Here is a 222134-nt window from a genome sequence, read left to right as displayed (position 1 = left end):
CTTCAATTCAATGCGTCTTCTGAGACGCCGAAGCCCACCGGGTTGCGATGGGCTTTTTTTGCCTTCCGCCGGGTCACCGGCGGGGCTTTTTCGGAGGTGCCACCTAGGTGGCAGGGGCAGTAGGAATCGAACCTACAACCTTCGGTTTTGGAGACCGACGCTCTGCCAATTGAGCTATACCCCTCCGGTACTCTTTACGCTCGGCTTAGATGTCGAGGATCTTGGCCACGACGCCCGAACCCACGGTACGGCCGCCTTCACGGATGGCGAAGCGCAGGCCTTCTTCCATCGCGATCGGGTTGATCAGCTTCACGGTGATGCTGACGTTGTCGCCAGGCATGACCATTTCCTTGTCCTTGGGCAGCTCGATCGCGCCGGTCACGTCCGTCGTGCGGAAGTAGAACTGCGGACGGTAGTTGTTGAAGAACGGCGTGTGACGGCCACCTTCGTCCTTGGACAGCACATACACCTCGGCGGTGAAGTGGGTGTGCGGCTTGATCGAGCCGGGCTTGCACAGCACTTGGCCGCGCTCGACTTCTTCGCGCTTGGTGCCGCGCAGCAGCACGCCGACGTTGTCGCCCGCCTGGCCTTGGTCCAGGAGCTTGCGGAACATTTCCACGCCGGTGCAGGTGGTCTTGACGGTCGGGCGGATGCCGACGATCTCGATTTCCTCGCCGACCTTGATCACGCCGCGCTCGACGGCGCCGGTCACGACGGTGCCGCGGCCGGAGATCGAGAACACGTCTTCGACGGGCATCAGGAAGGTGCCGTCCACGGCGCGCTCGGGCGTCGGGATGTAGGTGTCGAGCGCTTCAGCCAGCTTCATGATGGCTTCTTCGCCGAGCTTGCCCTTGTCGCCTTCCAGGGCGAGCTTGGCCGAGCCGTGGATGATGGGGGTGTCATCGCCCGGGAATTCGTACTTGTCCAGCAGCTCGCGCACTTCCATTTCGACCAGCTCGAGCAGTTCGGCGTCGTCAACCATGTCGCACTTGTTCAGGAACACGATGATGTAGCCCACACCGACCTGGCGGGCCAGCAGGATGTGCTCGCGGGTCTGGGGCATCGGGCCGTCAGCGGCCGAGCACACCAGGATGGCGCCGTCCATTTGAGCGGCGCCGGTGATCATGTTCTTCACATAGTCAGCGTGGCCGGGGCAGTCGACGTGAGCGTAGTGGCGGTTGGCCGTTTCGTACTCGACGTGAGCCGTGTTGATGGTGATGCCGCGGGCCTTTTCTTCGGGCGCTGCGTCGATCTGGTCGTAGGCCTTGGCTTCGCCGCCGAACTTGGCCGACAGCACCGTGGCGATGGCCGCCGTCAGCGTGGTCTTGCCGTGGTCGACGTGACCGATCGTGCCCACGTTCACGTGCGGCTTGGTGCGGGTGAATTTACCTTTTGCCATTTTTCGACTCCGAAAAAAACGATTTCAACGTATGCAGATGGGTTGCAAACCGGCTGTTGCAACCCCCAGAAACTGGTGCCCTTTGCGGGAATCGGACCCGCGACCTCTCCCTTACCAAGGGAGTGCTCTACCACTGAGCCAAAAGGGCTTTTGTCTAACCAATCGCTTCCGGCGTCGAACCGGGTCTCTGGAGCGGGAGACGGGAATCGAACCCGCGTCATCAGCTTGGAAGGCTGGGGTTCTACCATTGAACTACTCCCGCATCGGGGGCACTCAAAGGCACCCAAAGCGCTAGATCCAATCGCTCTTAGAAACCAAATTCATCGCTGGTGGAGAGGGCTGGATTCGAACCAGCGTACTCGTAAGAGGGCAGATTTACAGTCTGCTGCCATTAACCACTCGGCCACCTCTCCGGCGAACCTCGAAATATAGCACGGTTTTGTGACTACGCAGAAACCCCAGCACCAAGAAAGAGCGTGAGAACTGCACGAGGCGGAACAGCGGGGATTATCCGCGAATTCAGTCGCCCGTCTGGCGCGCATCACGCCACGCACGAGCCTCGCCGAAATGACCGCAGCCGATGAAGGGCACAGGCGGACGCAACGCAGAAAGCGGCGAGGGATGATTCGACATCAGCACCTTATGGCGCTCAATGTCGATCAACGCGCGCTTACTTTGCGCGTGTGCGCCCCAGAGCATAAAAACAACAGGTTTCTCGCTGCCTGATACGTGACGGATGACCGCGTCGGTCAGCACCTCCCAGCCACGGCCCGAATGGCTGGCTGGCTGCCCCTCCTCGACCGTGAGACAGGTGTTGAGCAGCAGCACGCCGCGGGCCGCCCATTTCACCAGGCTGCCGCCCGGATTCGGGAACGGCGGCGGCGGCGTGCCGAGGTCGCGCTGAAGCTCCTTGAAGATGTTGCGCAACGACGGCGGCAGCGCCACACCGGGGGCCACCGAGAACGCGAGCCCCTCCGCCTGGCCGCGCCCGTGGTACGGGTCTTGGCCCAAGATGACGACGCGCACGTCCTCGGGCGGCGTCAACTCCAGCGCTCGCAGAGGTTGCGGCGGAAAGATCACGGCACCGGCGTCGAGCCGCTCGCGCAGGAAGCTCAACAGCTTCCTGCCCACGATGCTGCCAAAAAACTCATCCACCAGCGGCCGCCAGCCCGGCGCCACGGGCCAGTCGGCGGGATCGCTGCTGGACAGCTGGTCCTGCCTGTTCATTTGAACAATGCCGCGAGCGCCTCGCCGGGTTCTTTGGCGCGCATGAAGGCCTCGCCAACCAGGAAGGCGTGGACCCCGGCGGCGCGCAGCGTGGTCACGTCCTCGCGCGTGGCAATGCCCGATTCCGTTACCGCCAGCCGGTCGGCTGGCAGCTTGGGCAGGAGATCAATGGTGGCCTGGATCGACACCTCGAAATTGCGCAAGTTGCGGTTGTTCACGCCGATGAGCGGCGTCGTGAGTTTGAGTGCGCGCTCGAGTTCGGCCGCGTCGTGCACTTCGACCAGCACCGCCATGCCGAGCCCGCGTGCGATGGCTTCGTAGTCCTTCATCTGCGCGTCGTCGAGGCAAGCGGCGATCAACAGGATCGCATCGGCGCCCATCGCACGCGATTCGTACACCTGATAGGCGTCGACGATGAAGTCCTTGCGCAGCACCGGAAGATCGCAGGAGGCGCGGGCCTGTTTCAGATAGTCGACGCTGCCCTGGAAAAACTGCTTGTCGGTGAGCACCGAAAGACAGGCGGCGCTGATCTCGCCGTCGCCTTCGGCATAGCTCTGGGCGATGTCGGCCGGAATGAAGTCTTCGCGCAGCACGCCCTTGCTCGGGCTGGCTTTCTTTACCTCGGCAATCACCGCGGCGTGGCCGGCAGCGATCTTGGCGCGCAGCGCGCCTTCGAAATCGCGCGTCAGCACGCGGCTCTCGGCGTCGAAGCGCACCGCTTCGAACGGGCTTCTTTTTTGCGCCGCAGCAATTTCCTGCCGCTTGACGGCAATGATCTTGTCAAGGATGTCGGACATGTTCTGTGTTCCCAGCAATCTGTTGCGGCTCAAACGGCCGCGGAGGCCTTGACGAGTTCAACCAGCTTGGCCCGCGCGGCGCCCGATGCAATCGCTTCGCGCGCACGCTCGATGCCCTTGGCGATCGAATCGGCCACGTTGGCGGCATATAGCGCCGCCCCGGCATTGAGCAGCACGATGTCCAGCGCCGGGCCGGCCTGGTTGTCGAGCACCCCCAGCAGCATGGCCTTCGACTGCTCGGGCGTTTCCACGCGCAACGCGCGGTTGCTCGACATGGCAAAGCCGAAGTCTTCGGGGTGCAGTTCGTATTCGCGGATCTCGCCGTCCTTGAGTTCACCCACCATGGTGGCGGCGCCGAGCGAGATTTCGTCCATGCCGTCGCGGCCGTACACCACCATGGCGTGCTCGGTGCCCAGGCGCTGCAGCGCGCGCACCTGGATGCCCACCAGGTCGGGGTGGAACACTCCCATCAGGATGTTCGGCGCGCCCGCCGGATTGGTCAGCGGCCCGAGGATGTTGAAGATCGTCTTGATGCCCAGTTCCTTCCGCACCGGCGCCACGTTCTTCATGGCCGGATGGTGGTTGGGCGCGAACATGAAGCCAATGCCCACCTCTTCGATGGAGCGTGCGATCTGCTCCGGCTGGAGGTTGATGTTGACCCCGAGCGACTCCAGCACGTCGGCGCTGCCCGACTTGCTCGACACGCTGCGACCGCCATGCTTGCTCACCTTGGCTCCCGCCGCGGCCGCGACGAACATCGAACAGGTCGAGATGTTGAAGGTGTGCGAACCATCGCCACCGGTACCGACGATGTCGACCAGGTGCGTGGTGTCCTTCACCGGCACCTTGGTCGACACCTCGCGCATCACCTGCGCGGCGGCGGTGATTTCGCCGATGGTTTCCTTCTTGACGCGCAGGCCGGTGATCAGCGCGGCCATCATCACGGGCGAGCACTCGCCGCTCATGATGAGCCGCACGATGTGCAGCATCTCGTCGTGGAAGACCTCGCGGTGCTCGATGGTGCGCTGCAGCGCTTCCTGGGGAGTGATCATGGGAAGTCTCCTGGGAGTTTGTCAGTGTCCGACGCGAACCGCCGGTGCGTCCGTGAACGCAAGCTTGAGGCCGAAGCCGATGAAGAGCACGCCCGCCGCGCGGTCGAGCCAGTGCATGCCTTTTTGCACGGCGCTCCTGCGCGCCATCCAGCCCGCGAATGCGGCCCATCCCACAATGACCGGAATGGAATTCAGGTTGAACAACACGCCCAGCAGCACGAAATACAACCCCTTGTTGTCGGCGCCCGGCGCAATGAACTGCGGCACGAAGGCCAGGAAGAACAAGGCGACCTTGGGGTTCAGCACGTTGGTCCAGAAGCCGCCGAGAAAGATTTTCTTGAGCCCGCGCTGGCCCGAGGCTGCAGCCGCCTCTTGAAGATCGGCCGGCGGACTGGCGCGTGACAGCGCCATGCGCACGCCCAGGTACAGCAGGTAGGCCGCGCCCACATACTTGAGCACCGTGAAGGCCGCCGCCGAAGTGGCCATGAGCGTGCCGACGCCAATGGCGGCCGCAAAGATATGAACGAAGCAGCCGGTGAGAACGCCGAATCCGCCCACGACGCCGGCGCGAACGCCCGAGCGCAGCGAGTTGGTCACGATATAGAGCACGTCGGGCCCCGGCGTCAGGTTCAGCAGCCAGCCCGCGGCAATGAACGCGAGCAGATGTGGAAGATCGGGCATCGCGGGCTCCCTTGCGTCAGGCGTTGAAGAAGCCGCGGATGGCAGCAACGGCGCGGTCCACGCCGGAGGCATTGACATCGAGGTGCGTCACGAAGCGCAGCCGATAGAGCCCGGTCGCAAGAATGCCCTGCTGGTTCAGGTGCGCCAGCAGCTCCGCCGAACGCGCCTGCGCCGCACCGGTTAGATCGACGAACACGATGTTCGTGTGCGGCGCCTCGACCTTCAGGCCCTCGATGCCTTCGAGCCCCTCTGCCAGACGCCGGGCCAGTGCATGGTCTTCAGCCAGCCGATCGACGTGGTGGTCGAGCGCATGCGAAGCCGCCGCTGCAAGCAGCCCAGCTTGCCGCATGCCGCCGCCCGCCATCTTGCGGATGCGGTGTGCACGCGCGATGAACTCGCGCGAACCGACCAGCGCCGAGCCGATGGGCGCACCCAGGCCCTTGCTGAAGCAGACCGAGACGCTGTCGAAGCATTGCGCGATGCGGCGCGCTTCGGCGCGGATGTCGCTGCCGTTGCAGAGCGCCGCCTGCGCGGTGGCAGCGTTGAAAAGCCGCGCGCCGTCCAGATGCCGCTGCAGCCCCTTCCGCTTGGCCAGCTCTGTCGCAGCCTGCACGTATTCAAAAGGCAGCAGCTTGCCGCCGAGTGTGTTCTCCAGCGCCAGCAGCCGCGTGCGCGCAAAGTGCGCGTCATCGGGCTTGATGGCCGCTTCGATCTGCGCGAGCGGCAGCGTGCCGTCGGGCGCATGGTCGAGCGGCTGCGGCTGCACGCTGCCGAACACCGCCGCGCCGCCGCCTTCCCAGCGGTAGCAATGGGCCTGCTGGCCGACGATGTATTCGTCGCCGCGGCCGCAGTGCGACAGGATGGCGCACAGGTTGCTCTGCGTGCCGGTGGGCACGAAGAGCGCCGCCTCGAAGCCCAGCATCGCGGCGATCTTTTCCTGCAGCGCGTTGACGCTCGGGTCGGTGCCGAAAACGTCGTCGCCGAGCGGCGCCGCCACCATGGCCTCGCGCATCACCGGGGTAGGCTGCGTGACAGTGTCGCTGCGCAGGTCGACGATGGAAGAGCGGTCTGCCATGGTCTCAGTCCAGGAAGTTCTTGAGCATCGCGTGGCCGTGCTCGGTGAGGATCGATTCCGGGTGGAACTGCACGCCCTCGATGCGCACGTCATGCGCAAAATCGGTGTGCCGCACGCCCATGATCTCGCCGTCGTCGGTCCAGGCGGTGATCGCCAATTCCTTCGGGCAGCTTTCGCGCTCGATGGACAGCGAGTGATAGCGGTTGACGGTGAACTTCTCGGGCAGCCCCGCGAACACGCCTTCCTGCGTGGTCGTGATCTCGCTGGTCTTGCCGTGCATCAGTTGCCGCGCGCGAATGATCTTGCCGCCGAAGGCCGCGCCAATGGCCTGATGGCCGAGGCACACACCAAGAATAGGCAGCTTGCCCGCGAACTCCTTGATGGCAGCCACTGAAACGCCCGCCTCCGCCGGCGAACAAGGGCCCGGCGACACCACGAGCCGCGTGACGCCCGAAGCGATCAGCTCGCCGATCTGCGCCACCGTGATCTCGTCGTTGCGGTGCACCTGGACATCCGCACCCAGCTCGCCCAGGTACTGGACGATGTTGTAGGTGAACGAATCGTAGTTGTCGATCATCAGCAGTTTCATGGCTTGCTCACAATCCGGTGCACGCCCTTGACGACGGGGAACACGTTGAAGTTGATCAAAAGGCCCAGCTTGAGCCCTGAGAGACGCAGCGCGGCAAGCACCTGCGCGCGGTGCAGGTCGGTCAGCACGTCGACCGCCTTGAGCTCGACGATGACCGATTGCTCGACCACGAAGCCGGCGCGGTACACCTCGCCGAGCGAACGGCCCTTGTAGCTGGCCGACAGCGCCACGCCCTGCGCAAAACCGATCTCGCGCTCCGCAAGCTCGATGGCCAGTGCCGCGGCGTAGGCGTCTTCACTCAGGCCCGTGCCGAGCACGCGCTGAACCTCGACGGCGGCGCCGATGATTTCGTGCGAGAAATCGTTCTGAATGTCCGGTACGTTGCTCATTCCAGCCCCTCCTCGACCAATTCGGCCGCGCGCAGCAGTGCGCGCGCCTTGGCTTCCGTTTCTTTCCACTCCAGCTCGGGCACCGAATCGGCGACGACGCCGGCCGCGGCCTGCACGTGCAGCATCTGGTCCTTCACGATCCCGGTGCGGATGGCAATGGCCACGTCCATGTCGCCCGCATAGCTGATGTAACCGCAGGCGCCGCCGTAGAGGCCGCGCTTGGTGGGCTCCAGCTGGTCGATGAGTTCCATCGCATGCACCTTGGGCGCACCGGTCAGCGTCCCGGCCGGAAACGTGGCCTTGAGCACGTCGATGGCGGTCATGCCGTCTTTCAGCGTGCCTTCGACGTTGCTCACGATGTGCATCACGTGGCTGTAGCGCTCCACTGCAAAGGCCTCGGTCACCTTCACGGTGCCGGTCTTGGCGATGCGGCCGATGTCGTTGCGCGCGAGGTCGATCAGCATCACGTGCTCGGCGCGCTCCTTCGGGTCGTTGATGAGTTCTTCCTCGGCCGCCTTGTCCAGCTCCAGCGAGGCGCCGCGCGGGCGCGTGCCGGCCAGCGGGCGGATGGTGATCTTCTGCTCGCCGTCGCCCGTGTTCTCCTGCCGCACCAGGATTTCTGGCGAGGCCCCCACCACGTGGAAGTCGCCCAGGTGGTAGTAGTACATGTAGGGCGACGGATTCAGCGAACGCAGCGCGCGGTACAGCGACAGCGGCGACTCGGTGTAGCGCTTGCTGATGCGCTGGCCCACCTGCACCTGCATGAAGTCGCCGGCGGCGATCATCTCCTTGGCGCGCTCCACGGCCGCAAGGTAGTCGGCCTTGGCAAAGCTGCGCTCGGGCGGATGGGGCTGCGTGGGCTTCACGACAGGTGCGCTCACCGAATACTTGAGCTTTTCCTTCAGCTCGCGCAGGCGGCGCTTGCCCGCCGCATAGGCCTCGGGCTGCTTCGGGTCGGCATAGACGATCAGGTAGAGCTTGCCCGAGAGGTTGTCGATGACGGCAAGCTCTTCGCACTGCAGCAGCAGGATGTCGGGGCAGCCCAGCGCGTCGGGTGGGCAGCTTTTTTCGAGCTTGCGCTCGATGTGGCGCACCGTGTCGTACCCGAAGTAGCCGGCAAGGCCGCCGCAAAACCGCGGCAGACCCGGCCGCAGCGCCACCTTGAAGCGCTTCTGGTATTCGGCAACGAAATCCAGCGGATTGCCCGCGGCGGTCTCGACCACGTGGCCGTCGGTCACCACCTCGGTCACGGCCTCGGCGCCGAAGCCCGACGCGCGCAGCAAGGTCCGCGCCGGCAGGCCGATGAAGCTGTAGCGCCCGAAGCGCTCGCCGCCCACCACCGATTCGAGCAGGAAGCTGTGCTTGCCGCCGCCCTGCGAGTGGGCCAGCTTGAGATAGAGGGAAAGAGGCGTTTCGAGGTCGGCAAAGGCCTCGGCCATCAGCGGAATGCGGTTGTAGCCCTGGGCGCTGAGGCTCTTGAATTCAAGTTCGGTGATCACGGATTCGTTCTCCAATTGCCTCCGGCGCTCGAGTTTGGCCGATGGCAAGGTCATTCACTGGTGGTCCGGAGTCGATGTGCGATCCGGTACCGCGGGCGCACGGCGTGCGCCGTGCAATCAAACAGTCAGCGATGTATGGCGACGCCAGGGCCAGGCTCCCCGGCTGCCTTCACCTGTTTGAATGATGTGATGAACGAACATGGAGCGTGGAGTTTAGCCCACGAAAACGCCGCTGCGTGCAACCGTCAGCTTCAGGGTTCGCCCGAGGGGGACGGGGTAGAACGAAAAGATACATTCGCACGACCGTTCGCAAATTCAAGGAGGCCCCCTTGCCAGTTCTATCGCTCCCCACCCTGTCGTTGTCTCGCTTGGCCGCACTGGCCTTTGTTTCGGCCGTGCTCGGCTCCTCGGCAGCGCAGGTCGACGTGGCGGGCGTCAAGCTGAACGACACCCTCGACCTGCGCGGCAGCACCCTGCAGCTCAACGGCGCGGGCGTGCGCTACAAGGCCGTCTTCAAGGTCTACACGGCCGGGTTCTACGTCGGAAAGAAAGTCTCCACGCCCGAAGAGGCGCTGGCCGCGCCAGGCCCCAAGCGCGTGGCCATCACCATGCTGCGCGACATCGACGCCAACGAACTTGGCAAGCTCTTTACCAAGGGCGTAGAGGAAAACTCGCCCAAGAGCGAAATGGTCAATCTCATTCCGGGCCTGCTGCGCATGGGACAGATGTTCGCCGACCAGAAGCAGCTCAAGGCCGGCGATACCTTCACCGTCGACTGGCTGCCCGGCACGGGCACCGTGATCTCCGTGCGCGGCGTGGCGCAGCCCGATCCGATCAAGGAACAGGCCTTCTTCAACGCGCTGCTGCGCATTTGGCTCGGCCCCGTGCCGGCGGATTGGAAGCTGAAGGACGCGCTGCTCGGCAAGCAGCCGTAGCGGCCGCTCGGCCTCCTTGCTCAGGCCGCAGCAGCGCGATCGAGCTCGGCGAGCGAATCCACGAAGCCGTCGGCATCCACACCGCGCACCGGCTCGCCATGGTTGTAGCCGTAGGTCACCAGCAGCACCGGACAGCCGGCCGCACGGGCGGCCTTGGCGTCGTTGCTCGAGTCGCCAATCATCAGCGTGCGCGCGGGCGCGGTGCCCAGCGCTTCGCAGGTTTTCAGCAACGGCAGCGGGTCGGGCTTCTTGCGTGCAAAGGCATCGCCGCCGAAGGCGAATTCGAAGAATCCATCGAGCCCCTTGGCGGCCAAAAGCGGCTTGGCGAACGACGTCGGCTTGTTGGTGAGGCACGCCAGGCGCAGGCCGCGTGAGCGCAGCGCCTTGAGGCCCTCCACCACGCCCGGATACACAGCCGAGTGCTGTCCGTTGATGGCCAGGTAGTGGTGCTGATAGCGGTCCCAGGCCCGGTCGAACAACGCCTGGGCCCGTGTGTGCTGCGCCTCCGCGCCTGCACCCGTGGCGGAGCCTCCGCCGGAAGACATCACATGCGCAAGCGCCGAAAGAATCAGGTGCTCCGAGCCTTTGCCCACCATTCTTTCGATGGCCGCCGGAGCAACCGGCGGAAGCGAAAGATCGGCGAGCATGTGGTTCAGCGACACCGCGAAATCGCCGAGCGTGTCGACCATGGTGCCGTCGAGATCGACGATGACGGCGTCGAAGCGGGTGAGGTCAATAGGAGTCAAGGACGAACTGCCGGAGTTTCAAGACGCGTCCATTTTGCCCCCGGCCGCCCCACCCGCCGCAGCGGCCTTGCTTACTTGGTACGCATCTGATCGCGCAGCTGCTTGATCTGATCGTGGTTGCGCTTGGCGCCTTCGGACTGCTGCTGGATCACGGCGCGCACGTCCGCAGGCAGGTCGGCCTTCAGCGCCTTGCGATAGCGCGCGACCGCGGCGTCTTCACCGCGTTCGCACTCCTCCAGCATCGAGAGCGCACTGTCTGCGCCCACCGATCCCTTCACGTGCACCCAGCCGCGGTGCATGGCACCAGTCACCGTGCCGCCATCGTCGGGCGACCCGCCGAAGCGGCGGATGAGCTGGACCAGTTCTCCGGCCGCCTTGGCGCAATCGGCGGAACGGTTTTGGAAGACCTCCTTGAGCTGCGGCGTGTCGACCTCCTCTGCACAGGCGCGGAAGCCGTATTCCCCGTCGCGCGATGTTTCGAGCAGGTCGTTCAGCACCTCGACCACGTCCTTGCTGTTCGCGGTATCGGCAGTGCTTGTGTAATTGGCCATGGAATGACTCCTTCATATGCCTCGTCTGAATCGAGGCGGGTTGAAAAACACCAGCAAAGGGCGGCATCACAAGGCAGCCGCGATGCGCTGGTTCCATATCGGATGGTGTTCGGGCGAGCAGGGGCTGGTGTCGGCTTCGCCCGACGTCCGCTGTAAGCGTTCTTCGGCCGCGGCCAGGGGCCCGGCTTATTCCTCGGGAAACGGTTTTTCGGGACGCCCGGGATGGCTGTACGGCGAGCTGCGTTGGTTGCCGGAAAGCGGCGCATCTTCGGCGCCAGCAATACGCTTGCAGGCATGCCACCGGCGCGGGAATGCTGTGACTGCCTACAAGGACGCGCCGGCAGTGCGCGAGAGAAAGGAGGTCCGGCAGCATTCTTATTTCGAGGAATCCTCCATGGCCCCGCATTCATCGCGCTTTGTCTTCCGTCATTTGAAATACGGCCTCGCGACAGGCGCCCTGCTCGCTCTGGCGGCCGTGGGACAGCCCACCGGCACCCCGAAGGGAACCCGAGCACCACCCCAAAGCGATTCGGAAAAGCCCCCGGCGACGCGGCCGGCCGAGCAGCCTAGCGGCGCGATGGATCAGCGCAAGCTGGGTCCTGAAAAAGGCCCCGCCAGTGCGCGAACCCAGACCTCCCGTCCGCCTTCGGCTGGCAGCCCTGGCGGCCTCGCGCCGACGCGGGACGGCGACCCTTCCAAGGAACAGCGCAAGGACGGCAGCAACCGCCATGCGCGCCCCGCACCGCAATAGAAGAAAAGGTATGCCTATGACTTCCACCACGCAGATCGACGGCCGCATCGTCGGCGATGTCGCGTTTCGTGCGGGCGATGGCCCGCAGCTGAAGATTCCACAGGGCAATGTCCAGATCCTCATGGCGGACGACAGCGTCGTCCTCACCTGGACGGAGAACGGCCAATCGCTCACCGCTGCCATCCCCAAGATTGAATTCGACCGCTACATCCAGGAGGGCGCCGTCGTGCTGGGCCGGGGCTGACTACTCGCTCGGAACCCGCGCCCGATCGACACCGGCTGGTTCACCATTCTTCGCGAATACTGCTGGCCCGCGCGTCGAGTGCCTGCGCATAGGAGGCGGCTTCCTCGCGCGACATGGAGGCTTCGAGTTCGGCCAGTTCCAGGCGCTCGAAGTCGTAGGAAATCCATTCGAACAAGTGGGACTTCGGCATCTCGCCCATGCTTTCGCTGTCGCTCCACGCCTGCAGGCGCGTGGGTGCGCTTTCCAGCAGCATGCGCAGATAGAGCGCTCGAGCAATCTTGATCCTGGCGATCTGGCGTGGATCGTCGAACAAGAGCCGCAACTCAGCCAGCACCCGCTCCCAATGAAGCACGCGGCGATGCGCATCGTCCATCACCGCGTCGGACGATAAAAGCAATTCCGCCCTCTCCTGTCTGGCGCGGAGGAACTCGCGTGCGATACGGGCATAGGCCAGCTGCTGGAGACTCTGCAGCGCGCATTCAAGGGGAGGGCCGTGCATGCGTTTCACGCCGGGCTTCGCCTCAATCGGGCTCGTCGCCAGCGTCCTCGGTTTCGTCTTCTTCGATCTCGGCATCGGCAAGCTGGTCCGGCCTGCCCGCGTACGGGTCGTCGGGGGACGCGGGCACGATGCCGATGCGGTCCGGCAGGATGTCCGCGTCGGGCTCGGGCGGCGGAGCGTCCGCCGAGGCACGCTCGCCGGTGCCCTCCGCATCGGTGCTGCTGTCATGCGCAATCGGGATGGCACCTTCCGCCGCGTCTTCGGGAATGGCGGTGCGTTCGCGCGAAGTGCGCACGTCGCTTCCGCTGTCGCTCGTGTCGCTGGGCCCCAGGCTGTCGACGTCCGTTCCCTTGGGTTCCATGGGCGGGTAGTCGCCGCCCAGGATGCTGCTCGTGGCCATGGCTTCCTTCAGTGATGAAAAGATGGGATGGATGGGTTTCCTCGAATGCCACACTGATCATTCGCAGTGCGGTGCGGCGTAGGAAATGGGCGCATCCGGGCAGCAGCCATTCGCGGAGATTCAACTCGCGCGCCGCGTTCGTGAAAAAGCGCTGTGTTGATGCGGGGCGACGGTAGCTTGGGCTCTCTTCCTACGCGGCGGGCGAGCATGGCCGATAGCCTGAATGGGTGAGCCGCAGCGCTCCACCGTCCTCAACCCGCACAAGCAAAAGACCAATGAAGAATTTCCGCTACCTTCTGATCGCCGGCGCGGTCGCGCTCGGCGCCTGCGCCAACACATCGACCCCGACCACCTCCACCGCGACGGCGGACAACCGACCCGATCCCACGATCCTGCTGGTGCCCATTCGCGTGGAAGATCCGGCGCTGGCTTCCGGCTGCTGGGCCCAGTTCTATACCGGGCGCGACTTCAAGGGCGACATGCTCACGCTGGTGGGCCCGGCCGAAGTCCAGAGCATGGACAAGGGCACCGCGAGACAGCTCAAGCGCGACATCGACAGCGTCAGCGTCGGTCCGCGCGCCACGCTACAGGTGTACGAGCACGCGATGTTCAGGGACCGCACGGTCAACTTCCCGGCCAACAGCCGCGAAGGCGGCCTGACGCGCAAGCTGGGCTTCGGTGGCCGCATCGAGGCCATGAAGCTCAACTGCTCCTGAAGCGACGATCAATAAGGAAGAGCACTCAGCCGCCGCGCACCTGCGCGCGGCTTAGGCTTGCTGCGCTTCGGTCAGCGCCTGCGCGGCCACCACCGCTTCGGTGCGATTGCGCACGTTGAGCGCGCGGAAAATTGCCGCCAGGTGAATCTTCACGGTGCCTTCGCTGATGCCCAGGCTGCGGCCGATGAGCTTGTTGGGCTTGCCCTGCGACAGCAGCTGCAGCACCTCGACCTGGCGCTCGGTGAGCACGCTGCGCAGGTGCTCCAGCGTTGCCGACGATGCGCCCGCGGAGCGCGCGTCGCCGTTCTGCATTGACGGCACGCCGGCCACGATGCCCGGCGGCAGCGCCGTCAGCATCATGGGCGGCACGTAGACGCCGCCGGCCAGCACCAGCCGCACGGCCGACAGCATGACCTCGGGCGAATACGCCTTGGGAATGAAACCCAGCACGCCGCGTTCAAGCGCGCTGCGCATGATGGCCGGGTCTTCGTAGCCGGAAAGCACGATGACCGGTACGGCCGGATGGCGGCGGCGGATTTCGTCGATGTGAGCCTGGCCGTCGGCGCCGGGCATGTTGAGATCGATCAAGGCCAGGTCGAGCTCGTCGGTGGCGTGGGCGAGCAGTTCGTCGACGCTCATCGCCAGGACGAACTCGATGCCGGGCTCGAGCTCCGACAACTTGGCCTTGACCGCCTCGATGACGAGCCGGTGGTCGTCGGCGATCAGAATTTTCATGGCATGTCCAGTCCCAGCGTGCGTTGATCTCAGCGGAAGCCGAAGATACCGGCGATTGCCCCGCGCAGCAAGGCCGGTGTGCCCGACGAACGGCATAGACCCCAAGCGGTATGGCGCGTGCTGCGCCGCGTTTGGAAAAATGAATGCCTATTCGAAGGAACCGGGGACATGGGCATGTGCCATCGCTGCAGACGCCGGTGCAAGGCATCCTTCGCCATGCAAGCGCAGTGAACGGGCGCGGTTCATGGCCCGGCTGCTCGACTGTTTTTCGGTACTCGCTTCATTCGGCCTTGCCCTCGACGCATCGATTGCGGCGGGCCGCACCACGCTCTCGCATGACGCCGCGCAGCAACAGGCACGCCGATTGCTGGACGCGGCGCGCGCCTGTGCCACTACCTCCCGCACGCCCCCGGCGCAGGTCGAATCCGCGGCCTTTGCCATGGTGGCCTGGATCGACGAGGTCCTGGCGCGGCATCCGGGCGCGGCAGGCAGTGCCGCGCCATTGCAGGTGCAACTCTTCAATTCGAACAACGCGCACAGCGAGTTCTTTCATCACCTGTCGGCACTGACCGCAGCGGACGACGAGGTGCGCGAGGTCTACTGGCATGCGCTGGCTTACGGCTTCAAAGGCCAGTACTACTTCGAGAACGGCGACCAGGGCGAGCTCGGCAAGCTGAAAGAGCTGCACGCCCAGCATCTGGGGATCCGGCCGCTGTCGCTCGGCAGCCTGGTGCAGGAGCACATCACGCCGCAACCGTATCGCACACCGGACCCGCCCGGTCCGCACGGCACGCAGAGCCGCGAGCGCGCATTGCTGCGCGCCAGCGGTGCGTTCGCACTGCTGGTGCCGCTGCTGTACCTGCTGTGGTGGCTGTGGCCTTCCGGGCCGACGGCGGCGGAACCCAGCCTGGGCCAGCGCATCGAGCAGCAGCTGCAGACCTATGCCTGCGCCGACCTTGCGGCCACGCCCGGCAAGGACGGCAAGCTGCGCGTGAGCGGCTTCGTCTCGCTGCCCGCGGACCTGAAGAGAGTCGAGCACGACGTGGCCGCGATGCCCGGAGTCAAGTCACCCGAGTTCGACCTCGAACTGCGCCTCTGGCCGCACTGCGAGGTGTTCGCCATCCTGAAGCCCTACCAGCTGCGCAACCGAGACAAGGACTTCGGGCTCGACGTGGAAGCCCCCGCGGCCAAGGACGGCCAGCTGCGCGAAGGCGACACCGTGAGCGTGCAGGTGGCGGCGCCGAACCACGACAGCTACCTGTGGGTCGACTACTACACGGTCGACGGTTCGGTCATGCACCTGAACGCCGGCCAGGTGGCCACGCGGCTGCGCGCCGGCGAAAAGCTCGACCTGGGCCGCGACGTGCCCTCCAGTTGGCTCGTGGGGCCGCCCTTCGGCCGGGTGCTCATCACCGTGCTCTCGTCCCCCACGCCGTTCAACGAGACCGCCGACCGGCCGCCGTTCGAACTGGCCTCGGCCTATCTACTGCGCCTGCGCGAAGCGCTCGCGGCCAACAAGGGTGGCGACCGGCTGATCGCGGACTTCGTGTCGCTCGACACCGCGGCGCGCTGAGAAAAACCGCCACGCCATTGCCATGACCGCCGCGTTGTCGCCCGCCCACCTCTTCTGGCTGCTGCTGTTGCTGTATGTCGCCGGCTTCACGCTGCTGTGCGGCACGGTGCGCGATGCAGGTCGCGGTGCGCGCCGACGTGCGCTGCGGCGGCGCATCGATGCCCTGGGCCCACCGGCAGCCGAGACCGACGAGGCCGCCACCGAAGCCCTGCGCGACGCCATGTCCGAGGCACGCCAGGCGTTGCGCCAACCGCAACGGCAACGCGGCGCCCAAGTGCCATGGTTTCTCTTCCTGGGCGACGCGGCGGCCAACCTGCCGGGCCTGCTGGCAGCAGCGCATGCCGAGCGGCTTGCGCCTTCAGGCAGCGAGAAGGCTTTGGGCGAACCGTACTGGCGCTGGTGGCTCACCGGTTCTATGGCGGCCATCGAACTTCACCCCACCGCCGTCAGCGAATCGGCCGCGGCGCCGCACATGCGCGGCCTCTGGCTGCAGGCATTGCTGGCACTGGCCGAGCGGCGCGAACGACTGCCGCTCAACGGGCTGGTGGTGTGCATCGCTGCGAGCGAGTTGCTGCGCACAGGCACCGAGACGATGAAACCGCTCGCGGACAGGATGCATCGATTGCTCGACGAGGCCGGCGACACCCTGCGCCTGCAGTTGCCGGTCTACCTCGTCGTGACCGGCCTCGAACAGCTGGCGGGCTATGCCGCGCTGCGCGGTGCATTGCCGCCCGAAGTGCTGGCGCAGGCCATCGGCCATCGCCTGACCTGGTCGCCGCCCGCCCACGACACGGCGGCCGCGCGGCTCGACGCGTCGTTCGACCCGATGGCGCGGCAGCTGCATGCGCTGCGCATGGCGCTGCTCCGCGAACAGCCGAGCGCTTCGGGCCGGCTTGCGATTCATGAATTCGTCGAGGCGATACGCGCGCTGCAGCCCGCGCTGCGCCAAGTGGCGGATGCCTTGTTCGAAAGCCGTGGCCGGGGTTCGCGCGGGCTACGGTGGCGCGGCCTCTACTTCACGGCAGCCGCGTCTGGTGCCGCCGGCGGCGCATTCGTGAACGATTTGTTCGCGCACTTCCTACCGGCCGACCAGCCACTCGTGCGGCCCGGCCGACCTTTGAATGGAAGCGCGGCGCCATCATGAAGCGCCAAACGGACCTATTTGCCTTCGACGCGAATCTGGCGGGCGCCGAAGGTCACCGTCATGGCCTCGGCCTTGCCGGTTTGCACGGGGCGCACTTCGCGCCAGCGCGCACGGTCCAGATCACGGAACGCCGCCATCACGCCGATGGCCTTGGCATCGGGCGGCAGTGTGAGATCGAGCTTGCGGGTCTCGCCGGGTCGCAACAGCATTTCTTCGCGCTGCACGAGCTCTGCACCCAGCGTGGCCTGGTCTTTTTCGAACAGCGAGAAGAAGTCCGCGCCTTCGAATGGGCCGGGCGACTTCAATGCATACACGCGCACCGTGAGCGGCGAAGCGCGGCCGCGCGCATCGGGGTTGGCATCGGCACCTGCAATCAGCGTGATCGACACCGTCGTGACCACAGGCTTGGGTGCGCAGCCCGCGAGCAGGACGCCAGCCAGCGCCAGGCCGCAACCCAGTGCCAGGCGCCGCGAAACCGCGGCAGGAGTGCGTCCATAGGACGAATGGTGTGTACCCAGCGTGCGCATGCTATTCCCTTCGTTGCATTGACCGGTTCCGACGCATCTTTGATTATCACCAGCCAACTCGAACAGGCAACATGCTGACCAACGAACTAGTCGAAGCCCTGCTCACGCCCATCGGCGAGGCATCGCCGTGCGGCGACGACCTGGAGTACGACGCCGCCTTTACCGCGCTCGCAGCGTCCTCACAGGGCAAGCCCGAGCAGCAGTTCGGCGACACCGTCATACCCGCAGTGGAGCCGGAGTGGCGCGACGTGGCAGAGCAGTCCGACGCCATCCTGCGCCGGAGCAAGGACGTGCGCGCCGCCGTGCTGCTCTTGCGAGCCTCGACGCGGCTGCAGGGCGTGGTTGGTTTCATCGCAGGCCTTCAATTGCTGACCGGCCTGTTCGACCGGTTCTGGGACGGCATACATCCAACGCTCGATGCCGACGACGACAACGATCCCACGATGCGCCTCAATGCACTGGCACCGCTATGGGACGAGAACATGGTGCTGCGCGACCTGTACGACGCGCAAGTGGGCGTGGCGCCCGGCGTGGGACAGATCCGGGTGCGCGACATCGCCATTGCGCACGGCGCGCTGAATGCCGTCGGCGGCGAAGCGACCTATTCGATGTCGCAGATTCAGGGCGGCCTCGAGGCGATCCAGGCTCACCAACCCGAACGCCTGCAGGCCGCGATGGAAGTGCCTGCGCTCGTCGAGAAACTGCAAGCGCTGCTGGTCGATCGCACCGGCCGCTCCGACGCCATCAACTTTGGCGCATTGCGCACCATCGGCCGCGTGCTCGCCAAGGCCTGCGGCGCTGCCTCCGGCGTGGCCGAGGGGGGCGAAGCGTCTGCGGCGGACGAAGGCACGGCGTCGCAGGGCGCAGGCGACGGTGCGGCCCGGCCCGCGGCCATGCGCGGCGAGATCCAGAACCGCCAGGATGCGCTTCAGATGCTCGACCGCGTGATCCGCTACCTGGAACAGGCCGAGCCCGGCAACCCGGCGCCGCTCCTGATCGAACGCGCGAAGAAGCTCATTGGCGTGAGCTTCCTCGAGATCATGGCCAACCTCGCGCCCAACGCGATGGACACCATCGAGAACGTGACCGGCAAGCGCCCGTCCGAATAGGCCGACCCTCTCTTTTCAGTTCACCGACCCATCCCAATTCATTCCCGCAAGGAGCATCGCCATGGCCAAGAGCAGTCAGAAATTCATCGCCCGCAACCGGGCGCCACGCGTGCAGATCGAATACGACGTGGAACTCTACGGTGCCGAGAAGAAGATCCAGCTGCCGTTCGTCATGGGCGTGCTGGCCGATCTGTCCGGCAAGCCGGCAGATCCGCTCGCCTCCGTGGCGGATCGCAAGTTCCTGGAATTCGACGTCGACAACTTCGATTCGCGCATGAAGGCAATGAAGCCGCGCGCCGCCTTTGCGGTGGAGAACTCGCTGACCGGCGAAGGCGACCTGAAAGTCGAGCTCACCTTCGAGAACATGGAGGATTTCTCCCCCGCCGCCGTCGCCCGGAAAGTCGGCGCACTCAACAAGTTGCTCGAAGCGCGCACGCAGCTGTCGAACCTCGTGACGTACATGGACGGCAAGGGCGGCGCGGAAGACCTGCTCGCCAAGGTGCTCGAGGACCCGGCGCTGCTGCAGACGCTGGCCGCCAGCAAGAAGCCCGACGACAGCGCGCCTGCCGCCTGACCCATTTCGCCAGACACACCGGACCACGAGGAGAAACAACATGGCCGACGCACTCGAACAACAGAGCGCACTGAAAGACGTTGCCTATGCGGGGAGCGACTTTTCGTCGCTGCTGCAAAAGGAATTCAAGCCCCGCAGCGACGAAGCCAAGAGCGCCGTCGAAGCCGCGGTGCTCACGCTCGCCCAGCAGGCGCTGAGCAACAGCACCGTGATCGGCAAGGACGTGACCAAATCGATCCAGGCCATGATCGCCGCGATCGACGCCAAGCTCACCGACCAGGTCAACAAGGTCATTCACCACCCCGAGTACCAGAAGCTCGAGAGTGCATGGCGCGGGCTGCACTACATGGTGAACAACACCGAGACCGACGAGAACCTCAAGATCCGCGTGATGGACATCTCCAAGCAGGAGCTGGCCAAGAACCTGAAGAAGTTCAAGGGCGCGGCGTGGGATCAGAGCCCGATGTTCAAGAAGATCTACGAACAGGAATACGGCCAGTTCGGCGGCGAGCCCTTTGGCGCCATCGTCGGCGACTACCACTTCGACCAGAGCCCACCGGACGTGGAACTGCTCGGCGAGATGGCCAAGATCGCCGCCTCCGCGCATGCGCCCTTCATCACCGGCGCGAGCCCCAACCTGATGCAGATGGAATCTTGGCAGGAGCTCGCCAATCCGCGCGACCTGACCAAAATCTTTCTCACGCCCGAATACGCCGGCTGGCGCAGCCTGCGCGAGTCGGACGACTCCAAGTACCTGGGCCTGTGCATGCCGCGCTTCCTCGCGCGCACGCCTTATGGCGCCAACACCAATCCGGTGGAGGAGTTCGACTTCGAGGAAGACACCGCCGGTGCCGACCACAGCAAGTACGCCTGGGCCAACGCGGCCTATGCAATGGCGACCAACATCAACCGCTCGTACAAGCTCTACGGCTGGGGCTCGCGCATCCGTGGCATCGAGTCGGGCGGCGCGGTGGAAAACCTGCCGCTGCACACCTTCCCGAGCGACGACGGCGGCGTGGACCAGAAGTGCCCGACCGAGATCGCGATCAGCGACCGGCGCGAGGCCGAGCTCTCCAAGGCCGGGCTGCTGTCGATGATCCACCGCAAGAACTCCGACTTCGCGGCTTTCATCGGCGCGCAGTCGCTGAACAAGCCCGCGGAATACGACGATCCGGACGCCACGGCCAATGCCAACCTGGCCGCTCGCCTGCCCTATCTCTTTGCCTGCAACCGCTTTGCGCACTACCTCAAGTGCATCGTGCGCGACAAGGTTGGCAGCTTCAAGGAGCGCGAGGACATGCAGCGCTGGCTCAACAAATGGATCATGAACTACGTCGACGGCGATCCGGCCAATTCGTCGGAGATCACCAAGTCGCAAAAGCCGCTGGCAGCCGCCGAAGTAGTGGTGGAAGAGGTCGAAGGCAACCCGGGCTACTACACGTCCAAGTTCTTCCTGCGTCCGCACTACCAACTCGAAGGCCTCACGGTCTCGCTGCGGCTGGTCTCCAAGCTGCCTACGGCCAAGGGCGCCGGCTGAAAAGTCCTCCGAATTTTCTTGAAATTCCCGATTCCGTTTCGTTCTCTCAGTAGCTGCCGCGCATCGGTCCTGTTTACAAGTTGCCGACAGCCTTTGTCTTCATCTCGATCATCAACCGCCCGAACGCAATCGGGCCTCAAGGAGTAGGAACATGTCATCTGACTTTCATATCAAGCTCGACGGCGTCAAGGGCGAGGCTTCCCACAAGGACCACAAGGACGAGATCGAGATTTCGTCTTGGTCGTGGAACGTGAGCAACGCATCCGGCGCAGGCTCCGGCGGCGGCTCCGGCAAGGGCAAGGCCACGCCGGGCGAGTTTCACTTCACGCACAACTACGACAAGGCCTCCCCGGTGCTGGCCAAGAACTGCGTAAGCGGCAAGCACTTCAAGGACATGGTCATGACCTGCCGCAAGTCGGGTGAAGGCCAGCAGGAATATCTTAAGGTCACGCTGAAGGAGGTATTCATCTCCGGCGTGAGCCCCGGCGGCGCGCAAGGCGGCGATGTGCAGGAACAGGTGCTTTGCTCGTTCAAGGACATCGAGTTCGCCTACAAGGCGCAAGACGACAAGGGCGCGGGCGGCGGTGAAGTGAAGTTCGGCTGGAACGTGCCGACCACCGAAACCCGCTGACGGCAACGGATTCGGCAAGTCCGGACTCGGGCCCACAGCGTGCCCAGGTCCGGTCCCACGTTTCCACACCGGAGCAATGCAATGGCATTCAGCACCCCTCTCATCGGCCGCAGCGGCGCGCTGCTGACCGCCTACAACATCGACTGGTCGGCCGGCCGGATCGGTTCCAACACACGTGAAGACGTGATGCTGGTGCAGGCGCTGTTCAAGATCTTCTACTACGAGCTGCTCGGTTTCAACCACGATCTGGACCCACCTCCCGGCCAGACCGAGGTGATCGCCGTGGACGGCTACTACGGGCCGGTCACGCAGAAGCACATCACGCACTTCCAGACGCAGTCGATCGCGCTCGGATACAAGGTCCTGCCGGACGGCATCTTCGATCCGTTCCGCGAGCCCGGCTCGTCCAGCACGATCAGCAAGAGCCGCTATGCGCTCGACCTGCTCAACAACGGCTGCGCCAACTTCTGCAAGGAGCAGGGCATCGACAACTACACCAACCTGCCCAACCGCGAGGACATGCCGACGCTGCTGCGCAGCGCGTTGAAGCGGGTGAAGAAGACGGCGAGCAAGTACGGCTACTAGGCCGCGCTCCAGACAGTGCCGGCCACAGGCGGAGCCTGAACAGCCGGCTGCAGCCGAAGCGAAAGGGGCCCAAAGCGATCGTCCGAATGGACGAAAGCTTGGGCCCTTTTCCTTTTCTTGCTGGGTACGGAAGGAAAGGATCAGGAATCGGAAGCCGCGACGCTCTCCGGCAGCAGCCGCGTCACGTCGTCGTCCTCATCCTCGATCACCCACAGCGTGAGCGCCGTGTAGTTGTCGTGGCCCGGCTTGGCGTGCTCCTTGATCTTCGCGTCGAGCAGTTCGGTCCACTGGCTGGGCGTGCGCGAGGCATGCAGCGTGTCGATCAGGCACTCGTCGCCCAGCGGCTCCCACACGCCGTCACTGCACAAGAGAAGCACGTCGCCGGGCAACAGCCGCATTCGGTCGGACACCGTGATGTCGGGCGCCTCCTCGATCGAGCCCAGCGCGGACAGCAGCATGTTGCGCTGCGGATGCAGGCGTGCGCCTTCTTCGTCGAGCATGCCGCCGGCCACCATCTGCTGCACGAGGCTATGGTCGGTGGTTCGCGCCACGATGGCGCCGCCGCGAAACAGGTAGGCCCGGCTGTCGCCGCTGTGCACCCAGGCCAGCGCCTCGCTCTCCAGGTCGATGGCCGCGAAGACAACGGTCGAGCGCATGCCCGCGAGCTTGCCGCCCTCCGCCTGGCGCGCCACCACGTCGCGGTTGACCTGCTCGACCAGCGCACGCAGGCTCGCTTCGTCCAGGCTTGGCGCGGCCGAGAAGCCGCCCAGCGCGCTGCTGCGCACGGTGGCCGCCGCCACGTCGCCGCCGCCGTGCCCGCCGGCGCCGTCGGCCACCAGGCAGGCGACATAGCGCTCGTCGTGCCAGTGACCGTAGACGTCCTCGTTGTAGCTGCGGCCGCCCTGTCTGGACAGCGTGACGATTTCGATTTCCAAGCGGATGCCTCGCGTTTGCTGATGCTGTCTTAGTTGTGCTTGAGGACGACGTTCAGGCGTCGGACTTCAGGCGCGCCATCTGTTCTTCGTAGGCCGCCAGGAAGGCCTTGCCGAAGAGGTTGTGGAAATCGTCCTCGGCCTCGCTCGCGATGCCGCCATAGAGCGCCACGAACTGGTCCCAGAGCTTGGCCTTGCGATTGGCGCTGAACAATGCGTCGAGCGCCGACCTGGACGTGATCTTCTTATCGAGCTCTTCGGGCTCGAAGCGCGCGATGACGTGCGCGAGCGCCGCGCGCATGCCCACCATCACACCGAACTGGTGGGCCCGCAGGTCGTTGTATGCATCGCGCATCGCCGCCTCGGGCTGCATGAAACCACGCACGCCCGGCCCCAGCAGGTGCGCGAGCGCCACTTCCACCGTGGGCGAGAACTTGAGCGGGTTGTTGGCTTGCGAGGCGATCATCGTGACCTCGGCGCGCACTTCGCGCTTGAACTCCTGGCGCGTGAGCAGCAGTTGCAGCGTGCCCTCGGTGGCGCTGCGAAGAATCGTGCCGATGCGCTCCATGAGGCCGGGCGTGAGCATCTCGGGCGTCTGGTGCGTGCTGCCGAGGCCGCGCAGGAAAGCGGCCAGCAGCTCGTCGTCTGAGGCGGTGCGCTGCACTGCGGGTGCCGCCTTTGCGACCGGCGTCGGCGCGGTCTGTGGCTGTGGTCGCGCCAATGGCGGCGGAGGCGCCGGAAATGGTGGTAGCGGTTTCAGCGGCCCCGGCGGTTCGATCGATCCGCCGGGAGAGACCTCCGGCCCGCTGATGCGGATCGGCTGGCCCGTGATGTCGTCGAACTGCGGCAGCTGCGGCCGTGGCGCGTCGATCGCCCTCGGCGGGGTGAAGCCGAACTGATCGATGGGCAAATGGTCGGCGCGCGGTACCGGCGTGGCCGGCGCGGCGCGCTGCAGCGCCGCCAGCGGATCGGTATCGGACGCCGTGTTGGGCTGCAGCAGCGGGTCCGCCAACGGAGAAAGCGCGAGCGGGTCGCCGCCGATGCCACCCCCACCGCCCATGCCGCCGAACAGCTCGTCGATGCCCGCGGCCTTGCCGCTCGCGGGCGGCGCGCCCAGGTCGGAAAAGTCGTCGAGCGCACCAAGGCCGGTTGCGGGCGCTGACGAAGGCGCAGCGCCCAGCAGGTCGGCGAAGGGATCGATCTGCGCCGCTTGCGCATTGCGCGATCCGCTTTGCATCGGATCAGGGAACATCAGGGAGTCGGCGGGGGGCGCGGAGGCCGATGGCAACGGCTTGGCCGCGGGCCCGGTGAGCGGCGCTTGCGGCGGCGGTGCAAGGCCCGCCAGCAGATCCGCAAAGGGATCGTCTTCCGCACTTGCGGGGATCGGCGCGCCCGAGGCTGGAGCGAAGGACGGCGCAGGCGATGCATCGACGGCCGCCTGCACCTCGACTTTCAGTTCGAAGCCACCGATGACCAGCCGGTCGCCGTCGGACAGAAGAGCTTCGTTGCCGGAGCCCAGCGCTTGTCCGTTGCGCACGATCGGGTTGCTGCCGCGGTCGATCACGAAATACTGGCCGCCACGGCAGAGCACCTGCGCATGCACGCGCGACACGGTGCGGTCGGGGTCCGACAACACCAGCGTATTGGTGTCGGAGCGGCCGATGGTTCCGCCGGCGGGGCCGAACTGAACGATCTGGGACTTCTCCCCCGGCGCGCCCTGCCTAGTGATCACAGCGATTTGAATCATGAACCGGCTCCCAACACGCTTCGCCACACAACGGGCGCGAGCGACAGTACTCCTGGGGAGTATTCATTTAGGAGGGCCGGTTGGCAATCTCGCCTTAAGAGGTATGCCGCATGAGGGTCGGCGCGCTTGGAACCGGAGGCCGAATCAGGCGTGTAATGCGCTTCATGTTCTGGCGAACGGCCCAAACAATGCTTGTTCTTGCTTCGCTCACCAATCTGATCACGGCCTGCACCGAAGGCACGCGAGAGATGCCGGGCAGCCAGGCCAATGCCGTGCTGGCGCAGTTGCTCCAAGGCGAGATCGATGCCGAGGTCGGCCGGATGAACCCGACGTGGTCGCCCGGCTTGATTCCGCAGGCTCCGGACAACGCACGCGCATGGCTTGGCGAGATTGACGACGTGGTCGCGAGGTGCCGCTACGGGCCGCGCAACCGCTCCAAGCACAACCTCATGGAGTACGACGTCACGCTTCGCGGCGGCGAGCGCATCAACGGCGTCTTCAGCGGGCAGCGCTGCCTCTACGGCGTTGCGCAGCCTCTGGTGATGCGCGTGCGCTTCGCGCAAGGCCGGGTCGGCGAGGTGCTTACCGACGGGCGCGAGCGGCGGGCCCCGGTGGAAGCAGCCGTGCCTGAACTTCAAAAACTTGCCGAAAGCGTGGTGCGCGTCGACTGGATGCGGCGTCCTGCGCTCTACTTTCCGCCCGAGAAATCCGCCGCGGACATCGCGCGCGAATGGGAGCAGGGGCGACGTTGATCCGCTCACGGTGCAAGCAGCAGCATGAGCGTCTGGCTTGGCACGGTGCGCACTCCGGGGCAGTTGGTGCTGTTCTGGATTGAGACGCTCGTGAGCCGCGTGGCGGGCATGCCCTGAAGCAGCACGGTGAACGCGGCGGTGATATGCCGGCTCGGACCCATCACCGTACCCGAGGCGACGCCCAGCAGGACGCCCGCATTGTCGCCATTGGTCATCGGAATCGTCGTGCCCATGTTGTGCGCCGGCATGCCCATGATCAGTATGGTCGGACAGTTGGGAATCGCCATCGGGCCCATCGCAATGTTGGGATAAGGCACCGGGATCGGCGAAGGCGCCGCGGGCGTGATGCATACATCCGGGAAGCCCATATCGGTTCCCATCAATTGGCAGTTGGCAAACATGGTGCGTTCCTAGCCGAAGTGGATTTGCCCGCCGCGCGCCTTGATGAGCTTTTCGCCGTTCACGAGCGCATGCTCGCCGGACAGCCGCAACAACTGCTTCGCCTCGCATTCCACATGCGTGGCTGCCACACGGTCCATTCCGTCGGTGGTTCTCGTATGGCTCTTGCTGTAGTGATGAACGCGTTCCATCACGGTGGACAGCACCGAGCCCACGACCTTGAGCACACTGCCGACCACACGCAGACGCGTGCCCACCAGCTCGGCGGATTCGACAGCCATCCGGGCGTCGCGCGCCCGGAGTTCGAGCTCGTCGCCATGCAGCGCCAGACGCGGCGACGACAGGGACAGCGCCCCGCCCTCCACCTGAATCCGCGTGTCGCCCGACAAGCTCAACAAATGCTCGCCCCCCTCTTCGCGCTGCAGCACCGCCAGGATCCACAGCTCCCTGGGCGCCACCTGCATGCAGGCCACGCTGTCGCCTTCGCGCGGCTCCAGGAGACAGCTGACCGCGCGGCGTCCGGTGGCGCGCAATCCGCCACTCAAGACCGCGAACCCGTCGCACTCGCAAGCGCTGACGGTGCCTACGCACCACGTCGCCTGGATGGCCGCCTGCGGCGGGGCCACCCGGGCGCGAGAGCGGGAGCGCACATGCGGCGCGGGCTGGGGAAGGGATGAGGTCATGAGGATTGCTCCATAGGTTGCCAACGTTCGGCCGCAGCCAGGTCCGGGTCTTCGTCGATGGCCCGCGCGCGATCGGTCATCTGTGCGTTCTGCGTGCCGGCGCCATGCAGAACAGCGCGGAACAGGATGGCCTGGCGCAGGTCCGCACCGGTGAGATCCGCATGCCGGAAGTCGGCGTACGTGAGGTCGGACGACATGAAGCGCGCCTGGGGCAGCTGCGCGCCGGCAAAGTGCACCTGGTACAAGTCGCAGCGGGTGAAATCGGCACCCGGCAGCTGGGCGCCAGTGAAAAGCGCCTGTCGCAGCCCGGCACCGGCGAAATCGGTCTTGGCGCCCTGCACATTGCAAAAAAGTGCGAGCGGCCCTTGTGCTTTGGTGAAGCATGCGCCGTCCAGCGTAGCCCTCTGGAAGTTGCATTGGCGCATGCGGGCCGCTGAAAAATCGGCCGTGCTGAGATCGGAACCCGTGAACTGGCAGCCTTCGATGCTCAGGTTTGCGAACGACTTGCCCTGCAGGTCGGTGTTGACGAAGGCAACCCGCAGCAAGGTTGCGCCCGCCCACGTCAGCAACTGGAGCTTGCACTCGGATACGACGGTCTGGCGCCAAGAAGCGCCATCGGCGCAGGCGTCGAAAAGTCCAAGCTCGCTCAAGACTGCCGAATCAAGATTTGCGCCGCGCAGAACGGCGTGGTCCAGATTCGACTTCGACAGCGTCGCCATGCTGAGCTGCGTGTCGGCCAGCTGCACATGCGGCGCCCGGCATTCGGTCCAGACCGAACCATGGAGATTGGCTCCGCGCAGATCGGCGTGGTCAAGCGTGCAGTGATCGAACACCGCCCGGCGCAAGTTGGCGCCTGACAGCAGTGCGCCGGTCAGGTCGCAATGCTCGAACACCGTTTCGCGCAGGTCCGCACCGCGCAGGTCGGCTTCGCTCAAGCGGGTGCGCGAGAACACGCCGCCTCCCAGCGACGCGCGTCCGAACGCCCCCTTCGCCAGATCCATGCCGATGACGGGTTCTCCGACCGCCACGGCCATCGAAAGCAACTCGGGACTCATCATGGCGCCGCCTGCTGCTCTGGCGTGAGGCGGGGCCAGGTGCGGGCCCGCTTGAGCAGCGCGTGTTCGAAATTCACGTCGCCATCGAGTCGAACGCGCGAGAGATCGGCGCCGAACAGGCTGCTTCGGCGCAGGTCGGCACCGCGCAGGTCGGCGTGTTGCATGACCGCGCCCGACAGATCCGCGCCGGCCATGGCGGCGTGGCGCAATACGGCCTTGCGCAGAATGGCGCTCTTGGCGCTGGCCAGCCTCAGGTCGGCCCCTGCCAGGCTTGCGAAGCCGAGATTGGCGCCATCGAGCCGTGCACGCATCAGCTTGGCACCGTCGAGGTTCGTTTCGCCAAGATTGCTGCGCTCGAGCCGCGCGTCGCGAAGATCGGCCCCCGCCAGGCTGCAGCCCTGGGCGAATACCGCTCCCTCGGCCTGGACGCCGGCAAGCCGGGCATTGTCGAGCTTGCAGTTCACGAAGCTCGCTCCCTGCAAGTTGGCAACACGCAGATCACAGCCTCCAAGGTCGCATTCGACGAAGCTGCAGCCTCTCAGGTCGGCTTCGGCAAGGATCAACCCCTTGAGGTCCAGCTTGTAGAACAGCTGGCGCACCGCGTGCACGCCGCTCCAGTCTGCAATGCCCCATCGGGTGTCGAGCAGCTGCGCGCCCGAGAGTTGCGCGCGGCGCATCTGGGTTTCGGCCAGTTGGCAACCACTGAGTACCGCGCCGCGGAGATCCGCATCATCGAAAACGGTGCCGGACAAACCGGCCTTGCCCAGGTTCGCCTCGGCGAAACGCCCGCCGACCGCAATCGCCTGCTTCAGGTCGGCATGCGCGAGCACGGCGCGCGAAAAGTCGGCGCCAGAGAGGTTCGACCTCGCGAGATTCGCGCTTTCCAGCCATGCGCCGGAAAAGTTCGCCCCACGCAAATCCAGGTCCGACAGATCGGCCCCGGTGAAGTCCATTTCCGCAAAGTACCTGAGTCCTTTCGCAATGCCGCGCTCGACTTCGGCACGCAGCGCAGAGGCCTCGTCCTGCGCCATCGGCAGGGCCGGCGCCTGTTCATGCGCCGACTGCCGATAGGCCGTGCGCTCGACGGCCTCGAGCTGAATGAGCTTGCCGTAGAGCCCCGCCGTGATCTGGCCGAATTGCTGCTGCGGTGCGGCGGCAAAGCTCGCGCGCAGGACATCGAGGCGAGCCTCCGCGCCGGCGCGCGGTGGTCCGCGATGCTGCAGCGACGCGAGAGGAAGCTTTTGCGCGGCGGCAAAATCCAGCGCCTTTTCCGCCTGCGTCACTACGTCCTCAAGCATTGCCCATTGCTGGCGCTCCGCCTCCTTGATCTTCTGCTCGACATACGGCGCCAAGGCGGCGCCGGTGGGAACCTTCTCACGCGCCGGCATGCGAATGCCCATGGCATCGGGATCCTTGCCTTGCGCACGCACCTCCTCGCGCGCCAGCGTGACCTCCGTCTGCGCACGCAGGAACTGTGCGTCGCCTTGCAGGCCATCCATGGCGAAATTCGCGCGGGCGGCATCGAGTGCAGGGTCGCTGGTGTCCACGCCGTCCGGCAGAAGGTCTGCGTCGTTCAGCATATGGACACTGCCCATTCGGGGATCGGCGCGCCGCGCGATCGCATCCACATAGTGCGCATCCGGGCGCGACTCTCCCAGGCGCTCCACCGCGCCCATCAGGGACACGACGTCCGAGCCGTCGTCCGTATCCACCTCGGCCATTCCCTGGAACAGCACCACGGCACGCTCCGCATGAGGGAAGAACCAGACGGTCGTCAGGCGCAGAGGTACTTCGCGCAGCCGGGGCTCGCCTTCATCGGGCATGCGATAGCCCGCGAACACCCTCGCACGGAAGCCCGGCAGCCGACCTTGCAGGTGCGCATGCACCGGGTGCATGTGGTCGAAGGAAAATGCCTCGTCGCCTTGCAAGGAACTGTCGAACCACTGATCCGGAGGCGCCAGGTTGAAATGGCGCCAGTCCAGATCGGGCGGAAAACCGGGTGCATGCTCTTGGAGGTAGGTGGCGTCGAAGGTTCCGCGGTACTGCGCGCGGTGTGGATGAGTCGCCTCCAGAGCACCGAACCCCGCGGGTGAAACCGCGTGGTCGGGCCGCAGCAGGCGCTCATGGGGCGACTCGATGTTGGGCAGGGCGCGCGCACCCTCGACGGCAGTGCGTCCCTTGCCTGCCGGATTGGCGGCAAAGTCCGCCCCGCCGTAGGCATGCGCCCAGTCGATGGGCATCCGGTCGAATGGCTGCGGCCGGCTGGGTTGCACGGCGCCCCCTGCCCAGTTGCGTTCACCGAAAACCAGCAGCGTCTTCTCGCGCGCACCGAAGCGCGCGCGCACGGCACAGGCCGAAGGTGTATCGGGCGGCGGGTAGGCACTGCCATGCACCAGGAACTCAGCCGTCAGCTTGGCCACGCCTTCGTCGATCAGCGGTACGGCCATCTCCTGCGCGAGGAAATCCCACATGGACTGTTCGCCCCACAAGGTGCCGCGCTCTCCCTGCGCAAAGGGAACATGCAGCGCCGCCGTGACACACAGGCCAAAGCGCTTGCGGTATTCAATGGGCCTTGTGGACAGTCCGAGTGCTTGGGGCTTGATGACTTGCATGGCCGGGCTCAGCCGCCGGGCGGCACATAGCGGGGCGGAGCCGCTGGAATGGGCGGCACCGCCGGTATCACCGGAGCGGCGGGAAGCGCCGGGGCGGCTCCGGCGGCGGCGTGCGGCGCTTTGCCCAGGGCGTCGCCGCTCGCTTCAGCCGCGGTGCCTCCCAGCAGTTCGGCGCCAGCCACAGCAACGCCGCCTACCAGCGGGATCGCCGCCAGGGCGCCCTCCGTGCGGCGGCGGCTGGCGATGTCGGCAAGCCGGCCGAGCCTGCTGCCGAGCGCCGTCAACCCCTGCGCATTCGCCTCGGCGGCGGCTGCCTTGAGGTCCGCCTCCGCCTTCTCGTACTGCTCGAAAGTTGCGGCGACGTCGAACAGCCCGGCGACTACCGACGCGGCCCCGATTGCGAATCCTGCAACCATTCCCGCCGTGCTGCTGGCTGCCGCGGCACCCGCGCCTGCTCCGCCGCCGATCACCTCCAGCGTGGTCAGGTTGACGTCGATCGTTTTCTGGCTGATGCAAGCGGCGGCCACGTTGGTCAGGCGAACGGCCGCCGTGTTCTCGATCTGGGCACCCAGGAAATTCGAGATGTCCACCGCCAGGGCATTGCTCATGTTCAGTCCGATGAAGGTCGAACGATTCATGCCCAGATTGGCTTCGCTGTTGGAGCCGATATAGCCGCTGGAATTGGTTCCCAGCACGGTGGTGTTCGAGCCCACGGAGGTGGCATTGATGTTGGCGACCGCGATCAGCTCGATATTGGTGTTGCTCACCAATTTGATCTCGTTGGCCATGATGGCGTGCTTGCCGCCGGTCACGTCATTGCGCACGCCCCCGCTCTGGATCTTTGTGTTGCCGGTCACCAGCAACGCACTGTCGGCACCGACGGAGGTCGTCTGGAAGCCGACCACTCCCACGTCCATGTTGGCACCAACTACCGTCTTCTGAAAGCCGCCGATGGCGTTGTCCTGGTTGGCGGTCACGGTCAGGTTCTGCATGCCGACGACAGAGGTCTTCTGGCCGGCATAGAAGATGTTTTCCTGGAACCCCGCGACTTGCGTCTTCTGGCCGCCCGAACCGATGGTGTTGCTCTGGGAAATGCCCACCACGTTGGTCTGCACCTCGGCCACCGTGTTCTTCTCGTTGCGCTTCACCAGTGCCGTGCGGTCGCGGTCCACGGTGCTGCTTTGGTCGCGCCCGATGGAAATCGAATCGTCCACCTCGACCGAGCGCGACATGTTGCGCTCGGCATGAATGTTGATGTTCTCGGCGCCCTTCTTGTCCTCGAACATGATCTCGTTGTAGTTTCCTGCGCCTCCCTTGGGCGTCGATCGGGTCTTGAAGCCGCTTTGCGTGGGCGACTCGTAGGGGATCGGCTGGTCGTCGTTGTAGACCCGGCCCACGATCACCGGGCGGTTCGGATTGCCCTCCAGGAAATCGACCAGCACCTCTTGCCCGATGCGCGGCATGAAATAGCCGCCCCAGCTCTTGCCTGCCCAGGGCTGGGACACGCGCACCCAGCAAGTGGACTTCTCGTCGCGCTCGTCGTAGCGGTCCCAATGGAAGTGGACCTTGACCCGGCCGAACTCATCGACATAGGGCTCGTTCTCCTGGCCTTTGGGCCCTACGACGATGGCCGACTGCAAGCCGGGCATCTTGACGAACGGCGTCAGGCGAGGCGGCCGGTAGGGCATGGCCTGCGGCATGACCGTCGTCACGAAGACGCTGGCATCGCGCCCGTCGCCGCGCAGTTGCGGCGCGCTTTCGAACAAGTCCTGGATGATGCCCAGGTTCTCCAGGTTGGGCGGATCGTCAGCCAGCACCGCGCGCAGCATGTCTGCCACCGGCTGCGGCTGCGGCGCTTGGTCCAGGCCCTCATAGCCAGGATGGCTCACGAAGAACGTGCAGGCTGCGATGGTGTATTCGCCGTCACGCGTGCCGTCGGGGTCGCCCTCGAACTTGAAGCTGCGGCCCGCGGCCACGTCGGGCCAGGCAGTCAGGGCCCAGTGCCGCTCGCGGCGGCCGACCAATTCATCCCGGCGAACCGCGCCGACGACATCGGACGTTTCCTTGTGGAAATAACCCCCGGGAAATTCGAAGCTTTCGAAATCAGCCAACTCGCAATCGCCGGAGCCGTCGGCCGTCACGCTGAGAAGCGTGTTGATCGTCTTGAAGTTGCTGTCGGTCGAAGCGTACTTGCCCGTATCCAGACGAGTGGCCGAAACCCAGCGGCTGATCTCGTTGAAGCGTGCTTCGCTGCGTTGCTCGGTCACATGCGCGAGCGTGTCGGCGACGGGAAGTGCCGCGTGTGCAATGTCGCTGGCATCGGCCAGGTACATCGTGCCGGGGGCGTCGTGCGCATCGAACCAGTAGTGAATGCCCTCCTGCTCCATCAGCCGGGACAGAAAGTTGTAGTCGGTCTCTTCGAACTGCACGCAGTAGCGCAGTGCGTCGTGCTTGCCGATGACCTGGTCGACATTGGTCTTCTTGACACGCTTGATGGGACTGTCATCCAGCGTCGCATCGAACACTTCCAAGGTGGGCTTCACCTGAAAGATGCGCGAGTTCTTCCGCTTGGTCAGCAGCCAGAACCAGGAGCGCAGGGTGATTCGATACTCGAAATGGCGTCCGAGTTCATGGACGCGCACAAAGCGCACCGCGTGGCCATGGCAGTGCCGCTGGTGCGTGCCGCCGTCCGCATCGGCAAAATCGATCACGACGTCGAAAGCGCGGCCCAGGATGTCGGTCGCGCTGATTGCCCGGTTCTTGGAGACCACCGTGAGCTCGTAGAACGAAGCACGCGACAGCGACTCGTGCCCCGCAAGGCTCCAGAACATCAGATCGTCGACGGCGGGCGATTCGCTCTTGATGTGGAACTTTTCTTCAGCCATGTCGGAATGCTTGTGTTGTTTCAATCAAAGGCGTAGGTGAAGTCGGCGTCCTTCACGTCGAGCGCCACACGGCGGATCTCGCCGCCGGACGCCAGCCGCTGCAGGTACTCGACCGAGATGGTCGGCAGTACCGTGTTGGTCAGGATCGCGTCGATCACGCGGCCGCCGGACTCCGGGTCCTGGCAGCGCGCAACCACCTGCTCGACCACCGCCTCGCTGTACTCGAAGGGCACGCCGTGGTTGGTCTCGACGCGCTTCTTGATGCGACCCAGCTGCAGCCGCACGATCTTCTTCATCATCTCGGGCGACAGCGGGTAATAGGGAATGGTGACGATGCGGCCCAGCAATGCGGGCGGGAACACCTTCATCAGCGGCGCCTTCAGCGCATCGGCCAGTGCGTTGGAATCGGGCAGCAGCTCGGGGTCGCGGCACATGCTCATCACCAGCTCGCTGCCGGCATTGGTGGTGAGCAGGATGATCGTGTTCTTGAAGTCGATCATGCGGCCCTCGCCGTCTTCCATCCAGCCCTTGTCGAACACCTGGAAGAAGATCTCGTGCACGTCGGGGTGGGCCTTTTCCACCTCGTCGAGCAGCACCACGCTGTAGGGCCGGCGGCGCACGGCCTCGGTCAGGATGCCGCCCTCGCCGTAGCCCACGTAGCCGGGCGGCGCGCCCTTGAGTGTGGAGACGGTGTGCGCCTCCTGGAACTCGCTCATGTTGATGGTGATGATGTTCTGCTCGCCGCCGTAGAGCGCCTCGGCCAGCGCCAGCGCGGTCTCGGTCTTGCCGACGCCCGAGGTGCCGCAGAGCATGAACACGCCGATGGGCTTTTGCGGGTTGTCGAGCCGCGCGCGAGACGTTTGAATTCGGCGCGCGATCATCTCCAGGCCGTGCTTCTGGCCGATGACGCGCTGGTTGAGCGTGTCGGCGAGCTTGAGCACCGCCTCCACTTCGTTCTTCACCATGCGGCCGACGGGAATGCCGGTCCAGTCCGCCACCACCGAGGCCACTGCCTGCTCATCGACCGAAGGCAAGATGAGCGGCGACTCGCCCTGCACCGCATGGATCTTGGCCTGCAGCGCATGCAGTTCTTCAAGCAGCGCGGCGCGGTCTTCGCTCCCTCCCCCGCTGGGGGAGGGCTGGGGTGGGGGCACGTCGGCCTTCGCATTGCCCTCGGCAGAAGCGGTGTCCACCGGCTTGCTGCCCGCACGCAATTTACTGCGCAACTCGAGCAGCCTGTCGACCAGCCCCTTCTCCTCCTGCCAGCGCGCATTGAGCGCATCGAGCTGCACCTTCGATTCGGCCAGCAGCGCCGACACCTGCGCGGCGCGTTTGGTCACGTCGATGCCAATGGCTTCTTCGCGACCGATGATCTCCTGCTCGACCGTGAGGCCTTCGATACGCCGCATGCAGTCTTCCACCTCGGGCGGCGTTGCGTGCTGCGACACGGCCACGCGAGCGCATGCGGTGTCGAGCAGGCTCACGGCCTTGTCGGGCAGCTGGCGCGCGGGAATGTAGCGGTGCGAAAGCTTCACGGCCGCCTCGATGGCCTCGTCGAGCAGCTGCACGCGGTGGTGCTTCTCGAGCACGCTGGCCACGCCGCGCAGCATGAGAATGGCCTTCACCTCGTCGGGCTCGGGCACCTGCACCACCTGGAAGCGCCGCGTGAGCGCCGGGTCCTTCTCGATGTATTTCTTGTATTCGGCCCAGGTGGTGGCGCCGATGGTGCGCAAGTTGCCGCGCGCCAGCGCCGGCTTCAAGAGGTTGGCCGCGTCGCCGGTGCCCGCCGCTCCGCCCGCGCCCACCAGCGTGTGGATCTCGTCGATGAAAAGAATGATGGGCGTCGGCGAGCTCTGCACCTCGTCGATCACCTGGCGCAGCCGCTGCTCGAACTCGCCCTTCATGCTCGCGCCCGCCTGCAACAGGCCGATGTCGAGCGTGAGCAGCTTCACGTCTTTCAGCTGCGGCGGCACGTCACCGCGCGCCAGGCGCTGCGCGAAGCCTTCCACCACCGCGGTCTTGCCAACGCCGGCTTCACCCGTCAAGAGCGGGTTGTTCTGGCGGCGCCGCATCAGGATGTCGACGATCTGGCGGATTTCCTCGTCCCGCCCGGTCACCGGATCCATCTCTCCCTTTTTCGCCTTCTCGGTCAGGTCGACAGCAAATTTCTTGAGGGCATCGCCCTTGCCCATGGCGGCAGGCGCCATGGCGCCGGAGTCTTCGCCCGGTGCACCGCTGCCCATGCCGGTGCCGTCCTGCGCGCGCATCTGCGATTCGGGCGAAGGGTCGCAGATCTTCACGAAGTTGTCGGCCAGGTCCTCGACCTTCACCTTCTCGAACTGCTTGGACAGACCGAAGAGCGGGTTGCGCAGGCTCTGCGTCTTCAGCATGCCGACCAAGATGTAGCCGGTGCGCACCTGCGCCTCGCCGAACTGGAGCGTGGCGTAGGTCCATGCGCGCTCGATGGCGTTCTCGATGTGCGGAGAAAAATCGCTGATGGCGGTGGCGCCGCGCGGCAGGCGGTCGAGCGCGGCCGTGATGTCCTTGGCGATGACCGACACGTCCAGGCCGTAGTGCTGGATCACGCGATGCAGGTCGGAGTCCTGCGCCTGCAGCAGCTGCGCGAACCAGTGCTCCAGCTCCACGTACGGATTACCGCGCATCTTGCAGAACACGGTAGCGCCTTCAATGGCCTTGTAGGCCAGCGAGTTGAGCTTGCCAAAAAGGGCGGTGCGGCTGATTTCACTCATGGAGGACTCCGTATCTCTTCAAGACGAATGGAAACTGGGTTTATTGAAATGCGGCCGGCCGCCGATCCTTCGGCACAACGGGCTGGCTGCCGATGCGGACATCCGCCGCGTCGCGCGAGCGCGGGCGCTGTCCGAGCCACGCGATCCATCCGAGGCGCGGCGCGTTGCCCTTGGCTTGCCCAAGGCGCGTGGGCGGCACCTGCGCGCCTTGCAGCGCTAGCTGCGCGTCCCACTCGAGTTCGTCGCCGAGCAGTTGCTGCATCCAGCGCTGCAGCACGGGCTGCGCGTCGCCGATCGGAAGGAACATGCGGTACTGGTCGAGCGTGAGCGGGCCCACGTGCAGGCGCACGCGATGCTGCCGGTCCCAGGCGCGCGTGCCGAGCATCGCGCCCATGCCCATCGAGCGCGAGGTCTCGCCTTGGCCGAGTCGGGTGAGCTCGCCGGCGGGCAGGCTCATCCAGTGGCCGACCCAGCGCTCCAGCTTCACCGGCACGCCGAAGTAGCTGCACAGCACTGACTCCACACCTTCGACGTTGTGCACCCGCCGCGCAAGCCAGCCCGAGAAGTGCAGTCGCGCGTCGTCGTGCACCTCATCTCGCCCGGTGCGCCCCGGCGTGCCGATGCCGACCAGCGCGCCGATCTGGAGCCGGAACCGGTCTTCGCCGGGACGGTCGAGCGCCACCGCGGGGCGCGCCTGTGCCCAGGCCCGGTAGAAGTGCAGAGAGAAGCGGTGCGAAAAACTATCGAGAAAGGCGAGCCACGTCGGGTCGCCCTGGTTGATGCTGCGCTCGCGAATGAAATCGCTCAGGTGCACCGGCAGCGGACCGTTGGGTCCGATGTAGGAGAAGAAGTGCTGCCGCAGGCGCGGCGGCGAATAGGCGGTGGCCGCCTCGAAGCGGCTGAAGCTGGCGGGCGCGAAAGAAAGCGAAGGCTCCTGTCCCACGCGCAACGGCTCCGCGTTCGGCAACAGCGCGCGGCCCCAGCGCGGCGTGGTTCCGGCAATCGATTCCAGCCGGCGCAGCACCGCAAAGTAGTCGAAAGCCCATGGCTCGGCCGACCACTCGCGCAGCGCGTTGTCCACGCGCGTGTTGACTGGCCCGCCCCGATCGGCACTCACAGAATCTGGCGTGTCCCGCACAGCGGCCTCCAGCGCATGATTTCGCCCTTGCCCGCAATCCGCAGCACGGCCTCAACGAAGTGATTGACCTCCACGTGGCGCGCCAGGTAGTGCGCCATCACGGCACCAAAAAGAAAAACGCTGTGGCCATGGAACGCATCCTTGTCGACTTCGAGCGTCACTTCGAGTCCGCGGCCGAACGCGATCGGCCCGGGCAGCGGCAACCTGCGCGCCACGGGCTTGCTCTTGACCGACAGCAGGCCGCGTACCTGGCCCTGGCGCATTTCATCCGCGTGCGCGGCGTAGAGCATCAAGGTCTCGCGCAATGCGGCAGCGCCCTGCTCGGGCGTGCTGTCCGAGAGCGACAGGTAGTTGAGTGCCAGGTGGTCCACCACGCGCCAGCCGAGCCCCTGGCTGACCACCGGCGACACCGGCCGCGAAGGCCCGCGCACCATGCGCACGCGCTGCGCCGGAAAAGAGTCGATGCAGTCGAAGTCGTTGTCGCGGCCGAGCGGCATCAGGAGCGGCAAGTCGCGGTTGGTGCACAGCGCCGTCACCGCCAACTGGCGCAGCGCAGTCGAATACGGCGCCTGCTGCGGATCGACGATCTGCATGTACACCTCGGACCCGATATGGCTGCTGCGGTGCCCTTCGGTGCGCTGGCGTACCGAAAGCATGCGCGGCTCGCGCGTGGTCGTGTAGTAGGCCGGGTGCGCGTGGCGACTGCCATGAAAAGCCGAATAGAACGGACGAAAGGACTGCTCGGCCGCCACTTCCGCCGTGCCCGGTGTGCCGTGGCCAGTGACCTCGGTCACCGTGTGCACTTCGAAGTCCTGTGGGCGCGTGCGGTCGGGCACCAGGTGGAACTGGCTCACGCCCTCCGACACCGGTACGCGGTCGAGCCGCTTGCTGAAGAGGTTGGCCACCGGCACGCAGTGCAGTTGCACGTTGTCGGCACTCACCAGCTTTTCGAGCGCCGCATCGCCGCGCGAGAACAGCAGCACGATCTCGACCTCCGTCACGGCCATGTCCGCCAGCACCGGCCGCAGGCCGACGATGCGTGCGAACTGGAATCGCTGCGGAAACGCGAAGTACTCCTGCAGCAGCCTGAAGCCCGAAAAACCTGTGGCTGTCACTGGCAGCAGCGCCTCGTCTTCCTCGAAGCCCACCGGCTGGATGGCGCTGCCGGGCAGCGTCTTCATCGCGCCTTGCATCGCCCCGCCGGGCGCCATTGGCCGCACCAGCACGCCCACGGGCTGGCCGAGCGCGCATTCGTGCAGCTGCCACGCCACGTCTTCGGCACCGCCAAAATGCAGCACGAGCTCGTCCATGGCGATCTGGCTGAAGTTCAGCCCCGCCGTCGCACGCAGCGCAATGCGCAGCCCGCCGCGAATCGAACGCGACTGCGGGTGAGCATTCAGTGGCAGGTCCGGCGCGTAGGTGAAGTACTGGGCGCGCAGAATCTCGATGGGCCAGACGCGCAGCGCACTGGCCGTACGGAATTCGCAGTGCGTGTTCTGCCCCACCGCCTGCCGTGCGCGCAGCCCGCTGCCACGTGGCAGCGTTGGGCCCGTTGCAAGCTTGGCGTCGTCGGCATCCGGCATCACCGACACGATGGCCATGGCCGGCGTGGGCGCCAGGAAATGCGGATAGACAATGTCGAGCAGATGCCCCGTGAAGCGCGGGTACTCGGCATCGAGTTTCAGCGCCACGCGTGCCGAAAGGAACGCGGTGGCCTCGATCAATCGCTCGACGTACGGGTCGGCGACCTCCTGGCCTTCGATGCCCAGGCGGTGCGCAATCTTCGGAAAGGCGCGCGCGAACTCCGAAGAGCTTTCACGGAAATAGCGCAGTTCCTGTTCATACAGGCTCAGCAACCGAGGGTCCATGACGGCGGACTTATCTTTGGGCTTGCGCCATGTCCACGATCTCTATGCGGCCTTCTTCCAGGTCGACGCGGCTGCGCATCAGGAACTCGAGCGGCACGGGCTGAGCCCACAGCATGCCGCGGATCTGCAAGCCAATGCTGTTGTGGGAGTCCAATGCCGAGCCTTCCATGACGAGTTCAACTTCGAGAGTGCGGGACAGGATGCGTGGCTCGAACTGCAGGATTGCGTTCTTCAAAGCCTGCTCCATGCTGACACGCTGCACCGACGAGGTGTACTGGCCAGACAGCATAGGCAATCCGTAATTGATGACTGAGCGCGCCGCATTGGGAAAGCGCTTGTCGTCCATGGCAAGGCCGTAGCTGGTGGCATTGAAAAGCCAGCCGAGGTCGCGCAGCACGGCTTGGCGCAACGCCTGCTTGGTCAGCGTGCGCTTGTCGTCGCTCTCGCGCTTCTCGTCCGGCGCATGGTCGACGAGGCGGTCGAGCAGCGAAGGCTGCAGCCGCTCCTGCGCGGTGAGTTCAGGCATCGGTGCCGTCCTCCGACGGCGTGCCGGCTTCTGCAGCGGAGGTGGCGCTCTCGGCCGGCGTGAACAGGATCTCGCGCACATCCATGAGCGCGTACTCGCCGGCGTCGCTGCCCAGCACGCGCTGGCCACTGCCGATCCACACCTCGGGCCTCAGTTCGCGCCACTCGGTCTTGCGTGCGAGCTGCAGTTCGCCGTCCGCGCTGTTTTCGCTGCCCTCGTAGCGCGTGGGAATCAGCGCGAGTGTTTCGCCGCCGTTCTCGAACTGCAGGTGGGCGGGCATCCAGACGCAATCGCGCAAGTCTTCGGGCGGCTCGATCTTGATGTGTGCGAGCCGCGCATAGGGAATCCAGTAGTACTTGCCGTTGACGAAAGCTTCGAGCACCGGCCCCAGGCGCATGTCGGCATCGGCCAGCCATTCGAAGGGTGCGCCGTCGATGGTGCCGCCGATGGCCGGTGCGGCCTCGAAGGCGCGCTGGCGCAGGTCTTCGGCCATGCCGTCTTCACCGCGGCCCTGGCGCAGCAGTGATTCGATCAGCAGCGCCAGCCATTCATCCGGCTGCCCGAACACCATGGGTGTGCGCTTGCCCGCGAACACTTCGGCGCGCAGGCCCTCGCAGCGCACGGCTTCGCCATACACCTGCTTCATCGGCACGGCCAGTGCGTCGAGCTCGGCCGCCACGGTGAGCTGGTTGAGCGCGCGCTCCCACTGGCCGAGCACGCACAGCAGTTGCGCCATGAAGACGCGGTGCTTGCTGTCGGCCGGCTTTGCGCGCACTTCGTCGCTCAGTGCCTTGAGTGCGGCCACCGGATCGGCGGCCTTCAGCAGTTCGGATGCGGTCATGGTGGGGTGCCCAGGTTGGTTTCGATCATTCGGCGGACTCGAAGACGCACTCGCGCACCGCGCCGCGCGCGCCCGCTTCCTTTTGCGGTGCCGAGCGAATGCCGAAGCGCCTGAAGGCGAAGCTGATGATTTCCGTCGGTGCGCTCAGCACGCTGTTGGTGAGCAGCATGTGGCTGGTCACCCGCACCTTCTCCATGGTGAACTCCAGCATGGCCTGGGCCTCGGTCGACTTGACGTCGCCGCCCGACTTGTAGACGCTCACAACCACCTTGCCGGCTTCTGCATTGACTCGCAGCAGGCTCGCGATGGAGGCCGTGGCGGCATCGGTCCGGCGCACGACGATGAAATTCGACAAAGCGCGCGCAGCCGCGGCGCGGCCGGATTGCGAGTTCTGATGCCCACCCCAGAAATAGCCGGCAATTTCCATGCGCGGCTTGCCGTCCTCGAACCGGCGGTCCAGTTCGCCCTCGATGGGGGTGCCCGAGTGTTCGATCATCATCACGAGGTCGCAGCCGCTCGCCGCTCCCAGCGCAAGATCGAGCATGCGCAGCGCGTCGTCGGGATCGGGGACTCCGTTGGAAGTCATGGACATGTGCTTCTCCTTCTCGGTGATGTGTGATTCGGTGGATGCGTGCGAATGGATGAGGTCAGGGCGCGGCCGGGTTCGTCCAGCGCAGCATGGCGCCGTACACCTGGCGCTCGCGCTCGGGCGTGAGCTGGCCGCGCACCCGCAGCTCCGCGGTGTTGGTGGTGGCTTCGGCGGTGCCGGCGCCGAACAGGCGCGGTGCGCTGCGGGCTTGAGCCGGCGTGGCCAGCACCAGCAGCCTGGCCGGCCGTCCGGGCTTGAGCCACGGCAGCGCAAAGCGCTTGGAGGCCGGCGACTCGCGCGTGCCGCGTTCGAAGCGATTGGCTTCGCCCAGGTCTTGGGGATAGACGGACCGCAGGATGCCTTGCTCATCGGCACCGACCACCACGAGATCGATCGACTGGCCGCTGCCATTGCGAACCATGAGCTCGGCGCGTTCCCCTGGCCGCAGCTGCAAGGTGCCGCCGGCCGCGTCGCGGACGTTCGCGCTGCGCAGCACGCGGCTTTCGTCGCGCACTTCGAGCACGGCGTCGAAACCGTCGAGCCTCCCGTCCTTCGCCAGCTCGGCGAGGCGCGACATCCACTTGAGTTGCGCCAGTCCCTGAAGCCGAACACGGGCTTCGGCCATGTCCCGCACCACGATGCCGGATTGCGCAGAGCCCCCTTCCGCAGTCGCAGCGAGTGCGGGGGACAACAGCTCCAGCCGGCCGCCTGCCGCACCAAGGTCGACCCAGCGCACATCGGCTTGCGCCTCGCCCGCCGTGCGGATGGACGCCGGGTAGTCGAGGCTGAGCCCACCGGGCAGCGCGGAATCGCTTCGGACCCGAAGCGCCGCCAAGGCCGGCTCGGCCACCGGCGTCGCGCTCCATGACGTGGCCTGCGCGAGTTCGGCCAGCGCCGGGGGAACCGCCAGCCGCGCGCTACCGAGGTCGGCTTGAACCAGCCTGCCCTGTGCCGTGCGCTGGATGCCGTCGGCCAGTGTGGCGACGATGCGGAGGTCCTGCCCGGGCTCGAGGCCGTCGAGCAGGCCGGCCTTGAGCGTGAGGCTGCCTCCGGCGCGTTCGGCGCGCCACACGGGGCGCGTCGAAAGAGGAGCCGAGGCATTGGCGAAGATCGGCAGGTCGAGATTGCCCTCCGCCACCGGGGACGGCAACTCGCGCGCGGGAAAACGCGATTCGAGCTCTTCGATTACGGACGGGTACAGGTCCAGCACGCCGTTGAAAAGGTCGCGCCAGGTTGCGGGCTTGTTTTGCAGGGCCTCGGCCACGGCCCAGGTCAGCAAGCCCTGGGGACGCGCATTGCGCCCCTTGCGCGGTAGGCGCAGCTCGGGGGTGACCTGGTGGCTCTCCGAGGCGAAGAAGGCCACATAGCGCGCGCGGGGCACGCCTGCTGCGATCTCGGGCAGCGCCTGTGCGTGTGACGGTGCGGCAGCGGACCCGCCCGTCGCAAGCTGGCCGGCACGCACGCCGCGAAAGCGTACTTCGTCGTCTGCCGGGCCGGGGTCTTCCGGCGGCTGTGCCGCGCTGCGCGTCATCGAGGCCGCGGAGCAGGTGTCGAACACCGACCACACGAACACGTTCCTCGCAAGAAAGGCACTGATCCAGCGGTCGAAGTCGACATCGCGCAGGCCGCCCGGCAAGCTACCTCCGGACGCATCCGTGCCGCGGGCGTCGCGCGCCAGAAAGTTTTCCGCCAGGCCATCCGGCTCCTGGTAACGCTTGGTGCTGTCGCGCACCCGCGTGCCGTGGCCGGAAAAATAGAGCACCACGAAGTCGCCCGAACGGGACTGCTCGAGCAGCCGCGCCAGCGCCTCGTTGATGCGCTCGGCCTCGGGCAGCGAGGCGCCCGCAACCCCGTCGGCCAGCACCGTGACATCGGCCGGCGCGAAGCCTTGCTTCATCAGGGTCTGCCGCATCAGCATCACGTCGTTGCGGGGCGCCTGGAGCCACAGCGCCTGAGGCTGGTTCACCAGTTCCGAAACCCCCACCAGCAGCGCGCGCTGCGCAGCCGCCGAACCGCCCGCCGGGGCGAGCAGCATCAGCAGGCACAGCAGGCGCGCCGCAATCGTCATGGCCGCTCCGGTGCCGGGCCGGCCGATGCAACCAGCGGCGACGCTGCCAACGCGGCCAGCCCCTGCGCGGGGTCGGCCACGCGCAGGCGCCAGCTGCCGTCGGCGCCTGGGCCGCCCACCACTTCGGCCGACATCGATTGCAGCAGCCGGGCCGTGTCCCCGGCGCGCGCTTCGGGCTTCCACCGCACGACGAGTTCGGCTTGCGCGCCGGCGGCGGGCGGTGCGGAGCGAAACCGCACTTCGTCGTCTTCCGTGCGCTGGCCGAAGAGGCCCACGTTTTGCACCACGACCACGAGGGCGAGGGCCGCGAAGGCAGGGCGTAGCCAGCCTTCGGCACCGAACCAGCGGCGGATGCTGCCCCACCAGGCGCCCCCGGGCTTTGACTGTGGCCCGGCGCGCGAAATGCCCGGCGCTGCCGCCGATGCGCTGCTGCCGTGCGAAGCCGGCTGCAAGGCAGTGCTGAGCTGCGATGAGGCCTCGCGATAGATCGCCTGGTAGTCGGCGCGCGGATCTTCTTCGCCAAGCGGCGTGCCGCAGAGCACCGAGAACACGCCGCCCACGGTGCGCAATGCGATGCGCCCGGGTTCGGGCGCAATGGCCAGTGGCACCTGCGCGGCCCATTCGTCGTGCACCGCGCGGATCGCAGCCAGCCGCGTGGCCGAGACCTCGCCGAGCACGCGTGCGCAGAGTTGCGGGCTGGGTTCGAGCGTGAGCACGTTCCAGGCTTGGATCAATCCGAAGGCGGGTTCGAAGGGCTCATCGTCGGGTTCGAGCAGCACGTCGTACGCACCGGCCCAGTCGGCCTCGCCCGCGGCCATCCAGCCCTGCCAGAGCTGGCCGTGGATGCAGCGGTCGAGCAGCACGCCGAGCAGGCGGCCTTCGACCACCACGCTGATGAGGCGGCCCGGCGCCCAGCGCGCGTTGAAGGCGCGCTGGGCGACAGCCTCGCGGCGCCGGGCCAATTCGGATAAGGGGAGCACAAGATCGAGCACCGAGCGCGGCGGCTCGGCGGCGGTGCCCGGCATGGCCACGACGGCTTCGCGGCCGGAGGCGCCGGGTGCCGTGGGTACGGTGCCTTCGAACGCGCTTCGGATCACGCTGAGAGGGGGCCAGAGGTCGGTGTGCATGGCGGTCTGTTCCTGAATGGCTATGTCTTCAGGCATAAGACGCTTCAGCACCGAGGATTTTGAAAACCTGCAGGATCGCCGCCATGTTCCCGGGCTCGATGGCAATGCCCAGCGTCTGCTGGATCCAGCCGCCGAGCCGGGTTTTGGCATAGTCCGCCGTGAGCCCCTCGCGCTTGTGCACCAGGCCCAACCGCCCCGCGCGGTAGTGGTACGAAGCAATGGCATGGCGCGAGGCGATGCCCGAGAGGCCGCCATCGGCCTCCTTGCCGAAACCCTCGCACAGCAGGAGGCGCTCGGGCTCTGGCAGCTCGGCGATGAAGGCGCGCGCGGCCAGCTGCACCGCGCCCGCGCTCAGGCCGTGTTCCGCCAGGCAGCCGTCGAGGTCTTCGTCCGCGCCTAACGCGTCTTCGAGCTGCGCCTCGGTGACCTGGTCGCCGATCGAGAGCTTGCGGCGGAACGAGCTCGCGCGCGTGCAGTCGATCAGGTAGCGACGGAAGTAGGCGCACAAGGCGAACGCGCTCGAAGGCGCGCTGTGGCTCGCGCGTTCGTCGGCCTCGTCGGGATCGGCATCGAGCCGCAGCACCTTCACATAGATGAATTGCGCCACCAGCTCCTGCCGGCCCTCGCCCAGCACCTGGAGCTCGGGCGGATTGCAGGCCACGAGCGCATCGCCGACGATGCGGTACATGGTGCCCATGTCGTCCGGGGACAGCGTCTGCCGACGCCGCCAGAGTCGGACGAGCGCAGTGCTTTCCGCGGACGAAAGGGTTTCTTGCATGGCGAAGCGAAAAGGCGATCGGGAGCGATCGGACTAGTCGTCCACGCACACGCCCTCGGTGGGTACCAGGCATTGCGGCAGGCCGGCGCCCACCGGGCCGCCGCGCGTGCGGATGGCCGAGGACACCGCCGCCGACGCCACGGCCAATCCGCGCGGCAACAAAATCCAGAGCTGCCCGCGCTCCTTCATGCGGCGTGCATTGGTGGCGGCCTGCTGGCCGTTGCCGAAGAAATAGTCGGCCCGCACCGCGCCGCGAATTGCGCCGCCGGTGTCCTGCGCAATGGTCAGCCGCTGCATGGGCGCGCCGGTGCCGGGCGCACGCGTGGAGACGAATACCGGGTAGCCGAGCGGCGTACTGCGCGGGTCCACCGCGATCGAACGGCCCGCCGACAGCGGCACGCCGAAGGCGCCCACCGGCCCGCCCGAAGGAGACGGCGACTCCTTGAAGAACACATAGCTCGGGTCCTGGATGCCCGAGCCGATGACCGGTCCGGCCGCGCGCCGCCCCGGCACCACGACCGCGCCGCTGGCGACGGGCCGCGCGAGCGTGAAGCCGCGCGTGCGGATGGTGCTGGTCGAGGTGCCGCCCACGTCGTCGTCCTCGTCGCCGTCGTCGAGCTGCAGTTCGATGGACGAGCCACGCACCTTCACCGGTGTCCGCGGCTTGCCATTCGCGGCCTGCGCCAGCGTTGGGCGAAACGGCTGGCCGTTCTGCTCGGCATAGGCCACGCGAATGATGTCGCCGTTGGCCAGCTTGATGCGGCCCGAGCCCTGGATCTGCATTTCGTAGAGCGCGGTGGCGCTGCTCACGAAGGCCAGCACCTTGGCATTGGGCGCGCCCTTGGTCTCGATCTCTTCGCGCGTGTAGTAGGGCAGCAGCTGCTTGCCCTCGATGCGCAGGCGGACCTTGCGGTCGAGCGTGTCGCGCGTGAGGGCCGAAAGGTCGAGCGCATAGAGGCCCGGCGCGCCCATGTCGCGCGTGCTGAGCCCGGTCTGCACCACCACGTTGCGGCCTTCCACGCGCGCCGCCACGGTGCCACTGCCGGCCGGCAGCTTGCGCACGTCGGCAAACAGCATGTCTTCGGGCTGGCCGTAGACGGGGTAAATGAATGGCGCCGCGTACTGCCGGCTGCCCGCGATCTCGGGCTCGAAGTAGCCGGTGACCACGCCATCCGGCTTGCGGTCGTCGTCGCGAATCTGGTAGGCCGAGAACTCCTGCTCGAAGAAGGCGCGAATGGCGGTGCTGTTCTTGCTGTCGACCCTGAGGGCGCGCGCACATACGTCTTTCCACTCGGCGCCGCGGCCGGTGAGCACCTTGCAGCTGCCGAGGAAAGCGGGCCAGCTTTCGGAGAAATCGTCGCGCGCCCAGCCGGGCACGGCATCGAAGCTGACCGAGGTGTAGGTGGCCAGCTGGGTCGAGAAGGTGCGCGCCTGGCCGGCCACGCTGCCGCCGGTAGAGCCCGGCCGCGGCGTGCCGGCCGATGCTGCCGTGGTGTCGGGGACTGCGGTGCCTGCGTTGGCATTGGCGCTGGCGTTGGCCGCCGGTGGCGTGTTCGCGCAGCCCGCCGCAAGCGCAGCCGCGGCGGTGGCAACCCAGCGAAGGGCGGAAATGAAAATCGGCGACTGCGTGTACATGAAAGCCTCCTTGTCCGAAAAGACGGCCCAGCGGGCCAACGCTCTACAGACGATTACTTCTCGACGATTTTGAAATTCGCGACGCCGTAGACGTCGTTGCATGGGGTGTTGGGCGCGCAAGCGGGTTTGCCCAGCAACGGCGACGGCCCCGTGCCGCGGCTGGCTTCGAGCGCCGCCAGCACGGGCAGCGGAAACTGCGGAAACACGCCGTCGTTCTGCATGCCCGAGGCGCTGAAGTCGCGCTCGTGCTGGCTGACGAGCACCGCGAACTGGTTGGTGCCGGCCGGTCCGCCGGCATCCATCGGCCATGAGGCGCGCGGCAGCGACAGCGGGCTGTTCGCGGTGATCTTGTTGTACTTGTCGAGCAGGTTCGGGAACAGCAGGAACATCTCGCCGCCGCTCGACAGCAGGAACACGTAGACGAAACCTTCGCGCTTGCTGCGAACCTCGAACGCGAGCTTGTCCTTGCCGATTACCACCTCGGACTTCTTCGGCGTGGCCGTGACGTCGAAGCCCGGAGCAGCGCCGGCCGCGAGCGACTGCAGCGATTCGAGCGGCGTGCGGGGCATGGGCGGAGGCGGTGGAGGCGGTGGTGGCGCCTGGGTCACACGGGGCTCGGGCGGCGGCGGCGGTGTTGCAACCGCCACCTGCTTGCCGCCATCGCCCTCCGCGCCGGCGGTGCGGCCCTGGTACCACCACCAGCCGCCACCGGCCACCGCGGCAAGCACGGCCACCGAGGCGATCGCGGCCATAGCCTTGCTGTTGTTCTTTCCGTTCGTGCCTGCACTCGCGCCTGGAGCGGGTGCAGGCGCAGGCGTCTTGCCGCGGCCGACGATCGTCGGCAGATCGGCGTTGCTGTTGGTGCGAGCGCCCGATCCCGGCGGCGTGGTGCGCGGCGTCGGTGCGATGCTGTGGCCCACCTCCAGGTCGAGCGCCGCGCGGAACTCGGCCATCGACTGCGGCCGCGACTCGGGCCGCACGCCCAAGCCCGCATCGATCGCCTGCAGAAGCCGCAGGCTGTAGCGCTGACGCAGGATCTCGTTGCCCGCGAGCGGCACATAGCTATCGGACAACAGCCGCGCCACCGAAGGCGGCGGCGCACGCCCGCACACGGCCACGTGCATCACCGCCGCGAGTGCGTACACGTCGGTCCACGCGCCCTGCGACATGTCGGGCATTTCAGCGTACTGCTCGATGGGCGCGTAGCCGGGCTTCAGGATGACGGTGATCGCCTGCGTCTTGTCGGTGATCACGCGGCGCGCGGCACCGAAGTCGAGCACCACCGGCCGGCCGGAACCTTCGAGCAGGATGATGTTGTCGGGCGCGATATCGCGGTGGTAGCAATTGGCGCTGTGCATCACCGCCAGCGCCTGCGTCACGCCGTCCATGATCCGGATCAGCCACGCCTCGTCCACGCCCGCGGGGATGGACACCAGCGCCTGGCGCAGCGTGTCGCCGCGGTAGAACGGCATCACCATGTACGTGGTGCCGCGCTCCTGCCAGAAACGGTAGACCTTGAGCAGCGAGGCATGATCGAACTGCGCGAGCAGGCGGGCTTCGTTGATGAAGCTGCGCATGCCGAGGTCGAAGGTTTCGCGGTGGCGCTCCGAGAGGGGTACCACTGTTCCGTCCTGCTGTCTCGTCGACAGCGAAGTCGGCAGGTATTCCTTGATGGCGACGACGCGCTCGAGGGTGTGGTCCCAGGCTTCGTAGACGACGCCGAAGCCGCCTTGGCCTACGACTCTGGTTATTTCGAATTCTGCTAGGCGGCTGCCTACGGGGAGGAGGCCGGCTTCGTTGGCTTCTGATGCTGGGCTAGTTACTGGTGCGTTGGAGAGGCTTGTCGGGTTTGCCGTGATGACGGTGGCTGAGGTGTCTTCGTCGCGGGCAGGTTGTTGGGCAGGTCTTGACATGACCTGGGTGCGGTCGTCTTCTTGAGGCGTGTTTGCTTCGGTCATTGAGGGGCTCCCGTTTCAACGTCTGACGGGTGCTTGCTGCCCGAGGCCGGGTCTCGCCCCGGCGGGCGACCTACTTTTCTTTGCTTCGCCAAAGAAACGTAGGCAAAAGAAAGGCGACCCCACTGTCTGCGTCCCTCCGCTTCGCTGCGGGCAACCTGCGGTGCTCGGGTTTCGCGGGGTCTCGCAGAACTCGCTTCGCTCAAACAGCTGCGAGCCCTGATCCGCGAAATCCTGCGCTCCTCGGCGCATACAGAGGGGGTTGGAAACCGAACGGGCCTTTGCTTCGCTCGGCCACCAGGCCCCCGCAGGCGCGCAGCGCCTGCTGCGGTTGGTATTGGCTGCTTGTGTTGGTCTCGGGGCCGAGCGAGAGCGAAGGCTGCCCGCTCCCACCCCTTCTGTATGCGCCGAGGAGCGCAGATGCAGGCGGGATCAGGGCCGCAGCTGTTTGAGCGAAGCGAGTTCTGCGGACCCCCGCCGGAGTCGAGCACCGCAGGTTGCCCGTAGCGCAGCGAAGGGACGCAGACAGTAGGGTCGCCTTTTCTTTGCTTACTTTCTTTTGGCGAAGCAAAAGAAAGTGAGTCCGCCGCCGGGCGGATATCCCGGCCTCGGAAAACAAACACTCAAAAGCAAGCCAAAAATATTGCATTGCACACAATTGAATTGTGCACTACAATTCAGCCCATGCGTTCCCCACATGCCTCAGACGAAATGCTCAAGCTGGACAACCAGCTCTGTTTCGCCGTCTACTCCGCCTCGTTGGCCATGACCCGCCTCTACAAGCCGGTCCTGGAAAAGCTGCAGCTCACCTACCCCCAATACCTCGTGATGCTCGCCCTCTGGGAGCAAGACGGCACCACCGTCTCCGCACTCGGCGAACGCCTCTCGCTCGACTCCGGCACGCTCACGCCGCTGCTCAAGCGTCTCGAAGCCAACGGCTACGTGGCCAGGGTGCGCGACGCGGCCGACGAGCGCCGCGTGCACATCACGCTCACTGCCGCAGGCCGCAAGCTCAAGACCCGCGCCGCCAACGTGCCTGAATGCCTGATGGCCGCCGCGCAGTGCTCGGTGCCCGAGCTGATCTCGCTGACCCAGCAGATCCAGTCGCTGCGCGACCGCATCAAGAAGGCGGCCTGACGACAGGACTCCCCGGTTTTCTCCCCGCTTCAATCGAAAAAAGAGAGAAGCAGCTTTCTCACCCACCCTCCATCATCATCAAAGGAATCACCATGACCACCAAGCTCGACAAGGTTCTCTACACCGCTGAAGCCCACACCGTCGGCGGCCGTGACGGCGCAGGCAAGTCCAGCGACGGCGCCATCGACGTCAAGCTGAGCTCGCCTGGTTCGGGCAAGCCCGGCACCAACCCCGAGCAGCTGTTTGCGGTCGGCTACGCCGCCTGCTTCATCGGTGCAATGAAGGCCGTCGGCCCGAAGATCGGCGTCAAGGTGCCTGAAGACGTGGCTATCGACTCGAAGGTTTCCCTCGGCCCGACGAACGGCGGCGCTGCCTACGGCATTTCCGTTCAGCTGGCGATCACGCTGCCCGGCCTGGACGCAGACCAGAAGCAGAAGCTGGTCGACACCGCCCACCAGGTGTGCCCGTATTCGAACGCCACGCGCGGCAACATCGACGTCGAACTGACGATCGCCTGATCCAACGTCTCGCGCTTAGCGCGAGAACAGAAAAAAGCGCCCCGGCCACAAGCCGGGGCGCTTTTTTCATTCGCGCCGTCGTGTCTCACGGGTGACGCCGAATCGCCTCGCGCGATGGCGCCTTTCATCAAGCTTGGCTAATGTGGCTGCACGCCGCATCATCGCAACCCGCCCCACCCACCGTGGAGATCGAGACAACACCATGAGCACCACCAGCCTCCTGATCCGCAAGGACCAGCTCCCCACCACGCGCCTGCACACCGCCGCCGACGAGCCGCTAGCCGACGGCCAGGTACGCGTTCGCATCGACAGCTTTGCGCTCACCTCCAACAACATCACCTACGCGGCCTTTGGCGATGCCATGAGCTATTGGCAGTTCTTCCCCACCGGTGAAGAAGGCTGGGGCAACATCCCGGCGTGGGGCTTCGGCAGCGTGGTGCAGTCGCTGCACCCGGGGGTGGCGGTGGGCGAGCGGCTCTATGGCTACTGGCCGATGTCGTCGACCGCGGTGCTGAGCCCGGACCGTCTCTCGTCCGCGCGCCTCACCGATGCTGCCGCGCACCGCGCGGCGCTGCCCGCGGTCTACAACCAGTATTTCCGCTGCAACGCCGATCCGCTGTACACACCGGACACCGAAGACCTGCAGGCGCTGTTGCGGCCGCTGTTCATCACCTCGTGGCTGATCGACGACTTCATGGCCGACAACGACTTCTTCGGCGCCAGCACCATGCTGCTGTCGAGCGCGTCGAGCAAGACGGCCTACGGTACGGCCTTCCAGCTGCATCAGCGCAAAGGCATCGAGGTGATCGGCCTGACCTCGCCCGCCAACGTGGCCTTCTGCGAAAGCCTGGGCTGCTACGGCCGGGTGGTGACCTACGACGCGCTCGACACCATCGCGGCCGACACGCCCGCCGTGTACGTGGATTTCGCCGGCAACGGCGAGCTCCGCAATGCCATTCACACGCGCTTCGCGAACCTGAAGTACAGCTGCTCGATCGGCGGCACGCACGTCGAGCAGCTCGCGTCCAAGGGCGCGGGCAAGGAGCTGAATGGCCCGCGCGCAACGCTGTTCTTTGCGCCGGCGCAGATCAAGAAGCGCACCGCCGAATGGGGCGCCGACGAATTCGGCCGCCGCATGGTGGCCGCCTGGCACGACTTCCTTGCCGCGGTGACCCACGCGAAGAACCCCTGGCTGCGCCCCGAACACCACCATGGCGGCGAGGCGGTGCAGACAGCGTATGCGCAGGTGCTGGCCGGCAAAGGCGACCCGCGCACCGGACATATTCTTTCGCTTTACAAACAACCCGGCGGGCTGTGACGCCGGGAGGGCCCATGTAGCGACAATGGCTGCATGACCCCTTCCCCCGCGGCGCCTGCCAACACACATCCTTACGAGAGCCTCACGCCCGACGTGGTGCTCGACGCGCTCGCGACGCTCGGCCTGCACGGCGATGGCCGGCTCACGGGCCTCAACTCCTATGAGAACCGGGTCTACCAGGTGTTCCTGGAGGACCCGGATCCGCATCCGGCCGTGGTGATCAAGTTCTACCGGCCCGAGCGCTGGAGCGAGGCCGAGATCCTCGAAGAGCACGGCTTCTCGCTCGAACTCGCAGCAGCCGAAGTGCCTGCCGTGGCGCCACTGGCCTTCGACGGCACCACCCTGCACCACCACGGCGGCTTCGCCTTCAGCGTGAGCCCGTATCGCGGCGGCCGCGCGCCGGAGCTCGACGATTTCGAAGTGCTCGAATGGGTCGGCCGCTTTCTCGCGCGCATCCACACGGTGGGCGGCGCCAAGCCTTTCGAGGCCCGGCCCGCGTTGGACCTGCAGACCTTCGGCATCGCCTCGCGCGATTGGCTGCTGGGCCACGACAAGGTGCCGCTCGACGTGCAGCGCGATTGGGAAAAGGCCTGCAACGAGGCGCTGGACATGATTGCCGCCACCGCGCTGGCGGTGGACTCCCCTGCGTCCTCCGGCTTCCAGCCGCGCAAGCTGCGGCTGCACGGCGACGTGCACCCCGGCAACATCCTGTGGACGCCCACCGACCGTCCGGGCGGCGGCCCTCACTTCGTCGACCTCGACGACGCTCGCACCGGCTTTGCGGTGCAAGACCTGTGGATGTTGCTCTCGGGCGAACGCGCGCAGCGCACCGCGCAACTCTCGGGGCTGCTCGACGGCTACGAGCAGTTCCGCGAATTCGACCGCCGCGAACTCGCGCTGATCGAGCCGCTGCGCACACTGCGCCTCATTCACTACAGCGCCTGGCTGGCCCGGCGCTGGGAAGACCCGATCTTTCCGATCAACTTTCCATGGTTCGGCTCCAGCGACTACTGGAAGGGCCAGATCCTCGTGCTGCAGGAGCAGTGCGAGCAGATGGCCGAGGAGCCGCTCTACGCCTGAGCGAGAGGCGCGGTGGTGGAAGGCGCGGCCATCAAGGCGCGACAGGATTGGCCGGCGTGCCGAGGCTGCCGGGCGGAATCGTCGCGACGGGGGCCATACCGGTAATGCCTGACGTTCCGGATACCGGGACCGTAACCCCGATCGCCGCCGTGGTGACTGGCGCGGCGCCGCCCGGGGGCGCGTACCCGGCTTTCCCTGCATTGGGGTCGTGCAGCACCACGCTCTTGCCCACGCCGACGCCGGTGCCGATGGGTCCAACACCGACGCCCACACCCACGCCGACCGAGCCCGCCACCACGCCGCCGTTATTGACCGCCACGCCCGCGCCGAGCGGGCCCCAGCCCGTGTTGAGCCCGACGGAAAAATTGCCGTCCTTGGTCGCGCCCAGTCCGAGCGAGAGCCCGGGCACCAGCGGAATGCCAATGTGATAGTGCGAACAGCCGCCCACCAGGAACAACAGCGGCACCGCCACGGCGGCGGCCGTCGCCCGACTGGTGCGCGGCCGGGGATTCACACCAGCAGCGCGTTCACGCGCCTCACGTAGGCCGCGGGGTCGGCCGGCAGGCCGCCTTCGGCCAACAGCGCCTGATCGAACAGGATGTTGGCAAGGTCGTCGAAATGCGCCGAGCCTTCGAGCTTCTTCACCAGCGCGTGCTCGGCGTTCACTTCGAGCACCGGCTTGAGGTCGGGCGCGGGCTGGCCGGCCTGCTTGAGCATGCGCGCGAGCTGCGTGCTCATGCCGCCGTCCTGCACCACCAGGCAGGCGGGCGAATCGACCAGGCGCGTGGTCACGCGCACGTCCTCGGCCTTGTCCTTGAGGGCTTCCTTGAGTTTTTCGAGCAGCGGCTTGAACGATTCGGCGGCCTCTTCGGCGGCCTTCTTCTCGGCCTCGTCCTGAAGCTTGCCGAGATCGACCGCACCCTTGGCCACGCTTTGCAGCGGGGTGCCGTCGAACTCGGTGAGGTAGTTGAGCGCCCACTCGTCGACCCGGTCGGTCATGAGCAGCACCTCGATGCCCTTCTTCTTGAAGACCTCGAGCTGCGGACTGTTCTTGGCCGCGGCGAGCGTGTCGGCCGTGATGTAGTAGATCGCGTCCTGGCCTTCCTTCATGCGCGCCTTGTAGTCGGCAAAGCTCACGCTCACCGTATCGCTCGTGGTGGAGGCAAAGCGCAGCAGCTTGGCGATGCGGTCGCGATTGGTGAAGTCTTCGCCCAAGCCTTCCTTCAGCACGGCGCCAAACTCGGCGTAGAACTTGGCGTACTTGCCCGATTCGTCGGCGTACTCGGCCGCCGCTTCGGCAGCCGGCATGGCTTTCTTGTCGACCACGTCGGTGACGTCGGCCGCAATCTCGGTCGGATCGGGCGCGGGCACCGATTCCCCGGAGCCGACGTCGATCTTGCCTTCGGCGCTTTCGGGCGCGGTCTTCTGCTTCTTCGCCAGATCTTCGAGCATGGAGAGCACGCGCTTGGTGCTGCCCTCGCGGATGGCCTTGACGTCGCGGCTTTCTTGCAGCAGCTCGCGGCTCACGTTGAGCGGCAGGTCGGAGGAGTCGATCACGCCCTTCACGAAGCGCAGGTAGCTCGGCAGCAGGGCTTCGGCGTCGTCCATGATGAAGACGCGCTTGACGTAGAGCTTGACGCCCGCGCTCTTCTCACGGTTCCACAGGTCGAACGGGGCCTTCGAGGGGATGTAGAGCAGCTGCGTGTACTCGGTGCTGCCTTCCACGCGGTTGTGGCTCCAGGCGAGCGGCGCCTCGTAGTCGTGGCTGATGGTCTTGTAGAACTCTTCGTACTGCTCGGGCGTGATGTCTTTCTTGTTGCGGCTCCACAGGGCGTTGGCCTTGTTGACCGTTTCCCATTCGCCGGTCTTGACCATGTCGCCGGGCTGGTCGTTCTCGCCTTCCTTCCACTCCTCTTTTTCCATGAGGATGGGCAGCGAAATGTGGTCGGAATACTTGCCGACGATCTGCTTGAGCTTCCAGGCGTTGAGGTATTCGTCGGCGTCGTCGCGCAGGTGCAGCGTGATGCTGGTGCCGCGCTCGGCGCGCGTGATGTCGGCCACTTCGAAGTCGCCGGCACCGCCGCTCACCCATCGCACGCCCTGCTCCGGCGATAGGCCCGCGCGGCGCGATTCGACCGTGATCTTGTCGGCCACGATGAAGCCGGAGTAGAAGCCCACGCCAAACTGGCCGATGAGCTGCGCGTCGGCTTTCTGGTCGCCGCTGAGCTTGCTCATGAAGTCCTTGGTACCACTTTTTGCGATGGTGCCGAGGTGGTCGATGGCTTCCTGGCGCGACAGGCCGATGCCCTTGTCGGTGATGGTGATGGTGCGCGCAGCCTTGTCGAAGGAAAGGCGCACGTCCAGGTTGGGTTGGTCTTCGTACAGCGCGGGGTGGTCGATGGCCTCGAAGCGCAGCTTGTCGCAGGCGTCCGAAGCGTTCGAGATCAGCTCGCGCAGGAAGATTTCCTTGTTGGAATACAGCGCATGCGTGACGAGGTGCAGCAGTTGCGCGACTTCAGCCTGGAAAGGGAGTTTCGTGTTGGAGGAATCAGCCATGGGAAAGAAGAAATATCGAACGGAAAAATTCTAAGCCGGGCGGCCGCCTGAGGCTCGTCTGGCTTATCAACTCTGCGAGTTGGGGCTTGCGGCGCAAAAAACAATAGCCGCCGAAAGTGCGCTATCTCGGTTGCGATTCGACTTCGCGGGTCCAGCGGTCGATCAGCCGCTTGCGCTCGGCGGCCTTGCCGTATTTCTCGAAGTCGTACTTGATGAGCTTCACGTCGTTCATCGACGGAATGCGCGGGTCGGGCTTGAAGGTCTTGTTGGCCGGCGACTGCAGGCTGCCCGCCTGCCCGCCGATGGCCTGGCCGGCCGGGCTCATGAGCCAGTCGTAGTAGCGTTTGGCATTCTCCTTGTTGCGCGCACCCTTGACCAGCGCGATGCCGCCCACCTCGTAACCGGTGCCTTCGCACGGCGCGGCCGTCTTCACCGGAAATTTGTCGTACCGCCAGCGCTCGAAGCCGAAGATGAAGCTCACGCCGATCGCCACCTCGCCCTTGGCCACGTTGGGCGCCTGCGCCTGGCCGCTGCGGGTGTAGCTGGTCACGTTGCGGTGCAGCTTCTTCAAATAGTCGAAGGCCGCCTCCTCGCCCATCTGCTGCACCAGCCCGGCAATGATGGTGTAGGCGGTGCCGCTGGTGGCGGGGTGCGAGATCTCGATCTCGCCCCGGTACTCGGGCTTGACCAGGTCGGCCCAGCACTTGGGCTCGGGCAGCTTCTTTTTCTTGAGCACGTCGGTGTTGAAGCCGAAGCCGATGGCACTGGTGTAGAAGCCGCCCACCATGTTCTGCGACATGGCGTACTGGCGCACCGCCCAGTCGTGCAGGTCGTTGATGTAGGCCGGGCGGTAGGGCTCCAGCAGGCCCTGCTCGGCGGCCTGAAGGAACGGGTCTCCGGTGCCGCCCCACCAGATGTCGGTCTTGGGATTGGCGGCCTCGGCGCGCAGTTGGGCACCGATCTCCCCTGTGCCCTTGTGCGCCTGCTGCACCTTGATGCCTGTTTCCCGCGTGAAGGCCGCCGCGGCCGCCTCGCACCAGCCGGCGTCGGTGCTGCAGAGCGCATTCACGGTGCCCTGTGCCGCCGCGCCCGCGGAAAAGAAAAACGCCATGGCGCCCGCGCATGCGGCAAAAAAGGCCGCGGCATTCCTGGTGGCAATGAAGGGGCGCATGCGTTCTTCTCCTGCAGATGGTTTTATTGGAAAGGCCGAGCCCGCAGGATAGCGGGCAAAACTCTGTTCAGCGCGCCGCCAGCAGCGGCGGCAGGTGCTCGGCCAGCCAGTCGACCACCACCCGCGTCTTGTGGGGCAGGTAGCGGCTCCGGGAGCGGATGACGTTGAGTTCGAAGCCGAAGGGGCGCGGCTCGTCGAACACGCGCACCAGCGTGCCGGTGGCCATCGCATCGGCCGCGAGCCAGGCGGGCAGGCGCGCCAGGCCCATGCCGCCGACAGCGGCTTCGAGCAGCACCTCGGCACTGTCGCAGCGCAGACGCGAAGGCGGCACCACCTCGACAAGTCGTCCCTCGGCGTCGTGGAAGCGCCAGGATGAGACCTGCCCGTCGCGGGCATAGAGCACCGCCTCGTGCGCCGAAGCGGCGAGCTCGGCGACGTCGGCGGGGCGCCCGTGCTTCGCCAGGTACGCAGGGGCGGCGCACAGCACCATCCATTGCGTGCCGACCGGCCGCGCCACCAAGTCGGCGGTGTCGGGCAGCTCGCCGCTTCGAATGGCGAGGTCGAGGCCCTCTTCGGCCAGGTCCACGCGCCGGTCGTTGAAAGAAAGCTCCAGCGAAAGCCCGGGGTGCCGGCGCGCCAGCGCGAGCAGCAGCGGCCCTACCTTCAGCCGCCCGAGCATCGCCGGCATGCTGAGGCGCACCAGCCCGGCGGCGGTGCTGCGTGCGGCGTCGGTCATGGCTTCGGCCGCATCGAGCTCGGCCAGCGCGCGCCGGCAGCGCTCGTAGTAGCCGTGGCCTTCCTCCGTGAGGCTCTGGCTGCGGGTAGTGCGCAAGAAAAGCCGCGTGCCCAGCCGCGCCTCGAGCCGCGCAATGCTCTTGGCCACCGCCGATCGCGTGACGTGCAGCCGCTGCGCGGCAAGCGCAAAGCTGCCGGCTTCGGCGGCCGCGACGAACTCTTCGATGCCTTGTAGACGTTGGCTCATTGGATATTTTCAGGCGCCATCAAGTTGAAAATTATCCACCACTGGATAGAACTCGTCACCAATAGCATGAAGGCTCCCTTGTTTTCCTCGAAGGAGTCTTTTTCATGCAGGAACCTCGAACGCTTCGCCGCTGGCAACTTTTTTCCTTCGGCCGCGAGCACCTCGAACAGGTCGAACAGCCGCTCCCCGCGCCCGGTCCGGGACAGATCCTCGTGCGGGTGGGCGCGGTGTCGCTCAACTACCGCGACTTGCTGATGGTCCGCGACGGCATGGGCATGGCGTTCGACTTGCCCTTCACGCCGGGCTCCGACATGGCCGGCACCGTGGCGGCGGTGGGTCCCGGCGTGCAGCGCTTCGCCACTGGCGACCGTGTAGTCAACACTTTCTGGGGCGGCTGGATCGACGGACAGTGGCCAACCGGGGCCGTGCTGGCGGGCGGGCCCGGCCCGGGCATGCTGGCCTCGCACGTGCTGCTCGATGCGGCCTGGGCCGTGGCGGCACCGGCTACGCTGGACTTCGCCGAAGCGAGCACGCTTCCGTGCGCCGGCCTCACCGCGTGGTTTGCGCTGGCCGAAACCGGCGCGCTGCGGCCTGGACAGACCGTGCTGATCCACGGCACCGGCGGCGTGGCGCTGTTCGGCCTGCAACTGGCGCGGTTGCATGGCGCGCGCGCCATCGTCATTTCTGGCAGCGAAGACAAGCGCGCGCAAACCCTTGCGCTTGGCGCCAGCCACGTGCTGATGCGAAATGGCGACTGGCCGGCTGAAGTGCGCCGGCTCACCGGAGGCCGCGGCGCCGACCACGTGCTCGAACTCGCGAGCGGGCCGAATCTGGATCGTTCGCTACAGGCCACGGCGCAAGGCGGCCGCGTGTCGATCATCGGCATGCTCGGCGGCGAGACGCTGAGTGCGTCCTTCTATGCGATGGTGCTCGGCCGCGTCACGGTGCAGGGCATCGGCGTGGGCCATCGGCGTGCGCTCGAAGACCTGGTGCGCGCCATCGACGCCAATGCGCTCAAGCCCGTGATCGCGGCGCGCTACGCATTCGAAGCGCTGCCTGAAGCGCTCGACCACCTTGCGCGCGGTGCGTTCGGCAAGATCGTCGTCACCCTCTGACGAGGCCTCTTGGCTCCTCGCATTGCCGGCTTGGAAAGCAAAAGCCCGCCGATATGTGAACAGGTTCCGTTCGCCGCCACAACCTGCGTGGCGCATGCGTGTTCCGTTCCTAGAATCCGCCCGCGCTATGGCCGGGGAGGCCTTGGCGCTTTTCTCAATTCAAGGGTGGAACAGCATGGAACACAGCATTTACAAGAAGTGGGCGGCCGAGTTCATAGGCACTTTCTGGCTCACGCTGGGCGGCTGCGGAAGCGCCGTGCTCGCGGCGGTCTTTCCAGGGAGCCTGGGAATCGGCTTCCTGGGGGTATCCCTGGCATTCGGCCTCACGGTGGTGACGGGAGCCTATGCGCTCGGGCCCATCTCGGGCGGCCACTTCAATCCGGCCGTATCGATCGGCCTTGCGGCCGCGGGGCGCTTCAAGGCCTCGCAGCTCGCGGGTTACATCGTTGCGCAGGTGCTGGGCGCCATTGCCGCGGCCGGCGTGCTCTTCCTGATCGCCACCGGCAAGCCCGGCGCCGACATCGGCGGCTTTGCCACCAACGGCTATGGCGAACACTCGCCCGGCAAGTACGGCATGACCGCCGCGCTGGTGTGCGAGGCGGTGATGACCGCGGTGTTCCTGATCGTGATCCTCGGCTCGACCGCCCGGCGCGCGGCCGGCGGCTTCGCGGGCCTCGCGATCGGCCTGTGCCTCACGTTGATCCACCTGGTCTCGATTCCGGTGACCAACACTTCGGTCAACCCGGCGCGCAGCACCGGGCCGGCGCTGTTCGGCCCGTCTTATGCCATGTCGGAACTTTGGCTCTTCTGGGCCGCGCCCATCGCCGGCGCGATCATCGGCGCGGTGATCTACCGCTTGCTGCTCAGCAACAGCAACGACGACTGAACTCGCCGAACTCCGATCAGCTGCCGCTGGCCGACTGCACGAGAGGCAGCGAGGTCGATTGCCCGATCGATTCGGTCCCCGTGGCGTGCGATGCCGCATAGGCGCCGGCCTGCACATCGGACACCGGAATGGTCGAGTTCATGGCCGGCGCGCTGGTCGACTGGCCGATGGACTCGGTGCCGCTGGGCCGTGCGGCGGCCATCGCGCCCGCTTGCACCTCGGGGTTTTCGGGCGAATTCATCTGCAACGGGTGGTAGTCCGAACCGTCCATCGTTTCGGCCGACGCATGGACGGCGCCGAGCGCCGCGAATGCGGCAAAGGAACCAAGGGCAAGAAGCTTGAAGGAAGTGCGCATGGTGTGTGCTCCTGAATGTCGGTGGTCGTTCGGCCTCGTGCCGTCGCGCGAACTGCGCGTGGCAGGGCCTGAACGCACTCTAGGCAGCCGGACTGAGCGCTCCATGAGCAATAAATTAGAGCGGCATGAGCGGCGCGCCGGGCGAAGGCAGGTGCACCCGCGCCATCAGCCCCGGCCCGCCTCCATCCTCTTCACTCCGGTTGCGCAGCTCGATGCGCAAGCCATGCCGTTCGGCAGCCGTGCGCGCAATGGCAAGCCCCAGCCCGCTGCCGCCCACCGGAGCGCCGGGCACGCGAAAAAAGCGGTCGAACACGCGGCTTATCGATGAGGCCGGAATTCCGGGTCCGTTGTCGAGCACGTCGACCATCGCATGGCCCTCGACCTCGTGCAGCCGCACGTCGACCACGCCGCCTTCGGGCGCATAGCGCAGCGCGTTGTCGATGAGGTTGTCGAACACGCTGCGCAGCTCGGCTGGCGGCGCCAGCACCACCGGCGCAATGCGGCCTTCGAAGCCGATGTCGACGTGGCGCGCGTCGGCCAGCACCATCAGCTGGCTCACGCTCTCGCGCAACAGCGTTTCGATGTCGACCGGCTCGCGCGGCGTGGCGCGGCTCGGTGCATCCTGGCGCGAGAGGCTCAGCAGTTGCTCGATCAGGTGCTGCGCCCGCGTGACGCCGGCCTCGAGCTGGTTGAAGCGCTCGGTGGCTTCGCCCGCGGGCACGTGCGCGCGCAGGTTCTCGATCTGCAGGCCGATGGCAGCCATGGGCGTGCGCAGCTCGTGCGCCGCGTCCTGCACGAAGCGGCGCTGGGTGGCGAAAGCATTGCGCACGCGCGAGAGCAGGTGGTTGAACGCGTGGACCAGCGGCGCGATCTCGTCGGGCACCCGCGCCAATGAAAGATCGGTGGGGCTGCGCTCGTCCTGCGAGGCCACGTCGCGCGCGACGACCCGGAGCGAGCGCGATGCCGCCGACACGATGAGCCACAGAATCAACAACGCCAGAGGCAGCAGCAGCGCGATGGGCAGGCCTTCGAGCAGTGCGCGGCGCAATGTGCGGCGCCGGCGGTAGTCCTCGTTCTGCAAGACCTGCACGCGCGGCTGGTCGGCGCGCGGGCCAGGTTCCGCAGTGAACACGCGCCAGCGCGAATGCGGGTGCACGCCGGTGCTCGCATCGCTGAAACCCGGCTCCGGATGCAGCGGCACGGCGGCCAGCGGCGGCCAGGAACTCGCGCGCAGCGTGCGGCCGTCGGCGCTCCATAGCTGGACCACGAAGGCGCCGCGCAGCAAGGCGGCATCGGCGTCGAGCGGGCGCGGCGTGCGGGGCGGATCGCCGCCGGCATAGGAATCGGCCACTAGACGCATCTGCTCGTCGAGGGCGTTGTGGACCAGATCGCCATAGGCCACGAAAGTGAACCATGCCGTGATCGCCGCTGCGACCAGGTGCAGCGTGACCAGCCAGAACAGCAGCTGCGTGCGCAGCGAGCGCGGGCGCCACCAGCGGCCGCCGCCCGAAGCCGTCATGCTGCCACGCGCCATCCCAGTCCGCGCACGTTTCGAATCGATTCCGCGCCGAGCTTGCGGCGCATGCCGTGGATCAGCACGTCGATGGCGTTGCTGGTCACTTCCTCGCCCCAGCCATAGATGCGGTTCTCGAGTTGCTCGCGCGAGAGGATGGCGCCGGGCCGCTCGAGCAGGGCGTGCAGCAATGCAAACTCGCGCGCCGTGAGCGCCTCGCGCGCGCCGCCGGTCACTACCTCGCGCGTGGTCAGGTCCAGCTGCAGCGTGCTGCCGCCAATCAGCGAATGCGCGGCACCGTCGCGCCGGCGCACCACGGCCCGCATTCGCGCAAGCAGCTCGCGAAATTCGAAGGGCTTGCGCAGGTAGTCGTCGGCGCCCAAGTCGAGGCTGTGGATGCGATCGTCGAGTCCGTCGCGCGCGGTGAGCACCAGCACCGGCGTGGCATCGCCGCGTTCGCGCGCGCGGCGCAGCACCTCGGTGCCGTCTTGCCGCGGCAAGCCCAGGTCGAGCAGCATGCAGGTGTAGTCGCCATCGGCGAGCGCGCTTTGCGCCAGCTCGCCGTCGCGCACCCAGTCGGCCGACCAGCCCGCGCCTTCGAGCGCCTGCTTGAGGCTGCGCCCGATCATCTCGTCATCTTCCACCAGCAGCACACGCATCGCGTCGACTCCTTGGGCCGCAAGGTAGCACGCAATCGGGATGATCGGTAGTGGCCCTGCGCCGTGGCGCAGCGTAGACACGAAGTCTTAGGCGGGGCTTAGGCGCCGTGCAGGCAAAAGGGTCAGGATATGCGGACGTCGTGCCGTTCGCCCTCGCCATCCGCGGCGAAGGCCAGCAGGCGCATGGCCTCTTGCTGCACGCCGAGCCGGTCGGCTTGGGACCACCGCGCGAAGGGCTCCAGCACCACCGTGGCCGCGTTCTTCGCCCGCTCGATCTTCCAGGTGCCGGCGACGAAACCGTCGAGCAGCACCGTGCCGCGCACGATGCCGTTGACGGTGAACACACGGCCACGATGCGCCTCGCTCATCACGCGGCTGCGGTCGGCATGCGAGAGCAGCAGGTTGTCCCATTCGGCGACGAGACGCGGCGGCGCGGGCGCGTCGGGACCGGGGCGCGGCGCGCGCGGCAGGTCGAACAGCTCCTGGCCCTGCTCGCCGGCAAACACGCGCAGCCGCGGCCGGAGGCGCTCGGCAACGCCCTTCCAGCCCGTGAGGCCCGACCACGCACCGACATCGGCGAGCGTCGCGGGGCCGAAGGCCCCCAGGTAGCGCAGCAGCAGGTCGTCCTGCGTGGCCGCCGCAACTTCGGCAGCGGATTCGCCGAGCCACTGTCCGATGGGCTGCAGCCGTGCGCTCTGGTGCGAGTTCCAGCTGCCCGCAGGCGGCAGGTGCACCAGCGGCACGTTATTGCGGATGAGTGCGGCGAGCGAGGCGGGCTGGCGGTCTTTCCAGAGCGCCGCGAGTGCCTGCCCGAGCTCGGAACCGGTGAGCGGGCTTTCGCGCAGCAACGCCCGCCCCGCCTTCACCACAGCCGCACGGTCGATGCCTTCGAGAGCCCGCGCGTGCTCACCCGCGAGGCCGCGCTGATGCACGGGTTCGAGCAGCGGCCGCCAGGCCAGGGCATCCGATGCAGCCATCAGGTGCAGGGTCGCACGCATCGTCGACATGCGCACGATGCGGCGCTTCTTCAGGGCCTCGGTCAATTGCTCGCGGCGAAAGCCTTCGAGCCGGCTCCAGAGGGCGAAATATGGCGGGTTCGGCGCCTGTGCCTGCAGCCCCGCCAGCTTCTCGATGGCCTGCGTGACCGTCGCCTTGCGCCGCTCCAGCAGCATCTGCCGCGCCAGCGTGGCCCGGTTCAGCGCGCGCTGGCTCAGCACCACGTGCATCGGCAAGAACTCAGAACTTCTCGTGCGGACCGAGGTAGCGCCACTGCCCGAGCGGCAGGTTGCCGAGCATCACCTTGCCGATGCGCACGCGCTTCAGGCCCACCACTTTCAGCCCGACCAGCTCGCACATGCGGCGGATCTGGCGCTTCTTGCCCTCGGTGAGCACGAAGCGCAGCTGCTCGGGGTTCTGCCATTCGACCCGCGCCGGCTTGAGCGGCTGGCCATCCAGGCTGAGGCCGTGTCGCAGCCTGGCGAGCATCGCGGGCGGGAAGACCGCTTGCACATTGGTGGTGACGGGATCGTCGTCGTCCATCCGCACCAGCTGCCCTGTAGGCGCTGGCTGGCCCAGGCCGTGATACGCAACGCGCACCAGATACTCTTTCTCCATCACCGAGTCTTCACCGATCAGCTGGCGCGCGATGCGGCCGTCCTGCGTCATCACGAGAAGGCCGATGGAATCGATGTCGAGCCGGCCGCATGGCGCGAGGCCGCGCAGTTGCTGGGGGTTGAAGAAGAAGCGTGTGTTGTCGTCCGCCCAGCGGTTCTGCGGCGTGAACAGCGAGACTGCCGGCTCATGGCCGTCTTCGGCTTGCGCGCTCACGTAGCCCATGGGCTTGTTGATCAGGATGGTGACCTGGTTCGCCTGCTGGCCCTTGGCGGCCTTGTCGACCTCGATACGGTCGGACGGCGTGACCTTCACGCCCATTTCGGCCGGCTTGCCGTTCACCTTCACCCAGCCGTTGGCAATCCAGTCGTCGGCCTCGCGGCGCGAGCAGATGCCGAGCTCGGCCATGCGTTTGTTGAGGCGGATCGGTGCGGTGGCGTCGTCGGTCATGCGGGTGCGCGGTCGGTTGGGGGCAGGTCACGCCCGGTGGAGCGGTGCGCAGCGGCATTTTCGTCCATTGCAGCTGTCTCCGGAATGTGTCGCATTGCATGGGGATAATGCGCGCCAATGGCCCGCCGACGGCCCGGACCCGAATGACCAAAATCCTGATCCTCAGTGTGAGCGCCGGCAACGGCCACGTGCGCGCAGCGCAAGCCCTCGAAGCCGCCGTGCAATCGGCCCCGCCGCACACGGCCGTCCACATGGACGCCATGGCGCACGTGGCCGGCGGTTTCCGCAAGGTCTACACCGACTGGTACATCCAGCTCGTGAACCGCGCGCCGGAGCTGTGGTCGTACCTGCACCAGCGCGCCGACGCCACGCCGCACCATGCGCCTTCGCAGCGCCTGCGCCGCGGCATCGAGCGGCTGAGCACCGGCGCCCTGTTGCGCGAAATTCGCCGCGAGAAGCCCGACGCGGTGGTCTGCACGCACTTTCTGCCGGCCGAGCTGCTGATGCGCGAGCGCAATGGCGGCCGCATCGACTATCCGGTGTGGCTGCAGATCACCGATTACGACCTGCACAACATGTGGGTCGTGCCAGGCATGGCAGGCTACCTGGCCGCGACGGACGAAGTGGCCTTCCGTCTGCGCGCGCGCGGCGTTCCCCCGGAACGCATCCACGTGACGGGCATCCCGGTGATGCCGGCTTTCTCGGACCCCGATGTGCCTGCGCTATCCCACGATGCCTGCGCCACGGAGCTCGGCCTCGATCCTTCGCGCCCCGTGCTGCTGATGGCATCTGGAGGCGCGGGCGTCGGCGACCTCGCGAGCATGGTCGAGCGCGTGCTCCTGCTCGGCGGCGACAGCGGCCTGCAGGTGATTGCCGTGGCCGGCCGCAATGCGGAGACGCACCAGAAGCTCCAGGCCCTCGCCGCGCGCCACCCGGGCCGCGTGGTGGCCATCGGCTTCACCAACGAGATGCACAAGCTGATGGCCGCGGCCGACCTGGTGGTCACCAAGCCCGGCGGACTCACGGTGTCGGAATGCGTGGCGCTCGGCAAGCCGATGCTGCTGATCTCGCCGATTCCGGGCCAGGAAGAGCACAACGCCGGCTTCCTGATGGAAGAAGGCGCGGCCTGGCTCGCCTACGACACCATCGGCCTCGACTACAAGGTGGCGCGCCTGATGGCCGACCCCGCCAAGCTGGCCGACATGGCCCGGCGCAGCCGCGCACTGGGCAAGCCGCGCGCCGCGGCCGCGGTGCTGCGCCACGTGCTGGGCGACAAGGAATGAACGGCACCGCCGAGAAGACCAGCGTGGCCCGCACGCTCGGCTACCTGGCCTGGGTGGTGGTGATGGCCTTCTTCTTTGCCAACGCCGAGATCCAGATCGAAGGCGGCGCCGGCTGGGCCACGTCACTGCCCACCTGGCGCATCGAAAACAGCATCTGGCTCGACCTCTTCTGGGGCGGGCGCGCCATGACCGGCTACCACGCCTGGGTGTTCACCTTCATGGTGCTGGTGTTCCTTGCGCCGCTGGCCTTCAACGGCCGATGGACGCTGCGCGACCTGGGTTTGGCGGTGGCAGGCCTGATCGTGTTCTGGGTCTGCGAAGACTTTTTGTGGTTCATCATCAACCCGGCCTTCGGCTGGCCACGGTTCAATGCGGTGGATGCCTTCTGGCACAAACACTGGATCTGGGGCGCACCGGTCGACTACTGGGGCGGCCTTGCCGTCGCCCTGCTCATACTGTTGCGGCGGCACTGGCCCCGCTCGACCTCATGACAACCACTCCACGCCCCTCGCACTGGGCAGACCCGCTGGACGAACTGCAGGTCGAGAATCTGCACCGCATCACGCCCACGCTGTACCGCAGCGCGCAGCCGCGCATCGCGAACGTGCCGGCGCTCAAGTCGCTCGGCATCCGCACCATCGTGAGCCTGCGTTCCTTCAACGACGACAAGAAGGTGTTCGCGGGCCACGACATTCGCCTGGTGCGCGTGCCGATCAACACCTGGTCGATCGATGACGCCAAGGTGCTGCGCGCGCTGATGGCGATACGCGAAGCCGAGAAGCAGGGCCCGGTGCTGATCCACTGCATGCACGGCGCCGACCGCACCGGCGTGATCGCGGCGGTCTACCGCATGGCGGTGCAGGGGTGGGACAAGGACAGCGCACGGCAGGAGATGTTCCGCGGCGGCTACGGCTATCACACGCTGTGGCGCAATATTCCGCGCTACATCGACCGGCTCGATCCGGAGAAGATGCGCCGTGCGCTGGCCCATGCGCCGGTGATTCCCATGGTGTCCTGAAGGCGCCTGCAGCTTTCGCACGCCGCTCCTATACTGGCCGCCCCGTGGCCCTGGGCCACCTTCGAACGGACCTTTTTCAAGGTCGCAAGGGGCTCATCCATGGCACTCCAACTCCGCTCCCTCATCCGCGCGAACGGCGAACTCGAACTCTCGCTGCACGACGAACCGGTGCCCGAACCGCAGGCGCATGAAGTGGTGATCCGCGTCGAGGCATCGCCGATGAATCCGTCGGACCTGGGGCTGCTGTTCGGCGCGGCTGACATGAGCACCGCCAAGGTTTCCGGCACATCCGATCGGCCGGTTGTGACGGCCACGGTGCCCGAGCGCGGCATGCCCGCGATGGCCGGACGGCTGGATCAGTCGCTGCCGGTTGGCAATGAAGGTGCGGGAGTGGTGGTGAAGGCGGGCTCGTCGCCAGCCGCGCAGGCGCTGCTCGGAAAAACGGTGGCCGCGATCGGCGGCGCGATGTACTCGCAGTACCGCGCGGTGGCAGCGGCCCAGTGCCTGGAGCTGCCCGCGGGCACGGCGCCGGCCGAAGGCGCATCCTGCTTCGTCAACCCGCTCACGTCGCTGGGCATGGTCGAGACCATGCGGCGTGAAGGCCACAAGGCGCTGGTGCACACGGCCGCCGCCTCCAACCTGGGCCAGATGCTCAACAAGATCTGCCAGAAGGACGGCATCGACCTGGTCAACATCGTGCGCAAGCCGGAGCAGGAGGCGCTGCTGCGCGGCATCGGCGCGAAGCATGTGTGCAGCACCAGCTCTCCCACGTTTCTCGAAGACCTGACGCAGGCCCTGGTCGAGACGGGCGCCACGCTGGCCTTCGACGCCACGGGCGGCGGCAAGCTCGCGGGCCAGATTCTCGGCTGCATGGAAGCCGCGCTGAACCGCACCGCCAAGGAATACAGCCGCTACGGCTCGACCACGCACAAGCAGGTGTACATCTACGGCGGTCTCGACCGCTCGCCGACGGAGTTCGTGCGCAACTTCGGCATGGCGTGGGGCATGGGCGGGTGGCTGCTGTTTCCGTTCCTGCAGAAGCTCGGGGACGAAGGTGCACAGCGTTTGCGGGCGCGGGTCGTGGCTGAATTGAAGACCACGTTTGCGAGCCACTACACGCGAGAGGTTTCGTTGTTCGAGGCGCTGCAGCTGGATGCGATTGGGGTGTATGGGAAGCAGGCGACGGGGGAGAAGTTCTTGTTGAATCCGAACAAAGGTGTGGGGGGCTGATTGCTTTCGGGTGGGTGGCGGCGTAGATGCCGCTGCCCTCACCCTAACCCTCTCCCAGAGTGAGAGGGAACAAGACGGAGCGGTGAGGCATCGGGTATTGCTCCCTCTCACTCTGGGAGAGGGCTGGGGTGAGGGCTCTGTGCCCACGATGAGGCGCGCCCTCAAAAACCTAAACCACCAACCGATACCCCACCGCAGTCTCCGTCAGCAAATACCGCGGCTGCGCCGGATCCGCTTCCAGCTTCTGCCTCAAATGCCCCATGTAGATGCGCAAATAGTGGCTCTGGTCCGTGTGCGACGGACCCCACACCTCGCGCAGCAGCTGTCGCTGCGTGAGCACGCGGCCGGCGTTGGCAACCAACACTGACAGCAGCCGGTACTCGGTCGGCGTCAGGTGCACCTCGGCGCCGGCGCGGCGAACGATGCGCGCGGCGCGGTCGAGTTCGACTTCGCCGAAACGGAACAGCGGATCCGCAGGTTCGTCGCCGCCGCCGGCCGCGCGCGGGCGGCGCAGGTTGGCGCGCACGCGCGCCAGCAGCTCGCCGGTGCCAAAGGGCTTGGTCAGGTAGTCGTCGGCGCCCGCATCGAGCGCGGCGATCTTGTCGGCTTCGTCGCTGCGCGCCGAAAGCACGATGATGGGCACGGCCGACCACCCCCGCACATCGCGGATCAGCGACACACCGTCGCCGTCGGGCAGGCCGAGGTCGAGCACCAGCAGGTCGGGCTGCCGCGTGCCGGCCGCAGCCAACCCATCGCGCAGCGTACCGGCCTCATGCACCAGCCAGCCCTCGGCTTCGAGTGCGCCACGCACAAAACGGCGAATCTGCGGCTCGTCCTCGATCACGATGGCGGTGGGGGATGGCATGGTTTCAGAGTTGTGCTTCGGCCGGTTCCGGCGGCTCGCGGCGCGGCAATGTGACAGTGAATTCTGCACCGCCGCCCTCTGCATTGGCTGCCGCAATCTCGCCGCCATGTGCGCTCACCACGGCGCGGCAGATGGCAAGGCCGAGCCCCACGCCCGGTGTGGCCGATTCGGTCTCGCCGCGGGTGAACTTGTCGAACAGCTTCTGCTCGCGGCCGAGCAGCGCAGCGGGCAGGCCGGGGCCATGGTCGCGCACCGTGAGCACCAGCGTGCCGCGCTCGGCCCGTGCGCCGACGACGATCGGCGGCGCGCCGTACTTGGCGGCGTTCTCCAGCAGGTTGACCAGCACGCGCTCGATCAGCACCGCATCGAATTCGACCAGCGGAAGATCCGCGTCGAGCGCGGTTTGCACGATGGTGTTGCCCAGCGAGGTGCGCGCCGCGCGTATGGCCGAGCCCACCACTTCCTCGACCGATTGCCAGTCGCGCCGCAGATTCACCGCGCCGCCCGCAATGCCGCTTTCGAGCCGGGCCATGTCGAGCAGGTTGTTGACCAGTGCGTGCAGTTCATGCGCTTGCGCGACGATGGCGCGCGCCGCTTCGGCATGCGCCTCGGACGGCAGGGTCTGCAGCGATTCGGCCAGGGCGATCAACGCGGTGAGCGGCGTGCGCACGTCGTGCGAGATGGCGCCGAGCAGCGCGTTGCGCAATCGCTCCGATTCCATCTCGACCACGGCCCGTTGTGCCACCTCGACATAGTGCACGCGCTCGAGCGCAATCGCGATCTGCCGGGCCAGCGTGTCGAGTTGCTGCGCCTGCTCGGGAATCAGCAGCCAGCGCGGCTGCGACGGTGAGAGCGCGAGCACGCCGCGCACGCGCATGGGCGCCTGCAGCGGCACGTAATGCCAGGGCTGGGCTGCGAGCGTGGCGGTGGCAAGGCCGGCGGGCTGGCCATGGCGGAAGGCCCAGTCAGCCACCTGCGCATCGAAACCCTCTGGCGGGCTCCCGGGCAGCACGAGCTGGTCGGCCGCGTCGGTGACCAGCACCAGCGCATGGCCGCCAAAGTGGCCCTGCACCGCGGCTGCGCCCAGCGCGACGACCTGCGTGCTCTCCAGCGCCGCCGAGAGTTCGCGCGTAAGTTCGAACAGCGAGCGTGCCCGCCGCTCGCGGCTGGTAGACACGCCGGCCGCAAAGCGCAGGCCCGCCATGAGCTGGCCCACCAGCAGGCCCACGCCCAGCATGATCGCAAAGGTCAGCACGTACTGCACGTCGCTCACCGCGAACGACAGGCGCGGCGGCACGAAGAAATAGTCGAACGCCGCCACGTTGAGCAAAGCGGCGAGCGCCGAAGGTCCGCGGCCGAAGCGCATGGCCACGCCGACCACGCCCAACATGAAAAGCATCACGATGTTGGACAGCTCCAGCACATGGGCCAGGGGCGCGCACACCAGCGTGAGCGCAACGCTGATGGCCGTCGCCCACGCGTAGCCCGGCCAATGAACGGGCGCCTTCTCGTGATCGCCCTCGTCGGCACGCATGCCATTAATGGCTGCGCGCGCGAGGCGCCGCGAACTGTCGGCATGGCCCACTTCCAGGATGTCGAGCGCGGGCGCGCGTTGCGCCAGCGCCCGCGACAGCGGCGTCGGCGTGGCGGGCCACCAGCGGCGCCATTCCTCCCAGGGCACCGAGCGTCCCAGCACCAGCGTCGCGCAGTTGAGCCGCCGCGCCTCTTCGGCCAACTGCTCGGCCACGTCGGAACCCGTGAGCACCGCGGTGGCGGCGCCCAGTTCCTCCGCGAGCTTGAGCACCGCGAGGATGCGGTCGCGCTCCTGCGCGGCAAGCCGTTGCAGCCGCGGTGTCTCGACATAGGCTGCATGCCAGCGAACGTTGAGCTGGCCCGCCAGCCGCGCCGCGGTGCGCACCGTTTGGGCGGCGCCCTCGTGCGGGCCGACGCACGCGAGGATCGCGCCCGAGGTGTTCCAGGCCTGCAGCGCGCCGCCCTCGCCGTTGCCGGCCGCGCCCGATTGCTCGACACGCCAACCGCGCACGTCGTCTTCCACATGCTCGGCGGTGCGGCGCAATGCAATTTCGCGCAGCGCGATCAGGTTGCCCTTGCGGAAGAAGTTCTGCGCGGCACGCTCGGCCTGCTGGGGCAGATACACCTTGCCAGCCGCAAGCCGGGCCGTGAGCTCGTCGGGCGTGACGTCGACCAGCACCACCTCGTCGGCTTCGTCGAGCACGGTGTCGGGCACGGTCTCGTGCACCCGCACGCCGGTGATGGCCCCTACCGTGCCGTTGAGGCTTTCGAGGTGCTGCACATTGAGCGCGGACCAGACCTCGATGCCCGCGGACAGCAGCTCCTGCACATCCTGCCAGCGCTTGGCATGGCGCGATCCGGGCGCGTTGGTGTGGGCCAACTCGTCGACCAGCAGCACGGCGGGCTTGCGGGCCAGGGCGGCGTCGAGATCGAACTCGGCCAGCCTCCGGCCACGGTAGTCCACCTCGCGCATCGGCAACGCGTTGAGCCCCGCAAGCAGCGCTGCGGTTTCGCTGCGGCCGTGCGTTTCGGCCACGCCGACCAGCACGTCGCGCCCAGCCGCGTGCTCGCGCTGCGCAGCGCTGAGCATGGCCCAGGTCTTTCCCACGCCCGCGCTGGCACCGAAATAAATGCGCAGCTTGCCGCGCAATGAGCGTGCCGCATCGCTGCGCAGTTGCGCAAGAAGGGCGTCGGGATCGGGGCGGGCGTCGAGCATGGCGGTGGCTGCGCAGGTTAGCGCATCGGCCCGCTCCCATCGAGCGCGAGATTCAGCGCCAGCACATTGACGCGCGGCTCGCCCAGCAAGCCCCAGAGCGGCGCCTGCGAGTGGCTGGCGACCAGCGCATTCACCTGTCCGACCGGCACGCCGCGCACGCGCGCCACACGCGCCGCCTGGTAGCGCGCGGCGGCGGGGCTGATGTCGGGATCGAGTCCGCTGGCTGAGGCCGTGACCAGATCGACCGGCACCGGCGCAGTGTTGCCCGGGTCGGCGGCGCGCAGTGCTTCGACCCGCGCCTTGACAGCATCCACGAGCGCCGGATTGAGCGGGCCGAGGTTCGAGCCGCCCGAAGCGCTCGCGTTGTAGGGCTGCGGCGCGGTGGCCGATGGCCGGCCCCAGAAGTGCTTCGGATCGCTGAAGTTCTGGCCGATGAGCTTCGAGCCGACGGTGTTGCCGCCTTGCACGATCAAGCTGCCGGCCGCCTGCGACGGAAACAACGCCTTGGCGGCGCCGGTGACGGCCATCGGATAGATCAAACCGGTGAGCGCGCTCAGCAGCGCAAAGAGCACGAGCGCGGGACGAAAGTTGTTGTTCATGATGAAGCGCTTTTCAAGCAAGGTGTACGGCAACGAGCAGCCAGTCGATCAGCTTGATGCCGATGAAGGGAACGAGGAGGCCGCCCAGACCGTAGATGGCGAGGTTGCGGCGCAGCAGCGCAGCAGCGCCCACCGGCCTGTAGCGCACGCCCTTGAGCGCGAGCGGAATCAGAAAGACGATAACCAGCGCATTGAAGATCACGGCCGACAGGATCGCCGACGACGGACTTGCAAGCCGCATCACGTTGAGCGCACCGAGCTGCGGATAGGTCGAGACGAAGATCGCCGGGATGATGGCGAAATACTTCGCCACGTCGTTCGCGATCGAGAAGGTGGTGAGCGAGCCGCGCGTCATGAGCAAGGCCTTGCCGGTCTCCACCACTTCGAGCAGCTTGGTCGGATTCGAGTCCAGGTCGACCATGTTGCCGGCCTCCTTGGCGGCCTGCGTACCGCTGCCCATGGCTACGGCCACGTCGGCCTGCGCGAGGGCAGGCGCGTCGTTGGTGCCGTCGCCGGTCATCGCGACCAGGCGGCCTTCGGACTGGTACTTGCGGATCAGCGCCAGCTTGTCCTCGGGCGTGGCTTCGGCCAGGAAGTCGTCGACGCCCGCCTCGGCCGCGATGGCCGCGGCGGTGAGCTTGTTGTCGCCGGTGATCATCACTGTCTTGATGCCCATGCGGCGCAGCTCGGCAAAGCGATCCTTGATGCCGGTCTTGACGATGTCCTTGAGCTCCACCACGCCGAGCACGCGGGCACCCTCGGCCACGGCCAGCGGCGTGCTGCCGCGGCGCGCCGTTTCTTCGGCCGCGCGCAGCATCTCGGCTGGCATCGCGCCACCGAGCGACTCCACATGGCGGCGTACCGCGTCGACCGCGCCCTTGCGCAGCAGGATGGCGGCGGTATCGAGGCTTTGGGATGCGGCCGGTAGGTCGACGCCGCTCATGCGCGTCTGAGCGGTAAAGGGCACGAACCGGGCACCCTCGACAGATGCAGCTTCCAGTCCATCGCGGCGCGCAAGTTCAACGATGCTGCGCCCTTCAGGCGTTTCGTCGGCCAGCGATGCCAGCATCGCGGCGCGGGCGAGGCGGCCCTTGGTCACGCCGGGCGCGGGCAGGAAGGCACTGGCCTGGCGGTTGCCGTGCGTGATGGTGCCGGTCTTGTCCAGCAGCAGCACATCGACGTCGCCGGCGGCTTCCACGGCGCGACCCGAAGTGGCGATCACGTTGGCCTGCATCATGCGGCTCATGCCGGCCACGCCCACGGCCGAGAGCAGGCCGCCGATGGTGGTCGGGATCAAGCAAACCAAGAGCGCCACCAGCGCGGTGAGCGACACCACGGTGCCGGTGCCCGCAGCCTCCACGCTGAAAAGCGAGAACGGCAGCAGCGTGACCGTGACCATCAGGAACACCAGCGTCAGCGCCACCAAGAGGATGGTGAGCGCGATCTCATTGGGCGTCTTGTGGCGCTTGGCGGCTTCGACCATGCCGATCATGCGGTCGAGGAAAGACTCGCCGGGGTTCACCGAAATGCGCACCACCAGCCAGTCGGACAGCACGCGGGTGCCTCCTGTCACGGCCGAGAAGTCGCCGCCCGATTCGCGCACCACCGGAGCCGATTCGCCGGTGATGGCGCTCTCGTCGACCGAGGCCACGCCTTCGATCACCTCGCCATCGAGCGGTATCACATCGCCGGTCTCGACCAGCACGACGTCGCCCTTTCGCAGATTCGGCGCCTGCTCCGGAAGCCACTGGCCACCATGATGCGGCTCCTTCATCTTCTTGGCCCAGGTGTCCTTGCGCAGCCCCCGCAGCGACGCGGCCTGCGCCTTGCTGCGCCCTTCAGCCAGGGCTTCCGCAAAGTTCGCGAACAGCACGGTGAACCACAGCCAGACAGACACGGCCAGCACGAAGGCGGGCTTCATGCCCGTGTCGCCGGGGAAGTTCAGCGAATGCACCCAGAGCAGCGTCGTGAGGATGCTGCCGATGTAGACGATGAACATCACCGGGTTGCGCCACTGGGTGCGCGGACTGAGCTTGGCGAAGGCACTCCACAGCGCGGGCTTGACCAGCGCGGCGTCCAGTAGCGAGAGAGAGTTTTTTGTATTGGCGGTCATGGTGCGCGCCCTCACTTCCAGAGCACGAGGTGCTCGACGACCGGGCCCAGGGCTAGCGCCGGCACGTAGTTGAGCAGGCCGACCAGCAGCACGGTGCCGATCAGCAAGGAGACGAACAGCGGGCCGTGCGTTGGCAGCGTGCCGCCGGTGACCGGTAGTCGTTGCTTGGCCGCGAGCGAGCCGGCAATGGCCAGCACCGGCACGATCACCGCGAAGCGCCCGAACCACATGGCAAGCCCGAGCAGGCCGTTGTAGAACGGCGTGTTGGCCGACAGCCCCGCGAAGGCGCTGCCGTTGTTGTTGGCGGCCGAGCTCAGCGCATACAGGATCTCCGAGAAGCCGTGCGCGCCGGGGTTTGCGATGCCGGCCTTGCCGGCGCCGGCCATCACCGCCACCGCGGTGCCGGCCAGCACCAGGATCGGCGTGACCAGGATGGCGATGGAGATCAGCTTCATCTCGCGCACCTCGATCTTCTTGCCCAGGTACTCGGGCGTGCGGCCGATCATCAGCCCCGCAATGAACACCGCGAGCATCGCGAAGATCAGCATGCCGTAAAGGCCGCTGCCCACGCCGCCGAAGACCACCTCGCCAAGCTGCATCAGCACCATCGGCACCATGCCACCGATGGGCGTGAAGGAGTCGTGCATGGCATTCACCGCGCCGCAGGATGCCGCGGTGGTAATGGCGGCAAAGAGTGCCGAGGCGTCGATGCCGAAACGCACTTCCTTGCCTTCCATGTTGCCGCCGCTTTGCAGCGCGCTCGAGACCTGGTCGACGCCCAGTGCGCCGAAGAGCGGATTGCCGGCCTGCTCGGCTGGAATGATGACCGCCACTGCGACGACGAACATCGCCGCCATGGCCGCGAGCACCGCCCAGCCCTGGCGCCGATCGCCGACCACGCGTCCAAAGGCGAAGCACAAGGCCGCCGGAATCAAAAAGATCGCGAGCATCTGCAGCAGGTTGCTGAGCGCGGTCGGGTTCTCGTACGGGTGCGCCGAGTTGGCGTTGAAGAAACCGCCGCCGTTGGTGCCGATCATCTTGATGGCTTCCTGCGAGGCGACCGGGCCCATGGCGATCGTCTGCGCGCTCGCGGTGGCCTCGACCGTGTGCACGGTCTTGTAGGCGTCGAAGTTCTGGATCACACCCTGGCCCACGAAGAACAGCGCGAGCACGAACGACAGCGGCACCAGGAGCCACAGCGTGATGCGCGTGAGGTCGGCCCAGAAGTTGCCGACCAGGCCCTTGCTCTTGCCGTCGCCGCGCCGCGCGAAACCGCGGATCAACACGAAGGCCACTGCAATGCCCGTGGCGGCCGAGAAGAAATTCTGTACCGTGAACCCGAGCATCTGCGTGAGATAGCTCATGATCGATTCGCCTCCGTAGCCCTGCCAGTCGGTGTTGGAGACGAAGCTCACCGCGCTGTTGAAGGCCGAGTCGGGCGACACGGCGCCCATTGCGGCGGGGTTCAGAGGCAACGAGCCCTGCAGACGCTGCAGCGCATAAAGAAAGATCGCACCCACGGCATTGAAAGCAAGCAGCGCGAGTGCATAGGCCAGCCAATGCATCGACTCCGCTGGCTGGATTCCGGCGAGCTTGTAGAGCGGCGCCTCGATGCGCTGCATCCAGCGCGGCAGGCGCTCGTTGCACAGTGCAGCCAGGAACTTGCCGACGGGCCAGGCCAGCAGCACGAGCGCAACGAGGAACAAGGCCAACAAGGACCAGGCGGAAGAGGTCATGTCAAAACTCCTCGGCGCAGATCAAGGCGAACACCAGGTACGCGAACAGCACCACGGCAATCAATGCGCCGAATCCATAGAGAGCTTCGAGACTGATCACGGCCGTTCTCCCCCGACGTTTTTCGGCGCGTTAAGCCGGTCGAGCCCGGCGGCCATGGCCGCCACCACCGCCCACAGCGCCAGCAGGGCGCCCATCCAGACCAAATCCATTCATCACTCCTGCAGCAAGACAAGGCCTCGAGTCTCGGCAGGCACACGTAAAAACGGGAAACAGAGTCGGCCGGGGCGCATAAAGAAACCGTAAATGCGTCCCCACTTTTCGAAGTGCTCGACAACGGCTTGCGAGTCCCTTGATAATCAAAGAAATAGCTTTGACAAATAAAAAGGAATGACCGCGCCCCCGCTCGATGCCAAGCCCGCCTGGATGCCGAACCACCAGCGGGCGGACCGCATCCTGTCCACGCTCAAGACGCGTGGCGCGCTGGGCATCCCCGACATGGCCAAGGTGCTCGACGTCACCGTAGAGGCCGTGCGCCAGCAGATGGCCAAGCTTCAGGCCGAAGGCCTGGTCGATGCCGAAAGCCGTCCGGCCGGCCGGGGGCGGCCGACCCAGATCTGGCGGCTGACCAACGCCGGGCACGCGCGCTTTCCCGACACGCACGCCGAGATGACGGTGCAGATGATCAGCGCCGTGATTCGCGTGTTCGGCGACAAGGGCATGGACCAGCTCATCGACGCGCGTGAGGAAACCATGCGCACCAACTACCTTGAGGCACTGCGCGGCGCGCGCAGCCTCAAGGCCAGGCTCGAGCGGCTGGCCGAAATTCGCAGCCGCGAGGGCTACATGGCCGAGTTCCGTACCGAGGGTGACGGTTTTCTCTTCATCGAGAACCATTGCCCCATCTGCACCGCGGCGCGGGCCTGCACCGGCTTTTGCCGCAGCGAACTGCAGCTCTTGGGCGATCTGCTGGGCCCCGGCGTGAGCGTGAGCCGCATCGAGCATGTGCTGGCGGGCGCGCGGCGCTGCGCCTACCAGGTGAGCCCCAAGAGCGCGCCTTGATCCGTTTTCTCAACCCCGAAAGGAAAAACCCCACCATGGAACACACACTCCCACCCCTGCCGTACGCCCTGGACGCGCTGGCACCCGAGTACTCGAAGGAAACCCTCGAGTACCACTACGGCAAGCACCACAATGCCTACGTGGTGAACCTCAATAACCTGCAAAAGGGCACCGAGTTCGAGTCGATGCCCCTGGAGGACATCGTCAAGAAGTCCAGCGGCGGCATCTACAACAACGCCGCCCAGATCTGGAACCACACCTTCTTCTGGAACTGCATGAAGCCTCAAGGCGGCGGCGCTCCCAGCGGCGCGCTGGCCAAGGCCATCGATGCCAAGTGGGGCAGCTACGACGCCTTCAAGGAAGCCTTCGTGAAGTCGGCCGTGGGCAACTTCGGCTCGGGCTGGACCTGGCTGGTGAAGAAGGCCGACGGCTCGGTGGACATCGTGAACATGGGCGCCGCGGGCACGCCGCTCACCACCGGCGACACGCCGGTGCTGACGGTGGACGTCTGGGAGCACGCCTACTACATCGACTACCGCAACCTGCGCCCCAAGTTCGTGGAGACCTTCCTGGCCAAGCTGGTCAACTGGGACTTCGCGGCCAAGAACTTCGGCTGATCGCCGCGCGGGCGGCAGCGCCTCAATCGTCGGTCAGATTGAGAATGTTGCCGTCCGGGTCCTTGAACCAGGCGACCTTCATCTTGTCCATGACGTGGACGTCGCCTTCGAGCTTGGTGCCGGGCATGTCGTAGTGCTCGAAGCGCACGCCCTTCTCCTTGAGCGCCGACACAATGCGTTCGATGTCGCCCCCCAGCGCCCAGGTCACGGCCGTGGCCTGGTTGGTGCCGGCATACGAAGACTGGTAGACATTGATACGCGTGTTACCGCTGCGGTAGGCGATCAGGTCCTCGCAATCCGTGTCCGCGGGCGACAGGCCCAGCGTGTCCTCGTAGAAGCGGCGGGCGATGCCAAGGTTTTTCACCGCGATGTTGGCCACGGCATTGAAGTTTCCGAGCATGGCTGTCTCCTGTGTGAATAGACACTCATCTTCTGCGCCGCAGTGGGCAAGTCAAGCCGCCGCTACCCGATACGCCCCCCATCTCGAACGAAGAAAACCCCAGGGCTGCGGCTGCGGCACACTGCACCCCTGGTGCAGTGCCTGGCAAGACCCAAGGCCCGCCCCCGCTCCCCCCGATAGAGAGACAAATTCCATGATCCGCAAATTCACCCGCTCGCTGGCCCTTGGGCTGGCGCTCCCCCTCGCGCTTTCCGTCACGTTCAACACGGCGGCCCACGCACAGGCCTATCCCGCCAAGCCCGTGCGCATGATCGTGCCCTTCCCGCCCGGCGGCGGCACCGACATCCTGGCGCGGCTGGTGGCGCAGAAGCTCACCGAGGCCAACCACTGGACCGTGGTGCCGGACAACCGCGGCGGCGCCGGCGGCACCATCGGCATTGCCGAAGCCGCGCGCGCCGCGCCTACGGGCTACGACATCGTGATGGGCCAGAAGGACAACATGGTCGTCGCGCCCTGGCTGTACAAGAACCTGAGCTACAACCCGGTGAAGGACCTTACGGCCGTGGCCCACGTTGCCTACACGCCGGTGGTGATCGTCACGCAGGCCAATTCGAAGTTCAAGACGCTGAACGACGTGGTGACCGCCGCGCGCGCCGCACCCGACACCGTGACTTACGGCTCGCCCGGCAACGGCACCACCATCCACCTGGCCGGCGAGATCTTCAATGGCGCCGCCCAGATCAAGATGCGCCACGTGCCCTACAAGGGCTCCAACGCCGCCATGATGGACGTGCTCGCGGGCAACGTCGATCTGATGGTCTCGTCGGTGCCCTCGGCGCTGGCACAGATCAAGGCCGGCAAGCTGCGCCCGCTGGCCGTGACCTCCGCCAAGCGCAGCACCTCGCTGCCCGACACGCCCACCGTGGCCGAGCTCGGCTACAAGGGCTTCGACGTGTCGACCTGGTATGGCCTCTTCGTGCCCGCCAAGACGCCGAAGGACGTGATCGCCACGCTGAATACGGAAGTGAACAAGCTGCTGGCCACGCCCGAAATGAAGGCCGCCATCATTGCCCAGGGCGCCGAGCCGCAGAGCATGACGCCCGAGCAATTCGAGGCCCTCTTGAAGACCGACTACGAGAAGTGGAAGGGCATCGTGCAAGCCTCGGGCGCGACCATCGAATAAGCGCACGCCGTCGCAGAATGGCGTCTCCACAACAGGCCGCATCGACGGCATGGAGACAGCGATGGCACCGCGCAAGAATCATCCGAAGAAGAGCAAGAACGCCCTGTTGCTGAAGACAACCACCCTGGCGGTGGTTGCCGCACTGGTGCAGGGCTGCGTGCAGGCGCCCAGACAGCAGGAAGCGCCATCGGAAGCCACCGTGGCCGCGCACGTTGCGACCGCCACGCGCGCCGCCGGCACCGACCTCACGCCGCTGCTGACGCTCTGCAAACCCGCTGCCGCCACGCGGCCGGCGCAGGCCGAAGTGGACAAGGGTGTGGCCGCGTTGATCGCCAAGCCCGCCCCGCCACCGGGCCAGGCCTTCGACAACCTGTACTTCGTCGGCGCCGACTGGGTCAGCGCCTGGGCCATCAAGACCTCGGACGGCATCATCCTGATCGATGCGCTCAACACCCAGGCCGAAGCTGCCGCGCTCATCGAGGGCGGCATGCGCAAGCTGGGCCTCGACCCGGCCCAGATCAAGTACGTGGTCGTGACGCACGGCCACGGCGACCATTACGGCGGCGCGCCCTACCTCGCAGCGAAGTACCGTGCCCGCGTGGTCATGAGCGACATCGACTGGACCATGACCGAGACGCGGCTCGAATTCGCAACGCCCATCTGGGGCGCGCCACCCAAGCGCGATGTTTCGGTGAAAGACGGCTACCGCCTCACGCTCGGCGATACCACCCTCACGCTGTACGTCACGCCGGGCCACACCATGGGCACCATCTCGCCGGTGTTCGACGTGGTGGCAGGCGGCCAGAAACACCGAGCCATGCTGTGGGGCGGCACCAGCTTCAACTTCGGCAAGGACCTGCCGCGGCTCGACAGCTACATCGGTTCGACGCAGCGCATGGGCAAGGTGGCGCAGGCTGAGCGCATCGACGTCCTTTTGTCGAACCATTCGGGCGTCGACAGTTCGCAGGCCCGGCTGGCCGCACTGCGCCAGCAGCCGCCCGGTGCGGCCGCCAATCCGTTCGTGATCGGCACGCCAGCCGTCGAGCGTGCGATGAACGTGATGGGTGAATGCGCGCAGGCCCAGCGCGACCGGTTTGCGATGCAGTGAGGTTGCCTTGCTCCTTCCCCCGCTGGGGGAAGGCTGGGATGGGGGCGGCTTCCGCGTTCAGCGCTGTGCGAGGTTGAGGCCGTCGTGCCCCCACCCCTGCCCTCCCCCAGAGGGGGAGGGAGAAATACAGGGTCAGTCGGGCGTGAACTTCTTGTTGAAGATGTCGACGTCCGATGCCAGCTCGAAGGTCGCCACCTGCCCCATCTTCCCGTCGCTGAGGCGGCAGGCGGCGAACAGGCTGTAGCGGCCCTTGAAGTAGAACTCTTCCATCACGATCAGGGCGTAGGGGTACGGCACGAAGACCTGGTGTTCGAAGATGACGCGGTGCACGTTCCTCGGTGAAGGAAAGAGCTTGTAGTCGCTGGTGTCGATCGACTTTGCGGTGGCCATGTTTTTCTTTGTGCTCTTTTTTTCGTGGGCGTTCAGGCGGGGTCACGCACATCGGCCACGGGGTTGCTGCCGAAGTCCGCGCGCGCCAGGTACTTGAGCACCTTGGCCGCGGCGGTTTCGGGGCTGTCCAGAAGACCGTCGTTCTTCAGGCGCTCGAAGCGCGCGCGGTCCGGAAACTTGTCGGCCGATACGCCGCGCAGCTGCACCTGCATGTCGGTGTCGATCACGCCGGGCGCGAGCGAGACGATGCGCGCACCGTTGGGTGCGGCGGCTTCCTCCAGCGCCACGGCACGAGAGAAGTGGTCCATGCCGGCCTTGGCTGCGCAGTAGGGTGCCTGGCTCGCCATGGCGTTGCGGCCGAGGCCCGACGAAATGTTCAGCACCTTGCGCGCGCCGCGCCATTCGCGCGTGGAGCCCAGGAACGCGGCGGTCAGCAGCATCGGCGCCTCCAGGCCGATGCGCAGCGCCAGCGACAGGTCGGCCGCAATCGAACTTGCGAGCGGCGCGGGGTTGCCAACGGTGCCAGCATTGTTGATCAAGGTCACGCTGTCGAAGCGCTGGCCGTCGAGCGTCTTGAGCCACGCCGAGACGCGGTCCGATGCGGCGGTGGGATCGGACAGGTCCTGCTCCCACTGGATGAGTTCGGCGCCGGCCTTGTGCGCCAGCTCGGCAAGCTGCGGGTTTTGCTGGCGGGAGATGCCGAGCACCATGTGGCCCGCCTGCAGCAGCTGTTCGGCCATGGCATGCCCCAGGCCGCGCGAGGCGCCGGTGATCAGGGTGAGGTGGGAAGCGGTCATCGGGGAAAGTCTTTCTGGAACGAAGGCTGGGAGAGTAAGGGGAGTCGACTCACTGCGACGGTCAAGCGGGGCGGAACTGCCTGCGCAGGAAGGCGCGATGCCGCGCGATGTGTTGCAGCTGCGCCGGCGCAATGGTGCCGCCCAGGTCGACCTCGTCCGTGCCGTTGAGCACCGCGTTGGCATGGGTCATCGCACGCGCCACCACCTCTTCTTCGCTCACGCCGAGCTGCGCCGCAAGGTCGAGCGCCACGCGGCGCATGGCCCGCTGCGAGAGCATCCACATCGCACCGAAGCGGTCCCACGCGAGCGCGGCCTCGTCGGCCTTCTCACGCTCGGCAAGGATCTCGGCGAGCGGCTTGGCCAGCACGGCGTCGAGTGCGTCGATTTTTTCTGTGAGCGCTTCGTTGCGCGCCATGACCTCGTCGAGCGTCGGGCCGGTCTCAGGGGCCTTGGCCTTCGGCGCCTCGGGCGGTGGAACGAAAGCCGCTTCCGCATCTGCGGAAACGATCTGGAGCTGGTCTTTGAGGGTCATGAGTTTCCGTTTCCGATCAGGCGTTCTTCTTGTTCGATATGGCGGTCGCGCGCAGGCCCGGCAGGTCGAGCACGCGCAGTCCACCGTACTCCACGCGGATCAACCCTTGCGCCGACAGGCCGTTGAGCGCCTCGTTCACGCGCTGGCGCGAGAGGCCGACGAGGTAAGCGAGCTCCTGCTGCGTGATGCGCAGCACCTCGCCCACGCCGGGGTACAGCACGGGGTTGAACAGCGACACCAGGTTGCGCGCCACGCGCGCATCGGGGTTGTTGAGCCGGTCGATCTCCAGCGCCGCAATGAACTGGCCGAGCCGCTCGTTGAGCTGGTTCATCACGAAGCGGTTGAAGCCGATGGAATGGTCCAGCAGCCAATGAAAGCTATCTATCGGCAGGCCCGCCACCACGCTGCGCCGTAGCGCCTGGATGTTGTAGCGGTAGGGCTCGCGCTTCATGACCGTGCCTTCGCCGAACCAGCCGCCAGGCGGTATGCCGGCATAGGTGACGGAGCCGCCGTCGGCGTTGTCGTTGCTCATCTTGAGCAAGCCCTCGACCACGCCGAACCAGTAGGTCGGCGAGCGGCCGACGCGGCAAACCAGGTCGCCGACCTCGGCCTCGCCCACCACCAGCGCGGCCTCGGCGCGGCGGCGCTCGGCCGGCGTGAGGGCGGGCAGCCACGGGATGCCGTCGAGCTCGGCGGCATTGGGAGAACGCGCACGGTCCTTGATCGAACCGCCGTGCACGCTGTGGTGCGAATCACCGTGAAGCATCGGGAAACTCCGGGGAGTAGTGTCCCTAGGATTGTCGTTGGAACGACAACCTAACGTCAAAGTGAGGCCTACGATCCGGCCACTGTGCAAACCACCGCCCCCACCTTCCCCCGTCTGCTGCTCGCCCATGCCCAGGCCCAGCCTGAGGCGCCCGCCATCCGCGAAAAAGACCTCGGCATCTGGCAAACCTGGAACTGGAGCGCCGTGGCGCAGGAGGTGCGCGAAATCGCGTGCGGCCTTGCGAGCATGGGCTTCAAGGCTTTCGACAACCTGGCCATCGTGGGCGCCAATCGCCCGCACCTGTACATGGCGGTGATCGCCGCGCAGAGCCTGCGCGGTGTGCCCGTACCGCTCTACCAGGACGCCGTGGCCGGCGAGATGGTCTTCATGCTGCAGGACGCGAGCATCGAGTTCGTGATCGTCGAGGACCAGGAGCAGGTCGACAAGCTGCTCGAGTGCCGCGAGCTCCAGGCGGGCAAGACGCCGAGCATCCGCCACATCATCTACGACGACCCCAAGGGCCTGCGCCACTACGACCAGCCCGGGCTCATGAGCTACGAGCAGCTGCGCGAGCTGGGCCGCGAATTCGACAAGACCCACGTGGGCTACTACGACCGCGCAGTGGCAAGCGGCGAAACCACCGACGTCGGCGTCATCCTCTACACCTCGGGCACCACAGGCCGCCCCAAGGGCGTCTGCCAGACGCATGCGAGCTTCATCGCGGCGGGCCGCGGCGGCGTGGAGACCGACAAGCTCGGCCCCGGCGACAACATCATGAGCTACCTGCCGATGGCGTGGGTGGGCGACCATCTGTTCTCGGTGGCGCAATGGCTGGTGGGCGGCTTCACGCTCAACTGCCCCGAATCGTCTGAGACGGTGATGAACGACATGCGCGAGATCGGCCCGAGCTATTACTTCGGCCCGCCGCGCACCTTCGAAGGACTGCTCACTGCGGTGTCGATCCGCATGGAAGACGCGGCAGCGCCCAAGCGCTGGCTGTATGCCAAGTTCATGGCGCTGGCACAGCGCGTGGGCGCCGACATTCTCAACGGCGCCCCGGTGAGCACGGGCGACCGGCTGATGTATGGCCTGGGCAACCTGCTGATCTACGGGCCGCTGCGCAACGTGCTGGGCATGAGCCGCATCCGCGTGGCCTACACGGCCGGCGCGGCCATTGGGCCCGACCTGTTCCGCTTCTACCGCTCCATCGGCGTGAACCTGAAGCAGTTCTATGGCCAGACCGAGACCTGCGCCTACGTCTGCCTCCAGCAGGACGGCAAGGTCAAGCTGCAGACGGTGGGCACCGCGGCGCCGGGCATCGAACTCAAGATCGCTGACGACGGCGAGGTGCTGGTGCGCGGCGTGTCGGTGCTCAAGGAGTACTACAAGCGCCCCGACGCCACCGCCGAGGTGCTCGATGCCGATGGCTACTTTCACACCGGCGATGCGGGCGTTCTCGACAGCGAAGGCCACCTGCGCATCATCGACCGCGCCAAGGACGTGGGCCGGCTCGCGAGCGGCGCGATCTTTGCGCCCAACTACATCGAGAACAAGCTCAAGTTCTTTCCGCAGATCAAGGAAGCCGTGTGCTTCGGCAACGAGCGCGATGAGGTCTGCGCGGCCATCAACATCGACTTCGAAGCGGTGGGCAACTGGGCCGAGCGCCGCGGCCTGGCCTATGGCGGCTACGTCGACCTGGCCGGCAAGCCCGAGGTGCTGGCGCTGGTGGGCGAATGCATTGCCAAGGTGAACGCGGACCTCGCCACCGAAGACGGCATGGGCGAGACGCAGATCGCGCGCTTCCTGGTGCTGCACAAGGAACTCGACCCCGACGACGACGAACTCACCCGCACCCGCAAGGTCCGGCGCGGCTTCATCGCCGAGAAATACGCGGTGCTGGTCAGCGCGCTCTACGGCGGCAAGACGGAGCAGTACATCGAGACCCAGGTCAAGTTCGAGGACGGGCGCACCGGCATGGTGAGTGCCACGCTGAAGATCGTCGAGGCCAGGACCTTCCCCATCGTGAAGGCCGCGGCATGAGCCGCCGGGCCGCCCCCCAGGCGAATACCGCGCGCAGCGCGGAGGTCACTGAATGAGCAGCAGAAAAATCGGCGACGTCATTCTCGACGTACAGAACATCTCCCTGAGCTTCGGCGGCGTGAAGGCGCTCACGGACATCAGCTTCAACGTGCGCGAGCACGAGGTGCGGGCCATCATCGGGCCCAACGGCGCGGGCAAGAGCTCGATGCTCAACTGCATCAACGGCGTGTACTTGCCGCAGCAGGGCTCCATCAGCTTCCGCGGCAAGACCTTCAAGCACATGAACTCGCGCCAGGTGGCCGAGATGGGCGTGGCGCGAACCTTCCAGAACCTGGCCTTGTTCAAGGGCATGAGCGTGCTCGACAACATCATGACCGGGCGCAACCTCAAGATGAAGAGCGGCCTGTTCGCACAGGCGCTGCGCTGGGGCCCGGCCGAACGCGAAGAGCTGCAGCACCGCGAATTCGTCGAGCACATCATCGACTTTCTCGAGATCCAGGCGCACCGCAAGACCCCGGTGGGCCGACTGCCCTACGGCCTGCAAAAGCGTGTCGACCTGGGCCGCGCGCTCGCAATGGAGCCGCAGGTGCTGCTGCTTGACGAACCCATGGCCGGCATGAACGTGGAAGAAAAGCAGGACATGAGCCGCTTCATCCTGGACGTGAACGACGAGTTCGGCGCCACCATCGTCCTCATCGAGCACGACATGGGCGTGGTGATGGACATCTCCGACCGCGTGGTGGTGCTCGACTACGGCAAGAAGATCGGCGACGGCACGCCCGACGAAGTGCGCAGCAACGAGAACGTGATCCGTGCCTACCTTGGGGTCGAACACTGATGGCCTTCTTTCTCGAAACCCTCTTTGGCGGCCTCATGGTGGGCATGCTGTATTCGCTGGTGGCGCTCGGCTTCGTGCTGATCTTCAAGGCCTCGGGCGTGTTCAATTTTGCGCAGGGCGCCATGGTGCTGTTCGCAGCGCTCGCCATGGCGCGCTTTGCCGAATGGATCCCGATGTGGACCGGCATCGAAAGCCGCTGGTTTGCCAACGGCGCGGCTTTTGTCGTGGCGGGGCTTGTCATGTTCGCGGTGGCGTGGCTCATCGAGCGACTGGTACTGCGGCACCTGGTCAACCAGGAAGGTGCGACGCTGCTGATGGCGACGCTCGGCATCGCGTACTTTCTGGACGGCGCGGGTCAGACCCTGTTCGGCAGCAACATCTACAAGATCGACATCGGCATGCCGAAGGACCCGATCTTCCTTCTGGGCTCGCTGTTCGAAGGCGGCATCCTGATCAACAAGGAAGACCTGTATGCCGCCGCAATCGCGGCCGCGCTGGTGGCACTGCTCTCGCTGTTCTTCCAGAAGACCGGCACTGGCCGCGCGCTGCGTGCGGTGGCCGACGACCACCAGGCCGCGCAGTCGATCGGCATTCCGCTCACGCGCATCTGGGTCATTGTGTGGTGCGTGGCCGGCGTGGTGGCTCTCGTGGCCGGAATGATCTGGGGCAGCAAGCTGGGCGTGCAGTTCTCGCTCACCACGGTGGCACTGCGCGCGCTGCCGGTGGTGATCCTCGGGGGCCTAACCTCGGTGCCGGGCGCCATCATCGGCGGGCTGATCATCGGCGTCGGCGAGAAGTTGTCGGAGGTGTACCTGGGCCCGTACGTGGGCGGCGGCATCGAGATCTGGTTTGCCTACGTGCTGGCGCTGGTGTTCCTGCTGTTCCGGCCGCAGGGGCTCTTCGGTGAAAAAATAATTGATCGGGTCTGAACATGTTCTATAGAGAAACGGGTCAGTTCAAGACCAGCTACCGAGCCGACCAGCAGGTCTTCCCCATCTTGCAGGACCGCGTGGCCATCGGCCTGGTGCTGATCTTCGCGTTCGCGGTCGTGCCCTTTCTGGCCAGCGACTACCTGATGCGGGCCATCCTGATTCCGTTCGTGATCATCTCGCTGGCGGCGCTCGGCGTGAACGTGCTGGTGGGGTACTGCGGGCAGATCTCGCTGGGTTCTGGCGCCTTCATGGCGGTAGGTGCCTACGGGGCCTACAACTTCTTCGTGCGCTTCCCGGGGCTGCCGCTTGTGCCCGCACTGATCCTGGGCGGACTGTGCGCGACGCTGTTCGGCATCTTGTTCGGCTTGCCCAGCCTGCGAGTCAAGGGCCTCTACCTCGCGGTCGCCACGCTGGCGGCGCAGTTCTTCAGCGACTGGATGTTCCTGCGCATCAAGTGGTTCACCCTCGACACACCCTCGGGCTCGGTGTCGGTATCGAACCTGCAGGTCTTTGGCTGGCCGATCGAAAGCGCTGCGAGCAAGTACCTGTTTTGCCTGGCCGTGCTGGTGGTGATTGCCGTGCTGACCAAGAACCTGGTGCGCGGCGCCATTGGCCGCGAATGGATGGCCATCCGCGACATGGACGTAGCGGCCGCGGTGATCGGCATCCGTCCGATGTACGCCAAGCTGAGCGCCTTCGCGGTCAGCTCGTTCATCATCGGCGTGGCCGGCGCGCTGTGGGCCTTCGTCTATCTCGGCGCCTGGGAGCCGGCGGCGTTCTCCGTCGACCAGTCGTTCCGGCTGCTCTTCATGGTGATCATCGGCGGGCTCGGCTCGATCACGGGGGCCTTCTTCGGCGCGGCGTTCATCACCGTGCTGCCGATCGTCCTGAACCAGGCGCTGCCGGTCATCGCCGGCTGGTTCGGCGCGCAGATCTCCACAGTCGGCATTGCGCATGCGGAGCTGATGATCTTCGGCGGCCTGATCGTGTGGTTCCTCATCGTCGAGCCGCACGGCCTGGCCAAGCTTTGGTCGACCGGCAAGCAGAAGCTGCGGCTCTGGCCCTTCCCCCATTGACCGCCACCGCGCACCGACATGTTTTTCGAAGCGCCATTTTTCCAGCGTGACTTCCCATTCAACCAGGAGACAACCATGAAACTGAAATCACTCGCACTTGCCGTGGCTATCGTGTCCGCGCTCGCGGGCGCAGCCCCTGCGTTCGCGCAAGCCAAGGAGCAGTTCATCCCCGTGCTGTCGTACCGCACCGGCGCCTACGCGCCCAACGGAACGCCCTGGGCCAATGGCTATGTCGACTACCTCAAGCTGGTCAATGCGCGCGGCGGCATCAACGGCGTGAAGCTCTCCTTCGAGGAATGCGAAACGGGCTACGACACGGCGCGCAGTGTGGAGTGCTACGAGCGCCTGAAGGGCAAGAACGGCGGCGCCTCGCTGGTGCAGCCGCTCTCGACCGGCGCGACCTTTGCCATCACCGAGAAGGCGCCCGTCGACAAGATTCCCGTGGTGACCGTCGGCTATGGCCGCAGCGAAAGCGCCGATGGCACGGTGTTCAAGTGGAACTTCCCGATCGCCGGCACCTACTGGGTGGCCGCGGACGCGATCATCCAGGCCATCGCCCAAAAGGAAGGCGGGCTCGACAAGCTCAAGGGCAAGAAGATCGCTCTGATCTATCACGACAGCCCGTACGGCAAGGAGCCGATCCCGCTGCTGCAGGAGCGCGCAAAGATGCACGGCTTCGATCTGCAGCTGTTGCCGGTGACGGCGCCCGGGGTTGAGCAAAAGGCCACCTGGCTGCAGGTGCGCCAGGCCCGGCCCGACTACGTGCTGCTGTGGGGCTGGGGCGTGATGAATTCGACCGCACTCAAGGAAGCACAGGCCACCGGCTTCGCCCGCGAAAAGATGTACGGCGTGTGGTGGGCCGGCGCAGAACCCGACGTGAAGGACGTGGGCGACGGCGCCAAGGGCTACAACGCCGTGACCATGCAGCATGGTGCCGAGCCGCAATCGAAGCTCGCGAAGGACGTGGTCTCGATGCTGCACGACAAGAACCAGGGCACGGGCCCCAAGGAAGAAGTGGGACAGGTGCTCTACATGCGCGGCGCCATGAGCGCGATGCTTGGCGTGGAAGGCATCCGCTCTGCACAGGAACGCTTCGGCAAGGGCAAGGTCATGACGGGCGAGCAGGTGCGCTGGGGCCTTGAGAACCTCAACCTTACGCAGGCCAAGCTCGACGCCCTGGGATTTGCCGGCGTGATGCGGCCCATCAGCACCTCGTGCACCGACCACATGGGTGCGGCCTGGGCGCGCATCCACACGTGGGACGGCAAGGCATGGAAGTTCACGTCCGACTGGCTGCAGGCTGACGAGCAAATCATCAAGCCGCTCGTGAAGTCGACCGCCGCCAAGTACGCGGTCGAGAAGAAGCTGACGCCTCGCACCCCCGCCGAATGCCAAAGTTAGGCCCACCCCCAGTCTTCGCGCACTTCGTGTCGCTCCGCCAACCCCCTTCGTGGGGGCAACACCAGCGGCCCGGCAAAGCCGGTTCCGCGGTGTTTCCCGAAAAGAGAGTGAAAGCCGCACCTCTATGATTCCGACCAAAACAGTCCTCAACGTCAACGGCATCGAGGTCATCTACAACCACGTGATCCTCGTGCTCAAGGGCGTCTCGCTCGTGGTGCCCGAGGGCGGCATCGTGGCGCTGCTGGGTGGCAACGGTGCCGGCAAGACCACCACGCTGCGCGCGGTGAGCAACCTGCTCGCGGGCGAGCGCGGTGCCGTGACCAAGGGCACCATCGAGCTGCGAGGCGACCGCATCGAAGCGCTGTCGCCGGCCGAACTGGTGAGGCGTGGCCTGATCCAGGTGATGGAGGGCCGGCATTGCTTCGCGCACCTGACCATCGAGGAGAACCTGATGACCGGCGCCTACACCCGCACCGACGGCAAGGCCGCGGTGCAGGAGACGCTGGAGAAGGTGTACGCGTACTTTCCGCGGCTCAAGACGCGGCGCACTTCGCAGGCCGCCTACACCTCGGGCGGCGAGCAGCAGATGTGCGCCATCGGCCGTGCGCTGATGGCCAACCCGACGATGGTGCTGCTCGACGAACCCTCGATGGGCCTGGCGCCGCAGATCGTCGAGGAGGTGTTCGAGATCGTGAAGGACCTCAACACCAAGGAACGCGTGACCTTCCTTTTGGCCGAGCAGAACACCAACATGGCGCTGCGCTATGCCGACTATGGCTACATCCTGGAGAACGGCCGCATCGTGATGGACGGCGAGGCCAAGAGCCTGCGCGAGAACGAGGACGTGAAGGAGTTCTACCTTGGGGTGGGCGGCGCGGACCGCAAGAGTTTCCGTGACGTGAAGAGCTACAAGCGGCGCAAGAGGTGGTTGGCTTAATGGTCCACCCCCGTTCCTCGCTCACTTCGTGTAGCTCGATTCCCCCCTTGAGGGGGCGCACCCGGCGGCCCGGCAAAGCCGGTTCCGCGGGTGCTCGCGAACGGGCTTCGCTGCGCTCGCCATCCGATGAAGAAGGGCATTAAATCATGACCGACCATTACGACGCCCTTGAAATCCGTGACCCCGCGGAGCGCGAGCGCGACCTGCTGGCTGCGCTGCCGAAGCAGATCGCGCAGGCCCAGACCGCCGCACCCGCGTTCGCCAAGATCCTCGATGGCGTGAAGCCGGCGGACATCAACACGCGCGAAGCACTCGCCAAGCTGCCCGTCACACGCAAGACCGAACTGCTCGAACTGCAGAAGCAGCGGCGCGCCGACGATCCCTTCGGCGGCTTTTCAGCCATCGGCCGCGGCAGCCGCATGCCGCGCGTGTTCGCAAGCCCCGGCACCATCTACGAACCCGAAGGCGAAGCGCGCGACTACTGGCGCACGGCACGTGCGCTGCATGCGGCCGGCTTTCGCACCGGCGAGCTGATTCACAACAGCTTCAGCTATCACATGACACCGGCCGGCTCCATCATGGAAAGCGGCGCGCGCGCCATCGGCTGCACCGTGTTCGCGGGCGGCACCGGCCAGACCGAGCAGCAGCTCGAGGCCATGGCCGACCTCCAGCCCGAAGGCTACGCGGGCACGCCGAGTTTCCTGAAAATCCTGCTTGAGAAGGCTGAAGAAAAAGGCCTGAAGCTGCCTTCGCTCACCAAGGCCCTCGTGTCCGGCGAGGCCTTTCCGCCCAGCCTGCACGACTGGATTGCCGCGCACGGCGTGAAGGGCACGCAGTGCTATGCCACCGCCGACCTCGGCCTCATCGCCTACGAAACCAGCGCGCGCGAAGGGCTGGTGATCGATGAAGGCGTGCTGGTCGAGATCGTTCGCCCCGGCACCGGCGACCCGGTGCCCGACGGCGAAGTGGGCGAGATCGTGGTGACCACCTTCAACCCCGACTATCCGCTGGTGCGCTTCGGCACCGGCGACCTATCTGCGGTGCTCGCGGGCACCTGCCCAACCGGCCGCACCAACAAGCGCATCAAGGGATGGCTCGGCCGCGCCGATCAGACCACCAAGGTGCGCGGCATGTTCGTGCATCCCTCGCAGGTGGCGGAGATCGCGCGGCGCTTTCCGGAGATCCAGCGTGCGCGTCTCGTGGTCTCGGGCGAGATGGGCGACGACCAGATGACCTTCAGGCTCGAATGCGCCGGCGCACCGGCCGGGCTCGACGCGCGCATTGCCGATGCGGTGCGCGAAGTGACCAAGCTGCGCGGCACCATCGAACTGGTGACGCCGGGCACCTTGCCGAACGACGGCAAGGTGATCGAGGACGCGCGCAGCTACAAGTAGCGGCGGTAAAAGCGGCGCGTGATGGCGCACACCAGCACCACCAGCAGCACGACGTAGACCGCCGCCATGGCGATGGCGAGCATCACGAGGCTGCCGCTGCTGCTGCGGCCCGAAACGCTCACGCTCGCAATCCACAACAGCCCGCCGACCGCGAAGGCGATGCAGACTGCCTGCAGCAGGGCAAAAGCCGAGACCGCCGCCGCCACGGCCCTGAAGGGATGCGTTTGCACGGGCGCGGGCGCGGCGCCGAGCCACGCGCCCCAGAACGCCAGTGCACAGACCAGCAGTGGCACCGCGAACCAGCCCAGAAGCAGCAGCACCATGTCCAAGTCCCTCAAGTCGACCCAGCCGCTTGCGATGTTGCTGATGCACATCTGCAGTGAAACGAAGATTGCGGCGACGACGAGTGCCGCCGCGCCGCGGTTCGATACCGCAACCGGGTCGGGCATCGCGGACGATGCATCCACCGGCGCAATGCCGCGCTCGCGCAGTGCGAAACGTGCGGCAAGCCACACGCTCCCAACGATAACGAGCATCTGGATGACCGACTGGACCAGCACCGAGGCGGCCATGATCGAGCGCAAACCGTACATGCCGACGTGTTCATGCAGCGGACCGCCCGGCATGAAGAGCACCTGCGCCCGGTAGAACAGCGGCGTCAACGCAAGCGCGTTGACGACCATCGCAGTGAGATAGACGGCGGCAAAGCGGCTGCCCGCGCCGCGGAGCTGCGCGATGCGGACTGCGCCGCGCTCGTCGAGCGCCTTGCGCGCATGGCACCACGCCAGTGTGGCAGCCAGCAGCCACACCGTGAGCACGCGGGGCAGCAGCGGAACCCACACGGCCGGTTGCGCGTAGAGGCTGCGCATCTGCTCGCTGTGCGGTAAGGAGGGCAGCAGCAGCACCGTCATGTTCACGATGAACAGGGCCGCGCCAATCGCCACCGTGATCCACGCGAAAGTTTTGGGCAGGCGCTGCGCGCGCTCGAATGATGGGGATGCCGCCATGGGAAGGAATACGCGTGGTGCGAAGAAATGCGAAAGCGGTGAGCGTACCGGATCGCGGCGGCGGCCCGAAGACTGGCCCTGACGCTTGCTCAGTGCGCCAGCGCCGCTTCAGCCTCCTCGGGCGCAGGCCCGACGTACACCGATTGCGGACGAATCAGCCGCCCCTTCTTCACCTGCTCGCGCGCATGCGCCACCCAGCCGCTCACGCGGCCGGCTGCGAACACGCAAGTGAAACTCTCGCGGCAAAAGCCAAGTGCCTCGAGCAGCAGCGCGGTGTAGAACTCCACGTTGGTCTCGAGCGGGCGACCCGGCTTTTTCTCGCGCAGGATCGCGAGGGCAGCCTGCTCGGCGGATTCGGCCAATTCGATGCGCGACGCATTGACGCCGCCCTCCGCACCCAGCCGCCGCAGCGCGCCCTTGAGCGCATCGGCGCGCGGATCGCGCACCCGATAGATGCGGTGCCCGAAGCCCATGAGCCGCTCGCCGCTGGCGACCGACGCCTCCAGCCACGTGCGCGCATTGGCCGCCGTTCCGATAGCATCGAGCGCATCGAGCACCGGCCCCGGTGCGCCGCCATGCAACGGACCCTTGAGCGCACTGATGCCGGCCAGTACGGCCGATGCCAGCCCGGCGCCGGTGGAAGCGACCACGCGCGCGGCAAAGGTGGATGCGTTCAGGCCATGGTCGCACACGGTGACGAGGTAGGTGTCCAGCGCGGCAACCTGTGCTGCGGTCGGTGAGCGGCCATGCAGCATGCACAGCATGTCGGCGGCCTGGGGCAATGTTTCGTCGGGCGCAAGGGCCTGCGCACCCAGGCGCCAGCGCACGACGGCGGCGGTATAGACCGCCGGTGCGGCCACCAGCCGCAGCGCGGCGGCCAGGTCGTCGCCATCAGGCAGGCGTGCAAGCAGGGCGCGCACCGCTTCAATGGGCGGCAGCTTGCGCAGCATTGCGTCGTCGTTCGGCTCCAGCAGTTCGAAGGCTTCGCACCGTGCGCGGCCCAGCGCGACGCGCAGACCCGCCGCATCGGGCAGCGAGTCGAAGAAGCCCTGGAACAGCAGCGCCACCGCGCTTTCATAGCGCCAGTGCCGCGCCATGTCGTCAAGCGAATGGCCACGGATCACCAGCCGGCCGGCGGCCCCGTCCACCTCCGACAGCACCGTGCGCGCGGCCACCACGCCTTCGAGGCCGTCGTCATCGTCGTTCATTGCCTGGTACTCCTGTGTTTGCATGACGATTCCATTCTGGCGGAGCTAATATTGACGTCAATCTTGATTTATTCCATCAACATGGCAACGAAGACACCGCTCTGGCTGCCCGCTGCGGAAGCCCTCGAACTGATGCAGGTCCGTCCGCAGACGCTCTATGCAAGCGTGAGCCGCGGACGCGTTCGCGCCAAGCCGGATGCGTCGGATCCTCGGCGCAGCCTCTATCACCGCGACGACGTGCAACGCATCGCGGCGCGCAAGAGCGGACGGCGCAGCATCGAGGCGGTGGCGAGCGAGGCGATTCGATGGGGCGAGCCGGTGCTCCCGTCGGCCGTGTCCACGGTGTTCGAAGGACGACTCTGCTACCGCGGGCAGGACGCTTGCCTGCTTGCGGAACATGCCACGCTCGAAGACGTGGCGGGGCTGCTGTGGGAAAGCGCACCGCCGCGCTTCGCCGCGGCCCGCGCTCCCGAACCGTTGCATGGCGAAGGGGCGACGCCGCTGCAGGCCGGACTGCTCGCACTCGCAGCGCGCGCCGGCACCGATCCACCCTCGCGCGGCCGGGCCGCTGCGGTGCTGAAGTCCGAGGCGGCGGAAGTGATCGGCACGCTGGCCGACGCATTGCTCGGTCCGCCTGCTTCGCCCGCCGCCCCGCTGCACATGCGCATTGCCGGGGCATGGCGTCGCCCGCGTGCGGCCGACGTGTTGCGCCGCGTGCTGGTGCTGCTGGCCGACCATGAACTGAACGCTTCGACCTTTGCTGCACGAGTGACGGCATCGACGGGCGCTTCGCTCGCGGCATGCTTGCTCACCGGCTTGTCCACGCTCACAGGTCCGCTGCATGGAGGTGCCGCCGCAGCGGTGCAAGCGCTGGTGCGCAGTGCCGCCACCATGGGCAGCGAGGCCGCCGTGCGCGAGTGGCTCGCCCACGATCGGCCGCTTGCCGCTTTCGGCCACCCGCTCTATCCGCAAGGCGATGCACGCTGCGCCGCCCTGCTCTCATGCATCGAACTGCCGCCCGAGCTCGCGTCACTGCGCGCCACCGGCGAAACGCTGGTGGGCGAAGCGCCCAATGTCGACTTCGCGCTGGCTGCGCTGGCGGCCGTGCACAAGCTGCCGCCCAATGCGCCGTTGATACTGTTCGCGCTGGCGCGCGCGGTCGGCTGGACGGCCCACGTGCTCGAGCAACAGGCCTCGGGACAGCTGATACGGCCGCGTGCGCGCTACACCGGGCCCGGCATCGCTGCTTGAATGCCGAAGCCGATCGGCAGCATCGGCATTCAGTGAAGCGCGGCTTCGTGCGCGAGTTCGAAGAGCTTCGTCATCTCGCGGTTGAATGCGGGCAGGTCGTCGGGCCTGCGGCTCGTCACCAGGCCACTGTCGACCACCACTTCCTTGTCGATCCATGTCGCACCGGCATTCATCAGGTCGGCGCGCAGCGAAGGCCATGAAGTCATCTTTCGGCCCCTGACGCCATCGGCATTGATGAGCGTCCATGGACCGTGGCAAATGGCGGCAATGGGCTTGCCCGATTCGACAAAAGCGCGCACGAAGGCCACGGCCTTCTGATTGATGCGCAGCGCGTCGGGGCTGATGACGCCGCCGGGAAGTAGCAGCGCATCGAAGTCATCGGCGTTCGCGGTTTGCAGCGGCACGTCGACCTCGACGGGATCGGCCGGCTCCAGGTGCTTCCAACCGCGCACGCTGCCGTCGAGCGGCGAAACGATCTGCGTCTCTGCACCCGCACTTTCGAGCGCCTTGCGCGGCTCGGTCATCTCGGCCTGCTCGAAGCCGTCCGACACGAGGATGGCAACCTTCATTCCGTCCAGCGAGGATGAGGTGATGATGGGCATGGGTGAAATTCTCCTTGTTGGATGCCTGGTGACGGCAACAAAGACTCCACCCTAGAGATCACCCCCGCGGCGTGCATCGGCACCCGCCGGGTCTGGCTGTCGGACAGTTCGACGCGCGGCAAACTTCCCTTACGACTGTATATGTGTCGTTCGGTGCACCGCTATTTGCGGCAGGCGATCGGCAGCGCCTTGTCGGCCAGGTCGTCACCCGCCACGCAGTTCCAGGCGATGCCGTTCTCGGTGGCCGTAGGCTCCATGCGCAACGTGCCAGCCGACTTCGGAAGCGCGACGTCGACCACCATGGTGTCCGGATCGAGCGTCAACTCCGAGCCGCCGGGCAGGATCTCGGGTGCGCCGGCAATGGAGAGCGAGTCTGGAATCTCTTCCTTCTGCTTGTAGTAGTTGCCGAGTGCCTCGCGCACAGGCGCGGCCTCCGACCAGGCCTGTGAAACCAACGCGCGCGACTGGTAGTCCTTGTAGGCCGGAATGGCCACCGCGGCCAGCACGCCGATGATGGCGACCACCATCACCAGCGCCAGCGCACCACCGCCGGCGCGGCCGGTGTACGGCACGAAGAGCGCGAGCACGTAGGCCACCGGATTGCGGCTCGGCAGCTTCGCCTCCGCGTCGATGGTGCGCGCCACGCGCTTGGTGAGCCATGGATAACCGGCGATCACCTCGTGGAACGAGCCCCAGAAACCGCTGTTGCCCACCGACTGCTCGGCGTAGCGCTGCAGGTCGACGTTGCGCCACTGCTGAGCGCCGGCGGCCAGCGCCACGAGCGCGCGCGGCGCGGAATCGGCCTGCTCGCAGCAGGCGGCGCCATGCATGTCGCAGGTGTATTCCTTCGCGCGGGAGTAGGCGGCGCCGAGCAGCGGCAGCCAGAGCACCGGAGCACGCCAGATGTGGCCCGTGAGGTGGCCGCGGCGGATGTGGCCGAGCTCGTGGCCGATATAGAAGTTGATGCCGTCGGGCTGGGCTTCCATCGCATCGACCACGTCGGACAGCAGAACGACGAAGTTGCGGCCGAAAAAGCGCGTGGCAAAGGCATTGAACATGCCGTCGCCATGCAGCAGGTAGGCCTCGGGCGGGTTCTGGATGCCGAGATACCCGCAGCAGGCCTCGAAGCGCGCATGCAATTCAGGCAACTGGGTGGGCGAAAGCTTCACGGCCGTGCCCTTGATCCAGGCAATGACGGCCGATTGCGCGAATACGTAGGCGATGAAGCCGAACAGCACGTAGACCAGCGCAATGCCTAGCGTGCCGAGCACCAGCAGCACCCAGACCAGAAGGCCGAGCACGAGCGTGATGTTGCCGAGCGAGCGCTCGCGCGGGTAGACCCATGGATCCATTGGAAATTCCTCCTCGAGGCGGCCCTCGGGCCTGCCGTGTTTATGGTTTTTGTTCGCGCCTCCCCAGGCGCGATTTGCGAGCGCGCATCATGCCCCATGAAAGGGCGGCTTTTGCCACATTCCTAGGGCTATTCGCTATGGGTCAGGTGGTGGTCAGCCTTTATGATCGCGGCCGTTTTCATTTCAATCGTCGGGAGACATCATGAAGAAATTGCTTGCTTTTACGGCGATTGCCGCTGCCGCCGCGGGCGCCTATGCCCAGGATTTCCCCGCAGGCAAGACCGTCACGCTGGTAGTGCCTTTCGCAGCCGGCGGCCCGACCGACCGCGTGGCGCGCGACCTGGCCGAAGCCATGCAGAAGACCCTCGGCACGACCATCGTCGTGGACAACACCGCTGGCGCCGGCAGTTCGATCGGCACCGCCAAGGTGGCCCGCGCCGCACCCGACGGCTACACCATCCTGGTGAACCACATCGGCATGTCCACGATGCCGGCGCTTTACCGCAAGCTGCCGTTCAACGTGGAGAACGACTTCGAATACCTCGGCATGGTCAACGAAGTGCCGATGACGCTCATCGGCAAGCCCACACTGCCGGCCAACAACTACAAGGAACTGACCGCCTGGATCGCCGCCAACAAGGGCAAGATCAATCTCGGCAATGCCGGCCTGGGCGCCGCGTCGCACCTGTGCGGCCTCTTGTTCCAGAGCGCGCTCAAGGTCGAGATGACGCCGGTTCCCTACAAGGGCACCGCGCCGGCCATCGCCGACCTGCTGGGTGGCCAGATCGACCTGCTGTGCGACCAGACCACCAACACCACCTCGCAGATCGAGGCCAAGAAGGTCAAGGCCTATGCCGTGACCACGAGCAAGCGCCTGACCACGCCGGCCCTGAAAGACCTGCCGACGCTGGCCGAATCGGGCCTGAAGGACTTCGAAGTCTCGATCTGGCACGGCGTGTATGCGCCCAAGGGCACGCCGGCACCGGTGCTGAAGAAGCTCAACGAAGCCGTCAAGGCCGCGCTGAAGGACCCGGGCTTCATCAAGCGCGAAGAAGCGCTGGGCGCCGTGATCGTCAACGACAAGCGCACCGAACCGGCCGAGCACAAGAAGTTCGTCTCGGCTGAAATCGCCAAGTGGGGCCCGATCATCAAGGCTGCCGGCGTGTACGCCGACTGATCTTCTCGGTCACAAGAAAAAGCCGCCGGGCTCAGGTCCGGCGGCTTTTTTCATGGCGGTGACAGCAGGAAACTCACGGAAGCGTGACGGTCCAGACTTCGAAGTTCTTGCGCACGTCGACTTGACGCGCGGTGCGTGCCGTGAAGCTGAAGGTGCTGAGCGACGCGCCCTGGGCGTATTGCCAGCTGTTGTTGTTGGCCGGCACGCAGTGCGCGTCGCTGCCGCTCACGGGCTGGCAATAGACCATCGCCTTGCGGGCCGTGCTGCGCACGGTCACGGTTTCGCTGAAACGGGCGCCGCTGGGGCCGGGTGCGCGGCCGAAGACGCCGAACGAGGTAGGCGCGAGCGCGCCATTCGGAACCACCCAGCCGTCGAGGTCGCCATCGGCGCTGAAGTCGACGTTGTTGGGCTCCGACGGGGTCGGCGCCCCGAAGACGATGCCGCGCGCGGTGTTCTGGCTCTCCGCGAGCAGTTCGGCGCGCAAGGCAGGTGCGAGTTCCACCAGGGGGGTCTGCACGGCTTCCGCAATGGTGGGCACACGGGAGAAGGTGCGCACGTATTGCACGACATTCGGCGTTGTGCCGTCCGCGCGGAAGAACTCCAGTTTCCACACGGTCTGGTCGGCAATTTTGCCGAGCTGCTCGTCGGTGTATGGCGGCGTGGCAAAGAGGTTGGCATTCTCGAAATCGCTCGGGCTGCCGGTCTGGGCTGGATCCAGGTAACGCGCGGACATGCGCCACAGGGCCGAGTTCAACGCCGAGCCCGCAGTACCGTCCGGCGTGAGCACCAGCGTGTTCAGGCCAGTCTTGGGCACCAGGACCAATTCCTTGCCCGGCAGCGATGCCGTGGTCGCCACCACCTTGGAAAGGATCGGGTCGCCATTGCCGTCGCGCACGTTGTCGATCGAAATGGCGTAGCCGACCGAATGGAAGACCAGGTTCTGGTGCTTCAGGTAGTCCTTCTTCTCGAGCTGCGGACGTACGGCTGCGCGGTAGGTGTTGCTGTTTCCGGTGAGCTTCAGCGCGCCGTCCACGATCTTCGCGTTGATGAAGTCGTTGTCGGTGTTGCCGATGATGTCGGTCCAACGAAACGTCAGCGCGATGTCCCCGTTGGCATGGAAGTATTCGAAGTTGCCGCGGTCATGCTTCAGGTTGGTGGGGCCGAAACGGAACAGGCTTTCGAACGAGCGGCGCGCACCGCTGCTCACGCGGCCGACGGGCGCGCCGGCCGACACGAAGTTGGCCGGGTCGTCGCCCACGAACAGCGTGCGGCACGCCGGCGCCACCACGTTGGCGGCGCTGCCGTAGGCATTGCCGTCCGACTCGATGGGGCTGTCGACGCGCTGTGCAAGCGGCAGCGCATAGCAGGCGTTGATGCGGTCGAGCAGGGCCTGCACCATGGCCGGCGTGGGTGGCGACACGAGAGATGCCGTATCGACAGGGGGCAGCGTTGCAATGACGGCATCGCCGCTGCGAAAGACGATCGAAACCGGCGGGCTGTCGTCTCCGGCGGGCAGCGCCTTCACGGTGATTTCGATGTTGGCGGCCGTGCCGTCGGGGCGGACCGACACGTTGATGGCGTCCAGCACCCGGTCCTGCCCCGTGCCGTTGGCCGTGAACTCGCCGCTCATCGGGTCGATGCTCAGGTTGAGCGCGGTGAGGAGCGGCTGCAGCGCGGCAACCAGCTTCGCCACCTGGTCGCCGATCGATCCGGCGGTGACGGCGCCGGCATCGGCCTGGATCGCAGCGGCCAGCTGCGAGGGATCGCCGTTGGGCGAAAGCTGCGCCACGATGATGGTGGTGAGCGGCGTCACGTTGGTGGTGCCGGTGGCAGTGCTCGCGGTGGTGCTGTACAGGGTCAGGTCGTCCCGCACGGCCTGGATGACCAGCGGCGCCTTGGTGCCGGCCGGCAGCGAGCAGCTGTAGGTGCCTTCGGCCGTGGTGGTCACTTCGCAGACCTTGTCACCGGTCTGGTCGAACACGGTGAGCGCCGCGCCCGCAAAGGCTGCGCCGGTGGCGACCGTGCCGCTCAGCGTGGTGGAGGCCGGCTGGTCGCCGCCACCGCTCGATGTAGAAGTCGACGCCGTCGGCATGAAGCCAAAACCTCCGCCGCCGCCGCCCCCACCACCACCGCCGCACGCGCCAAGAAGCGCCAGGGTGACAACGGACAACGCATGGGGAATTTTTTGGGTGATAGAGGGCATCGGTAGGCTCTTCGCAAAGGTTGTGGTTCCCGGACCTCCCGGGGCGCCGCAAACAATAGCTTTCACTTTTCCAAAAAAAATGATGCAAATGCACCATTCTTCAAAGGGTCCGACGAGCGGCAGAAGGATCACGGAAATATGGGATGCGCGCGTCGCGGTCTCGATGGAAGACTTCCGCGATGACCCGACCGGCTGCACTGCACGACTTCAGCGAACTATTGCTACGTCTTTACCGGCTCTCGCACGAGCTGCCGATCAGTGCCTTCCAGGACGCCGCGCTCGATCTCATCAAGCCGGTGCTGGCTTTCGACTCGTCGATGTGGGGCAGCGCCACGCGCACCGACAAGGGCATCGACATCCACACCATCCACCTGCATAACCAGCCGGCGGAAATGATTGCGGCCTACGAGGAGGTGAAGCACCTGGACACCGCCGCGGCAGAGGTGGGCAAGCGGCCGAAGTCGACGCTCGTGTTCAATGCCGACGCATGGTTCCACCGCAATGACCAGGCACAGCTGCGCCAGCACGGCCGACGGTTCGGGCAGGCCAATTTCTTCATCAGCTCGGACGCGAATCCGCTGACTCATTTCGTTCATTGGCTCACGCTGTTCCGCTCCGACCCCGACGCGCATGGATCGGAAGACGAACGGCAGCTGCTTGCGCAACTGACGCCGCACCTGATGCAGGCGCTGGCACTGAACCGCATCGTGCACCTCGACCGGCTGGAGGCCGGCGTCCAGGCGCCGCACGGTGGCTCCGCAATCGGCGACCTTCGCGGCATGCTGTATCACGCCGACGGGCTCTTCGAGACGGCGCTGAAGACGGAATGGCCGTCCTGGCACGGGCGGACGTTGCCCGAACCACTGCCGAAGCACTTTCTCAGCGGCAACAAGCGATACAGCGGGCGCGCGGTGGTGGTCACCCACCATGTGGAGCAGCGCCTGCTGTTCCTCAAGAGCCGCAGGCGCTGCCTGGCGGACAGTCTCACGGCGCGCGAACACACCATTGCCGAGCTGCTTTCCAGGGGCGACACCCACAAGGACATCGCCACCATCTTGAGCCGCTCGCCAGCCACGGTGCGCAACCACATCCAGTCGATTTACGACAAGCTGCAGGTGAGCAACGTGGCGGGCCTCATCCACGAACTGCGGCTCGCGGGCTGACCCGCCCGCTCAGCGCCGCCTTCCTTACTTCGGCCGGATCGCGTCCGCCGTGCCCTGGATGAAGGCCTTGATGCTCTCGATTTCTTCGGCCGAGAGCTTGCCCGTGAAGTCGGGCATGCCGCGCGCCATGGCCGGGCCGTTGAGCACGAACTTGTCCAGGTTCTCGATGTAGGCCGCGTCCATGTAGCCGAGGTTCGGAATGTTGCCGCCGCGGTCCACGCCCGGCACGCCGTGGCAGAACACGCAGTTGCTCACATAAAGCATGGTGCCGGCCTGCACCTTGGCGGGGTCGTACTTCACGCCCTCGACCAGCTTGCTCATGCGGTACTGCACGAACTCAGGCATCTTGGCCGTGCCGCCGACCGCGAAGGTGTAGACGGTGCCCGGGCCTTGCCGTTCGGTGGCGCGCTGCGCGAGGCCGTACACGCCGCCCCAGCCCACCGCGACGGACACGTATTGCTTGCCGTCGACCACGTAGGTGGACGGGGCTGCGACCACACCGGTGCCGGTGGGGGTTTCCCAGAGCTTCTCGCCGGTCTTGGCGTTGTAGGCCAGCAGGCGACCGTCGGCCGTGCCCTGGAACACGAGGTTGCCTGCCGTGGTGAGCGTTCCGCCGTTCCACGGCGAGGCGTAGTCCACGCCCCAGGCTTCCTTTTGCGCCACCGGGTCCCAGGCGATCAGACGGCCGAAGGGCTTGCTCTTGGGCGGCTCGGCATTGGCGAACATGGCGGTGTTCCAGCCCATTCCTCCGTGCGGGCGGCCGGGCACGTTCTGGTCGAACTTCCAGTCCTTGTCGTCCATCAGGTTGATCGGCACGTTCTGCGCGGGCAGGTAGGCGAGGCCCGTCTGCGGGTTGAACGACATCGGGTGCCAGTTGTGCGCGCCGAAGGGGCCCGGGATGCTGTCGCCGGGCTTTTCATTCTGGCGCGCGGCGGCGATCTCGATCGGCCGGCCGTTGGTGTCGTAGCCCGTGGCCCAGTTCACTTCGACGAAATTCTTGGCCGAGATGAACTTGCCGTTGGTGCGGTCGATGACGAAGAAGAATCCGTTCTTCGGTGCGTGCAGCAGCACCTTGCGCGACTTGCCGCCGAGCTTGACGTTGGCAAGGATCATCGACTGGGTGGAGGTGTAGTCCCAGTTGTCCCCGGGGGTCTCCTGGTAGTGCCACACGTACTTTCCGGTGTCGGGGTTCAGGGCCACCACCGAGCCCAGGTAGAGGTTGTCGCCGCCGCTCGGGCTTCGCTTGCTGCGTGCCCAGGGCGAGCCGTTGCCGGTGCCCACGTACATCAGGTTGAGCTCGGGGTCGAAGGCGAAACTGTCCCAGGCGGTACCGCCGCCGCCTGCCTCCCAGTACTTGCCGCTCGGGTCCCAGGTCTTGGCGGCGCGCGCCATGGACTCGTCCTCGAAAGGCTTGCTCGGATCGCCCGGCACCACGAACCAGCGCCATTTCTGGTCGCCGGTCTTCGCGTCGTAGGCCGTGACGTAGCCACGCACGCCATATTCGGCGCCGCCGTTGCCGATGATGACCTTGCCCTTGAAGACGCGCGGCGCGCCGGTGATGGTGTAGGAGCCCTTCTGCCCCTCGATGGTGTTCTTTTCCCAGACCTTCTGGCCCGTGGCCGCGTCGAGCGCAATGAGGCGGCCGTCGTAGGCCGCCACGTAGACCCGGCCTTCGTACAACGCCACGCCACGGTTCACCACGTCGCAGCAGCCCCGGAAGCCCTTGGCCTTGTCGACCTGCGGATCGAAGGTCCAGAGCTTCTGCCCGGTGCGCGTGTCGATCGCGTGCACCACGCTCCATGATGCGGTGACGTACATCACACCATCGACCACCAGCGGCGTGGCTTCCACACCGCGCGTTGACTCGAGGTTGTAGGACCAGACCAGGCCCAGCTGCTTCACGTTGCCGGCATTCACCTGGTCGAGCTTGCTGAAACGCGACTCGGCGTAGTCGAGGCCGTAGCTCGGCCAGTCGGGCGTCTTCTTCTGTGCCGCGTTGTCTCGAATGAAGTTGCTGTTCACCCGCTGGACGGCCGCGGCGGCGCGGTCCTGCGGAGTTCCGGCCGCCTGGGCCGAAGCCGTCGATGCGCCCAGGCACAGCCATGCAACGGCGAGCGGAAGCAGCCCGGCGTGGATCTTTGTCATCGTGAGTCTCCTTTGTGCCGCAAGGATCGTTTGTGTGGCCCTTGCCAGCACCCCCGGGATTTCCCCAGGCCGGCGCTGTTCCATTGCAGAACACATTCGCAGGGTCACCGATTTCTCCATTTCCTGGACCCCCCGACTTCGAGGAGCAGCGAACAGCATGGCTTTCGAAAGGCTGGGCACGGCCACCGCGCCGCGCCAACTCTTTTCCACCACGCCCGCGCAGCGCGTGGCGCTCGCGCGGCAGCAGTTCTTCGAGGAAGGCGTGCGCCCATCGGGGCTCGTCGGCGAAGCCGTGATCCAGTCGTGGCTGCGCTGCACCCGCAATCACAGCGACCGCCAACGCATCGTGCCTTTCGATGCGGTCACTCCAAGCCGGCTGCACGCCACACTGGCGCGCAACCGCGAACTGCTCGAGGTTGCGCAGCAGGAGCTCGCGAGCATGGAAAACGCGCTCTCGGGCACCGACTCCCGTGTGATCCTGACCGACGGCGAAGGCGTGGTGGTGCACGTCACGCAGCATCCGACCGGGGCGCACCAGCCGGTGTTGCGCAAGACCGCGCGCGTGGGCGTGAACATTTCCGAGCGCATGGTCGGCACCACGGCGCCGGGCATTGTGGCGACCACGGGGCAGGCCTGCACTGTCGACGGTGCGGAGCACTATTTCGACGTGCTGTCCCAGATGCAATGCGCCGCGGCGCCCATCCGCGACGTGACGGGGCGTTTGGCCGGCGTGCTCGACATCACGATGGAGGCGCGGCGCTTCGGTTTCGACGCGGCCTCGATGGTGGCGCTCTACGCCACAACCATCGAGAATCGGCTGCTGCAGGCCCAATCGCGCGACCACTTGATCCTGCGCTTCCAGGCCAGTCCTAGCTTGCTGGGCACGCCGATGGAAGCACTGGCCGGCGTGGCGCCCGACGGCACCATCGACTGGCTCAACGGCGCCGGCGCACGGCTGATAGGCCGCTTGCCGGAGGAGGCCTGCGAGCGCGACGTCGAGTCCATGCTGGGCCACGATCTTGCGAGCCTGCTGCGCCTCGAACGGCGCGAAGCCGCCCAGCCGCTGCGCCTGGCCAGCGGCCTTGGCGTGTGGGTGCAGGCGCGGCTCAAGGCAGCGGACGGCGCGGATTTCAGGCATGCGGTGGCGATGCCGGGTGAGACCAGTTCAGTGGTGACGACGGCGCCAGCACCGATCGAGACTGCGCCCTCAGACGCCGGCGCTTCGCACGCACGGGAGCCAGAGACGCTTCAGGGCGAGACTCTGCGCGAGCACAGCCGCAAGCTGATCGAGGATGCGCTGGCCGCGCAAGGCGGCAACGTTTCGCAGGCGGCGCGGCAGCTGGGCGTGTCGCGCGGCACGCTGTACCGGCGGCTGCGCGAATGGCGCGAGGAAGACAAAAGCGCAGCGCCGGGCGGATTCTTTCCGGAGAGGGCAAACCTCGGAAGCTAGGGCAAGGCTGCGTGCGCCGGCGTATGCGCATGTCGCCGTGCATCGGCGGTGCTGCCGCGGCCTTGCCTGCAGTCTCTCAGGCCGAAGGTATTCCGTACTCGCGCGCAGCGCGTGCGCGGCGCGCGCGCGCATCGGGCTGAAGCGGCCGCAGGTACTCGTGCAGGGCCAGCGCGGCCGCACCCACCGCAGGCGCCAGCTCGCCATGGTGGGCCAGCCGCAGCTCGGGCGCGGGCATGCCGGCCGCATCGGCATGGCGCTTCACCATGTCGAAGGCCGCTTCAGCCAAGCCGCGATGGTGAGTGCACGACTTGCCGCCAAGCACGATCGCACGCGGATCGAAGGTGACCCACAGGTTCTGCAGCAGCACGCCGAAGAAGGCGGCCGCGCGCGCCGTGTCGGGCGCCTCGCGCTCCAGCGCGCGCGAGCCGAAGAAGGCTTCGGCGCAGCCCCTTCGGCCGCATGAGCACAGCGGCCCGTCGATCTCCAGGATGGTGTGGCCGATCTCGCCCGCCATGCCTTGTGCGCCGGTGAAGAGGCGATCATTCAGCACCACGCCGGCACCGACGCCCACGTCGCAGCTGACGAAAATCAGCGGATCGCCGCCTTCGCCGCCGAAGAATTCGTACTCGCCGAGCGCGGCGGCATCGGCATCGTTCTGCAGCTGCACCGTGACGCCCGGCAGGCCCGCCGCGGCAAAGGCTTGCTCGAGCGCGGGCAGCAGGCTCACGTTGCGCCAGCCGAGGTTGGGCGCAAAGCGAACCACGCCGGTGCAATCGTCCACCGCGCCGGGCACGCAGACGCCGATGCTCGACAGGCGCAGCCCCCTTTCGTTCAGCTGCCGGTGCGCCTCCGCGGCCATGCGCGCTACCTGCGCGCAGACGCCTGCCGGTGCGCTGTCGGTCAGCGCATGCGTGTCGGCATGGAGCACCTCGCCCTGCAGCGAGACACAGGCCAGACGCACGGTTTCGACGGCGATCTCGACGCCCATCAACGCGCGCACGCCGACGTTGATCTGCAGTGGCGTGGAGGGCCGCCCCAAGCCATCGGCAACAGTCGTACCCGCCTCGCTGAGCCAGCCCTCGTCGAGCAGCTCGCGCACCAGCAGGCTCACGGTCGATTTGGTGAGGCCGCTTTCGTCGGCGAGCCGCGCACGCGATAGTCCCGGACGGGCGCGCAGCAAACGCAGCAAGACGCTGCGGTTCATCCGCTTGAGCAGCTGCTGATCGCCGATGGTCATGATCCGACCCCCAACCTGCGAACCACGGGCGCGCCTGCGTTCACCTGTGCGCCTGCTCTTTTCCTTCAGGACGCTTGCCGGCGATGATCATCCCGAGCACTTCGTCTTCGGTGACGTCCGCGGTGCGGTAGGTGCCGACGAGCTTGCCGTTCTTCATGACCGCGACGCGGTCGCTCAGCGAGAACACGTCGGGCATGTCGTGCGTGATCAGGAAGATGCCGACGCCATCGGCTTTGAGCTGCTTCACGAGCCCCCCGACCATCGCGGTTTCTTCGGGGCCGAGCGCGGCGCAGGGCTCGTCCATGATGAGAATGCGCGCATTGAAGTACAGCGCGCGCGAGATCGCCACCACCTGCCGCTGCCCGCCAGAGAGGCGGCGCACCGGAATGCGGATGTTGGTGAAGTTCTTGTTCAGGCGATGAAACACCTTGCGCGCCTGCACTTCCATGAAATGATCGTCGAGCGTGTTCCAGCGCGTCATCTTCTCGCGGCCGAGAAAGAGGTTGGACACCGAGTCGAGGTTGTCGGCCAATGCGAGCGTCTGGTAGATGGTCTCGATGCCCAGCGCCTGCGCCTCGGCGGGCGTGCGGATGTGAACCTTCTCGCCCGCGATAAGCGTGTCGCCCGAGTCGATCGGGTAGGCGCCCGCAAGCATTTTCATGAGCGTGGACTTGCCGGCCCCGTTGTGGCCGAGCACCGCGACCACTTCGCCGGGATGGAGGTTGACGCTCACGCCGTCCACCGCCTTCACGCCGCCGAAGGCCTTGCGAATCTCGCGCAGTTCGACGAGGGGTCTGGATGTGTCGATGGTGCTCATCTCAGTTCTCCCCGAAGCGCTTGCGATAGAGAACGTCGAACACCACCGCCACGATCAGCACCTGCCCGATGATCACCATGCGCTTGCCGATGGGCACGTCGAGCAGCAGCATGCCGCTGTCGAGCGATTGCATGATGAGCGCGCCCAGCACCGAGCCGAAGATCGAACCGCTGCCGCCCGCGAGCGCCGTGCCGCCGATGACGGCGGCCGCGATCACGTACAGCTCCATGCCTGTGCCGAGCGAGTTGGTGCCGGCATTGAGCCGGGCAATCGACACGATGGCCGCCACCGTGACCAGCACCGCGAGCAGCGCGAACAGCATCAGCGTGACGCGCTTGACCGGAATGCCCACCAGCGCGGCCGCATCGGGGTTGCCGCCCATCGCGAACACGTAGCGCCCGAAGCGCGTGCGGTGCACGATGAACGACAGCACGATGGCCACCACGGCCCAGATCAGTACCGGAATGGGCAGGCCCTGCGGCGCGTCCTTCGACGCGATCTGGTAGTTGTTCATGACTGCCGCGAAGACGAACACCACCGCCACCGGCACGGCCGTCAGCAGCAGCTCGAGCCACAGCGGCTCGTTAGGCATTTCATGATGGGCGCGCGCGCGGCGCTTCTGCAGCATGCGCGCGAACAGCACCACCGCCACAAACGCTGCGAGAACCCAGGTCGCGGTGGTGCCGATGCCGCCGTCGTAGCCGCCGCCCAGGCGTTGGAAGAACTCGTCGTTCACCGGCTGCGTCTTGCCGTCGGCCACCAGGAACGCGGCGCCGCGAAACGACATCAGGCCGCCGAGCGTGACCACGAACGAAGGCACGCCCAGCATCGCCGTGAGCCAGCCCTGGTAGATCGACACCAGCAGCGCCACCGCCAAGCCGGCCAGGCAGGCCGTAGGCCACGACCAGCCCGATGTGTATTGCAGGTAGGCGATCAGCACGCCGACAAAGCCCATGACCGAGCCCACGGACAAGTCGATGTGCCGCGCCACGATGACCAGCACCATCACGGTCGCGACGATGCCCACCACGGCCGTCTGCTGCGCCACGTTGTAGAGGTTTTCGGGCGACAGGAACACGCCGCCGGACATCACGTTGAAGACGATGCCCATGACGACCAGCAGCACGCTCATCAGCAGGAGCCGCAGATCGACGCCCGCGCGCCGCCACCAGCCTGGCGTTTGATTGCTCATTTTTCAGATCCTCTCGAAGAAGAAACAGGTGCGCGGCCACGCGCCGGCCCGGCCTTCGGGCCGGCCGGAACCGCGAGACGGCACAGATCGGGGAGCGCCTGCGGGCGCGCTCGCTACTTGCAGGCGGCTGGCGCGCTGGCGGCCGGGACGCCCTTGCAGAGCTCGTCCTTCTTGATCCAGCCGGCCTTCACGACCACGTCGAGGTTGTCGCGCGTGATCGGCACCGGCGTGAGCAGGCGCGACGAGAGCGAGATCTTCTTCGGCCCCGAATTCCACGGCGCGGCCTTCTCGGCCGGCTTGCCTTGTGTGAGCGCGATGGCTGCGCTGGCGGCTTCTCGGCCGAGCTCGCGCGAGTCCTTGAAGACGGTGGCGGTCTGCGTCCCCAGCGCAATGCGGTTGAGCGCGGCAAAGTCCGCGTCCTGTCCCGACACCGGAACGCCGCGCAGGCCCTTGGCCGTGAGCGCGGCCACCGCGCCGCCGGCCGTGCCGTCGTTGGCCGCCACGACCGCATCGACCTTGTTGCCGACCTTGGTGAGGATCTGCTCCATGTTCTTTTGCGCGACCTCGGGCTTCCAGCCTTCGGTGTACTCGTCGCCGACGATCTTGATGTCGCCCTTCTTCACGGCGGCGTCCAGCACCTCTTGCTGGCCTGCGCGCAAGAAGTCGGCGTTCGGGTCGCTCGGCGAGCCCTTGATGATCACGTAGTTGCCCTTGGGCTTGACCTTGAAGACCTCGCGCGCCTCCATGCGGCCGACCTCGACGTTGTCGAAGGTGATGTAGAAGACACCGGGTGCTTCGATCAACCGGTCGTACGCGACCACGGGCACTTTCTGGCGCGTGGCCTTGGTGATGGCGGGCAGGATCGCGTCCTTGTCCATCGCCAGCACGATAAGGGCCTTGGCGCCCTTGGACATCAACCCCTCGATGTCGCCCAGCTGCTTCTCCGGCGAGCCGCCCGCGTCGGCGCTGATGTACTTGGCGCCGAGCTTCTCAAGCTGGGCCTTGATCGCGGCCTCGTCGGTCTTCCAACGCTCTTCCTGGAAGTTGGACCAGCTCACGCCGACCACGGTTTGCGCCACTGCGCCCACTGCGGTGAGGCCGAAGGCCATGGCGGCCAGGGTGTGCTTGAGTTGCATCGATGTCTCTCCTTGGAGGTTTTGCCCGGCGAAAAAGCCGTGTAAGAAATTAGTTAGTTTGAAGGGCGAACTAACTATCCCATCGCTGCTGCACGATGGGCATCCGGGAATTCCCGGGGAACGGAGGCGCGTGTCGGCTTCGGTAAAGCATTTCGGTTTTCGATGCTCAGATCAAAAACACATCGACGTGATCGGTCATTGAACGAAGCAACGATTCTTGAGATGCTCGGTTCGTGATCAACGAGCTCAGAACCTTTATCGCCGTTTGCCGCCATGGCACCTTCGCCGCCGCGGGAGACCGGATCGGCCTGACCCAGTCGGCGGTCAGCAGCCAGATCAAGCGGCTCGAAGAGGCCCTGGGGTTCGAGCTCTTCGACAGGACGGGGCGTTCGGCCACCTTGAATGCGGCCGGCGAGACGACGCTCGGACGCGCCGAGGAGATCTGCGCGCTCTATGCAAAGCTCGGAGAACTGCCCAATGACGCGGCGAACGGCGGACTGCTGCGGATCGGCGCCATTGCCTCGGCCCAATCGACGCTTGTGGCGAGGGCACTTGCAAAGCTGCGCACCACGCTGCCGCTGCTGCGCGTCCATGTGTCGCCGGGCGTGTCGATGCGGCTGATGGACGAGCTCGACGCCGGCAAGATCGACGCGGCGGTGATGATCCGGCCGCCCTTCGGGATTCTTCCGGAGCTGATGTGGCAATCGCTGGTGCACGAGCCTTACGTTCTTATCACGCCGACGAAGGTGCCCGGAAAAGACTGGCGCATGCTCCTGCAGGAACAGCCCTTCCTGCGCTACGACCGGGCATCGTTCGGTGGCCGCATGGTCGAAAGATTTCTTCGGCACGAAGGCATTGCGGTGAAAGACGCCATCGAGCTGGACGAGATTCCAGGGCTCATCCACATGGTCGCCAAGGGACTGGGCGTTGCGCTGGTTCCGCTGGTCGAGGCGCATCTTCCCCTTCCTTCGGGCGTTCGCGTGCTTTCGCTCGGCGAGCTCACGTTCTGTCGCGAGGTGGGTCTTCTTCAACGCAAGCCGAGGGCGAGCCCGCCCGTGGTCGCGCAGTTTGCGCAATGCTTGCGGGAGGCGGCCGAAGCCACGGGTGAAAAAGCCCGGACTTCAAAGGCAGGGAGCGACGGCGGAAAGCGCCGCTAGTCTGGCGACCGCCGCATCAAGCGCCGGCGAGCGGAAATTCTTCGGCGCTGAACACCGTGTGAAAGACCGTGCCGTCGAACATCTCGAACAGGCGCTTGGAGAGCTCGCGGCTTTCGTAGCGCACGGGTGAATCGAGCGCCAGCGCGATGTCTTCGCGGCTGGCATAGCGGGTCGACAGCACCATGGCCAGTTCGGGATCGCTCACGTCGCTTTCGATCTGGCGCAGCACGCGCACCTCGAGCACCCCGGGGAAGCGGGTCCAGAGCGGCACCAGCTTCTCGTGCACGTGCCGGTCGAAAGCCTCTTCCATGCCGGCCTTGACCTTGCCTCGGAAAAACGCGCAACGGATGAACATGGGTGTCTTCTTTTACTGGTTGAAGTATGTTGTGGAGCGGCGCGCTGGATGCGGCCCCCTGTGCGTTTTCAATCGCGCGCGTAGCCGTTGAACTGGCGCATCATGGCGGCCGTGTCCTCGGCTCCGAGCCCGGCCGCCACGAAGGCGCGGTGCAGCTCGGATACCGCGCCCGCCAGCGGCAGCGGCAGGCGTTCGGCCTGTGCAAAAGCCTGCACCGCCTCCAGGTCCTTGAGCATGTTGTCGATGCGTCCGGTGGGCGTGAAATCGCGTGCAGCCATCTTGGGACCGAACTCGCGCAGGATCTGGCTGTCGGCCCGCCCACCGGCCAGCGCGGTGTGCAGCTTCGTGGCATCGACGCCGCCGGCTTCGGCCAGCCGGACCGCCTCGGCCACGGCCTGGAAACCAATGGCGCAGAGCAGCTGGTTGACCAGTTTGGTGGTCTGGCCGGCGCCGCTTTCGCCCATGCGGGTGTAGTTGGCGCACAGGCTGTCCATCACGGCGCGCGCGCGTGCCACGTCGTCCTCGCTGCCGCCCGCCATGACCGTCAACTGACCGACAAGGGCCTTGGGCGCACCGCCCGAGAGCGGCGCATCGACGAAGCCCATGCCGGTGCGCTCGCGCAGCATCTGCGCGAGCCGGCGCGTGGAAGACGGGTCGATGGACGACATGTCGATCAACAGCCGGCGCGAATCAACCGGGGAAGCGGCGGCCACGCCGGTGTCGCCGAACAGCGCACGCTCCACCACCGCGGCCGAATTGAGGCTGGTGATGACGAAGTCAGCAGAGCCCGCGGCCTCAGCCGCGCTGGCGGCGGCCTGCGCGCCCTGTTGCACCAGCGCCGCGACCTTGGCGGTGTCGAGATCGAACACGCATACCGCGTGGCCGCATTCGAGCAGGCGGCGCGCAATGGCCGAGCCCATGATGCCGACGCCGATCACGGCCACGCGTTGAGCTGGAAAAGTCATGCGGCAGCTTTCAGTGGGAAGGCGCAATTCTGTGCGCACGCGATCAGGCGCGCCCCCACGGAAGCCACGATCAGCGGCACCGGCTCGTCGATGGCCGCGTGCAGCACCTCCGGCTCGTCCGCACCGGGTTTCTCGAAGGCCTGCAGTTGGCTGTCGAGCAGGGCCGGTGGCATGTAGTGCCCGCTGCGCGCCTCCAGGCGGTGGCGGACCAGTGCGCGCGGCCCGTCGAGGCACACGAAGTGCAGGCCGGGCGCTGCCGCGCGCAGGCGGTCGCGGTAAGCGCGCTTCAGCGCCGAGCAAGCCACCACCACGCCCGCCGGCGCCGCGGCCTCGTCGCTCAACCGTGCACCGATGCGTTCCAGCCAGGGCCAGCGGTCCTCGTCGCAGAGCGGCACGCCGCCGCGCATGCGCGCCACGGCCTCGGGCAAGTGCAGGTCGTCGCCGTCGACCCAGGGCACGCCCAGCACGCAGGCCAGGGCGGCGGCCACGCTGCTCTTGCCGGTGCCCGAGACGCCCATCACCACCACGGCCAGCCGCGCCCGGAATGGTTGCTGCAGCGGAGCCATGGGAATCAAAGGCTGGCAGTTATGCCGCCGTCCACGTACAGGATGTGGCCGTTGACGAAGCTGGATGCATCCGACGCGAGAAAGATCGCGGCGCCGCCGAGTTCTTCCACGTCGCCCCAGCGCCCGGCGGGCGTGCGGCCGGAAAGCCACGCGGTGAATGCCTCGTCGGCGACCAGCGTCTGCGTGAGTTCGGTTTTGAAGTAGCCCGGACCCAAGCCGTTGACCTGGATGCCGTGCTTGCCGAGGTCGATGGCCATGCCCTTGGTGAGCATCTTCACCGCGCCCTTGGTGGCGGCATAGGGCGCGATGCCGGGGCGGCCCAGCTCGCTTTGCACCGAGCAGACGTTGATGATCTTGCCGCGCTTGCGCTCGATCATGCGCTGCGCCACGAAGCGGCCGACGAAGAACACGCTGTCGATGTTGGTGGTAGTGATCTTGTGCCAGGCGTCGATCGGAAACTCCGCGAACGCGCCACGATGTTGCATCCCGGCGTTGTTGACCAGAATGTCGATGGCGCCGACCTCGGCTTCGATGCGGGCCACGCCTGCTTCCACCGCGGCGGCGTCGGTCACGTCGAATGCCATGGCCTCGGCCGCGACACCGCGGGCGCGCAAGTTGTCCCGCGCCGCTTCCAGCGCGCCGGCATCGCGCGCGTTGAGCACGATGCGTGCGCCGGCCGAGCCCAGCGCCGCAGCCAGCGCAAAGCCGATGCCCTTGCTGGAGCCGGTGATGAGGGCGGTGCGCCCGGAGAGGTCGAACAGTTTCAAGCGGAGCTCCAGAGGATGAGCGAAATGCGCACGAGGCGGCAGTTCAAATACGTTACCGGTATCCAATTGAGCCGTCAATGGTGAAAACCTCGTAAGGGCATCCTACCAAGGCACCTAGGTAGCAGTTAAAGTTACCGGTATCTTTATTGCGCCAGCCGGCGCTATCCCTTGGGAGATTCCGCTTGACCGCTGCCACCACACCCCCGCACGTGCTGATGCCGGGCCCCTATCCCGAATGGGACATGGCGCCTATGGCGGCGAGCTACACGCTGCTTCGCTGGTGGGAAGCGGCCGACCGGCAGGCCTTCATTGCCGAGCACGCGCAGTCGATCCGCGCGATAGCCACGCGGGGCGAGTTGGGCGCCAGTACCGAGCTGATTGCGTCGCTGCCCAACCTGGAGCTGGTCGCCTGCTACGGCGTGGGCACCGACGGCATCGACCTTGCCGCCTGCCGCGCGCGCGGCATCCGCGTCACCAACACGCCCGACGTGCTCAACGGCGATGTGGCCGACCTTGCCGTCGGGCTCACGCTGGCGCTGCAGCGGCGCATTTCGGACGGCGACCGCTTCGTGCGCAGCGGCGAATGGGCCAAGACCCCGATGCCGCTGACAACGCGCGTGTTCGGTCAGCGCGTGGGCATTGCCGGATTCGGGCGCATCGGCAGCACCATTGCAAGGCGTCTCTCGGGCTTCGAAATGGAGCTGGGCTACTTCAGCCGCACGGCGCGCGAGGACAGCCCGCTGCGCCACTTCAACAGTCTCACGGCCATGGCCGACTGGTGCGACGTGCTCATCGTCATCCTGCCTGGCGGCGAGGCAACGCGCGGCATCGTCGATGCCGAGGTGCTGCAGGCACTCGGCCCCAAGGGCTGGCTGGTGAACGTGTCGCGCGGCACCACGGTGGACGAGGGCGCGCTGCTGCAAGCGCTCGAGCAGCGCACGATCGCGGGCGCCGCGCTCGACGTGTTCCTGAACGAGCCGCGCATCGACCCGCGTTTTGCGGCGCTCGACAATGTGGTGCTGCATCCGCACCATGGCAGCGGCACCGAACAGACGCGCCGAGCCATGGGTGATCTGGTTCGCCGTAATCTGCAGGCCCATTTCGGTGGCCAGCCCCTCGTTACCCCGGTCGCCTGACGGCCTGAAGGAGAACCCCATGCGTATGCGTTGTATGTGCCTCGTGATCCATGCCCCCGATGACCTGCGCCTGGAGGAACAGGACGCCGGAGACATCGGCCCGGGCCAAGTGTTGGTGAAGGTGGGCATGGGCGGCATCTGCGGCTCCGATCTGCATTACTTTCACAACGGCGGCTTCGGCACCGTTCGAATCAAGGAGCCGATGGTGCTGGGCCACGAAGTGGCGGGCACCGTGGTGGCCACGGCGCCCGGCGTTGACAGTGTGCGCATCGGCGACAAGGTGGCCATCAACCCGAGCCGCCCGTGCGGCGCCTGCAAGTTCTGCCTCGAAGGCCTGCCCAACCAGTGCCTGGACATGCGCTTCTACGGCAGCGCCATGCGCACGCCGCACGTGCAGGGTGCGTTCCGCAACATGCTGCTATGCGAAGCCTCGCAGTGCGTGAAGGTGGCGGAGCATGTGCCGCTGCGCCTGGCGGCGCTGGCCGAGCCGTTCTCGGTGGGGCTGCATGGCGTTTCGCGCGCAGGTCCGCTCTTGGGCAAGCGGGTGCTGGTGTCGGGCTGCGGGCCTATCGGCGTGCTGGCCATTGCGGCCGCCCGTGCGCACGGCGCTGCCGAGATCACCGCCACCGACGTGGTCGACGAGCCACTGGCCATTGCGCGCGCCATTGGCGCCGATCAGACCATCAACGTCGCGCAGGACAAGGCCTGGGTGTCGCGCTATTCGGCCGACAAGGGCACCTTCGACGTGATGCTCGAATGCTCGGGCAACGAGCGCGCGCTGCGCGACGGGCTCGAAGTGATGCGCCCGCGCGGCGTGGTGGTGCAACTGGGCCTGGGCGGCGACGTGAGCATTCCGCAGAACATGGTGGTGGCGAAGGAGCTCAGCATCTGCGGCTCGTTCCGCTTCCACGCGGAGTTCGCGCTGGCGGTGCGGCTCATCAACGAAGGCCGGGTCGACCTGTCGCCCGTGGTGTCGCACACCTTCCCGATGCAGCAGGCACGTGAGGCCTTCGAACTGGCGAGCGACCGCCAACGCGCGATGAAGGTGCTGATCGACTTTGCCGACGCCGGCGCGGAAACCGCCGCGGCCTGATCGGCCTCAGGAGCTTTCGCGCTGCTCGACGCGGAACGGGATCAGCACCGTTTCGGGGGGGGGCCGATGGCCTTCGCGGGCGCCGTCGATCACGCGCAGCAGCAATTCGCCCGCCGCCCTTCCGATGCCCACGCAGTCCACCGCCACGGTGGTGATGCGCGGGTGCGAGGTGCGGGCCACCTCGAAATCGCCGAAGCCCGCAATCGCGATGCGGCCCGGCACGTCCCAGCCACGGCGCTGGCATTCCATCAGCGCGCCAAAGGCCGAGAGGTCAGACACGCACATCACCGCATCCACGTCCGGCCATTGCCGGATCAGCTGCACCACGGCCTCGCCACCCTGTGCCATTGAGATCGGGGGCTGGCCGAAGCTGATGACGCGCGCCTCGGGCAGACCCAGTTCGCGGATCGCCTCGGCATAGCCGCGTTGCCGGTCGGCGCCGCGCGTATCTCGGTTCGAGGTGCCGCCAATGAAAGCGATGCGCCGATAGCCCTGGCCGTGCAGGTGCCGCACCATCGCGGCAGCGGCTTGCGCGTTCGAGAAGCCGACCGTGTGCTCGATCGGCGTGGCTGGCAGGTCCCAGGTCTCGACCACCGGAATGCCGGCCGCCTGCAACATGGCGCGCGCGGCGGGCGTGTGGGCGCCGCCGGTGAGGATCACGCCCTCGGGGCGGCGCGCGAGCATGGCGCGGACCAAGCGCTCCTCGTTCTCCACGCGGTAGTCGGTGTAGCCCAGCAGCAGTTGGAGCCCGCGCGCCTCCAGCGCGCCGGCAATGCCTTGCGCGGTTTCGGAAAAGTTGGAGTTGTTCAGCGACGGAATCAGCACCGAGACGAAGCCCGAGCGCTTGCTGGAGAAAGTGCGCGCGGTCTGGTCGATGACGTAGCCCATCTCCTCGCAGGCCTGCAGGATGCGCTGGCGCAGCGCCTCCGAGGTGGCTCGTTCGCTGCCCGTGCTGCGGTTGAGTGCACGCGACACCGTCATCTTCGAGACGCCGACGCGCGCGGCAACGTCGGCCATGGTCGCCGGGCGGGGCAAGGGGGCGGAGGCTTTGGTCGGGGGCAAGGTGCTTTCTCTGGATGCGGGTCCGAGCATAGGCGAGGACTGGCTGGAACAGAGTGCTTGAGGTTACCGATATCGCAAAGCGAGGGCTTGGTAACAGAGTCCTGAGACTCGATGGCCGTTCCACGCGGTTTTTTTGAGGGCACCCTTGGCGCTTAACGATGGCAATTAACTAAGAGATGCCGCCTCACCTCAAGCTCGACGCTCGAGAGGGTCGATGGTATGCCGCTGCTGCTGCCTCCAACTCGCTCGCTACGGCAGCTCCTGTCCGCTGGCGGGGTCAGAGGTGGGACGCATGGCACCATGCAAGGGAGAAGGCGTGAGCTGACGATTGTCGGCGGCGGGTTGCACCAGCGGGATGGGTTGCGTGCCGTCCATTCGGGTGCTGCCACTGCTGTTGGCCGGGCGCGGCAGCGGTGCTTCCGGCAGCACAGGCGCGGAGTCGACGCCGCGCAGCATGATGTTGTCGGTGTTCGGCTGCGCGCGCTGCTGCATGCCGCGGATCTCGTCGTAGCGGTCGTATGAGAACGCTTCGGCCGAGGCGCCGTCGCGCATGACCGCTGGGCGCAGGAACATCATCAGGTTGCTCTTGGTGCGCGAGCGCACTTCGTTCTTGAACAGGTTGCCGAACACCGGAATGTCGCCGGCCAGGGGCACCTTCTCGATCGTGTTGTTGTAGTCGTCCGAGAGCAGGCCGCCGAGCATCACCAGGCCGCCGTCTTCCACCAGCACGCTGGACTCGATCGAGCGCTTGTTGGTGGTCGGCCCGTTGGGGTTGTTGACCGTGTTCTGGTCGACCGTCGAGGTCTCCTGGAAGATGGTCATCTTCACGGTGCCGTTCTCGTTGATGGTCGGGCGCACGCGCAGCGTGAGACCCACGTCCTTGCGCTCCACCGTGGTGAACGGGTTGATGCCCACCGAGCCGGAGGTGCTGGCGTACTGGCCGGTGACGAAGGGCACGTTCTGGCCGATGACGATCTTGGCTTCTTCGTTGTCCAGCGTCAGCAGGTTGGGCGTGGAGAGCACGTTGGCATCGCCGTCGCTGTTGAAGAAATTGGCAATGGCGCCCAGGATGTACTGCCCGCCGATCTTGCCGGCGATGCCCAGGTTCAGGCCCGTCGATGGCCGCACGTTGGCCACGTCGCGCGTGGCCAGGGCCTGCGTCAGCGCGAGGATGTTGGCGCTGGCCAGGCTCGAGTTGGTGCCGATGACCGCGTTGTTGCCCAGCGCGCTCTGCCACTGGACGCCGAAGTTGGCGGCCTTCTTGGCGCTGACCTCGACGATCAGCGCCTCGATCATGACCTGGGCGCGCCGGCCGTCGAGCTTGTCGATCACCGCGCGCATCTGCCGGTACTGCGGCTCGGGCGCCGTGATGATCAGCGAATTGGTCGACGGATCGGCCTGGATCTGGCCACCGGTCGAAGGCTGGTTCGCATTGTTCAGCGGCGCATTGGCGGCGGCCGAGCCGCTCTGTCCGCCGAGGCTGGCCTGCTGCATGGTCTGCGGGATGTTGGCCTGTTGCTGCTGCGCCTGGCCGACGCCGCCCGCGGCGCCCGGCGTGCCCGGGATGCCGGGCAATTGGTTCGCGGCCATGGCGGCGCGCAGCGTGGCCGCCAGGCGGACCGCGTCGGCGTTCTTCAGATAGACCACGTAGATGTTGCCCGCCGCGCCGTTGCTGCTCTCGACCGGGGCGCGGTCGAGCTTCTCGACCAGCGTGCGCACCAGCGAGGCCCGCGCCGGATTGGCCGCGCGCAGGATGAGCGCGTTGCTGCGCGGATCGGCCAGGAGGGTGGTGCGGAACGACGCATCGGCCGCGCCCGGCGCCGCTGCGCCCGGTGTCGTGCCCGAGCCGCTGCCATCCACGAGGCGGGAGATCAGCGGCAGCATGTCGGTGGCGACCGAGTGCTTGAGCGGGATCACCTCGATGTCCGACGCATTGGGCACGTCGAGCGCTGCGATGATGCGTGCCAGCCGGCGCATGTTGTCCGCGTAGTCGGTGATCACGAGCGAGTTGTTGCCCGGATTCACGTTGATGGTGTTGTTGGGCGGAATGAGCGGGCGCAGCACCGGCAGCAGGCTGTTGGGCGACTCGTAGTTGAGCCTGAAGATCTGGGTGACGATCTGGTTGCCGGCCGACGAAGGCACAGCGCCGATGGAGGTGTTCACGGCAACGCTCTGCAGCTTGGCGTTGGCTTCGAGCACCACCTTGTAGAGGCCGTCGGCCTCCACCACCGCAAAACCCTGCAAACGCAGCGCCGCGGCGAACTGGTTGAAGGCAGCGGCCGGCTGCACGGGACGGTCGGTCACGAGGTCCATCGTGCCCTTCACGCGCGGATCGACCACCACGTCGCGGCCGGTGACCACGGCCATGGTGCGGGCCACGGCCTCAATGTCGGCGTTGGCGAAGTTGAGCGTGATGGGCTCGGCGCGGCCGCGCGATACTGCGGCGCCGGCCGAAGGAGAAGCCTCTGTCGACCGCGTATCCGCGATGACCTGAAGCGTGATCCGCAGTGACTTGCCTTGCAGTTCCGCCTTGTATGACGTCGATTGCCTGAGATTCAATACAACCCGGCTGCGCTCACCTGCCTGGACCACATTGATCGAGCGCAGGTTGGGTTGGCTCACTTCAATGGCTGCGCGTCCGACATCGTTTGCGGCACCGGGAAAGTCCAGTGCGATACGCGCCGGGTTTTGAACTGAAAACCCGCTGGGCAAAACGACGAGCGGTTGTGCCATATCGATCTGGATGACCTCGACACCCTGCTGCATGAAACCTGTGACCGCCTTGATTGCATTTTGCGCACGGGCCGCAGTGAACGCGCTGGCCGCAAGCAGACTCAAGCCCACGGCACGCACGTAACCAGCAAATGCGAAACCACTCGGCGTGATAGTGGCCTGCCTTATTTGTTCTGGTTCTCGCGTCAGCATGGGCACGCTCGCATGCATCAATCTCTTCATGGGCCAGTGCGGAAGTGAGTCATGTGTTTATCCCGCGATGAAGATGTGAGGCGGCGTGCTCAAGGAAACGATGACTGAGTTGGCTCTGGCCACATAGTGAGCACGATGTGCCAGTCCTCGTGGCCGAGGCATCAGTCGCCGCCGATGTCACCGCCGTTGCGATGCCTGCGGCTGCGTCATTATGTCATTTGTTTCTATACGTAACCGACCGTGGTAGGTATTTGGATCAGCTCTTGACCGTGAAGCCAGTGGCCGGCACGGCTGCGGTTGTGGCTGGGTGCGCGTCAATCGCGGATCGGGTTCACTACGGTCTGGAAACGAACAGCCCCAGTTCGGAAAGATCCGTAAAAGCTCCGTCGCCATTGTTGGCTGTGATGTTGAGCCGGTAGTAGCGATAGGAGGCCGCATTCGCGATCGCGTAGGTCTTCAGCTCCAAGCGTTCGGCAAACACTTGGTCGCTTTGCGTGTCGAGCGTGGTCCAGGTGGCGCCGTCGTTGGAGGCCTGGAACTGCCAGTCCTTCGGATCGCGCGGGACCAGGTCGTAGCTGCTGGTGACCGCATAACGCAGGACGCGCTCCGTGTGCCCGAGGTCGTACTGCAGCCAGCCGGTCGTGCCAGAGTAGAACCATTGCGTCGCCGAGTTCTGGTCGAAGGCGCGTTTGGCGTTGCTCGCGTTGCCTGCGCTGTCGTTTGCGGTGCCACCGGTGGCAACGTTCACCATCGTACGAACCGGCGTGGCGCTGTCCATGGGAGAACGACCGCTCGTTCCGGCGGAGTTGCTCGCCGTGACGGTGTAGTAGTAGGTCGTGCCATTGGTCACGGAGGTGTCCGTGTAGCTGCTGCCGGTGACGCCCGACGCGATGGTCTCGTAGGGCCCGCCGCTGAACTCGGAGCGGCCGATCGTGTAGCCGGTGGCCCCGAAGGACGCCTGCCAGCGCAGCGGGACGGCGCCATCGCCCGGCGAGGCCAGCAGCATGGCGGGTGCCGCCGGGATGACGCGCGGCGCCCCACCGTCGCCGCCGGTGATCTGCACGTTGCTGAAGGTGGAGCTGTTCAGGGTGCCCCAGTTGGCCGAGGCGACCACCAGACCGACATAGATCGTGTCGGGAACGGGGGCGTCGATGCGGCCGACATCGGTGGCAGCCCAATTGGTGCCGTCGGGAGAAACGTAGCCGGTGATGATGTTCCCGATGCGCTCGAGCTTCACCCAATACGAGGCCGTGGAGCTGGCGATGTCCAGGGCTTTGGTCCCATAGTTCGTGCCGCCATACACCGCGAGCTTCGGCATGCTCTGTTCGACCTGGCCCCTCCCGGAGAGGGCCATCCAGGCGCGGGGAGCGCCTGTTTCCAGGCTTGTGCGCATCATCACGCCCGCCTTCGCGGCTGGGTTGGTGTTCTGCACCGACTCGACTTTCGCGATGATGGCGCTGTTGCCGGTGAGGGCCTTGTAGGTGAAGTGGCAAGCGTCTTGGGCGCCCCAGAAGATGTCGTTGCCCGCTCCTTGAACTGTCCATTTGCCATTGGCGTATGTGGCCATGCCGGCTGGGGTGGCGCCCCCGAAGTCAACATTGCTGAACCCAGAAGTGATCGAGGTGGTCGAAGGAATGGGCAGCGCCGGTGGCGGCGTCGCCTTCGAGGTGTCGGACTCCTTGAGGAACATGAAGCTGGTGCCGTCCACGGGCGCCCAAAGGCGTCGCTGCGTGATGAAGGGTGCCTGGAGACCCTTGCGCAGGACGTAGGCGCCATAAAGCTGAGTGAGCGCGACGCTTCCGCCATTGGCGCCCCGCCAGCCGCGATTGGTGACGTCGGAGGTGTAGTAGCGATCGGTGGTGCCGAAAGGAAGGGCTGTCGTTGGGACGAGTTCGTTCACCCTCGCGAAATACTCGCCCGCCGCCAGCAGACGGTTGTCAAGGTCGGAATAAATGTCGATGCCTTGGGTCCAGAGCGCCTCGGCCAGCATGGTCAGCGACTTGAGCTGCCCATAGGCGTGCCCCTGGTCGCGGAGGTAGTCGCCGAGCATGCCGATGTCATTGGAATTTCGCAGCCCGATATGGGCCAGCGTGCGCGTCTGGTAGACGACCCTGTCCAATGTCTCGATGTCGTCGTTGTAGATCGCCATGAGTCCAAGAGCGACGAGGGCCAGTGCGCCCTTGTTGGCGGCCCCGAACTGACTTTCGCCATAGGGGTTCGCCGCCGGCATCAGGACGTCCTTGAAGTACTTCTTGACGGTCGCCGTGTCGGCCTCCTTCCAGCCCGGCCAGGTGGCGCGCAGGGTTTCCGCGCCGCCGACGAACTCGAAAGCGTAATCGCCCAGATCAAGCATTGACTCGCGACCTGAGAACTCAACGTGGGTGGTGGCCCACCCAAGCAGCAACTTGCGCGCATTCTCCGCATATCGCTCGTCCCGGGTGAAATACCACATCCGCGAGAGATTCGAAATTGCAACCATGTCGTTGCGCCAAGCCCAGAGGTTCTCGTCGGGGGCGCGGCTCACCTTCGCGAACGGGCCATACCCTCCGTAGCTGAGCCTGGACTTGGGACTGGCCGCCATTTGGTCGTAGCCGGACTTCCACGGCTCCTTGCCCTGGTCGACGTATGCCTTGAGCGTCGTGAGATCCGAGAGGGTGACCCCAACGCCTGGATGCTTGATGACGCGGGCCACCGGGGTGTCTCCCGGGGCGGCGGGGATTTCGGGGGTGCCTCCCGTGGCGGCGGGAATCTCCGGTGTGCCTCCCCCGACAGCGGGGACCACCTGAGCGCCGCCCGTGACAACGGGGATCTCCGGGGTGCCTACCGCCTGGGCACTACCCGCATTTCCGCCACCGCAACCCGGGAGCACGACCATGCTCAACACGAGCAACGCAGCAGCAAAATTGGTTTTATCAAACATCGGAACCTTCTTAGTCAATACGCGGAAAAGTCGCGGGGCTCGGCATGGGCTACCAGCTTTCCTCGATGCGTTGGCTTGGGGGAGCGGCCACGGCAGCCAGTCCGGAACCTGCCACGGCGCGCACGAAGCCGCGGCGTGCCGGCGCATCGGGCAAGGTGCTCATCGCAGTTGTCTCGCGCATGAGCGATGCGGGGATGAAGCGACGGGGCTCAGTAGCTGTACAACACGCCGCGGCCGGTGCCGCTGACGTAGATCCGGCCATAGACGTTCTGGTCGGCCGCCATCACGCCGATGCCGCCGAACTGGTGAGCGTCGTCGTTGAAGCGCGACCAGGTGGCGCCGCCGTCGTCGGAGAGGTAGACGCCCCACACGCCGTTGGGCGACGATCGGTCAATGGACACCTCACTCATCCTTCTTGGTATCTGTGACATTTTTGGCTTATTTGTGTTCAATTGTGAGAATACAGCAAGAACCGAACCACTCGGATCGTCGCCGCCCGAACTGAAAAGGCGACAAGATGCGTCAAGGCATTGCGCCTGAACGGCATGGCCAGTGCCTGGTGCGATTTACACGAGCAAGAGCGGCCAAGGGTCTAGAGGCCTCGCGCTGGCTGGTCGAGCATCTGCTACGGGCCAAGTCGACGGACCGGGCCCAGGCAAGACCCATCTGGCCACGGCCCTGGGGTGTCGGGCATCGTGCGCCAAGGCAAGCGCGTGCGGTTTTACTCGACGGTCGATCTGGTTAATGCGCTGGAGCAGGAGAAGGCCCAGGGCAAGACCGGGCGGATCGCCAGTGCTCTGCTGCGCATGGACCTGGTGATCTTGGACCTTAAAGCCGAGTCGGCGGGTAAGCCCCGTGCCGGATTTCCGTCTCGTTTGATACGATTTTTGCCAGAACCGCCGGTTTCAAAGGCGTTGGAGACAAGATGGGTTCGAGCATTTCACCAAGCGGCGCCGGCCAGGCGCTGTACCGCACCATGGTGCGCATCCGCGCCTTCGAGAATGCCGCGGAAGCGGCGAGCCAGGGCGGCGTGAGCGCCTATGGCCAGCAGGCCGCCGGCTCCGCGAAGGTGCGCGGGCCGCTGCACCTTTCCACCGGGCAGGAGGCCGTGCCTGCCGGCGTGTGCGCCCATCTGCGAACGAGCGACTACCTCACCTCCACGCACCGCGGCCACGGCCATACGCTGGCCAAGGGCGCGGACCTGACACGCATGATGTGTGAGCTGTTCGGCAAGGCCACCGGTTTCAACGGCGGCAAGGGCGGCTCGATGCACATCGCCGACTTTTCCGTCGGCATGCTGGGCGCAAACGGCGTGGTGGCTGCCGGCCTGCCGATTGCCGTGGGCGCGGCGCACGCGCAGAAGCTGCTCAAGAAAAATGGCGACATCACCGTTTGCTTCTTCGGCGACGGCGCGATCAACCGCGGCCCCTTTCTCGAGGCGCTGAACTGGGCGCGCGTGTACGACCTGCCCGTGCTCTTCGTCTGCGAGGACAACCGCTGGAGCGCCACCACCGCGAGCGGCCCGATGACGGCGGGCGAAGGCGCCTCGGCACGCGCCGCCTCGATGGGCATCGCGGCCACGCAGGTCGACGGCAACGACGTGTTCGCGGTGCACGAAACCGCGGCCAGGCTGGTCGCCGAGGTGCGCGGCGGCGGCGGGCCGCGCCTGTTGCACGCGCTGACCTACCGCGTGAAGGGGCATGTGTCGGTCGACGTCGCGGCTTACCGCGATCCGGCCGAACTGGCTGCCGCGCTCGAAACCGATCCGATCGCGCAGGCGCGCGGGCATCTGCTTTCGCAGGGCGCGAGCGCGGCCACGCTCGATGCGATCGAGAACGCGGCGCGCGATGAAGTCGATACCGCGCTGGCCGTGGCCGACGCGGCGCCCTGGCCCGAGCCCGGCGACGCCTTCACCGACGTGCAGACCACCGGCGCGGGCCAATGGCACTGATGATGACGAAAGAACTCAGCTATTCCGAAGCCGCCGTGCTCGCCATCAAGCGCGAGATGGAGGCCGATCCGCGCGTGGTGGTGATCGGTGAGGACGTGGGCCGTGGCGGCATCTTCGGCCAGTACAAGGGGCTGCAGCAGACCTTTGGCGCCGAGCGCGTGATCGACACGCCGATCAGCGAGGCCGCGATCATGGGCGCGGGGGTGGGCATGGCGCTCGCGGGCCTGCGGCCCGTGGTGGAAATGCGCGTGGTCGACTTCGCGCTCTGCGGCATGGACGAGCTGGTGAACCAGGCCGCCAAGAACCGCTTCATGTTCGGCGGGCAGGGCCGCGTGCCGCTGGTGGCGCGCATGCCGGGCGGCATCTGGGATGCCTCGGCCGCGCAGCATTCGCAGTCGCTCGAAGCCTGGTTTGCGCACCTGCCGGGCGTGGTGGTGGTGAGCCCTTCGACGCCGCAGGACAACTACAGCCTCTTGCGCGCGGCGCTGCAATGCGGCGATCCGGTGGTCTACATCGAGCACAAGACGCTCTGGGGCCTCCGCGGCGAAGTGAACGAGGACATGGCCGTTCCGCTCGGCAAGGCGCGGCGCGTGCGCGAGGGCGACGCACTCACGCTCGTGAGCTGGAGCAAGCAGATGCAGGCGTGCGCCGCGGCCTGCGACACGCTCGCGGCCGAAGGCATTGCGGTCGACCTGATCGATCTGCGCACGCTCTGGCCCTGGGACCGCGAAACGGTGCTCGCATCGTGTGCGCGCACGCGGCGGCTTCTGGTGGTGCACGAGGCGGTGCAGGTGGCGGGCTTCGGCGCCGAGATTGCGGCTAGCGCCGCGGAGGCCACGGGGTGCCGCGTGGCGCGGCTTGGCGCACCGCGCATTCCGGTCGGCTATGCGCCGGTGCTCGAGGCAGAGTCGCGCATCGGTGCCGAAGCCATCGCGGCCGCTGCGAGAAAAATGCTGGGCTGAGCCGCCGTGCGCCATGGACCCGCTGTTCTTCAAGCTGGTGCGGGTGGTCAATCTCACGGCCCGGCCCTTCCATGAAAAGGTCGGCCGCGAACACCATCTCACGCTGAACGAATGGCGCGTGATGGTGGTGCTGGGTGGCAAGCCCGGACTCAATGCGACGCAGATCGCCGACTTCACCGGCCTCGACAAGATGGCGGTGAGCCGCGCGCTGGCCGGCCTCGGGCGCCACGGGCGCGTGCAGCGTCATGACGATCCCGCCGACCGGCGCCGCGGCCGGCTCTACCTCACGGCGGCCGGCAAGGCGCTGCATGAGATCGTCGGCGCGCTGGGCCGGCAGCGCGAGGCCGTGCTGTTCGAGGGCGTGAACGCCGACGAGCTGGCCCGCCTCGACGCCACCCTGGACAAGCTCATTGCCGCCGTCCAGCGCGCCGACTGAGGCGCCTGGTCAGGCTGCGAAGCCGCCGTCGATGTTGAGGCCGGCGCCGGTGACGAAGGCCGCTTCGGGGCTGGCCAGGTAGGCCACCATGCCGGCGATTTCTTCGGGGCGTGCATGGCGGGCCAGCGCCATCAGGCCGTGCATGGCGGCGGCGTTCGGGCCGTCGACCGGGTTCATGTCGGTGTTGACCGGGCCGGGCTGCACGTTGTTGACCGTGATGCCGCGCGGGCCGAGGTCGCGCGCGAGGCCCTGCACCAGTCCCTTCAGCGCCGACTTGCTCATGGCATAGGCGCTGCCGCCGGGCCAGGGCATGCGCTCGGCGTTGGTGCTGCCGATGTTGATGATGCGGCCGCCTTCGCCCATGTGCCGCGCGGCTGCCTTGGCGGCCACGAACACGGCGCGCACGTTGATGTCCAGCGTGCGGTCGAAATCCTCGAGCGAGAAATCTTCCAGGGTGCCGGGCAGGAACACGCCAGCGTTGTTGACGAGCACGTCGATGCGGCCGAGCTTGCGTGCGGCTTCGTCGATGCCGGCGGTGAGCGCGGCGGCGTCGGCGCTGTCGATCTTCAGCGCCAGGGTGCGGCCGCCTTCGGCCTCGATGCTGCGCGCCAGTTCGTCGGCCGGCGCGCTCGAACTCGCGTAGCTGAAGGCGACGGCGGCGCCGTCTTCGGCCAGACGCCGAACGATGGCGGCGCCGATGCCGCGCGAACCGCCGGTGACGAAAGCGACTTTGCCAGTAAGGACAGGGGACGCTGTTTTGCTGATAGCCATGATTTTTTCCTTGAGATGTGAGGGGAAGGCCTTCAGTGTCGTGAGTCCATTACCTATTCGGTAGCCACCAATTGGCGCAATCAAATTCAACCAATGGTTGAAAATAGAGCTCCATGGAACCGCTCAATCACCTCGAGTCCTTCGTCCAGAGCGCGGAAAGCGGCAGCTTCTCGGCCGCGGCCCGGCGGCTCGGGCTCACGCCTGCCGCGGTCAGCAAGAACGTCGCGCGGCTGGAAGCCCGGCTGGGCGTGCGGCTGTTCCAGCGCAGCACGCGCCGCCTCACGCTCACCGAAAGCGGCGAGCGCTTCCTGGGCCAGATCGGCGGCGCGCTGGCTACCTTGCAAGATGCGGTGGCCGATGTTTCGAAGAACGACGGGCAGCCTGCCGGCACGCTCAAGGTGAGCATGGGCCAGGCGTTCGGGCGCGAGCACGTGCTGCCGATGATGGGCGACTTCCTGGCGCGCTACCCGTCGATCCTGCCCGACTGGCACTTCGACAACCAGCAGGTCGATCTGGTGGGCGAAGGCTTCGACGCGGCCATTGGCGGCGGCATCGAGCTGTCGCCAGGCGTGGTGGCGCGAGAGCTGTCGCGCATCCATGTAGTGGCGGTGGCCGCACCGGCTTATCTGTCGGGCCGAACGCTGCCGGCGCATCCCGCGGAGCTGGTGCGGTTCGACGCGCTGCTGCGCCGCTCCTCGCCCACGGGGCGGCTGCGCAGTTGGACCTTGCAGCATGCGAGCGGCGACCAGACCACGGTGGAACTGCCCCGCCCGCGCGCGATTTTCAACGACCCCGAAGCCATTGCGCATGCCGCGCTGATGGGGCTGGGCGTGGCCATGCTGCCGATGCCTTTCGTCGAGCGCGGCCTTCGCGGCGGCGAACTGGTGCGCCTGCTGCCCGAGTGGCATTTCGACGCGGGTGCGGTCTGGCTCTACTACCCCAGCAAGAAGCTGCTGCCCGCCAAGACGCGAGTCTTCATCGACTTTGTGCTGGAGCGCTTTCGCAGCGAACGCTTCGCCGAGCGGATGCAGGTGGCATAGGCCGGCGCATCACCGGGGTTTTACCGGCGGCGCCGGCCGTCGTTCGCCTGTACAAACAGCCGCATGACTTCTTCAATTTTCAAAATGAATCGCCGGGCTGCGCTTGCGGCTTCCGCGGCCATCGCACTGGCAGCATTGCCCTCCTGGGCCCAGAGCACCTGGCCGAACAAGCCGGTGCGCATCGTCGTGCCGTTTGCGGCGGGCGGCACCACCGACATCCTGGCGCGCGCGATTGCGCCCGAGCTGTCGAAGGCCTTCGGCCAGCAGTTCATCGTCGACAACCGCGCGGGCGCGGGCGGCAACGTGGGCGCCGAGATCGTGGCGCGCGCGCCCAATGATGGCTACACGCTGCTGATGGGCACGGTCGGCACGCACGGCATCAACCGGGCGCTCTATCCCAAGCTGCCGTTCGACCCGATCAAGGACTTCGTGCCGATCACGCTGGTGGCGGCCGTGCCGAACGTGATGGAAATGAACGCCGACAAGGCCAAGGCATTGAACATCCGCAACGTGCAGGATTTCATCAAGTACGCCAAGGCCAACCCGGGCAAGCTCAACATGGCGTCGAGCGGCAGCGGCACCTCGATTCATCTGGCGGGCGAGCTCTTCAAGAGCATGACCGGCACCTTCATGGCGCACATTCCGTACAAGGGTTCCGGGCCGGCGCTGCTCGACATGGTGGGCGGCAATGCCGACGTGATGTTCGACAACCTGCCCTCGTCGATGGCGCAGATCAAGGGCGGCAAACTCACGCCCCTGGCCGTGACCAGCGCCCAGCGCTCGCCGGCGCTGCCGGATCTGCCCACCGTGGAAGAAGCCGGCGGCCCGGCGCTCAAGGGCTACGAGGCCAGTTCGTGGTTCGGCCTGCTGGCGCCCGCCGGCACCTCACCCGACATCGTGAACCGGATCCAGCAGGAAGTGGCCAAGTCGCTGGCCACCCCTGCCATCAAGGAAAAGATGCTGGCCCAGGGTGCGATTCCGAGCGGCAATACACCGGCCGAATTCACCAAGCTGATTGCCAGCGAGCACGTGAAGTGGGCGAAGGTGGTGAAGGACTCCGGCGCAAAGGTCGATTGACCTGAGGAAGTAATGCGTTGCCGGAGTCCCGTCAGGTCTTCCAGGTGACGTCTTTTTTCTCGGCCAGCGAATCCCTCAGCATGTGAAGCAGAGGGGCTGCGCGCTGGTGCAGTCCCACGTGCTGCTTCTCGGCATCGGCGGCGTGGCCTTCGACGGCGTAGTCGTCGTTATTGTGGGGATTGCTGGCTTCGCGTGCCAGCGCGGATTCGAGCGCCGCAATGGCGCCCGGAATCTGCTCGACGGTGACGATGCCTTTGGGCGCAATGTCCTTGCCGATGATGTCGAACAGCTGGCGCGCGTGCACCTCGAGCATCACGAAATCAGGGGAAGCGCGGGACTGGAATCGGTACAGCATGATTGTTTTCACTCACTTGTAGATGTAGTCACGGGCAAAAGGGTACACCGATTGCGAACCGCGCAAAACACCATGCTCGACCCTGCCGTCGGGCCGGGTGGAAAGCATCTGGTGCAGTGAGATCCAGCCTTGCTCGAAGCTCATTGCGGAGCCCGCCAGATAAAGGCGGTAGGCGCGCAGGATGCGCTCCGCGTTTTCGCCTTGTCGGCCGCCCGCGCTCTCCAGCACCTCGCGTGCCTTGCCCAGCTGCGCCTCGAGCGAATCAGACCACGCCCACAGCGTGCGCGCGTAGTGCGGACGCAGGCTTTCGGTGTCGACCATTTCCAGGCCCGCGGCGGCGGTTTCGCGCAGCACGTGCGTCACGTGCAGCAGTTCGCCGCCCGGGAAGATGTATTTCTCGATGAAATCGCCCATGCCCGCGCCCAGCTGCCGGTAGTCGAGCTGGCCCGAGGTGATGCCGTGGTTCAGCACCAGGCCGCCGGGTTTCAGGAGCGAATGGATCTTGCGGAAGTAGGTGGGCATGTAGGCCGAGCCCACATGCTCGAACATGCCTACGGATGAGATCTTGTCGAAAGGCGCGTCGGCGGAGAGCTCGCGGTAGTCGCGCAGCTCCACACGCACGCGGCCCTGCAGGCCTTTTTCCTCGATCAGGCGCTGCACGTGCGCGTGCTGGTTCTTCGACAGGGTAATGCCGGTGGCGTCGACGCCGTAGTGCTCCGCCGCCCATAGCAGCAGGCCACCCCAACCGGAGCCGATGTCCAGGAACCGCTCGCCGGGCTGCAGCATCAGCTTGCGGCAGATGTGATCGAGCTTGGCTTCCTGAGCCTCTGCCAGGCTCAGTTCGGGCGTACGAAAGTACGCGCACGAATAGACCCGGCGCGGATCGAGCCAGAGCGCATAGAAATCGTCGGAAACGTCGTAGTGGAACTGGATCTGCTCCGCATCCTTGTTCAGTGAATGGGAGCCGCGGGACTTGGCCAGCCGCATCAGGCGGGTCCACCAGGCGGTGTCGGTCTCGGCAGGGTTGCCGGGCAGCATGCCGACCGTGGCATCGATCAGGTCCCGCATGGCGCCCTCGATCTGCACCTTGCCTTCCACGTAAGCCTCGCCAATGGCCCCCACCTGCCGCGCCGCCAGCTTGGCCAGTGCGGACCAATCGCTGAACGCCAGGGTCACGCGCGACCCCGGCTTGGCCACTCTTCGGCCATCAGGCAATTCCAGCGCGATGGGCACGGGCAGCGACGCAAGCTGCGACTCGATCTTGGGTATCAAGCTTTGCATGGTGAGCCCATGGTATTGATTTTTTCGGTTTTTTGCATGACATCACACGACTTGTGGGGTGCCCCTGTGGTAGGACCCCGTTGACAGCCGATTGTTTATGCTTAAACTATTCAATCATGAACAGCCTCACCGACGGCCTTTCCGCCGCACCCGCCATGGACCTTCAACGCATCCTGTGCATCGGCGGCGGCCCCGCGGGCCTCTACTTCGCCCTGCTCATGAAGGCGCGCAACCCGGCGCTGGAAATCACCGTGGTGGAGCGCAACCGCCCCTTCGACACCTTCGGCTGGGGCGTGGTGCTGAGCGACCAGACGCTGGGGAACCTGGCCGCGGCCGACGCCGAGACCGCGGCACTCATCGGCCATGAGTTCCACCACTGGGACGACATCCAGGTGTTCTTCAAGGGCCGGCAGGTGCGCTCGGGCGGCCACGGCTTCTGCGGCATCGGCCGCAAGCGGCTCCTGAACATCCTGCAGGAGCGTTGCCTGGCGCTGGGTGTGAAACTGGTCTTCGAGACCGACGCCACCGACGACCAGGCCATGGCCGCCCAGTACAACGCCGACCTGGTGATTGCCAGCGACGGCCTCAACAGCCGCATCCGCCAGCGCTACGCCGATGTGTTCAAGCCCGACATCGACCTGCGCAACTGCCGCTTCGTGTGGCTTGGCACGCACCAGACCTTCGACGCCTTCACCTTCGCCTTCGAACAGACCGAGCACGGCTGGTTTCAAGCCCACGCCTATCAGTTCGACGACAAGACTTCGACCTTCATCGTCGAGACGCCCGAGGCAGTGTGGAAGGCCCATGGCCTCGATCAGATGGAGCAGCCCGAGGCCATCGCCTTCTGCGAGAAGCTGTTTGCCAAGTACCTGGGCGGCCACCCGCTCATCAGCAACGCCACGCACCTTCGCGGCTCGGCCAACTGGATCCGCTTTCCGCGCGTGGTGTGCGAGCGCTGGACGCACCGCATCGACGTGGAGGGCCGCTCGGTGCCCGTGGTGCTGATGGGCGACGCAGCGCACACGGCGCACTTCTCGATCGGCTCGGGCACCAAGCTCGCGCTCGAAGACGCGATCGACCTGGCGAACGAGTTCGAGCGCGGCGGCACGGTCGACCACGTGCTGGAGGGTTACGAGGCCCGCCGCAGCGTCGAAGTGCTCAAGATCCAGAACGCGGCGCGCAACTCGACCGAGTGGTTTGAGAACGTGCCGCGCTACACCGGCATGCAGATCGAGCAGTTCGCCTACTCGCTGCTGACGCGCTCGCAGCGCATCAGCCACGAGAACCTGCGCGTGCGCGACACCGAATGGCTCGGCGGCTATGAACGGTGGCTCGCCGGAGGCAAGCCCGTCGCACCCATGCTGATGCCGCTTACGGTGCGCGGCCTCACGCTGAAAAACCGCATCCTGGTGTCGCCGATGGCCACCTACAGCGCGGTCGACGGCGTGCCGCAGGATTTTCTGCTGGTGCACCTCGGCGCGCGCGCGCTCGGCGGCGCCGCAATGGTGTGCGTCGAAATGACCAGCCCGACGCCAGAGGGCCGCATCACTCCCGGCTGCACGGGGCTCTACAACGACGCACAGCAGGCGGCGTTCAAGCGCATCGTCGATTTCGTGCACACACAGTCGAGCGCGAAGATCGCAATGCAGCTCGGCCACAGCGGGGCCAAGGGTTCGACGCGCGTGGGCTGGGAAGGCACCGACGAGCCTCTGGAGAGCGGCAACTGGCCGTTGCTGTCCGCCAGCGCAGTCGCCTATGGCGAGCAGAACCAGCTGCCGGCTGCAATGACGCGAGAGCAGATGGACGACATGCGCGAACGCTTCGTCGACTCCACGCGCCGCGCCGCCGAATGCGGCTTCGACTGGCTCGAGCTGCACTGCGCACACGGCTACCTGCTGTCGTCCTTCATCAGCCCGCTCACCAACCTGCGCACCGACGAGTACGGCGGCAGCATCGAGGCGCGCTGCCGCTATCCGCTCGAAGTCTTCCGCGCAATGCGCGCCGCGTGGCCTGAGGACAAGCCGATGAGCGTGCGGATTTCGGCGCACGACTGGGCGCCGGGCGGCAACACCGACGCCGATGCGGTCATCGTCGCTCGACTCTTCAAGGAGGCGGGCGCGGATTTCATCGACGTCTCCTCCGGCCAGACCACGCGCGACGCCAAGCCGGTGTACGGCCGCATGTACCAGACGCCGTTCTCGGACCGCATCCGCAACGAGGTCGGCATCTCGACCATCGCCCTGGGCGCCATCACCGATGCCGACCAGGCCAACAGCATCATTGCGGCGGGGCGCGCCGACCTGTGCGCCATTGCGCGGCCGCACCTCGCGGACCCCGCGTGGACGCTGCACGAAGCTGCCAAGCTGCAAAGCCGCGACGTCGACTGGCCCAAACAGTACCTGAGCGGCCGCGATCAGCTCTACCGCGAGATTGCCAAGCAACAGCAGATGGCTGCGGCCGCGAATGCGGCGCTGGCGGCATCCAACAACGAGGAAACACACTGACATGGACCTCGAAGCACGCGCCCACAGCGAGCACCCCGAGGCCCTGCGCCTCTGGCTGCGCCTCCTCACTTGCACCCAGCTGATCGAGAAGCAGGTGCGCAACGAACTGCGCTCGCAGTTCGCGACCACGCTGCCGCGCTTCGACCTGATGTCGCAGCTCGAGCGCTCGCCCGACGGGCTCAAGATGAACGAACTCTCGCGCCGCATGATGGTGACGGGCGGCAACGTCACCGGCATCACCGACCAGCTGGTGACCGAAGGGCTGGTCGAGCGCATCAACGTCGAGGGCGACCGCCGTGCCTGGCGCGTGCGGCTCACCGCCCGCGGCCGCAAGCTCTTCAACGACATGGCGCAGCAGCACGAAGACTGGATCGTCGATGCCTTCGCGGGCCTCAGCGCCAAGGAGATCGCGCAGCTTCACAAGCTGCTCGGCAAGGTCAAGCAACACTCACACAGCCAGATGGCGGAGGCCGAATGAAGCATTACATCGGCGCGGGCAATCCCATGCGCGCGCAATTCGAGGCCAAGGCGTCTTACGTCGCCAAGCACTTCGCATGGAGCTACGAGGCCGGCGTCGGCACCGTTACGCTGAATCGGCCCGAGCGCAAGAACCCGCTCACCTTCGACTCGTACGCCGAACTGCGCGACCTCTTCCGCGCACTGACGTATGCGACCGACGTGAAAGCCATCGTGATCACCGGCGCGGGTGGAAACTTTTGCTCCGGCGGCGACGTGCACGAGATCATCGGCCCACTCACCACGATGCGGATGCCCGAGCTGCTCGAGTTCACACGCATGACGGGCGACCTGGTGAAGGCGATTCGCGCGTGCCCACAGCCGATCGTCGGTGCGATAGACGGCGTGTGCGCCGGCGCCGGCGCAATGATCGCGCTGGCCTGTGACCTGCGCTACGGCTCTCCCGCCACGCGCACGGCTTTCCTGTTCACCCGCGTGGGCCTTGCCGGCGCCGACATGGGCGCCTGCGCGTTGCTGCCGCGCGTGATCGGCCAGGGCCGCGCCTCGGAGCTGCTGTTCACGGGACGTGCGATGACGGCGCAGGAAGGCCAGGCCTGGGGCTTCTTCAATGCGCTGCACGAAAGCGACGCGTTGCTCGAAGCCGCGACCAAGGTGGCGCGCGAACTGGCCGAAGGCCCGAGCTTCGCGCACGGCATGACCAAGACCATGCTGTCGCAGGAATGGTCGATGACCATCGACCAGGCCATCGAGGCCGAGGCGCAGGCACAGGCGATCTGCATGCAGACCGAGGACTTCAAGCGTGCGTACGAAGCCTTTGCCGCCAAGCGCAAGCCCGTGTTCGGTGGGGACTGACGCCATGATGACCAAGATCCCCGCACCGCCTTCGACAGCGCACCTCGCGCTGCCCTTTTTCGACGAAGCCCATCGCTCGCTTGCGCGCGAGCTGCTGCCCTGGTGTGCGACACAGGAAATCGATGAGCGCGACGACCGCGCCGCCTGCCGCGAATGGGTGCGCCGCCTTGGCGACGGCGGCTGGCTGCGCTATGCCGTGCCCGGCAGCGCAGGCGGCGCACTCGAGCGCCTCGATTCGCGCGCGCTCGTTTTGCTGCGCGAGACGCTCGGCTACCACTCGCCGCTGGCCGACTTCGCGTTTGCGATGCAGGGCCTGGGCAGCGGCGCAATCACGCTCGCAGGCACGCCCGAGCAGCAATCGCACTACCTCACGGCCGTGGGCAAGGGCGGCAAGATCGCGGCCTTCGCGCTCAGCGAGCCCGAGGCCGGTTCCGACGTGGCCGCCATGGCCATGCGCGCCGAGGCCACGCCCGACGGTTGGCGTCTTCATGGTGAAAAGACCTGGATCAGCAACGGCGGCATCGCCGACTTCTACTGCGTGTTCGCGAAGACGGAGCCGACGGCCGGTACGCGCGGCATCACGGCGTTCATCGTCGATGCGAATGCGGCCGGACTCGATACCTCCGAGCACATCGACGTGATGGCGCCCCACCCGCTCGCCACCCTGCGCTTCGAGAACTGCATCGTGCCGCGCACCGCGCAGCTCGGCGAACTCAACAGCGGCTTCAAGCTGGCGATGCGCACGCTCGACATCTTTCGTGCGTCGGTCGCGGCGGCTGCGCTCGGCATGGGCCGCCGTGCACTCGCCGAAGCTGTTGCACACGCGAAGGGCCGGCGCATGTTCGGGCAGACGCTCGCCGACTTCCAGCTCACGCAGGCCAAGCTCGGCGAGATGGCCGCATTGATCGACAGTGCCGCCTTGCTCACCTATCGCGCCGCGTGGATGCGCGATGACGCCGAACAGCGCGGCGCCCCAGCGGTTGGCGATGTTTCCGCTGCCGCGGCCATGGCCAAGATGTGCGCCACCGAAAACGCAAGCCGCGTGATCGATATGGCACTGCAGATGCACGGCGGCCTTGGCGTGAAGGTCGGCACGAAGATCGAGAGCCTCTACCGCGACATCCGCTCGCTGCGCATCTATGAAGGCGCGACGGAAGTTCAACAACTGATCATTGGCAAATCCGTTTTGCGGGGATAAACACCTTGTCTGCACAAGTCGACCGCTACGTTCACGACCGCCTGCCCCCCGCCGAGCAGTTGCCGGTCTTCCGCTACGACCTGCCGGAGTTGCAGCTGCCCGACCAGTTGAACCTGGTCGAGGAGCTGCTGGACAAGGCGCCCGCCAAGGGGTTCGGCGACAAGCCGATGCTGCGTTCACCCGCCGGCACGCTGACGTACTCGCAGGCAGCCCTCGAGGTCAACCGCATCGCACAGGTGCTGACGGAAGACCTCGGCCTCGTGCCCGGCAACCGTGTGCTGCTGCGCGGCGGCAATTCCGTGGCCATGGCGTTGTCATGGCTGGCCGTGGTGAAGGCCGGCTTGATTGCGGTGGCCACCATGCCGCTGCTGCGCGCCAAGGAGCTGGGCGACATCATCGAAAAGGCGCGCCCCGTGGCGGCGCTGTGCGATGGCCGCCTGCTCGACGAGCTCGTGCTGGCGCAACGTGAGCACCCAGTGCTTGCCACGGTAATCGCGTTCAACAAGCCCGATGCGCCCGATTCGCTGTCGGCGCGCGCAGCCGGCAAGAGCGGCGTGTTCACCGCATGCCCCACGGCGTCCGACGACATCGCCCTGCTTGCTTTCACCTCGGGCACCACGGGCAAGCCCAAGGCACCGGTCACCACGCACCGCGACGTGCTGGCGATGTGCGAGACCTGGCCGCGCCACGTGCTGAAGGCGCGAAGCGACGACATCGTGATCGGCTCGCCGCCGCTGGCCTTCACCTTCGGGCTCGGCGGACTGCTGGTGTTTCCGATGTGGGCTGGCGCCTCGGTGTACTTTGCCGATGCACCGTTCACGCCCGAGGGGCTCGTCAAGCTCATCAACCAGGTCGGTGCGACCATCTGCTACACCGCGCCCACCTTCTATCGCCAGATGGCGCCGTTCGTGCGGCAGCACGGCGCGCCGAGCCTGCGCATCTGCGTGAGCGCCGGCGAGGCGCTGCCCGACGCGACGCGGCAGCTGTGGAAGGAAGTCACCGGCATCGAGATGCTCGACGGCATCGGCGGCACCGAGGTGTTCCACATCTATATCTCCGCCGCGGGCGGCGAGGTGCGCCGCGGCGCGGTCGGCAAGGTGGTGCCGGGCTTCACGGCAAAGGTCGTGAACGACCAGGGCAACGAAGTGCCGCGTGGCACCGTCGGCAAGCTGGCGCTGCAGGGGCCGGTGGGCTGCCGCTACCTCGACGATCCGCGCCAGACCGACTACGTGAAGAACGGCTGGAACTACCCCGGCGACTCCTTCGTGCAGGACGACGACGGATACTTCTTCTACCAGGCACGCGCCGACGACATGATCATCACCGCCGGCTACAACGTCGGCGGGCCCGAGGTGGAAGATGCACTGCTCAAGCACCCGGCCGTGGCCGAATGCGGCGTGATCGGCAAGCCGGATCCGGACCGCGGCATGATCGTGAAGGCGTTCTGCGTGCTGAAGCCCGGAATCGAAGGCGATGCCGCACTCGTCAAGGCGCTGCAGGACCACGTAAAGGCGACCATTGCGCCCTTCAAATACCCGCGGGAGATCGAGTTCGTGGCGGTGCTGCCACGCACCGAGACCGGCAAGCTCCAGCGATTCAAACTGAGACAACTCGACAACGACACCACATCATGATGAACAAACTTTTGCAGCCGCCAGGCTGGTTGCCCCCCAAGGGCTATGCGAATGGCGTGGCCGCACGCGGCACCATGGTGTTCGTCGGCGGACAGATCGGCTGGAATGCGCAGCAGCAATTCGAGTCGGACGACTTCATCGACCAGTGCGGGCTGGCGCTGCGCAACATCGCCGAGGTGCTGCGCGAAGCCGGCGCCGGCCCCGAGCACATGGTGCGCATGACCTGGTACGTGACGGACCGCGACGAATACAGCCGCCGGCTGGCCGAGCTCGGCCCTGTGTACCGTGACGCCATGGGGCGCAACTTTCCGGCCATGACCTGCGTGCAGGTGGCGGCGCTGGTCGAACCGCGCGCCAAGATCGAGATCGAGGTCACGGCCGTCATTCCGGATTGACGCAAACACTCGCCCATAAAAAAGCCCTCTTCGCGAGGGCATCTTTTTATTCGTATTCTTCGATCCAAGAAAAAAGGCCCTTTGAAATTCAAAGGGCCTTTTAAATTGGTTGCGCGAGCAAGATTTGAACTTGCGACCTTTGGGTTATGAGCCCAACGAGCTACCAGGCTGCTCCATCGCGCGGCAAGATGGAATTATACCTTATTCAGCAGCGCCTTGCTCGGCATCTGCTTCTTTAATTTCAGGACGGTCGACCAGTTCGACCAGAGCCATCGGCGCGTTGTCGCCCACGCGGAAACCCATTTTCAGGATGCGCGTGTAGCCGCCCGGACGTGCCGCGAAACGCGGGCCCAGATCGGCGAAAAGCTTGACGACGCTGTCGCGGTCGCGCAGGCGGTCGAAGGCCAGGCGCTTGTTGGCGAGCGTCGGCTTCTTGGCGAGCGTGATCATCGGTTCGATGACGCGGCGCAGTTCCTTGGCCTTGGGGACCGTGGTCTTGATGACTTCGTGCTCGATGAGCGAATTCATCATGTTTTGCAGCATCGCAAGGCGGTGCGAGCTGGTGCGGTTGAGTTTGCGGAGTCCGTGTCCGTGACGCATGGTGCTTTCCTTTACTTTATTAAACAGGCAGCCGTATCAGGTACTGCCCGGGCACGAGCCCTCATGGGCTCAATTCTTCAAAAAATCAACGCTTGTCGAGACCGGCCGGCGGCCAGCTTTCGAGCTTCATACCCAAGGTCAGGCCGCGCGAAGCGAGGACTTCCTTGATTTCGTTGAGCGACTTGCGACCCAGGTTCGGAGTCTTGAGCAGCTCGTTCTCGGTGCGCTGGATCAGGTCACCGATGTAGTAGATGTTTTCGGCCTTCAGGCAGTTGGCCGAACGCACGGTGAGTTCGAGCTCGTCGACAGGGCGCAGCAGGATCGGGTCGAATTGCTGTGCGCTGCGCGGTGCCGGCGTGTCGAATGCAGCCAGTTCGCCGCCTTCGAGCTGTGCAAACACGGCCAGTTGCTCAACCAGGATTTTAGCCGAGGCGCGAACTGCGTCTTCGGCGGTGATTGCGCCGTTGGTTTCGATTTCGACCAGCAGCTTGTCCAGGTCGGTGCGCTGTTCGACACGGGCGCTTTCGACCGTGTAGCTCACGCGCTTCACGGGCGAGAACGAAGCGTCCAGGACGATGCGGCCAATCGACTTGGTCGGCTCGTCGGCGTAGCGGCGCATCGTGCCCGGCACATAGCCGCGGCCCTTTTCGACCTTGATCTGCATGTCGAGCTTGCCGCCTTGCGACAGGTGCGCGATCACGTGGTCGGGGTTGATGATCTCGACGTCGTGCGGGGTCTGGATGTCCGATGCCAGGACCGGGCCTTCGCCGTCCTTGCGCAGGCTCAGCGTGACTTCGTCGCGGTTGTGGAGCTTGAACACCACGCCCTTGAGGTTCAGCAGGATGTTGACGACATCTTCCTGCACGCCGTCGATCGACGAGTACTCATGCAGAACGCCGGCGATCGTGACTTCAGTGGCCGAATAACCGACCATCGACGACAGCAGAACGCGGCGCAGCGCGTTGCCGAGCGTGTGGCCGTAGCCGCGCTCGAAAGGCTCGAGCGTGACCTTGGCCTTGTTGGCGGCAAGTTGCTCGACCTGAATGGTCTTGGGTTTCAGCAGGGTGGTTTGCATGCAGACTTCCTCTCAATACCCCCGGCTCGTTACACCGGTAAGGCTGGTGAAGCACCCGTCGGGAGTGCCTCCCGATGGGAACAAAAAAATCAAATTCGGGCCGCGAAGGGCGGCCCGTTATCGTCTGTTTAGCGCGAGTACAGTTCGACGATCAGCGATTCGTTGATGTCGGCTGCGAATTCGTCGCGATCGGGCACCTTCTTGAAGGTACCTTCGGCCTTGTCGGCGTTCACTTCGACCCAGGCCGGAATACCGACTTGTTGGGCCAGTTGGAGCGCTTCGGCAATGCGGGTCTGCTTCTTCGACTTGTCGCGAACGGCGATCACGTCGCCGGTCTTCACCAGGTACGACGGGATGTTGACCGACTGGCCATTCACCGTGATTGCCTTGTGCGACACGAGCTGGCGTGCTTCGGCGCGCGTCGAGCCGAAGCCCATGCGGTAGACGACGTTGTCCAGGCGCGATTCGAGGATGAACAGCAGGTTGGCGCCGGTGTTGCCACGGCGACGATCGGCTTCTTCGAAGTAGCGGCGGAACTGCTTCTCGAGCACGCCGTACATGCGCTTGACCTTCTGCTTTTCGCGCAGCTGCAGGCCGTAGTCGGAGGTGCGCTGACCCGAAGTGCGGCCGTGCTGGCCGGGCTTGGAATCGAACTTGGCCTTGTCCTGGATGGAGCGACGGGCGCTCTTCAGGAACAGGTCGGTGCCTTCACGGCGGGAGAGTTTGGCCTTGGGGCCGAGGTAGCGTGCCACGAGTTTTCCTTTGTGTCATCTGCCGCAGTTGCCTGCGGGAGCCATCGGCGAGGACGCGGATGGCGGTGGGCTTAGTAAAAAAACAAATGCGCAGCCGCTCAAAAGCCGGCTGCGCCTTGCGGACTGACGATCAGATGCGGCGACGCTTCTGGGGACGGCAGCCGTTGTGCGGAACGGGCGTCACGTCGGCAATGGAATTGATCCGGATGCCGAGCGCAGCCAGTGCGCGCACCGACGATTCGCGACCGGGGCCCGGGCCCTTGATCTCGACGTCGAGGTTCTTGATACCTTGTTCGACAGCAGCACGGCCGGCCACTTCGGAAGCCACCTGCGCAGCGAACGGCGTCGACTTGCGCGAGCCCTTGAAGCCCTGGCCACCCGACGAAGCCCACGACAGGGCGTTGCCCTGGCGATCGGTGATCGTGATGATGGTGTTGTTGAACGAGGCATGCACGTGGGCGATGCCGTCCGCAACGTTCTTGCGAACCTTCTTGCGAACGCGCTGTGCGGCGTTGTTTGCAGGTGCTTTAGCCATGCTGGTCTATCCTTATTTCTTCAGGGACTGCGCAGCCTTGCGCGGACCCTTGCGGGTGCGGGCATTGGTGCGCGTGCGCTGGCCGCGCATCGGCAGGCCGCGACGGTGACGGAAGCCGCGATAGCAACCGATGTCCATCAAACGCTTGATGTTCATCGTCGTCTCGCGACGCAGATCGCCTTCGATGGTGAAGAGAGCGATCTGATCGCGGATCTTTTCGAGATCGGCGTCGGTCAGATCCTTGATCTTCTTCGAATATTCGATGCCGCTCGCTTCGCAGATTTGACGGGCGCGCGTGCGACCGATGCCGAAGATGGCGGTCAGGCCGATTTCAGCGTGCTTGTGCGGCGGAATGTTGATGCCAGCAATACGTGCCATGTGCGTCCTCTAATACTCTTCAATCAACCCTGGCGCTGCTTGTGGCGCGGGTCGGTGCAAATCACACGCACCACACCTTTACGGCGGATGACCTTGCAATTACGGCAGATGGTTTTGACCGAAGCCGAAACTCTCATTTCATTCTCCTAAAACTGTTTAACGTGGCGGTACACCGCCCCTACCCAAATTCTCAAACTGAAACTCACAGCCCTACGATGTCTTGAAGTTGGCCTTCTTCAGCAGCGATTCGTACTGCTGGGACATCATGTAGTTTTGCACCTGGGCCATGAAGTCCATCGTGACGACCACGATGATCAGCAGGGAGGTACCACCGAAGTAGAACGGTACGTTGTACTTCAGGATCAGGAACTCGGGCAGCAGGCAGACGAAGGTGATGTACACCGCGCCGGCCAACGTCAGGCGAACCAGAATCTTGTCGATATAGCGAGCGGTCTGGTCACCCGGACGAATGCCCGGAATGAATGCACCACTCTTCTTCAGGTTGTCGGCCGTTTCCTTGCTGTTGAACACGAGTGCCGTGTAGAAGAAGCAGAAGAAAACGATCGCGGCAGCGTACAGCAGCACGTAGATCGGCTCGCCCGGACGCAGTGCGCCGGCAACGTCCTTGATCCAGCGGAAACCACCTTCGCCGGTGCTGAACCAGCCGACCACCGTTGCGGGCAGCAGGATGATCGACGAGGCGAAGATCGGCGGAATCACACCGGCCATGTTCAGCTTCAAGGGCAGGTGCGACGACTGGCCGCCATAGACCTTGTTGCCGACCTGGCGCCGCGCATAGTTCACGAGGATCTTGCGCTGGCCGCGTTCGACGAACACCACGAAGTAGGTGACCAGCACCACGATCGCGATGATGAAGAGCGCGATGATCGGATTCATTGCACCAGTGGTCACCAGCGAAGCCAGGCCGCCAATGGCGTTCGGCAAGCCGGCCGCGATACCTGCAAAGATCAGGATCGAGATGCCGTTGCCCAGGCCGCGTTCGGTGATCTGCTCGCCGAGCCACATCAGGAACATCGAACCTGCTGTGAGGCTCACCATCGCGGTCAGGCGGAAGCCGAAACCGGGAGCGATGACGAGGCCAGCCGACGATTCGAGGGCCACTGCGATGCTGAACGACTGGAACAAAGCCAGGCCGAGCGCGCCGTAGCGCGTGTATTGCGTGATCTTGCGGCGTCCGGCCTCGCCTTCCTTCTTCAATTGCTCGAAGGTCGGAAGCACGTAGGTCATCAGCTGCATGATGATCGACGCCGAGATGTACGGCATGATCCCCAACGCGAACACGGTGAAGCGCGAGAGCGCCCCGCCCGAGAACATGTTGAACAGGCTCAGAATGCCGCCCTGCTGGCCCTGGAACAACGCGGCCAACTGGTCCGGGTTGATGCCCGGCACAGGAATGTGCGCGCCGATCCGGTAGACCACGAGCGCGAGCAGCAAAAAGACGAGCCGGCGACGGAGGTCACCGAACTTGCCTGTTTTTGCGATCGTTGCCGCGTTAGTTGCCACGAAGAACTTCTTTCAGTCCAGTGTGATCAGGCGATGCTGCCGCCGGCTGCTTCGATTGCAGCCTTGGCACCAGCGGTTGCGCCCACGCCCGTCAGCTTGACGGCCTTGGTGAGTTCACCGGTCTTGATGATCTTGACGACCTTGGCGAGCTGGCCCACGAGGCCGGCTTGCTTGAGCGCCAGGACATCGACTTCGGCCAGGCCGAGCTGCTCGAGGGCAGTCAGCGTGACTTCGGCGTTGAACTTCAGCAGGTGCGACTTGAAGCCACGCTTCGGCAGGCGACGCTGCAGCGGCATTTGACCGCCTTCGAAGCCAACCTTGTGGAAACCGCCTGCGCGCGACTTCTGACCCTTGTGACCGCGACCTGCGGTCTTGCCGATACCGGAGCCGATACCGCGGCCGACACGGCGCTTGGCGTGCTTGGCGCCATCCGCCGGCTTGATGCCATTGAGTTCCATATCAGTCTCTCTTACAGAACTTTGACCAGATAACTGATCTTGTTGATCATGCCGCGCACCGCGGGGGTGTCTTGCAGCTCGCTCACGCTGTTGAGCTTGCGCAGGCCGAGGCCACGCACGGTCGCGCGATGCGATTCCTTGGTGCCAATCGGGCTCTTGACCAATTGCACCTTGAGGGTTTGTTGTTGCGTCGTCATTTGAATGCTTCCTTCAGCCTTGCGAGAGCTTGCGCTCAGGCGAAGATTTCTTCGACGGTCAGGCCGCGCTTGGCAGCCACTTCGGACGCGGTCGTCGAGTTCTTCAACCCGTCGAGCGTGGCGCGAACCATGTTGTAGGGGTTCGACGAACCATGGCTCTTGGCCACGATGTCGGTGATGCCCATGACTTCGAACACGGCGCGCATCGGGCCGCCGGCGATGATGCCGGTACCCTTCGGGGCGGGGATCATGACGACCGAAGCGGCGCCATGGTGACCCGTCACGCGGTGATGCAGCGTGCCGTTCTTGATCGAGATCTTGGCCAGGTTGCGGCGGGCTTCTTCCATCGCCTTTTGCACGGCAGCAGGCACTTCCTTCGACTTGCCCTTGCCCATGCCGACGCGGCCTTCGCCGTCGCCCACGACGGTCAGTGCTGCGAAACCGAGGATACGACCACCCTTCACCACCTTGGTGACGCGGTTGATCGCGATCATCTTCTCGCGCAAACCGTCTTCAGGGCCTTCGTTCTGCGTTCTTGCTTGAATCTTTGCCATTTTGAATCTCGTGTCCGTTTAGAACTGCAGACCGGCTTCGCGAGCCGCATCGGCCAGCGCCTTGACGCGGCCGTGGTACGCAAAACCTGCGCGGTCGAAGGCGACCTTCTCGACGCCGGCAGCCTTCGCCTTTTCAGCGATGCGCTTGCCGATGGCCGTTGCAGCGGCGGCATTGCCGCCCTTGCCCGAGCCGCCGAGTGCCGTGCGCACTTCGGCTTCGGCCGTCGATGCGGTGGCAATCACCTTGGTGCCGTCGTCGGAGATGACGGTGGCGTAGATGTGCAGGTTGGTGCGGTTCACCGTCAGACGGGCCACGCCCTGCGTCGCGATGCGAATGCGGGTCTGGCGCGAGCGGCGAAGACGCTGTGCTTTTTTGGTCAACATCATTTTGCTGCCCCTTACTTCTTCTTGGTCTCTTTGATCACGATCTTTTCGTCCGAATAACGGATGCCCTTGCCCTTGTAAGGCTCAGGCGGACGAACAGCGCGGATCTCAGCGGCGATTTGACCAACGCGCTGACGGTCAGCACCCTTGATCACGATTTCGGTCGGGGTCGCGGTGGCCACCGTGATGCCTTGCGGCATTTCGATGTTGACCGGGTGCGAATAACCGACTTGCAGGTTCAACTTGTTGTTGGACGCTGCGGCCTTGTAGCCGACGCCGACCAGGTTGAGCTTCTTCTCGAAGCCCTTGGTCACGCCAACCACCATGTTGTTCACCAGCTGACGGATCGTGCCGCTCATCGCATTCGCTTCACGCGACTCGTTGGCGGGCTCGAAATTCAGCTTGCCGTCATTGCTGACGACCTTGACCAGTGCATTGCGTGCAAGGTTGAGCGTGCCGCCCGTGCCCTTGACGCTGATCTGGTCTTCCTTGATCGACACATCCACGCCTGCGGGGATGGTGATCGGCATTTTTCCTACTCGGGACATTTCAGTTACTCCTCGATGTCTCGGTTAGGCGACGTAGCACAGCACTTCGCCACCGACACCGGTAGCGCGTGCCTTGCGGTCCGTCATCACGCCCTTGGGGGTCGTGACGATCGCAACGCCGAGGCCGTTCTGGACTTGCGGAATGGAAGCACTGGCCTTGTAGACGCGCAGGCCGGGACGGCTCACGCGCTCGATGCGCTCGATGACCGGGCGGCCAGCGTAGTACTTCAGCGTGATGACGAGTTCGGACTTGCCGGCTTCGGTCTTCACTTCAAAGCCGTCGATGTAGCCTTCGTCCTTCAGGACCTGTGCAATCGCAGCCTTCACCTTGGAAGACGGGATCGACACAGTGGGCTTCGCCACCATCTGCGCGTTACGGATACGCGTCAGCAGGTCGGCAATGGGATCACTCATGCTCATGTTGTTTGCTCCTGCCTGGCTTACCAGCTGGCCTTGGTGACACCGGGGATGTCGCCATTGAAAGCCAGTTCGCGGATCTTGGCGCGGGCCAGACCGAATTGACGGAAGGTGCCACGCGGGCGACCGGTGATTTCGCAACGGTTGCGCTGACGCGTGGGGTTCGCGTTGCGCGGGAGCTTTTGCAGGCCCAGGCGGGCAGCAGCGCGCTCTTCGTCGCTCTTCTTCAGGTCGTTGGAAATTGCCTTCAGTTCCGCGTGCTTCGCAGCGTACTTGGCGACCAGCTTGTCGCGCTTGAGTTCGCGTTGGATCAGGGATTGTTTAGCCACGGTTCGCCTCAGTTCTTGAACGGGAAACGGAAACCAGCGAGAAGCGCCTTGGCTTCTTCATCGGTCTTGGCCGTCGTCGTGATGCTGATGTTGAGACCGCGCAGGGCATCGACCTTGTCGTATTCGATCTCGGGGAAAATGATCTGTTCCTTGACGCCGATGTTGTAGTTGCCACGGCCGTCGAACGCACGGCCGGAGATGCCGCGGAAGTCGCGAACACGCGGCAGCGCGATGGTCACGAAACGATCCAGGAACTCATACATCTGCACGCCACGCAGCGTGACCATGCAGCCGATGGGCTGGTTCTCGCGGATCTTGAAACCGGCGATGGCCTTCTTCGACTTGGTGACCACGGGCTTCTGGCCGGCGATCTTGGTCAGGTCGGCAACTGCGTTGTCCAGGACCTTCTTGTCGGCGACAGCTTCACCCACGCCCATGTTGAGCGTGATCTTGGTGAGGCGGGGGACCTGCATCGGCGACTTGTAGCCGAACTTTTCCGTCAGGTCTTTCGCGATCTTTTCGCGATAGTGTTGTTGGAGACGTGCCATGTGAGTACCTCTTAGGCGAACTTGATTTCGTCGCCGCTCGACTTGAAGACGCGAACAGCCACGCGCTTGCCGTCAGCACCCTGGGTGATCTTGATGCCCACGCGATCGGCCTTGCCGGTCGCGGCATTGAAGATCGCCACGTTGGATTGGTGAATGGGCATGGTCTTTTCGACGATGCCGCCGGTCGTACCCTTGAGGGGGTTCGGCTTGGCGTGCTTCTTGACGATGTTCACGCCCTCGACGACGAGGTGCGAATCGTCCTTGCGAAGCGAGACGGTGCCGCGCTTGCCCTTGTCGCGCCCGGCCAACACGATGACCTGGTCGCCTTTGCGAATCTTGTTCATGGCGTTGTTGTCCTTACAGAACTTCGGGGGCCAGCGACACGATCTTCATGAACTTTTCGGTGCGCAGCTCGCGCGTCACCGGTCCGAAGATGCGGGTGCCGATAGGCTCCAGCTTGGCGTTGAGCAACACGGCTGCGTTGCCATCGAATTTGACGAGGGAACCATCGGCGCGACGGATGCCCTTGGCGGTGCGAACCACCACTGCGCTGTAGATCTCGCCCTTCTTGACGCGACCACGCGGAGCGGCTTCCTTGATGCTCACCTTGATGACGTCGCCCACGCTGGCGTAACGCCGCTTGGAGCCACCGAGCACCTTGATACACAGGACGGACTTCGCGCCTGTGTTGTCGGCCACTTCGAGCCGGGATTCAGTTTGGATCATTGCTAGTAGTTCCCAACTTGTACCGATGCGCCTCCGGGAGGGAAACGCTGCGGTCAGTCTTGGGCCCGTCGTCTGCACCTCGAACCACTCGAGGCACTTCCGCTTTGGGCTGAAAGCTTCGCCTTTTTTGAAGCGAAGCCTGCGATTGTTGCATGGTGACCAGGGCATGTCAACTGCCTTCTGACGCGAAATGCACTGGAACTAGACTTGGCGGCGTGCGCACCGTCAATTCAGGCCTCGTAGCTCCCGCATCTCCCCTGCGCCGCAGCATGCTGGCCTGTGCGGCCGCCGCTGCGGGGCTGGGACTGTCAGGCTGCGGCAGCCCGGTGATCCCCTCTGTCACGCCGGTACGGCTGCGCCACTTGGCCGAGGCCTACTGGCCGCATAGGCTGACTATACAAGGCACAACAGCTGGAGGCCTCTCCGGCATCGACTACGACGCAGAAAGAAGTGAGTACATCCTTCTCAGTGATGACCGATCGGACCTGAACCCCGCCCGCTTCTACACCGCGCAGTGGGCACCGCCTTGGCTCCGGCCACCCGTCCCAAAGAGCGTCGTGCAATTGCAACGCCCAGGGGGCGGCCCATGGCTCGCGCGCCGCAGCGCCGACGCCCAGACGCCCGTGCCGGACCCAGAAGCGCTGCGCCTGCGCCCAAATACCGGAACCCTGCTTTGGACCAGCGAAGGCGACGTAACCCGAGGATTCGGGCCGGCTCTCTACGAATCGGCGCGCGACGGCGGCCCGCTGCGCGAGTTCGCCCTGCCGGCCATGTTCAATGCCGATGCCTCGCAGCGCCGCGGCCCGCGCGACAACCTGGGACTAGAGGGCCTGGCGCTGACGCCCGACGGCCGCCACGCCTGGCTCGCCATGGAAAACGCGCTGATCCAGGACGGCCCGATTCCCACCACCAAAGCGCCGGGCGGCCCCTGCCGGCTGACCCGCATGGACCTGGAAACGGGTCAGGCCACACGCCAGATTGCCTATGTTCCCGATGCGATTCCGCTGCGGCCGCTGATTCCCGGCAGCCTTGCCGACAATGGCATCAGCGAGGTGCTGATGCTCGATGCAGACCGCATGCTGGTGCTGGAGCGCGCCTATGCCACGGGCGCCGGAAACTCGTTGCGCCTGTATGAGATCGATACCCGAGACGCCACCGACGTGCTGGAGATCGATGCGCTCGCCGCAGGCAACCACCGCCCTGTGGCAAGAAAGCTGATCGCCAACTTCGCCCAGCTCGGCCTTTCGCGCTTGGACAACACCGAAGGCATGTGCTGGGGGCCGGCGCTGCCGGACGGCAAACGCATGCTGGTGGTGGTGAGCGACGACAATTTCAACCCGCTGCAGACAACCCAGTTCGCAGCATTCGAATACACCGACCGACCATGACCATTGCCGTCACATTCCTGCCCCGCACCGGCCCGGCGCCGCTTCCCCCCATTGCCTTCATAGGCGGCGGCAACATGGCCAGCGCCATCATCGGCGGCCTCATCAAGCAGGGCACGCCCGCCGACGCTTTCGAGGTGGTCGAGCCTTTCGAGGAGGCTCGCCGGAAACTGGCGCAGTCCTTCGGCATCACTGCGCAGGCCGAGGCCGGCGAAGCCCTTTCCCGCTGCGCCGTGGTGGTGTGGGCGGTCAAGCCGCAGACCTTTGCGGACGCCGCACGGCCGGTGCGCGCCTTCGCCGAAAACGCGCTGCACCTGAGCGTGGCTGCAGGCATTCCATCGGGCAGCATTGCGCGCTGGCTCAGCAGCGAACGCGTGGTGCGCGCCATGCCCAACACGCCCGCGCTGGTGGGACAGGGCATGACCGGTCTCTATGCACGCGCTGGCGTGGACGCCGCCGACCGAGCCTTGGTCGGGCAGTTGCTGGCACCGACCGGCGAGCTGCTCTGGGTCGACGACGAAGCCGCGCTCGACGCGGTCACGGCGATGTCCGGCTCGGGCCCCGCCTACGTCTTCTATTTCATCGAGGCCATGACCGAGGCCGGCATGGAAATGGGCCTGTCGCCCGACCAGGCCCAGCGGCTGGCCATTGGCACCTTCACCGGCGCCTCGGCGCTGGCGCACAGCGCGACAGAGCCGCCGTCGGTGTTGCGCGAACGGGTGACCTCGAAGGGCGGAACGACCTACGCCGCGCTGACCTCGCTGGAGGGTGCCGACGTCAAGGCGAAGTTCAAGACCGCGATTCGCGCGGCGCAGAAGCGCGCGGCTGAACTGGGCGAGGAATTCGGCAAGGCCTGAGCGGACGGGCCTTCGCCCGCTCTACTTCAGCGCATAGCCGGCCGCAATGCCGGCAAACACCGTGAAGCCGAGCCAGTGGTTCAGGCGAAAGGCCTTGAAGCAGCCGTCGCGGGTGCGGCCGCGGATCAGCTGCCAGTGCCAGACGGCCTGCGCCGCCGCAATGCCGATGGCCGCGAAAAACACGGCGCCCAGGCCCTGGCTGGCCCCAGCCCACGCCCAGACGGCCAGGAAGATCGCGTAGCTCGCCATCACCGCGGCCACGTCGAAGCGGCCGAAGGTGATTGCCGACGTCTTCATGCCGATCTTCAAGTCGTCGTCGCGATCGACCATTGCATATTCGGTGTCGTAGGCCAGCACCCAGAACAGATTGCCGGCCAGCAGCCAGGCCGCGAACACCGGCACCCTAGATTGCACCGCCGCAAAAGCCATCGGAATGCCGAAGCTGAAGGCGATGCCCAGCACCGCCTGCGGAACCGAGACGAAACGCTTGGCAAACGGATAGGCCAGCGTGATCGCCAGCGCCGCGAACGACCAGACAATGGTGAGCCGGTTGGTCGTGAGCACCAGAGCGAAGGCCGCTAGCGCCAGCGCCGCGCCCAACACCAGCGCTTCCTTGACCGAAACCGCGCCGCTGGTCACCGGCCGCTGCGCGGTCCGCTTCACGTGGCGGTCGAAGTCTCGGTCGGCCACGTCGTTGACGCAGCAGCCCGCACTGCGCATGAGAATGGTGCCCAGCACGAACACCACCAGCAGATGCCAGCCCGGCCACCCCCCTGAAGCGAACCAGAGCGCGCCCAGCGTGGGCCAAAGCAGCAACAGCCAGCCCGCGGGGCGGTTCCAGCGAATCAGGTCGAGATAGAGCGCAAAACGGCGGGCGAGCATGCGGCAGGCAAAAAAAGAGCGGCCATTGTGCCGCCCTCGGTGCCACGGCTCAGCGAGCCCTGCGCTTTTTAGTCCTCGAGCAGCGAGCGCAGCATCCAGGCAGTCTGGTCGTGCACCGTGCAGCGCGCAGTCAGCATGTCGGCCGTGGGGTCGTCGCCGGCCTCTTCAGCCACCGGAATGAACTCGCGCGCGATGCGCGACACGGTTTCGTGGCCCTTGACCAGGATGCGCACCATTTCCATCGCCTTGGGCGGTGACTGGGGCACGTCGGGCACGGTGGCGATCTTGCTGAACTCGGCGTAAGAGCCCGGGGCGTAGTGGCCCAGCGCGCGAATGCGCTCGGCAATCACGTCGGTCGCGCCCCACAGTTCCGTGTACTGGCCCATGAACATCGCATGCAGCGAGTTGAAGTGCGGCCCCGTCACGTTCCAATGAAAGTTGTGCGTCGTGAGGTAGAGCGTGTAGGTGTCGGCCAGTACGCGGCTCAAGCCTTCCGCAATGGCGGCACGGTCCTGGCGCTCGATGCCGATGTTGATGATGGGCGCGTTGCGGCTGCCGGATTCCTGCGCCACCTGGGTGTCGCCCTTCTTGGGCACCTTGCCCTGCGAAGAGGATGAGGACGACGCTTTCTTCGATGCCTTGGATTCTTTTGCCATGCGTGAAAACTCTTTCTTCAAACTTGGGAGACAGACGCCTTGATTCTGAAAGCCGACCCGCAGCTTCGCAACAGCGTCACTCTATCCCGTCGATGAATGAATTCGAACGGCCGCCGCGTAGGCCAAGTTCGCGTATTTCTCTTATGACAGCCGCTTGACGCCCGGCAGCTCGCACGCATAGATCGCGTTGCGCAAGGCCGCGATCGCCTCGTAGCGCGTGAAGGTGCGGCGCCAGGCCAGCACCACGCGCCGCGTCGGCGGATCGCGGTCCTGTGCGTCGCGCACAGGCAGGTAGCGCACCATCTGCTCGGGCTCCTTGCGGCCCTTGAGCTTGGGCTTGAGCGCGTCGGCAGGCACCGACAGGCGTGGCACCAGCGTCACGCCCATGCCCGAGGCCACCATGTGCTTGATGGTTTCGAGCGACGAGCCCTCGAAGCTCTTGCGGATGCCCTCGGCATTGCTAGAGAAGCGCGCGAATTCGGGACACACCTCCAGCACATGGTCGCGAAAGCAATGGCCGGTGCCGAGCAGCAGCATGGTTTCGTTCTGCAGTTCGTCGGACGTGATGGATTCGCGGTCCGCGAACTTGTGCTTGGTGGGCAGCGCCGCCATGAAGGGCTCGTCGTACAGTGGCGCCATCGCCAGGCCTGTGTCCGGAAAAGGCTCAGCCATGATCGCGCAGTCGATCTCGCCGGCACGCAGCATCTCGAGCAGCTTGGCGGTGAAGTTTTCCTGCAGCACCAGCGGCATCTGGGGCGTGCGCGAAATCACCTGACGAACGAGGTCCGGTAGCAGGTACGGCCCAATGGTGTAGATCACGCCAAGGTTCAGCGGGCCGGCCAGCGGGTCTTTGCCGCGCTTGGCAATTTCCTTGATGCTGGCGGCCTGGTCGAGCACGCTCTGCGCCTGCTGCACGATCTGCTCGCCAAGCGGCGTGACGGTGACTTCGCCGGCGCTGCGCTCGAAGAGCTTGACCTCGAGTTCGTCTTCAAGCTTCTTGATGGCGACGGAAAGCGTGGGTTGAGAGACGTAGCAGGCCTCGGCCGCCTTGCCGAAGTGCCGTTCGCGGGCTACTGCGACGATGTATTTGAGTTCGGTGAGAGTCATAGCTTGCGTCAATTATGCGCAAGCCTCTGTGACCGGGCATTGTCTGGGGTCGGCCGGCCGAAACGACGCCCGGTGCCGAGGGGTCTGGCTCGGCTTACGCCTTCAGGTACTCGGCCTTCGTACCAAGCCAGCGGTCGATGTGGCGCTGGGCAAGCTCGGGGTGCTTCTCGAGCATGACGGGCGCCAGTTCGCGCGCCCAGTCGAGCAGCATCACGTCGGTGCTCAGGTCGGCAAATCGCAGCAGCGGCGCACCCGACTGGCGCGCGCCAAGGAATTCGCCCGGGCCACGGATGTCGAGGTCGCGCCGCGCAATCTCGAAACCATCGCTAGTCTCGGCCATGGCCTTGAGCCGCGCGCGTGCGGCCTCGCCCACGCGGCCGCTGTCGCCAGGCGCATAGAGCAGCACGCAGGCCGAGGCCGCAGCGCCACGTCCCACGCGGCCGCGCAGCTGGTGCAGCTGCGAGAGGCCGAAGCGCTCGGCATGCTCGATCACCATCAGCGAGGCGTTGGGCACGTCCACGCCCACTTCGATCACGGTGGTGCTCACCAGAACCTGGATTTCGTTGGCGGTGAAAGCCGCCATCACCGCTTGCTTTTCGGCCGTGGGCATGCGCGAATGCAGCAGCCCGACGTTGACGGCCGGACCGAGCGAGTCCGCGAGCTCGTCGCGCGTTTCGGTGGCGTTGCGCAGGTCGACGGCCTCGCTCTCTTCAATCAGCGGGCAGACCCAGTAGACCTGCCGCCCTTGCCCGAGCTGCGCCTGGATGCGCGCGATCACCTCGTCCCGCCGGTGGTCGGCCACCAGCTTGGTGACGATGGGCGTTCGGCCCGGCGGCAGCTCGTCGAGCGTGGACACGTCGAGGTCGGCGTAGTAGCTCATCGCCAGCGTGCGCGGGATGGGCGTGGCGCTCATCATCAAGAGGTGCGGTTCGAGATGGCCGACGGCCTTGCCGCGCAGCGCCAGCCGCTGCGCCACACCGAAGCGATGCTGCTCGTCGATGATCGCAAGCGCGAGGTTCTTGAAGCGCACCTTTTCCGAAATGACGGCATGCGTGCCGATGACCAGCGCCGCCTCGCCGCTTTCGACCGCGGCCGACATGGTGTCTCGTTCCTTCTTCTTCTGGCTGCCCGTGAGCCAGGCCACGCGCAGGCCGCGCTCGGCCAGCAGCGGATCGAGCCATCCGACCAGCTTGCCGAAATGCTGAGCCGCAAGAATTTCAGTCGGCGCCATCAGCGCGCACTGAAAGCCCGCGTCGATGCAGCGCGCCGCCGCGAGCGCCGCCACCACGGTCTTGCCCGACCCCACATCGCCCTGCAGCAAGCGGTGCATCGGAATCTCGCGGGCCAGGTCGTGCGAGATCTCTTCGCCCACGCGTTGCTGCGCGCCTGTCAGGCCGAAGGGCAGCACGGCAAGCAATTGGGCGTGCAGCGAACTGGGCTGCAGCTTGGGCGAAAAAGGCAGCTTCGGTGCACGCTGCGCCGCGCGCTCCAGCCGCGCCTGCAGCTGCGACAGCTGCTGCGCCAGCAGCTCCTCCGCCTTGATGCGCTGCCACGCCGGGTGGCTGTGGTCTTCGAGCGTTGCCATCGCCACGTCGGGCGTCGGGTAGTGCAGAAAGGTCAGCGAACTGCGCAGGTCCCAGGCGCCGCGAAGGCCGATCTGCACCGGAATCGTCTCGTCGAGCACCGCACGCGCCAGGCCCGAGCGCACCTCGCGCCGGAGCACCGGCTGCGGCAAGCCGGCCACTGTCGAGTACACGGGCGTGAGCGCCTCGGGCAGCGCCGTGCCGGCCGCCTTGACCGTCGGATGCATCATCTGCCGCCCGACGAAACCGCCGCGCACCTCTCCGCGCACGCGCACGCGTGCACCGACCGCGAGCTGCTTCTGCTGCGAGGGATAGAAATTGAAGAAGCGCAGTTGGCAGGTGTCGCTGCCGTCGTCGATGGTGGCAATCAGTTGCCGCCGCGGGCGGAACACCACTTCGCACTCAGTCACCACGCCTTCGACCTGCGCCATGTCACCGTCGCGCGTGTCGGCCAGCCGCACGATGCGCGTCTCGTCCTCGTAGCGCATCGGGAGGTAGAGCGCGAAGTCGATGTCGCGCACGAGCCCGAGCTTGCGCAGCGCGCGCTGCACGAGGCTCAGGCCGGCGCCGGGCGCGACTGGGGCGACGGTGGGTGGGTTTGCGGTCTTTTTGGGGCGCACTGACTTCGCGGAAGCGGGCATGGGACAATTCTGCCCGGCTCCGGCCTTGTTCTTCTTCCTTTCCATGCCTCCTTGGCACGGGCCCGTCCGGCCCTCAAGCACCATGCGCGCCTTCACGCTTTCCGACTTCGATTTCGACCTGCCGCCTGAACTGGTGGCGCAACACCCCGCCCCCGAACGCACCTCCTCACGCCTCCTCGACGGCACAGGCGACGTCCCGGTCGACCGCATCTTCAAGAACCTGCCTTCGCTGCTGCGCCAAGGCGACCTGCTGGTCTTCAACGACACGCGTGTGGTCAAGGCGCGCCTCTTCGGCGAGAAGCCGACCGGCGGCAAGCTCGAACTGCTGGTCGAGCGCGTGCTGCAGGGCCACGAGGTGGTCGCGCACATGAAGGTGAGCAAGAAGCCGCCCGTGGGCACCACGCTGGAGATGGTGGGTGGCTTCCGAGCGACGCTCCTGGGCCGCTGGCCCGACGAGCAGGGTGCGCTGTTTCGCTTCGGCTTCGAAAGCGACGAGGGCGAAGATCCCTATGCGCTGATGGCCCGCTGCGGCCACGTGCCGCTGCCGCCTTACATCACGCACACCGATTCGGCCGATGACGAGAGCCGCTACCAGACCGTGTTCGCGCGCGTGCCGGGCGCCGTGGCCGCGCCAACGGCCGCATTGCATTTCGACGAAGCGCTGCTGGACGAGCTCGAAGCGCGCGGCGTGCGGCGCGCGAACGTCACGCTGCACGTGGGCGCCGGCACCTTCCAACCGGTCAAGACCGAGAACATCGCCGAGCACACCATGCACGCCGAGCGCTACGAAGTGCCCGAGTCCACGCAGCGCGCAATTGCCGAGTGCAAGGCCCGCGGCGGCCGTGTCGTCGCGGTCGGCACGACCACCGTGCGCACGCTCGAATCGTGGGCCAAGAGCGGCGAGGCCACGGGCGACACGCGCATCTTCATCACGCCGGGCTTTTCCTTCGAGCACGTCGACCTGCTGGTGACCAACTTCCATTTGCCGAAGAGCACGCTGATGATGCTGGTCTCGGCCTTCGCGGGCTACGAGCGCGTGATGGCGCTGTACGCCCATGCCATTGCCCATCGCTACCGCTTCTTCAGCTATGGCGACGCCATGCTGCTGGCACGACAACGACAAGATTGAAGACGACGACCATGCTGAACTTCGAACTCCTCAAAGCCGACCCCGACAGTCACGCGCGCCGCGGCACGCTCACGCTCAACCACGGCGTGGTGCAGACGCCGATCTTCATGCCCGTGGGCACCTACGGCACCGTGAAGGGCGTGATGCCGCGCAGCCTGGAAGAAATGGGCGCACAGATCATCCTGGGCAACACCTTTCACCTGTGGATGCGACCCGGCCTCGACGTCATGGCGAGCTTCGGCGGGCTGCACCAGTTCGAGAAGTGGAACAAGCCCATCCTCACCGACTCGGGCGGCTTCCAGGTCTGGTCGCTGGGCGCGATGCGCAAGATCAGCGAAGAGGGCGTGAAGTTCGCATCGCCCGTCAACGGCGACAAGCTGTTTCTCACGCCCGAAGTGTCGATGCAGATTCAGACCATCCTGAACAGCGACATCGTGATGCAGTTCGACGAGTGCACGCCCTACGACACCAAGGGTCACATCACCACCGAGGCCGAGGCGCGCATCTCGATGGAGCTGAGCCTGCGCTGGGCCAAGCGCTGCCAGCACGAATTCGCGCGGCTCGAAAACCCGAATGCGCTGTTCGGCATCGTGCAGGGTGGCATGTTCGAAAACTTGCGCGAAGAATCGCTCGCGGCGCTGGTCGAGATGGATTTTCCGGGCTACGCCATCGGCGGCGTGAGCGTGGGCGAGCCCAAGGAAGAGATGCTGCACATCATGGGCCACACGCCGCACCGGCTGCCGGCCCACAAGCCGCGCTACCTGATGGGCGTGGGCACGCCCGAAGACCTGGTGCAGGGCGTTGCCGACGGCGTCGACATGTTCGACTGCGTGATGCCCACGCGCAATGCGCGCAACGGCACGTTGTTCACGCGCTTCGGCGATCTGAAGATGCGCAACGCGCGCCACAAGAATGATCCGCAGCCCATCGACCCAAGCTGCACCTGTCATGCGTGCGCGGGCACCTCGGGCGTGGCGTGGAACGACGGCGGGCGCGAGGGTTTCAGCCGCGCCTACCTGCATCACCTCGACCGCTGCGCCGAGATGCTGGGGCCGATGCTCACGACCATCCACAACCTGCACTACTACCTGAACCTGATGCGCGAAATCCGCGAGGCGCTGGAGGCCGACAGCTTCACGGCGTTCAGGGCGCGCTTCAAAGCGGACCGTGCGCGCGGCGTCTAGCTGCCACGCATGAACGCGCCGCCTACTTGGCGGCCGCCGGAGCCTTGACCGGCAGCGGCGTCGTATAGGGCTCGATGCGCAGCAGCTCGTTCTTGAACACCGCCACCTGCCGCAGCGGCGCTTGAACCAGGGCGCCGGCGGCGTCCTTCTGCGATGCGTATTGCCAGAGCGTGAGCTGCCCCTTAGCGGTTAACAATTCGGCCAGGCGTTGCACGGCAGGCCCCGCGCCCGTGCCGAGTTGCGCGGCCTCCACGCCGACGACGATCTCATCGCGTGGTGACACGATCTTGAAGAGCTGGATGGGCGCCGCGGCTTGGGCCCGCGCCGGCCGAACGGCGAGCGCCAGGGGAACAAGCGCCAGGGCGGCGAGGCCGGTCATTGCACGGCGACGATAGAGGATGTTCATGGGCGGCAAGCGTAGCCACGCAAGCGCCCCTTGCCCACATGCCGGAAGCCATACGCCACACGTACGCCGGAGGTATGCAGGAGTAAACCGGGTGCACTCCAACGCGTTCATCCGCTACGCTAAAAGGCATGACAACCGCTTCTTCTTCACCAACCGCGTACACCGCCCGCTATCCCTCGCTGGCCGGTCGCGCCGTGTTCATCTCAGGCGGCGCCACCGGCATCGGCGAAGCGCTGGTGCGGGCGTTCCATGGCCAGGGCGCGAAGGTCGGCTTCTGCGATCTCGACGCTGCCGCGGGCCGCGCGCTCGCATCCCAATTGCAGGGCAGCCACCCGGCGCTGTTTTGCGAATGCGACGTGACCGACACCGCCGCGCTCACCACTGCCATTGCCGCGGTTCGGGCGCAGTTCGGTTCCATTGGCGTGCTGCTGAACAACGCCGCCAACGACCGGCGCCATGACATGGCCGACGTGACGAGCGAAGATTTCGATCGCCTGGTGGCGGTCAACTTCAAGCACCAGTTCTTCGCGGCGCAGGCCGTGGCCGATGACATGCGCGCGCTGGGCGGCGGATCGATCATCAACTTCGGCTCGATCAGCTGGATGATCAAGGGCCGGGGCTATCCCGTCTACCAGGCCTGCAAGGCCGCCGCGCGCGGCCTCACGCGCTCGCTGGCGCGCGACCTGGGAAAGGAGAACATTCGCGTCAATTCGATCGTGCCGGGCTGGGTCATGACCGAGCGGCAGATCAAGCTGTGGGTGAAGCCGGAGTCTGGCGCCGAGATCGATGCGGCCCAGTGCCTGCCGGGCCGCGTGATGGCCGAGGACATCGCCGCCATGGCGCTCTTTCTTGCCGCCGACGATTCGAGAATGTGCACCGCGCAAGATTTCGTGGTGGATGCCGGCTGGACCTGAGCCCCTGGCGCCCACTTCTCAAAAAGCAAGAAGCCCGGCATGCCGGGCTTCTTGCTTCGAGGGGCGGACGATCAGTCGCGCAGCTCGGCCGGAACCTTGCCGCCGTTGGCCGCCAGTTTGGTCATGACCTGGCGATGCAGCCAGACGTTCATCTTGGCGCTGTCGCTCGTATCAGCGCCGTAGCTGAGTTCAGCGGCCAGCTGCTTGCGCGCGTCGATGCTGCTGTCAAGGCCGAGCAGCTTCATCAAGTCGACGATGGAAGTGCGCCAGTTCAGGCTGCTCGCACCGGGCATGCCGTCGAGCAGGGCCTCGACGTCGACCACCGTGATGGCCGGCGGCGGTGCCGCGGCCGCCGGAGCGCCGGCGGGGGCCGGTGCAGCCGCAGGTGCGTCGGCGGCGTGTGCGGACGGGAAGATCTTGGAAAGAATGCTGCCGAAAATGCTCATGCTGGGTGCTCCCTCTGAGTTGATGATGGAAATCCGCGGCCACCTCCGTGTCGCAGCCGGACGTTGTAGCACGGCCCTGCGGCGCTGCCGCTACACGGCAGGCTGAGCCGGTCCGCCGGGTGTGAAGGAATCCGCAGAGCTCGCTGCCGATGCGAGCGGCACGCGCGGCAAGGCGGAGGTGCCGCAGGCGTGGCAGAACTTGGAGAACGCGCTCTTGCGGGTTTCGCACTGGCCGCAATGATCGAACAGGCCGATCCCGCAATGCGGGCAAAAGTCGATCTCGTTGTTCTTCAAGTCCACCGGCCGCTCGCAGCCGGGGCACACGCCCTTGCCGAGCCGGGTGAGCGCAGTGTCGTAGCTGAGCTCCTCGCGCCTCACCTGGTCGGGCTGCTGTTCGGCCAGTTTCTGGCGCGCGAGGTAGCGGTTCAGCGCGACGATGGCATAGCGCCCCACGAGCACCGTGGCCAGAATACCCACCACGTAGCGCACATAGCCGCCGTAGCTCGGCAGGTAAGGCACCAGCTCGACGAAGAATGCGAACAGCGCAAAGAAGATGAAGCCCCAGACAAAAGGCCAGTAGGTGCCCTTGCGTTTCTTCACGAACAGCCAGCCCGCCACCACCAGCAAAGGCAGCGTGAGCGCCAGCCGGTAGCCGAACACCCGCAGTTCGACGCGCCGGTACTCGGCTTCGAGCTTCTCCTGCGCGGCACGCTCCAGCACCGCCAGCGACTCGCGGGCGCGCTGCTCGGCCTGTCGTGCATCGAGCACGATCTGGCGTTGCGCAGCCACCTTGCGCTGGGCTTCGTCCTCTTTCTGCTTGAGCGCATCGAGCGACTTGGTGCGCGCAATCAGTTCCGGGTCTTGGTCGGGCTGCGCAGTGGCGCGCCGCGTGGCAATCCAGTTGCCGAAGGTCTCGCGGGCGTTGGCGCTGGCCTGCTGCGCGGCAGTGAGCTGCAGGCGAACCTGATCGAGCTCCCGTGACGCGGCCAGTTCTTTCTCTTCGGACGACTTGATGGTGCTTCGCAGCGGCCCGGCCGCGGCGAGGTCGATGAAGTCGTCGAGCTGGAGCACCCGTTCGACCTTTGGCAGGTCGTTCACGATGGTGCCGCCGAGCCCGATCAAGAAGCTCGCGAACACCAGTGCCACCAGCCAGAGGCCGCGGCGAAACCACTTCTCGGACAGACGCAATGACTTGCTCATTTCTTTTTCCTCTTTTTTCTTCTCGAAGCGCGAACGCCCCGCTTGCAACTAGAGCTTGAACGCCACCGGCGCCGCACCCAAGCCCGCGCGCGGCAGCCATGCGAACACCGAATCCACCGTGACCGTTTCGATGCGGTCCGAAAATCGCTTGTCGTTCGGATGGTCGTCGAATGCCACGTTGGCCGAGCCTACGCGGCCGCCCAGGCGCGTGAGCGGTCCGAGCCGCAGCGTCGTCGGCTCGTATCCCTTGAATTGCATCCAGGCCTGCGCCTGCGCGCGGTTGCCGATCGTGGCGGGCTCCATGGCGGCAGCCAGCGTCTCGACGGCCCACTGGTTCGACTGCTGGTACTTCTGGCCCCACACGTAGCTCACGATGCTGTAGGGCGCAACGTTCAGCCGGGTGATGCGCGACGGCGATTCGCGCAGCGCGGCCAGAAGCTGCGTTTGCACCTGCGGCGTGGGCACCGCCCAGGCGGCTTCGTAGCGCCAGAGGTCGTCGAGGAAGAACTCGCCGAGTCCCTGACGGTACACGGCGGCCTCCGCCGTGCCGCACTGGTTGAGCTTGTGCACCACGCGCCACGGGCCTTCATCGGTCTTGTAGGCAATGCCAAGGTGCGAATAGCGCAGGCCGTACTTGCTCAGATCCTGCCCGGCGCGCGCGAGGAGCACGACGCGGGCGCCGCTCGCATCCAGCTGCTGCGACGTGCGCTCGGCCAGCTGCATGCCCTTGACGATCAGCTCCGCCGTGGGCTTCGCCTGCTCGCAGGAGCGGCCGGCCTGTGCCTGCAATGGCACGGCGATCGCGAGCGCAAGCAGCAGCGAGGGAACAAGCGCGCACTTCATGACAGCCTCTCGTTGTGCAAGAGCGCGCGGCCGATCGCGTTCGGCACGAAGGCCAGCACCTCACCCGCGGCCGACAGCACGATGCCGGTGCCGATCACGCTGACCAGCACGCCCGTGCCGACCGCCGCGGACACGCCGTTGGCGGCGCGGCCCATCACCTTGACGCTGGCGCGGGCGCCATCCGAGGCGCGTTCCAGCAGGTAGACGGTGCCGTCGGCCGAAGCCTCGACCGCAATCACTGTGAGCATCGAGCCGCCCACCGAAAGCGCGGCAGGCACCGCGACCACCGCCGTGGCTGACGCGCCTACGGCTGAAGCCGCACCCACGACCGAGGCCACGGGCAGCATCGAGAGTGCGGCCGAAGCCTCGGAACCGCGGGTCTGGGCCTGGGCATGAAGGGGCAGCGTCGCGCTGGCGAAGACGGTGCAAGCAGCGACCAGAAGAGAAGCAATGGACTTTTTCATGGCGGTCTTTCAATGGTTGATGTGTGGATGAGAAAAGTGGCGCTCAGTCGGCCGAGGCGGTAGAAGCAGCCGCCTCTTGGCGGGCGACGCGGCGGCCTTGCAGGCGCGCTTCGATCAGGTCGGCCTCGTGGCGGTCGCGCAGCGTCTTGGCCAGCGTGAAGGCCGAGCTGATCAGGAAGAGCCAGCTCACGCCCAGGAAGGCCTTGTAGGCGTCGTTGATCTCCATGCGGACGAGGCCCCAGCCGGTCAGGCCCATGGCGGTGAAGAAGCTGCCCCAGACCACCAGGCGCCACATCGGCACGTCGCGGCCTGCGGCACCGTTCGTGTCAGCGTGCTGGTTGTCGCGCACGAACTTGGCCAGCATGAAAGCGGTGCTGAGGCAGAACACATAGCCCATCACCATGAACGCACGGTCCAGCGCCTCGCCCGGCAGCCAGCTCAAGCCGGTGGCGCACAGGAACACGGCGACGGCGAACGAAGCCCAGGCCTGGATCTGCCAGGCCCGCGTGTCGCGCTGGATCGAAACGGTGGTGGATGAGAAGGGTTGCATGAAAGCCTCGCGGCGTAGTGAAGGTGAGCGAATGATGGTTCGCTCCCGCACCGCAAGGATCAAATGCTTCAACCAGTTCTGGTTTGAGCCGCTTCGGGTATCTTGGAAAGATACTTTTTCGGCGCCGGGCACGCCGGTAAGGCCGGGCCTAAGTGGCCAGCAAGCCGCTCACGCGCTGCTGCAGCGCCTCGGGCCTTACCTCCACTGGCGGCACCGCGTGGCCGACGTTGAGCCCCACGCGGCTGTAGAAGCCGCGGCGGAAGGGCTTGGCCATGGCCACGTTCTGGCCGCCGCGCAGTTCGATGCGGCTGAAGTACGAGCCCCAAAGATTGGTCAGCGCCATCGGGATCACCGGTGGCTCGATGCCTTCGGCGCGCGCGCTCTCGATGATCTTCATCACGCCGCCCTTGAAGGGCTGCAGCGTGCCGTCGCGCGTGATGGCGCCTTCGGGAAAGATCGCCAGCAGGTCGCCTTCGCGCAGCACTTGCAGTGCCTTGGCAAAGGCGGCTTCGTAGGCGGCCGGGTCTTCTTTCTGTGGCGCGATGGGGATGGCCTTGGCCAGCTTGAACAGCCAGCCCAGCACCGGCACCTTGAAGATCCGGTGGTCCATGATGAAGCGGATCGGGCGCGGGCTCGCGGCCATCAGCAGGATCGCGTCGATGAAGCTCACGTGGTTGCACACCAGCACCGCCGCGCCTTCGGTCGGAATGTGCTCGTCGCCCTTGATCTCGAAGCGGTAGACGAAGTGCGACAGCATCCACGCGATGAAGCGCAGCAGGTACTCGGGCACCAGCATGAAGATGTAGAACGCCACCACCGCATTGGCGATGCCGGTGAAAAGGAATATCTGCGGAATCGAGAAGCCGGCGCCGAGCAGCGCGCCCGCAATGACCGAACTGCCGATCATGAACAGCGCATTGAGAATGTTGTTGGCTGCGATGATGCGCGCGCGATGCGTCGGCTGGCTGCGCAGCTGGATCAGCGCGTACATCGGCACGCTGTACAGGCCCGCGAACAGCGACAGCAGCGCCAGGTCGGCCATCACGCGCCAGTGTGCGGCCTGGCTCACGAAGGTACCGAGCCCCATGACCGCGACCGGCGGCAGCGCGCGCGACGCAAAGTACAGGTCGATGGCAAACACGCTCATCCCGATGGCGCCCAGCGGCACCAGGCCGATTTCCACCTGCCGGCGGCTCAGCGTTTCGCACAGCAGCGAGCCGATGCCGATGCCCACCGAGAACACCACCAGCAGCAGCGAAGCCACCTGCTCATCGCCATGCAGCACTTCCTTGGCGAAGCTGGGGAACTGGCTCAGGAACACGGCGCCGAAGAACCACATCCACGAGATGCCCAGCAGCGAGCGGAACACCACGATGTTGCCGTGCGCGAGCTTGAGGTTGCGCCAGGTTTCGCTGAACGGGTTCCAGTTGATCACCAGCCCCGGGTCGGTGGCGGGCGCTGGCGGAATGGCCTGTGCCACGCCACGCCCGACCAGCGCCAGCAGCACGCAGGCCACGGCCACGGTGGTGTGGCCGATGTGCGGCAGGGCCACCAGCAGCCCGCCGGCCACCTGCCCGAGCAGGATGGCGACGAAGGTGCCCATCTCGACCATGCCGTTGCCGCCCGTGAGCTCGCGTGCATCGAGCACCTGCGGCAGGTAGGCAAACTTGACCGGGCCGAAAAGCGTCGAATGCAGGCCCATGAGGAACACGCAACCCAGCAGCACCACCGCATCGGCCCTGACAAAGCCCCAGGCCGCGAGCAGCATGATCGCGATCTCGAGGTTCTTCACGAAACGGATGATTTTCGTCTTGTCGAACTTGTCGGTGAGCTGCCCCGCCGTGGCGGAGAACAGCAGGAACGGCAGGATGAACAGCGCACCAATCGCCAGGCCCGCCATGGCCGGCGGCATCCAGCTCAGTTGGAGCTGATAGGTCACCATGACGGTGAAGGCGAACTTGAAGAGGTTGTCGTTCGCTGCGCCCGCGAACTGCGTCCAGAAGAAAGGCGCGAAGCGCCGCTGCCCGAGAAGCGCGAACTGGTTGGCGTGCGCGTTCGCTTCGTGAGCGGGCGTGGCGGCAGTGGCAGCGGCGGGGTTTGTCATTCGAAGCAACTCCTCTTGTCTTGTTATCTGCACGCTGCCCCGCAGAGCGAGCCTATGTCGTCAGGGCGGCGTCGGGATTGTGCCGCAGCAACGTGGCCCGCCATCCGATATCGAGCTTCCTGAGCGCCGCAAGCACCGGCAGGCCGGCCAGCGATGCGGCCAGGTGCTTGAGGCTGTGGCCGGAGATCAGCTGCCCCGTCATCTCGTAGATCGGTTCGTCCGCCAGCTCGAAGCCTTTGGCCAGCACATAGAAGAAGATCACCCAGCCGAGCTTGAGTCCGACCGCGCCGCGCATCGGCGTGGCCAGGGCCAGCGTCAGCACCACGGCCATGCCGCCGAACTGCACGATCGCCCAGGGCAGGACATTGCCGCTTTCATGGAACACCTCGGCCGACAGCAGGCCGGCCGCCAGCACGAACCAGGCGGCCGGCCAGCCGGCGCGCTGGCTCACGCGCTCGCAGACCGCGATGCCGATCAGGCCCGCAAAGGCTACCGCCATGCCGGCCCGGTCGGCCGCGAGCCGGGACGCGTCGGGCATCAGGTGAAAGAAGGCCGAGCCGGCGGCGGTGGCAATCAGCCCCGCGAAGAAAAGCCAGGCGCAGTCGAGCGTGTTGTCCGGCGGATCGTTGGCCGGCGGTGCCAACGGGAATTCGGCCAGCGCCTGCTGGTGGGCGCGGTCGATCCGGTTCAGCCGGTACAGGCCCCAGCAGCCGACGAGCGCGAAGGGCAGGTTGCTGAGCACGTCCATGGCATTGGGCAGTCCGTTCCAGGCGCGGCCATCGGCAAACACCGACGCAATCGCCACGTCGGCCGCCGGCAGCGCGGGGCCGAACAAGGCCACCAGCGCGAGCAGCACAAAGGTGAAGAGCAATCCGCGTTCGCGGCGGCTGAGGGTGGGCGGGAGCATGGCGGTCCTCGTGGGTGGGTGGTACGAGCCGCGGAATTTAGTTGCCAGCCTCTCTACAGGCATCGAGAATCGATACGAGGCATTAATTCACACCTTTCGGTATCTTCTTTTAGTACCCCCTTGCCAGCAAGCCACCTTCATGAGCACCACCGTCGACCTCGTTCAAGCCCTCAAAAACGAACTCAAGAGCGCCCGGATGACCTATGCCGACCTGGCGCGGTCGCTCGACATGGCCGAATCCAGCGTCAAGCGCATGCTAGCCAAGAGCGACATGCCGCTGTCGCGCGTCGATGCGATCTGCCGCGCGCTCAAGATCGACTTTGCCGAACTGGCGCGCCGCGTGGCCGACGCCCAGCCGCTCTTGAAGGAGCTCACGCAGGAGCAGGAAAAAGCAGTGGTCAAGGACAAGAAGCTGCTGCTGGTGGCCATCAGCGTGCTGAGCCAGTGGACACTCGAGCAGATCGTGTCCTCGTACCGGATCAGCGAGGCGGAATGCATCGGCTTTCTGGCGCAGTTGGACCGCATCGGCATCATCGAGCTGCGCCCGCTCAACCGCTACCGGCTGAAGTTGGCCAAGACCTTCCGCTGGCGTCCGCACGGCCCGGTAATGGAGTTCTTTCGCGAGAACGTGGTGCTCGACTACTACCGGGGCGGCTTCGACGGCCCGGCCGAAGGGCTGCTGCTGGTGCACGGCTCCATCAGCCGCTCGCTGGCGCCGGCGTTCCTGGAGCGGCTGCAGCGCGTGGCGCAGGACTTCGCGCAGCAACACCAGACGGACCAGAAGCTCACCGCGAAAGACCGCGAGGGCTACACGCTGCTGCTGGGCATGCGGAACTGGGAATTCGAAGCCTTCACGCGGCTTCGCAGAGCTTGATTGGCTCTCCCCCAGGCTTCGCGCACTTCGTGTCGCTTCTCCACCCCCCTCACCGGGGGCAACACCAGCGGCCCGGCAAAGCCGGTTCCGCGGTGTTCCTCGAAAAAGCCCATCAGGCCTTGGCGTCTTCTAGCGCGTCGCGCGTGGTGCGTGCAGCGTTCTTCGCCGCAACGGCGAAATCGTCGCCCGAGGAGGCGTAGATGATGGCGCGCGACGAGTTCACGATGATCGGTGCATCGGCGCGCCAGCCGGCACGCACCGTGGCCACTGCGTCGCCGCCCTGGGCGCCGACGCCTGGAATCAGCAGCGGCACCGTGGGCGCGAGCTCGCGTACCCGTTCGATCTCCGCCGGGTAGGTGGCGCCCACCACCAGGCCGAGCTGGCCGTTGAGGTTCCACGGGCCCTGCGCAAGCTTGGCGACGTGCTCGTAGAGGAAAGGCTGGCCTTCGATGTCTGCGAGGCGCTGGCCCTGCAGGTCGGAGCCGCCGGGGTTGCTGGTGCGGCAGAGCAAAAAGGCGCCCTTGCCTTCGTGCTTGAGGTAGGGCGCCACCGAATCGAAACCCATGAAGGGCGACAGCGTCACCGCGTCGGCCCCGTAGCGCTCGAAGGCCTCGATGGCGTACTGCTCGGCCGTGGAGCCGATGTCGCCGCGCTTGGCATCCAGGATCACGGGCACATGGGGCGCATTGCGGCGCATGTGCTCCATCAGTTGTTCGAGCTGGGCTTCGGCGCGATGGGCCGCGAAATAGGCGATTTGCGGCTTGAAGGCGATGACCAGGTCGGCCGTGGCGTCGACGATGCGCGCGCAGAAGTCATAGATGCGGCTTGCGTCGCCCTTGAGCTGCCCCGGGAACTTGGCTGGCTCCGGATCGAGCCCCACGCAGAGCAACGAACCGTTTTTTTGCTGTGCGGTGGCCAGCTTGTCGAGGAAAGTCATGGGGCCTGATTTTAAGGACCCGCCCGCGGCCGCTTAATTCGACGGCGATTGCTGTTCAGCAGCCAGGCACAAGTCGGCCCACGCGCGCGCCTTGTCGGCGGGGTTTCGCAGCAGATATGCCGGGTGGTAGGTCGCCACAACCGATACGCCCTGGATCGACGCAAGCGGCACAACGCGTCCGCGCAGCTTGCCGAGCGGTTCGGCGCTTTGCATCAGGCTTTGCGCGGCCAGCGGTCCCATGGCAAGCACCAGCGTCGGCGCCAGCGCGGCGGCGTGTTCCTCGAAGGCCTCGGCCATGGGACGGGGGCTGCCGGGCTGACCGGCGGCCACGCCGCGGTGCGTGCGCATCAGGTGCACCGGCGTCTTGCCGTCGTGCAGCTTGAGGGCGCGCAGCATGTTGTCGAGCAGCTTGCCGGCGTCGCCCGCAAAGGGTTCGCCGTGACGGCCGTCGGCCTCGGGCGGCATGTCGGCCACGACGAGCCAGCCGCCCTGGGCCAGCCCCGCTCCGGCCTCGGCGTAAAGGCGGCGGGGTTCCTCGATGAGCACCGCGGCGCCATGGGCGATCGGCGCGGCCGCGGGGCGGGCCGCCGGGGCCGGTGCCGCCGCGGGGCGGGCCGCCGGGGCCGGTGCCGCCGCGGGCCTTGCGGCCGGGGCGGGCGCGCCGGCAACAGGTCGCTCGCGTGCTTCTTCAACCGGCGACGGCTCCACGGCAACCGCTTTCGCTTCAGCGGCAATGGCAGCGGCTTCCGCCGCTTCGGGCATCGGCCACCAGACCTTCACGCCCATTTCGTCGAGCATTGCGCGCTGGCGCGCATCGAGCTTCAATGTCTGTACCGCGCTCATCGCAAGGCTCCCCAGGCGGAGCCTGTTTCATTCAATCTGAGGCTCATGACCACCGCATCTTCGCGCTTGCCTTCGTGGGCCGGGTAATAGCCTTTGCGAACGCCGACGCTGCGGAATCCCTGGCGCAGGTAAACGTCGAGCGCACGCTGGTTGCTCTGGCGCACTTCGAGCCAGAGCCATAGCGCGCCTTCGCCACGCGACCATCCGGTCAGCGCGGCGAGCATCAGCGGCGCCCATCCCTGGCGCTGGAATGCCGGCGTCACCGTGAAGTTGAGCAGATGCACTTCGTCCACGCCCTTCATGGCGACGAAATAGCCGATCAGCGTTTCGCCGAGCATCGTCACCGGCGTGTCCAGTTCGGGCACCGAGACGGGCGCCAAGAGGCACTGGCAGTGGTAGCCCACCGCCATCGAGTCGATGAAGTTGGCCCGCGTCCATGGGTGGCTATAGGCCGTCTGTTCGACCGCGCAGACGGCGTCGAGCCGCTCGACGGTGAGCGGTTCGAGGCGGGCTTCGACAGGCTGAAGAACGGCGCTCATTGGATTACCTCCGTGCTTCGCACTGCGAAGCGAGCTTGCTTGGGGCGGCCCGGCGCGGCGCTCATGACTTGCTGGCAACAGGTGAAACCGCGACGGCGGCCGCCTTGATGGCAGCGCGCTCATCGGTCGTTTGCGCCACTTTATCGCGAACATAGAGCGGCCAGGCATGTGCCGCGTCCACCGTGCGGCCGGCGGCCAGCAGCGCGGGCGCGAGGCGGAGCATGGCGGTGGCGGTTGGCAGCACCTCGTGGCGCGCCGCGGCGGGCGCCAGGCGCGGGCCATAGGCGGCAAAGGCGTTGCCGGCAAGGCACCAGCCGGCGGGCACATCGAGCGCTTCGGGCGCGAGCAGCAGCGGCTCGCCGCCATCGCCTTGCAGGGCGCCCAGCGCACCGCCACCGTCGAAGTCGTATCGCGCGGCATAGAGCTGATCCATGCGGGCATCGAGCGCGGCAACCACCTGGCGGGCGCCGAAAGTGTGGCGGGCCTCCTCGGCCACGGCCAGCAGTGTGTCCACCGGCAGCAGCGGCACGCCGGACCCGAAGGCCAGGCCTTGCGCCACCGAGCAGGCGGTGCGCAGACCCGTGAAGGAACCCGGCCCGCGGCCGAAGGCAATGGCGTCGAGCGCGGCCAGTTCGAGCCCGGCCTCGGCCAGCAATTGCAGGATGAGCGGGATCAGCGTGCTCGACGCCTGCGCGCCGCCGGCCCCGCTGTGCGTGAACAGGCGCTCGCCGTGGCGAACCGCCACGGACAGGTGTTCGGTGCTGGTGTCGAAAGCCAGGAGCTTAGGCATCGCGTCGTCCCATGGCGGTAGCCGGAACCTTGGGCATCGGGGCATTGCGCGCCCCGGCCGATTTCTGCACGCCGAACAGGATGCCGGCGGTCACCAGCAGCAGGCCGGCCATCAGGTTCCAGTGCAGCGGCTCGTCGAGCCAGATCACCGCGCCGAAGGCCGAGAGTCCGGGCACGAGCGCCGTGATCATGGTGCTGCGCACCGGTCCGAAGTACTGGATCATCTTCGTGAACGTGATGCCCGAGATGACGACCGAACCCACGCCCTGGAACAGCATCTGGAACGCCACCTCGCCCCACGGCGCGGAACCGATGCGGCTCGCCACAGCACCGCCCGCCACCAGCAGGCTGTACACGGGAACATAGGTCAAGAGCGCGAAGACGGTGATGGCGATGGTCGCACGCACCGCGTCCAGGCCATGGCGGCGCGCCACTACGCTGTAGCAGGCCCAGCAGAAGGCGGCCGACATGAAAAGCAGGTCGCCCTTCCAGACCTCGCCGCCCTCTAAGGCGTGCAGCAGGCTGCGCCCGCCGACCACCAGATCGCCGGCCACGATCAGCGCCAGCCCGAAAGCGCGGCCCGGCGTGATGCGGTCGCGCAGCACCAGCGCCGCCAGCAGCGTGGTCCACAGCGGCAGGCTGCCGGGCATCAGCACCGAGGCATGGCCGGCAGGCGCGAAGAAGAAGCCGCTGTAGGCCAGCGCGGCATAGGCCACGCCGCCGAAGATGCCGGCGCTGGCGGTCACGCGCAGCGACAGGGGCGAGAGGCCGAAGAGCGAGGAGGCGGTGGTACCGTCCTGCCGGAGGTCTTTCATGACCATCCAGGCGCCCCAGGGCACCAGCACTAGGCTGGCGCCGCAAATGCGCGCCAGCGCCAGGTCGAACGGGGTGAGCGAGCGTGCGGCCGAGGCCCGGGCGATCACGATGAAGGCCGTCCAGACCAGCACGGTGACCACGGCCGCGCCGATGCCGAGCGTGCGGGGCGAGAGTCGGGGCGGGGCGGGCATTCTCCGATTATCGAGGGCTCGCCCCGGGCCGCGCCGGCCAGGGGAGAATTGCCCGCAACGATCAGCCGCCGTCGCTGCGCAGGATTGCGAGCCCGGACTCGCGCAGCGGCGCCAGCGCGGCCGCCGGCGCTTCCGGCGCCACCAGGAGGCTGGTGGCCGCTGATACCGGATTGATCATCCAGGCCGAAGCGGCGCCGATCTTTTCGGACGACGCCAGCACCACCGTCTCGGCCGCGGCCGCCATGAGGGCGCGCTTGATCGCAGCCTCCTCGGCATCGCCGGTGGTCAGCCCGGCCTCGGCATGCACGCCGGTCACGCCCAGGAAGCAGGTGTCGGCGTGGATGCGCGAGATGGCGTCCATGGCCGCGGCGCCCACCGCCACCATCGAATGTTTGAAAAGGCGCCCGCCGATCAGCACCACCTCGATGTCGGCATGGCCCACCAGTTCGACCGCGACCGACGGACTGTGCGTGACGACGGTGGCGCGCAGGCTCTTCGGCAGGTGCCGCGCCAGCTGGACGGCCGTGGTGCCGCCGTCGATGAACACCACCTGCCCGGGCCTTACGAGCCGCGCCGCCCCGCGGCCGATGGCCACCTTCTCGGCAGTGGCGAGTTGCAGGCGGCCCGCAAAGTCGGCCTCCGCCCTTGCAAGCGGCAGCGCGCCGCCGTGCACGCGCTGCAGCAGGCCCTCGGCCGCCAGCTCGCGCAAGTCGCGCCGGATGGTGTCTTCCGACAGCGAAAGCGCCTCACTGAGCGACTTTGCGACGACGTTGCCCTCGCGCTGCAGGACCGAGAGGATGTGTTGCTTGCGCTGGCGGGTGAGCATCGGCCGATGGTAGCGGGCACGCCCGCAGATTGCACGAATTTTCTTGTTTCTGCACGAATTTACGCATAAGCTGCAAATCATGACCCTTCAAGACCGCGTCCGGGTGCACGAAGTCACCCTGCTTTCCGACAACTGGTACACGCTGAAGACCACCGCCTTCGATTGGCGGCGCAGCGACGGCCAGTGGCAGCGCATGCACCGCGAAACCTACGACCGCGGCAACGGCGCCACGCTGCTTCCCTACAACCTGGCGCAGCGCACGGTGCTGCTGACGAAGCAGTTCCGCTACCCGGCCTTCGTCAACGGGCATGACGACCTGCTGATCGAGGCGGCCGCCGGCCTGCTCGACGACGCCGCCCCTGAGGAGCGCATTCGCGCCGAGGTGGAGGAAGAACTGGGCTATCGGCTCGGCGCGGTGCAGAAGATTTTCGAAGCCTTCATGAGCCCGGGCTCGGTCACCGAAAGGCTGCACTTCTTCATTGCCGAATACGAGCCTTCGATGCGCATTGGCGACGGCGGCGGGCTGGCCGACGAGGGCGAGGACATCGAGGTGCTGGAGCTCGGCATCGTCGATGCGCTGGCCATGGTGGCGGACGGTCGCATTGCCGACGCCAAGACGGTGATGCTGCTGTATCACGCGCAATTGCATGTATTCGCGCCGAGATAATCGGCCAATGCTTCTTCTTCGCCTCTCCTTCCTTCGTACCGCATGCGCACTGTGCTTGATCGCATGCGCCGCCTCGAGTGCCTTTGCCCAGCAGGCATTCCCGACCGAAGTGGAGATTGCCCTCGCGCGCGCCAAGGTGCCGCGCGATTCGGTGACGATGCTGGTGGCCGATGCCGACGGCGTGCGCCCGCCGCGGCTGGCATGGCGCTCGCAGGTGCAGGTCAACCCGGCATCGATCATGAAGCTGGTGACCACCTACGCCGCGCTCGACCTGCTGGGCCCAGCCTACAGCTGGAGCACACCGGTCTACGTCGACGGCACGGTGAGCAACGGCGTGCTCAACGGCAGCCTCTACATCAAGGGCCAGGGCGATCCCAAGCTGGTGCTGGAACGCGCCTGGCTGCTGCTACGGCGCGTGCAGGGCCTGGGCATCACCACCGTGAACGGCGACATCGTGCTCGATCGCAGCGCCTTCGAGAACACGATCGAGAACGACCCCGGAGCCTTCGACGGCGAGCCGCTGCGGCCCTACAACGCCTCGCCCGACGCGCTGCTGGTCAACTTCAAGTCGGTCAACATGATCTTCACGCCCGAGCGCGGCGGCCAGCAGGCGCGCGTGAGCTACGAGCCGCCGCTGGCCAGCGTGTCGACGCAGCCCATGGTGGCACTTGCGCCGGGTGAATGCGGCGACTGGCGCGCGGCAATCAAGCCCGACTTCAGCGACCCGAACCGCATCCGATTCACGGGTGCGCTTCCTGCCGCCTGCGGCGAAAAAAGCTGGGCCGTGGCGTACGCCGACCCGCGCACTTACGGCCTGCGCGCCATCGGTGGCCTGTGGGCCGAGATGGGCGGCCGCGTCGGCGGCCAGATGCGCGAAGGCCGGGTGCCAGCGGGCCTCCGGCCGGCCTTCGAATTCGCATCGCCGCCGCTCGCGGAAGTGGTGCGCGACATCAACAAGTACAGCAACAACGTGATGGCGCAGCAGCTGTTCCTCACGATCGGGCTCACGCAGAAGAACCGCGGCACCTTCGAGGCCTCGCGCAGCGCACTGGGCCAGTGGTGGCGCGACCGCATCGGCACTGGCGAGGCGCCGCCGGTGTTCGACAACGGCTCCGGCCTGTCACGCGACGAGCGCATCAGCGCGGCCGCGCTCGGCAAGATGCTGCAGGTGGCCTGGCGCTCGCCGGTGATGCCGGAGCTGGTGTCGTCGCTGCCCGCCACGGGCGTGGACGGCACGCTCAAGAAGCGCGCGCTGCGCTCGGGCGGCGCGGCACACCTGAAGACCGGCTCTCTGCGCGACTCGGCCGGCGTGGCCGGCTACGTGCACGGCGCGAGCGGCCGGCGCTACGTGCTGGTGGCCATTGCCAACGGCGACAACGCGGGGGCTGCGCGCGCTGCGTTCGACGCGCTGGTCGACTGGGCCTCGCAGGACAACTAAGCCGCCGGCTAGCGGCCGTGTACTGAAAAATTCTCCTAGGTATACGTGCCGCTTGCGTGCGTCGATGGTGCTGCACAGAATCGGACGCCCGTTCGGTTCGACTGACAAAACACCAAGAGGCACGCCTTGAACCAGCCCCAACGACCACCTTCGTCTCCGCTGCATCGGCTTTCGGCGCTCGTCGGCGTCACCTTGCTGCTGGCCGCCTGCGGTGGCGGTGGAGGCGGCGGCATCGGCATCAACGCGGGGCTTCCGCCGCCAGCCGGCGACACCGGCCGCGGATCGGTCGTCACCGACCCGCCCGAGCAAACCGCCAAGCTGACGGCCGACCAGTTCAGGACCAATCTGCAGGCCAGCGACCAGGGCAAGGCCTTGCTGCAGGTGGCCGGCACGCCCAGGTGCGGGGTCGAAGTTCGCTACCTCGAATACCGCACGGTCGGCGGCAAGGGCGAAGCCACCAATGCGACGGCCGCGATCATGCTGCCGTCAGGGGCCGACATCGGCTGCAACGGCGCGCGTCCCGTGGTGCTGTATGCGCACGGCACCACTGCCGCGCGCAACTACAACCTCGCCAAATGGACCGATTCGACCCAGCCGGCCGCCGGCGAAGGCCTGACCATCGCCGCCATGTTCGCGGCGCAGGGCTACATCGTGGTGGCGCCCAACTACGCGGGCTACGACAAGTCGACGCTGCCCTATCACCCGTATCTCAACGGCGACCAGCAGGGCAAGGACATGGTCGATGCGCTCACAGCGGCGCGCAAGACTTTTTCGGGCATCGACGCGGCGGATGCCGGCTCACTGCTCATCACCGGTTATTCGCAGGGCGGCTACGCCGCGATGGCGGCGCACCGCGATATGCAGGCCACGGGCAGGGCTGTGACGGCATCGGCGGCGCTCTCGGCGCCCTCGGCCATCGGCCTGCTGGCTGACTACACCTTCCTGGGGTGGCCGGCGCTCGGCAGCACGCTCTTCGTGCCGCTGCTCTCCGCCAGCTGGCAGCAGCAGTTCGGTGATGTGTACGACAGCACCGCCGACATCTACGAAGCGCAGTACGCCGCCGGCATCGACACCCTGCTGCCGAGCCTGACGCCCCTCGCCACGCTGTATGCCAACGGCAAGCTGCCGCAGCTCGCGCTGTTTCCCGCTGGCGCAACGCCGGGGCCGGTGAGCCCGGAGCTGTCGATCTTTTATGGCGCCAACAACCTGATCCGCCAGACCTACCTGACGCAGGCGGCCGGCGACATCCTGGCAAATCCCTGCCCCGGCAATGCGCTGCCCGCCACGGTCGGCTCACTGAGCACCACCTCGCCGCTGGACTGCAGGCCGGCCGTGGGCTTCCGCAAAGCGGCGCGCGCCAACGACCTGCGCAACTGGCTGCCGGCCCGGCCGGTGCTGATGTGCGGCGGCGCCAACGACCCGACCGTGAATTTTCTGAGCACCCGCGCCACGGCCGGCTACTTCCGCGCCCGCGGCATGCCCGCCGCGGCGCTGACGGTGATCGACCTGGAAGACACGGCCACCACTGACGCCTACTCCACCGCGCGCGCCGGCTTCGCGCAGGCCAAGAGCATCCTCGCGCAGAACACCCCCGGCAGCGACGCCGACAAGCGGCAGGCCGTCACCCTGGCCTACCACGGCACGCTCGCGCCGCCGTTCTGCCTGGCCTCGGCCCGAGGCTTTTTCCAGGGCGTGCTGGCCGCGGGCGGTTAAAGGGACTCCCTTCCAGAAATGCCGTGAAACCGGCTCTGCCGGGCCACTGGCATTGCCCCCTGCAAGGGGGTTGGCGAAGCGACACGAAGTGCGCGAAGACTGGGGGTTAGCTCAGAGACGCGCGCTGGAGGCGGTCGCGTACGCCTTCCCATTCGGGCGTATCGGGCGGCGTCTCGACCCAGATCAGCTTGACGCCCTCCGCGTCGAACTGGCGCAATACCGCGAACAGCTGGTGCGCACTGGCCACTGCATCGTCAGGCATGCGCCGCTGCAGCACGCGCTGCGAGGGAATGCGCAGTGCGGCGCGCGACCACACCGCGATGTTGGCGGCGCCAGCGCCGAGCACGTCGAGCGCGGTCTGGATCGCCTTGGCGTCCATCAACCGCAGCTTGGCGTTGGGCGCGTAGTGCGCTTCCAGCGTGCCGGGGGCGCGCGGTTCAGGCGTCTCGAGCACCTCTCGGTTGCTCAGGCGCTCGCCCAGGGCGGCCTCGATTTGCGCACGCGTGATCAGGCCCGGGCGCAGCAGCACCGGCGCGCCGCGGCTGCAGTCGACGATGGTCGATTCGATGCCCACCTGACAGGCGCCGCCGTCGATCACCGGCAATGAGTCGCCAAATTCGTCGACCACGTGCTGCGCGGTGGTCGGGCTGACGCGGCCGAAGCGGTTGGCGCTCGGACCGGCAAGGCCCGGCACGCCCTGCTCGGCGCAGGCTTCGAGCAGCGCCTGCGCGACCGGATGCGAAGGGCAGCGCAGGCCAATGGTGTCCTGCCCGCCGGCCGCCGCGGCAGCCACGCCGGGCTGGCGCGTGACGATCAGCGTCAGGGGGCCGGGCCAGAAGGCCTGCACCAGCTTCTGCGCGAAGGGCGGCAGCGGCTGCGCAAAGCGCGACAACGCTTCCGTGCCCTTGATGCCGGCCGCCACGTGGACGATCAGCGGATGGTCGGCCGGCCGGCCCTTGGCCTTGAAGATTCCACCCACGGCCATGTCGCTGGTGGCATCGGCGCCCAGCCCATAGACGGTTTCGGTCGGAAACGCGACCAGCCCGCCCGCGCGCAGCACGCGCACGGCTTCGGCAATGGCGTGGGGATCCTGCCCGTCGAGGATCATGCGAAATCGGCCGCCGTAAGGGGCGGCAGGCCGAGCAGAGTGGCGGCCTGGGAAGCCGCGGCGCGCACGCTTTCGAGCGTGGCGCCGGTGAGCGTCAGGTGGCCCATCTTGCGGCCTCGGCGCGGTTCGATCTTGCCGTACAGGTGCAGGTGCACGCCGGGCAGCGCGAGCACCTCGCTCCAGCGCGGCGAGGCCGGCTTGGTGCCGCCCGCGGTGAACCACAGGTCGCCGAGCAGGTTCAGCATGATCGCCGGGCTGTGCTGGCGCGGCGGGGCCAGAGGCAGGCCCGCGAGCGTGCGCACCTGCAGCTCGAACTGCGACACGTCGCAGGCTTCCATGGTGTAGTGGCCGCTGTTGTGCGGCCGCGGCGCCATTTCGTTCACCACCAGCGAGCCGTCGGTCAGAACGAAGAACTCGACGCACAGCACGCCGACGTAGTTGAGCCCGGTGGCAATGCTCTTGGCGGAATTGACGGCCGCCTGCGCCACGGTCTTGGGCATGTTCTGCGCATGCACCTCGGTCACGGCCAGAATGCCATCGCGGTGCAGGTTGCGCTGGGGCGGAAAGTGCACGATCTGCCCGTCGCGGCCGCGCGCCACGATCACCGAGCATTCGAACTCGAGCGGCAGCATTTTCTCGAGCACGCAGGGCACGCAATGCGCGGCCTGCCAGGCGTCGACCAGCTCGGCCCGCGTGGTCACGCGCTGCTGCCCCTTGCCGTCGTAGCCCAAGCGTGCGGTCTTCAGAATGCCGGGCAGCAGCCCGTCTTCACCGGCCGCGAGCTGGGCAGCGGTCTCGATGACAGCGTAGGGGGCGCAGGCCACGCCGCAGCGCGTGAAATGGGCCTTTTCGGCGATGCGGTCCTGCGCGATGGCAATGGCGGCGGCATCGGGCGACACGGGCCGGGCGGCCGAGAGCTTGTCCAGCGAAGGGGCCGGCACATTCTCGAACTCGGTCGTTACCGCATCGGCGAGGCCTGCGAGCCGCGCCAGGCCGTCAACGTCGGCGTAGTCGGTGTGGATGTGGTGATGGCTCACCCGGCCGGCCGGGCTGTCGGCATCGGGGTCGAGCACGGCCGTGAAATAGCCCATGCGCTGGGCGGCATGGGCGAACATGCGGCCCAGCTGGCCGCCGCCGAGCACGCCGAGCGTGGCGCCGGGAAGAATGGGCAGGCCGTTGTTGGTCATAGCGCTCCTCCGCCCTGCGGCGAAAAGGGGGATACGGCGGCGCCGTCCACCGGCGGCGGCAGCGCCATGGCTTCGGCCGCGGCCGTTTGCGCGGCGCGGAAGGCATCGAGCCGGGCGCGCAGCGCCGGGTCGTTCACCGCCAGCATCGCCACCGCGAACAGCGCCGCGTTGGCGGCCCCCGCATTGCCGATGGCAAATGTGGCCACCGGCACGCCCTTGGGCATCTGCACGATGCTGTAGAGTGAATCGACACCCTGCAGGTGGCGACTGGCCACGGGCACGCCGAGCACCGGCACCGTGGTTTTCGAGGCCAGCATGCCCGGCAGGTGGGCCGCGCCGCCCGCGCCCGCGATGATGGCAGTAAGCCCGCGCCCGGCGGCGCTTTCGGCGTACGCGAAGAGCGCATCGGGCATCCGGTGGGCCGAGACCACCTTCGCTTCGTGCTGGATCCCGAATTGCTGGAGAATCTCGACCGCGTTGCGCATCGTCTCCCAATCGGAGCTCGAGCCCATCACTACACCGACCTGAATGGTTTCGTTCATGGTTTCAATTTTACGTTTCACCCCCAGCTGGTTCCGATGATCGACATCACTCTCGAAAATTTTCAGGCCGAACTGATCGAAGGCTCGGTCGCCACGCCAGTGCTGCTCGACATCTGGGCCGAGTGGTGCGGGCCGTGCAAACAGCTTGGCCCGGTGCTCGAAAAGCTCGAAACCGAGTACGCCGGCCGCTTCACGCTGGCCAAGCTCGACGCCGACAAGGTGCCGCAGATCTCGTCGCAGCTGTCCGAAATGTTCGGCGTGCGCAGCATTCCGTTCTGCGTGATGTTCAAGGACGGCCAGCCGGTCGACGGTTTCGTGGGCGCCATTCCGGCCGAGAAAATCCGCGAATTCCTCGACAAGCACGTGCCCGGCGCCGACGAAGCCGAGGCGGTTTCCGAGGGCGCGGCGGCCCAGGATGCCCTGGCCGAGGGCGATACCGAAGGCGCGCTGGAGCGGCTGCAGCATGCCGTGGCCACCGATCCGGCCAACGACGATGCCCGCTTCGACTACGTCAAGCTGCTGCTGCAGATGGGCCGCATCGACGAGGCCAAGGTGGCCTTTGCGCCGGTGATTGCCAAGACCACGCTGGTGCGCCGCTTCGATTCGTTGCAGCGCTGGATGGACGCCATTGATTTTGCGGCGCCGCCGTCGGGCCCCGCGCCCGAACTGGCCGACTTCGACGCCAAAATTGCCGCCACCAAGCGCGACTTCGACGCTCGCTTCGGCCGTACGCGCCTCTTGATGGATGCGCAGCGCTGGACCGACGCCATGGACGAGCTGCTCGAGATCCTCATGCGCGACAAGAGCTGGAACGAAGAACTCGCGCGCAAGACCTACATCGCGATCCTCGATCTGATCGAGCCGCCGAAGATCAAGGTAGCCGACGGGCAGATCCCGCCGGACGATCCGGTGGTGGCCACCTACCGGCGGCGCCTCAGCAGCGTGGTGCTGAGCTGATCGACAAATTTGCGCATCTCCGGATGCATGCGCAGTTCCTGAAAAGCGACTCCCGAGTCGCTTTTTTTTGTTGATTTCAATTCGCCTTCGACATCAGTCAGCGTGCGCAAGGGTGTCCGACACCATAGTGGCGGGCGGCTCCGCCTTGGCGAGCCCAGGCGGCGTCGAATACGATGGCGCCGATTCAACTTGTTGCAATTGAGAAGGAAAAATCGGCCATGCGCTCCCTCGCCCGTCTCGCGCTCCCCGCCCTCGCGACCGCACTGCTGGCCGCCGCCCTGTCCGCCTGCGGCAGCGGCATCAGCCTCGACGAGCCGATCGAAGGTCCGGTCTGGCGTCTCGCGCAGCTGGGCGGTGAACCGGTGGCAACCGGCGGCGATGCGCAGATCCAGTTCGACCGCGACAGCGGCCGCGTCAGTGGATCTGGCGGCTGCAACCGCGTCTCGGGTTCGTTCACGCGCAGCGGCATCACGCTGCGCATCGGCCAGCTGGCATCGACCCGCATGGCCTGCGCGGACCCGGTTCGCGGCGCTAACGAAGCGCAGTTCATGTCGGCCTTGCAGACCACCGCGAGCTACCGGCTCGCCGGGCCCGGGCAGCTCGCGCTGCTCGACGCGAGCGGCCGGACCGTGGCCACGCTGAACGCGGCGACGCGCTGAACGTTGCTGCTGGGAGCGCTCTTCGCGCTCCTTTTCTTGCTCAGCCGGTGAGGCGTTCCAGCGCTTCGCGGTACTTGGCCGCGGTCTTCTCGATCACTTCGGCCGGCAGGCGTGGCGCCGGCGGCGTCTTGTCCCAGGGTTTGCCATTGATCTTGGTGGCCTCGAGCCAGTCGCGCACGAACTGCTTGTCGTAGCTCGGCGGATTGGCGCCCGCGGCCAGCGCGGCCTGGTAGCCCTCGACCGGCCAGTAGCGCGAGCTGTCGGGCGTGAGCACTTCGTCCATCAGCACCAGCGTGCCGGCTTCGTCCAGGCCGAACTCGAACTTCGTGTCGGCAATGATCATTCCCTTGGCCAGCGCGATCTGCGCGGCGGTTTCGTAGATCTCCAGGCTGGTCTCGCGGATCTGCTGCGCCAGCTTGGGTCCGACGATCTCGACCACGCGGTCATAGCTGATGTTCTCGTCGTGCTCGCCGGCCGCGGCCTTGGCGGCGGGCGTGAAGATCGGGCGCGGCAGCTTGCTGGCGTTGGTGAGTCCTTCGGGCAGCGGCACGCCGCAGACCGAGCGGCTTTCCTGGTATTCCTTCCAGCCGCTGCCGACCAGGTAGCCGCGCACCACCGCCTCGACCGGGATCGGCGTCAGCCGCTTGACCAGCATCGAGCGGCCCGTGACCTGCGGCACCTCTTCGGGCGTGACCACGCTTTCGGGCGCTTCGCCTGTCAGGTGGTTGGGGCACAGCTGGCCCAGGCGGTCGAACCACCACAGCGCCATCTTGGTGAGGATCTCGCCCTTGCCAGGGATCGGCTCGCCCATGATCACGTCGAAGGCGCTGAGCCGGTCGCTCGCGACCATCAGGATGCGGTCCTCGCCGACTGCGTAGTTGTCGCGCACCTTGCCGCGCGCAAGCAGGGGCAGGCTCTGGATGGAGGAGGTGTGGACGGTGGTCATGGGGCGTGCTGTGCGAAAACGGGTGGCGTGACGGGAAAAACGGATTGTGCGCGCAGAAAAAAGCCACCGCGAACGGTGGCCTGCGAATCGCTGGAAAAAGTTTTAGCGAACTTCTTGCGCGAGCTCGCCCTTGGCGTATTTGGCGGCGACGACCTGCAGCGTGTCGCCCTTGATCTTGGCGCCCTGGCCTTCGCAGCCGAACTCGATGTAGCGCTGCTTGCAGATCAGCTTGGCGGCTTCGCGCGCGGGCTTGAGCCATTCGCGGGCGTCGAACTTCTCGGGGTTCTCGGCCAGGAACTTGCGCACCGCGCCGGTCATGGCCAGGCGGATGTCGGTGTCGATGTTGATCTTGCGCACGCCGTGCTTGATGGCTTCCTGGATTTCCTTCACGGGCACGCCGTAGGTTTCCTTCATGTTGCCGCCGTACTGGCGAATGATGGCCAGCAGCTCTTGCGGCACGCTCGACGAGCCGTGCATCACCAGGTGGGTGTTGGGAATGCGGCGGTGGATTTCCTTGATGCGGTCGATCGCCAGGATGTCGCCGGTGGGCTCGCGCGTGAACTTGTAGGCGCCGTGGCTGGTGCCGATGGCAATGGCCAGCGCGTCGATCTGGGTGCGCTTGACGAAGTCGGCGGCCTGCTCGGGATCGGTCAGCAGCTGCTCGCGCGTCATGGTGTCGTCGGTGCCGTGGCCGTCTTCCTTGTCGCCCTTCATGGTTTCCAGCGAGCCGAGGCAGCCGAGCTCGCCTTCGACCGTCACGCCGAGGCGGTGGGCCATGTCCGACACCTTCTTGGTGACGTCCACGTTGTAGTCGTAGCTGGCAATGGTCTTGCCGTCGGCCTCGAGCGAGCCGTCCATCATCACCGAGCTGAAGCCCAGGTCGATGGCGCCCTTGCAGACGTCGGGGTTCTGGCCGTGGTCCTGGTGCATGACCAGCGGGATGTTCGGGTACTGCTCGATGGCGGCCTGGATCAGGTGCTTGATGAAGGCTTCACCAGCGTATTTGCGGGCACCGGCGCTGGCCTGCAGGATGACGGGCGCGCCGGTTTCCTTGGCGGCCTCCATCACGGCCTGGACCTGCTCCAGATTGTTGACGTTGAAGGCCGGAATGCCGTAGCCGTTGGCGGCTGCATGGTCCAGCAGTTCGCGCATCGAGACGAGTGCCATGGGAAATACCTCGCGGAAATAGGGGAAAAAGAAGGCGGAAAGACGAGAGAAAACTGCCGCAATTCTATCGAGACCCCTTGTGGGACGGCACTGACAGGTACCCGAAGGCAATCGGGCCAGCCGCGGCGGGCGCCTCTAGATTGGCAGTTGCGTGGTCGACATCACCTGCTTGAGCACCACGAAAGTCCGGATCTGCCGCACGCCGGGCAAGTACAGCAGCTGCTCGGCGTGCAGGCGGTTGAAGCTGTCGTTGTCGCGCGTTCGCACGAGCATGAAATAGTCGAACTCGCCCGTGACCACATGGCATTCGAGGCAGCCGGACACCTTTTGCGCGGCCTTCTCGAAGTCGGCGAACGAGTCGGGCGTCGAGCGGTCGAGCACCACGCCGATCATCACCATCATGCCGAGCTCCAGGGCCTTGGCATCGAGCAATGCCACGATGCCCTGGATGAGCCCCGCGGCTTTGAGCCGCTCGACCCGGCGCAGGCAGGCCGGCGCGCTGAGATTGACTTTGGCCGCCAATGCCACGTTCGACACCGAGGCGTCGCGCTGCAGGGCGCGAAGGATGACGCGATCCGTGCGGTCGAGCTCCACCGCCGCTTCGGCCGCCTGCGCCGGCGTGGTACGCAACTTTGTTGTGCTCATCTCTTCCTTTGCAAACCAAAAACATTCGATCTGGCGATCTTGTCTTTTTTTTGCTCGTATTTCCATCAAAGTTTGCAACCACGTTTCTTCGCCTTCTTTCTACGATCGATGTCATTCCTCCTCCCTTCCATATCCTCTGGAGCGCATCGATGAACCTCAAGAAATTTCCCCGCCATACCCTGACCTTCGGTCCCACGCCGATCCATCCGCTCAAGCGCCTGAGCGCGCACCTGGGCGGCGAAGTCGAGCTCTACGCCAAGCGGGAGGACTGCAACAGCGGCCTTGCCTTTGGCGGCAACAAGACCCGCAAGCTCGAATATCTGATTCCCGAGGCGATCGAGGGCGGCTACGACACGCTGGTGTCGATCGGCGGCATCCAGTCGAACCAGACGCGTCAAGTGGCCGCCGTGGCCGCGCACCTGGGCATGAAGTGCGTGCTGGTGCAGGAGAACTGGGTCAACTATTCGGACGCGGTGTACGACCGCGTCGGCAACATCGAGATGTCACGCATCATGGGCGCCGACGTGCGGCTGGACAACGCGGGCTTCGACATCGGCATCCGCAAGAGCTGGGAAGTGGCCATGGACGACGTGCGCAAGTCCGGCGGCAAGCCCTTTCCGATTCCGGCCGGCTGCTCGGAGCACCGCTACGGCGGGCTCGGCTTCGTCGGGTTTGCCGAGGAAGTGCGTCAGCAGGAAGCCGAGCTCGGCTTCAAGTTCGACTACATCGTGACCTGCTCGGTCACTGGCAGCACGCAGGCCGGCATGGTGGTGGGCTTTGCGGCCGACGGCAGGGCCGACCGCGTGATCGGCATCGACGCATCGGCCAAGCCGCAGCAGACCTTCGAGCAGATCGTGCGCATTGCCCGGAGCACGGCCGAACTGGTCGAACTGGGCCGCGACATCACCGACAAGGACGTGGTGCTCGACCGCCGCTTCGGCGGCCCTGAATACGGACTGCCCAACGAAGGCACGCTGGAATCGATCCGCCTTTGCGCGCGCCTGGAAGGCATGCTGACCGACCCCGTGTACGAGGGCAAGTCGATGCACGGAATGATCGAGAAGGTGCGCCTGGGCGAATTCCCGGCGGGCTCGAAGGTGCTCTATGCCCACCTGGGCGGCGTACCCGCCCTGAACGCCTACAGCTTCCTGTTCAGGAACGGCTGAGCGAACTCGGCTCGCGCGGCAGACCTCCGTCATGCAGGCATCCGCCGAGCCCGTCTATCCTTTCGACGATTTGTGCCGCTCCGTCAGCGCGGTTTGACGCGCACATACTCTCCAGAGGGCTTGGCAGACTTGTCCGCCCTGACGCACAAGTGTCCGTCGCACAGCGTGACATCGGCCTCGTTGTAAGCCTTGAGCAATGTGGCAGAGATTTGGTTCTTTGCGATCTCTTCGTAGTAGTGACTCGATAACCAAACACTGCCCCCCAGCATCAACACCAAGCTGCCCAACGTGATGCCTGCAACCTTCCAGATCAGATGGCGGTGCAACGCCTCGGCACGTCGGAGCTGCGCGCTCAATGCAAGAGAAGCCTGATGGATTTGCTCGCCTGCTTCACGCAGGCGCCGTTCATAGTCGGAAACCGGCCGCTCGATGCCGCCGCGAACATCTGCAAGCACCGCCTCTGGCAGCCGGCCCAGCTGTTCGTTGGCGGCCTGGCGCACCACGGCCGGCACCTGTTGGGAAAGCTTTTGCAATTCCGAGCCGGATTGCTCGCATCGGCGCTCGAACTTTTCGACCAGCGCGCTCATCTTGCTGGCCAACGCCAGCATGGTTTGATCGTTCACTTTTATTTGCCTCGCCTCTTCCGCGCATGGACGGGTTCAATGGCGCATGACCATCACTGGCGCATTCATTGCAGGCTGCTGAGCTTGTGCCTGTTGCTGCGCAACCCATTGCTCCTGGCGATTCACTTCCTCAATTCCCTCTGCGATCACCTCTCGGCCCGGCGGCAGGTCCGCCAACGTCTGCTGCATTCTTCTGAAGGTGGCGTCATCGGCGCTCAACATGCGGTCCAGAAATGCGGACAGGTCTTCGGTGGGTGAGGGCTCTTTGGATGGCGTCTGCGGCATGCGTTGCGCTTCGCCCGTTGCTTGTGCAGGCGCGGCACCAGGCAACATGCTGCTCGCCGCCGCCTCACAGAATTGGCCGTAGGTTTGCCTGGTGTTCGATGTGATGTTGCCCCGGTTGTTCTGAGCCAGCGCAAAGGCGGCCGCCTCCATGACCTGAGTGGCCGTCATGTGGCCGGGTTCTTCCCGTGCGGCATCGGCAATGCGTCTGGCGATCAGGTGGTCCTGGCCTTCGCCACGGCTGCTGTACACCCCTTCACCGCGCCAGCGGGATTCCAGTTGAACTTCCTGTTCCGTCAGGGGCCGTTGCTCGAGCTCGGCGGCCAAGCGATTGGTTTCCAGGATCTCATCGCGCACTTTGACTTCGTTGTAGTGGGCGTAGCCTTCTGTCAGGTGGCAGGCGCTTTCGTAAGCGGCCTTGTCTTTTCCTGTCAGGGCGTTGGCGCGCACGGTCGCGATGGCGGCATTGGGTTCTTCGACGCGGAAGTGCCCGAGTTCGTGGGCCAGGATGCTGACTGTGCCTTCGGGGGTGTTGAAGCGGTTGGAGGCAATGTGGAGGTAGCCTGGGATGTCCTTGCTCATCGGCGTGCTGTACTCGCCCGCATCGGTCTTGGGATTGACCCTTGCAGCGACGGTGTAGTCACTGGCTGCGTAAGCGCGCATGTCGGCCTTGAGGGCTTCCGACCTGTTGATCATCGCGAGTGCATCGGGCGAAATGTTGTAAGCCTTGAATTTGTTCGTTTTATCGGCCAACCACTCTGCTGTGATGGCTGTGGTAAACGTGCTCATTTCTTGCTTTCCCCTCTAATTCTTCAGTGATTCAAGGTCGCGCTGAACGGTGATGCCTCCCACGCATTCGTAGTAACTGAAATCGAATTCAATTCGCCCGTTCCTAGGCCCCTTGAAGAAGCGGGGAGTGACATAAAAGATGCCCTGGAGCTTTCCTGTTTGAAAGGGCGGCGTTGGCACCACCCCTGGCAACGCCACAGCAGGCGCTACGGTGCGGTGTGGCGAGACGGTGAAGCCATCGCCGAAGGTGGCGATCACATCCGCCAGTGTCACGCATGATTTCCTGATGTCGACGGCAAAGCTGAAATACCTTTTCCCCCCAAATCTTGGTCTGTCGTCATCTGCACGCGTGTAGTAAAAGTTGCTGACCCCCGCTGGCAAATGTCGAAGCTCTTCTGCCTCCGCCTCTGCCCCCGCTGGGATTCGCCTAGGGACGTTTCTGGACTCGCTGTCGTCCCGGTCGTTCTTGATCTTCAGCGTTTCATGAAACAAGCGGTTTGGATCGGAAAGGTCATCCGTCCGCGCGATGCACCATGCCAGTTCGACGATGGGGTGTTTCGGAGGCCGAGCTTTGGCGCTCTGGACCGCGCATGACGCTGTCGTCGAGGAGTTGAAATTCGACCCCCCCGGCAGAACGCCGCACCCTGCAACGGACACCGCCGCCGCCAAGGCCAGCAGCAGCGCTTTGAATGCACGCAATTGCTTCATTGATGTTCCTGCCCTTCCGGATGTCGCGATCACATCCGCAGTGTCACGCAGGATTTCCTGGGGTCGATTCAAAACCCACACGCCTTTTCCCGCCGATCGTGAACTTATCGACGTCTATGCGTTGGAAGGGTTGAAATCCGACACACCCGGCGGAACGCCACACCCTGCAACGGACAGCGCGTCAGCAAGGCCGGCCGGCAGCATCGCCTTGGATGTAGCAAATTGCCCATTTGATGTCCCCCGCCCTTCCGGCGCTCGAGACATCGTCGATGCCCGCTCGATCAATCAGCTGGCGCGGCAGATCTTGAGCATGTTGGTGCCGCCCGGGGCACCCATCGGCTCACCGCAGGTGATTGCGTAGACATCGCCGGCCTGCACGATGCCGCGCTTCTTCAGGTGGGCTTCGGCCTGCTCGAGCGCGGTGTCGCGGTCGCTTTCCGAATCCATCAACAGCGGGCGCACGTTGCGGTAGAGCGCCATCCTGCGCTGCGTGGCAAGGCGCGAGGTCAGCGCGTACATCGGAATGTGCGCGCGGTGGCGGCTCATCCACAGCGGCGTGGAGCCCGACTCGGTGAGCGCCACGATGGCCTTGGCGCCGAGATGATGGGCGGTGAACAGCGCGCCCATGGCAATCGACTGGTCGATGCGGCTGTAGGTCTTGCCGCTGAAGTCGGCGTCGAGCATCTTGTCCTCGGCCGATTCGGCGGCTTCGCAGATGCGGCTCATCTCCTGCACGGTTTCGAGCGGGTAGCGGCCCGAGGCGGTTTCGGCCGAGAGCATCACGGCATCGGTGCCGTCGAGCACGGCATTGGCCACGTCGCTCACCTCTGCGCGCGTGGGCACGGGGTTGGTGATCATCGACTCCATCATCTGGGTCGCGGTGATCACCACCTTGTCCATGTCGCGCGCCATGCGGATCATCTTTTTCTGCAGCGCGGGCACGGCGGCATTGCCCACCTCCACCGCGAGATCGCCGCGCGCCACCATGATGCCGTCGCTCGCGCGCAGGATTTCTTCCAGCTTGGGAATGGCCTCGGCACGCTCGATCTTGGCGATCAGGCCCGGCTTGTGGCCGAATTCGGCCGCCGCCACGTTGCACAGCTGGCGCGCCATTTCCATGTCGGTGGCGTTCTTGGGAAAGCTCACCGCCACATAGTCGGCCTGGAAGCTCATCGCGGTCTTGATATCTTCCATGTCCTTGGCCGTGAGCGCCGGCGCCGTGAGGCCGCCGCCCTGCTTGTTGATGCCCTTGTTGTTGGAGAGCTCGCCGCCCAGCTTGACGGTGGTGTGCACCGCCTCGCCGCGCACCGCGTCGACCGTGAGCACGATGAGGCCGTCGTTCAGCAGCAGCTTGTCTCCGGGGCGCACGTCGCGCGGCAGGTCCTTGTAGTCGAGGCCGACCGCGTCGGTGTCGCCGGGTTCGGTGCGCGAGGCGTCGAGCACGAACTTGGCGCCCGGCTCGAGCCAGACCTTGCCCTGGGCGAACTTGCCGACGCGGATTTTGGGGCCCTGCAGGTCAGCCATGATCGCCACTTCGCGGCCGGTCTTGCGGGCGGCTTCTCGCACCATGGCCGCGCGGTCGATGTGGTCCTGCGCCGTGCCGTGGCTGAAATTGAGCCGCACCACGCTGACCTTGTTCAGGATCATCTGTTCCAGCAGCTCGGGCGTATTGGAGGCCGGGCCGAGCGTGGCGACGATCTTGGTGGCGTGGCGGGGAAGGCGATCCGTGATCATTGAACTAGTCTCCGTTTTGTATTCTCTACTGTATACACTTTGTGTGGCTACAGGAAGTAGACGCGGCGCGCGCCGCGTGAAAAATCAACCCGCGGCACGCTTGGAAAGAATCTCGAAGGCCGGGAGCGTCTTGCCCTCGAGCACTTCGAGGAAGGCGCCGCCGCCGGTCGAGATGTAGCCGACCTGCTTTTCGATGCCGTACTTGGCAATGGCCGCGAGCGTGTCGCCACCGCCGGCGATCGAGAAGGCGCTGCTGTCGGCGATGGCTTGCGCGATGGCCTTGGTGCCGCCCGCGAAGGCATCGAACTCGAACACGCCCACCGGGCCGTTCCAAACGATGGTGCCGGCTTCGCGCAGTTGCGCGGCCAGTTGCGCGGCGGTCTTGGGGCCGATGTCCAGAATCAGGTCATCGTCGGCCACGTCGTTCGCGTCCTTCACCGTGGCGGGCGCATCGGCCGCAAAGGTCTTGGCCGTGACCACGTCCACCGGAATCGGCACGTCGGCGCCGCGGGCGCGCATGGATTCGATCACCGCCTTGGCTTGGTCGATGAGGTCGGGCTCCGCCAGCGACTTGCCGATCTTGAGGCCGGCCGCGAGCATGAAGGTGTTGGCAATGCCGCCGCCGACGATCAGCTGGTCGACGTTGGCCGACAGGCTCTTGAGAATGGTGAGCTTGGTGCTCACCTTGGAGCCCGCCACGATGGCCACTAGCGGCCGCTTGGGCAAGGCCAGCGCCTTGGAGATGGCGTCGATTTCGGCCGCGAGCAGCGGACCGGCTGCGGCAATCTTGGCGAACTGCGCGATGCCGTAGGTGGTGGCTTCGGCGCGGTGGGCGGTGCCGAAGGCGTCGTTCACGTAGATGTCGGTGAGCGCGGCGAGCTTGCGGGCCAGCGCTTCGTCGTTCTTCTTCTCGCCCTTGTTGACGCGGCAGTTCTCGAGCAGTACGACCTGGCCGGGCTTCACGTCGACGCCGTCGACCCAGTTGGCCACCAGCGGAACCTCGCGGCCCAGCAGTTCACCCAGGCGCTTGGCCACGGGAGCCAGCGAGTCCTCGGGCTTGAATTCGCCTTCGGTCGGGCGGCCCAGGTGCGAGGTGACCATCACGGCGGCGCCGGAATCGAGCGCCAGCTGGATGCAGGGCACCGAGGCGCGGATGCGCGTGTCTTCGGTGATGTTGCCCGCGTCGTCCTGCGGCACGTTGAGGTCGGCACGGATGAAGACGCGCTGGCCGGCGGCCTTGCCCTGCGCGCAGAGGTCGGTGAATCGAATGACGTTCATGGATCTGGAAGTGGTGAAAGACAAGTCGCCTGCATTGTAGGTTTCGCCCCGCGGCGGCCCTACCCGCGTGATGCCGCACGCCGATGCTTTTCAGGCGCCTTTTTGCTGCTCCCGGGCAAAGCGCTCGAGGACCTCGACAAAGCTCGCGCCGGCGGGTGAGAGGGTGCGCCGCGCGGCGCTGTAAATGCAGACCTCGCGGTGGAAGTCGGGCGACTCGAGCCGCACCATTTGCAGGCCGTGGGCGCGCACGAGCGGCGCCGAATAGGTCGGGCACACGGTGAGCCCCAGGCCCGAGGCCACCATGCCGAGCGCCGTGGTCATGTACGACACCTCCTGCGTAGCCGGGCGCAGCATGTAGTCGCGCTCCGCAGGCGCCAGTTCGGGCAGCACGCGCTGGCGAAAGTCGCGCGTGGGCGCGATGAAGGTGTAGGGCTCGAGCTCGTGCCAGCGCACCTTTCGGCGCGTGGCAAAGGCATGGCCGGGCGGGCAGATCAGCCAGTGCCGGTCGCGCAAGAGGGTGCGGCGCTCGATGGCGGCATCCACCGCCACGTCCTGCCCCACCGCAAGCTCCACGTCGCCGGCCATCACGCCGGCCAGCAGGTGCTCCGGCAGCGTGTCGGCCAGGCGCACGTCGACATCGGGATAGGCCTGGCGGTAGACCGCAATCACGCGCGGCATCAGCGTGCAGGCCATAAGTTGCGGCGCTGCAAGACGCAACACACCTTTCTTCTTGTCACGCAAATCCGTCACGCCGGCCACCGCGGTCGTGAGGTCGCCGAGCAGGCGGTGCACCGAAGGCAGGAACTCGCGGCCGGCCTCCGAGAGCTGCACGCGGCGCGTGTGCCGGTCGAGCAGCTGGACGCCCATTTCACGCTCGAGTTCGCGCACCAGCACGCTGAGCGCCGACTGCGTGAGGTGCAGCTGCTGCGCCGCGGCGGTGAAGCTGCCGGTTTCGGCCACGGCCGCGAAGGCGCGCAATTGGCGCAGGGTTAGATTCATATGGTTATTTCATCAATGGATGAATTAATTTCGATTGCATCATAAGACGCGGCATCGCCCAATCACGGCTTACCGGAGACAAGCCATGCCGACGACTGCCAACGCGGCCCCGCCAGTTCGCGGGCTGCACCATTTCGCCTGGCGCTGCCGCGACAGCGAGGAAACCCGCCGCTTCTACGAGGACCTGCTGGGCCTGCCGCTCGCCCACGTCATCAAGAGCGACCACGTGCCGAGCACGGGCGAGTACTGCCCCTACGTGCACATCTTTTTTCAGATGCGCGACGGCTCGTACATCGCCTTCTTCGACCTGGGCGACGACGTTGCCGCACTGCCTTCGCCCAATACGCCCGCTTGGGTGAACCACATCGCCCTGCGCGTGGATTCCGTCGAAGACCTGCTGGCTGCCAAGGCGCGGCTCGAAGGCGCGGGCGTCGAAGTGCTGGGCGTGACCGACCACCACATCATCGAGTCGATCTATTTCTTCGACCCCAACGGAATCCGCGTGGAACTCACCACGCCGACCGTGCCGCAGGCCGAGATGGATGCGCATGCGCGGCGCGCCCGCGCGGACCTCGATGCGTGGACCGCACGCAAGGCGGAGCTTCGTGCAGCGAAAGGCGGTGCGAATGTCTGAATTGCAACTCGCCGTCATCGAAGTGAAGCCTGGTGCGGCCATGGAAAGCCAATCGGGCCTGCAGATGCTGCGCCCGCGTATCTACGGCGCCTTTCGTGCGCCGCTGGGGCCGAAAAAGATCGCGGCCATCGTGATGCACCCGACCAGCAATTTCATGGGCCACTACCTGATCGGCCCGCTGGCCGAACGCGGCATCTGCTGCATGGGACTGAACTCGCGTTACGCGGGCAACGACACGGTGCTCTTGATGGAGCGCGCCATCCAGGACCTGGGCGCCGGCGTGCAGGACCTGCGCGCGGCCGGCTACGAAAAGGTGTTTCTCATCGGCAACTCGGGCGGCGCGGCGCTCGCGAGCTTCTACCAGGCGCAGGCCGAGAAGCTCACGGCCACGCATTTTCCCGATGGCGACCCGACCCACCTGCACCCGATCGATCTGCCGCCGGTGGATGGCATTGCGCTGTGCGCCGCGCACCTGGGCCGCACGCGGCTGATGCGCGACTGGATCGATCCCTCGGTCACCGACGAGCACGACCCGCTGTCGGTCAACCCCGAGCTCGACATGTACGACCCGCGCCACCGCGTGCCCTACGACGCCGACTTTCTGGCGCGCTTCAGCGCGGCGCAGAAGGCACGGCTCGACCGCATCGAGCAGTGGTGCGTCGATCGCCTCGCATTGCTTCGGAACACGCCGGGCGCTCCGCGCGACCAGGCCTTCATCGTCTACCGCACTCACGCCGATCCGCGCTGCGTCGATCTTTCGCTCGACACCAACGACCGCCTGCCGGGCAGCGTGTGGGGAGACGCGCGGCAGGTGAACTATTCGGCCAACGCGATGGGGCGCACCACCTCGCTCACGGCGTTTCTTTCGCAATGGTCGTCACGCTCGCAGGCCGACGGCCCCACCAACCTTGCTCGCACCACGGTGCCCAAGCTGCTGCTCACCTACACGGGCGACCAGTCGACCTTTCCGAGCACGCGCGATGCGTGGCTGGCCGCCGGCGGCGCGCGCATCCGCAACGTGGACATCGTGGGCGGCAACCACTATCTCTCGGGGCAGCCTGAACTGGTGCTTCAGGCGGCGGATGCCATCGCCGAATTCGCCCACGCGCTGTAGAAGAAACATGGAAAGCTTTGCATTTGCGGCGGCCTACGAGCTTCCGAGCTGGCCCTTCACGCCGCCTCCCGAACTGGGCAGCCCCCGAATCGTTCGCCACCCGATCGTGATCGTCGGTGCCGGGCCTTCGGGCCTCACGCTGGCCTGCGACCTGGCGCAACGCGGCGTGCGTGCCGTGCTGCTGGACGAGGACGACACCGTCGGCGTGCGCGGCGCCTCGTCGCGCGGCATCTGCTATGCGCAGAAGAGCCTCGAGATCTTCGAGCGCCTGGGCATCTACGAGCGCATTGCGGCCAAAGGCGTCACGTGGTCGTTCGGGCGCACCTTCTCGGGCGAACAGGAGGTGTACAACTTCAACCTGCAGGCGAACAGCGTCTCCAGGCAGCCGCCGTTCATCAACCTGCAGCAGTTCTACCTCGAGTGGTTTCTGGTCGAGCGCATTCTCGAACTCGGGCTCACCGACCTGCGGTGGAAGAGCCGGGTGACGCGCGTGGAGCCGCTCGGCGACGGCGTGCGCATCGACGTCGAGACGCCCGCGGGCCGCTATACCATCGAGGCCGACCGGCTGATCGACGCCACTGGCGCCAACAGCCCGATCCGCACGCAGCTCGGCATCGATGCGCACTCCTCGCGCAGCACCGACCGCTGGTGCATCAGCGACGTGCGCTTCAAGAAGCCCTTGCCGGTCGAACGATGGACCTGGGTCGACGCCCCCTTCAACGAAGGCCGCGGCGTGTGGCAGCACCTGATGGCCGACGGCGTGTGGCGCATCGACTACCAGATGCCCGAAGACTGCGACACGGCCACCATCAGCCAGCCCGAAGTGGCGGGCGCGCGGCTGCGCCAGCAGCTCGGGCCGGACGTGGAGTTCGAGTTCGTGTGGATCGGCCCATATGGCTACCGCGACCATCTGCTCGACAGCTTCCGCCACGGCCATGTGTTCTTCATCGGCGATGCCGCGCACGTGGTGAGCCCCTTCGGCGCCCGCGGCGGCAACAGCGGCATTCAGGACGCCGCAAACCTCGGCTGGAAGCTCGCGCTGGCCCTGCAAGGGCAAGCCGGCGATGCGCTGCTCGACAGCTACGACGCCGAACGCCAGCCCGCGGCAAGGCAGAACCTCGAGGTGACGAGCCGCTCGGCGCGCTTCCTCGCGCCGCGTTCGCCGGCCGAGCACACGCTGCGCCGCGCCGTGGTGGCGCTGGCTGCGCGCCACCCGTTCGCGCGGGCGCTGGTGAACACCGGCCGCATGTCGGTCGCCAACGACTATCCGTCCGCGCCCCAATTGCCCGAGGGTGGGCGCACCGTGCAGAACCTGCCGCTGCGCTGGGCCGATGGGCGCGAGACGACGCTGATGCAATTGCTGGCCGAGGGCACGCGGTGCATTGGGCTATGGCTAGCACCGACACGCGCCGAAGCTGAAGCGGCATTGGCAGCGACCGCCTCGCTTCCCTTTCAGTTGCTGACCATCGGGGGCGACAGCGGCCTGCCGGCGCTGCAGGCCGACGACCGGCTCACCAGCCACCTGGGTCTTCGCGAGGCGGGTAGCTTCGCTCTCGTGCGCCCCGATGCCTACCGCGCCGCATTGCTCGCGCACGCCTCGCCCGATGCGATCGCGGCTGCGTTGCGCACGGCCCTTGCCCAGGACACCACCCCATGATCACCGAGCCCCGCATCCCCGACCCCGACGGTTTCTACGCGGCCCTGCTCGCCGCGCATGAAGGCCTGGACGGCGCGCAGAGCGCCGATCTCAACGCCCGCATTGTGCTGCTGCTGGCCAACCAGTGCGGCGACCAGGACGTGCTGCTGGCCTGCATCCGTGCGGCGGCCGAAGACTCCCCCACAAGCAAAGCCCCATGAACGCCAACGTCTCCTTCGCCTCTGCCTCCGACACGCGCGAGCAGAAGCCTCGACTCCGGGAACTCGCGCCCGGCGTGTACGGCTACATCAGCGATTTCGATCCGAACTGCGGCTTCGTCGTCGGCGACGAGCAGGTGGTGCTGATCGACACGCGTCCCACGCCGCGCATGGCACGTGACTTTCTCGCGGCCATCCGCACGGTGACCGACAAGCCCATCAAGACCATCGTGCTCACGCACTACCACGCGGTGCGCGTGATGGGCGCCAGTGCCTTCGACGAGGTCCAGGCCATCGTCGCGAGCAACGGCACGCTCGACTGGATCCGCACGCGCGGGCAGGCCGATTTCGATTCGGAGGTCGGCCGCTTTCCGCGCCTGTTCGCGGGCGTGGAAGAGATTCCGGGCCTCACGTTCCCGACGATGAGCTTCGAGCGCGAGATGAGCCTGTGGCTCGGCCCTCGCCCGGGCCTCGGCCGCGAGTTGCGGCTGATGGCGCTGGGCCGCGGCCATTCGAGCGGCGACACGGTCGCGTGGCTGCCCGACTGCGGGGTGCTGTTCTCGGGCGACGTGGTGGAGAACCACTGCGGCGTGTATGCGGGCGACGCCTACATCGGCGACTGGGCCGGCACGCTCGACGCCGTGCTGGCGCTGAAGCCGCGCGTGCTGGTGCCGGGACGCGGCGCAGTGTTGCAGGACGAAGCCGCTTGCGCCGAGGCCATCGGGCTCACCAAGGCGTTCCTCGGGACGTTGCTGGGCAGCGTGAAGGCCGGCATTGCCGCAGGCGAAACGCTCAAGGGCTGTTTTGCGCGAGCAGAGGCGGCGATGGCGCCGCGCTTCGGCACCTGGCCCGTGTTCCAGCACGTGCTGCCCTTCGACGTATCGCGCGCCTATGACGAGCTGCGCGGCATCGAGCATCCCGTGGTGTGGACGGCGGAGCGCGACCGCGAGCTCTGGCAGACGCTCCGCGGCGATTGACCCGCCAACGATTTCAAGACAAGCAACGGAGACAAAAGACGATGAAGCGCTTCCTTCCCCTCCTGGCCGCAGCCCTCGCGCTGACCGCCAGCCCCTTTGCATCCGCACAGCAGCCGGCGGCCTACCCGAGCCAGCCTGTGAAATGGATCGTGCCTTACGTGGCCGGCGGCGGCACCGACAATCTTGCGCGCGCACTGGCGGAGGCAATGCAGCCATCGCTCGGGCAGCCGCTGATCATCGACAACCGGCCGGGCGCATCCACCAACATCGGCGTGTCGGTGCTGATGCAGGCCAAGCCCGACGGCTACACGATCATGCAGGCCGAGAACGCGGCGCTGCTCTTCAACGAGCACATGTTCGCCAAGCTGCCCTACAAGCCCGCGAGCGATTTCACGTACATCGGCACCATCGGCCGCTTTCCGGTGGCGCTGGTCGTGCACCCCGACTTTCCCGCGAAGAACGTGGCGGAGTTTGTGCGCTACGTGAAGGCCAACCCGGAGAAGGTGAGCTACGCCTCGCCGGGCAACGGCTCGCCGCACCACATGGCGATGGAGCTTTTCAAGCAGAAGGCCGGGCTCAGCATCACGCACGTGCCGTACAAGGGGGCCGCGCCCGCCATGACCGACGTGATGGGCGGCCAGGTGCCGACGATGATGCTCGACCTGGCCTCGGGCCTGCCGATCATCAAGGCTGGCAAGGTGCGCGTGCTTGCGATCGCGCTGCCGCAGCGCGCCAGCGCACTGCCCGATGTGCCGACCTTCATGGAAGCCGGCTTCAACGATGTCAACGCCTATGCCTTCCACGGCCTGATTGGCCCGGCCGGCATGCCGCCCGACGCGGTGGCGCGCATCAACGGCGAACTGCACAAGGCGATGAAGGCACCGAAGGTGGCGAAACTGTTCGCGGAATTCGGCTTCGAGCCACTTCCGGGCACGCCGCAGGAGTTCTACAAGCTCTCGCGCGCCGAAAGCGAGCGCTGGGGCAAGATCATCCAGGCCGCCGGCGTAAAGCTGGACTGAAAAGAAGGGCCCGTCGGGCTACCAGCCCAGGCCGAGGTGCAAAGGCAGGTACACCGCCATGCCCGCCAGCATCGTGCCGAACACGCCGCGCCGCCAGTAGAAGTAAGCGGCGCCGACCACGGCGGCGTACAAGCGGGCGTCGTGCAGGGTGGTGATGAGGTGCCCCTGGGTCATCACGATCTCGGGCGCGATCACGCCCGCGAGCGCGGCGGCCGGTGCGTAGTGAAGGGCGCGGTGCGCCCACTCGGGCAGGCCCCAGGGCCGGTCGAGAATGAAGAAGAAGCAGCGGGTGAGCACGGTGACCGCGGCCAGGCCGACGATCACGCCCAGGGTCCACCAGTCGGTGGTCGCGCTCACTTGTCGTCCTCCGCGTCGGGGTCGAGCCCGAACTGCTTCTCTAGCCAGAAACACAGCAGCACCGCCACGCCGATGGCCACCACGATGTTGAGCTTGAGCGGCAAGGCGTAGGCCGCCACGGCGGTGACACTGGCAATCAGCGCGGCCAGCACGCGCAGCCGCGTGGTGGCCATCGAACAGACGATGGCCACCAGGCTCAGCACGCCGGCAAAGCCGAGTCCCCAGTTCTGCGGAATGAAATTGGCCAGTGCGATGCCCAAGAGGCTCATGCCCATCCAGGAGCACCACGTCACAAAGTAGTTGCCGGTGAGGTAGGCCTCCTGGGCCTTCTGCTCATCACCGACGAGCGGCGGATGGGGGTATTTTCTTGTGAAGAGGGCGTAGCTGAGGTCGGCCGTGAGATAGCCGTGCGTCATGCGGCGCCAGCGCGGCATGTGCATCAGGTAGGGCCGCAGGTGCAGGCTGAACACCACGAAGCGCAGGTTGACGCAAAAGCCCGTGGCCAGGATCACCCAGGCCGGCGCGCCCGCAAACAGCAGCGGAATGGCCGCAAGCTGGGAGCTGCCGGCATAGACCAGCAGCGTCATGGCCACCGACTCGAGCACGCTCATGTTCGACTTGACCATGGCCACGCCGGTCATCAGGCCCCAAGCGCCGATGCCCAGTGCGGCCGACGACATGTCGCGCATGCCCGCGCGAAACTCCGGCCGGCGGCGGATGGCGGCGGACAGGAACATCAGCCGAAGCGCTGCCCGGGCTTCAGGTCGAAGCCGCGCAGGAAATCGGCCACGGCCAGGCGCTTGCCGCCGGGGCGCTGGAGTTCGGTCGCCATCACGATGGAGTCGCTCGCCGCCACCGCAACGCCGGCGTCGGTCACGGCCAGGAGGGTGCCCGGCGCGGCCGACACTTCGGCCGGTACCGCGTGCGCGGACCAGAGCTTGATGGTCTCGCCGTCGAGCGGGCTGTTGGCGCCCGGAAAGGGATCGAACGCGCGAATGCGCCGCACGATGGCCTCGGCGGGCTGGTTCCAGTCGATCTGTGCTTCGTGCTTCTCGACCTTGTTGGCATAAGTGACGCCTTCGGCCGGCTGTGGCGTGCGCTGCAGGCTGCCGATGGTGGCCAGCGCCTGGACGATCATGCGGCCGCCCAGCTCGGCCAGGCGGTCGTGCAGACGGGCGGTGTTGTCGCCGCCGATGTCGACCGTTTCGCGCAGCAGCATGTCGCCCGTGTCCAGGCCGGCGTCCATCTGCATGATGGTGATGCCGGTCTGGGCATCTCCGGCTTCAATGGCGCGGTGGATCGGCGCTGCGCCGCGCCAGCGCGGCAACAGGCTGGCGTGGATGTTGAGGCAGCCGAACTTCGGCAGGTCGAGCACCCACTGCGGCAGGATGAGCCCGTAGGCGGCGACCACCATCACATCGGGTTGCGCCGCCAAAAGGGCCTCGCGCGCGGCTGCGGCATCTTCCGGGTACTTGCCGTCCAGCCGCAGGCTGCGCGGCTGCGCCACCGGCCAGTTGTGGGCCACGGCGCATTGCTTGACGGGCGAAGCCTGCAGCTTCATGCCGCGTCCCGCGGGCCGGTCGGGCTGGCTCAGCACTCCGACGATTTCATGGCCGGCGTCGGCAATGGCTTCGAGCGCGACGCGCGCGAACTCGGGCGTGCCCGCGAAAACGACTTTCAGCGGGGTCAATCGCGGATCCGATCGAGTTCGAGATCGTCCCCCGTGTGATAGCGGCGAACCACGCCCGTCGGATCGATGTAGATATAGAGCATGCGGCGCTCGTTCACTGCCTTGTAGCGCCAGGTCCAGACGGTGCCGTCGAAGGAGCTGACGCGGCTGGTTTCATAAGGCCGGCCATAGAAGGCGAGCACGTCGTTCTGGCGCCATTGGTCGACCTTGATGTCGTGGCCGAAGCGTGCCTCGTTGAGCACCTGGGTGACGGAAACCACCTTGCCCGAGGCATCGACGTCGATATCGGTGACTTCGAAACCCGCAGGCATGCGCGAATACTGGAGCCGCTCTCCACCGCCGTTGAGCGGATAGCGGCCCGTGGGCGCACCCAGGCGCTGCAGCGTTTCGGCCGCCGTGGTACCCGGAACAATGCGCGTCGGTTCGCTGGCGCAGCCGGCCAGGACGACAAGCCCTGCGGCCAGAACGGTCGCCCAGCGCCGCAGGCAAGGCATGGTCACGCCCGGCCCTCTTTGGCCTCTTCCCGCTGCTGCTTGAGCAGCTTGCTCTTGATGCGGTTGCGCTTGAGCGGCGACAGGTATTCGACGAACACCTTGCCCAGGAGGTGGTCGAGCTCGTGCTGGACGCAGACCGCCAACAGCCCATCGGCCTCGATGGTGCGCATTTCGCCGTTCTCGTCCAGCGCCTGAACCTTGACGGACGTGGAGCGCATCACGCCGTCGTAGATGCCGGGCACCGACAGGCAGCCCTCTTCATTCAGCACTTTTTCGTCGCTGGCCCAGATAATCTCGGGGTTGATGAGAACGATCGGCTCGTTGCGCTCTTCGGAAACGTCGATGACCACCAGCCGTTCGTGCACGTCGACCTGGGTCGCGGCCAGCCCGATGCCGCTGGCGTCGTACATGGTCTCCAGCATGTCGGCAACCAGCGCCTTGATGCGCGCATCCACGCCCTGCACCGGCTTGGCCACCGTGTGCAGGCGCTTGTCCGGGTAACTCAGAATGATTCGTTTGGCCATGAAAAAGGGGAAAAGTTGTGGCTATTTTCGCCAATTCCGCGACGCCATGAGCCGGGATCGCCTGAAAACGTTGCCCTCCCAAGGGCTTCGGGCGCAGAATTCGTAGCAAATTGTGAGATTCGTATGTGCACCGATACTCGGTGCGCTCACCCATCCAGACATGAAAAAGCTCCGAACCCCTGTCCGCCAGCGCACGCACCTTTTCGCCACGTTGGCAGCCCTTGCAGTGATCAGCAGCGGCACGACGGCGTGGGCGCAAAACTATCCTGTCACCCCGCAGCAGCGCGCCACCGCCCAGCAAACCGCCCAGAACGGCGTTCCGCTGAGCGAACTCGCGGCCAGTGCGCCCGACGAATACACGGTGAAGCCCGGCGACACGCTGTGGGCCATTTCGCGCCTCTATCTGCTGCGCCCCTGGCGCTGGCCGGAGCTGTGGGGCATGAACATCAGTGAGATTGCCAATCCGCACCGCATCTACCCAGGCCAGGTGCTGTACCTGGACAAGACCGGCGGCCGCGCACGGCTGACCATGCGCCGCGGCGCGGGCGGCAGCGCCGACGGCGGCACCATCAAGCTGTCGCCGCGCACCCGCTTCGACTCGCTGGCCGGCATGGCGCTGCCCACGCTCAATCCGAGCATCATCGAGCCGTTCCTGAGCGAGCCGATCGTGGTGGATTCCGACACGCTGCAAAGCGCGCCGCGCATCGTGGCCGGCAACGACAGCCGCGTGCTGCTGTCGCGCGGCGACCGTGCGTATGCGCGCGGCAATGCCGAGACGCCGCTGCTCGAAGCCCCGGGGCCGCTGAAGAACTTCCGCGTGTTCCGCAGCGCCACGCCGCTTAAGGACCCGGGAACCGGCGAAATCCTCGGCTACGAGGCGCAGTACCTGGGCAAGGCCCAGCTCAAGCGCGGCGAATCGACCACGGTCGAAACCGACAAGGACAAGGACGTCATCACCGTGGTGCCGGCCAGCATCGACATCATCGCGGCGCGCGAAGAAATCCGCGCCGGCGACCGCCTGCTGCCGGAACCGCCGCGCCAACTGCTGAGCTACGTGCCGCGCGCGCCCTCCACACAAGTCGAAGGCCGCATCATCTCGGTCTATGGCAACGCGGTGCAGTTCGCGGCCCAGAACCAGGTGGTGGCCATCAACAAGGGTACCCGCGACGGCATCGACAGCGGCCACGTGCTGGCCATCCTGAAGAACGGCGAAACCATTCTCGACCGGACCGGCGAGCGCAAGGAAACGATCAAGCTTCCGAACGAACGCATCGGCCTCCTGATGGTGTTCCGGCCCTTCGAGAAAGTGTCGTACGCTCTCGTGCTCGAAATTACCGACACTCCGCGTGCCGGCGACTTCCTCGTCAATCCCTGACCCTTTCTCTTTCGCTTTCATTTGGAACGCGCAGAACTCGCAGGCTGGCTGCGGCTTTCACTGACGCCCGGCATCGGCGACGGGGCCGCGCGCCGGCTGCTCGCCGCTTTCGGCCTGCCAGAGAAAATTTTTGCAGAGAGCGGCGCTGTGCTTCGGCAGGTCGTATCGGCGGCACAAGCTGATGCCTTGCAGCAGGCGCCCCAGGGCCTGCAGGCCCAGATCGACCAGACCTGGCAATGGCTCCAACCTACTGCCGATGAAGGCGCCACCACGCGGCGCCTCGTGACGCTGGGCGATGCGGGCTACCCCGCGTCGCTGCTCGAAATGGCCGACCCGCCACTGATGCTCTATGTGCTCGGCGCCGCGGCATTCGACCTGACGCAGCTGGACAACAGCATTGCAGTGGTGGGCAGCCGCAACCCGACACCGCAGGGCGCGGCGAACGCTCGCGCCTTTGGGCGGGCACTGGGCGAAGCGGGCCTGCCCGTGATTTCCGGGCTGGCGCTCGGCGTCGACGGGGCCGCGCACCAGGGCGCGCTCGATGCCGCCGGCGACGCGCCGCGGCTTGCCACGGTGGCCGTGGTGGGAACCGGCCTCGACCGCGTCTATCCCGCCCGGCACCGCGACCTGGCGCACCGCATCATGGCGAACGGATTGATCGTGAGCGAGCTGCCGCTCGGCACGCCGCCGCTCACGCAGAATTTTCCGAAACGCAACCGCCTGATCGCCGGCCTCGCGCGCGGCACGCTGGTGGTGGAGGCCGCGCTGCAATCGGGCTCGCTGATCACCGCCCGGCTCACCTCGGAACAAGGCAAGGAAGTGTTCGCCATTCCGGGATCGATCCACTCGCCGCAATCGCGCGGCTGCCATGCGCTGATCCGCCAGGGCGCGAAGCTGGTCGAATCGGTGAACGACATCCTCGAAGAACTGCCTGCGCTGCGAGCAGCCGGCGGCGCGGCTCCGGGTCTTTTCGAGAATGCGAGCGCGGGCGATCCGGCCGCCTCGAACGGGAAGGAGCATCCGCTTCTCGAAGCGCTCGGCTTCGACCCCGTGAGCCTCGACGCATTGAGCGCGCGCACAGGCTGGAGCGCCGCCGCACTGCAGGCCAAGATGCTCGAACTCGAGCTCGACGGCCACGTCGCGCGGCTGCCCGGCGGCCTGTTTCAAAGAGCTGCGGCGGCATAGCCCCTTGTCTGCCGAGCCCGGCACGCAAAGCTTGCGGGCGAGCGACCGGCTTCGGCTATATTGGGCCCATGTTCGAAGTGCTCGTGTTTGTCTACGAAAACTATTGGCGCGGCGATGCCTGCCCCGAACCCGGACAACTGGGCCGCAAGCTCAGCGCGCACGGCTTCGAGGCAGAAGAAATCCGCGATGCGCTGCAATGGCTCGACGGCCTGAGCCTTGCAACGCAGGGCTTGCAGTTCGAGCGAAGCGCCATCGACGAGGCGGTCGCCACGGTCACGCTGCGCGGCTCCCCGGAGCCGGCCTTGCCGCAGTCGGACAACGCCATGCGGGTCTATTCGCAGGCCGAGCAGGAGCACCTGGGCGCCGATTGCCTCGGCTTCATCCGCTTTCTCGAGTCGTCGAACGTGCTGTCCTGCGGCTTGCGTGAGATCGTCGTCGAACGCGCCATGGCCGCGCCGGGCGATCCGGTCGCGCTCGACGAACTCAAGATCATCGTGCTGATGGTGCACTGGAGCACGGGCATCGAGCCTGACGCGCTCGTGCTCGATGAACTCTGCGAAAGCCGCGAAGGCCGAATCGCCCACTAGTTGCGCTAGTTCAGCAGCCGTTCCGGATTGGCATCCAGCTTGGCCAGCGCCTCGCGTGTGGCGCGCACCGTGAGCGTTTCTTCCTCGGCGGGCACAAGCAGTCCGGCCTGCAGATAGTTGGCCAGCCGCCCGACCTGGATCAGGAAGCTGCGGCCGTCGGCCGTGGCAAACAGGTGCAGTTGCTTGCGGTCGCTTCGCCACACGAACTGCACCTGGCTCACGCGGTCGTTGTGGTCGAGCATGAACCAGTTGCCTACTTCCAGCTCATGGGCCCACGCCAGCATGTCTTCGGCCGGCGATCCGCCCGCGATGTCGGCCACGACTTCGATGGAAGCCGCATCCATGCCCAGCAGCAATTCGATGCTGTTCGCGTCGAGCGGCAGGTTGGAGGCACTGCCGTCGTCGCTGACGAAATCTTCAAGGTGCGCCAGGCGATCGGCCATGGCTTCGATCTTGGCCGCGGGAATGGCTTCGGTCTTGGACAGGAAGGCATCGGACAAGGTCGCACCGATGGCCTTGATGTGCACTTCTTGCGGCTCGTCGATGATGCCGAGCAGGGTCATGCCCAAGCGCAGGCGCTGCAGCAGCTGCGGCAGGTCCTGGATCACGCGGGCGCGGTCGGCGCGGTTGGGCTTGGCGCTTGCGGCCCACACCAGTTCGGAGGCCACGCGCTTGAGCATCACGGTCTGCTCGCCCTGTGCGCCATAGCGCAAGGCGGCAATCGCCAGCACCTCGGCCCAGACCTTGAAGAGGAACTCGCGTATCTCTTCGCGCACCGGCATGTCGTTGAGCATCTTGCGCAGTTCGATGGTGTACTGGATCGCCATCGTTTCCTTCTGCTCGACCTGCTGCGCCACGCTCATGACGCGCTGGGTGGCGTCGCTCTGCGTGAGATAGCGGTTCAGGAAGGCGACGAACTCGTCGAACACCAGCTTGAACACGCGCTGGCCGGTTTCCGGGTATTGCTCGATGACCTGCACCACGCGCCGAATCTCGCCCTCGAGCGCGCTGCCCGAGATGGCGGCGGCGTCGAACCCCATCACGCAGGAGCCCATGCGGTCGATCAGCATGCGCGCCGGGTGCTGCAGCGTGCCGAAGAATTCGGGCTCCGCAATGGCCACGCGCAGCACGGGCATCTGCAGCCGCGCAAACCAGACACGCGCCGAAAAAGGAATGCGCTCTTCCGCGAGGATGGCCTGGAACATGAGCGCCACGATCTCGACCGTTGCCTTGTCGGCGGTGGTGGGCGCGCGCTTCTTGAGCTCCGCGCTGCGCCGCCGCAGGTCGACCGAAGCCTGCTGGATGACGGTGGCCTGCTCCCCGGAACCATCCATGTACTGCGTGGCGGCCATCCGGTAGGCGGCTTCGGCTTCTGCGATGAGCCCTGCGAAGGTCTTGGAAGCAGCGCGCGAAGAACCGTCGCCGGCCGGTCCGGCACCTGGCGCGCGTCCGTCCATTCCCGTGGTCGTCGGGGAGGAGGAGGCATTGGGCACATCCGCGCCGATGCGCGCGGCCACGAAGCGCTTGAGGCTCAGCAGCGCCGTCTGCGCGCGCTGGCGCGCAACCATCAGAGGCGATCCGCCCGTCGTCATGGCCGGCACGGAAGGCGTGAAACCCCGCGCCTGCGATGACGCGTCGAAGCCCTGCCGCTGCACGGCGCCAACGGGCTGCGGTGCGCCTGCGGCCTGCGTGGCGTAAGGAGACCCGGGCACCGTCGACGGCCCGCCGCCGCCCGCACCGCCGCCGGAAGCGCCCGTGCGCCGGACGAAGCTCTTGAGATCGATCTCGGGCATCACGCCCTTCGAAATCAGGAACGCGTTGGCGTCTTCATAGGCCTTGACCACCACGCCGACGAGGTGCTGCTGCACCGTGTCTTGCACCCGCGCCCACAACGCGCGGCTCAGGCCGGCGGCCAGCCACTGGTCGACCAGCAGCTTGGCCAGCGATTCGGGCCGGAGTACGTCGTGGGCGTCGAGTTCGCTGGACCCTTCCAGGTGCTGGATGCGCAGCCGAAGATCGCTGAGTTCGAAGCTGGCCTTGTCGTGGATCACCTGCGCCAGGCGCGATGAAAGAATGCTGCTCTCCATCGCATCGTCATCGATGAGTTCGAGCCGGAGCTTTGCATTCGATGACACGCCGGGCGCCGCACCGGAGGCATCGACCGACTTGCGCCAGCCCGACTGCGCGAGCGCCACCCAGTGCGAAGCCTGGCCCTGGAAGGCCACGAAGTCATCGCGGCTCTCCTGCATGGAGCGCGCATTGCCCACCTCCGAAGCCTGTTGCGTCAGGCGGTCCCTGATGGCTTGCGCCACCGGGGCGATGACGCCCCCGGTCGCCAGAACGAAGCGCTCGCGCGTTTCGCGCGCGAGCTGCAGGGAAGAGACGGACCGCGCAATGCTCATTGAAGGATCGGGAAGGCCAGTGGGGCTCTGTGGGTTGGCGACAACCGGGAGCTTGCTTCGGGAGAAGCAACCACACAAGTGTGCATCAGCTGCAGCATTTTGGCTGACTTCCGCGGCCCGTTCCTCTCGAATTCAGCGGGGGTCAGACCACCGCGCCGGCGTTCGGATCGTCCGGGCCGCCGTCGCGCTTGACCGGGCCCTTGACGAGATCTTCGCGCTTGACGCCGAGCCACATGGCAATCGCCGCGGCCACGAAGGCCGACGAATAGATACCGAACAGGATGCCGATGGTCAGCGCCAGCGCAAAGTAGTGAAGCGTCGGGCCGCCGAAGAAGAACATCGAGAGCACCACCAGCTGCGTCGAACCGTGCGTGATGATGGTCCGGCTGATGGTGGAGGTGATTGCGTTGTCGATGATCTCGACGGTGTTCATCTTGCGGTAGCGGCGGAAGTTCTCGCGCACCCGGTCGAAAATCACGACCGACTCGTTGACCGAGTAGCCCAGCACCGCCAGCACCGCCGCCAGCACCGCGAGCGAAAACTCCCACTGGAAGAAGGCAAAGAACCCCAGGATGATCACCACGTCATGCAGGTTGGCCAGCACGGTGGCCACGGCGAACTTCCATTCGAAGCGGAACGCCAGGTAGATCATGATGCCGACTACCACCATGCCCAGCGCCTTGAGGCCGTTGGTGGTGAGTTCGTCGCCCACCTGCGGGCCGACGACTTCGATGCCGCGCTGCGTGGCCGACGGGTCGACCGCCTTGAGAGCCTGCATCACCTGCGCGCTCTGCTGGTCGGAGTTCATGCCCTTTTGCGCCGGAAGACGGATCTGCACGTCGCGCGAAGTGCCGTAGCTCTGCACTTGCACGTCCGGATAGCCGAGCTTGCCGACAGCCTCGCGCACCTTGCCGATGTCCGCGGACTGCTGGTAGGCCACTTCCATCACGGTGCCGCCCGTGAACTCCACCGACAGGTGAAGCCCGCGGTGCAGCAGGAAGAACACCGCCAGCGCGAAGGTGACGAAGGAGATGATGTTCAGCACCAGGGCGTGGCGCATGAACGGGATGGTCTTGTGGATGCGGAAGAATTCCATGGCGCTTGTCCTTGACCTTTACTTGCCTTCGGCCACGGCGGTGCCGTCGGTCTTGGGCCGCCACACAGTGCCGATGGACACCGTCTTGAGCTTTTTCTTCTGGCCGTACCAGAAGTTGACGAGGCCGCGCGAGAAGAACACGGCGGAGAACATCGAGGTGACGATGCCGATGCAGTGCACCACCGCAAAGCCGCGAATCGGCCCGGAGCCGAAGGCCAGCAAGGCGATGCCGGCAATCAGCGTGGTCACGTTGGAGTCCAGAATGGTGCCCCAGGCGCGGTCGTAGCCGGCATGGATGGCCGCCTGCGGCGAGGCGCCGTTGCGCAGTTCTTCGCGCACGCGCTCGTTGATGAGCACGTTGGAGTCGATGGCCACGCCGATGGCCAGCGCCATGGCCGCAATGCCGGGCAGCGTGAGCGTGGCCTGCAGCATCGAGAGAATCGCCACCAGTAGCATCAGGTTGACGGCCAGGGCGATCGACGAGAACAGGCCGAACAGTGCGTAGTAGGCGCACATGAACACCATGATGGCCAGGAAGCCATACATCACGCTCTTGAAGCCCTTCTCGATGTTGTCGGCGCCCAGGCTCGGGCCGATGGTGCGTTCCTGGATGATTTCCATCGGCGCAGCCAGCGAGCCGGCGCGCAGCAGCAGCGCGAGGTCGTTAGCTTCGACCACGTTCATCGAACCCGAAATCTGGAAGCGGTTGCCGAGCTCGCCGTTGATCGACGGGGCCGTGAGCACTTCGCCCTTGCCCTTCTCGAAAATCAGCATGGCCATGCGCTTCTTGAAGTTCTCGCGGCTCACGTCGCGCATGATGCGGCCGCCCTTGGCGTCCATGGTCAGGTCGACCTTGGGCTGGTTGCTCTGCTGGTCGAAGCCAGGCTGAGCGTCGGTCAGGTTTTCGCCGGTGACGAGCACCTGCTTCTTCACGATCACCGCGCGGCCGTTGCGCTCGAAGAATTTCTCGGAGCCGAAGGGCACTGGCCCGCCGCTCAGTTCGGCTGCGCGGCCTTCGGCGCTCTCGTCGACCAGGCGCATTTCGAGCGTGGCGGTGCGGCCCAGGATGTCCTTGGCCTTGGCCGTGTCCTGCACGCCCGGCAGCTGCACCACGATGCGGTCGAGGCCCTGCTGCTGGATCACCGGCTCGGCCACGCCGAGTTCGTTGATGCGGTTGTGCAGGGTGGTGATGTTCTGCTTCAGGGCCGCGTCCTGCAGCCGGCGCGCGGCTTCAGGCTTGATGGTGGCCGTGAGGCGCCAGAGGTTGCCGTCCTGGCTGTCGGTGGTCGTGAGGTCCTGGAACTGGTCCTGGATCAGCTGCTTGGCCGTTTGCAGTGCGGCCGCGTCGCGGAACGAAACCTCGATCGTCTGGCCGTTGCGGTTGACCGACGTGCCGCGGATGCCCTTGTCGCGGAAGGTGGTGCGCAGGTCGCCCGCGAAGGATTCGGCCTTCTTGTCGATGGCGCCCTTCATGTCGACCTGCAGCAGGAAGTCGACACCGCCGCGCAGGTCGAGGCCGAGGTACATCGGGAACGCATGCAGCGCCGTGAGCCAGGCCGGCGAACGGGAAACCAGGTTCAGCGCCACCACATAGGAAGGATCGGCCGGATCGGGCACCAGCGCGCGCTGTACCGCATCGCGCGCCTTGATCTGCTCGTCGGCGGTGGCAAAGCGCGCGCGAAGCGAGCCGCCCTCGAGCGTGAACAGGTCGGGCTTGACCCCGGCCGTCTTCAGCGCCTCCTCGACCCGGCCCTGGGTGGCCGCTTCGACCTTGACGGTCGACTTGGCCGCGGACACCTGCACCGCAGGTGCTTCGCCGAAGAAATTGGGCAGGGAATAGATCAACCCCACAAGCAGCACGATCACGATGATCGCGTACTTCCAGACCGGATAACGGTTCATGAGAAAGCGCTTTTCAGAAACGAGACACGGCGTGACTTGAGGCCTTGCACCAGGAAGCGCAAGGCCGAGGTCGCGCTTTGATTTTGATTACTGCTTGACGGCGCCCTTGGGCAGGACCTGGACCACAGCGCTGCGCTGGATCTTGATTTCCACGCCATTGGCGATTTCGAGGCCGAGGTACTGGTCGCCGATGGAGGTGATCTTGCCGAGCACGCCGCCAGCCGTGGCCACCTCATCGCCCTTGGCGAGGGCTTCGATCATGGCGCGAGCCTCTTTCTGGCGCTTCATTTGCGGGCGGATCATGACGAAATACAGCACCACGAACATCAGCACCAGGGGCAGCATGCTGCCGAGCGAGGACAACATGTCGCCACCACCGGAAGCAGCGGGCGCGGTTTGGGCGAAAGCAGAGGAAATGAACAAGAGAGTCTCCAGCAGAGAGAAGAGGAATGTCAGAAGCGCGAGCCGGGCCCGCGGTTCCGCGGCCCTGCGAAAAAGGCCGCGAACCAGCGCTTGAAGCGGCATCAGCCGCGAACAGCACCGGGCATTGTATTCGTGGCAACGCCCCGCGCTCCGCGCTTATCCGGCGCGGGGGGCAGGGCTTTCCAGGGGCGCCAGCCGCGCCTCGGCTGCTCTTCTTTGAATAGCGGCCGCGCAAGCGGGCTGGCCGCTTGACGGGCGCTCTTTCAGGAACTCAGGCGGCCGAGCGCTGGGCCGATTGCGGGTTGCGCCACTTGGCGAGCAGGTCGTTCCAGCGGGTGCGGGCGGCCGCCAGGTTGCGGTCCTTCACGTGGCCGTAGCCGCGGATCTGCTCGGGCAGGCTTGCAATCTCCAGCGCCAGCGCGTGGTTCTCGGCATTGAGCCCGGCAATCACCTCGTCGATGGCCGCGCGGTATTCGCTGATCAGGGCGCGCTCGGTCTTGCGCTCTTCGGTGCGCCCGAAGATGTCCAAGGCCGTGCCGCGCAGGCCCTTGAGCCGGGCCAACAGCCTGAAGCCGGTGAGCATCCAGGGGCCGAACTTCTGCTTTTGCAGTTCGCCCTTGGCGTTCTTCTTGGCGATGATGGGCGGCGCCAGGTGGTAGTTGAGCTTGAAGTCCTTGCCCATCTGGCCTTCGAACATGCCTTCGACCCGGTCGAGGAAGGCCCGGTCGGTGTGCAGGCGCGCGACCTCGTACTCGTCCTTGTAGGCCATGAGCTTGAACAGGTAGCGGGCCACGGTTTCGGCGAGCGCGGTCTTGCCCAGCACCGATTCGGCTTGCCGGACCTTGCCCACGAACTGACGGTACTCGTCGGCGTAGGCTGCGTTCTGGTAGCCCGTGAGGAATTCGACGCGGCGCGCCACCAGGCTGTCGACGGTTTCGCGCTTCTTGAACTCGACCACCTGGCCCGGGCGCACGCGCTTTTGCAGCGCGGCAGGGTTCGCGGCCGCCTGGCGGCCCCATGCGAAAGCGGCCTTGTTGTTGTCGATGGCCACGGCGTTGAGTTCGATGGCGCGCATCAGCGACTCGAGCGCCAGCGGGATCCAGCCCTTTTGCCAGGCAAAGCCCAGCAGCATCGGATTGGCGTAGAGGCTGTCGCCCATCAAAGTGGTGGCGGCGGCATCGGCGTCGAAGGTGCCGAGCGCCCCGGCGCCCACGACGCGCGCGATCTGGTTCGCGCAGTCGTCCTGCGGATTCACCCAGTTGGCATTGCGCACGAAGGCGGCCGTCGGCGTGCTGTGCGTGTTGAGCGCCACGTGCGTGCGGCCCTCACGCATGCGGGCCAGGGTTTCCGCGTTCACGGCCACCAGCGGATCGGCGGCCAGGATCAGGTCGGCCGCAGCGGTGCCCACGCGCGTGGTGCGGATCGCGTCCTGCGATGCGCCGATGAGCGCATGGCTCCAGGTGGCGCCGCCCTTTTGCGCCAGGCCGGCCGCGTCTTGCGTGACGATGCCCTTGCCCTCGATGTGCGCCGCCATGCCCAGCAGCTGGCCGATGGTGATGACGCCCGTGCCACCGACACCGGCGACCACGATGCCCCACACCTGGTCTTGCGCCAGCGCCGGCACGGCCGGTTCCGGCAGCGGACCGAGTTCGAGCGGCGAATCGGCCTTGTTCCTGGACTTTTTCTTGAGTTGCCCGCCTTCGACCGTGACGAAGCTGGGGCAGAAGCCCTTGAGGCAGCTCATGTCCTTGTTGCAGCTGCTCTGATTGATGGTGCGCTTGCGGCCAAACTCGGTTTCGAGCGGCTCGACCGACAGGCAGTTGCTCTTCACGCTGCAGTCGCCGCAGCCTTCGCAGACCAGGTCGTTGATGACCACGCGCTTGGCCGGATCGACGGCCGTGCCCCGCTTGCGGCGGCGGCGCTTCTCGGTGGCGCAGGTCTGGTCGTAGATGATGGCGGTGGTGCCGGCGATCTCGCGGAACTCGCGTTGGATCTCGTCGAGCAGGTCGCGGTGCTTCACCGCCACGTGGTCGCCGGGGATGTTCACGCCCTCGTACTTCTCGGGCTCGTCGGTCACGATGACGACCTTCTTGGCGCCTTCGGCATGGAGGCTTTCGGCAATCTGCAGCACCGAATGGCCTTCGGGCCGCTCGCCGACCTGCTGGCCGCCGGTCATGGCCACGGCGTCGTTGTAGAGAATCTTGTAGGTGATGTTCACACCCGCAGCAATGCTCTGGCGGATGGCGAGCAGGCCGCTGTGAAAGTACGTGCCGTCGCCCAGGTTCGCGAAGATGTGCTGGTCGGTGGTGAATGGCTGCTGACCCACCCATGGCACGCCCTCGCCGCCCATCTGCGTGAAGCCGATGGTGGAACGGTCCATCCAGGTGGCCATGAAGTGGCAGCCGATGCCGCCCATGGCGCGCGAGCCTTCGGGCACCACGGTGCTGGTGTTGTGCGGACAGCCCGAGCAGAACCAGGGCTGGCGGTCGGCGCCCTGCACGCCGCCCACCTTGAGCACTTCCATCGAGCGCTCCTTGGCTTCGAGGATGGCGATCTGCGCATCGATGCGCGCATGCATGTCGGCGCCGGCCTGGTCCAGGATGCCGAGCTTGCGCAGGCGCTGCGCAATCGCTTTGGCGATCAGCGCCGGGTTCAGGTCGGCATTCGCACGCAGCAGCGTGTTGGCCGTCGGGTTGGGCATGGCCCATTCGCCGCCGGAGAAATCGCCGTCGAGCTCGTTGAACTTGCCGAGCACGGTGGGTCGCACGTCGGCGCGCCAGTTGTAGAGCTCTTCCTTCAACTGGTATTCGATGACCTGGCGCTTTTCTTCCACCACCAGAATTTCTTGCAGGCCGGTGGCAAAGTCGCGCGTGAGCTGCGCCTCGAGCGGCCACACCACGCCCACCTTGTGCAGCCGGATGCCCAGCTGGCGGCAGGTGGCGTCGTCCAGGCCCAGGTCGATCAGGGCCTGGCGGGTGTCGTTGTAGGCCTTGCCGCTGGCCATGATGCCGAAGCGATCGTTCGGGCCTTCGATCACGTTGTGGTTCAGCCGGTTGGCGCGGATGTAGGCCAGCGCGGCATACCACTTGTAGTGCATCAGGCGCGCTTCCTGCTCCAGCGCATGGTCGGGCCAGCGGATGTGCAGGCCGCCGGTCGGCATCTGGAAATCCGTGGGGATGACGATCTCGACGCGGTCCGGGTCGATCATGGCCGTGGCGCTCGACTCGACGATTTCCTGGATCGTCTTCATGCCCGACCAGACGCCCGAGAAGCGGCTCAAGGCAAAGGCGTGGATGCCCAGGTCCAGTATTTCCTGCACGTTGGTCGGAAAGAACACCGGCGTGCCGCAGGCCTTGAAGATATGGTCGCTCTGGTGCGCGGCCGTGCTGCTCTTGGAAATGTGGTCGTCGCCCGCCACCGCGATCACGCCGCCCCATTCGGTGGTACCCGCCATGTTGGCGTGCTTGAAGACGTCGGAGCAGCGGTCCACGCCCGGGCCCTTGCCGTACCAGATGCCGAAGACGCCGTCGAACTTGTTGGTGCCCGCGGGCGAGAAGCCCAGCTGCTGGGTGCCCCATAGCGCCGTGGCGGCGAGCTCTTCGTTCACGCCTGGCTGGAAGACGATGTTCTGTTCCTTCAGGAACTTGCTGGCCTTCCACAGAGCCTGGTCGTAGCCGCCGAGCGGAGAGCCCCGGTAGCCGCTGATGAAGCCGGCCGTGTTCTTGCCGGCCTGCTTGTCGCGCAGTCGCTGCAGCATCGGTAGCTTGACGAGCGCCTGGACGCCGCTCATGAAGGCACGGCCGTAGTCGAGGCTGTATTTGTCGTCGAGCGTGACGGTTTCCAGCGCCTTGCGAATGTGCTCGGGCAGCGGTGCGTTCATGTGTCTGTCTCCGTTTGGCAGGGCCTGGTGGGCCTGGCTGTTGGCTATGGGTCTGTGCCCGGTAGGGCGCGAGCCCATGATCACGCAAAGTGTATGCCGGGGTACGCGACAGGTGTTTGCGTTCTTCGCCTCTAAAAACCGCCTTTCAGAAAGAATCTTGCTTAAGATGGTCGCATATGGAAAGCATTGACAAGTTCGACCTTGCAATCCTGCAAGAACTGCAGGCCGACGGCCGCCTGACCAACGCCGAGCTTGCGCAGCGCGTGGGGCTCTCGGCCGCGCCCTGCTGGCGCCGGGTGCGCGCGCTGGAAGAAGCCGGCTTCATCAAGGGCTACCACGCCGAAATCGACCGCCACAAGATCGGGCTTGGCGTGCTCGCTTTCGTGCGGGTGGACACCGAGCGCGTCACCAACGAAGCCACCCGCAAGCTGGAGGAGGCAATCCGCAAGATGCCCGAGGTGGTGGCCTGCCACTACATCAGCGGCACCGGCACCTTCGAGCTGCAGGTCGTGGCACAGGACCTGAACGGCTTCTCGGCCTTCGCGCGCCAGCAGCTGATGAACCTGCCGAACGTGAAGGACCTGCACACCAGCTTCTCGCTGGGCGAGGTGAAGGCCAGCAGCGCCTTGCCGCTGGGGCACCTGGCACGCTAGCTGCAACCTAGAATTCCCGCCCACTACATATACATACCGCCGAGCCGGCGCAACAAGAGGAAGAAGCCCCATGAACACCATTCGCCGCGCCCTGGCGCTCGGCCTTGCCGCCGCCACGCTCGCCTTCGGCGCCCAGGCCCAGAACCGCGAACTCACCGTGGCCTCGAGCGCCACCTACGCGCCCTTCGCCTTCGAGAACAAGGACAAGCAGATCGTCGGCTTCGACATCGACATCATCAACGCCATCGCCAAGCAGCAGGGCCTGAAGATCAAGGTCGTGAACACGCCCTTCACCGGCATCTTCGGCGCGCTCAACAACGGCGACGTCGACCTCGTGATCTCGGGCGTCACCATCAACGAGAAGCGCAAGCAGAGCTACGACTTCACGCCGCCCTACTTCGCGGCGCGCCAGCTGATCGCGCTGCCGAAGAGCAGCACGGTCGGCTCGCTGAAGGACCTCGCCGGCAAGAAGATCGCCGTGGTGAGCGCCTCCACCGCCGACGACATCGCCTCGCGCGAATTCGGCAAGACCAACCCCAACATCCGCCGCTTCGAGAGCACGCCGCTCATCATTTCCGAGCTGGCCGGCGGCGGCGTCGATGCCGCCATGGGCGACAACGGCGTGATCGCCTACCGCGTGGCGCAGAACCCCGACCTCAAGACGCTCGACGACAAGTCCTTTCCCGAAGAAGGCTTCGGCATCGTCGTGAAGAAGGGCGACAAGGCGTTGCTCGACAAGCTCACGGCCGGCCTGGCCGCGATTCGCGCCGACGGCAGCTACGCCAGCATCTACAAGAAGTGGTTCAACAAGGACCCGAACGCCCGATGAGCACGGCCGCCCCGAGCAAGAGCGAGCGCTAGATGGAACAACCCGTCCTTTTGTTCGGATGGTTCCGCTGGGACATCCTGGTCGAGTACAAGGATCTGTTCTGGCAGGGTGCCTGGATGACGCTGCGCATGACGGTGGTGTGCGTGCTGCTGGGCTCCAGCTGGGGCCTTTGCCTGGCGCTCGCGCGGCTGGCGCATCCGCGCCATGCGCCGTGGACCTGGATCGCGCGCTTCTTCCTGCGCTGGCCCGCCACGGTGTACGTGAGCTTCTTCCGCGGCACGCCGCTTTTCGTGCAGATCCTGCTGATCCACTTCGCGGTGATGCCGGTGTTCATTCATCCGGCGACCGGCCTGTTGATCAGTGGCGATCTGGCACGCGAGCTCAAGCAGGAACACGGCGCGCTGATTTCCGGCGTGGTGGCGCTCACGCTCAACTCGGCGGCCTACATCTCCGAGGTGTTTCGCGCCGGCATCCAGTCGATCTCGCGCGGACAATTCGATGCCGGCCGGTCGATCGGCTTCACGCCCCTGCAGGTGATGCGCTACGTGGTGCTGCCGCAGGCCTTCCGCCGCATGCTGCCGCCGCTGGGCAACAACGCGATCGCGCTCCTGAAGGACACATCTCTGGTGTCGGCCATCGGGCTGGCCGAACTGGCCTACGCGGCCCGCACGGTGGCGGGCGCCTATGCGCGCTACTGGGAGCCGTACCTCGCGATCTCGGTGGTGTACTGGGTGATGACGCTCGTGCTCACCACGATGCTGCGGCGCCTGGAGCACCGCCTGGCACGCAGCGACAGGGGATAGGCGCTCCCCGGGGATTGCCGGGTTTTTCGACCGGTCTCGGTGGCATCGGCACAATCGGGCCACATGCCACCGATATCCCCCGACGAGACACCCATTTCCCCCGCCCGGCCGCAGCCACCGAAGTTCGCGGCGCTCGTGCCGCTCAAGCTGCCCGTGTTCCGCATGTTGTGGAGCACCTGGCTCATCGCCAACATCTGCATGTGGATGAACGACGTGGCGGCGGCGTGGATGATGACCTCGCTGACCACTTCGCCCATCTGGGTGGCACTGGTGCAGTCGGCCTCCACCTTGCCGGTGTTCCTGCTGGGCCTGCCCAGCGGCGCACTGGCCGACATCCTCGACCGCCGGCGCTGGCTGGTGGCCACGCAGTTCTGGCTGGCGGGCACGGCCATCGTGCTGTGCGCGGCCATTGCGCTGGACATGATGACGGCGCCGCTCCTGCTCGGGCTCACCTTCGCCAACGGCATCGGCCTGGCGCTGCGCTGGCCGGTGTTCTCGGCCATCGTGCCCGAGCTGGTGCCGCGGCCGCAGCTGCCGGCGGCGCTCGGCCTCAATGGCATCGCGATGAACGCCTCGCGCATCATCGGCCCGCTCACGGCCGGCATGCTGATTGCCAGCGCAGGCAGCGTCTGGGTGTTTGCGCTCAACGCCGTCCTCTCGGTGGCCTCGGGCTTCGTGGTGCTGCGCTGGCGGCGCGAACACAAGCCCAATCCACTGGGCCGCGAGAAGCTCATCAGCGCCATGCGCGTGGGCGTGCAGTTCGTCTGGCAGTCGCAGCGCATGCGGGCGGTGCTCTCGCGCATCACGATCTTCTTCTTCCACTCGACGGCCCTGCTTGCGCTGTTGCCGCTCCTGGCGCGCAATCTCAAGGGCGGCGGCGCCGGCACCTTCACGCTGCTACTGGCTGCCATGGGTTCGGGCGCGATCATCGCGGTGCTGTTCCTTCCGCGGCTGCGCCAGGCGCTAGGGCGCGACCAGCTCGTGCTGCGCGGCACGGTGCTGCAGTCTCTCGCCACGGCGGTGATGGCCTTTGCGCCCAACGCATGGGTCGCGGTGCCAGCCATGTTCTTCGGCGGCATGGCCTGGATCACGGTGGCCAATTCGCTTTCGGTTTCGGCGCAGCTCGCGCTGCCCGACTGGGTGCGCGCACGCGGCATGTCGACCTACCAGATGGCGATCATGGGCGCGAGCGCGATCGGCGCGGCGCTCTGGGGCCAGGTGGCCACGGTCACGGCGCTGAACCTGAGCCTTGCCATCGCCGCCGTCAGCGGCACGCTGCTGATGCTGGTGGCCCTGCGCTGGGTGACCGACGGCGTCGGCGAAGACGACACCCGCCCCGCCGAAGCCGGCTGGGCCGCCGGTCCGCCGACCGAGGCGCCGCAGGAAGACGGCCGCGTGGTGATCACGGTCGAATACCTCATCGAGCCGGCGCGCGCCGCGGCCTTCCACCTTGTGATGCAGCAGACCCGCCGTGCGCGCCTGAGCCAGGGCGCCATCGGCTGGGAGCTGCTGCACGACATCGGGCAGCCCAGCCGCTATGTGGAGCAGATCGTCGACGATTCGTGGACAGACCACCTGCGCCGCTTCAACCGCGCCACGGCCAGCGACATGGCGCTGCGGGAGCGCCGGATCGCATTTCACATCGGCGAAGCATCTCCGGTGGTCACGCGCTACATCGTGCGGCGCTGAGCGGCGGCCACGCCGTCAGTGGAAGAACAGCAGCCGCGTGATGAAGGTGTGGCCGGCCTCCTCCGCCATCAGCCAGACCAGGACCAGCAGGCACAGCGGCGGCACCAGAATGGCATAGACCAGCGACAGCCGTTCCCATGCCATATGCATGAAGACCGCGACGATCAGCCCGGCCTTCAGCAGCATGAAGACGATGATCAGGGTCCAGCGCAGATAGCCCTGGAAATGGAAGTAGTCGACGAGGTACGACATCGTGCTGAGCACGAACAGCAGCCCCCAGATCTTGAGATAGAGGCTGATCGGATGTTGTTGGCCTGAGACGTGGTCCATGGTCGTCCTCACCAAAGATAGAACAGCGCAAAAATGAAGACCCAAACCAGATCCACGAAGTGCCAGTACAGGCCGGTGATCTCGACGATCTGGTAGTTGCCCCTCCTGTCGTAGTCGCCACGCATCAGCTTGAAGGCCACGACGAACAGGAAGACCACGCCGGCCGAGACGTGCAGCCCGTGAAAGCCTGTGATCATGAAGAAGGCCGATCCGAACTGCGCCGCACCCATCGGGTTGCCCCAGGGCCGCACGCCCTCTTCGAGGATCAGCTTGGACCACTCGAAGGCCTGCATGCCGACGAAGAGTTCGCCGAAGGTCGCGGTCACGAGCATCAGCGTGGCGGCGTTCACCCGGTCGCCGCGGTAGGCGAAGTTGACGGCCATTGCCATCGTGCCGCTGCTGGTGATGAGCACGAAAGTCATGATCGCGATCAGCAGCAACGGTATGTCGGCGCCACCCACGTGGAGCGCAAACACCTCGCTGGGGTTGGGCCACGACGCGGTGGTCGAGACGCGCACCGTCATGTAGCCGGTCAAGAAGCAGCTGAAGACGAAGGTGTCGCTGAGCAGGAAGATCCACATCATTGCCTTGCCCCACGAGACGTGGAACGCCTGGCGGTCGGAAGACCAGTCGGCAATCAGCCCGCGCCAGCCGCTTGCGGCGATCTCGGGAGTCAACGGCGTTGCCGCGATGGTTGCGGTGTTGTCCATGAAACGCCTCCTCAGGATGTGCCGCAGATGAAGCGCGCCACCTCCGGCGTCACCCAGCCCAGCAGTCCGAACAGCACCAGCCATACCGCCAGCATGAAGTGCCAGTAGCGCGCACACAGCGCGATGCGCCATGCGGCCTTGCCGGGCTCGGGCCATGCGTCGTGCGCGGTCCACGTCCACGCGGCCAGCCCACCAGTCAGGTGGAGCCCGTGCATGGCGGTCAGAAGGTAGAAGAAGCTGCCCGCCGGATTGCCGGCTGGCATGACCTGCGCGCCCAGCAGCGACTGCCAGGCCCACAGCTGCGCGCACAGGAAGCCCACCGCGCAGAGGCCACCCGCCACCAGCAGGCGGCGGGCCCGCGTCGGATCGCGACCACGCGACGCGCCAACGGCCCATTGCAGCGCCACGCTGCCCGCGACGAGCAGCGCCGTGCTGAGCCAGAGCTGCCACGGCAGCGCGATCGTGATCGCGTCCTCGCCGCTCATGCGCATCACGTAGGCCACGATGAAGAGGGAGAACAACGCGGTGGCCACGCCCATGAAGACCCACAGGCCGATGCTGGCCGCGCTCGCGTGTGCATCGGGAGGGCGGCGGCCGCGCTCCGCACCGCGGAACGCGCCTGCCAGGGAGCGGCCCAGCGCTGTGCTCATGCCGGTGCTCCCCGGACCTCGCTCTGGCCCTCCGGCTCGGGCTCCCCGGCCCCGGGTTCCGGCGGCGCGTTCTGCGGGATGAAATCTTCCGCCGCGCCCGGCTCCCCATAGGCATAGGCCCACCGGTAGACCACCGGCAGCCGCGGACCCCAGTTGCCGTGACCCGGCGGCGTGGCAGGCGTCTGCCATTCGAGCGAGGCGGCACGCCATGGATTGGCGGCGGCCGGCCGGCCGCGCCAGGCGCTCCAGGCCAGGTTGAAGATGAACAGCAACTGCCCCACGCCGACGATCAGCGCAACCACAGTGATGATTTCATTCATGGTGAACGCCGACGGCGGAATGAACTTGTAGCCGTCGAAGTTGTAGTAGCGCCGCGGCATGCCCAGCACGCCGAGGTAGTGCATCGGAAAGTAGATCGCGTAGGTGCCGAGGAAGGTGATCCAGAAATGCAGCTGGCCGAGCCGGTCGTCCAGCATGCGCCCGGTGACCTTGGGGAACCAGTGATAGATGCCGCCGAACACAACAAGCAGCGGCGCCACGCCCATCACCATGTGGAAGTGCGCCACCACGAAGTACGTTCCGGACAGCGGGATGTCCACGCTCACGTTGCCCAGGAACAGACCGGTCAGCCCGCCGATGAGGAAGGTGCACAGGAAGGCCAGCGCGAACAGCATCGGCACCGTCAGGTGGATGTCTCCGCGCCAAAGCGTCAGGATCCAGTTGTAGACCTTGATCGCGGTGGGCACCGCGATGATCAGCGTGGTGGTCGCGAAAAAGAAACCGAAGTACGGGTTCATGCCGCTCACGAACATGTGGTGCGCCCAGACCACCACGCTGAGCGCGCCGATGGCCACGATGGCCCACACCATCATGCGATAGCCGAAGATGCACTTGCGCGCGTGCACGCTGATCAGGTCGGAGACGATGCCGAAGGCCGGCAGCGCCACGATGTAGACCTCGGGATGGCCGAAGAACCAGAACAGGTGCTGGAACAGCAGCGGGCTGCCACCCTTGTAGCCCGTCACCTGGCCCATCGACACCAGCGCCGGCATGAAGAAGCTGGTGCCCAGCGTCCGGTCGAGCAGCAGCATCACGCCGCTGACGAACAGCGCCGGGAAGCCGAGCAGCGCGAGGATGGTGGCCACGAAGATGCCCCACACCGTGAGCGGCATGCGCAGCAGCGTCATGCCTTCGCAGCGCGCCTGCAGCACGGTGGTCACGTAGTTGAGGCCGCCCATCGTGGTCGCCACGATGAAGATCACCAGCGACACCAGCATCAGCACGATGCCGCCCGCATGGCCCGGCGTGCCCGGCAAAATCGACTGCGGTGGATACAGCGTCCAGCCCGCGCCAGTGGGCCCGCCCGCGACGAAGAAGCTCGCCATCAGGACCACCACCGACAGCAGGTAGACCCAGAAGCTCAGCATGTTGAGGTAGGGAAAGACCATGTCCCTCGCCCCCACCATCAGCGGGATCAGGTAGTTGCCGAAACCGCCGAGGAACAGCGCCGTGAGCAGGTAGATCACCATGATCATCCCGTGCATGGTCACGAACTGGTAGTAGCGCTCTGCGTTGATGAACTCGAACTGGCCCGGAAAGCCGAGCTGCAGCCGCATCAGGTTGGACAGCACCACGCCCACCACACCCACCGCGATGGCGGTGCAGGCATATTGGACGGCGATCACCTTGTGGTCCTGGCTCCAGACGTAGCGGGTCAGGAAACTCTGGGGCGCCGGGTGCCCGGCGTCGTCGGCGTGCGGCACGGCGTGCCCGGGGGACAAAGGAGCGTTCATCGCGGAGCCTTCTGTTCGGCGGCAGCCTGCGCCGGCGGGCTGCCCAGACTCTGGATATAGGCCACCAGCGCGGCCAGTTCTTCATCGCTCAAATCGATCTTGGGCATGACCGGCGGAAAGCCCTTCACGTGGCGAGCCTGCGGATCGCGGATGAAGCTGCGCAGATAGGCTTCGTCGACCAGCGCGCTGGAGCCGTCCGCCATGCTTTCGGTCTTGCCGTACAGGCCCTTCCAGGTCGGTCCCACCCGCGCACTGCCATCGATCGTGTGGCAGGCCACGCAGCCCTTGGCATCCGCCAGCGCGCGGCCCTGTTCAACGCGTGCGCCACCGCCCGCCGCGACGGCGCCAGCGGGGGGCTCGGGCGCCTTGACCTGCGTCTTGGCGAATGTCGGCAGCGCTGCATGCCAGGCCTGGTAGGCCGCCGGATCTTCCACCACCACGTAGCCACGCATGTTGGGATGGCCTACGCCGCACAGCTGCGCGCAAAGCGCCTCGTAGCGGCCCGCGACGGTCGACGTGAACCAGAAGCGGCTAACCTGCCCCGGCACCGTGTTCATCCGGGCACGAAAGTTCGGCACGAAGAAGTCGTGCAGCACGTCGTGCGAACGCATCAGCACCAGCACCGGTTTGCCGAGCGGCAGATGCACCTCGGCGCCGGCGATCAGCAGGTCGTCCTGCCCCGCCTTGTCGGCGGGGTCGATCCCGAAGGGATTGGTGGCGCTGAAGAAGCGCGCATCGGTCGCGCCCAGCTTGCCGTCCTCGCCCGGGAAGCGGAAGCGCCATTGCCATTGCTGGGCCAGCACCTCCACCACGAGCGCGTCGCGGGGCTCGCTGACGTAATTCGCGTACACCAGCAGGCCCGGCGCCAACAGGGCCATGATGCCGACCGTGGTGCCGCCGATCAGCCAGCGTTCCAGCTTCCTGTTCTCCGGCTCATGCGCCGCGCGCCGGCCCTCGCGATGACGAAAGCGCACCAGCATGTAGGCGACGAACGCGTTGATCACGATGAAGAAGATGCCCGTGATCGCCAGCGTGATGCCCAGGGTGTCGTCCATCAGCTTCCAATTCGAAGCCAGGGGCGTCGTCCACCATGGATTGAAAACGTGAAACAGCACCGAGCCGGCCACGATGAGCAACAGGGCAACGGCCATGGTCATGTGCGTTCCCTTGGCTCGGCATAGGCTCAGGGGCTCATCCGCGCTTCAGAGGAGCGCCGGGACGCGGGGCTCTTCACCCTCGAACCGGGCTTCGGGATGCGCGGACTGCAGCAGCGCCTCGATGTCCCGCACGCGCGAGCGCGGCAGGTCCACCATCAGCAGGATCTGACCCTCCGCAATGGCGCCTTCGAAACGCTGCAGCCTGGGGCTCGGGATGGAAATGCCGACCATGCTGGCCGACCAGGCGCCGACCACGCCGCCCAGGATGGCCACCAACACGGCCACCTCCCATTCGGGGTCGTCGCCGACGATCGGAAACATCAGCGCGGCCACGAGGCCAAGGACGATTCCGCAGGCACTGCCGACCACCCAGCCGGTCTTGGCTGCGTGAACGAGGTCGGAGGTTTGCCACACGTTGGCCGCATGAAGCCCGGCCATGTCCATGCCTTCCGGTCCGGCGAAATGAATGCGCGCCACGTCGACGCGCGCCCGGACCAGATCGTCCATTGCCCTTCTGGCACTCGCCAGGTCGGGCATCAACCAGTAGATGCGTCTTTTCACAGCATCCCCCTTTCGTCTTGCGACGAGTCAAGGAACCATGAAACGACTTATATGCCCAAGCCGAGCGGCCATCAAGTAGGTGCGGCACTTCAAGCGAAGGCGATTGGAGGTACCTACACGCCCACCTTTTTTTGACCGAACGGATAATTTAGATCATCATCGCGCCCTTACTGCCCGTCACCACGAGGTACGCCACGATGATGAACCCGGTCCCCTTGCGCAGCCGCTTCTGGTCCGACCTGACCAGCGAAGAGTTCTCCCGCCTCGACCGCGAACGGCTCATCGCCGTGCTGCCGGTGGGCGCTACCGAGCAGCACGGCCCCCATCTGCCGATGTCGACCGACACGGCCACCATCGACGGCATGGTGCGCGCCACGCTCCCGCACCTGCCCGACGACCTGCCGGTGCTTTTTTTGCCGACCGTGCCCTACGGCAAGAGCAACGAGCATTCCCGCTACCCGGGCACGCTCACAGTCTCGGCCACCACGCTGATCTCGCTGTGGAAGGACATCGGCGCCTGCGTGGCGAAGGCCGGCGTGCGCAAACTGGTGCTCTACAACAGCCACGGCGGCCAGATGAGCGTGATGGACATCGTGGCGCGCGACCTGCGCGAGGAGCACGGCATGATGGTCGTCGCCGCCAACTGGTACACGCTGGGTTTGCCGGAAGGGCTCTTCACCGCGCATGAAGGCAAGCACGGCATCCACGCAGGCGACCTCGAAAGCTCGGTGATGCTGCACCTCACGCCGGACTTCGTGCGCAAGGACCAGTTCCAGAACTTCAGCTCGATGACCGAGCAGCTGGCCGCCGAGAACAAGTTTCTCTCGATCACGCCGAGCGGCAAGCTCGGCTGGCAGATGCACGACATCAACCCTTCGGGCGCGGCCGGCGACGCCACGCGCGCCACGGCCGAAAAGGGTGCCGCGGTGCTCGACCACGTGGGCCGGCGCTTCGTCGAACTGCTGCACGAGGTCGACCGCTTTCCGCTCTCGCGCCTTGCCAACGAGCCGGCCTGGAAATGACATCCGAACTCACGCCACCGCTGGTCAGCCTGCGCCACGTCAGCAAGCGCTTTGCCAACGGCACGCTCGCACTGCAGGGCATGACGCTCGACATCGGCGAGCACGATTTCATCAGTTTTCTCGGGCCCTCCGGCTGTGGCAAGAGCACCGCGCTGCGATTGATCGCTGGGCTTACTCGGCTCAGTTCGGGCGAAATGCAGTGGTCAGGGGCCAACACGGGCAAGACACAGAGCGACCGCGACCTGGGCTTCGTGTTTCAGGAGCCCACGCTCATGCCCTGGGCCAAGGTGTTCGACAACGTGTGGCTGCCGCTCAAGCTCGCGGGCCAAAGCCGCGACGCGGCCGCGCCCGTGGTGCGGCAGGTGCTGGAGATGGTGGGCCTCTCGCGCTTCGCCGACGTGTATCCGCGCGAGCTCTCCGGCGGCATGAAGATGCGCGTGTCGATTGCGCGCGCGCTGGTCACGCACCCGCGCCTCCTGCTGATGGACGAGCCCTTTGCCGCGCTCGACGAGATGACGCGCATCAAGCTCAACAACGACCTGCTGGCCATCTGGCGCGAGCATCGCTTCTCGGTCGTGTTCGTCACGCACAGCGTGTACGAGTCGGTGTATCTCTCGAACCGCATCGTCGTGATGGCGGCGCGCCCCGGCCGCGTGATCGACGAGATCCGCATCGACGAACCCTATCCGCGCGGCGAGGACTTTCGCACTTCGAGCCGCTACAACGCGCACTGCACGGCGGTGTCGCGGTCCCTGCATGGAGCGCTGCATGACATCGATCACTGAGCCTGCGGTGCCGGCCGACGTCCCGATGGATGCCGCGGATGCCGCGCCCTCCGAAGCGATGCTGCGCGCGCACGAAGACAAGCTGCGCCGGCGCGAATCGATGCTGCGCATCGCGGTGCCGGCCGGCATCGTCATCGTGCTACTGCTGGCGTGGGAATGGATGGTTCGCGCCAACGGCATTCCGCACTACATCCTGCCCGCACCCTCGCTCATCCTGCGCACCCTGTTCGACAACTGGGGCTCGCTCTCTAGCGCGCTGTGGTTCACCGTCAAGCTCACGCTGCTCGCACTCGGCGCGGCCATCGTGGGCGGCGTGCTGCTGGCGATTGCGTTCGCGCTCTTCAAGTGGGTGGAGATCGGCTTGTTCCCGATCGCAGTGATCCTGCAGGTGACGCCGATCATCGCGATCGCGCCGCTGATATTGATCTACGTATCGAGCACCACCGCGGCGTTGCTGCTGTGCGCCTGGATCGTGGCCTTCTTCCCGATCCTGTCGAACACTGTCATCGGACTGAAAAGCGCTGACAGCAATCTGCGTGACCTGTTCCAGCTCTACAAGGCCTCGCCGTGGCAGACCTTCCGCTACCTGCTCGCACCCAGCGCGCTGCCGTACTTCATGGCCGGCCTGAAGATCGCGGGCGGGCTGAGCCTGATCGGCGCGGTGGTGGCCGAGTTCACGGCCGGCACCGCCGGCAAGGAGACCGGGCTGGCCTCGCGCATTCTCGAATCGAGCTTTCGCACCGAGATCCCGATGATGTTCGCGGCGCTGCTGCTGGTGTCCCTGCTCGGTATCGTGATCTTCATCGTGTTCGCCGCGTTGTCGCGGTTGGTGCTCGGCCACTGGCACGAGAGCGAGATGCGCCGTGAACGCTAGGACCATCGCGCCTGCTGTCGATTGGGATGCCGTGCGCCAAGACCTGCGCGGCCTCAATGTGATCACCGCGCCGAGCCACCGCAAGCAGCTCTCCAAAGACTTCTACTGGTACAGCCCCATCCTCACTGCGCAGCTCTGGGGCTGCGTGGCCGACCTCGTCGTCAAGGTCAGCACCGAAGACGACGTGCGCCAGGTCGGGGCCACGGCCGCGAAGTGGAAGCTGCCGCTCACCGTGCGCGCGGGCGGTACCGGCAACTACGGCCAGTGCGTGCCGCTCGAAGGCGGCATCGTGCTCGACGTGACGCAGATGTGCCGCGTGCTCGACATCCAGTCAGGCCGAATTCGCGTGGAGGCCGGCGCGCGCATGCACGACATCGACCTTGCCGCGCGCGAGACGGGCCAGGCGCTGCGCATGTGGCCCTCGACCTGGCATGTGGCCAGCATCGGCGGCTTCATCGCGGGCGGCTTCGGCGGCATCGGCTCGTTCCGCCACGGCATCCTGCGCGACCCCGGCAACCTGCTGCGCGCGCGCGTGATGACCGTGGAGCGGAAGCCGCGCGTCATCGAGCTGCAAGGCGACGAGATCCAGCAGGTGCACCATGCTTACGGCACCAACGGCGTGATCCTGGACGTGGAAGTCGCCCTGAGCCCGGCCGTCGAATGGGTGCACTGCACGGTGCTGTTCGAGACGTACCGCGGCGCGCTGGCCTTCGCCGTCGCAGCACAGGCGCCCACGCTCGACATCTTTTTGCTCTCGACGGTCGAGGCGCGCTTCTCGCCCTACTACACGGCGATGCGCGACCGCTTTCCGCCCGACCGGCACGCGGTGTTCAGCATGGTCGCGCCCGATTCGATGGCCGACTTTCGCGCGCTCGCCGCCGCACACGGCGGCACCATTTCCGTCGCGGGCACCGAGGCCGAGCTGCTCGCCGAAGGCCTGCCGCCCGCGTATGAATGCGCGTTCAACCACACGACGCTGCAGGCGCTGAAGGCAGACCGCGGCTGGACCTATCTGCAGGTCGCCTACGCGCAGCCCTTCGATCCTGCCGTGGTGGAACGGCACCTGAAAATCTTCGGCGACGACGTGCTGCAGCACCAGGACTTCGCTCGCGCCGGCGGCGAATGCGGCACCTTCGGCATCCTGCTGGTGCGCTGGAAAGGCGAGGCCCACCAGTACGACGTGATCCGCGAGATCGAGTCGCAGGGCGGCTGCAAGATCTTCAACCCGCATGTCGTCACCATCGAGGACGGCGGCATGAAGACCATCGACACGCAGCAGATCGAATTCAAGAAGCGCAGCGATCCGATGGGGTTGATGAACCCGGGCAAGACGCGCGGCTGGACTTCTGACATGGCTATCGAGCGTTGAAATGAAGGCTTGCTTTGTCATCCCTCGCGTTGATAGTTTTGAACGCTGCTGTTCGTGGTGCGCTCCCGCCGACGGGGTACCTTTCTCCGCGAATGTCCCCCGGCCTGCGGCCTCCTCCTTTATTTCGCTGCGCAAGGCACCCCATCGACGG

The 222134-nt window shown here is 66.2% G+C and carries 217 protein-coding genes, 5 tRNA genes and 1 pseudogene; 81 read left to right on the top strand and 142 right to left on the bottom strand.

Annotation, left to right across the window (positions count from 1 at the left end; translation table 11 throughout):
* Window positions 1–108: 108 nt before the first annotated feature.
* From J2X92_RS18415 to trpE, 13 genes are all read right to left on the bottom strand, one after another.
* A tRNA-Trp gene (locus J2X92_RS18415) sits at window positions 109–184 on the bottom strand.
* A 21-nt stretch (window positions 185–205) separates the two neighbouring features.
* Window positions 206–1399 (bottom strand): elongation factor Tu, encoded by a 1194-nt coding sequence (gene tuf / locus J2X92_RS18410; protein ID WP_012745744.1) that lies wholly within the window; start codon window positions 1397–1399, stop codon window positions 206–208.
* Window positions 1400–1472: 73 nt separating this feature from the next.
* Window positions 1473–1547 (bottom strand) — tRNA-Thr (locus tag J2X92_RS18405).
* Between the two features lie 40 nt (window positions 1548–1587).
* Window positions 1588–1661 (bottom strand) — tRNA-Gly (locus J2X92_RS18400).
* A gap of 65 nt (window positions 1662–1726) precedes the next feature.
* Window positions 1727–1812, bottom strand: a tRNA-Tyr gene (locus J2X92_RS18395).
* 106 nt (window positions 1813–1918) lie between these two features.
* Window positions 1919–2626, bottom strand: coding sequence for a uracil-DNA glycosylase (locus J2X92_RS18390; protein ID WP_307577482.1), 708 nt, complete (start codon window positions 2624–2626; stop codon window positions 1919–1921).
* A complete protein-coding gene (gene trpC / locus J2X92_RS18385; RefSeq protein ID WP_307577480.1) occupies window positions 2623–3423 on the bottom strand; it encodes an indole-3-glycerol phosphate synthase TrpC in 801 nt (266 codons plus the stop codon). Before trpC ends, J2X92_RS18390 begins: the two co-directional genes overlap by 4 nt.
* 29 nt (window positions 3424–3452) lie before the next feature.
* A complete protein-coding gene (gene trpD / locus J2X92_RS18380) occupies window positions 3453–4475 on the bottom strand; it encodes an anthranilate phosphoribosyltransferase (protein ID WP_307577478.1) in 1023 nt (340 codons plus the stop codon).
* Window positions 4476–4496: 21 nt separating this feature from the next.
* Window positions 4497–5156, bottom strand: a complete 660-nt coding sequence (locus J2X92_RS18375; RefSeq protein ID WP_307577476.1) for a LysE family translocator — start codon at window positions 5154–5156, stop codon at window positions 4497–4499.
* 16 nt (window positions 5157–5172) lie between these two features.
* On the bottom strand, window positions 5173–6231 hold the full coding sequence (ltaE, locus tag J2X92_RS18370; protein ID WP_307577474.1) for a low-specificity L-threonine aldolase: 1059 nt from the start codon (window positions 6229–6231) through the stop codon (window positions 5173–5175).
* 4 nt (window positions 6232–6235) lie between these two features.
* Complete coding sequence (locus J2X92_RS18365; protein ID WP_307577473.1) at window positions 6236–6820, bottom strand: aminodeoxychorismate/anthranilate synthase component II; 585 nt, start codon at window positions 6818–6820, stop codon at window positions 6236–6238.
* Window positions 6817–7209: a GxxExxY protein gene (locus tag J2X92_RS18360; protein WP_307577471.1), complete on the bottom strand. Its 393-nt coding sequence runs from the start codon at window positions 7207–7209 to the stop codon at window positions 6817–6819. Before J2X92_RS18360 ends, J2X92_RS18365 begins: the two co-directional genes overlap by 4 nt.
* A complete protein-coding gene (gene trpE / locus J2X92_RS18355) occupies window positions 7206–8708 on the bottom strand; it encodes an anthranilate synthase component I (RefSeq protein ID WP_307577470.1) in 1503 nt (500 codons plus the stop codon). Before trpE ends, J2X92_RS18360 begins: the two co-directional genes overlap by 4 nt.
* Window positions 8709–9037: 329 nt before the next feature.
* On the opposite strand from trpE, the gene J2X92_RS18350 reads away from it, so the two are divergent.
* Window positions 9038–9643 (top strand): chalcone isomerase family protein, encoded by a 606-nt coding sequence (locus J2X92_RS18350; RefSeq protein WP_307577468.1) that lies wholly within the window; start codon window positions 9038–9040, stop codon window positions 9641–9643.
* A 20-nt stretch (window positions 9644–9663) separates the two neighbouring features.
* Here J2X92_RS18350 and gph read toward each other — a convergent pair whose 3' ends face one another.
* A complete protein-coding gene (gene gph / locus J2X92_RS18345) occupies window positions 9664–10389 on the bottom strand; it encodes a phosphoglycolate phosphatase (RefSeq protein WP_307577467.1) in 726 nt (241 codons plus the stop codon).
* A 71-nt stretch (window positions 10390–10460) separates the two neighbouring features.
* On the bottom strand, window positions 10461–10940 hold the full coding sequence (locus J2X92_RS18340; protein ID WP_307577465.1) for a ferritin-like domain-containing protein: 480 nt from the start codon (window positions 10938–10940) through the stop codon (window positions 10461–10463).
* Between the two features lie 40 nt (window positions 10941–10980).
* Here J2X92_RS18340 and J2X92_RS18335 point away from each other — a divergent pair, with 40 nt between their 5' ends.
* Entirely contained in the window at window positions 10981–11691 is a 711-nt protein-coding gene (locus J2X92_RS18335) for a hypothetical protein (RefSeq protein WP_307577463.1), read from the top strand.
* 10 nt (window positions 11692–11701) lie between these two features.
* On the top strand, window positions 11702–11935 hold the full coding sequence (locus J2X92_RS18330; RefSeq protein WP_307577461.1) for a hypothetical protein: 234 nt from the start codon (window positions 11702–11704) through the stop codon (window positions 11933–11935).
* 40 nt (window positions 11936–11975) lie between these two features.
* Here the strand turns inward: J2X92_RS18330 and J2X92_RS18325 are convergent, their stop codons facing one another.
* Both J2X92_RS18325 and J2X92_RS18320 read right to left on the bottom strand, forming a co-directional pair.
* A complete protein-coding gene (locus tag J2X92_RS18325) occupies window positions 11976–12434 on the bottom strand; it encodes a hypothetical protein (RefSeq protein WP_307577528.1) in 459 nt (152 codons plus the stop codon).
* Window positions 12435–12456: 22 nt separating this feature from the next.
* Window positions 12457–12834, bottom strand: coding sequence for a hypothetical protein (locus J2X92_RS18320; protein ID WP_307577459.1), 378 nt, complete (start codon window positions 12832–12834; stop codon window positions 12457–12459).
* 275 nt (window positions 12835–13109) lie between these two features.
* Here J2X92_RS18320 and J2X92_RS18315 point away from each other — a divergent pair, with 275 nt between their 5' ends.
* Window positions 13110–13550: a hypothetical protein gene (locus J2X92_RS18315; protein ID WP_307577457.1), complete on the top strand. Its 441-nt coding sequence runs from the start codon at window positions 13110–13112 to the stop codon at window positions 13548–13550.
* Between the two features lie 51 nt (window positions 13551–13601).
* Here J2X92_RS18315 and J2X92_RS18310 read toward each other — a convergent pair whose 3' ends face one another.
* Window positions 13602–14285 carry a response regulator gene (locus J2X92_RS18310; RefSeq protein ID WP_307577455.1) on the bottom strand — a complete coding sequence of 228 codons (684 nt, stop codon included), beginning with the start codon at window positions 14283–14285 and terminating at the stop codon, window positions 13602–13604.
* A gap of 244 nt (window positions 14286–14529) precedes the next feature.
* Here J2X92_RS18310 and J2X92_RS18305 point away from each other — a divergent pair, with 244 nt between their 5' ends.
* Together J2X92_RS18305 and J2X92_RS18300 are read left to right on the top strand one after the other, a co-directional pair.
* On the top strand, window positions 14530–15858 hold the full coding sequence (locus tag J2X92_RS18305; RefSeq protein WP_307577454.1) for a DotU family type IV/VI secretion system protein: 1329 nt from the start codon (window positions 14530–14532) through the stop codon (window positions 15856–15858).
* 22 nt (window positions 15859–15880) lie between these two features.
* Window positions 15881–17002 (top strand): type VI secretion system protein, encoded by a 1122-nt coding sequence (locus J2X92_RS18300; RefSeq protein ID WP_307577452.1) that lies wholly within the window; start codon window positions 15881–15883, stop codon window positions 17000–17002.
* Window positions 17003–17016: 14 nt separating this feature from the next.
* Here J2X92_RS18300 and tssJ read toward each other — a convergent pair whose 3' ends face one another.
* Window positions 17017–17529, bottom strand: coding sequence for a type VI secretion system lipoprotein TssJ (tssJ, locus tag J2X92_RS18295; protein WP_307577450.1), 513 nt, complete (start codon window positions 17527–17529; stop codon window positions 17017–17019).
* 71 nt (window positions 17530–17600) lie between these two features.
* On the opposite strand from tssJ, the gene tssA reads away from it, so the two are divergent.
* The 5 genes from tssA to J2X92_RS18270 all read left to right on the top strand — a co-directional run bounded on the left by tssA (window position 17601) and on the right by J2X92_RS18270 (window position 21965).
* Complete coding sequence (tssA, locus tag J2X92_RS18290; RefSeq protein ID WP_307577448.1) at window positions 17601–18638, top strand: type VI secretion system protein TssA; 1038 nt, start codon at window positions 17601–17603, stop codon at window positions 18636–18638.
* A gap of 61 nt (window positions 18639–18699) precedes the next feature.
* Window positions 18700–19212 carry a type VI secretion system contractile sheath small subunit gene (gene tssB, locus J2X92_RS18285; RefSeq protein ID WP_055801097.1) on the top strand — a complete coding sequence of 171 codons (513 nt, stop codon included), beginning with the start codon at window positions 18700–18702 and terminating at the stop codon, window positions 19210–19212.
* Between the two features lie 40 nt (window positions 19213–19252).
* On the top strand, window positions 19253–20749 hold the full coding sequence (tssC, locus tag J2X92_RS18280) for a type VI secretion system contractile sheath large subunit (RefSeq protein ID WP_028258623.1): 1497 nt from the start codon (window positions 19253–19255) through the stop codon (window positions 20747–20749).
* 151 nt (window positions 20750–20900) lie between these two features.
* A complete protein-coding gene (locus tag J2X92_RS18275) occupies window positions 20901–21380 on the top strand; it encodes an Hcp family type VI secretion system effector (RefSeq protein ID WP_307577445.1) in 480 nt (159 codons plus the stop codon).
* A gap of 81 nt (window positions 21381–21461) precedes the next feature.
* Window positions 21462–21965 (top strand): peptidoglycan-binding domain-containing protein, encoded by a 504-nt coding sequence (locus J2X92_RS18270; protein ID WP_307577444.1) that lies wholly within the window; start codon window positions 21462–21464, stop codon window positions 21963–21965.
* A 140-nt stretch (window positions 21966–22105) separates the two neighbouring features.
* Here J2X92_RS18270 and J2X92_RS18265 read toward each other — a convergent pair whose 3' ends face one another.
* Complete coding sequence (locus J2X92_RS18265) at window positions 22106–22900, bottom strand: PP2C family protein-serine/threonine phosphatase (RefSeq protein ID WP_307577441.1); 795 nt, start codon at window positions 22898–22900, stop codon at window positions 22106–22108.
* Window positions 22901–22952: 52 nt separating this feature from the next.
* Window positions 22953–24644 carry a type VI secretion system-associated FHA domain protein TagH gene (gene tagH / locus J2X92_RS18260; RefSeq protein WP_307577439.1) on the bottom strand — a complete coding sequence of 564 codons (1692 nt, stop codon included), beginning with the start codon at window positions 24642–24644 and terminating at the stop codon, window positions 22953–22955.
* Between the two features lie 188 nt (window positions 24645–24832).
* Here tagH and J2X92_RS18255 point away from each other — a divergent pair, with 188 nt between their 5' ends.
* Complete coding sequence (locus J2X92_RS18255; protein ID WP_307577436.1) at window positions 24833–25396, top strand: hypothetical protein; 564 nt, start codon at window positions 24833–24835, stop codon at window positions 25394–25396.
* 5 nt (window positions 25397–25401) lie between these two features.
* Here the strand turns inward: J2X92_RS18255 and J2X92_RS18250 are convergent, their stop codons facing one another.
* The 16 genes from J2X92_RS18250 to J2X92_RS18175 are packed head-to-tail and all read right to left on the bottom strand — an operon-like array spanning window position 25402 to window position 48308.
* A complete protein-coding gene (locus tag J2X92_RS18250) occupies window positions 25402–25797 on the bottom strand; it encodes a DUF4150 domain-containing protein (RefSeq protein WP_307577435.1) in 396 nt (131 codons plus the stop codon).
* Between the two features lie 9 nt (window positions 25798–25806).
* Window positions 25807–26478: a DUF3540 domain-containing protein gene (locus tag J2X92_RS18245; protein WP_307577433.1), complete on the bottom strand. Its 672-nt coding sequence runs from the start codon at window positions 26476–26478 to the stop codon at window positions 25807–25809.
* Window positions 26475–27536 (bottom strand): pentapeptide repeat-containing protein, encoded by a 1062-nt coding sequence (locus J2X92_RS18240; RefSeq protein WP_307577431.1) that lies wholly within the window; start codon window positions 27534–27536, stop codon window positions 26475–26477. The genes J2X92_RS18245 and J2X92_RS18240 overlap by 4 nt, the downstream gene beginning before the upstream one ends.
* Complete coding sequence (locus J2X92_RS18235) at window positions 27533–30145, bottom strand: DUF2169 family type VI secretion system accessory protein (protein ID WP_307577429.1); 2613 nt, start codon at window positions 30143–30145, stop codon at window positions 27533–27535. Before J2X92_RS18235 ends, J2X92_RS18240 begins: the two co-directional genes overlap by 4 nt.
* Window positions 30146–30153: 8 nt before the next feature.
* Window positions 30154–33030 (bottom strand): type VI secretion system Vgr family protein, encoded by a 2877-nt coding sequence (locus J2X92_RS18230; RefSeq protein ID WP_307577427.1) that lies wholly within the window; start codon window positions 33028–33030, stop codon window positions 30154–30156.
* Window positions 33031–33050: 20 nt separating this feature from the next.
* Window positions 33051–35780, bottom strand: a complete 2730-nt coding sequence (tssH, locus tag J2X92_RS18225) for a type VI secretion system ATPase TssH (RefSeq protein WP_307577425.1) — start codon at window positions 35778–35780, stop codon at window positions 33051–33053.
* A 40-nt stretch (window positions 35781–35820) separates the two neighbouring features.
* Window positions 35821–36897 (bottom strand): type VI secretion system baseplate subunit TssG, encoded by a 1077-nt coding sequence (gene tssG / locus J2X92_RS18220; protein ID WP_307577423.1) that lies wholly within the window; start codon window positions 36895–36897, stop codon window positions 35821–35823.
* Window positions 36894–38786: a type VI secretion system baseplate subunit TssF gene (gene tssF / locus J2X92_RS18215; protein WP_307577421.1), complete on the bottom strand. Its 1893-nt coding sequence runs from the start codon at window positions 38784–38786 to the stop codon at window positions 36894–36896. Before tssF ends, tssG begins: the two co-directional genes overlap by 4 nt.
* Before the next feature lie 10 nt (window positions 38787–38796).
* Window positions 38797–39312: a type VI secretion system baseplate subunit TssE gene (tssE, locus tag J2X92_RS18210; RefSeq protein WP_307577419.1), complete on the bottom strand. Its 516-nt coding sequence runs from the start codon at window positions 39310–39312 to the stop codon at window positions 38797–38799.
* Complete coding sequence (locus J2X92_RS18205; RefSeq protein ID WP_307577417.1) at window positions 39305–40153, bottom strand: type VI secretion system accessory protein TagJ; 849 nt, start codon at window positions 40151–40153, stop codon at window positions 39305–39307. Before J2X92_RS18205 ends, tssE begins: the two co-directional genes overlap by 8 nt.
* A gap of 25 nt (window positions 40154–40178) precedes the next feature.
* Window positions 40179–40745, bottom strand: a complete 567-nt coding sequence (locus J2X92_RS18200; protein WP_307577415.1) for a type VI secretion system tube protein Hcp — start codon at window positions 40743–40745, stop codon at window positions 40179–40181.
* A 55-nt stretch (window positions 40746–40800) separates the two neighbouring features.
* Window positions 40801–42810 (bottom strand): caspase family protein, encoded by a 2010-nt coding sequence (locus J2X92_RS18195; protein ID WP_307577413.1) that lies wholly within the window; start codon window positions 42808–42810, stop codon window positions 40801–40803.
* Window positions 42807–43937, bottom strand: coding sequence for a hypothetical protein (locus J2X92_RS18190; RefSeq protein WP_307577411.1), 1131 nt, complete (start codon window positions 43935–43937; stop codon window positions 42807–42809). The genes J2X92_RS18195 and J2X92_RS18190 overlap by 4 nt, the downstream gene beginning before the upstream one ends.
* Window positions 43938–43965: 28 nt before the next feature.
* A complete protein-coding gene (locus tag J2X92_RS18185; RefSeq protein WP_307577409.1) occupies window positions 43966–44715 on the bottom strand; it encodes a hypothetical protein in 750 nt (249 codons plus the stop codon).
* Between the two features lie 33 nt (window positions 44716–44748).
* Entirely contained in the window at window positions 44749–46350 is a 1602-nt protein-coding gene (mltA, locus tag J2X92_RS18180; protein ID WP_307577408.1) for a murein transglycosylase A, read from the bottom strand.
* Window positions 46351–46403: 53 nt separating this feature from the next.
* Window positions 46404–48308 carry a serine/threonine-protein kinase gene (locus J2X92_RS18175; protein WP_307577406.1) on the bottom strand — a complete coding sequence of 635 codons (1905 nt, stop codon included), beginning with the start codon at window positions 48306–48308 and terminating at the stop codon, window positions 46404–46406.
* A gap of 681 nt (window positions 48309–48989) precedes the next feature.
* Here J2X92_RS18175 and J2X92_RS18170 point away from each other — a divergent pair.
* From J2X92_RS18170 to J2X92_RS18155, 4 genes are all read left to right on the top strand, one after another.
* Window positions 48990–49442 carry a MarR family winged helix-turn-helix transcriptional regulator gene (locus J2X92_RS18170; protein ID WP_307577404.1) on the top strand — a complete coding sequence of 151 codons (453 nt, stop codon included), beginning with the start codon at window positions 48990–48992 and terminating at the stop codon, window positions 49440–49442.
* Between the two features lie 92 nt (window positions 49443–49534).
* On the top strand, window positions 49535–49960 hold the full coding sequence (locus J2X92_RS18165) for an organic hydroperoxide resistance protein (protein WP_307577402.1): 426 nt from the start codon (window positions 49535–49537) through the stop codon (window positions 49958–49960).
* Window positions 49961–50162: 202 nt separating this feature from the next.
* Complete coding sequence (locus tag J2X92_RS18160) at window positions 50163–51278, top strand: DUF2855 family protein (protein WP_307577400.1); 1116 nt, start codon at window positions 50163–50165, stop codon at window positions 51276–51278.
* Window positions 51279–51311: 33 nt separating this feature from the next.
* On the top strand, window positions 51312–52358 hold the full coding sequence (locus J2X92_RS18155; RefSeq protein ID WP_307577398.1) for a serine/threonine protein kinase: 1047 nt from the start codon (window positions 51312–51314) through the stop codon (window positions 52356–52358).
* 31 nt (window positions 52359–52389) lie between these two features.
* Here J2X92_RS18155 and J2X92_RS18150 read toward each other — a convergent pair whose 3' ends face one another.
* The 4 genes from J2X92_RS18150 to J2X92_RS18135 all read right to left on the bottom strand — a co-directional run bounded on the left by J2X92_RS18150 (window position 52390) and on the right by J2X92_RS18135 (window position 57067).
* Window positions 52390–52872 (bottom strand): hypothetical protein, encoded by a 483-nt coding sequence (locus J2X92_RS18150; protein ID WP_307577396.1) that lies wholly within the window; start codon window positions 52870–52872, stop codon window positions 52390–52392.
* A complete protein-coding gene (gene htpG, locus J2X92_RS18145; RefSeq protein ID WP_307577394.1) occupies window positions 52869–54914 on the bottom strand; it encodes a molecular chaperone HtpG in 2046 nt (681 codons plus the stop codon). Before htpG ends, J2X92_RS18150 begins: the two co-directional genes overlap by 4 nt.
* Window positions 54915–55035: 121 nt before the next feature.
* Window positions 55036–56085 (bottom strand): ABC transporter substrate-binding protein, encoded by a 1050-nt coding sequence (locus J2X92_RS18140; protein ID WP_307577392.1) that lies wholly within the window; start codon window positions 56083–56085, stop codon window positions 55036–55038.
* A 67-nt stretch (window positions 56086–56152) separates the two neighbouring features.
* Complete coding sequence (locus J2X92_RS18135) at window positions 56153–57067, bottom strand: LysR family transcriptional regulator (protein WP_307577390.1); 915 nt, start codon at window positions 57065–57067, stop codon at window positions 56153–56155.
* Window positions 57068–57171: 104 nt separating this feature from the next.
* Between J2X92_RS18135 and J2X92_RS18130 the strand changes: the two genes are divergently transcribed.
* Both J2X92_RS18130 and aqpZ read left to right on the top strand, forming a co-directional pair.
* A complete protein-coding gene (locus J2X92_RS18130) occupies window positions 57172–58182 on the top strand; it encodes a zinc-dependent alcohol dehydrogenase family protein (protein WP_307577388.1) in 1011 nt (336 codons plus the stop codon).
* A 175-nt stretch (window positions 58183–58357) separates the two neighbouring features.
* Window positions 58358–59068 (top strand): aquaporin Z, encoded by a 711-nt coding sequence (aqpZ, locus tag J2X92_RS18125; protein WP_307577386.1) that lies wholly within the window; start codon window positions 58358–58360, stop codon window positions 59066–59068.
* A 16-nt stretch (window positions 59069–59084) separates the two neighbouring features.
* Here the strand turns inward: aqpZ and J2X92_RS18120 are convergent, their stop codons facing one another.
* From J2X92_RS18120 to J2X92_RS18100, 5 genes are all read right to left on the bottom strand, one after another.
* Complete coding sequence (locus tag J2X92_RS18120; RefSeq protein WP_307577384.1) at window positions 59085–59423, bottom strand: hypothetical protein; 339 nt, start codon at window positions 59421–59423, stop codon at window positions 59085–59087.
* A gap of 115 nt (window positions 59424–59538) precedes the next feature.
* A complete protein-coding gene (locus J2X92_RS18115) occupies window positions 59539–60942 on the bottom strand; it encodes a sensor histidine kinase (protein WP_307577382.1) in 1404 nt (467 codons plus the stop codon).
* Window positions 60939–61595: a response regulator gene (locus J2X92_RS18110; RefSeq protein WP_307577381.1), complete on the bottom strand. Its 657-nt coding sequence runs from the start codon at window positions 61593–61595 to the stop codon at window positions 60939–60941. Before J2X92_RS18110 ends, J2X92_RS18115 begins: the two co-directional genes overlap by 4 nt.
* A gap of 122 nt (window positions 61596–61717) precedes the next feature.
* Window positions 61718–62821, bottom strand: a complete 1104-nt coding sequence (locus J2X92_RS18105) for a winged helix DNA-binding domain-containing protein (protein WP_307577379.1) — start codon at window positions 62819–62821, stop codon at window positions 61718–61720.
* Window positions 62822–62831: 10 nt separating this feature from the next.
* Window positions 62832–63656: a pseudouridine synthase gene (locus tag J2X92_RS18100; protein ID WP_307577377.1), complete on the bottom strand. Its 825-nt coding sequence runs from the start codon at window positions 63654–63656 to the stop codon at window positions 62832–62834.
* Between the two features lie 143 nt (window positions 63657–63799).
* Here J2X92_RS18100 and J2X92_RS18095 point away from each other — a divergent pair, with 143 nt between their 5' ends.
* From J2X92_RS18095 to J2X92_RS18080, 4 genes are all read left to right on the top strand, one after another.
* Window positions 63800–64939, top strand: coding sequence for an MGDG synthase family glycosyltransferase (locus J2X92_RS18095; protein ID WP_307577376.1), 1140 nt, complete (start codon window positions 63800–63802; stop codon window positions 64937–64939).
* The gene (locus tag J2X92_RS18090; protein ID WP_307577374.1) at window positions 64936–65430 is read left to right on the top strand and encodes a hypothetical protein; all 495 of its coding nucleotides are present in this window, start codon (window positions 64936–64938) and stop codon (window positions 65428–65430) included. Before J2X92_RS18095 ends, J2X92_RS18090 begins: the two co-directional genes overlap by 4 nt.
* Window positions 65427–65957, top strand: coding sequence for a phosphatase domain-containing protein (locus J2X92_RS18085; protein WP_307577372.1), 531 nt, complete (start codon window positions 65427–65429; stop codon window positions 65955–65957). The genes J2X92_RS18090 and J2X92_RS18085 overlap by 4 nt, the downstream gene beginning before the upstream one ends.
* A 99-nt stretch (window positions 65958–66056) precedes the next feature.
* Entirely contained in the window at window positions 66057–67187 is a 1131-nt protein-coding gene (locus J2X92_RS18080; protein WP_307577370.1) for a zinc-binding dehydrogenase, read from the top strand.
* Window positions 67188–67356: 169 nt separating this feature from the next.
* Here J2X92_RS18080 and kdpE read toward each other — a convergent pair whose 3' ends face one another.
* Genes kdpE through kdpF form a run of 6 tightly spaced genes read right to left on the bottom strand, consistent with a single transcriptional unit; the run spans window position 67357 to window position 75349 of the window.
* On the bottom strand, window positions 67357–68052 hold the full coding sequence (gene kdpE, locus J2X92_RS18075; protein WP_307577368.1) for a two-component system response regulator KdpE: 696 nt from the start codon (window positions 68050–68052) through the stop codon (window positions 67357–67359).
* A 4-nt stretch (window positions 68053–68056) separates the two neighbouring features.
* A complete protein-coding gene (locus J2X92_RS18070) occupies window positions 68057–70801 on the bottom strand; it encodes a DUF4118 domain-containing protein (RefSeq protein WP_307577366.1) in 2745 nt (914 codons plus the stop codon).
* A 17-nt stretch (window positions 70802–70818) separates the two neighbouring features.
* Complete coding sequence (gene kdpC, locus J2X92_RS18065) at window positions 70819–71400, bottom strand: potassium-transporting ATPase subunit KdpC (protein WP_307577364.1); 582 nt, start codon at window positions 71398–71400, stop codon at window positions 70819–70821.
* A gap of 13 nt (window positions 71401–71413) precedes the next feature.
* Entirely contained in the window at window positions 71414–73513 is a 2100-nt protein-coding gene (gene kdpB / locus J2X92_RS18060) for a potassium-transporting ATPase subunit KdpB (RefSeq protein WP_307577362.1), read from the bottom strand.
* A gap of 11 nt (window positions 73514–73524) precedes the next feature.
* Window positions 73525–75249 carry a potassium-transporting ATPase subunit KdpA gene (gene kdpA, locus J2X92_RS18055; RefSeq protein WP_307577360.1) on the bottom strand — a complete coding sequence of 575 codons (1725 nt, stop codon included), beginning with the start codon at window positions 75247–75249 and terminating at the stop codon, window positions 73525–73527.
* Between the two features lies 1 nt (window position 75250).
* Entirely contained in the window at window positions 75251–75349 is a 99-nt protein-coding gene (gene kdpF / locus J2X92_RS18050) for a K(+)-transporting ATPase subunit F (protein WP_041943086.1), read from the bottom strand.
* A 288-nt stretch (window positions 75350–75637) separates the two neighbouring features.
* On the opposite strand from kdpF, the gene J2X92_RS18045 reads away from it, so the two are divergent.
* Together J2X92_RS18045 and J2X92_RS18040 are read left to right on the top strand one after the other, a co-directional pair.
* Window positions 75638–76309 carry a helix-turn-helix transcriptional regulator gene (locus tag J2X92_RS18045; protein ID WP_307577357.1) on the top strand — a complete coding sequence of 224 codons (672 nt, stop codon included), beginning with the start codon at window positions 75638–75640 and terminating at the stop codon, window positions 76307–76309.
* Window positions 76310–76344: 35 nt separating this feature from the next.
* Window positions 76345–76926 (top strand): superoxide dismutase, encoded by a 582-nt coding sequence (locus tag J2X92_RS18040; protein ID WP_307577355.1) that lies wholly within the window; start codon window positions 76345–76347, stop codon window positions 76924–76926.
* 22 nt (window positions 76927–76948) lie between these two features.
* On the opposite strand, the gene J2X92_RS18035 is transcribed toward J2X92_RS18040, so the two are convergent.
* Complete coding sequence (locus J2X92_RS18035) at window positions 76949–77326, bottom strand: VOC family protein (protein ID WP_307577353.1); 378 nt, start codon at window positions 77324–77326, stop codon at window positions 76949–76951.
* Between the two features lie 193 nt (window positions 77327–77519).
* On the opposite strand from J2X92_RS18035, the gene J2X92_RS18030 reads away from it, so the two are divergent.
* Window positions 77520–78509, top strand: a complete 990-nt coding sequence (locus tag J2X92_RS18030) for a Bug family tripartite tricarboxylate transporter substrate binding protein (protein ID WP_307577352.1) — start codon at window positions 77520–77522, stop codon at window positions 78507–78509.
* 61 nt (window positions 78510–78570) lie between these two features.
* Window positions 78571–79617, top strand: coding sequence for an MBL fold metallo-hydrolase (locus tag J2X92_RS18025; protein ID WP_307577350.1), 1047 nt, complete (start codon window positions 78571–78573; stop codon window positions 79615–79617).
* Between the two features lie 132 nt (window positions 79618–79749).
* On the opposite strand, the gene J2X92_RS18020 is transcribed toward J2X92_RS18025, so the two are convergent.
* The 4 genes from J2X92_RS18020 to J2X92_RS18005 form a co-directional block, all read right to left on the bottom strand.
* Window positions 79750–80007, bottom strand: coding sequence for a hypothetical protein (locus tag J2X92_RS18020; protein ID WP_055802363.1), 258 nt, complete (start codon window positions 80005–80007; stop codon window positions 79750–79752).
* Between the two features lie 32 nt (window positions 80008–80039).
* Complete coding sequence (locus J2X92_RS18015) at window positions 80040–80804, bottom strand: SDR family NAD(P)-dependent oxidoreductase (RefSeq protein WP_307577347.1); 765 nt, start codon at window positions 80802–80804, stop codon at window positions 80040–80042.
* Between the two features lie 61 nt (window positions 80805–80865).
* Window positions 80866–81336, bottom strand: coding sequence for a hypothetical protein (locus J2X92_RS18010; protein ID WP_307577345.1), 471 nt, complete (start codon window positions 81334–81336; stop codon window positions 80866–80868).
* 16 nt (window positions 81337–81352) lie between these two features.
* On the bottom strand, window positions 81353–82102 hold the full coding sequence (locus J2X92_RS18005) for a Crp/Fnr family transcriptional regulator (RefSeq protein ID WP_307577343.1): 750 nt from the start codon (window positions 82100–82102) through the stop codon (window positions 81353–81355).
* 84 nt (window positions 82103–82186) lie between these two features.
* Between J2X92_RS18005 and J2X92_RS18000 the strand changes: the two genes are divergently transcribed.
* The 7 genes from J2X92_RS18000 (at window position 82187) to J2X92_RS17970 (ending at window position 90720) form a co-directional block, all read left to right on the top strand.
* Window positions 82187–84142 (top strand): AMP-dependent synthetase/ligase, encoded by a 1956-nt coding sequence (locus J2X92_RS18000; RefSeq protein WP_307577342.1) that lies wholly within the window; start codon window positions 82187–82189, stop codon window positions 84140–84142.
* A gap of 52 nt (window positions 84143–84194) precedes the next feature.
* A complete protein-coding gene (locus J2X92_RS17995) occupies window positions 84195–84980 on the top strand; it encodes an ABC transporter ATP-binding protein (protein WP_307577340.1) in 786 nt (261 codons plus the stop codon).
* Complete coding sequence (locus tag J2X92_RS17990; RefSeq protein WP_307577338.1) at window positions 84980–85909, top strand: branched-chain amino acid ABC transporter permease; 930 nt, start codon at window positions 84980–84982, stop codon at window positions 85907–85909. The genes J2X92_RS17995 and J2X92_RS17990 overlap by 1 nt, the downstream gene beginning before the upstream one ends.
* Window positions 85910–85911: 2 nt before the next feature.
* Window positions 85912–86988, top strand: a complete 1077-nt coding sequence (locus J2X92_RS17985) for a branched-chain amino acid ABC transporter permease (protein WP_307577336.1) — start codon at window positions 85912–85914, stop codon at window positions 86986–86988.
* 75 nt (window positions 86989–87063) lie between these two features.
* Window positions 87064–88389, top strand: a complete 1326-nt coding sequence (locus J2X92_RS17980; protein ID WP_307577334.1) for an ABC transporter substrate-binding protein — start codon at window positions 87064–87066, stop codon at window positions 88387–88389.
* A gap of 124 nt (window positions 88390–88513) precedes the next feature.
* Entirely contained in the window at window positions 88514–89326 is an 813-nt protein-coding gene (locus tag J2X92_RS17975; protein WP_307577332.1) for an ABC transporter ATP-binding protein, read from the top strand.
* Window positions 89327–89472: 146 nt separating this feature from the next.
* Window positions 89473–90720 carry a phenylacetate--CoA ligase family protein gene (locus J2X92_RS17970; protein ID WP_307577330.1) on the top strand — a complete coding sequence of 416 codons (1248 nt, stop codon included), beginning with the start codon at window positions 89473–89475 and terminating at the stop codon, window positions 90718–90720.
* Here the strand turns inward: J2X92_RS17970 and J2X92_RS17965 are convergent.
* The gene (locus J2X92_RS17965; RefSeq protein ID WP_307577329.1) at window positions 90711–91727 is read right to left on the bottom strand and encodes a hypothetical protein; all 1017 of its coding nucleotides are present in this window, start codon (window positions 91725–91727) and stop codon (window positions 90711–90713) included. The two genes, J2X92_RS17970 and J2X92_RS17965, sit on opposite strands and share 10 nt — an antisense overlap.
* Window positions 91728–91816: 89 nt before the next feature.
* Window positions 91817–92935, bottom strand: a complete 1119-nt coding sequence (locus J2X92_RS17960) for a citrate synthase/methylcitrate synthase (RefSeq protein WP_307577327.1) — start codon at window positions 92933–92935, stop codon at window positions 91817–91819.
* An 81-nt stretch (window positions 92936–93016) separates the two neighbouring features.
* Here J2X92_RS17960 and J2X92_RS17955 point away from each other — a divergent pair, with 81 nt between their 5' ends.
* Window positions 93017–94186 carry a citrate synthase gene (locus J2X92_RS17955; RefSeq protein ID WP_307577325.1) on the top strand — a complete coding sequence of 390 codons (1170 nt, stop codon included), beginning with the start codon at window positions 93017–93019 and terminating at the stop codon, window positions 94184–94186.
* 29 nt (window positions 94187–94215) lie between these two features.
* On the opposite strand, the gene J2X92_RS17950 is transcribed toward J2X92_RS17955, so the two are convergent.
* Entirely contained in the window at window positions 94216–94788 is a 573-nt protein-coding gene (locus tag J2X92_RS17950) for a type 1 glutamine amidotransferase domain-containing protein (RefSeq protein WP_307577323.1), read from the bottom strand.
* A 161-nt stretch (window positions 94789–94949) separates the two neighbouring features.
* Window positions 94950–96140 (bottom strand): M48 family metalloprotease, encoded by a 1191-nt coding sequence (locus J2X92_RS17945; RefSeq protein WP_307577321.1) that lies wholly within the window; start codon window positions 96138–96140, stop codon window positions 94950–94952.
* A 202-nt stretch (window positions 96141–96342) separates the two neighbouring features.
* Here J2X92_RS17945 and J2X92_RS17940 point away from each other — a divergent pair, with 202 nt between their 5' ends.
* The gene (locus J2X92_RS17940) at window positions 96343–97317 is read left to right on the top strand and encodes a tripartite tricarboxylate transporter substrate-binding protein (RefSeq protein ID WP_307577319.1); all 975 of its coding nucleotides are present in this window, start codon (window positions 96343–96345) and stop codon (window positions 97315–97317) included.
* A gap of 73 nt (window positions 97318–97390) precedes the next feature.
* Here J2X92_RS17940 and J2X92_RS17935 read toward each other — a convergent pair whose 3' ends face one another.
* Complete coding sequence (locus J2X92_RS17935) at window positions 97391–99520, bottom strand: carboxypeptidase regulatory-like domain-containing protein (protein ID WP_307577317.1); 2130 nt, start codon at window positions 99518–99520, stop codon at window positions 97391–97393.
* Between the two features lie 179 nt (window positions 99521–99699).
* Between J2X92_RS17935 and J2X92_RS17930 the strand changes: the two genes are divergently transcribed.
* Window positions 99700–100683, top strand: coding sequence for a helix-turn-helix transcriptional regulator (locus J2X92_RS17930; protein ID WP_307577316.1), 984 nt, complete (start codon window positions 99700–99702; stop codon window positions 100681–100683).
* Between the two features lie 24 nt (window positions 100684–100707).
* On the opposite strand, the gene J2X92_RS17925 is transcribed toward J2X92_RS17930, so the two are convergent.
* Complete coding sequence (locus J2X92_RS17925; RefSeq protein WP_307577315.1) at window positions 100708–102828, bottom strand: PQQ-dependent dehydrogenase, methanol/ethanol family; 2121 nt, start codon at window positions 102826–102828, stop codon at window positions 100708–100710.
* A 157-nt stretch (window positions 102829–102985) separates the two neighbouring features.
* On the opposite strand from J2X92_RS17925, the gene J2X92_RS17920 reads away from it, so the two are divergent.
* Window positions 102986–104278 (top strand): helix-turn-helix domain-containing protein, encoded by a 1293-nt coding sequence (locus tag J2X92_RS17920; RefSeq protein ID WP_307577313.1) that lies wholly within the window; start codon window positions 102986–102988, stop codon window positions 104276–104278.
* Window positions 104279–104354: 76 nt separating this feature from the next.
* On the opposite strand, the gene J2X92_RS17915 is transcribed toward J2X92_RS17920, so the two are convergent.
* From J2X92_RS17915 to xylF, 4 genes are all read right to left on the bottom strand, one after another.
* Window positions 104355–105515: an ROK family transcriptional regulator gene (locus J2X92_RS17915; RefSeq protein WP_307577311.1), complete on the bottom strand. Its 1161-nt coding sequence runs from the start codon at window positions 105513–105515 to the stop codon at window positions 104355–104357.
* Between the two features lie 40 nt (window positions 105516–105555).
* Window positions 105556–106332, bottom strand: coding sequence for an ATP-binding cassette domain-containing protein (locus J2X92_RS17910; RefSeq protein ID WP_307577309.1), 777 nt, complete (start codon window positions 106330–106332; stop codon window positions 105556–105558).
* A 1-nt stretch (window position 106333) separates the two neighbouring features.
* Window positions 106334–107524 (bottom strand): sugar ABC transporter permease, encoded by a 1191-nt coding sequence (locus J2X92_RS17905; RefSeq protein ID WP_307577307.1) that lies wholly within the window; start codon window positions 107522–107524, stop codon window positions 106334–106336.
* Between the two features lie 113 nt (window positions 107525–107637).
* Window positions 107638–108660, bottom strand: coding sequence for a D-xylose ABC transporter substrate-binding protein (gene xylF, locus J2X92_RS17900; RefSeq protein ID WP_307577305.1), 1023 nt, complete (start codon window positions 108658–108660; stop codon window positions 107638–107640).
* Window positions 108661–108893: 233 nt separating this feature from the next.
* Between xylF and J2X92_RS17895 the strand changes: the two genes are divergently transcribed.
* Entirely contained in the window at window positions 108894–109817 is a 924-nt protein-coding gene (locus J2X92_RS17895) for a LysR family transcriptional regulator (protein WP_307577303.1), read from the top strand.
* Window positions 109818–109833: 16 nt separating this feature from the next.
* Here the strand turns inward: J2X92_RS17895 and J2X92_RS17890 are convergent, their stop codons facing one another.
* From J2X92_RS17890 to J2X92_RS17875, 4 genes are all read right to left on the bottom strand, one after another.
* Window positions 109834–110172 carry a hypothetical protein gene (locus J2X92_RS17890; protein WP_307577301.1) on the bottom strand — a complete coding sequence of 113 codons (339 nt, stop codon included), beginning with the start codon at window positions 110170–110172 and terminating at the stop codon, window positions 109834–109836.
* Between the two features lie 68 nt (window positions 110173–110240).
* A complete protein-coding gene (locus J2X92_RS17885) occupies window positions 110241–111137 on the bottom strand; it encodes an NAD(P)-dependent oxidoreductase (RefSeq protein WP_307577300.1) in 897 nt (298 codons plus the stop codon).
* A complete protein-coding gene (locus tag J2X92_RS17880) occupies window positions 111134–111703 on the bottom strand; it encodes a gluconokinase (protein ID WP_307577298.1) in 570 nt (189 codons plus the stop codon). The genes J2X92_RS17885 and J2X92_RS17880 overlap by 4 nt, the downstream gene beginning before the upstream one ends.
* A gap of 5 nt (window positions 111704–111708) precedes the next feature.
* Window positions 111709–112470, bottom strand: coding sequence for an SDR family oxidoreductase (locus J2X92_RS17875; RefSeq protein WP_307577296.1), 762 nt, complete (start codon window positions 112468–112470; stop codon window positions 111709–111711).
* A 182-nt stretch (window positions 112471–112652) separates the two neighbouring features.
* Here J2X92_RS17875 and J2X92_RS17870 point away from each other — a divergent pair, with 182 nt between their 5' ends.
* Both J2X92_RS17870 and J2X92_RS17865 read left to right on the top strand, forming a co-directional pair.
* Entirely contained in the window at window positions 112653–113606 is a 954-nt protein-coding gene (locus tag J2X92_RS17870) for a 2-hydroxyacid dehydrogenase (protein ID WP_307577295.1), read from the top strand.
* Window positions 113607–113625: 19 nt separating this feature from the next.
* Window positions 113626–114699, top strand: coding sequence for an L-idonate 5-dehydrogenase (locus J2X92_RS17865; RefSeq protein ID WP_307577293.1), 1074 nt, complete (start codon window positions 113626–113628; stop codon window positions 114697–114699).
* 6 nt (window positions 114700–114705) lie between these two features.
* Here the strand turns inward: J2X92_RS17865 and J2X92_RS17860 are convergent, their stop codons facing one another.
* From J2X92_RS17860 to J2X92_RS17845, 4 genes are all read right to left on the bottom strand, one after another.
* Window positions 114706–115716, bottom strand: coding sequence for a LacI family DNA-binding transcriptional regulator (locus J2X92_RS17860; RefSeq protein WP_307577291.1), 1011 nt, complete (start codon window positions 115714–115716; stop codon window positions 114706–114708).
* A 294-nt stretch (window positions 115717–116010) separates the two neighbouring features.
* A complete protein-coding gene (gene gspD, locus J2X92_RS17855) occupies window positions 116011–118686 on the bottom strand; it encodes a type II secretion system secretin GspD (RefSeq protein ID WP_373424857.1) in 2676 nt (891 codons plus the stop codon).
* Between the two features lie 334 nt (window positions 118687–119020).
* Window positions 119021–121606: a discoidin domain-containing protein gene (locus J2X92_RS17850; protein ID WP_307577289.1), complete on the bottom strand. Its 2586-nt coding sequence runs from the start codon at window positions 121604–121606 to the stop codon at window positions 119021–119023.
* A 209-nt stretch (window positions 121607–121815) separates the two neighbouring features.
* Window positions 121816–122007 (bottom strand): hypothetical protein, encoded by a 192-nt coding sequence (locus J2X92_RS17845; RefSeq protein ID WP_307577287.1) that lies wholly within the window; start codon window positions 122005–122007, stop codon window positions 121816–121818.
* 144 nt (window positions 122008–122151) lie between these two features.
* Here J2X92_RS17845 and J2X92_RS17840 point away from each other — a divergent pair.
* From J2X92_RS17840 to J2X92_RS17825, 4 genes and pseudogenes are all read left to right on the top strand, one after another.
* Window positions 122152–122433, top strand: a pseudogene (locus tag J2X92_RS17840) (ATP-binding protein); the annotation flags it as partial.
* A 98-nt stretch (window positions 122434–122531) separates the two neighbouring features.
* On the top strand, window positions 122532–123557 hold the full coding sequence (locus tag J2X92_RS17835; RefSeq protein ID WP_307577285.1) for a thiamine pyrophosphate-dependent dehydrogenase E1 component subunit alpha: 1026 nt from the start codon (window positions 122532–122534) through the stop codon (window positions 123555–123557).
* Complete coding sequence (locus J2X92_RS17830; RefSeq protein ID WP_307577284.1) at window positions 123557–124519, top strand: alpha-ketoacid dehydrogenase subunit beta; 963 nt, start codon at window positions 123557–123559, stop codon at window positions 124517–124519. The genes J2X92_RS17835 and J2X92_RS17830 overlap by 1 nt, the downstream gene beginning before the upstream one ends.
* Window positions 124520–124532: 13 nt before the next feature.
* Entirely contained in the window at window positions 124533–124955 is a 423-nt protein-coding gene (locus J2X92_RS17825; protein ID WP_307577282.1) for a MarR family winged helix-turn-helix transcriptional regulator, read from the top strand.
* Between the two features lie 9 nt (window positions 124956–124964).
* Here J2X92_RS17825 and J2X92_RS17820 read toward each other — a convergent pair whose 3' ends face one another.
* Entirely contained in the window at window positions 124965–125726 is a 762-nt protein-coding gene (locus J2X92_RS17820; RefSeq protein ID WP_307577281.1) for an SDR family oxidoreductase, read from the bottom strand.
* A gap of 113 nt (window positions 125727–125839) precedes the next feature.
* On the opposite strand from J2X92_RS17820, the gene J2X92_RS17815 reads away from it, so the two are divergent.
* The gene (locus J2X92_RS17815; protein WP_307577279.1) at window positions 125840–126766 is read left to right on the top strand and encodes a LysR family transcriptional regulator; all 927 of its coding nucleotides are present in this window, start codon (window positions 125840–125842) and stop codon (window positions 126764–126766) included.
* An 84-nt stretch (window positions 126767–126850) separates the two neighbouring features.
* Window positions 126851–127843, top strand: coding sequence for a Bug family tripartite tricarboxylate transporter substrate binding protein (locus tag J2X92_RS17810; RefSeq protein ID WP_373424853.1), 993 nt, complete (start codon window positions 126851–126853; stop codon window positions 127841–127843).
* 31 nt (window positions 127844–127874) lie between these two features.
* Here the strand turns inward: J2X92_RS17810 and J2X92_RS17805 are convergent, their stop codons facing one another.
* Both J2X92_RS17805 and J2X92_RS17800 read right to left on the bottom strand, forming a co-directional pair.
* Window positions 127875–128198 (bottom strand): DUF1840 domain-containing protein, encoded by a 324-nt coding sequence (locus tag J2X92_RS17805; RefSeq protein ID WP_307577277.1) that lies wholly within the window; start codon window positions 128196–128198, stop codon window positions 127875–127877.
* 12 nt (window positions 128199–128210) lie between these two features.
* Window positions 128211–129479 (bottom strand): SAM-dependent methyltransferase, encoded by a 1269-nt coding sequence (locus tag J2X92_RS17800; protein ID WP_307577276.1) that lies wholly within the window; start codon window positions 129477–129479, stop codon window positions 128211–128213.
* Window positions 129480–129634: 155 nt separating this feature from the next.
* Here J2X92_RS17800 and J2X92_RS17795 point away from each other — a divergent pair, with 155 nt between their 5' ends.
* The 6 genes from J2X92_RS17795 to J2X92_RS17770 are packed head-to-tail and all read left to right on the top strand — an operon-like array spanning window position 129635 to window position 136539.
* On the top strand, window positions 129635–131983 hold the full coding sequence (locus J2X92_RS17795; protein WP_373424856.1) for a bifunctional salicylyl-CoA 5-hydroxylase/oxidoreductase: 2349 nt from the start codon (window positions 129635–129637) through the stop codon (window positions 131981–131983).
* A gap of 1 nt (window position 131984) precedes the next feature.
* Window positions 131985–132461, top strand: coding sequence for a MarR family winged helix-turn-helix transcriptional regulator (locus J2X92_RS17790; RefSeq protein ID WP_055807832.1), 477 nt, complete (start codon window positions 131985–131987; stop codon window positions 132459–132461).
* Window positions 132458–133312 (top strand): enoyl-CoA hydratase family protein, encoded by an 855-nt coding sequence (locus J2X92_RS17785; RefSeq protein ID WP_307577272.1) that lies wholly within the window; start codon window positions 132458–132460, stop codon window positions 133310–133312. The genes J2X92_RS17790 and J2X92_RS17785 overlap by 4 nt, the downstream gene beginning before the upstream one ends.
* 4 nt (window positions 133313–133316) lie before the next feature.
* Window positions 133317–134510 (top strand): acyl-CoA dehydrogenase family protein, encoded by a 1194-nt coding sequence (locus tag J2X92_RS17780; RefSeq protein ID WP_307577270.1) that lies wholly within the window; start codon window positions 133317–133319, stop codon window positions 134508–134510.
* Between the two features lie 5 nt (window positions 134511–134515).
* Window positions 134516–136144 (top strand): AMP-binding protein, encoded by a 1629-nt coding sequence (locus J2X92_RS17775; RefSeq protein ID WP_307577268.1) that lies wholly within the window; start codon window positions 134516–134518, stop codon window positions 136142–136144.
* The gene (locus J2X92_RS17770) at window positions 136141–136539 is read left to right on the top strand and encodes a RidA family protein (RefSeq protein WP_093024040.1); all 399 of its coding nucleotides are present in this window, start codon (window positions 136141–136143) and stop codon (window positions 136537–136539) included. Before J2X92_RS17775 ends, J2X92_RS17770 begins: the two co-directional genes overlap by 4 nt.
* A 106-nt stretch (window positions 136540–136645) precedes the next feature.
* Here the strand turns inward: J2X92_RS17770 and J2X92_RS17765 are convergent.
* The 18 genes from J2X92_RS17765 to rplN form a co-directional block, all read right to left on the bottom strand.
* Window positions 136646–136722: transfer RNA gene (locus J2X92_RS17765), tRNA-Met, on the bottom strand.
* Between the two features lie 18 nt (window positions 136723–136740).
* The gene (gene rplQ, locus J2X92_RS17760; protein ID WP_013544103.1) at window positions 136741–137139 is read right to left on the bottom strand and encodes a 50S ribosomal protein L17; all 399 of its coding nucleotides are present in this window, start codon (window positions 137137–137139) and stop codon (window positions 136741–136743) included.
* Between the two features lie 85 nt (window positions 137140–137224).
* Window positions 137225–138214: a DNA-directed RNA polymerase subunit alpha gene (locus J2X92_RS17755; protein ID WP_028258417.1), complete on the bottom strand. Its 990-nt coding sequence runs from the start codon at window positions 138212–138214 to the stop codon at window positions 137225–137227.
* Window positions 138215–138342: 128 nt separating this feature from the next.
* Entirely contained in the window at window positions 138343–138966 is a 624-nt protein-coding gene (rpsD, locus tag J2X92_RS17750) for a 30S ribosomal protein S4 (RefSeq protein ID WP_013544104.1), read from the bottom strand.
* Between the two features lie 130 nt (window positions 138967–139096).
* Window positions 139097–139501 carry a 30S ribosomal protein S11 gene (gene rpsK, locus J2X92_RS17745; RefSeq protein WP_009124825.1) on the bottom strand — a complete coding sequence of 135 codons (405 nt, stop codon included), beginning with the start codon at window positions 139499–139501 and terminating at the stop codon, window positions 139097–139099.
* A gap of 12 nt (window positions 139502–139513) precedes the next feature.
* The gene (gene rpsM, locus J2X92_RS17740) at window positions 139514–139879 is read right to left on the bottom strand and encodes a 30S ribosomal protein S13 (protein ID WP_013544105.1); all 366 of its coding nucleotides are present in this window, start codon (window positions 139877–139879) and stop codon (window positions 139514–139516) included.
* Window positions 139880–139902: 23 nt separating this feature from the next.
* Window positions 139903–140016, bottom strand: coding sequence for a 50S ribosomal protein L36 (gene rpmJ, locus J2X92_RS17735; protein ID WP_013544106.1), 114 nt, complete (start codon window positions 140014–140016; stop codon window positions 139903–139905).
* A gap of 73 nt (window positions 140017–140089) precedes the next feature.
* Complete coding sequence (gene secY / locus J2X92_RS17730) at window positions 140090–141403, bottom strand: preprotein translocase subunit SecY (protein WP_028258416.1); 1314 nt, start codon at window positions 141401–141403, stop codon at window positions 140090–140092.
* 26 nt (window positions 141404–141429) lie between these two features.
* Entirely contained in the window at window positions 141430–141861 is a 432-nt protein-coding gene (gene rplO, locus J2X92_RS17725) for a 50S ribosomal protein L15 (protein ID WP_055807818.1), read from the bottom strand.
* Window positions 141862–141872: 11 nt separating this feature from the next.
* Window positions 141873–142058, bottom strand: coding sequence for a 50S ribosomal protein L30 (rpmD, locus tag J2X92_RS17720; RefSeq protein ID WP_009124818.1), 186 nt, complete (start codon window positions 142056–142058; stop codon window positions 141873–141875).
* A gap of 35 nt (window positions 142059–142093) precedes the next feature.
* Window positions 142094–142612, bottom strand: a complete 519-nt coding sequence (gene rpsE, locus J2X92_RS17715; RefSeq protein ID WP_042577478.1) for a 30S ribosomal protein S5 — start codon at window positions 142610–142612, stop codon at window positions 142094–142096.
* Between the two features lie 18 nt (window positions 142613–142630).
* Window positions 142631–142996 carry a 50S ribosomal protein L18 gene (rplR, locus tag J2X92_RS17710; protein ID WP_038111818.1) on the bottom strand — a complete coding sequence of 122 codons (366 nt, stop codon included), beginning with the start codon at window positions 142994–142996 and terminating at the stop codon, window positions 142631–142633.
* A gap of 14 nt (window positions 142997–143010) precedes the next feature.
* Window positions 143011–143544, bottom strand: coding sequence for a 50S ribosomal protein L6 (gene rplF, locus J2X92_RS17705; RefSeq protein WP_028258412.1), 534 nt, complete (start codon window positions 143542–143544; stop codon window positions 143011–143013).
* A 24-nt stretch (window positions 143545–143568) separates the two neighbouring features.
* Entirely contained in the window at window positions 143569–143964 is a 396-nt protein-coding gene (gene rpsH / locus J2X92_RS17700) for a 30S ribosomal protein S8 (protein ID WP_093020602.1), read from the bottom strand.
* A gap of 20 nt (window positions 143965–143984) precedes the next feature.
* A complete protein-coding gene (gene rpsN, locus J2X92_RS17695; RefSeq protein WP_015867798.1) occupies window positions 143985–144290 on the bottom strand; it encodes a 30S ribosomal protein S14 in 306 nt (101 codons plus the stop codon).
* A gap of 8 nt (window positions 144291–144298) precedes the next feature.
* Window positions 144299–144838 (bottom strand): 50S ribosomal protein L5, encoded by a 540-nt coding sequence (gene rplE, locus J2X92_RS17690; protein WP_013544114.1) that lies wholly within the window; start codon window positions 144836–144838, stop codon window positions 144299–144301.
* Between the two features lie 11 nt (window positions 144839–144849).
* Window positions 144850–145182 carry a 50S ribosomal protein L24 gene (rplX, locus tag J2X92_RS17685; RefSeq protein ID WP_015867799.1) on the bottom strand — a complete coding sequence of 111 codons (333 nt, stop codon included), beginning with the start codon at window positions 145180–145182 and terminating at the stop codon, window positions 144850–144852.
* Window positions 145183–145195: 13 nt separating this feature from the next.
* Window positions 145196–145564 carry a 50S ribosomal protein L14 gene (gene rplN / locus J2X92_RS17680; protein ID WP_009124801.1) on the bottom strand — a complete coding sequence of 123 codons (369 nt, stop codon included), beginning with the start codon at window positions 145562–145564 and terminating at the stop codon, window positions 145196–145198.
* Between the two features lie 269 nt (window positions 145565–145833).
* On the opposite strand from rplN, the gene J2X92_RS17675 reads away from it, so the two are divergent.
* Window positions 145834–146952, top strand: coding sequence for an esterase-like activity of phytase family protein (locus J2X92_RS17675; RefSeq protein ID WP_373424855.1), 1119 nt, complete (start codon window positions 145834–145836; stop codon window positions 146950–146952).
* Window positions 146949–147806: a pyrroline-5-carboxylate reductase gene (proC, locus tag J2X92_RS17670; RefSeq protein ID WP_307577257.1), complete on the top strand. Its 858-nt coding sequence runs from the start codon at window positions 146949–146951 to the stop codon at window positions 147804–147806. Before J2X92_RS17675 ends, proC begins: the two co-directional genes overlap by 4 nt.
* A gap of 21 nt (window positions 147807–147827) precedes the next feature.
* On the opposite strand, the gene ubiA is transcribed toward proC, so the two are convergent.
* The 4 genes from ubiA to recG form a co-directional block, all read right to left on the bottom strand.
* Complete coding sequence (gene ubiA / locus J2X92_RS17665) at window positions 147828–148688, bottom strand: 4-hydroxybenzoate octaprenyltransferase (RefSeq protein WP_307577255.1); 861 nt, start codon at window positions 148686–148688, stop codon at window positions 147828–147830.
* A 68-nt stretch (window positions 148689–148756) separates the two neighbouring features.
* The gene (locus J2X92_RS17660; RefSeq protein WP_307577254.1) at window positions 148757–149344 is read right to left on the bottom strand and encodes a Dps family protein; all 588 of its coding nucleotides are present in this window, start codon (window positions 149342–149344) and stop codon (window positions 148757–148759) included.
* A gap of 141 nt (window positions 149345–149485) precedes the next feature.
* Window positions 149486–150451 (bottom strand): LysR substrate-binding domain-containing protein, encoded by a 966-nt coding sequence (locus tag J2X92_RS17655; RefSeq protein ID WP_307577252.1) that lies wholly within the window; start codon window positions 150449–150451, stop codon window positions 149486–149488.
* 94 nt (window positions 150452–150545) lie between these two features.
* Window positions 150546–152675: an ATP-dependent DNA helicase RecG gene (recG, locus tag J2X92_RS17650; protein ID WP_307577250.1), complete on the bottom strand. Its 2130-nt coding sequence runs from the start codon at window positions 152673–152675 to the stop codon at window positions 150546–150548.
* An 82-nt stretch (window positions 152676–152757) separates the two neighbouring features.
* Here recG and queA point away from each other — a divergent pair, with 82 nt between their 5' ends.
* Both queA and tgt read left to right on the top strand, forming a co-directional pair.
* Window positions 152758–153804 (top strand): tRNA preQ1(34) S-adenosylmethionine ribosyltransferase-isomerase QueA, encoded by a 1047-nt coding sequence (gene queA, locus J2X92_RS17645; protein ID WP_307577249.1) that lies wholly within the window; start codon window positions 152758–152760, stop codon window positions 153802–153804.
* 11 nt (window positions 153805–153815) lie between these two features.
* Window positions 153816–154988: a tRNA guanosine(34) transglycosylase Tgt gene (tgt, locus tag J2X92_RS17640; RefSeq protein WP_307577247.1), complete on the top strand. Its 1173-nt coding sequence runs from the start codon at window positions 153816–153818 to the stop codon at window positions 154986–154988.
* A gap of 22 nt (window positions 154989–155010) precedes the next feature.
* Here tgt and J2X92_RS17635 read toward each other — a convergent pair whose 3' ends face one another.
* Window positions 155011–155394, bottom strand: a complete 384-nt coding sequence (locus tag J2X92_RS17635) for a hypothetical protein (protein ID WP_307577245.1) — start codon at window positions 155392–155394, stop codon at window positions 155011–155013.
* A 128-nt stretch (window positions 155395–155522) separates the two neighbouring features.
* Between J2X92_RS17635 and J2X92_RS17630 the strand changes: the two genes are divergently transcribed.
* Window positions 155523–156308 (top strand): SDR family NAD(P)-dependent oxidoreductase, encoded by a 786-nt coding sequence (locus J2X92_RS17630; protein WP_307577243.1) that lies wholly within the window; start codon window positions 155523–155525, stop codon window positions 156306–156308.
* Between the two features lie 71 nt (window positions 156309–156379).
* Here the strand turns inward: J2X92_RS17630 and J2X92_RS17625 are convergent, their stop codons facing one another.
* The 7 genes from J2X92_RS17625 to J2X92_RS17595 form a co-directional block, all read right to left on the bottom strand.
* A complete protein-coding gene (locus tag J2X92_RS17625) occupies window positions 156380–156754 on the bottom strand; it encodes a DUF3597 domain-containing protein (RefSeq protein ID WP_307577241.1) in 375 nt (124 codons plus the stop codon).
* 90 nt (window positions 156755–156844) lie between these two features.
* Entirely contained in the window at window positions 156845–157954 is a 1110-nt protein-coding gene (locus tag J2X92_RS17620) for a zinc ribbon domain-containing protein (protein WP_307577239.1), read from the bottom strand.
* A gap of 48 nt (window positions 157955–158002) precedes the next feature.
* On the bottom strand, window positions 158003–158797 hold the full coding sequence (locus J2X92_RS17615; RefSeq protein WP_307577236.1) for a DUF2145 domain-containing protein: 795 nt from the start codon (window positions 158795–158797) through the stop codon (window positions 158003–158005).
* Window positions 158794–159261, bottom strand: a complete 468-nt coding sequence (locus J2X92_RS17610; RefSeq protein WP_307577234.1) for a hypothetical protein — start codon at window positions 159259–159261, stop codon at window positions 158794–158796. Before J2X92_RS17610 ends, J2X92_RS17615 begins: the two co-directional genes overlap by 4 nt.
* Before the next feature lie 43 nt (window positions 159262–159304).
* On the bottom strand, window positions 159305–159811 hold the full coding sequence (locus J2X92_RS17605) for a YiaA/YiaB family inner membrane protein (RefSeq protein ID WP_307577233.1): 507 nt from the start codon (window positions 159809–159811) through the stop codon (window positions 159305–159307).
* Between the two features lie 148 nt (window positions 159812–159959).
* Window positions 159960–161915: an MFS transporter gene (locus J2X92_RS17600; protein WP_307577231.1), complete on the bottom strand. Its 1956-nt coding sequence runs from the start codon at window positions 161913–161915 to the stop codon at window positions 159960–159962.
* 52 nt (window positions 161916–161967) lie between these two features.
* Complete coding sequence (locus tag J2X92_RS17595; protein WP_307577229.1) at window positions 161968–162822, bottom strand: hypothetical protein; 855 nt, start codon at window positions 162820–162822, stop codon at window positions 161968–161970.
* Window positions 162823–162961: 139 nt separating this feature from the next.
* On the opposite strand from J2X92_RS17595, the gene J2X92_RS17590 reads away from it, so the two are divergent.
* Window positions 162962–163696, top strand: a complete 735-nt coding sequence (locus tag J2X92_RS17590; RefSeq protein WP_307577227.1) for a helix-turn-helix domain-containing protein — start codon at window positions 162962–162964, stop codon at window positions 163694–163696.
* Between the two features lie 112 nt (window positions 163697–163808).
* Here the strand turns inward: J2X92_RS17590 and pyrF are convergent, their stop codons facing one another.
* The 6 genes from pyrF to J2X92_RS17560 all read right to left on the bottom strand — a co-directional run bounded on the left by pyrF (window position 163809) and on the right by J2X92_RS17560 (window position 168637).
* The gene (pyrF, locus tag J2X92_RS17585) at window positions 163809–164633 is read right to left on the bottom strand and encodes an orotidine-5'-phosphate decarboxylase (protein WP_307577225.1); all 825 of its coding nucleotides are present in this window, start codon (window positions 164631–164633) and stop codon (window positions 163809–163811) included.
* Window positions 164634–164666: 33 nt separating this feature from the next.
* Entirely contained in the window at window positions 164667–165476 is an 810-nt protein-coding gene (locus tag J2X92_RS17580; protein ID WP_307577224.1) for a uracil-DNA glycosylase family protein, read from the bottom strand.
* Window positions 165473–166015, bottom strand: a complete 543-nt coding sequence (rimI, locus tag J2X92_RS17575) for a ribosomal protein S18-alanine N-acetyltransferase (RefSeq protein ID WP_307577222.1) — start codon at window positions 166013–166015, stop codon at window positions 165473–165475. Before rimI ends, J2X92_RS17580 begins: the two co-directional genes overlap by 4 nt.
* A gap of 61 nt (window positions 166016–166076) precedes the next feature.
* Entirely contained in the window at window positions 166077–166805 is a 729-nt protein-coding gene (gene tsaB / locus J2X92_RS17570; RefSeq protein WP_307577220.1) for a tRNA (adenosine(37)-N6)-threonylcarbamoyltransferase complex dimerization subunit type 1 TsaB, read from the bottom strand.
* Window positions 166798–167811 (bottom strand): DMT family transporter, encoded by a 1014-nt coding sequence (locus tag J2X92_RS17565; RefSeq protein ID WP_307577218.1) that lies wholly within the window; start codon window positions 167809–167811, stop codon window positions 166798–166800. The genes tsaB and J2X92_RS17565 overlap by 8 nt, the downstream gene beginning before the upstream one ends.
* A gap of 61 nt (window positions 167812–167872) precedes the next feature.
* Complete coding sequence (locus J2X92_RS17560; protein WP_307577216.1) at window positions 167873–168637, bottom strand: DeoR/GlpR family DNA-binding transcription regulator; 765 nt, start codon at window positions 168635–168637, stop codon at window positions 167873–167875.
* 79 nt (window positions 168638–168716) lie between these two features.
* On the opposite strand from J2X92_RS17560, the gene J2X92_RS17555 reads away from it, so the two are divergent.
* The 3 genes from J2X92_RS17555 to J2X92_RS17545 all read left to right on the top strand — a co-directional run bounded on the left by J2X92_RS17555 (window position 168717) and on the right by J2X92_RS17545 (window position 172455).
* Entirely contained in the window at window positions 168717–169304 is a 588-nt protein-coding gene (locus J2X92_RS17555; RefSeq protein WP_307577214.1) for a GDP-mannose pyrophosphatase, read from the top strand.
* A gap of 7 nt (window positions 169305–169311) precedes the next feature.
* Entirely contained in the window at window positions 169312–170742 is a 1431-nt protein-coding gene (gene dacB / locus J2X92_RS17550) for a D-alanyl-D-alanine carboxypeptidase/D-alanyl-D-alanine endopeptidase (RefSeq protein WP_307577212.1), read from the top strand.
* A gap of 126 nt (window positions 170743–170868) precedes the next feature.
* Window positions 170869–172455 carry an alpha/beta hydrolase family protein gene (locus tag J2X92_RS17545; protein WP_307577210.1) on the top strand — a complete coding sequence of 529 codons (1587 nt, stop codon included), beginning with the start codon at window positions 170869–170871 and terminating at the stop codon, window positions 172453–172455.
* A gap of 106 nt (window positions 172456–172561) precedes the next feature.
* On the opposite strand, the gene J2X92_RS17540 is transcribed toward J2X92_RS17545, so the two are convergent.
* From J2X92_RS17540 to purE, 3 genes are read right to left on the bottom strand one after another with little or no spacing between them, the layout of a single operon-like run.
* Window positions 172562–173563 (bottom strand): L-threonylcarbamoyladenylate synthase, encoded by a 1002-nt coding sequence (locus J2X92_RS17540; protein ID WP_307577208.1) that lies wholly within the window; start codon window positions 173561–173563, stop codon window positions 172562–172564.
* Window positions 173560–174750: a 5-(carboxyamino)imidazole ribonucleotide synthase gene (locus J2X92_RS17535; RefSeq protein WP_307577206.1), complete on the bottom strand. Its 1191-nt coding sequence runs from the start codon at window positions 174748–174750 to the stop codon at window positions 173560–173562. Before J2X92_RS17535 ends, J2X92_RS17540 begins: the two co-directional genes overlap by 4 nt.
* Complete coding sequence (gene purE, locus J2X92_RS17530) at window positions 174747–175292, bottom strand: 5-(carboxyamino)imidazole ribonucleotide mutase (protein ID WP_307577204.1); 546 nt, start codon at window positions 175290–175292, stop codon at window positions 174747–174749. Before purE ends, J2X92_RS17535 begins: the two co-directional genes overlap by 4 nt.
* A gap of 36 nt (window positions 175293–175328) precedes the next feature.
* Between purE and J2X92_RS17525 the strand changes: the two genes are divergently transcribed.
* The gene (locus J2X92_RS17525) at window positions 175329–176249 is read left to right on the top strand and encodes a tetratricopeptide repeat protein (RefSeq protein WP_307577202.1); all 921 of its coding nucleotides are present in this window, start codon (window positions 175329–175331) and stop codon (window positions 176247–176249) included.
* A 218-nt stretch (window positions 176250–176467) separates the two neighbouring features.
* Complete coding sequence (locus J2X92_RS17520; protein WP_307577201.1) at window positions 176468–176908, top strand: META domain-containing protein; 441 nt, start codon at window positions 176468–176470, stop codon at window positions 176906–176908.
* A gap of 40 nt (window positions 176909–176948) precedes the next feature.
* On the opposite strand, the gene J2X92_RS17515 is transcribed toward J2X92_RS17520, so the two are convergent.
* From J2X92_RS17515 to J2X92_RS17505, 3 genes are all read right to left on the bottom strand, one after another.
* A complete protein-coding gene (locus tag J2X92_RS17515; protein ID WP_307577199.1) occupies window positions 176949–177854 on the bottom strand; it encodes a phosphoribosylaminoimidazolesuccinocarboxamide synthase in 906 nt (301 codons plus the stop codon).
* 102 nt (window positions 177855–177956) lie between these two features.
* Entirely contained in the window at window positions 177957–179021 is a 1065-nt protein-coding gene (gene fba / locus J2X92_RS17510) for a class II fructose-bisphosphate aldolase (protein ID WP_307577198.1), read from the bottom strand.
* 135 nt (window positions 179022–179156) lie between these two features.
* Window positions 179157–179666 carry an Lrp/AsnC family transcriptional regulator gene (locus tag J2X92_RS17505; RefSeq protein ID WP_307577197.1) on the bottom strand — a complete coding sequence of 170 codons (510 nt, stop codon included), beginning with the start codon at window positions 179664–179666 and terminating at the stop codon, window positions 179157–179159.
* A gap of 149 nt (window positions 179667–179815) precedes the next feature.
* Between J2X92_RS17505 and J2X92_RS17500 the strand changes: the two genes are divergently transcribed.
* Window positions 179816–180832 carry a 1-aminocyclopropane-1-carboxylate deaminase gene (locus tag J2X92_RS17500; RefSeq protein WP_307577196.1) on the top strand — a complete coding sequence of 339 codons (1017 nt, stop codon included), beginning with the start codon at window positions 179816–179818 and terminating at the stop codon, window positions 180830–180832.
* Window positions 180833–180915: 83 nt separating this feature from the next.
* On the opposite strand, the gene J2X92_RS17495 is transcribed toward J2X92_RS17500, so the two are convergent.
* The 6 genes from J2X92_RS17495 to J2X92_RS17470 all read right to left on the bottom strand — a co-directional run bounded on the left by J2X92_RS17495 (window position 180916) and on the right by J2X92_RS17470 (window position 187245).
* On the bottom strand, window positions 180916–181455 hold the full coding sequence (locus tag J2X92_RS17495; RefSeq protein WP_307577195.1) for a hypothetical protein: 540 nt from the start codon (window positions 181453–181455) through the stop codon (window positions 180916–180918).
* Window positions 181456–181491: 36 nt separating this feature from the next.
* The gene (locus J2X92_RS17490) at window positions 181492–182526 is read right to left on the bottom strand and encodes a hypothetical protein (RefSeq protein ID WP_307577194.1); all 1035 of its coding nucleotides are present in this window, start codon (window positions 182524–182526) and stop codon (window positions 181492–181494) included.
* 15 nt (window positions 182527–182541) lie between these two features.
* On the bottom strand, window positions 182542–183234 hold the full coding sequence (locus J2X92_RS17485) for a hypothetical protein (RefSeq protein ID WP_307577193.1): 693 nt from the start codon (window positions 183232–183234) through the stop codon (window positions 182542–182544).
* A gap of 285 nt (window positions 183235–183519) precedes the next feature.
* Window positions 183520–184968 (bottom strand): pyruvate kinase, encoded by a 1449-nt coding sequence (gene pyk, locus J2X92_RS17480; RefSeq protein WP_307577192.1) that lies wholly within the window; start codon window positions 184966–184968, stop codon window positions 183520–183522.
* A gap of 84 nt (window positions 184969–185052) precedes the next feature.
* Entirely contained in the window at window positions 185053–186246 is a 1194-nt protein-coding gene (locus tag J2X92_RS17475; RefSeq protein ID WP_307577191.1) for a phosphoglycerate kinase, read from the bottom strand.
* 90 nt (window positions 186247–186336) lie between these two features.
* Entirely contained in the window at window positions 186337–187245 is a 909-nt protein-coding gene (locus J2X92_RS17470) for a LysR family transcriptional regulator (protein ID WP_307577190.1), read from the bottom strand.
* Window positions 187246–187330: 85 nt separating this feature from the next.
* On the opposite strand from J2X92_RS17470, the gene J2X92_RS17465 reads away from it, so the two are divergent.
* The 6 genes from J2X92_RS17465 to J2X92_RS17440 are packed head-to-tail and all read left to right on the top strand — an operon-like array spanning window position 187331 to window position 192843.
* A complete protein-coding gene (locus J2X92_RS17465; RefSeq protein ID WP_307577189.1) occupies window positions 187331–187879 on the top strand; it encodes a VOC family protein in 549 nt (182 codons plus the stop codon).
* A complete protein-coding gene (locus tag J2X92_RS17460; protein WP_307577188.1) occupies window positions 187872–188993 on the top strand; it encodes an alpha/beta hydrolase in 1122 nt (373 codons plus the stop codon). Before J2X92_RS17465 ends, J2X92_RS17460 begins: the two co-directional genes overlap by 8 nt.
* 7 nt (window positions 188994–189000) lie before the next feature.
* Window positions 189001–190650 (top strand): FAD-dependent oxidoreductase, encoded by a 1650-nt coding sequence (locus J2X92_RS17455; RefSeq protein WP_307577187.1) that lies wholly within the window; start codon window positions 189001–189003, stop codon window positions 190648–190650.
* Entirely contained in the window at window positions 190647–190850 is a 204-nt protein-coding gene (locus J2X92_RS17450) for a DUF2783 domain-containing protein (protein ID WP_055807733.1), read from the top strand. Before J2X92_RS17455 ends, J2X92_RS17450 begins: the two co-directional genes overlap by 4 nt.
* Window positions 190847–191824 carry an MBL fold metallo-hydrolase gene (locus tag J2X92_RS17445; RefSeq protein ID WP_307577186.1) on the top strand — a complete coding sequence of 326 codons (978 nt, stop codon included), beginning with the start codon at window positions 190847–190849 and terminating at the stop codon, window positions 191822–191824. Before J2X92_RS17450 ends, J2X92_RS17445 begins: the two co-directional genes overlap by 4 nt.
* A gap of 41 nt (window positions 191825–191865) precedes the next feature.
* Window positions 191866–192843, top strand: coding sequence for a Bug family tripartite tricarboxylate transporter substrate binding protein (locus J2X92_RS17440; RefSeq protein ID WP_307577185.1), 978 nt, complete (start codon window positions 191866–191868; stop codon window positions 192841–192843).
* A gap of 18 nt (window positions 192844–192861) precedes the next feature.
* Here J2X92_RS17440 and J2X92_RS17435 read toward each other — a convergent pair whose 3' ends face one another.
* The 5 genes from J2X92_RS17435 to def are packed head-to-tail and all read right to left on the bottom strand — an operon-like array spanning window position 192862 to window position 195908.
* Window positions 192862–193200, bottom strand: a complete 339-nt coding sequence (locus tag J2X92_RS17435; protein ID WP_307577184.1) for an AzlD domain-containing protein — start codon at window positions 193198–193200, stop codon at window positions 192862–192864.
* A complete protein-coding gene (locus J2X92_RS17430) occupies window positions 193197–193937 on the bottom strand; it encodes an AzlC family ABC transporter permease (RefSeq protein ID WP_055807723.1) in 741 nt (246 codons plus the stop codon). Before J2X92_RS17430 ends, J2X92_RS17435 begins: the two co-directional genes overlap by 4 nt.
* On the bottom strand, window positions 193937–194881 hold the full coding sequence (fmt, locus tag J2X92_RS17425; protein ID WP_307577522.1) for a methionyl-tRNA formyltransferase: 945 nt from the start codon (window positions 194879–194881) through the stop codon (window positions 193937–193939). The genes J2X92_RS17430 and fmt overlap by 1 nt, the downstream gene beginning before the upstream one ends.
* Before the next feature lie 5 nt (window positions 194882–194886).
* Window positions 194887–195384: a hypothetical protein gene (locus tag J2X92_RS17420; RefSeq protein WP_307577520.1), complete on the bottom strand. Its 498-nt coding sequence runs from the start codon at window positions 195382–195384 to the stop codon at window positions 194887–194889.
* 2 nt (window positions 195385–195386) lie between these two features.
* Window positions 195387–195908 (bottom strand): peptide deformylase, encoded by a 522-nt coding sequence (gene def, locus J2X92_RS17415; RefSeq protein WP_055807717.1) that lies wholly within the window; start codon window positions 195906–195908, stop codon window positions 195387–195389.
* 160 nt (window positions 195909–196068) lie between these two features.
* Between def and J2X92_RS17410 the strand changes: the two genes are divergently transcribed.
* The 3 genes from J2X92_RS17410 (at window position 196069) to J2X92_RS17400 (ending at window position 199055) form a co-directional block, all read left to right on the top strand.
* A complete protein-coding gene (locus J2X92_RS17410) occupies window positions 196069–197283 on the top strand; it encodes a LysM peptidoglycan-binding domain-containing protein (RefSeq protein WP_307577183.1) in 1215 nt (404 codons plus the stop codon).
* A gap of 21 nt (window positions 197284–197304) precedes the next feature.
* Window positions 197305–198468: a DNA-processing protein DprA gene (gene dprA / locus J2X92_RS17405; RefSeq protein ID WP_307577182.1), complete on the top strand. Its 1164-nt coding sequence runs from the start codon at window positions 197305–197307 to the stop codon at window positions 198466–198468.
* A gap of 68 nt (window positions 198469–198536) precedes the next feature.
* Window positions 198537–199055 (top strand): DUF494 family protein, encoded by a 519-nt coding sequence (locus J2X92_RS17400; protein WP_307577181.1) that lies wholly within the window; start codon window positions 198537–198539, stop codon window positions 199053–199055.
* A 5-nt stretch (window positions 199056–199060) separates the two neighbouring features.
* Here J2X92_RS17400 and J2X92_RS17395 read toward each other — a convergent pair whose 3' ends face one another.
* The 5 genes from J2X92_RS17395 to J2X92_RS17375 form a co-directional block, all read right to left on the bottom strand.
* Window positions 199061–201457 (bottom strand): DUF1631 family protein, encoded by a 2397-nt coding sequence (locus J2X92_RS17395; RefSeq protein ID WP_307577180.1) that lies wholly within the window; start codon window positions 201455–201457, stop codon window positions 199061–199063.
* 142 nt (window positions 201458–201599) lie between these two features.
* Window positions 201600–202553 carry a protein translocase subunit SecF gene (gene secF / locus J2X92_RS17390; protein WP_307577179.1) on the bottom strand — a complete coding sequence of 318 codons (954 nt, stop codon included), beginning with the start codon at window positions 202551–202553 and terminating at the stop codon, window positions 201600–201602.
* Between the two features lie 18 nt (window positions 202554–202571).
* Window positions 202572–204455, bottom strand: coding sequence for a protein translocase subunit SecD (gene secD / locus J2X92_RS17385; protein WP_307577178.1), 1884 nt, complete (start codon window positions 204453–204455; stop codon window positions 202572–202574).
* Between the two features lie 87 nt (window positions 204456–204542).
* Complete coding sequence (gene yajC / locus J2X92_RS17380) at window positions 204543–204878, bottom strand: preprotein translocase subunit YajC (RefSeq protein WP_307577177.1); 336 nt, start codon at window positions 204876–204878, stop codon at window positions 204543–204545.
* Between the two features lie 271 nt (window positions 204879–205149).
* On the bottom strand, window positions 205150–208758 hold the full coding sequence (locus J2X92_RS17375; protein ID WP_307577176.1) for an indolepyruvate ferredoxin oxidoreductase family protein: 3609 nt from the start codon (window positions 208756–208758) through the stop codon (window positions 205150–205152).
* A 176-nt stretch (window positions 208759–208934) separates the two neighbouring features.
* Between J2X92_RS17375 and J2X92_RS17370 the strand changes: the two genes are divergently transcribed.
* From J2X92_RS17370 to J2X92_RS17355, 4 genes are all read left to right on the top strand, one after another.
* On the top strand, window positions 208935–209411 hold the full coding sequence (locus tag J2X92_RS17370) for an Lrp/AsnC family transcriptional regulator (protein WP_055807692.1): 477 nt from the start codon (window positions 208935–208937) through the stop codon (window positions 209409–209411).
* Window positions 209412–209481: 70 nt separating this feature from the next.
* Complete coding sequence (locus J2X92_RS17365; RefSeq protein ID WP_307577175.1) at window positions 209482–210240, top strand: basic amino acid ABC transporter substrate-binding protein; 759 nt, start codon at window positions 209482–209484, stop codon at window positions 210238–210240.
* Window positions 210241–210272: 32 nt separating this feature from the next.
* On the top strand, window positions 210273–211043 hold the full coding sequence (locus tag J2X92_RS17360; protein WP_093020490.1) for an amino acid ABC transporter permease: 771 nt from the start codon (window positions 210273–210275) through the stop codon (window positions 211041–211043).
* Between the two features lie 63 nt (window positions 211044–211106).
* Window positions 211107–212732, top strand: a complete 1626-nt coding sequence (locus J2X92_RS17355) for an MFS transporter (RefSeq protein ID WP_307577174.1) — start codon at window positions 211107–211109, stop codon at window positions 212730–212732.
* Window positions 212733–212747: 15 nt separating this feature from the next.
* On the opposite strand, the gene J2X92_RS17350 is transcribed toward J2X92_RS17355, so the two are convergent.
* The 6 genes from J2X92_RS17350 to J2X92_RS17325 are packed head-to-tail and all read right to left on the bottom strand — an operon-like array spanning window position 212748 to window position 217933.
* Window positions 212748–213062, bottom strand: a complete 315-nt coding sequence (locus J2X92_RS17350) for a cytochrome C oxidase subunit IV family protein (protein WP_307577173.1) — start codon at window positions 213060–213062, stop codon at window positions 212748–212750.
* An 8-nt stretch (window positions 213063–213070) separates the two neighbouring features.
* Complete coding sequence (locus tag J2X92_RS17345) at window positions 213071–213772, bottom strand: heme-copper oxidase subunit III family protein (protein WP_307577172.1); 702 nt, start codon at window positions 213770–213772, stop codon at window positions 213071–213073.
* Window positions 213773–213783: 11 nt separating this feature from the next.
* Complete coding sequence (locus tag J2X92_RS17340; RefSeq protein ID WP_307577171.1) at window positions 213784–214422, bottom strand: cytochrome c oxidase subunit 3; 639 nt, start codon at window positions 214420–214422, stop codon at window positions 213784–213786.
* On the bottom strand, window positions 214419–216185 hold the full coding sequence (ctaD, locus tag J2X92_RS17335; RefSeq protein ID WP_307577518.1) for a cytochrome c oxidase subunit I: 1767 nt from the start codon (window positions 216183–216185) through the stop codon (window positions 214419–214421). The genes J2X92_RS17340 and ctaD overlap by 4 nt, the downstream gene beginning before the upstream one ends.
* Before the next feature lie 26 nt (window positions 216186–216211).
* Window positions 216212–217372, bottom strand: coding sequence for a cytochrome c oxidase subunit II (locus J2X92_RS17330; protein ID WP_307577170.1), 1161 nt, complete (start codon window positions 217370–217372; stop codon window positions 216212–216214).
* Between the two features lie 45 nt (window positions 217373–217417).
* Window positions 217418–217933, bottom strand: a complete 516-nt coding sequence (locus tag J2X92_RS17325; RefSeq protein ID WP_307577169.1) for a DUF1269 domain-containing protein — start codon at window positions 217931–217933, stop codon at window positions 217418–217420.
* A 200-nt stretch (window positions 217934–218133) separates the two neighbouring features.
* Between J2X92_RS17325 and J2X92_RS17320 the strand changes: the two genes are divergently transcribed.
* The 4 genes from J2X92_RS17320 to J2X92_RS17305 are packed head-to-tail and all read left to right on the top strand — an operon-like array spanning window position 218134 to window position 221983.
* On the top strand, window positions 218134–218955 hold the full coding sequence (locus J2X92_RS17320) for a creatininase family protein (protein WP_307577516.1): 822 nt from the start codon (window positions 218134–218136) through the stop codon (window positions 218953–218955).
* Window positions 218952–219740 carry an ABC transporter ATP-binding protein gene (locus J2X92_RS17315; RefSeq protein WP_373424852.1) on the top strand — a complete coding sequence of 263 codons (789 nt, stop codon included), beginning with the start codon at window positions 218952–218954 and terminating at the stop codon, window positions 219738–219740. Before J2X92_RS17320 ends, J2X92_RS17315 begins: the two co-directional genes overlap by 4 nt.
* Window positions 219724–220614: an ABC transporter permease gene (locus J2X92_RS17310; RefSeq protein ID WP_200934363.1), complete on the top strand. Its 891-nt coding sequence runs from the start codon at window positions 219724–219726 to the stop codon at window positions 220612–220614. Before J2X92_RS17315 ends, J2X92_RS17310 begins: the two co-directional genes overlap by 17 nt.
* Window positions 220604–221983, top strand: coding sequence for an FAD-binding oxidoreductase (locus J2X92_RS17305; RefSeq protein WP_307577168.1), 1380 nt, complete (start codon window positions 220604–220606; stop codon window positions 221981–221983). The genes J2X92_RS17310 and J2X92_RS17305 overlap by 11 nt, the downstream gene beginning before the upstream one ends.
* Window positions 221984–222134: the final 151 nt, after the last annotated feature.

It is taken from the genome of Variovorax paradoxus (assembly GCF_030811855.1).
GTDB classification, from domain to species: domain Bacteria; phylum Pseudomonadota; class Gammaproteobacteria; order Burkholderiales; family Burkholderiaceae_C; genus Variovorax; species Variovorax paradoxus_L.
The sequence above is the reverse complement of the archived record's forward strand: the minus strand, read 5'-3'. Positions and strand labels throughout refer to the sequence as shown.

What these genes read in the sequence shown, in the direction of transcription:
- J2X92_RS17985 (WP_307577336.1), top strand. Translation starts at nt 85,912, where the DNA reads ATGTTCTATAGAGAAACGGGTCAGTTCAAGACCAGCTACCGAGCCGAC.
- J2X92_RS17930 (WP_307577316.1), top strand. Translation starts at nt 99,700, where the DNA reads ATGACCCGACCGGCTGCACTGCACGACTTCAGCGAACTATTGCTACGT.
- J2X92_RS18275 (WP_307577445.1), top strand. Translation starts at nt 20,901, where the DNA reads ATGTCATCTGACTTTCATATCAAGCTCGACGGCGTCAAGGGCGAGGCT.
- J2X92_RS17940 (WP_307577319.1), top strand. Translation starts at nt 96,343, where the DNA reads ATGAAGAAATTGCTTGCTTTTACGGCGATTGCCGCTGCCGCCGCGGGC.
- J2X92_RS18090 (WP_307577374.1), top strand. Translation starts at nt 64,936, where the DNA reads ATGAACGGCACCGCCGAGAAGACCAGCGTGGCCCGCACGCTCGGCTAC.
- J2X92_RS18100 (WP_307577377.1), bottom strand. Translation starts at nt 63,656, where the DNA reads ATGACCGACGACGCCACCGCACCGATCCGCCTCAACAAACGCATGGCC.
- J2X92_RS17780 (WP_307577270.1), top strand. Translation starts at nt 133,317, where the DNA reads ATGATGACCAAGATCCCCGCACCGCCTTCGACAGCGCACCTCGCGCTG.
- tssA (WP_307577448.1), top strand. Translation starts at nt 17,601, where the DNA reads ATGCTGACCAACGAACTAGTCGAAGCCCTGCTCACGCCCATCGGCGAG.
- tssE (WP_307577419.1), bottom strand. Translation starts at nt 39,312, where the DNA reads ATGCCTGAACTCACCGCGCAGGAGCGGCTGCAGCCTTCGCTGCTCGAC.
- rpsM (WP_013544105.1), bottom strand. Translation starts at nt 139,879, where the DNA reads ATGGCACGTATTGCTGGCATCAACATTCCGCCGCACAAGCACGCTGAA.
- J2X92_RS17860 (WP_307577291.1), bottom strand. Translation starts at nt 115,716, where the DNA reads ATGGCCGACGTTGCCGCGCGCGTCGGCGTCTCGAAGATGACGGTGTCG.
- J2X92_RS17910 (WP_307577309.1), bottom strand. Translation starts at nt 106,332, where the DNA reads ATGAGCACCATCGACACATCCAGACCCCTCGTCGAACTGCGCGAGATT.
- J2X92_RS18205 (WP_307577417.1), bottom strand. Translation starts at nt 40,153, where the DNA reads ATGACCGCATCCGAACTGCTGAAGGCCGCCGATCCGGTGGCCGCACTC.
- J2X92_RS18270 (WP_307577444.1), top strand. Translation starts at nt 21,462, where the DNA reads ATGGCATTCAGCACCCCTCTCATCGGCCGCAGCGGCGCGCTGCTGACC.
- J2X92_RS17605 (WP_307577233.1), bottom strand. Translation starts at nt 159,811, where the DNA reads ATGCAACCCTTCTCATCCACCACCGTTTCGATCCAGCGCGACACGCGG.
- rpsE (WP_042577478.1), bottom strand. Translation starts at nt 142,612, where the DNA reads ATGGCAAAGATTCAAGCAAGAACGCAGAACGAAGGCCCTGAAGACGGT.
- J2X92_RS18105 (WP_307577379.1), bottom strand. Translation starts at nt 62,821, where the DNA reads ATGCACGTGGTGCTGAGCCAGCGCGCGCTGAACCGGGCCACGCTGGCG.
- dacB (WP_307577212.1), top strand. Translation starts at nt 169,312, where the DNA reads ATGCTTCTTCTTCGCCTCTCCTTCCTTCGTACCGCATGCGCACTGTGC.
- J2X92_RS17800 (WP_307577276.1), bottom strand. Translation starts at nt 129,479, where the DNA reads ATGCAAAGCTTGATACCCAAGATCGAGTCGCAGCTTGCGTCGCTGCCC.
- J2X92_RS17795 (WP_373424856.1), top strand. Translation starts at nt 129,635, where the DNA reads ATGGACCTTCAACGCATCCTGTGCATCGGCGGCGGCCCCGCGGGCCTC.
- J2X92_RS18110 (WP_307577381.1), bottom strand. Translation starts at nt 61,595, where the DNA reads ATGCGTGTGCTGCTGGTGGAAGATGACGAGATGATCGGGCGCAGCCTC.
- J2X92_RS18010 (WP_307577345.1), bottom strand. Translation starts at nt 81,336, where the DNA reads ATGACCCTCAAAGACCAGCTCCAGATCGTTTCCGCAGATGCGGAAGCG.
- J2X92_RS18020 (WP_055802363.1), bottom strand. Translation starts at nt 80,007, where the DNA reads ATGGCCACCGCAAAGTCGATCGACACCAGCGACTACAAGCTCTTTCCT.
- rplX (WP_015867799.1), bottom strand. Translation starts at nt 145,182, where the DNA reads ATGAACAAGATTCGCAAAGGCGACCAGGTCATCGTGTTGGCCGGGCGC.
- J2X92_RS17505 (WP_307577197.1), bottom strand. Translation starts at nt 179,666, where the DNA reads ATGAGCACAACAAAGTTGCGTACCACGCCGGCGCAGGCGGCCGAAGCG.
- J2X92_RS17955 (WP_307577325.1), top strand. Translation starts at nt 93,017, where the DNA reads ATGGCAACGAAGACACCGCTCTGGCTGCCCGCTGCGGAAGCCCTCGAA.
- J2X92_RS18195 (WP_307577413.1), bottom strand. Translation starts at nt 42,810, where the DNA reads ATGACGATTGCGGCGCGCCTGCTGTGCCTGCTGATGCTGCTCGCCCCG.
- J2X92_RS17935 (WP_307577317.1), bottom strand. Translation starts at nt 99,520, where the DNA reads ATGCCCTCTATCACCCAAAAAATTCCCCATGCGTTGTCCGTTGTCACC.
- rpsK (WP_009124825.1), bottom strand. Translation starts at nt 139,501, where the DNA reads ATGGCTAAAGCACCTGCAAACAACGCCGCACAGCGCGTTCGCAAGAAG.
- J2X92_RS17990 (WP_307577338.1), top strand. Translation starts at nt 84,980, where the DNA reads ATGGCCTTCTTTCTCGAAACCCTCTTTGGCGGCCTCATGGTGGGCATG.
- J2X92_RS17345 (WP_307577172.1), bottom strand. Translation starts at nt 213,772, where the DNA reads ATGGACAACACCGCAACCATCGCGGCAACGCCGTTGACTCCCGAGATC.
- J2X92_RS17455 (WP_307577187.1), top strand. Translation starts at nt 189,001, where the DNA reads ATGGAAAGCTTTGCATTTGCGGCGGCCTACGAGCTTCCGAGCTGGCCC.
- J2X92_RS17560 (WP_307577216.1), bottom strand. Translation starts at nt 168,637, where the DNA reads ATGCTCACCCGCCAGCGCAAGCAACACATCCTCTCGGTCCTGCAGCGC.
- J2X92_RS17830 (WP_307577284.1), top strand. Translation starts at nt 123,557, where the DNA reads ATGATGACGAAAGAACTCAGCTATTCCGAAGCCGCCGTGCTCGCCATC.
- J2X92_RS17600 (WP_307577231.1), bottom strand. Translation starts at nt 161,915, where the DNA reads ATGACAAACCCCGCCGCTGCCACTGCCGCCACGCCCGCTCACGAAGCG.
- J2X92_RS17785 (WP_307577272.1), top strand. Translation starts at nt 132,458, where the DNA reads ATGAAGCATTACATCGGCGCGGGCAATCCCATGCGCGCGCAATTCGAG.
- J2X92_RS17630 (WP_307577243.1), top strand. Translation starts at nt 155,523, where the DNA reads ATGACAACCGCTTCTTCTTCACCAACCGCGTACACCGCCCGCTATCCC.
- J2X92_RS17535 (WP_307577206.1), bottom strand. Translation starts at nt 174,750, where the DNA reads ATGACCAACAACGGCCTGCCCATTCTTCCCGGCGCCACGCTCGGCGTG.
- ltaE (WP_307577474.1), bottom strand. Translation starts at nt 6,231, where the DNA reads ATGGCAGACCGCTCTTCCATCGTCGACCTGCGCAGCGACACTGTCACG.
- J2X92_RS17925 (WP_307577315.1), bottom strand. Translation starts at nt 102,828, where the DNA reads ATGACAAAGATCCACGCCGGGCTGCTTCCGCTCGCCGTTGCATGGCTG.
- J2X92_RS18230 (WP_307577427.1), bottom strand. Translation starts at nt 33,030, where the DNA reads ATGGCTGAAGAAAAGTTCCACATCAAGAGCGAATCGCCCGCCGTCGAC.
- J2X92_RS17375 (WP_307577176.1), bottom strand. Translation starts at nt 208,758, where the DNA reads ATGAACGCACCGCTGCCCGAGCACATTCGCAAGGCGCTGGAAACCGTC.
- kdpA (WP_307577360.1), bottom strand. Translation starts at nt 75,249, where the DNA reads ATGACCTCTTCCGCCTGGTCCTTGTTGGCCTTGTTCCTCGTTGCGCTC.
- tagH (WP_307577439.1), bottom strand. Translation starts at nt 24,644, where the DNA reads ATGATTCAAATCGCTGTGATCACTAGGCAGGGCGCGCCGGGGGAGAAG.
- tuf (WP_012745744.1), bottom strand. Translation starts at nt 1,399, where the DNA reads ATGGCAAAAGGTAAATTCACCCGCACCAAGCCGCACGTGAACGTGGGC.
- J2X92_RS18390 (WP_307577482.1), bottom strand. Translation starts at nt 2,626, where the DNA reads ATGAACAGGCAGGACCAGCTGTCCAGCAGCGATCCCGCCGACTGGCCC.
- kdpE (WP_307577368.1), bottom strand. Translation starts at nt 68,052, where the DNA reads ATGCCATCCCCCACCGCCATCGTGATCGAGGACGAGCCGCAGATTCGC.
- J2X92_RS17350 (WP_307577173.1), bottom strand. Translation starts at nt 213,062, where the DNA reads ATGGACCACGTCTCAGGCCAACAACATCCGATCAGCCTCTATCTCAAG.
- J2X92_RS17995 (WP_307577340.1), top strand. Translation starts at nt 84,195, where the DNA reads ATGAGCAGCAGAAAAATCGGCGACGTCATTCTCGACGTACAGAACATC.
- J2X92_RS18135 (WP_307577390.1), bottom strand. Translation starts at nt 57,067, where the DNA reads ATGAGCCAACGTCTACAAGGCATCGAAGAGTTCGTCGCGGCCGCCGAA.
- rplO (WP_055807818.1), bottom strand. Translation starts at nt 141,861, where the DNA reads ATGGAACTCAATGGCATCAAGCCGGCGGATGGCGCCAAGCACGCCAAG.
- J2X92_RS17655 (WP_307577252.1), bottom strand. Translation starts at nt 150,451, where the DNA reads ATGACTCTCACCGAACTCAAATACATCGTCGCAGTAGCCCGCGAACGG.
- J2X92_RS17890 (WP_307577301.1), bottom strand. Translation starts at nt 110,172, where the DNA reads ATGTTCATCCGTTGCGCGTTTTTCCGAGGCAAGGTCAAGGCCGGCATG.
- J2X92_RS17525 (WP_307577202.1), top strand. Translation starts at nt 175,329, where the DNA reads ATGATCGACATCACTCTCGAAAATTTTCAGGCCGAACTGATCGAAGGC.
- J2X92_RS17790 (WP_055807832.1), top strand. Translation starts at nt 131,985, where the DNA reads ATGGACCTCGAAGCACGCGCCCACAGCGAGCACCCCGAGGCCCTGCGC.
- J2X92_RS17770 (WP_093024040.1), top strand. Translation starts at nt 136,141, where the DNA reads ATGATGAACAAACTTTTGCAGCCGCCAGGCTGGTTGCCCCCCAAGGGC.
- J2X92_RS18070 (WP_307577366.1), bottom strand. Translation starts at nt 70,801, where the DNA reads ATGCTCGACGCCCGCCCCGATCCCGACGCCCTTCTTGCGCAACTGCGC.
- J2X92_RS18085 (WP_307577372.1), top strand. Translation starts at nt 65,427, where the DNA reads ATGACAACCACTCCACGCCCCTCGCACTGGGCAGACCCGCTGGACGAA.
- J2X92_RS17445 (WP_307577186.1), top strand. Translation starts at nt 190,847, where the DNA reads ATGAACGCCAACGTCTCCTTCGCCTCTGCCTCCGACACGCGCGAGCAG.
- J2X92_RS18320 (WP_307577459.1), bottom strand. Translation starts at nt 12,834, where the DNA reads ATGGCCACGAGCAGCATCCTGGGCGGCGACTACCCGCCCATGGAACCC.
- J2X92_RS17980 (WP_307577334.1), top strand. Translation starts at nt 87,064, where the DNA reads ATGAAACTGAAATCACTCGCACTTGCCGTGGCTATCGTGTCCGCGCTC.
- J2X92_RS18015 (WP_307577347.1), bottom strand. Translation starts at nt 80,804, where the DNA reads ATGACCGCTTCCCACCTCACCCTGATCACCGGCGCCTCGCGCGGCCTG.
- ubiA (WP_307577255.1), bottom strand. Translation starts at nt 148,688, where the DNA reads ATGCTCGCCCGCCGTTTTGCGCTCTATCTCGACCTGATTCGCTGGAAC.
- rplF (WP_028258412.1), bottom strand. Translation starts at nt 143,544, where the DNA reads ATGTCCCGAGTAGGAAAAATGCCGATCACCATCCCCGCAGGCGTGGAT.
- J2X92_RS17450 (WP_055807733.1), top strand. Translation starts at nt 190,647, where the DNA reads ATGATCACCGAGCCCCGCATCCCCGACCCCGACGGTTTCTACGCGGCC.
- rplQ (WP_013544103.1), bottom strand. Translation starts at nt 137,139, where the DNA reads ATGCGTCACGGACACGGACTCCGCAAACTCAACCGCACCAGCTCGCAC.
- J2X92_RS17915 (WP_307577311.1), bottom strand. Translation starts at nt 105,515, where the DNA reads ATGACCATCGGCGATCAGCAGCTGCTCAAGCGGATGAACCGCAGCGTC.
- rpsH (WP_093020602.1), bottom strand. Translation starts at nt 143,964, where the DNA reads ATGAGCATGAGTGATCCCATTGCCGACCTGCTGACGCGTATCCGTAAC.
- J2X92_RS17885 (WP_307577300.1), bottom strand. Translation starts at nt 111,137, where the DNA reads ATGACTTTTCCAGCTCAACGCGTGGCCGTGATCGGCGTCGGCATCATG.
- J2X92_RS17485 (WP_307577193.1), bottom strand. Translation starts at nt 183,234, where the DNA reads ATGAAGCAATTGCGTGCATTCAAAGCGCTGCTGCTGGCCTTGGCGGCG.
- htpG (WP_307577394.1), bottom strand. Translation starts at nt 54,914, where the DNA reads ATGGCTGATTCCTCCAACACGAAACTCCCTTTCCAGGCTGAAGTCGCG.
- J2X92_RS18045 (WP_307577357.1), top strand. Translation starts at nt 75,638, where the DNA reads ATGACCGCGCCCCCGCTCGATGCCAAGCCCGCCTGGATGCCGAACCAC.
- tssF (WP_307577421.1), bottom strand. Translation starts at nt 38,786, where the DNA reads ATGGACCCTCGGTTGCTGAGCCTGTATGAACAGGAACTGCGCTATTTC.
- J2X92_RS18005 (WP_307577343.1), bottom strand. Translation starts at nt 82,102, where the DNA reads ATGCTTCACGGTGATTCGCACCACAGCGTGCACGGCGGTTCGATCAAG.
- J2X92_RS17835 (WP_307577285.1), top strand. Translation starts at nt 122,532, where the DNA reads ATGGGTTCGAGCATTTCACCAAGCGGCGCCGGCCAGGCGCTGTACCGC.
- J2X92_RS18305 (WP_307577454.1), top strand. Translation starts at nt 14,530, where the DNA reads ATGGCCCGGCTGCTCGACTGTTTTTCGGTACTCGCTTCATTCGGCCTT.
- J2X92_RS17880 (WP_307577298.1), bottom strand. Translation starts at nt 111,703, where the DNA reads ATGGCTCCGCTGCAGCAACCATTCCGGGCGCGGCTGGCCGTGGTGGTG.
- J2X92_RS17500 (WP_307577196.1), top strand. Translation starts at nt 179,816, where the DNA reads ATGAACCTCAAGAAATTTCCCCGCCATACCCTGACCTTCGGTCCCACG.
- J2X92_RS17520 (WP_307577201.1), top strand. Translation starts at nt 176,468, where the DNA reads ATGCGCTCCCTCGCCCGTCTCGCGCTCCCCGCCCTCGCGACCGCACTG.
- tssJ (WP_307577450.1), bottom strand. Translation starts at nt 17,529, where the DNA reads ATGCGCACGCTGGGTACACACCATTCGTCCTATGGACGCACTCCTGCC.
- J2X92_RS17905 (WP_307577307.1), bottom strand. Translation starts at nt 107,524, where the DNA reads ATGAGCAATCAAACGCCAGGCTGGTGGCGGCGCGCGGGCGTCGATCTG.
- J2X92_RS17470 (WP_307577190.1), bottom strand. Translation starts at nt 187,245, where the DNA reads ATGAATCTAACCCTGCGCCAATTGCGCGCCTTCGCGGCCGTGGCCGAA.
- J2X92_RS18160 (WP_307577400.1), top strand. Translation starts at nt 50,163, where the DNA reads ATGAGCACCACCAGCCTCCTGATCCGCAAGGACCAGCTCCCCACCACG.
- recG (WP_307577250.1), bottom strand. Translation starts at nt 152,675, where the DNA reads ATGCCCGCTTCCGCGAAGTCAGTGCGCCCCAAAAAGACCGCAAACCCA.
- J2X92_RS17920 (WP_307577313.1), top strand. Translation starts at nt 102,986, where the DNA reads ATGGCTTTCGAAAGGCTGGGCACGGCCACCGCGCCGCGCCAACTCTTT.
- rpmJ (WP_013544106.1), bottom strand. Translation starts at nt 140,016, where the DNA reads ATGAGAGTTTCGGCTTCGGTCAAAACCATCTGCCGTAATTGCAAGGTC.
- J2X92_RS17610 (WP_307577234.1), bottom strand. Translation starts at nt 159,261, where the DNA reads ATGAAAAAGTCCATTGCTTCTCTTCTGGTCGCTGCTTGCACCGTCTTC.
- J2X92_RS17565 (WP_307577218.1), bottom strand. Translation starts at nt 167,811, where the DNA reads ATGCCCGCCCCGCCCCGACTCTCGCCCCGCACGCTCGGCATCGGCGCG.
- J2X92_RS17675 (WP_373424855.1), top strand. Translation starts at nt 145,834, where the DNA reads ATGCTGGCCTGTGCGGCCGCCGCTGCGGGGCTGGGACTGTCAGGCTGC.
- J2X92_RS17945 (WP_307577321.1), bottom strand. Translation starts at nt 96,140, where the DNA reads ATGGATCCATGGGTCTACCCGCGCGAGCGCTCGCTCGGCAACATCACG.
- J2X92_RS17490 (WP_307577194.1), bottom strand. Translation starts at nt 182,526, where the DNA reads ATGAGCACGTTTACCACAGCCATCACAGCAGAGTGGTTGGCCGATAAA.
- J2X92_RS17360 (WP_093020490.1), top strand. Translation starts at nt 210,273, where the DNA reads ATGGAACAACCCGTCCTTTTGTTCGGATGGTTCCGCTGGGACATCCTG.
- fba (WP_307577198.1), bottom strand. Translation starts at nt 179,021, where the DNA reads ATGGCACTCGTCTCGATGCGCGAACTGCTGGACCATGCAGCCGCCAAC.
- J2X92_RS18025 (WP_307577350.1), top strand. Translation starts at nt 78,571, where the DNA reads ATGGCACCGCGCAAGAATCATCCGAAGAAGAGCAAGAACGCCCTGTTG.
- J2X92_RS17805 (WP_307577277.1), bottom strand. Translation starts at nt 128,198, where the DNA reads ATGCTGTACCGATTCCAGTCCCGCGCTTCCCCTGATTTCGTGATGCTC.
- tssB (WP_055801097.1), top strand. Translation starts at nt 18,700, where the DNA reads ATGGCCAAGAGCAGTCAGAAATTCATCGCCCGCAACCGGGCGCCACGC.
- J2X92_RS18115 (WP_307577382.1), bottom strand. Translation starts at nt 60,942, where the DNA reads ATGACGGCTTCGGGCGGCGGCCGCTGGTGGCGCCCGCGCTCGCTGCGC.
- J2X92_RS17965 (WP_307577329.1), bottom strand. Translation starts at nt 91,727, where the DNA reads ATGGCGGCATCCCCATCATTCGAGCGCGCGCAGCGCCTGCCCAAAACT.
- kdpC (WP_307577364.1), bottom strand. Translation starts at nt 71,400, where the DNA reads ATGAACAACAACTTTCGTCCCGCGCTCGTGCTCTTTGCGCTGCTGAGC.
- J2X92_RS18240 (WP_307577431.1), bottom strand. Translation starts at nt 27,536, where the DNA reads ATGATGAGTCCCGAGTTGCTTTCGATGGCCGTGGCGGTCGGAGAACCC.
- pyrF (WP_307577225.1), bottom strand. Translation starts at nt 164,633, where the DNA reads ATGACTTTCCTCGACAAGCTGGCCACCGCACAGCAAAAAAACGGTTCG.
- J2X92_RS17595 (WP_307577229.1), bottom strand. Translation starts at nt 162,822, where the DNA reads ATGCTCCCGCCCACCCTCAGCCGCCGCGAACGCGGATTGCTCTTCACC.
- J2X92_RS17315 (WP_373424852.1), top strand. Translation starts at nt 218,952, where the DNA reads ATGACATCCGAACTCACGCCACCGCTGGTCAGCCTGCGCCACGTCAGC.
- J2X92_RS17430 (WP_055807723.1), bottom strand. Translation starts at nt 193,937, where the DNA reads ATGTTCCTGTCCGCCGCCATCCGCCGCCGGCCGGAGTTTCGCGCGGGC.
- J2X92_RS17960 (WP_307577327.1), bottom strand. Translation starts at nt 92,935, where the DNA reads ATGAACGACGATGACGACGGCCTCGAAGGCGTGGTGGCCGCGCGCACG.
- J2X92_RS17755 (WP_028258417.1), bottom strand. Translation starts at nt 138,214, where the DNA reads ATGCAAACCACCCTGCTGAAACCCAAGACCATTCAGGTCGAGCAACTT.
- xylF (WP_307577305.1), bottom strand. Translation starts at nt 108,660, where the DNA reads ATGCAACTCAAGCACACCCTGGCCGCCATGGCCTTCGGCCTCACCGCA.
- J2X92_RS18255 (WP_307577436.1), top strand. Translation starts at nt 24,833, where the DNA reads ATGCTTGTTCTTGCTTCGCTCACCAATCTGATCACGGCCTGCACCGAA.
- J2X92_RS17395 (WP_307577180.1), bottom strand. Translation starts at nt 201,457, where the DNA reads ATGAGCATTGCGCGGTCCGTCTCTTCCCTGCAGCTCGCGCGCGAAACG.
- rpmD (WP_009124818.1), bottom strand. Translation starts at nt 142,058, where the DNA reads ATGACGACGCAACAACAAACCCTCAAGGTGCAATTGGTCAAGAGCCCG.
- J2X92_RS18170 (WP_307577404.1), top strand. Translation starts at nt 48,990, where the DNA reads ATGCGTTCCCCACATGCCTCAGACGAAATGCTCAAGCTGGACAACCAG.
- J2X92_RS17555 (WP_307577214.1), top strand. Translation starts at nt 168,717, where the DNA reads ATGACCCTTCAAGACCGCGTCCGGGTGCACGAAGTCACCCTGCTTTCC.
- J2X92_RS18340 (WP_307577465.1), bottom strand. Translation starts at nt 10,940, where the DNA reads ATGGCCAATTACACAAGCACTGCCGATACCGCGAACAGCAAGGACGTG.
- J2X92_RS17850 (WP_307577289.1), bottom strand. Translation starts at nt 121,606, where the DNA reads ATGTTTGATAAAACCAATTTTGCTGCTGCGTTGCTCGTGTTGAGCATG.
- J2X92_RS17515 (WP_307577199.1), bottom strand. Translation starts at nt 177,854, where the DNA reads ATGACCACCGTCCACACCTCCTCCATCCAGAGCCTGCCCCTGCTTGCG.
- J2X92_RS17355 (WP_307577174.1), top strand. Translation starts at nt 211,107, where the DNA reads ATGCCACCGATATCCCCCGACGAGACACCCATTTCCCCCGCCCGGCCG.
- J2X92_RS17975 (WP_307577332.1), top strand. Translation starts at nt 88,514, where the DNA reads ATGATTCCGACCAAAACAGTCCTCAACGTCAACGGCATCGAGGTCATC.
- J2X92_RS17310 (WP_200934363.1), top strand. Translation starts at nt 219,724, where the DNA reads ATGACATCGATCACTGAGCCTGCGGTGCCGGCCGACGTCCCGATGGAT.
- J2X92_RS17540 (WP_307577208.1), bottom strand. Translation starts at nt 173,563, where the DNA reads ATGATCCTCGACGGGCAGGATCCCCACGCCATTGCCGAAGCCGTGCGC.
- rplR (WP_038111818.1), bottom strand. Translation starts at nt 142,996, where the DNA reads ATGTTGACCAAAAAAGCACAGCGTCTTCGCCGCTCGCGCCAGACCCGC.
- J2X92_RS17615 (WP_307577236.1), bottom strand. Translation starts at nt 158,797, where the DNA reads ATGAAGTGCGCGCTTGTTCCCTCGCTGCTGCTTGCGCTCGCGATCGCC.
- J2X92_RS18175 (WP_307577406.1), bottom strand. Translation starts at nt 48,308, where the DNA reads ATGACCGAAGCAAACACGCCTCAAGAAGACGACCGCACCCAGGTCATG.
- tgt (WP_307577247.1), top strand. Translation starts at nt 153,816, where the DNA reads ATGCTGAACTTCGAACTCCTCAAAGCCGACCCCGACAGTCACGCGCGC.
- trpD (WP_307577478.1), bottom strand. Translation starts at nt 4,475, where the DNA reads ATGATCACTCCCCAGGAAGCGCTGCAGCGCACCATCGAGCACCGCGAG.
- J2X92_RS17370 (WP_055807692.1), top strand. Translation starts at nt 208,935, where the DNA reads ATGGAAAGCATTGACAAGTTCGACCTTGCAATCCTGCAAGAACTGCAG.
- J2X92_RS17465 (WP_307577189.1), top strand. Translation starts at nt 187,331, where the DNA reads ATGCCGACGACTGCCAACGCGGCCCCGCCAGTTCGCGGGCTGCACCAT.
- J2X92_RS17820 (WP_307577281.1), bottom strand. Translation starts at nt 125,726, where the DNA reads ATGGCTATCAGCAAAACAGCGTCCCCTGTCCTTACTGGCAAAGTCGCT.
- rplN (WP_009124801.1), bottom strand. Translation starts at nt 145,564, where the DNA reads ATGATCCAAACTGAATCCCGGCTCGAAGTGGCCGACAACACAGGCGCG.
- J2X92_RS18155 (WP_307577398.1), top strand. Translation starts at nt 51,312, where the DNA reads ATGACCCCTTCCCCCGCGGCGCCTGCCAACACACATCCTTACGAGAGC.
- J2X92_RS17340 (WP_307577171.1), bottom strand. Translation starts at nt 214,422, where the DNA reads ATGAGCACAGCGCTGGGCCGCTCCCTGGCAGGCGCGTTCCGCGGTGCG.
- proC (WP_307577257.1), top strand. Translation starts at nt 146,949, where the DNA reads ATGACCATTGCCGTCACATTCCTGCCCCGCACCGGCCCGGCGCCGCTT.
- tssC (WP_028258623.1), top strand. Translation starts at nt 19,253, where the DNA reads ATGGCCGACGCACTCGAACAACAGAGCGCACTGAAAGACGTTGCCTAT.
- J2X92_RS18235 (WP_307577429.1), bottom strand. Translation starts at nt 30,145, where the DNA reads ATGCAAGTCATCAAGCCCCAAGCACTCGGACTGTCCACAAGGCCCATT.
- queA (WP_307577249.1), top strand. Translation starts at nt 152,758, where the DNA reads ATGCGCGCCTTCACGCTTTCCGACTTCGATTTCGACCTGCCGCCTGAA.
- J2X92_RS17330 (WP_307577170.1), bottom strand. Translation starts at nt 217,372, where the DNA reads ATGACCATGGCCGTTGCCCTGTTGCTCATCGTGGCCGGCTCGGTGCTG.
- J2X92_RS17365 (WP_307577175.1), top strand. Translation starts at nt 209,482, where the DNA reads ATGAACACCATTCGCCGCGCCCTGGCGCTCGGCCTTGCCGCCGCCACG.
- J2X92_RS18250 (WP_307577435.1), bottom strand. Translation starts at nt 25,797, where the DNA reads ATGTTTGCCAACTGCCAATTGATGGGAACCGATATGGGCTTCCCGGAT.
- J2X92_RS17825 (WP_307577282.1), top strand. Translation starts at nt 124,533, where the DNA reads ATGGACCCGCTGTTCTTCAAGCTGGTGCGGGTGGTCAATCTCACGGCC.
- rplE (WP_013544114.1), bottom strand. Translation starts at nt 144,838, where the DNA reads ATGGCACGTCTCCAACAACACTATCGCGAAAAGATCGCGAAAGACCTG.
- J2X92_RS17460 (WP_307577188.1), top strand. Translation starts at nt 187,872, where the DNA reads ATGTCTGAATTGCAACTCGCCGTCATCGAAGTGAAGCCTGGTGCGGCC.
- J2X92_RS18375 (WP_307577476.1), bottom strand. Translation starts at nt 5,156, where the DNA reads ATGCCCGATCTTCCACATCTGCTCGCGTTCATTGCCGCGGGCTGGCTG.
- J2X92_RS18080 (WP_307577370.1), top strand. Translation starts at nt 66,057, where the DNA reads ATGGCACTCCAACTCCGCTCCCTCATCCGCGCGAACGGCGAACTCGAA.
- tsaB (WP_307577220.1), bottom strand. Translation starts at nt 166,805, where the DNA reads ATGCCTAAGCTCCTGGCTTTCGACACCAGCACCGAACACCTGTCCGTG.
- J2X92_RS17620 (WP_307577239.1), bottom strand. Translation starts at nt 157,954, where the DNA reads ATGAGCAAGTCATTGCGTCTGTCCGAGAAGTGGTTTCGCCGCGGCCTC.
- J2X92_RS18300 (WP_307577452.1), top strand. Translation starts at nt 15,881, where the DNA reads ATGACCGCCGCGTTGTCGCCCGCCCACCTCTTCTGGCTGCTGCTGTTG.
- J2X92_RS18035 (WP_307577353.1), bottom strand. Translation starts at nt 77,326, where the DNA reads ATGCTCGGAAACTTCAATGCCGTGGCCAACATCGCGGTGAAAAACCTT.
- J2X92_RS18310 (WP_307577455.1), bottom strand. Translation starts at nt 14,285, where the DNA reads ATGAAAATTCTGATCGCCGACGACCACCGGCTCGTCATCGAGGCGGTC.
- J2X92_RS17580 (WP_307577224.1), bottom strand. Translation starts at nt 165,476, where the DNA reads ATGAGCGCGGTACAGACATTGAAGCTCGATGCGCGCCAGCGCGCAATG.
- J2X92_RS17810 (WP_373424853.1), top strand. Translation starts at nt 126,851, where the DNA reads ATGAATCGCCGGGCTGCGCTTGCGGCTTCCGCGGCCATCGCACTGGCA.
- J2X92_RS17815 (WP_307577279.1), top strand. Translation starts at nt 125,840, where the DNA reads ATGGAACCGCTCAATCACCTCGAGTCCTTCGTCCAGAGCGCGGAAAGC.
- secF (WP_307577179.1), bottom strand. Translation starts at nt 202,553, where the DNA reads ATGGAATTCTTCCGCATCCACAAGACCATCCCGTTCATGCGCCACGCC.
- aqpZ (WP_307577386.1), top strand. Translation starts at nt 58,358, where the DNA reads ATGGAACACAGCATTTACAAGAAGTGGGCGGCCGAGTTCATAGGCACT.
- tssH (WP_307577425.1), bottom strand. Translation starts at nt 35,780, where the DNA reads ATGAGTGAAATCAGCCGCACCGCCCTTTTTGGCAAGCTCAACTCGCTG.
- purE (WP_307577204.1), bottom strand. Translation starts at nt 175,292, where the DNA reads ATGAACGAAACCATTCAGGTCGGTGTAGTGATGGGCTCGAGCTCCGAT.
- J2X92_RS18245 (WP_307577433.1), bottom strand. Translation starts at nt 26,478, where the DNA reads ATGACCTCATCCCTTCCCCAGCCCGCGCCGCATGTGCGCTCCCGCTCT.
- J2X92_RS17635 (WP_307577245.1), bottom strand. Translation starts at nt 155,394, where the DNA reads ATGAACATCCTCTATCGTCGCCGTGCAATGACCGGCCTCGCCGCCCTG.
- J2X92_RS18360 (WP_307577471.1), bottom strand. Translation starts at nt 7,209, where the DNA reads ATGAGCAACGTACCGGACATTCAGAACGATTTCTCGCACGAAATCATC.
- J2X92_RS18040 (WP_307577355.1), top strand. Translation starts at nt 76,345, where the DNA reads ATGGAACACACACTCCCACCCCTGCCGTACGCCCTGGACGCGCTGGCA.
- pyk (WP_307577192.1), bottom strand. Translation starts at nt 184,968, where the DNA reads ATGATCACGGATCGCCTTCCCCGCCACGCCACCAAGATCGTCGCCACG.
- J2X92_RS17410 (WP_307577183.1), top strand. Translation starts at nt 196,069, where the DNA reads ATGAAAAAGCTCCGAACCCCTGTCCGCCAGCGCACGCACCTTTTCGCC.
- J2X92_RS18120 (WP_307577384.1), bottom strand. Translation starts at nt 59,423, where the DNA reads ATGCGCACTTCCTTCAAGCTTCTTGCCCTTGGTTCCTTTGCCGCATTC.
- J2X92_RS17590 (WP_307577227.1), top strand. Translation starts at nt 162,962, where the DNA reads ATGAGCACCACCGTCGACCTCGTTCAAGCCCTCAAAAACGAACTCAAG.
- J2X92_RS17320 (WP_307577516.1), top strand. Translation starts at nt 218,134, where the DNA reads ATGAACCCGGTCCCCTTGCGCAGCCGCTTCTGGTCCGACCTGACCAGC.
- trpC (WP_307577480.1), bottom strand. Translation starts at nt 3,423, where the DNA reads ATGTCCGACATCCTTGACAAGATCATTGCCGTCAAGCGGCAGGAAATT.
- J2X92_RS18140 (WP_307577392.1), bottom strand. Translation starts at nt 56,085, where the DNA reads ATGCGCCCCTTCATTGCCACCAGGAATGCCGCGGCCTTTTTTGCCGCA.
- J2X92_RS18130 (WP_307577388.1), top strand. Translation starts at nt 57,172, where the DNA reads ATGCAGGAACCTCGAACGCTTCGCCGCTGGCAACTTTTTTCCTTCGGC.
- J2X92_RS18325 (WP_307577528.1), bottom strand. Translation starts at nt 12,434, where the DNA reads ATGCACGGCCCTCCCCTTGAATGCGCGCTGCAGAGTCTCCAGCAGCTG.
- J2X92_RS18165 (WP_307577402.1), top strand. Translation starts at nt 49,535, where the DNA reads ATGACCACCAAGCTCGACAAGGTTCTCTACACCGCTGAAGCCCACACC.
- J2X92_RS18030 (WP_307577352.1), top strand. Translation starts at nt 77,520, where the DNA reads ATGATCCGCAAATTCACCCGCTCGCTGGCCCTTGGGCTGGCGCTCCCC.
- rimI (WP_307577222.1), bottom strand. Translation starts at nt 166,015, where the DNA reads ATGAGCGCCGTTCTTCAGCCTGTCGAAGCCCGCCTCGAACCGCTCACC.
- gspD (WP_373424857.1), bottom strand. Translation starts at nt 118,686, where the DNA reads ATGCTGACGCGAGAACCAGAACAAATAAGGCAGGCCACTATCACGCCG.
- J2X92_RS17420 (WP_307577520.1), bottom strand. Translation starts at nt 195,384, where the DNA reads ATGCCTTGCCTGCGGCGCTGGGCGACCGTTCTGGCCGCAGGGCTTGTC.
- J2X92_RS17970 (WP_307577330.1), top strand. Translation starts at nt 89,473, where the DNA reads ATGACCGACCATTACGACGCCCTTGAAATCCGTGACCCCGCGGAGCGC.
- J2X92_RS17475 (WP_307577191.1), bottom strand. Translation starts at nt 186,246, where the DNA reads ATGAACGTCATTCGATTCACCGACCTCTGCGCGCAGGGCAAGGCCGCC.
- J2X92_RS17625 (WP_307577241.1), bottom strand. Translation starts at nt 156,754, where the DNA reads ATGAGCATTTTCGGCAGCATTCTTTCCAAGATCTTCCCGTCCGCACAC.
- mltA (WP_307577408.1), bottom strand. Translation starts at nt 46,350, where the DNA reads ATGTACACGCAGTCGCCGATTTTCATTTCCGCCCTTCGCTGGGTTGCC.
- J2X92_RS17660 (WP_307577254.1), bottom strand. Translation starts at nt 149,344, where the DNA reads ATGGCAAAAGAATCCAAGGCATCGAAGAAAGCGTCGTCCTCATCCTCT.
- J2X92_RS17950 (WP_307577323.1), bottom strand. Translation starts at nt 94,788, where the DNA reads ATGCCCATCATCACCTCATCCTCGCTGGACGGAATGAAGGTTGCCATC.
- J2X92_RS17400 (WP_307577181.1), top strand. Translation starts at nt 198,537, where the DNA reads ATGTTCGAAGTGCTCGTGTTTGTCTACGAAAACTATTGGCGCGGCGAT.
- secD (WP_307577178.1), bottom strand. Translation starts at nt 204,455, where the DNA reads ATGAACCGTTATCCGGTCTGGAAGTACGCGATCATCGTGATCGTGCTG.
- J2X92_RS18200 (WP_307577415.1), bottom strand. Translation starts at nt 40,745, where the DNA reads ATGTCCATGACTTCCAACGGAGTCCCCGATCCCGACGACGCGCTGCGC.
- J2X92_RS17865 (WP_307577293.1), top strand. Translation starts at nt 113,626, where the DNA reads ATGCGTATGCGTTGTATGTGCCTCGTGATCCATGCCCCCGATGACCTG.
- J2X92_RS18190 (WP_307577411.1), bottom strand. Translation starts at nt 43,937, where the DNA reads ATGCACACCGACCTCTGGCCCCCTCTCAGCGTGATCCGAAGCGCGTTC.
- J2X92_RS18315 (WP_307577457.1), top strand. Translation starts at nt 13,110, where the DNA reads ATGAAGAATTTCCGCTACCTTCTGATCGCCGGCGCGGTCGCGCTCGGC.
- J2X92_RS18185 (WP_307577409.1), bottom strand. Translation starts at nt 44,715, where the DNA reads ATGCAAGAAACCCTTTCGTCCGCGGAAAGCACTGCGCTCGTCCGACTC.
- J2X92_RS18095 (WP_307577376.1), top strand. Translation starts at nt 63,800, where the DNA reads ATGACCAAAATCCTGATCCTCAGTGTGAGCGCCGGCAACGGCCACGTG.
- J2X92_RS18330 (WP_307577461.1), top strand. Translation starts at nt 11,702, where the DNA reads ATGCCTATGACTTCCACCACGCAGATCGACGGCCGCATCGTCGGCGAT.
- kdpB (WP_307577362.1), bottom strand. Translation starts at nt 73,513, where the DNA reads ATGACCGCCAATACAAAAAACTCTCTCTCGCTACTGGACGCCGCGCTG.
- J2X92_RS18365 (WP_307577473.1), bottom strand. Translation starts at nt 6,820, where the DNA reads ATGAAACTGCTGATGATCGACAACTACGATTCGTTCACCTACAACATC.
- def (WP_055807717.1), bottom strand. Translation starts at nt 195,908, where the DNA reads ATGGCCAAACGAATCATTCTGAGTTACCCGGACAAGCGCCTGCACACG.
- J2X92_RS17440 (WP_307577185.1), top strand. Translation starts at nt 191,866, where the DNA reads ATGAAGCGCTTCCTTCCCCTCCTGGCCGCAGCCCTCGCGCTGACCGCC.